The sequence below is a fragment of the Kitasatospora paranensis genome, from assembly GCF_039544005.1.
Taxonomy (GTDB): Bacteria; Actinomycetota; Actinomycetes; order Streptomycetales; family Streptomycetaceae; genus Kitasatospora; species Kitasatospora paranensis.
The window spans coordinates 733,538-956,826 of the sequence record NZ_BAABKV010000001.1 but is presented as its reverse complement, the minus strand read 5'-3'; the positions used below and the strand labels follow the sequence as shown (position 1 = coordinate 956,826).

Sequence of the window (223,289 nt, the reverse complement as noted above, 5' to 3'; positions counted from 1 at the left end):
CGGGGGACGGCCGTTCGAGGGCGGCGAGGGCGTTGCGGACGACCTCGGCGGGGCGGGCGGAGGTCACGTCGGCGTGGCCGAGCTCGAGTTCGTGCTGGAGGTTGTCGCGGCCGTGTCCCTGGACGACGTCCAGCAGCAGCAGGCGCCGCCCGATCGCCCGGGCCTCGCTGCAGGTGTCCCCGGAGCTGGTCACCACCAGGTCGGCGGCGGCCATGAGCTCGGGGATCCGGTCGGTGTGGCCGAACGGGTGGAGCCGGGGCCGGTGGCGCCCGGCCGTCCGCAGCCGGTTCTCCAGGACGGTGTTCCGGCCGGCGACGGCCAGCACGTGCGGCCCGGCTTCGGCCAGTTCGACGGCCGTCCGCGCGAGCGGGCCCAGCCCCCAGGAGCCGGACATCAGCAGCACGCACGGGGCGTCGGCGGGCACGCCGAGCGAGGCCCGGGCCGCCGCCCGGTCGGGCGGCCGGTAGAAGCCCGCCCGCAGCGGCGCCGGCACCACGGCGATCGGCGCCCGCGGCCGGTAGCGCCGCACCGCGCACGCCGCGACCTCCGAGGTGACCAGGAACAGGTCGGTGCCGTCCTGGACCCAGAGCCGGTGCGGGGTGACGTCGGTGCAGAGCACCAGGTGCCGCAGCCCCGGGTGGGCCTCGCGCAGCCGGTTCACGGCCGAGGTGGCGGTGGCGAAGACCGAGACCACCAGATCGGGGCGGTCGCGGTCGAGCAGCCGGGCCAGCTGCGGGACGAGCCGGGCCTGCGCGGCCGCGTCGGCGAGCAGGGCCAGCCGCGCCCCCGGCCGCAGCGCGGAGAAGTGGAAGGCGTCGTAGACCCCGGGCAGGTCGAGCAGCCGCCGGAAGACGGCCTCGCCGGCCGCTCCCGCGCGGTCGCCGAGCAGGGCCATCGCATCGACGGTGGTGGTCGTCCAGCCCGCCGCCCGCAGTGAGTCGGCACAGGCCAGGGCCATCACGTCATGGCCCTGGCCGAGCGAGCCGGAGACCAGCAGCGCGTGCGGCACCGGGGCGGTCAGCGGGTGCCGGCCGAGGCGCGGTACCAGTCGGCGTAGCGGGCGACACCGTCGTCGAAGCTCGTCCGCGGAGCCCAGCCGAGCAGCCGCTTCGCCTGGGCGGCGGAGATCCGGCGCCCGGCGTAGTCGGCCGTCCGGGCCGGGACGTGTTCCACGCTCAGCGGCCCGAGCAGCCGGTCCACGGTGTCGGCGATGTCGCGGACCGAGATCGCGGTGGACCCCTCCAGCGCGAAGGTCTGGTCCTGGGCGACGGGGGAGAGCGCCCGCACGTGGGCGTCGGCCAGGTCCTCGACGTAGACGAAGTTGCGGGTCTGGCGCCCGTCGCCGGCGATGGTGATCGGGCGGTCCTCCAGGGCGGCCTGCACGAAGCGGGCGATCACCAGCTCGTCGCGCATCCGCGGCCCGTACGGGATGCCGTAGCGCAGGATGGTGAAGTGCTGGCCGTAGAGCTCGCGGTAGCTGTGCACGAGCATCTCGGCGGCGAGCTTGCTGGCGACGTACAGGTGGCCGCTGTGGTCGAGTTCGATGGGGGCGCGCTCGTCGAGCTCCTGCTCCTCGCCGTCGAGGCCGGGCTCGGCGAGGGCGGCGCCGTAGACCCAGACGGTGCTGGCCAGCACGGTGCGGCTGAGGCCGCTGCGCCTGGCCGCCTCCAGGACGGTCTCGGTGCCCTGGATGTTGACCCGCACCGCCTGCACCGGGTCGGCCGCGACCTGGTCGACGTCGGCCATGGCGGCGAGGTGGAACACCACCTCGCACTCGCCGAGGGCGGCGGTCATCCCGGGCAGGTCGAGGATGTCGAGGCGGGCGTGCTCGGCGCCCGGGTTGAGGTGGCGGTCGGTGGTGTCGACGGCCAGGACCTCGTGCCCGGCGGTCAGCAGCCGGTCCACGACGTGTGAACCGATGAATCCGCAGCCCCCGGTGACGGCTACTCGCACGTTCTCGCTCCTTGGCTTCGGCGGGCCGGTTCAGCCGGCCAGGCGGCGGTGGACGGCCGACACGGCCTCGATCACCTGGTCGGTCTCGTCCTCGGTCATGTCGGAGTGCACCGGCAGGCAGATCTGGCGGGCGCAGACGTCCTCGGACACCGGCAGCCGCGCGTCCCGGTACTCGGCGAAGACCGGCTGGTGGTGCAGCGGCAGGTCGTAGACCTCGCCGGACAGGCGCACGCCGTGCCCTCGGCGACGGCGCGCTTGAACGCGGCGCGGTCGACCCCGGGCGGCAGCAGCGCGACGTACTTGTAGTAGTTGCTGCGGCAGCCGGCCGGTTCGACGGGTGTGCGCAGGCCGTCGAGCCCGGCCAGCCCGGCGTCGTAGCGCCGCGCGACCCGGCGCCGGGTCTCCAGGAACTCCTTGAGCCGGCGCAGGTGGACGGTGCCGACGGCGGCGTTCGGCTCGCTCATCCGCCAGGACGCGCCGTGCCGGATGTGGTGGTTGGCGGTGAACGCGCCCTTGCCCTGGTCGCGGTGGATCCGGGCCTCGTCGCGGATCTCCGCCGACTCGGTGAGGATCATGCCGCCCTCGCCGCTGGTGGTGACCTTGGTCGGGTAGAAGGAGAAGGCCCCGGCCAGGCCGAACGTGCCGGCCGCGCGCCCGTCGTAGCTGCTGCCGTGTGCGTGCGCCGCGTCCTCCACCAGCGGGATGCCGCGGCGGTCGCAGAGCGCGCGCAGGGCGTCGACGTGCGGGGTGATCAGTCCGCCGATGTGGACGAGGACGACCGCCGCCGTGGCCGGCGTCAGCACGGCCTCGACGGTCCCCGGGCTCAGGGCCAGGGTGTCCGGGTCGATGTCGGCCAGCACGGGCCGGCCGCCGGCGTGCACCACTGCCGCGGCGGTGGCGTAGAAGGTCACGGCGGGCACGACGACGTCCCGGCCGCGGACGTCGATCGCCCGCAGCACGATCTCCAGGGCCGCCGTGCCGCTCGCGACGGCGACGGCGTGCGTGGCGCCGTGCTCGGTCGCGAACGCCTCCTCGAAGCGTTCCGTCCACGGGCCGAGCGTCAGGGCGCCGGTGGAGAGCATCTCCGTCACGGCGTCCGCGACGGCCCTCCGGTCGCTCTCGTCGAACACGATCCGAGCCGCGGGAACCCCCACGTGGCACCTCCAGCAGCGAAATGTGCGGGATATTTCCTAGCAAATCTGACATACCGTGCAGGGCTGGCAAGTCAGACCCGCCCCGCGGCCCGCGGCCGGAGCGGGGTGACCGCCTCGCACGGGGCTCCGGAGCGGCGGCGGTCGGGCGCCGCGGGCACCACGGCGATCACCCGGGAGGCTACGCCGCCCGGGTGATCCCGGCCGTGACGACGGCCCGGGGGCCCGACACACCGCCACCGTTGGGGCCCGCCGCCGCCCCCGGCTGGTTGGCTGGTCGGCACGGTCGGCGCAGGCCGGCCGGACCGACCGACCGGAAGGCGGGCGCCCCGTGGCCTTTCTCGCCGCCGTCGCACCGACCGCCGCCGAGCGCGAGCGCCTCCTGCCCGGCGACGACCTGGTGCCGAGGCCGGATGTCGTGATGGACCGCGCCTTCGACCTTCCCGCACCGCCCGACCGGGTGTGGCCCTGGATCGTCCAGCTCGGCCGCGGCCGGGCGGGCTGGTACCTGCCGAAGGCCGCCGAGCGGTTCCTCCCACCGTCCCGGCGCGCCCTGCGGCACGTGGAACCCACGCTGCAGCACCCGGCCGTCGGCGACACCGTCCCGGACTGGGGCGGGCGCGACGCCCGGCTGACCGTCGCGCTGCTCCGGCCGCCGACCGCGCTCGTCCACACCTCGGTCCGCGGCGCCACCGGCCTCAGCTGGGCGCTCGTGCTGCGGCCCGCCACCGGCGGCACCACCCGGATGCACCTGCGGCTGCGGCTGGCACCCGTCCGCCGGCGGCGGCTGGTGCGGACGGGTGGCGGTCTGCTCGACGAACTGACCGTGGCCGCCCTCGCGGCCGGGCTGCGCGAGCGCCTGCGCGACCGTCCCGGCGGCGCCTGACCGGGCGCCCCTCAGGTCAGACCGCCGTCGTCCGTCGGCGCAGCGCCGAGCGGAGCACGAACGCGCCACCGATCTCGAACAGACCCAGCAGCAACAGCCAGAGGCCGAGCAGCCGGGCCATCGCGATGGCGGACTGGACGGGGTAGCAGAGCACCAGGATTCCGGCGACGACCCCCAGCACGCCGAGGAAGATCGCCAGCCCCCGGGCCGGCATGCCGCGTTCGCCGATCGCCACGAACAGCGTCAGCACGCCCGCCAGCAACCAGTACGCGCCGACGATCAGAGTCAGCACCCCGACGGTCTGCAACTGGTGGCGCAGGCACAGCACACCGGCCAGCACGGAGAGCAGCGACAGCAGGATGTACACGGCGCGGCTTCCCCGGCGGTCGTCCGGTCGTGGGTGAACGCCGTCACGAAGCGGACGACGCCGGCGACCAGCAGCTGCAGGCCGATGATGATCGCGACCACCCGGACGGTCTCCTCCGGCCAGCTCAGCATGACGATGCCGGCCAGCACGGTGAGGATGCCGAAGGCGAGCGGCCAGCGCCAGGACCGGCCGACGGCGGCCAGCACGTCCTCGGGCTCGGTGGACAGGGGTGACGAGGTCGGCGTGGTCATGAGGTCGCTCCCTCGGGTGACGGCGGCGGGGCCCCGGGCCCGGACCGGCTGCCTGGAGTGTCGCACCGGGGCCGGCCCCGGCGGTTCACCTGCTGCGGGTGAGCGGGTGAGCGGGTGAGGTGCCCGCGGCGGTGCTCACTCGGGCAGTTGGCGGAATTCGGTGACCCGGAGCCCCAGGGACTGGAAGCGGGCCAGCAGGCCGTAGAGGTGTGCGTCGTCCACGACATCCCCGAACAGCACCGTCTGCGAGGACACCACGAACCCCTCCAGCTCGGGGAAGCCCTCGCGTCGGGTCGCCTCCGACATCACCCCGGAGACCCGGATCTCGTATCGCATGACACGCACCTCGACGGGGACGGGGGCCTGCCTCTCACCGACGATGCTGCCCCCGGTGCCGCCGCGGGGATCACCCCGGCCAGGTGAGACCGGCCCGGCTGTCCCGGCCGCGCTCACAGCAGGTGCAGGTCCCGGGCCCGCCGCACCGCCTCGCCCCGGCGGCGCGCGCCGAGCTTGCGGTTGATGTTCTTCAGGTGCGTCTTGACGGTGTTCACCGAGAGGTGGAGATCGGCCGCCACCTCGTCCGTGGACATCAGCTGCGCCACCCGTCGCAGGACGTCCCGCTCGCGCGCGCTGAGCGCCTCCACCACCAGCGGCGGCGCGTCCGCGGCCTCCGCCGGGGGCAGCGCGCCGGGCCGGGCCGTCCGGGGTGACCCGGCGGGCGCGCCCGGACGCTCCGGCACCAGCCCGCGCAGCCGGGGCCCGCACTCGCGGAACGGCAACCGCAGCCGGTCGGGCGCCGCGACCCGCAGGGCGGCGTCGACCGCCCGCCGTGCCGCGGCCGGGTCGCCCAGGGCGGCGGCCGCCTCCGCGCGGACGAGCAGGGCCCGGACGGCGAGCGCCGCGGCCTCCGGCGCAGCGGGCGGCAGCGCGTCCAGGCGGGCGAGCGCCGACCCGGCGTCGCCGCAGGCGAGCTCGGCCCGGGCCAGGGCGACCGCGCGGAGGCGGCTGCCGCCGCCTGGCGGCAGCGCATGCAGTGCCGCCATGGCTGCCCGGGGATCGCCGGCGGCCAGGTGCGCCGCACCGCGTGCCTCGGCGATCAGCTCCTCGGCCCACGGGGAGGGCCCGGCCGTCCGCACGGCGGCCTGCGCATCGGCGAGGACCCGGACCGCCACCCCGGATCGCCGCCGCGGGCCAGCACCAGTCGGCTGCGCAGCACGCCCAGCGCGACGACCGTCAGCCGGTCGCTGCGGGCCCCGGTCGCCGCGGCGGCCCGGGCCAGGCCGTCGCGGGCGGCGGCCAGGTCGTCGCGGTCCAGCGCCGTCCCGGCCAGCACGAGCCGGCCCATCGCTGTGGCGGTGGGCGGCAGTCCGCCGTGCTCGGCGGCGGCCGCGGCCTGTCCGGCCAGCGCCTCGGCCGGTCCGGGCGCGCCGCCGACCAGGGCGATGAGCGCCAGCCGGCCCAGCGCCTCGTGCCGGACGGCCGCCAGCGCCCGGCCCTCGGCGGCCCGGACGGCCGCGGCCAGCGCGTCCTCGGCCGCCGCCGTCCGGCCCGCCCACAGCCGGGCGGAGCCCAGCGCGTTCAGCCGCAGCGCGGGCAGTTCCGGACACTGGGCGAGCCGGTCCGCGGGCAGTTCCCGCTCCAGCCCCTCGGCGGTGCGGGACGCCTCCTCGGCCATCTCCGGGAGACCTGCCGGGCCGGCCGCCAGCACGCGAAGGAACGCCGATGTCAGCCGACGTGCCCGGAGGTCGCCCCGGTCGGCCGCCGCGCCGGCGGCCGGCCGGTCGGCGCGGTCCAGGTGCCGCAGCGCCCGGACGGCGTCCCCGGCCCGGATGTGCCGCGCGGCCCGGACGAGCTCCACGGCCGGCCCCGACGCGCCGGGCGGCAGATCGGCGAGGACGGCCGCCCAGCGGTCTGCGGCCAGCCCGTGGAAGAGCTGGCCGACGGCGAGGTCGTCGACGAACCAGGACGCGGCCGGGCCCCAGTCGCCGGCCGCCGTGGCGTGCGGCAGGGCGTCCGCGACCCGCCCGTGGGCGTGCAGCCAGCGGGCGGCCCGCCGGTGCAGTTCCTCCTCGGCCCCGGGCCGCCGGGCCCGGAGGTTGACCCGGAGGATCTCCGCGAACAGCGGATGGAGGCGGTACCAGCCGTGGCCGAGCGGAGTGACGAAGGCGTTGGCCCGGTGCAGGTGCTCCAGGATCCCGGCGGCGTCCCGCCGGCCGGTGAGCGCGTCCGCCAGGCCGGGGTGGATCCGCTCCAGGATGCCGGCACTCAGCAGCAGGTCCTGGGTCTCCGCGGGCTGCGCCTCCAGCACCTCCGCCAGCAGGTAGTCGGCGATCGTGTTGTCCCCCGCCTCGAACTCCTTGAGGTAGGTGGCCGGATCGGCCGCCCGCTCGGCCGCGAGGGCGCACAGCCGCAGCCCCGCGGCCCAGCCCTCCGTCCGGTCGGTCAGCGCCCGTACCCCCTGCTCGGACACGCACAGCCCGTGCCGCCGCAGCAGGACGGCGGTCTCGTCCGGGGTGAACGCCAGCGCGGCCGCCCGGATCTCGGCGATCGCGCCGGCGGCGCGGTAGCGGTGCAGCGGGAGCAGCGGCTCGGTGCGGCTGATCAGCACCAGCCGCAGGCCGCCGGCCGCGTGCCGGAGCAGCCGGTCCAGCTCCTGCGCGACGGCGGGCGCGGTGATCCGCTCGAACTCGTCGAGCACCACGACGACCGGCGCCGTCCGGCCGCCGAGGTGTGCGGCCAGACGGGTGAGCAGCGAGTGGTCGACGGTGTCCGGGCGGACAGGGACGCCGAGGTCCTCCGGCAGCGCCGCGCCGCCCCGCCGCAGCGCCTCCAGCAGGTACGCCCAGAACACGCCCGGCGCGTTGTCCTCCTGCTCGGCCGTCAGCCAGGCCAGCGGCCCCGGCAGCCTCGCGGTGGCCGCCCAGCGCGCCACCAGCAGGGTCTTGCCCGCGCCCGCGGGCCCGTTCACCAGGACCAGCGGGTGCCGCAGGCCCTCGGACAGCCGGTCGGCCAGGCGCTGCCGGTCGACGAACGCGGCCGGGACGGCCGGCACCGCCACCCGGGCGGCGAGCAGCGGGTCGCCGCCGGGCAGCACCGGGGGCGGCGGTCCAGGGGGTGGCTGCGCAGCCGTCCCGGGGGCGGGGGAGCGGGCGGGGAGGCAGGCCGCTGGGGCCGTCCTGCTGGCATGGCGATCACCGCCGGACCTGAAAGGGCGTACGGGTGTGCGCCGTCCGTCCCCTCGATCGTCCCGACTTCCCGCGCGGGCGGCAAACGCCGCGGGCAGTGGCCGTCCCGCGGCGGTGCCGGGCGGCCCTGTCAGCCCGGCGGCGGTGGCGGCGGCGGGCCGGGCGGGTCGGAGCCCGGGGCGCTGCCGGACTGCCGGCGCATGCCCTCCTGCACGGCCCCGAGCAGGACCTTCGCGGCCACACCGATGAGCAGCAGGTCGCCGAGCATCTGCCCGGTGGTCAGCACCCGGGCCACCTCGCTGCGGGCCGTGATGTCGCCGAAGCCCACCGTGCTGAAGACGGTCACCGTGAAGTACAGCGCGTCCGTCCGGGTCATCTGCTCGCTGAAACTGCCCGACGAGGACCGCTCCAGCAGGTAGTACACCGTCGAGAACAGGAACAGGAAGAGCGGGATCGTGGTCAGCAGCGCCTCGGCGGCCCGCAGCCGGGGCCGTCTGGACCGCAGGATCTGGCGGACCTGCCAGGCCACCAGCAGCGTGATCCCGAGCAGGCCGAGCACCAGCCCGACCACGGTCTCGTCGCTGAAGGGCTGGTCCATCGGCACCAGGTAGTAGACGACACCGAGCCCGATCGCGCCGAGCAGCCCCCGTACGCTCATCAGCAGGCTCTCGCGGCGCCGGGACCGCCGGGACCTCCCGGACGGCCCGGACCGCGCGGCCGTGCTGCCCCCGGAACCCGTTCCGTCCGCCACCTGCGCCTCCGCGGCTCGACGATCCCTGACGGACGGGCCCGGTCCGACGGAGCCCCGCCCGGACCGCTTGCCCGGCAGGGGTCGGCCCTGGCCCACCCGCCGGTCCACCTTGCCCCGGCGCCCCGCACCGCGGCTCACCCCGCGCAGGTGATCCCGCCCCCGCGCGGCCCGGCCTATCGTGGCGGTGCGACCACCCCGACTCCGCGATGCGGCCACTGTCGGTCGCGCCTACGGTGGCGGTGGGACATCCCGAGCGCCGCGGCACGGCAGCGGCCGGCCGCGTCGGGACACCTCAGGACGGCAAGCGGGCCGTCGGAGGACCGACCCCGAGGAGGGGACGTGACCGACCAGAACGACGAACTCGCCGAGATGGGCCCGATCGACTACGTGATCATCGAGTTCCCCGGCAATGGCATGACGGGCGAGGGGCTTCCCCTGCTCGTCGACCTCGTGGACCGCGGCATCGTCCGGATCCTCGACCTGACCTTCGTCCGCAAGGACCTCGACGGGACGGTCACCGCGATGGAGATCGCCGACATGGACGGCGACGGCAAGCTCGACCTCGCGGTCTTCGAGGGCGTCGCCTCCGGCATGCTCGACGAGGGCGACCTCGCCGAGGCCGCCGCCGTCCTCGAACCCGGCAACTCCGCCGGTGTCATCGTCTACGAGAACCTCTGGGCCGCGCCGTTCGCCACCGCGCTGCGCCGCGGCGGCGCCCGGATGGTGGCCAGTGGCCGGATTCCGATGGATGCCGTCCTGGAGGCCCTGGAAGCCACCGAAACCGACGCCGTCTGACCGGCAGGTCCGGGACGGCCGACCAATGCAGGGAGCTGACCATGCCAGGTCTTCTTCGAGGGGTAGCACGCACCGCCGTGATCGCCGGGACGGCGACGTCGGTGTCCAACCGCGTCTCCCGACGCCAGGCCGGACGCTGGGCGGAGCAGGACGCCGCGCAGCAGGCCCAGGTCCAGGCCCAGGCCCCGCCGCCCCCGCCGCCGGCCCCGGCGGGCAGCAGCATGGACGACAAGCTCGCCCAGCTGAAGGACCTCGGTGCGCTCAAGGAGCAGGGGTGCTCACCGACGCCGAGTTCGAGGCCCAGAAGGCGCGCATCCTCGCCGGGTAGCACCCGACACCCGAACGCCCCGCCGCCTCCGGGTGGCGGGGCGTTCGGCCGTCCGGGGCACGCCGGCCGCCCATGAGAGGCCGGGCGCGGCATCCGGGTGGCGGCCGCGAACGGCTCCGCCCGGCGCCCGGTGATCGCGCGTAGCGTGGCGGCAGTGCGACGGAAATCCCTTCCGTCCCCACCGTTCGTGAGGTTGGGCGCATGAGCCTGAGCATTCGCAACCAGATTCCCGGCACCGTCACCTCGGTCACCAGCGGCGAGGCGATGGCGACCGTCCGGACCCGGCTGGCCGGCGGGCAGGAGATCACCTCGGCCATCACCGTCGACGCGGTGAAGGAACTCGGACTCGTCGAGGGCAGCGCCGTCCGCGTGATGGTGAAGTCCACCGAGGTGGCGCTCGCCACCGGCCCGGTGTCGGGTCTGAGCATCCGCAACCAGATCCTGGGCACGGTGACCGAGGTCGCCTCCGGCGCGGCGATGGCCGCCGTCAAGGTGTCCGTCGAGGGCGGTGAACTGACGGCGGCCATCACCCAGGACGCCGTGGCGGAGCTCGGCCTCGCGGCCGGCTCCACGGTGGTGGCGCTGATCAAGTCCACCGAGGTCTCGCTCGCCACGGCCTGACCCCTGGTCAGCATCCGGCCCGGCGCCCGCCCGTCAGGCCCGGGCGCCCCGCCGCCCACCGGCACGGCGCCGCCGGGCTCGAAGGCGCTGAGCGTCGGGTCGTGCTCCATGGCGCTGATGTCGTACATGGGTGCCATCCAGTGGAGGAAGTTGTCGCCGCGCCGGCGGAGCAGGTCGTAGAGCCGGCGGGTGAGGCGCCGCCGGTCATCGGTGCTGCCGGCGGCCGGGTACAGGTTCTGCGGCAGGTCCGGCCGTTCGCCGCGGGCGAGGGGCAGCAGGCTGCGGCTGGTCTCCTCCGGCAGGATGTCGAAGGTCCAGCGGTCGCAGTAGTTGTGTCGGACGGGCGGCTTGCCCTCGAAGGTCGCGGCGCTCGGCGACCCCAGACCGGTCCGCCCGGCGCCGAAGGTCTTCACCTGGCGGCGGGCGACGGCGCTCCGCTCCGCCATGGGGTGGCCGGCCGGGTGCGACTCGCTCGCGGAACCGATCACCTCGTGCCCCGCGTTGGCCGCGGCAACGTGCACGGCGCGCCGGGCGAAGTCGATGCCGAGCGCTCGCCCGGCGGCCGAGCTGAGGCTCAAACGCCGTCGACGATGCGGACGTCGCACTCGGCGCCGTCGGACAGGGCGAGCAGCCGTCCGCCTCCAGCCTCGACGGCAGGACCGGCCGGCTTGTCGTAGGTGGCCGGATTCTCCGGGTCGGAAACGGTGCGGCAGGCGCCGACCCAGTAGCCCTTGGCAGCCACGAGAACCTCAAGTGTTCGGAACGTGCGCCTCCGAGAACGCACGTCGAGAAGTGCCTGTCTGACGCCGGATTCACTGCTGCGAGCGAGCGTACCCCTGCGGCAACAGCGGCTCGATCCGTTCCCACAGGCCGTCTTCGACCTCCCAGGGCCGACGTGTGCTCTTTTCCGTCTCGGCTGTCCCGCACCTCCGGCAACCTCGACGATGTCTGGCACACACCCCATTCCCGCAGGTCGGACAGCCCACGTCCGATCCGGGCCCGTGGCGTCTCGACCGGCCGGCCGCACTGCCGGCCCCCGGCGCCGGTGCGGCGGCAACCACCGAGCCGTCAGCAGCCGGGCCGCCGACGAGGTCGTACAGCGCCGTGCACGGGAGTCGATGTTCACGGTGTCGCACCAGTACGCAATGGTCCGGCGGCGCACGATTGCTGATTGATCGTCATACTGCCCTGCCGGGGCCGTCGTCGGCCTCCGAGAGCGTTCTCCCGACGTTGGCCGTTCGTTCACGCTCCTCCTCCATCGCCGGTGCCCGGGTCGCCCGCACATTGCTGAAGGGTCCACGACAGGAACCACGGCACGGCTTCGCATCGACAGTTCTCGAGAAGGGGCATCCATGGCCGAGTTGACGCGACGACGGCTCCTCGGAGCGGCGGCGGGAGTGTTCGCCGGCGCCGCCGCGCTCTCGCTGCTGCCACCCAGCCTGCAGAAGGCCGTCGCGGCGGGCGCGCCCGCCGGCGGCTCGATGGACGACATCGAGCACGTCGTCCTGCTCATGCAGGAGAACCGGTCCTTCGACCACTACTTCGGCACGCTCTCCGGTGTCCGCGGCTTCAGCGACCCCAAGGCGCTGAAGCTCAGCACCGGTCGCTCGGTCTTCTACCAGCCCGACAAGCCGAACCCCAAGGGCTACCTGCTCCCGTTCCACCTCGACACCCACCGCTCCAGCGCCCAGGCCATTCCGTCCACCAGCCACGCCTGGTCCGTCCAGCACTCCGCCTGGAACAACGGGAAGATGGACAACTGGCTGCCGGCCCACCGCTCGGCCGACGGCGCCAACGGCCCCTACGTCATGGGCTACTACACGCGCGACGACATCCCGTTCCAGTTCGCGCTCGCGGAAACCTTCACCGTCTGCGACAACTACTTCTGCTCCGTCCTCGGCCCGACCTGGCCCAACCGGCTCTACTGGATGACCGGGACGATCGACCCGGGCGGCACCCAGGGCGGCCCGGTGATCAGCAACTCCGTGCCCCAGCCGTACCGGTGGAAGACCTACGCGGAGCGGCTGGAGGCCGCGGGCATCAGCTGGAAGGTCTACCAGCAGGACGACGACTACGGCTGCAACCTGCTGGAGCAGTTCCAGGCCTTCCACGATGCGCAGCCCGGCAGCCCGCTCTACGAGCGCGGCGTCCGGCCCCAGGCGGCCGGCACCTTCGAGGACGACGCCCGCAACGACCGGCTGCCCGCCGTCTCCTGGATCATCCCGACCAGCACCCAGTCCGAGCACCCGAAGTACCTGCCCGCCGCGGGAGCGGACTTCGTCGCGCAGAAGCTGGAGGCCATCGCGTCCAATCCCGCGGTCTGGGCGAAGACCGCGTTCATCCTCAACTACGACGAGAACGACGGCCTGTTCGACCACGTGCCGCCGCCGACCCCGCCGGCCGGCACCGCGGGCGAGTTCGTCCAGGGCCTGCCGATCGGCGGCGGCTTCCGCGTCCCCGCCATCGTCATCTCGCCCTGGACGGTGGGCGGCTGGGTGGCCAGTGAGGCGTTCGACCACACCTCCGTGCTGCAGTTCCTGGAGCGCTTCACCGGTGTGGTCGAACCCAACATCACCGCATGGCGGCGCAGCACCTTCGGCGACCTCACCTCGGCGTTCCGCTTCACCGACCAGGCCGGCTACCCGTCCGGCGTGCCGACCGACACCGCCGCCCAACTCGCCCGGGCCCAGCAGGAGGTGGCCGCCCTGCCCAAGCCCACGCTGCCCGGCGCCACCCAGAGCGTCCCGGCGCAGGAGCCCGGCACCCGGCCGCACACCTGAGCCGCGGGGCCCGGACGACGGGGCCGGCACCACCGCTCGTGACGTCGCGCAACAGCACCGTGAATTCCCCATGGTGAAGGGCCGGCCGGTCCTGTGGCCGGTCCTTCGGTGAACCTGCCTTCGCTGTCGCACATGACCCGGCCCGAGCCCGATTCCCGGCCCGAGCCCGGGGGCCGCTCACGCCCGGGGACGCGGCGACGCCGCCGGCCCGCGCCCCGTGGTGGGGGTGCGGGCCGGCGGCGTGACACCTGCCGTGGGCCGGGTGGGCCGGGCCGGTGGTGCTGTGGTGTTGTGGGGTGGTGCGGGTCAGCGGGTGAGGCCGGCCTTGACGGAGCAGACGGGCCAGGCGCCGGGGCCCTGGGCGGCGAGGACCTTCTCGGCGACGGCGATCTGCTGGGCCTTGGTGGCCTGGTGGGCGTTGGCGGCGTAGGCGTGGCCGCCGAAGGCGCCCCAGGTCTTGGCGGTGAACTGCAGGCCGCCGTAGAAGCCGTTGCCGGAGTTGACGGCCCAGTTGCCGGTGGACTCGCACTGGGCGACCTTGTCCCAGGTGGAGACGGGGGCGGCGGAGGCCGTGGTGGCCGTGACGAGGCCGGCCACCGGGAGGACGGCCAGCGCGCCGCCCATCAGTGCCATCCGGACGCGCTTGCTGCGCTTGGTCGCGGTGGCGGTGGTGGCAGCGGTGGTCTCGTGACGGAAGGTCATGCGGTTCCTCTCGGCTGGTCCCGGGGGTCCCGGGCAGGCGGGCGCCGTTCGGCGGTGCCTTGCGTTCGTGGGGTGCGGGGGCGCTTCACGGCCCGGGCGTTCGGGCCGGTGGCCTCGCCGCACTGCTTTCGAAGGTAGGCAACCCGGGGGGCGGTGACAAGGAATCGGGTGTAGGCGCAGGTCAGCCGGACGTTACCGGGAGTACTGCGGACATTTCGGGCTTGCGGTTGAGCGGGCGACCACGGCCGGCGGGGGCCCGCTGTGGCGGCCGTCACCCGCCGCGGGCCGTGACGCCGGGCACATGGTCGACGCCCGGTGAACCCCCACGCACACCGAGCGAGCGCAACCACCCCCACCCGGCGCCCCCGAATGGCACGCGTCACACACCCCGGCCCCACCACCCCGGGACCACCCCGCGGAGCCCCGGATCAGGGCTCCGCCAGGAAGCGGGCGAGCAGCAGCCCCACCGGCGGCACCGCGCACAGCGCCACCAGCACTCCCTGCGGTCCGTACCCGTTCGCCACCAGCCCGAGCGCCGGCGCCGCGAGGCCACCGATGCTGACCGCCAGGCCCAGGGTGACCCCGGCGGCGGTGCCGGGCCGGGTGGGCAGGTAGTCCTGCCCGAGCTTGACCAGCACGGCGAACGGCAGGTTCAGCACCACTCCGGTGGCCGCCGCGAACAGCAGGGGGAGGTACGGGCCCGGGGCCAGGCAGAGCCCCGTCAGCGCCGGCAGGCCCAATGCCGTCCCCAGCCGCACGGTGTGCACCGCGCCGATCCGGTCCGCGAGCCGCCCGCCGCCGAGCGTCCCCGCCACCCCGCCGCCGAGGAAGCAGGCCAGCGCCGTGCCGGCGAGGCCGCGGGAGGCGCCCAGGTCGCGCAGCCAGTACAGCTCGACGAAGGTGCTGACCCCGAAGAACACCACCGAACGGGCCACCTCCACGGCGGTGAGCACCAGGAACGGCGCCCAGCGGTCGGCACCCGACGGGACGGCCGCCGCCCGGGCGGCGGCCAGGGCCCGCTGGTGGTGCCGGTTGCGGACGAGTGCCCAGGACGCCAGCAGCGCGGGCGGCACGAACAGCACCGTTGCCCGCACGCCCCACGCCGCCAACGCAGGTGTCGCCAGGACGGGCGCCAGGAAGAACCCGACGCTGCCGCCGGCCGCGAACACGCTCATCGCCGTCGTACTGTCCCCGGCCGCCTCGCGCGCGGCCTTGCCCGCCGCCGGATGGAACATCGCCACCCCCAGCCCCGACAGCAGCACCAGCAGCCACACCAGTCCGTACGGTCCTGCCAGGCCGGACAGGCCGAGCCCGGCGCCTGCCAGGGCCAGCCCGGCCGCCGCGAGCCAGCCGAGCCGCAGCCGGTCCACGGCCAGGCCGATGAACGGCTGCGGGACGGCGCTGCCCAGCGTGGCTGCCAGGGTGAGCCCGCCCGCGGCCACGTAGCCGTACCCGCGCTCCAGGACGAAGAACGGCACCACGGCCGGGACGAGGCCCTGGTAGAGGTCATCGACGGCGTGGGCGAGGCCCCACAGCCGCATCCGGCGCCACACCCCCGGCTCCTCGCGGCGCTCCCCGCGCCCCAGCCGTGCTTCTTCCTGCTGACGCCGGCGCTGTCGTGTGTCGGCCATGCCCCGCCCTCCCGGTCCGGTCTTCACTGCCGCCGACCAGCCTGGCGGCGACCGGGGACGAGGGCTTCCGATATTCTGACAAGTTGTGTCGACAACCCGCCAACACCTCACCGGCCCCACCCGCGTGCCGCTGGCCGACCGGGAGCGGATCGACTGGCACCACCACGACGCCAACCAGCTGGTCTGTCCCGGCAGCGGCGTCCTGGAGGTCTCCACCGACCGCGGCTCGTGGGTCGTGCCGCCGCACCGTGCGGTCTGGATCCCGGCGGGCGTGCCGCACGCCCACCGCGCCCACGGGCCGAGCGAGCTGCGCTGCCTGGTCTACCCGGCCGCGGTGAACCCGCTGGCCCTGGACCGGCCCACCGTCCTCGCCGCCACCGCGCTGCTGCACCAGGTGGTGGACGTGCTGAGCGGGCCGCACCCGCCGGACGGCGAGCGGCGCCGGCGCCTGGAGGAGGTCGCCCTCGACGAACTCACGACGACCCCGGCACTCGACCGCTGGCTGCCCGCGCCGCAGGACCCGCGGCTGTGCGACGTGGCGGCGCTGCTCGCGGCGGATCCGGCCGATCCGCGCACCCTGGCGCAGCTCGGCGCCGCCGTCGGGGCGTCCGAGCGGACCCTCAGCCGGCTGTTCCGACGGGAGACGGCGATGAGCTTCCCGCAGTGGCGGGCCCAGCTGCGGCTGCAGCGCGCGCTGACCCTGCTCGCGGGTGGCGACTCGGTGACGGCGGTCGCCGCCGCCTGCGGCTACGCCACCCCGAGCAGCTTCATCGAGGCGTTCCGCGGGGCGTTCGGCACCTCACCGGGCCGCTACCGCCGGGCCGAGGCCCCGCCGGCCTGAGGCCGGCCGGCGGGTGCGACGGCGGCGCCGGCACCGGGCCTGCCGCCGCGGTCGCACCCGTCGCACCCGTCGGCCCACCGGTCAGGGGCGGCCCTTGGGCGCCATCTCGGCGGTCAGGGCCGGGTCGGTGAGGGCGACCGGGGCGAGGATCTCGTCCATCGCCTTCAGCAGCCCGGCGTCCAGGCGCACCCCGGCGGCCTTGACGTTCTCCGCCACCTGCTCGGGCCGCGAGGCGCCGATGATCGCGGCGGAGACGTTGCGGTTCTGCAGCACCCACGCCACCGCCAGCTGGGCCAGGGACAGCCCGGCCTCGTCCGCCAGCGGCCGGAGCAGCTGCACCCGCTCCAGCACGTCCGGCCGCAGCCAGCGGGCGACGAAGTTCGCCCCGCCCTTGGAATCGGTGGCCCGTGAGCCGGCCGGCGGCTCCGCACCCGGCAGGTACTTGCCCGTGAGCACGCCCTGCGCGATCGGCGACCAGACGATCTGCCCGATGCCCAGCTCCTCGCAGGTCGGCACCACCTCGCCCTCGATGACCCGCCACAGCGCGCTGTACTGCGGCTGGCTGGAGACGAACGGAAGGCGCAGCTCACGCGCCAGGTCGTAGCCGGCCCTGATCTGCTCCGCCGTCCACTCGGACACCCCGATGTACAGCGCCTTGCCCGAGCGCACCACGTCGGCGAACGCCTCCATGGTCTCCTCCAGTGGGGTGCTGGGGTCGAACCGGTGCGCCTGGTAGACGTCCACGTAGTCGGTCTGCAGCCGGCGCAGCGAGCCGTCGATGGACTCCAGCACGTGCTTGCGACCGAGGCCGCGGTCGTTGCGGCCGGGACCGGTCGGCCAGAACACCTTGGTGAGGATCTCCAGGCCCTCCCGGCGCTCGCCCTTCAGCGCCCGGCCGAGCACGGACTCGGCCCTGGTCTCCGCGTACACGTCGGCGGTGTCGAAGGTGGTGATCCCCGCGTCGAGGGCGGCCCGGATGCAGGCCGCCGCCGCGTCCTCCTCGACCTGCGAGCCGTGGGTGAGCCAGTTGCCGTACGCGATCTCGCTGATGACCAGGCCGCTGCGGCCCAGGTGGCGGAACTCCATGGCGGATCCTCTCTCTGTCGGTGTCGGTCCGATCATGCCTGCCCGGCCGGCGCCCCGTGGGCGGAAATCGCCGTGCGGCCGCCCGGCTCGGGCGCCTAGAGTCGGCCGGATGAGTACCCGCGACTTCCGGATCACCGTCCGCGGCGTCTTCGACGCCCTCACCGAGGCGCAGCGCGCCGAACTGCTCTCCCGTGCCGCTGACCACGACGTGCTGCACGCCGCCTTCACCCCCGAGGGGCACCTCAGCTACGACCTGGCGGCCCGGGCCGCCTTCACCTTCCGCTTCGCCGACACCGGTGAGGCCGAGGAGGACATCGTCGCCGCCGCGACGCGGGCGGAGGCCGCTGCCGAGGCCTGGCTGGGCGAGCGCGGGTACGGCTTCAAGAAGCTGCGCTCCCAGGCCGAGGACCTGTCCCAGGCCGCTCTCGGCAAGCGGCAGCGGCGCGAGGCCGCCCGGTCGCTCTGAGCGTTCCGCGGCACCGCCGCCGCCCCCCGTGGCGACGGACGGATCCGCGATCCGGGAGGTTTGGCCGCCGGGGGAGGGGTCAGACGGACGGCAGGCAGGGACGCGGCCCCGGAGGCAACCCCCTCCCGCCGTCCGCGGCCTCCCCTGCCGGGCCAGGCCCCGGCCGCCGTGACACCCCCTCCGGCGACCGGGGCCGCCCTCACCCCGGGCGTCCGGACGAAGGCTCAGGCGGGCGAGGTCGCGAACAGTTCCAAGTGCCCGCACCGCGAACAGCGGTAGGCGTCGATCTGCCAGCGGGGCTTGCCCATTCGGCGCGCCCCGCCGAAGATCCCGCGCTCGATCGGGCCGGGTATCCAGCGGGCGTACCCGCGGGAGCCCTCGCCCGAGTCCTCGACGAAACCGGTCTCCAGGCCGATCAGACCGCACTGACTGCACTTCAGGTTCTCCACGCGGCGAGTCTAGAGCGACCGCCCCGGGCCGCCTCTCCTGCTGCGGTCCCGACTGCTTCCCTCCTCCCCCCGCGGGTTGCCATCGACTGCTCCCCAGCCTGGACCGACCTCGCCGCCGCGACCGGCCGCTACCGGTCACGCCCCCGCCACGCCACCGCCATGCCCGATCTCACCGCTTGAGAACGCATTCGACCTGCCGTCCGGAAATCGTGAGGTACCTCAGGGCACCTCACCTCAGCAGAGCGGCCGGCGCCGCCCGTACCGCCCGCCCGTCCGCCACCCGGCGCGGGAGCGGCAGTTCGATCACGCGGCAGCCCAGCGCGGCGAGTTGAGTGACGACACGGTGGGCCTCGACGTCGGAGAGGGAGAAGACGAACGGGCCCGGTACCAGCACCGCCCGCACGGCCTGTGAGGCGGCCAGGTCGATGAGCTGCTCCAGCGCGGGCAGCGGACCCCCTGAGGGGCAACCGTTGTCCAGGTAGACCGTCGGAACCGGAAGCCCCAACTGGTCCGCGAAGCGGCTCACCGCGTACCGATGAACCGGCATGGCCGATTCATCGAAGGGATAGCAGCGCAGATAGATCGCCGCCCCGGATCGGCACCCGTCGGCTTGCAGGTTCATGGGTCCCTCCCGGCGAATTCACGACACGGAGTCGCGACGGTTGCGTCGGATCAGCGGCCCTCTGAGGAAACCTTCCGCACCGGTCCCGGAGCAAGCCGGAATTCCCGGCACTTCTATGACGGATCGGACTCGGTGTCCGGCGAGCGATGGGTAGTGGAACACCACCCATCGCTCGCCGACCCGGGTAGCGGAACGGCGGCTGCGCGCCGGGCGCCCGCGGTCCGCACTCAGCCATTGGTTCAAGAATTGTAGAGAAAACTCGCCCATTACCAACAAATTGTGTCGGCGACATTGACGGCCCATGACCGGCCGACAAAGATGGCGTCCGCTTCGAAGTCGCTTTTATTGCAGGTCACCGCCGCACTGCTCGCACCGGTTCGGGCCAGCGGTCGAGATGGCCGCACGTTCAACCTCTGAAGTCAGAAGGTCGTCGGTCGACCTTCCGGACCAGCCATCAGGGTGCCGGCCTGTGCCCTCGCGCCGGTCGTCACGTTCCCACTAGAGCAGGGGAGTGGACCCATGCCACATCCATCAGTCCCGGGGCGCAGACGTGCCCTGGCCGTCGCAACCGCCCTCGCCGCGCTGCTGTGCGCGGTGCCGATGTGGGCCGCCGTTCCGGCCCTGGGCGCGGAGGCGCCGCTGCCCGCCGTCGCGGAGCCCGACGCGGGCCCCGCCAACCCGTGGGTCCTCACGAACACCGCCTTCGACCCGGCCGACTACCTCAAGCAGCCGTTCGTGGGCAACGGCTACCTCTCGCAGCGCCTGCCCGCCGTCGGCCAGGGCTTCCAGCAGTCCACCGACACGTCCGGGTGGCCGCTCGGGAACAACCGGTACACCTCGGCGCTGGTCGCCGGCGTCTACGACAGCGAGACCGGAACGCACAACTCCGCCGGGTCGAGCGACTTCATCGCCGCGCTGCCGACCTGGTCCACGATGAACCTCGGGGTGGGCGGCAGCACCCTCGACGCGAACGTGCCGTCAGGTCAGATCACCGGATACCAGCAGACACTCGACCAGCGGAACGCCACGGTCAGCACCTCGATGACCTGGACGCCCGCGGCCGGGAAGGCCACGGCGGTGAAGTTCGACGTCCTCGCCAACCGAGACGTGATGAACCTCGGCCAGGTCCAGGTAACCGTCACCCCAGCCTGGAGCGGAAGCCTGTCCCTGACCGGCCTGCTCGACGGCCTGGGCGCCAATCGCATCACCGCCGACCCCGCCTCCGCCCGGACGGTGGACACCACCGCCCACACCTCGACGGTCCGGCTCATCACCCCGGGGCGCAACACCAAGGTCACCGAGACGCAGCGCCTCGTCGCGGGCCCCGGAGCCACCATCACCGCCGCCACCGCGCAGACGCCCAGTGGCAACCTCGCCACCGTAGGGGAGCAGTGGACGGTCCCGGTGACGGCAGGACAGACGTACACGTTCACCAAGTACGTCGGCATCTCCACCTCCAACGAAACCGCGACCCCCGACACGGTCTCCGCCACCACCGTGACCGATGCTGCGAACAGCGGGTGGCCGGCTCTCCTGACACGTCACCAGAACGCCTGGGCGAAGCTGTGGGCGCCGAACGTCACCGCGGCCGGCCGCAACGACGTGCAGGCCGCCGTCTACAGCTCGTTCTACCTGCTCTACTCCAGCCTGCGTGAGGGCGTCAGCTGGAGCATCCCGCCGGCGGGGCTCTCCAGTGACAACTACGCCGGTGTGATCTTCTGGGACGCCGACACCTGGATGTACCCGACCCTGCTGGCCTTCCACCCCGAACTCGCCAGGTCCGTGGTGATGTTCCGCTTCAACACGCTGGCGGCGGCCAAGGCCAACGCAGCGGGGGTGACGAGCCGGGCCCTCAAGGGCGGATCCTGGGCCTGGGACAACGGCCCCAGCGGCACCTGCGGCGGGCTGAACGGCTGCCCCTCCACCCAGGACCACCTGCAGAACGACATCTCTCTCGCCCAGTGGCAGTACTACCAGGCCACCGGTGACCTGGCTTGGCTCAAGTCCTACGGCTACCCCGTGCTGAAGGCCCTCGCCGACTTCTGGGCGAGCCGCGTCGACCGGAACGCCGACGGCACCTACCACGTCAACGGCGTGCAGTCCGCCGACGAGTACGCCTGGAACGTGAACGACGAGTCGTCCACGAACGCCGGCGCCGTCGTCGCGCTGCGCAACGCGGTCCTGGCCGCGCAGGCCGCCGGGCAGAGCGCCGACCCGGTATGGACGACGATCGCCGATCACCTGGTCGTCCCGGTGGACCCGGACGGTACGCACCCCGAGTACGCCGGCTTCACGAACCGGAACGTCAAGCAGGCCGCCACGGTCATGATGACCTACCCCACCGGGTACGTCACCGACCCCGCGGTCGCTGCCGCCGACCTGACCCGTTACCTCCCGCTGATGGACGCCGGCGGCCCGGCAATGACCGCGTCGGTCGAGGCCGTCATCGCCGCCTACGCCCAGACCCCGGGCTGCCTGACCGACACCCTCCTGCGGAACTCCTACGCCCCCTTCCTCCGCGGCCCCTTCCAGCAGTTCCTGGAGACCAAGTTCACGGGGGCCTCCGCGGGCCAGGGCAACCCGGCCTTCAACTTCGCGACCGGCGCCGGCGGCTTCCTCCAGACCTTCCCCTACGGCCTCGCCGGCCTGCGCTGGCAGCAGGACGCCCTGGTGCTCAACCCGATGCTGACCCCGCAGCTCGGCGGCGGCGTCACGCTCACCGGCCTGCAGTACCAGGGCCGATCCGTCAACGTGGAGATCGGAGCGCAGAACACCAAGGTCTCCCTCGTCTCCGGCAACCCGATCACCGTGAAGTTCCCCACCGGACCGCAGACCCTCGCACAGGGCTCTCCGCTCACCGTCCCCACCGCCCGGCCGGACCTCGTCCCGACGTCCAACCAGGCACGGTGCCAGACCGCCAAGGCATCCTCCGCCCTGTCCGACAACCCGCCCGCCGCCGCCGTCGACGGCAGCACCGCCACCGTCTGGACCGCCGCCTCGACCGCGCCGTCCTCGCTCGCCGTCACCCTGGCACCCGGCAAGCAGACCAGCAGGGCCGACATCCAGTGGGGGCCGACCAGGCCCGCGAACTACGAAGCCTGGGTCCAGTCCACCGCGGGGTGGACCAAGGAGGCGACCGGCGCCGTCCCGGCCAGCGGCGACCTGCACGTGTCGTGGCCGGCGACCGCCACGCAGGCCGTCACGTTCACCTTCAGCGGCGGCGGCGCGGCCAGCATCGCCGAACTCGCCCTGCCCGACCCCGCATCCTCCTGCGCCGTCACCGCCGTGTGCGAGGCGGAGACGGGCACTCTCTCCGGCGGCGCCAGCATCCAGGCGAACCACGCGGGCTCCACCGGCAGCGGCTTCGTGGCCGGCCTCTACCCGGGCGCGACCGACACCCTCACGGTGAACGTCCCCACCGCGGGCACCTACAGCGCCGTCATCCGCTACGCGAACTCCACGGGCGGCAAGGATCCCGGACCGTACCTGAACGTCACCCGCACCGTCTCCCTGACCGCCGGCGGAACCACCGTGCAGGTCCAACTGCCGACCACCGCCAACTGGGACACCTGGGGCACCGTCAACGTCCCCGTCACCCTGACGAGCGGCGACAACACCATCCAACTGGCCGTCGGACCGAACGACTCCGGCAGCATCAACCTCGACAGCATCACCGTCACCGCACCGGCCTGCGCCGTCACCGCCGTGTGCGAGGCGGAGAAGGGCATCCTCGCCGGCGGCGCCACCACCGAGGCGAACCACGCGGGCTACACCGGCAGCGGTTTCGTGGCCGGCCTCTACCCGGGCGCGACCGACACCCTGCGGGTGACGACCTCGGCCGCGGGCACCCACCACGTCTCGATCCGCTACGCGAACTCCACGGGCGGCAGGAATCCCGGACCGTACCTGAACGTCACCCGCACCGTCTCCCTGACCGCCGGCGGAACCACCGTGCAGGTCCAACTGCCGACCACCGCCAACTGGGACACCTGGGGCACCGTCAACGTCCCCGTCACCCTGACGAGCGGCGACAACACCATCCAACTGGCCGTCGGACCGAACGACTCCGGCAGCATCAACCTCGACAGCATCACCGTCACCGCCGGCTGAACCCCGGCATCCACCCCACAGGCGTTCCGGCCCGGTCCCCGGGCCGGAACGCCTCGTGCTGCGCGGGACGGCCACCCCGCCCTCGCCCGGCCGGATTTCACCCGCGGGTGACCCGTCGCATGCCCCTGCCGGACATCGGCCCGTGCCCGACGCACGACGCCTCCCCGGGCTCAGGGCTCGGTGTCGAGGGCCTCACGGACCCGGGCTCGGGTGACGCCCAGCTTCCTGAGGACACTGGCGACATGGTGCTCGACGGTGCGCGGTGAGAGGGCGAGGGAGTGCGCGATCTCCTGGTTGGTGACACCGGCGGAGAGCAGTTCGGCCACCTGGCGTTCGCGCGGGGAGAGGTCGGCGCCGTAGCTGCGGCGGCGGGGTGTGCGGCGCAGCAGGCCGTTGTCGCGCAGGACTCGTTGGCAGCGAGCGGCGTCGGCGGTGGCGCCGAGCCGGGCGAAGGTGTCCAGGGCGCCCTGGAGTTCGCGGCCGGCCGAACCGGAGGCGTGCGAGAGTTCGAGGAGGCCGGTCTGTTCGGCGACCCGGGCCGCGGTGTGGACACGGCCGATGGCCTCGTACCGGACCCGAGCGCGGACCAGGTGGGTGAGGGCGGCCTCGGGGTCGGTGCCGGCGGCGAGCAGGCCGCGGCACCAGGAGACTCCCGCGGCGACGCCCGGCGCGTTGAGGCCTTCGATTCCGCGTTCGGCGTCGTCGGTGAGGCGGCGGGCCTCGTCATGGACGCCGCAGGCGAGTGCGGCCTGGACGGCGGTCGGCACCAGGTCGACGGTCTGCGCCCGCAGGTGCTTGCGGCGTCTGGCCGCCACCGCCGGCTCGATCCGCTGCCACGCACTCGGCGCGTCGCCCTCCAGCAGGTCGAGCCGGGCGAGCAGGCTGATCGCCAGCGGCCCGATGTCCGCGTTGGCCGCGCCGGTGAGTGGTGCGAGGCGCTCACGGGCCTGCCCCCATCGCCCCCGTGCGGTGTCCAGGATCGCGCCGGCCGCCGTCAGGGCGAGTCGGATCGTGCTGTTCTCCGGGGACTCCTGCAGCGTCGCTTCGACTCTGTCGTCCAGACCGGCCCAGCGGCCGCTCACGACGTCGAGACCCAGCCGGATGGCCAGGCAGCCGAGTTCCAGGATCTGCGAACCGGTACGACGGCCCAGTTCCTCGGCCTCGCCGAGGATCTCGCCGGCCTCCCGGTCGCAGCCCCGGGACATCTCGTAGTAGGCCGCGTTGTGGAGGGCCCGCGCGCTGTGACGGAGGACGGCGCGGTCGGTGGTCCGCAGAGGCAGTTCCTTGAGGAGCTCCCGGCCGCGCGGGTCGCCGATGATCTCCAGCAGCCCGATTCTGGTGGCGAGGACGTCGGCCCGGGTGAGGGGGTCGCCGGTGCGGGCGGCCAGGTGATCCGCGCGGTCCATCAGCGCCAGGTCCTCCGCGACGGTCTGGCCCCGCTCGCTCATGGCGGAGCAGAAGCTGAGGCTCGCCATGGCGGCCGCGGCGGTGGCCGGCCTGCTCTCCAGTTCGGCGATCGCCTGTCGCAGTTCCGCCAGATCCTCCCAGTAGGCGTCGGTGTTCGTCAGGACGCGGATGAGGTGGAAGCGCATCTCGCCGCGGATCCCGATGGGCAGGGCGGGGTCGGCGATGATCCGGCGCAGCGTCGCGGTGCTGGCCGCCGGGTCGGTCCGGAAGGCGGCGATGGCGCCGAGGGCCAGGGCGGCGCGCGTGCGATCGTCGGGTGCGAGGGCGGGCTCGGCGAGGAGTTGCTGGAGGAGGTCGGCGGCGACGCCGTCGTCGCCGAGCGCGATGGCGTGCTCGGTGGCGGCGAGGGCGGTCGGCAGCCAGGCGGCGGTGCCGAGCCGACGGGTGTGGTGGGCGATCTGGACCAGGGCGGGCGGGTCCTGGCGGGCCAACGCCTCGGCGGCGCGGGCGTGCAGGCGGCGGCGGCGCGGGCCCGGGATCTTGTCGTAGACGGCCCGGCGGGCGAGCGCGTGGTGGAAGCCGTACCGGCCGGAATCCTTCTCGACCAGGACACCGGCTTCGAGTGCGGCGGTGACGGCGTCCTCGGCCTGATCATCGGTCAGAGCGGCGACCGCCGCGAGGAGTTCCTCGCTCGCGGTGACCGCCAGGACGGCCGCGGCCTGCACCGCGGCGGTGGCACCGGTGCCGAGCGGTTCGATCCGGCTGTTCACCGCTTCCTGCAGGGCGCGCGGCACCCGGGCGTTCTCTAGCGCCGCCGACGCACCACCGGCCCGGGTGAGGTGGTCGGCCAGGACGATGAGGTCCTCCTCGGCGGCGAGCGGGATGCCGCCGCTGCGTTCGAACAGCTCCCGGCAGAGCGAGGCGTTGGCCGCCGGGCCGATCACCGACACCGCCAGTTCGCGGACCTGCGCCTGCGAGAGCGGCCGCAGCGCTATGTCGGCGCCGCCGACGCCGACCGGGCGGCGGTAGGGCGATCCCAGTACGTTGCCGTCGCCGGGCAGGTCGCCGGGCCGGTAGGTGAGGACCAGTCGCAGCCGGCCCGGCGGGTTGCGGGCCAGCAGGAGCAGCAGGTCCTGGGTGGCGTCGTCCGCCCAGTGCACGTCCTCCATCATCAGCACGGCCGGGCCCAGGGCCCCCAGGACCTGGTGCACCGCGCGCATCAGCAGCTGGCCGCGGCTGCCGTCCCCGGGGTCCGGGGCTGTGGTGGGGAGCCGGTCGGCGAGTTCCGGCAGGTAGGCCGCCAGGACGGCCGTGGCCGGGCCGAACCGGGCCTCGGGCCCGAAGTACGACCAGCCGTCGCGCAGCGCGTCGACCGCCGGACCGAGGGGCAGCGGCTCGCGCAGCGGGTGGCACACGCCCCGCAGCACCGGCGTACCGTCCGCCCGGATACGGTCCTCGGCCTCCCGCAGCAGCCGGGACTTCCCGATTCCCGCCTCGCCCTCGACGAAGGCCACGGCGGGCCCGTCCCGGAGAGCCGTCAGGAGGGAACGGAGCTCCGTTCCACGGCCCACGAGCGCGAAGCCCGTACGGCGGTCGGAACCGGGCCGGGCGGCCCGCGCACCTGGCATGGAGCCTCCGAACGGACGGATCGCGCAGCAACGGAGGTGATTATTCCACTTCACCCCCCACCCGACCAGTACAGCGGACCCGGCGGACGACGTCCGCCTCGCCACCGAAGTGAGCGCACCCAGGTGCCTGGTGGTGCTCGCGCCGGCGGTGCGTACGGAGGCGGGCGACACGAGGGGGCCTGTGCGGCGCGGCGCTCGCGTTGCTAGGCTCGCGGCGAGCCGTGACTGGCGCGCAGGGATGGACTCGACCATCGGGGAGCGGCTCCGTGTCTCACGCTGTCGCCGTGCGCCTGGGCCTTCGAATCGTCATGAGGAGACCGCCTTGGCCACGCCCGGCATCCCTTCCGCCGTTCCGTCCTCCCCGCACACCGCCGTCGTACCGGCGGCCGCCACCGCATTCCGCAGCGCCATCGACGTCGTGCGCGACGTCGAACCGCGCGTCGCCGACGCCATCGGCGCCGAGGTCGAGGACCAGCGGGCCTCGCTCAAGCTGATCGCCAGCGAGAACTACGCCTCTCCCGCCGTGCTGCTGACCATGGGCAACTGGTTCAGCGACAAGTACGCGGAGGGCACCGTCGGCCGCCGCTTCTACGCCGGCTGCCGCAACGTGGACACCGTCGAGGCGCTCGCCGCCGAGCACGCCCGCGAGCTCTTCGGCGCCGAACACGCCTATGTCCAGCCGCACTCCGGGATCGACGCCAACCTCGTCGCCTACTGGGCGATCCTCTCGCAGCGGGTGGAGGGCCCGGCGCTGCGCCGGGCCGGCGTCCGGAACGTCAACGACCTCACCGACGGCGACTGGGCCGAACTGCGCAGGGAGCTGGGCGACCAGCGGCTGCTGGGGATGTCCCTGGACGCGGGCGGCCACCTCACGCACGGCTTCCGCCCCAACCTCTCCGGCAAGATGTTCGACCAGCGCAGCTACGGCACCGACCCGGGGACGGGCCTGCTCGACTACGACGCCCTGCGGGCCACCGCACGGGAGTTCCGCCCGCTCGTCCTGGTCGCCGGCTACTCCGCCTACCCGCGCCTGGTCAACTTCCGCCTGATGCGCGAAATCGCCGACGAGGTCGGGGCGACGCTCATGGTCGACATGGCGCACTTCGCGGGCCTGGTCGCCGGCAAGGTCCTCACCGGCGACTTCGACCCCGTTCCGCACGCGCAGATCGTCACCAGCACCACCCACAAGTCGCTGCGCGGACCGCGCGGCGGCCTCGTGCTGTGCGACGCCGAGCTGGCCGAACACGTCGACCGGGGCTGCCCGATGGTGCTCGGCGGCCCGCTGCCGCACGTCATGGCGGCCAAGGCGGTGGCCCTCGCGGAGGCCCGCCGCCCCGAGTTCCGGGACTACGCGCAGCGCGTCGTCGACAACGCCCGGGCGCTCGCCGAGGGCCTGCTGCGGCGCGGGGTGCGCCTGGTCACCGGCGGCACCGACAACCACCTCGTGCTGCTCGACGTCTCCGGCTCCGGGCTGACCGGCCGTCAGGCCGAGGCCGCGCTGCTGGACTCCGGCGTGGTGACCAACCGCAACGCCGTCCCGCAGGACCCGAATGGCGCCTGGTACACCTCCGGCGTGCGGATCGGCACCCCGGCGCTCACCACCCGCGGCCTCGGCCCGGCCGAGATGGACGAGATCGCCGACCTGATCACCACCGTCCTCGCCGCCACCGCACCCACCGACCCCGGCACCGGCCGGGAGTCCAGGGCCCGGTACGTGCTCGACCCCCAGGCCCGCGACGCGGTCGCGAAGCGGGCCGCCGACCTGCTCACGGACTTCCCGCTCTACCCGGGTCTCGACCTGGTCTGACGGCGGCCGGTCCGGTCCGTCGGCGGTCCGCTCCGCCGCCGGACCGGTCCGTCAGCCGTCGGCGCCCGGCCACGGGCCGGGCGCCGCGACGACCGGCTGCTCGGCCGACTCCGTCCTGGCCTCCCGGAACCCGCGCGCCCGGTAGGTGCGCAGCGCCGCCGGGCCGTCCAGTGAACAGGTGTGGACGGTGACCCTGGCGGTCCGCGGCAGTGCCGGATGCCGGTCGGCGAGGTCCCAGGCGCGGGCGATCCCGTCGGCGAGCAGGCGGCTGCCCAGACCCTGGCCGATGAAGTCCGGCAGCAGACCGAAGTACACGATCTCCACCTCGCCGCCCGGACGGGGCTCCAGCTGGACGTACCCGGCCGGAGTGCCGGCCACCCACGCCACCCAGGTCTCGACGCCCTCCCCGGCGAGCCACTCCTGCCACTGCCGGTATGTCCACGGCAGCCGGTCCGTCCACGACCAGGGCCCGCCCACCGCGGTGTAGAGGAACCGGGCGAACTCCGGGCCGGTCCGTTCGGCCAGCACCACCGGCAGATCGGCCTCCCCGGCGCGCGGGGCCGGCCGCACCAGGTCATCCGGGGAGGTCTGCTCCAGGTGCCAGGTGGTGACCGTGATCGTCTCGCTCATGCCGCCACGCTCTCATGCCACCCCGGGCGGGCCCCGCGGGAGGCCGGCCGGCCCGACCGCCGTTGCCCGTCCGGGCGCGTCCCGCCGCCGTACCGTGGAGGTGCGGGTGCGAACGCCGTACCGCGCCGCGGGAACGGAAGGAGCCGTCTGCCATGGCGGACCGGTCGGGCTCCGGCCCGGGCACCGATGCCTCCGGCACCGGCCCACCGCGATGGGAACGCGGCCTGCTGCACGCCCTGTTCACGCAGGCGGCGTTCGGCGTGGCCGCCCTGGACACCGACCTCACCGTCGTCCGGAGCAACCTCCCGCACTGGCTGGCCGCGCACGCCCCGGCGGCGACGGCCCTTCCCGACCGGCCACGGCGGCTGGCCGACGTCCTCGCCGCCCACGACGCCGACACCGTCACCGGCCGGATCCGCCACGTCATCGACAGCGGTGAACCCCTGACCGGCTGGGTGCTGACCCTGCGACCGGCCGCCTGCGACCGGGAACTCGTCCTCTCGCTCTCCGCCGTCCGCACCGAGGACGACGACGGCAGGGCCTCCGGCGCCCTGCTCACCCTCGCCGACCTCACCGGGCAGTACGCCGCGCAGCGGCGCATCGAACTCGTCGACCAGGCCGCCCGGGGCATCGGCCAGTCGCTCGACGTCACCCGCTGCGCCGAGGAACTCGCCCGCGCCTTCGTCCCCGCCGTGGCCGACCTCGCGGCCGTCGACCTGACCGAGGCCGTCGTCCGCGGCGAGGAACCGGACGCCTTCCTCGCCGGCGGACCGCTGCGCCGCGCCGCCGTCGCCCCGGCCGACGCGCCGTGGCCGTCCGAGGTGTACCCCGTGGACGCGGAGATCCGCCTCCGGACGGAGGAGAGCGCCTTCCTGCGCAACGGGGAGGCCCGCTTCCTGAACGACCTCGAAGGGCTGCGCGGGCTCGTGGCCGGCCAGCCCGACCGGGAACGGCTGCTGCTGCCCGCCCGGGCCACCAGCTTCCTGCTGCTGCCGCTGCTGGCCCGCGGCCTGGTGCTCGGCTGCGTGGGCCTGTGGCGGACGGGGGAGCGGCCCGGCTTCGTCCAGGAGGACGCCGCGGCCGCCGAGGAGGTCGCCACGAGCGCCGCACTCGGCATCGACAACGCCCGCCGCTACACCCGCGAACTGCACATCGTGCAGAACCTCCAGCAGAGCCTGCTGCCCCGCCCCGAACTGCACCTCGGCGCCGCCCTGACGGTCGGCAGCTACGTCCCGGCCGCGTCCGCCGAGCGGATCAGCGGCGTCTGGTACGACGCCATCCCGCTCTCCTCGGCCCGGCTCGCCCTGGTAATCGGCGACGCCCGCGGCCACGGGCCCGAGGCCACCGCCACCATGGCCCGGCTGCGCACCGCCGTCCGCACCCTCGCCGACCTGGACCTGCCGCCCGAGGACCTGCTCACCCACCTCGACGACCTGGTCACCCACCTGGCCGCGACCGACCGCCCGGGCCGGCGCCCCGGCGTGGCCGCGACCGACGGGCCCACCTGCCTCTATGCCGTCTACGACCCGGTGGACGGGAGCTGCGAACTCGCGGGCGCGGGCCACCGCCTGCCGCTGATCGTGGATCCGGAGACCGGCCCGCTGCCGCCGCCGGCGGCAGAGCCGGGGCCGCCCCTGGGCGTCGGGTCCGCCCCGTTCGGGTCGATCCGGGTGGACGTGCGCCCCGGCAGCGTCCTGGCGCTCTGCACCGAGGGCCTCGTGCGGCGGGCGGGCGGCTCCGAGGAGGCCGCGGTCGCCCGCATCGCGGAGCAGGTGCACCGCGCCGCGGCGGACGCCGGGCCGATCGGCGGCCTGGGCCACCGGGTGCTGGCCGGTGTCCTGACCGAGCCGCCCGGCAGCGACCTGGCCCTGCTGCTCGCCCGGGTACGGACCCTGCCCGCGGGGGCGGTGGCGCGCTGGGAGTTCCCGGCCGACCCGGCTGCCGTCGGCGCGGCCCGCGCGGCCGCCGTCGACCGGCTGGCCGCCTGGGGCCTGGCGGAGCTGGCCCTCACCACCGAACTGATCGTCAGCGAACTGGTCACCAATGCGGTGCGGTACGCCGGCGGGCCGGTCGTCCTCCGCCTGATCAGGGACGAGCGGCTGACCTGCGAGGTCGCCGATCCCGGCCCGGACCGGCCCCGCCTGCGCCGCGCCCGGCCGACCGACGAGGGCGGCCGCGGTCTCTTCCTGGTCGCCCGGCTCAGCGACCGCTGGGGCAGCCGCCGCACCCCGACCGGGAAGGTCGTCTGGACGGAGCAGCTCCTGCCGTCCGGCCCTGCGGGTGGGCCCGGTGCGCCGGACCGCGCGGGATGAGCGCGGCCGGCCCGTTCAGCCCAGCGAGCCGCGGGCGATCCGGTACAGCACGTTGCGGCGCAGCGGGCCCTCAGGGGCATCCGGGTCGTCGAAGTCGTCGGCCGGGTCCCGGGTCATGCCGAGCCGCTGCATCACGGCCTGCGAGCGGAGGTTGCCCGCGGTCGTCACGGCCAGGATCTCGGACCGGCCGAGGGTCTCGAAGCCGAAGGCCAGGGCGGCGCGGCCGGCCTCGGTGGCGTAGCCGTGGCCCCAGGCCGGGCGGACGAGCCGCCAGCCGACCTCCACCCCGGAGAAGGGCAGCCCGTCGTCCACCCGGTCGAGGCCCGCGAAGCCCACGAACTCCCCGTCGGCGAGGACCTCGACGGCCCACCAGCCGTAGCCCCGCGCCTCGAAGTCGGCCCGGAAGGCCGCCACCGAGGCGTCGGCCTGCTCCCGGGTGAGCACCGGGCCCAGGTGCTCGCGGACCAGGGGTCGGCGTTCATCGCCGCCCACGGGGCGAGGTCGGATTCCCGCCAGGGCGCAGCAGCAGGCGGTCGGTACGGATGTCGGTCATGCCGCTCAGCCAACCCGGCCGGCCCCTGCCGGTCCAGTCGATTTCCGGCGGCCTGCCGGGTGGACGGGCCGCCACCGGAGCGCCCGCCCGGCAGGCCGCGCGGAGTCCCCCGGTCGGGGTGTCCGGCAGGGCGGGGCGGTGCGGGTGCGGTGGATACTGGGGAAACGCCCGCTCTCCGGATGGGAATCGTGGTTGGCCGTGGCATCGATGTCCGGGCAGTGGCCCCGCTACGTGCGGCTGGTGCCGTGGGTGCTGATCGTCGCCGGGCTGGTCTGGAACTCCCTGGAGCCCGCCGACTACTGGGGCGATCCGATGCTGGCCGCCGCCTCGGTGCTGGCCGGTGCGCTGCTGTCGCTGCGCGACACCGTCGCGGTCGGCGCGGCCGTCGTGCTGGGCGTGGTGGTGCTGACGATCCGGGACGGCTCGATCGGCACCAGGTCCGGCTACCTGGAGCTCGCGAACACGGTGTTCGCCGCCCTGATCGGCCTCTGGCTGAACCGGCTGATCGCCCGCCACGGGCGCCGGCTGGAGGCCGTCCGCTCGGTCGCGGAGGCCGCGCAGCAGGCCGTACTGCCGATGCCGCCCGCCCGGGTGGGGCCGCTGGCCGTCGCCGCGTGCTACCGCGCGGCCGAGACCGACGCGCTGATCGGCGGCGACGCGTACGCGCTGCAGGAGACGCCGTTCGGGGTGCGGGTGCTGATCGCGGACGTCCGGGGCAAGGGCTTGAAGGCGGTGGCGGCGGTGTCCGTCCTGCTCGGGGCGTTCCGGGAGACGGCGGACCGTGCGCCGGACCTGGTGGCGCTCGCCGACGGTCTGGAGCACGCCCTGGCCCGGGAGAGCGCGCACGCCGAGGAGGAGCTGCGGATGGAGGGGTTCATCACCGCGCTGCTCGGCGAGGTGCCGCGCGGCGGGGCCGGGCTGCGGGTGCTGAACTGCGGCCACCCCGGGCCCTACCTGCTGGACGGCCGGGAGCGGGCGGTGAGTCTGCTGGACGCCCGGGAGCCCGGCCTGCCGCTGGGAATGGGCGGGCTCGGGCTGTCGCGCCCCGCGCCCGAGGAGTGGCCCTTCGAGCCCGGGGACACGCTGCTGCTGATCACCGACGGTGTGACGGAGGCCCGGGACGGTGCGGGGGAGTTCTACGACCCCGCCGTACGGCTCGCGCCGCTGGGCCCGTTCGACGGCCCCGGGGAGCTGGTCGACGCCCTGGTGCGGGACGTGGCACGGTGGACGGGCGGCCCGCGCGACGACGACATGGCGGTGCTCGCGGTGACCCGCCGCCGCTGACCCCGGCGCCGGGTCGGGGCCGGGTCGGGGCCGTCCGAGCTGTGCGGGATCCCAGCGGTGCAGAAACGGTGCAGCGATCGTCCGCCGCCCGGCCTCGGAAGAATCGGCTGCGGGTCCGGTACCGAGCCGGCACCCGTGCGCTCCGCCCCCCGAGCGCTCGTCCCGCCTCTCCGCGGAGGGACCGGCACCATGCGAACCACCTCCGAAGCCTCTCCGTCAGGGCGCCGACCCTCCTCGGGCCCCGCCCCCTCGCGGCCGCGTGCCGCCCGTGCGGATCGGTCGGCCCGCCCACCCGGGAGGGCATACCGGCGCGTCGCCGCGCGCCGTCCGGGGACGGGCGGGGACCTGACCGGGCGGATCTGCCGGGCCGTACGGGCCGGTGACGCCGTCCGCGTCGAGCGCCTCCTCGACCGCCTGGAGCAGATCGCCGACGACGCCCTGCTGGACCGTGTCGCCCGGGCCGTCCGCGCGCTCGCCCTCCCACCGTCGTCGTAGCAGCGCCCGGCCGGGGCTCCCGTGCGGATCGGGCGGGCCGGTCGCGGGGGTCGGGCGGCGACTCGTCGCGGGGGGTGGTGTCCGCGAGGGGCGATCACGAGATATCTTGATGTCGAGACGTTTGCAGACGTGAAGCGGAGCACCGGTGACTGACTCGACCATCATCTACACCCACACTGACGAGGCGCCCGCCCTGGCGACCTACTCGTTCCTGCCCGTGGTCCAGGCGTACGCCGCCACCGCGGGTGTCAGCGTGGAGACGCGCGACATCTCCCTGGCCGGCCGCATCATCGCCAGCTTCCCGGAGCGTCTCGAGGAGGGCCAGCGCATCGCCGACGCCCTCGCGGAGCTCGGTGAGCTCGCCAAGACGCCCGGCGCCAACATCATCAAGCTGCCGAACATCTCGGCCTCGATCCCGCAGCTGAAGGCGGCGATCACCGAGCTCCAGCAGCAGGGCTACGCGCTGCCGGACTACCCGGACGACCCGAAGACCGACGAGGAGCGCGACACCCGCGCCCGCTACGACAAGGTCAAGGGCAGCGCCGTCAACCCGGTCCTGCGCGAGGGCAACTCCGACCGCCGCGCCCCGCTCTCGGTGAAGAACTACGCCAAGGCGCACCCGCACCGCATGGGCGCCTGGACCTCCGAGTCCAAGACCAACGTCGCCACCATGGGCGTCGACGACTTCCGCTCCACCGAGAAGTCCGCGGTCGTCGCCGAGGCGGGCAAGCTCCGCATCGAGCTGCACGGCGACGACGGCTCCACCACGGTGCTGCGCGAGTCCGTCCCGGTGCTGGCCGGCGAGGTCGTCGACGCCTCGGTGATGCACGTCGCCGCGCTGCGGGAGTTCCTCACCGCGCAGATCGCCCGCGCCAAGGCCGAGGACGTGCTGTTCTCCGTCCACCTCAAGGCCACCATGATGAAGGTCTCCGACCCGATCATCTTCGGCCACGTCGTCCGCGCGTTCTTCCCGAACACCTTCGCGCAGTACGGCGCCGACCTCGCCGCGGCCGGCCTCACCCCGAACGACGGCCTCGGCGGCATCTTCAAGGGCCTGGAGTCGCTGCCGAACGGCGCCGCGATCAAGGCGTCCTTCGACGCCGAGCTCGCCGAGGGCCCGGCCCTCGCGATGGTCGACTCCGACCGCGGCATCACCAACCTGCACGTGCCGTCCGACGTCATCGTCGACGCCTCGATGCCGGCCATGATCCGCACCTCCGGTCACATGTGGGGCCCGGACGGCCAGGAGGCCGACACCCTCGCCGTGCTGCCGGACAGCAGCTACGCGGGCGTCTACCAGGTCGTCATCGACGACTGCCGCGCCCACGGCGCCTACGACCCGTCGACCATGGGCTCGGTGCCCAACGTCGGCCTCATGGCGCAGAAGGCCGAGGAGTACGGCAGCCACGACAAGACCTTCGAGATCCCGGTCACCGGCACCGTCCGCGTGGTCGACGCCGCGGGCACCGCGGTCCTGGAGCAGGCGGTCGGCGCCGGCGACATCTTCCGCATGTGCCAGACCAAGGACCTGCCGATCCGCGACTGGGTCAAGCTGGCCGTCACCCGCGCCCGCGCCACCGGCGTCCCGGCCGTGTTCTGGCTGGACGAGAACCGCGCGCACGACGCCCGGCTGATCGAGAAGGTCAAGGCGTACCTGCCCGAGCACGACACCGAGGGCCTGCAGATCGAGATCCTCTCGCCGGTCGAGGCCACCGCGTTCTCGCTGGAGCGCATCCGCCGCGGCGAGGACACCATCTCGGTGACCGGCAACGTGCTGCGCGACTACCTCACCGACCTGTTCCCGATCCTGGAGCTCGGCACCAGCGCCAAGATGCTCTCGGTCGTCCCGCTGATGAACGGCGGCGGCCTGTTCGAGACCGGCGCCGGCGGCTCCGCCCCGAAGCACGTCCAGCAGCTGGTCAAGGAGAACTACCTGCGCTGGGACAGCCTCGGCGAGTTCCTCGCCCTGGCGGTCAGCTTCGAGCACCTCGCCACCACCACGGGCAACGCGCGCGCCCAGGTGCTCGCCGACACCCTGGACCGCGCCACCGGCACCTTCCTCAACGAGGACAAGTCGCCGAGCCGCAAGCTGGGCGGCATCGACAACCGCGGCAGCCACTTCTACCTGGCCCTGTACTGGGCCCAGGAGCTGGCCAAGCAGACCGCCGACGCGCAGCTCGCCGCGGCCTTCGCCGGCCTCGCGAAGACCCTGGCCGAGCAGGAGCAGACGATCGTCGACGAGCTGATCGCCGTCCAGGGCTCGCCGGCCGACATCGGCGGCTACTACCAGCCCGACGCCGCCAAGGCGGCCGCCGTGATGCGCCCGTCGAAGGCCCTCAACGAGGCTCTCGCGACCCTCGGCTGACGCCACCCGCTCCCCGTGCCGCGGCCCCGCGGTACGGGGAGCACCCACAGGCCCCGTGCCCGGCCGCCGCACCCCGGCGGCCCGGCGCGGGGCCTGCGCGCGTCCTGCCCGGCCTGGTCGATCCTCCAGCCCCGGCCCCGACCGGCCGTGTTCCGCACCACTCGTCCCGACCGCCCCGCGTTGGCTTCAATCGCCGTAGCGAACAGCGGAGGACGGTGGATCGACGTGGATCTGAACACGGTGACGGAGGTGCGCGACGCCCGGCGGCGCGCCACCTGGCAGCCGGGCGACGCCTGGCTCGGCGGGGGCACCTACCTGTTCTCCGAGCCGCAGCCGCACATCCGGCGGCTGGTCGACCTCGGCCGGATGGGCTGGCAGCCGCTGCGGACGACCGCCGACGGCGGGCTGGAGATCGCCGCGACCTGCACCGTCGCCGAGCTCTCCGGCCACGGGCGGCAGGCGGCCTGGCGGGCCGCCCCGCTGGTCGAGCAGTGCTGCCGGGCCTTCCTGGCGTCCTGGAAGATCTGGAACATGGCCACCGTCGGCGGCAACCTCTGCAACGGCCTGCCGGCCGGGCCGATGATCTCGCTCACCGCGGCCCTCGACGGCGTCTGCCTGCTCCTCGCGCAGAGCGGCGCCGTCCGCGAGGTGCCGGTCGCCGACTTCGTCATCGGCGCCGGCGTGAAGGTGCTGGAGCCGGGCGAACTGCTCCGCTCGATCACCCTGCCCGCCCGGGCGCTCGCCGCCCGCACGGCGTTCCGCCAGGCCTCGCTGTACGGGCTCGGCCGCTCCGGTGCCCTGGTGATCGGCACCCTCGACCCGGTCGACGGCTCGCTGACGATCACCGTCACCGCCTCCACCGTCCGGCCGATCCGCTTCTGGTTCCCGCCCGAGCCCACCGCCGAGGCCGTCCGCGACGCACTCGAAGACGGCATCCGGGCCGACGAGTACTACGACGACATCCACGGACTGCCCGCCTGGCGACGGCACATGACGTTCCGCTACGCCGAGGAGATCCGCCGCGAACTGAACCGGGAGGCCACCCGATGAGCTGGACGATCCGCGTCAACGACCAGGACGTCGACGCCGAGCCGCGGCCCGGCCAGTGCCTGCGCACCTACCTGCGCGAGCGCGGCTGGTTCGGGGTGAAAAAGGGCTGCGACGCGGGGGACTGCGGCGCCTGCACCGTCCAGGTCGACGGACGGCCCGTGCACAGCTGCCTGTACCCGGCCGTCCGGGCCGAGGGCCGCTCGGTGACCACCGTCGAGGGCCTCGCCAAGGACGGCGAGCTCCACCCGATGCAGCAGCGCTTCCTGGACGCGCAGGGCTTCCAGTGCGGCTTCTGCACCGCCGGATTCCTGATGACCACCTCCGCGCTGGACGAGGAGCAGCTCACCGACCTGCCGCGGTCGCTCAAGGGCAACCTGTGCCGCTGCACCGGCTACCGGGCGATCGAGGACGCCGTCCGCGGGGTCCGACACACCGAGTGCCCGGCCGCCGGGCAGGCCGTCGGCCGCAGCCTCGGCGCGCCCGCCGGGCCGCTGGTCGTCACCGGGACGGCCCGCTACACCTTCGACATCGAGGTCGAGGGTCTGCTCCACATGAAGCTGCTGCGCTCGCCGCACCCGCACGCCCGGATCCGCGCCATCGACACCTCCGCCGCCCTCCGGGTGCCCGGCGTGCACCTCGTGCTGACCCACCACGACGCCCCCGAGCGGCTCTACTCCTCGGCCCGCCACGAGCACCCCACCGAGGACCCGGACGACACCCGCGTCCTCGACGACGTCGTCCGCTTCGTCGGCCAGCGGGTCGCGGCGGTCGTCGCGGACAGCGAGGGCGCCGCCGAGGAGGGCTGCCGCCGGATCGTCGTCGACTACGAGGAGCTCCCGTACGTCATCGACCCGGAGCAGGCCATGGCGCCCGGTGCCCCGGTCATCCACCCCAAGGGCCCGGAGTCGCGGATCGCCAGGGCGGAGAACAACGTGGTCGGCGAGGTGCACGGCGAGATCGGCAGCGTCGAGCAGGGCTTCGCCGAGGCCGACCTGGTGTACGAGGAGACCTTCCGGACGCAGCGGGTCCAGCACGCCAGCCTGGAGACGCACGGCTGCGTCGCGTACTTCGAGGAGAACGAGGAGAGCGGCGGCGAGCGGATCGTCGTCCGCTCCAGCACCCAGGTGCCGTTCCTGACCCGGCGCGCGCTGTGCGCGCTCTACGACCTGCCGCCCGAGCGGGTCCGGGTCGTCGCGGGCCGGGTCGGCGGCGGTTTCGGCGGCAAGCAGGAGATGCTGGTCGAGGACATCGTGGTGCTGGCGGCGCTGCGCCTCAATCGCCCGGTCAAGCTGGAGTTCACCCGGCCCGAGCAGTTCTACGGCGCCACCACCCGCCATCCGTTCACGGTCACCGTGAAGGCCGGCGCGCGGGCGGACGGCACGCTGACCGCGCTGCAGTTCCGGGTGGTCTCCAACACCGGGGCGTACGGCAATCACGGGCCGGCGGTGATGTTCCACAGCGTCGGCGAGTCGATGGGCGTCTACCGGGTGCCGCACAAGAAGGTCGACGCGTACTCGGTGTACACAAACTGCGTGCCCGCCGGTGCCTTCCGCGGCTACGGCCTGGGCCAGGTCACCTTCGCCGTGGAGTCGGCCTTGGACGAGCTGGCCCGGCGGCTGGGCGTCGACCCGCTGGTCCTCCGGGAGAAGAACATCATCGGCCCCGGCGAGCACATGCTGAGCCCCGGCGGCGAGGAGGAGGACCTGCACATCGCCAGCTACGGCCTCGACCAGTGCCTGCAGGTCGTCCGGGACGCCCTCGCGGAGGACCGCAGCGCCGAGGACGCGCCGGAGGGCTGGCTGGTCGGCCAGGGCTTCGCCATGTCGATGATCGCCACCGGCCCGCCGGGCGGCCACTTCGCCGACGCCACGGTCAGGCTGCTGGAGGACGGCACCTACGACATCGCGGTCGGCACCGCGGAGTTCGGCAACGGCACCACCACCGTGCACCAGCAGATCACCGCCGGTGCGCTGGGCACCACCGCGGACCGGATCACCGTCCGGCAGTCGGACACCGACGTCGTACGGCACGACACCGGGGCCTTCGGGTCGGCCGGCACGGTGGTGGCGGGCAAGGCCGTGATGAAGGCCGCCAACGCGCTGGCCGAGCAGATCGTCTCCTTCGCCGCCGAGTACGCCCGGGCGCCGCGCAGCGGGCTGAGGCTGACCGCCGACGCGGTGGAGTGCGAGGGCAGGACGTTCACGCTCAAGGAGGTGTTCGAGGCGGCGCGGGAGCGCGGTGTGGAGCTCGCCGGGGTCGGCCACTGGGGCGGCTCACCGAGGTCGGTGGCCTTCAACTCGCAGTGGTTCCGGCTGGCGGTCGACCCCGGCACCGGCGAGATCAGGATCCTGCGCAGCGTGCACGGCGCCGACGCCGGCAAGGTGGTCAATCCGATGCAGTGCCGCGGACAGGTCGAGGGCGGGGTGGCCCAGGCGCTCGGCGCGACCCTGTTCGAACAGGTGCTCGTCGACGGCCGGGGGAGGTCACCACCGCCGCCTTCCGCCGCTACCGGCTGCCCGCCTACGCGGACGTGCCGCGCACCGAGGTCCACTTCACCGAGACCTCGGACGCCATCGGGCCACTGGGTGCGAAGTCGATGAGCGAGAGCCCGTTCAACCCGGTCGCACCGGCCTTCGCCAACGCGCTGCGGGACGCCACCGGCGTCCGGTTCACCGAGGTGCCGCTCCTGCGGGACAGGGTCTGGGCCGTGCTGAACGAGCGCGGCATCGGCACCGACACCGTCGCCCGCGGTGCGGGGCCGGGCCCGGAGGCCTGACCCCGGGGGCGCGGGTGGTCAGACGGGGCGGACGGGGACGGGCCGGGCGGGGGCGCCGGGAGCCACGGTGCCCGACGCGGGCGGGCGGCGGCGGTCCCGCGGGAGCTCCACCACCTGCGTGCCCATCTCGTGCAGGAAGCCGATCACCGCCGCCGCGGTGCCGTCGTCCAGCGAGAACGTCCAGCGGCCGGGGATCAGCACGGTATCGAAGCGGCCCATGGCCGCCTGGGAGAGCAGGACCTTCAGCTGGGGCCGGACGGCGCGCGACGACACACCGTTGTCCACGAAGAACTGCGGGTTGTGCAGGCCGAGCCGGTCGGCGTGGTCCTCCAGCGCCCGGAGGTGGAAATCGGCCTGCCAGCGGTCGTACGGGAAGCAGCGCAGGTAGGCCGCGGTGGTGCCGGAGATGTGCAGGGCCTGCTGGGATGTCATCGGTCGCTCCTCACTGAGCGGGTCGTGCCACGCCCTTCCCGAGGGGCGGCGCGCGCGGTCTGCGCGCCGGAGCGAGGGCGTCCCGGGACGGGTCGCCTCGCGGAAGGGCTCCACGAACGCGTCCCGGCTGCGCGCGGAGGCGAGCACCGCGTTCTGCGGCACCCGGCCCGCGCCCCCGGCGGCAAGCGCCGGTCGGGCCGCGTCCGAGGACACGGGGGTCGGCGGGGTGGGCCGGGGGTCCCGAGGTCCTCTGCGCGCTGCCCGGGACGGCACCGGAGTCCGGTGGTCCGCCGGTGCCTGTGCACCGACCGCCCTGCGCAACGCGGTGCCGGCCCGTTCCGGGTGGGGTGGCGGGGTGGTCGGAACCATCCCGGCCGGAACACGGTCGGCACATATGCGTCCCATAGTGCACCGAACGGGGCGGAACGGGCACCTGTCCGGTTCGCCCCTTACAGGTCTCCTTACGGTCCCCTGACAGGCCCGCGCGGCGGTCGACCGGCGCCCGACGGGCCCGACGGGCCCGGAGGCCCCGCCCGAGGCGCCGCGGCGGCCCACGGGGCCCACCCGCCGACGGTCTGACACCCCGTCGGGCGCGGTCCGGAAATAGGTGGCGCCACGGAGGGGTTGGGGTCCGGTGCGGCACACCGGCCGCACAGCACTGGAGGACGGTCCATGAAGATCGGCATCATCGGCGCGGGCAACATCGGCGGCAACCTCACCCGGCGGCTCACCGCCCTGGGGCACGAGGTGGCGGTGGCCAACTCGCGCGGCCCGCAGACGCTGGCCGGCCTCGCGCAGGAGACCGGTGCCACGCCCGTCGAGGTGGCCGAGGCGGCCCGCGGGGCGGAGATCGTGGTGGTGACGATCCCGCTGAAGGCCGTGCCGGATCTGCCGTCCGGCCTGTTCGACGAGGCGGCCGAGGGCTTCGCGCTGATCGACACCGGCAACTACTACCCCCGCCAGCGCGACGGCCTGATCGCCGAGATCGAGGCGGGCCTGACCGAGAGCCGCTGGACGGAGCGGCACCTCGGCCACCCCGTGGTCAAGGCGTTCAACGGCACCTACGCCCAGGACCTCCTGGACCGGCCGCTGCCGGCCGGCCACCCCGACCGGGTCGCGCTGCCGGTGGCGGGCGACGACGAGGCGGCCAAGCGCAAGGTGCGCGCACTGATCGACGAGCTGGGCTTCGACACCGTGGACGCGGGCGGCATCGACGACTCCTGGCGCCAGCAGCCGGAGTCCCCCGTCTACGGGCTGCGGGGCGGCGTCGAGGAGGTCGCCGAGGCCCTGGCGAAGGCCACCCCGGAGCGCCCGGAGGGCTTCCGGGCGTAACCCGCGGCCCCGCCCCCGCCAGCAGCGGACGCCTCCCGGCACCCCCGCCCGCGGGGGTGTCAGGAGGTGACGCTCGCCGGCAGCACCTCGGAGACCTGGGCCGCCGCACCGCACGGCTGGAAGGCGAAGGCCACCGTCTTGTCGCCGTCCGCCAGCGGGTCGAGCGGCGCCCGGAAGGCGAAGCCGGCCGCGCTCGGGCACGGGTTGTCGTTCACCGGCACGTCGCTCCACTTCAGGAAGAACGCCGCCGTGCCGCCCGGGGCCAGCACCACCGTGCCGCCGCTCCCGCCCAGGTCGCCGAAGCCGGCGGGGATGGCGCCCACCGCCACGACCGGCAGCCCGGACCCGTACGGGACGACGGTCGGCCGACCGTGCATCGAGCAGGTGACCGATCCGGTGTTCTTCAGCACGAAGCGCTGCACCATCGTGCCGGCGGCGCCGTCCGACGTCGATCTGGTGACGCTCAGCATCGGGTTGACACAGTTGGTCACCTCGCCGCCGCCACCGCTCCCGGTGGTCGGCGTCGCGGTGGCGCTTCGGGTTGCGCCGGTGCGGGTGGCGCTCGCCCGCACGGGGCTCGCGGACGCGGTGGCGCCACCGGCGGTCGTCCCGGCCGCGGCGGACGCGGGGGCGGAGACCGCGGTGGTCACGGTGGCGTCGCTCGACCCGCCGGACGGGTCGCACGCGGCCAGCGCCCAGGGGGCAGTGAGAGCCAGCGCGGCAGCAAGGGTACGGCGGGTGCTCATAGGGTCAGCCCTTCGGGTCGTCCGGTCGGCGCGGGTCTGCGGAACCGCTGGACTCCCAGACGCACGGGCGCCGTCCCCCGGTTCTCGACCGGGGTGACCGTGCGCGCACGCAGGGACATCGACCGGGCAGAAGCCGCTCCGGACCGGAGCGGCCCCGCATGCTAGCAACCGGACGGCACCCCCGGACCACCCGTGTCCGCTCTCCGCCGCGCCGCTGCGCAGGCGTCAGGACCCTCCGGGTACAACCGGTTCAGCCCGCCAGGGTGATCCGGATGCCCACCGTCCCGTGCGCACCGCGCCGGACCCGGCTGCCGAGCAGCGTCACCACACCGAGCAGCCCGTACTTCTGCCGCAGCAGCGTCCGGTAGGCGGCGGTGCGTTCGGGGGCGCAGATCTCCGCCACGGCCGGGACCTGATCACCGGTCGGGTTGCCGCGCACGTCGCACGGGCCGACCAGGACGTCGCCGCGGTTGCGGATGCGCTTGACCTTCCACGAGTCGGCGACCGTCCAGATCCCGAGCGCATCGCCGTCGCGCACCACCCAGACGGGGGTGGGCACACCCGTGCCGTCCTTCTTGAACGTGGTGACCAGGAGGTAGCTCCCGGCGGCGAGCCTGACGAGGAGTTCGCGCTGCTCCGGCGGCATGTCGGTCATGGCGGGCAGTCTAAGCCCTTCGGCTGCCCGTCAGATCCGGCGGATGGTCTTGATGTCCATCATGGTGGCCGGCGAGATCTTCACCACGTCGCCGGTCTGCGGAGCGTGCACGACCATCCCGTTGCCGATGTACATGCCCACGTGGTGCGCGTCCGAGTGGTAGATCACCAGGTCGCCGGGCTGGGCGTTGGCCGGGTCGGTGCCCACGTTGGTGCCGACGGTGGCCTGCTCCTGCGACGTGCGCGGCAGCGACACCCCGGCCTTCGCGTACGCCCACTGCATCAGGCCCGAGCAGTCGAAGCCGGCGGTCGTGGTGCCGCCCCACTTGTAGGGCACACCGCGCTCGTCCAGTGCCGCCTGGACGGCGATGGCCGCGGCCCCCGAGGCCGGCGGGAGGCTGCTGAGGTCGACCCGGTCGGCGCCGCGGGAGGCCGCACCGCCGCCCAGCAGTGAGGCGCGGTCGGCCGCGGTCAGCGAGTTGAGGAGCTGCCGGGCGTCGCTGAGGCGCTTCTGCACGTCCGCCTTGGCGGCGTTCAGCTCCTGGTCGGTCTGGGCCAGGTCGGCGAGGACGGCGGTCGCCTCCTGCTTCTGCTGGTCGAGCCGGCGCTGCTGGTCCTCCAGGGACTTGAGCGTCGAGGCCTGGGTCTCGCTGGCCTGCTCGTTGCCGGAGGCCTTGCTGAGGTAGCTGTCCGGGTCCGAGGAGAGCATCAGGGCGACGGTCGGGTCCACGTTGCCGCTGCGGTACTCGTCGGCGGCCACCGCGGCCAGCCGGGTGGCGACCTCGGTGAGCTTCGCCTGTCCGCGGGCGATCTCGTCCTGGAGCTGCGCCGACTGCTTGCGCAGCTGCTCACCGCGCTCGACGGCCCCGTTGTACCGCTCGGAGGCCTGCTCCTGCTCCTGCATCAGCTGGTCGACCTGGACCTTGACCTCGTCCTTGGAGGGCTTGGCCGGTGCGGCGTGGGCGCTCGCCTGGGCGGAGAGGGCGACCGCGGTCGCCGCTGCTGCGGTCAGCACGGTCACCCGTGCCCTGCCGGACTGTTTCGGACGGCGGTGGGAGGCCACGAGTCGAACTCCTCTTCCTGGTGGCCCCGCCCGTTCGAGTGAGCGTCCGGGGTTGCCGGTTTCGGAACCCGACCCTAGACGACGCTCCTTCCCCCGCGCCACTCTTCCGCCTCATCGGCTCCGGCGCGTCCTGGCGGCAACGCCGTTGCGGGGAAGCCATCGGCGGGTGCCGCAGGTGCGCCGAGCGGTGGCCGCAGGCCCGCTGAAAAGTCCTCAGCGCGCCGGGGCCCCACTGCTCCGCCGCAGCTCGGGGCCGTTCCCCGCCGCCGGTCGCCACACGTCCGGGGACCGGCCCGCCGTCCGGGCTGACGACCGGTCAGTACGGCGGGCGGGCCCCGGGGAGTGCGGCCCGTCCGACCGCGCTCCCCGGCCCTCGGCGGCGCGCCGCGAGCCTCCGCCGCCGTCCGGGCCGCAGGGGGTCAGCGGGCGAGGCGGCCGAGCAGGGCGGAGGCGGCGGCGATGCCGAGCGCCGCGGCGACGAGCAGGACGCCGAAGTCCGCGCCGAGTCGGGCGGGGGTGCCCAGCAGGAGCCCGCGCAGGGCGTCGACCTCGTAGCTGAGCGGGTTGACCCGGCTGACGGCCTGGAGCCAGCCGGGCATCACCGCGACCGGGTACAGGGCGTTGGAGGCGAAGAACAGCGGCATGGTGATGGCCTGGCCGATGCCCATCAGACGGTCCCTGGTCAGCACGATGCCGGCGATCGACATCGACAGGCAGGAGAAGAAGGCCGATCCGAGCACCACCGCGGCCGCCACGCCCGCGAGCCGCAGCGGGTTCCAGGTCATGGAGACGCCGAGGAGGGCGGCGATCACCACCACCACCGCGGCCTGCACGAGGGCCTTCACCCCGGCGGCGAAGGCCTTGCCGGTGACGAGGGCGGCGCGCGGTGTCGGGGTGACCAGGAGTTTGGTGAGGACCCCGGAGTCCCGCTCCCAGATGATCATGATGCCGTAGAAGATCGCGATGAACATGGCCGACTGCGCGATGATCCCGGGGGCGAGGTAGTCCAGGTACGGGATCCCGCCGGTGGGCACGGCGTGGATCCGGGTGAAGGTCTCGCCGAAGATCAGCAGCCAGAGCGCGGGTTGGACGGCGCGGGTGTAGAGCTCGGTCCGGTCGTGGCGGAGCTTCTGCAGCTCGACCGCGCACATCGCCAGCATCCGCGCGGGCACCACCCGCCAGGCCGGACGGGCCGGGGAGGGGTGAGCAGCAGGGACAGCTCCGGGCCCGGTCCGCCGGCGCCGGCCTCAGCCGACCCGGGACGCCGTACGACGGGTGCTTCTGACATCGCGGAAGTCGCCTCCTTCCTCGGTCCCGCCCCCGCCGGCCAGGGCGCTGCCGGCGTAGTGGCGGAAGACGTCCTCCAGGGTGGGCGCACGCTCGGCGCCCTCGCGCGCGAGGCCCGCGCGCAGTTCGTCGGGTGTCCCGACGGCGCGGACGCGGCCGTGGTGCATCAGCCCGATGCGCGCGCAGTGCTCGTCCGCCTCCTCCATGTAGTGCGTGGTGACCAGGACGGTCATCCCGGTCGCCGCCCGGACCTGGTGGATCCGCTCCCAGACGCCGTCCCGGGCGATCGGGTCCAGCCCGATCGTGGGCTCGTCCAGGATGAGCAGGCGCGGGGCGCTGACCAGGGCCTGGGCCAGTTCGAGGCGGCGGACCATGCCGCCCGAGTAGGTACCGGCGAGCCGGTCGGCGGCGTCGCCGAGGTCGACGGCGCCCAGCGCCTCGGCGACCCGGGCGGCGCGTTCGCGGCGCGGCACGTCGAAGACCCGGGCGAACAGCGCGACGTTCTCCCGGCCGGTGAGGTTGGCGTCGGCGGACAGCTGCTGCGGCACATAGCCGAGCAGCCGGCGGACGGCCATCTGTTCGCGGGCGCAGTCGTGTCCGAACACCCGGACCATGTCCGGACGGACGGGCAGCAGGGTGGTGATGGCCCGGATCGCGGTGGTCTTGCCCGCGCCGTTCGGCCCGAGCAGGCCGAACACCTCGCCGGTGCGCACCTCCAGGTCGAGCCCGTCCACCGCCTTGGCGTCGCCGAACGCGTACTCCAGTCCGGTGCACCGGACGGCGGGAGCGCCGGTCACCGCGGCCGACGCGGGAGCGCCGGTCATCGCGGCCGACGCGGGAGCGCCGGTCATCGCGGCCGACGCGGGAGCGCCGGTGGCCGCGGGCGACGGCCCGGGCGGTGGTGCGGACGGTGGCGTGGCCGGTACGGCGTGCTCCGGCTTCATGGCGTGTCCCCTTCCTCGCGCAGGCCCTCCGCCAGGCGGCGCAGGGCGGGCAGGGCCGCCGCGAGGGCCTCGCGGTCGGCCGCGGACAGGTGGGCGAACTGCTCGCCGACCAGGGCGCGGCGGCGGGCGTCCCAGGCGCCGAGCCGGGCGACCGCGTCGTCGGTGGTGTGCAGCAGGGCGGCCCGGCGGTCCTCGGGGTCGGTCTCGCGGCGCAGCAGTCCGGCCGCCACCAGCTGGTTGACCAGGGTGGAGACCGAGTTGCCGGCGAGGTACAGCTCCTTGGCGGCGGCCGACACCCGGATGCCGGGGGAGGCCGCGACCAGGCGCAGCAGTTCGACCTGGGCGCCGCGCAGCCTCGGCACGGTCAGCCCGCGCCGGAGCCGTCTGCGCAGCAGCCGCTGGATGCCGACCAGTAGTTCGGCCAGATCGGCCGAGGGATCCTGAGTGGCCATGCCCCGATTTTAGCTCTCAGTGAGAGGCATTGTCACGGGGTCCGTCCCGGCGGTACTGCCGTGGGCGGCTGCCGGGTTCCGCCACCCAGGGGCCTTGATGCCGGATCACAGCTGCACTGAGTGCCGTCCCGGTCGGGACAGTGCTAAGTTCACGCCATGACCGACGCGAAGAACGCCGGCGCGGAGACCGCGGCCGCCCCTGCGAAGCCCGCCATGCGGGACTCCCTGATCGCGGCGGCCTTCCGGCTGTTCCTGGAACGCGGCTACGAGCAGACGACCATCGACGACATCGTCGCGCTCGCGGGCGTCGGCCGCCGCTCGTTCTTCCGCTACTTCCCGTCCAAGGAGGACGTGGTCTTCCCCGACCACGAGAAGTGCCTGGCCGACATGACCGCCTTCCTGGAGGCGAGCGAGGACGCCGACGACCCCGTCGTCCGGGTCTGCGACGCGGCCCGCCTGGTCCTGCGGATGTACGCCGAGAACCCCACCTTCTCCGTGCAGCGCTACCGCCTCACCAAGCAGGTCCCCGGCCTGCGCACGTACGAGCTCTCCGTCGTCTGGCGGTACGAGCGGACGCTCGCCGCCTACCTGCGCGGCCGGTTCGCGGCCCGCCGGGACGGCACCCTGCGCGCCGACGTCATCGCCTCGGCCGTGGTCGCCGCGCACAACCACGCCCTGCGGGCCTGGCTGCGCGCCGACGGCGTGGGCGACGCCTCGGCGGAGATGGACCACGCCCTCGACTACGTCTCGCGCGCCTGGACCTCGAACGCGCCGGCCGGTGACGCGCCGGCCGAGGAGGAGGACGACGTGGTCGTGGTCATCACCCGGCGGCGCACCCCGATGTGGCGGGTGGTCAGGGACGTGGAGGCCGGCCTCGGCCGCGAGTGAGACGGACCCGGGCCCCGCGGCGGCGGCCCGGGAAGGCGGAAACGGCGGAGCCGGCCGGCAGGTGCAGTACCTGCCGGCCGGCTCCGCCGTTTCACCCCGGTGTCGGGGTCAGCGTCCCGCCTCGGCGGTGAGCTGGGGGAGGACGGTGAAGAGGTCGCCGACCACGCCGTAGTCGACGAGTTCGAAGATCGGGGCCTCGGGGTCCTTGTTGACCGCGACGATGGTCTTGGAGGTCTGCATGCCGGCGCGGTGCTGGATGGCGCCGGAGATGCCCGCGGCGACGTACAGCTGCGGGGAGACCTGCTTGCCGGTCTGGCCGACCTGGTTGGTGTGCGGGTACCAGCCGGCGTCGACCGCGGCCCGGGAGGCGCCGACGGCCGCGCCGAGCGCGTCCGCGAGGTCCTCGACCACGCCGAAGCCCTCGGCCGCGCCGACACCGCGCCCGCCCGAGACCACGATCGCGGCCTCGGTCAGCTCCGGGCGGCCGGAGGAGACGCGCGCGGTGCGGGAGACGACCGTGGCGGCGTTCCCGGTGAACTCCACCGTCACCGTCTGCACGGTGCCGGCGGCCGGGGCCGCCTCCGGGGCGGTGGAGTTCGGCTTGACGGTGATGACCGGGGCGCCGGTGGTGACGGTCGACTTCACCTGGAAGGAGGCGGCGAACACCGACTGGGTGGCGACCGGGCCGGCGGCGCCCTGCTCCAGGTCGACGGCGTCGGTGATGATGCCCGAGCCCAGGCGCAGCGCGACGCGGGCGGCGATCTCCTTGCCCTCGCCGGAGGAGGTGACCAGGACGGCGGCGGCGTCGTTCGCCCGGGCGATCTGGGTGAGCGCGTCGACCTTGGGGACGACGAGGTGCCCGGTGAACTCGGGGCCGTCGGCGACGTACACGGTGGCGGCACCGTACTCGGCGGCCTTGGCGGCGATCGCCGCGGCGGCGTCGCCGGCGCCCAGGACGACCGCGGCGGGCTCGCCGATCCGGCGCGCCAGGGTCAGCAGTTCGAGGGCCGGCTTGCGGACCACACCGTCGGCGTGGTCCACGAGAACCAGGATCTCAGCCATGGTTTGTTGCTCCTGATCGATCGTGGGATGCGCGGTGGGCGGGTCAGATGAACTTCTGCGCGGCGAGGTAGGCGGCCAGCTGCTTGCCGCCCTCGCCCTCGTCCTTGACGACGGTGCCCGCGGTGCGGGCCGGGCGGGCGGTGACGTCCTCGACCTTCGTCCAGGAACCCCCAGGCCGACCTCGTCCGCGTCGATGCCCAGGTCGTCCAGGTCCCAGGCCTGCACCGGCTTCTTCTTCGCGGCCATGATGCCCTTGAAGGAGGGGTAGCGGGCCTCGCCCGACTGGTCGGTCACCGACACCACCGCCGGCAGCCCGGCCTCGACCAGCTCGGTCGCCGCGTCGCCGTCACGACGGCCCCGGACCACACCGCCCTCCACCGACACCTCGGACAGCAGGGTCGCCTGCGGCACACCCAGCCGCTCCGCCAGCAGCGCCGGCAGCACACCCATCGTGCCGTCCGTCGACGCCATCCCGCACACCACCAGGTCGAACCCGGTCTTCTCCAGCGCCTTCGCCACCACCGCCGACGTGCCGATCACGTCCGAGCCGTGGATGTCGTCGTCGTTCACGTGCACGGCCTTGTCGGCACCCATCGACAACGCCTTGCGCAGCGCGTCCTTCGCATCGTCGGGACCCACCGTCAGCACGGTCACCTCGGCATCCCCGGACGCCTCCGCGATCCGCAACGCCTGCTCCACGCCGTACTCGTCCAGCTCCGACAGAAGGCCGTCCACACCCTCCCGATCGGTGGTGGTGTCATCCGCGAAGCGACGGTCACCGGTCGCATCGGGCACGTACTTCACACAGACAACGATCCTCAAGGTCATCGTGCCTGCTCCTTTCTGAGGTGGTGGAGGGGGTGGTTACGGGAGGTTGCGGGCCATGACGATGCGCTGGACCTGGTTGGTGCCCTCGTAGATCTGGGTGATCTTGGCGTCGCGCATCATCCGCTCGACGGGGTAGTCGCGGGTGTAGCCGTAGCCGCCGAGGAGCTGGACGGCGTCGGTGGTGATCTCCATCGCGGCGTCGGAGGCGTAGCACTTGGCGGCGGCGCCGAAGAAGGTGAGGTCGCTGTCGGTGCGCTGGGAGCGGGCGGCGGCGGCGTAGGTGAGCTGGCGGGCGGCCTCCAGCTTCATGGCCATGTCGGCGAGCATGAACTGGACGCCCTGGAACTCGGCGATGGCCTTGCCGAACTGCTTGCGTTCCTGGACGTAGCCCTTGGCGTAGTCGAGGGCGCCCTGGGCGATGCCGACGGCCTGGGCGGCGATGGTGACGCGGGTGTGGTCGAGGGTCTTCATGGCGGTGGCGAAGCCGGTGCCCTCGGCGCCGATCATGCGGTCGGCGGGGATGCGGACGTTGTCGAAGTAGACCTCGCGGGTCGGGGAGCCCTTGATGCCGAGCTTCTTCTCCGGGGCGCCGAAGGAGACGCCCTCGTCGTCCTTCTCGACCACGAACGCGGAGATGCCGCGGGAGCGCAGGGCGGGGTCGGTGACGGCCATGACGGTGTAGAACTCGGAGACGCCGGCGTTGGTGATCCACCGCTTGACGCCGTTGAGGACCCAGGAGTCGCCGTCGCGCACGGCGCGGGTCCTCATCCCGGCCGCGTCGGAGCCGGCCTCGGGCTCGGACAGGCAGTAGGAGAACATGCCCTCGCCGCGGGCGAGCGCGCCCAGGTACTTGGCCTTGAGCTCCTCGGAGCCGGAGAGCTGGACGGGCAGCGAGCCGAGCTTGTTGACCGCGGGGATCAGCGAGGACGAGGCGCAGACCCGGGCGACCTCCTCGATGACGAGCACGGTGGCCAGCGCGTCCGCGCCCGCGCCGCCGTACTCCTCGGGCACGTGCACCGCGTGCAGGTCGTTGGCCTGCAGCGCGTCCAGCGCCTCCTGCGGGAACCGGCCCTGCTCGTCGACGTCCGCCGCGAACGGGGCGATCTTCGCCTCGGCGAGCGCGCGCACCGACTCACGGAGCATGTCGTGCTCCTCGCTGAGCCGGAAGAGGTCGAAGTCCTTGCTCATGGTCTGGCGCTCCAGTCCGCCCCGCGCCGGTGGGCTGCGAAGCATGATCCAGGCTTGTAGGGAACTCAGTTCCCCTAATAGAACACACTCTGTGCCACGTGCGCCAGTCCCGACGCCCGTGACGTGGGAGTGTCGGTCGTGTCGCGGCCACCGGTGGCACGTGGAGCCACTCCTCGCCCGGCCATGGCACCGAGTGCCTTTACAGAGGGCACTCAGTGCCATAGCCTGAATCGGCGCCGCCGGGCGCCTCGGACTCCGCCCTCGCACAGGGAGATGAACCGTGCTCCAGCTGATTTCCGACCGTACGTCGGCCTCCGTCGCGGAGCGCGACGACACCACCCCGCAGCTGTACTTCCAGCGCTGCCGCTGGTGCGGCACCGCGATGTACCAGCGCCTGCTCTGCACCGGCTGCGGCTCCACCGATCTGGAGGCCGAGCGCAGCGCGGGCGAGGGTGTGCTCTGCGTCCATCGCAACGTCACCGCCGGGGCGGACCGCTGGCCCGTGCGGATGGCCGAGGGTTTCGTCGTGCGCTGCCGCGTGCTCGGCACCCGTGACGCCGTCCGGCCCGGTGTCCGCGTCCGGCTGGCGGGGGAGGCGGAGGCCGGGGCGGAGCCGGTGGTCGAACCGTGCGACATTCCCGAGCCGCCGCCGTGGAGCTACTGACGCGGCACGTCGGCGCGGCCCTCCGGGGAGTCGTGCCGCGGCGGGCGCTCAGGCCCGGGTGGCCGGGATGTCGCCGAATTCGCGCACGGCGTCCGCCACGATCGCGTTCAGCCGGCCGTGGTGGGCGCCCCGCCAGTAGACCTGCCCGCAGTCCTCGCAACGGGCGAAGACGTCGAACGACCGCTCGGTGCCGGCCGCCAGCTCGTCGTGCACCGACTCCTTGGTCGCCTCGCGCAGCGAGCCGTTGCACGCGGTGCAGCGCGTCCACGGCGCCAGCGGCGGTGCGAAGCGGGAGAGTACGTCCCGGAGCTGCTCCTCGGGGCGGTGGCTGTAGACGTACCCGCCCGCCCACAGCTCCCGGCGGCGCAGCAGCCCGCGGTCGCGGGACAGCATGACGCGCTGCTCGGCGGCCGAGCGGGCGGCCAGCGCGGGATCGCCGATGTCGATGCTCTCGTAGGCGGTGTCCACGCCGAGCAGCCTCAACTGCCGTGCGAGCTTGCCCAGGTGGACGTCGAGCAGGAACCTCGCGGGCCCGGGGAGCGGCTGCGGCCGGGAGACCGCCAGGACGGTGACGGCCTCGCCGCCGCGCGGGATGTGCGAGGTGGGCACCGGGGAGCCGTCCAGGAGCAGCGCTCCGACCTCCGTCAGCGGGACGCCCAGCGACTCGACGAGGTGGCCGAGCGTGGCTGCGCCGTCGATGCGGACGGCCGGCCGTTCGGCGCGCTCCGCGCCGCCGACGAACACGTGCAGGTCCGGGGCGAAGGCGACGGCGATCTCGGGTTTCTCCACAGGGTCAGCATGCCAGCGGCCCACCCGGCGCCGCCATCACCTTCCGCGGGCGCGGCCGGGCGGCCGCCCGCGCGGGCACCGAGTGCCCCCGCGGGCGGCCGCAGCGGCCCGGCCCGGTCGCCGTGGTGCCGCCGGTCAGCCGGTGGCGCCGACGTACAGGGCGATGGCGTCGCCCGCGCCGACGGTGGCGGTGAAGGTGCCGCCGGAGCCGATCGTGTAGGTGGTGCCGCTGCAGCCCCCGCCGCTGGTCGGATCGGCGTGCTGGACGTCGCAGTAGGTGCCGGCGGGCAGCGAGGTCTGGAAGGTCTGGGTGATCGAGCCGCTCTCGTGGTTGATCGCGACGTAGCCCTTGCTGCCGCGGCCGAAGGCGATGGCGTTGTTGCCGTTGGACCACCAGTTGGTCACCGCCGTCCCGGTGACCGCGTTGCGGAAGCCCACCATGTTGGCGATCTGCCGCCACTTGTGCTGGCACTTCCAGCCGTCGGCGTAGCAGGCGTTGACGGTGCCGCCGTTCGGCGGTCCGGCGTCGATGTCGGAGAACTCGTAGCCGGAGTAGACGTTGGGCGAGCCGTAGGGCCAGGCCAGCAGGTACACGTTGGCCAGCGTGTAGGTGTTGCCGTACTTGTAGTTGAGGGTGGAGCCGTTCCGCTCGGTGTCCCAGTTGTCGGTGAATGTCCGTGCGTTGGCGCTCGGCAGGTAGCCCGCGCCCCAGGACTCGCCCCAGTTGCTCAGGTAGGCGAGCTTCTCGGCGGTGAAGATCCGCTTGAGGTCGTAGGCGCCCATGAACTCGTCGACGTCGCCGGTGCCGGTGTACTCGCCCGGCTGGACGGCCTCGCCGGCGCCGTAGATGACCTCCTGGGCCCAGTAGATGCCCGGGTTGCTCAGCTTGCCCTTGATCGCGGCCAGGTCGGTGGCGGCGATGTGCTTGGCCGCGTCGACCCGGAAGCCGTCGACCCCCATCGATATCAGGCTGTTGAGGTAGCCGGCGATCGTGGAGCGGACGTAGTCGCTGCCGGTGTCCAGGTCCGCGAGCCCGGACAGCTCGCAGTTCTGCACGTTGGAACGGTCGGCGTAGTTGCTGATCGGCTGCCGGCAGGAGTGGAAGTCCTGTGTCTGGTAGTAGCCGGGGTAGTTGTACTTGGTGTAGACGGTGCCCCCGGTACCGGTGCCCGAGCCGGCCGACATGTGGTTGATCACCGCGTCCGTGATCACCTTGACGCCCGCCGAGTGGCAGGTCGTGACCATGGCCTTGAACGCGGTCGCGTCGCCGAGGCGGCCGGCGATCCGGTAGCTGACGGGCTGGTAGGACGTCCACCACTGCGAGCCCTGGATCTGCTCCTGCGGCGGTGACACCTCGACGTAGCCGTACCCCTTGGGGCCGAGGGTCGCGGTGCACTCCTTGGCGACGGACGCGTACGTCCACTCGAAGAGGGTGGCGGTGACCGTCCGGCTGCCGGGGGTCGTGGCCTCGGCGGCGGGGCCGAGGACGAGCCCGGCGCCGAGGGGGACACCGAGGACGGCGGCGGCGGTCAGGGCTGCGGCGGTGCGCGGCCGCCGGCGTCTGTGCCGCGGCGTGGGGGTGGGTTCGGCCACGATGTCTCCTCGGGGTGGGGGCAGCCGGAGGCTGGGCGGAGATACGTGACTGCGCAAGGCCATTCACGGTCTTGCCGCAATCATGGTGAAACTTGCTGGAAACTTTCTGTTCGCCGAAGGTAGGCCCTTGTCCAGGCGCCGTCAATACTCTGCGGTCACCCGACGGGCCGACAGGAGTCCCGGGACGCACGGCCGCTAGCCCCGGCGGTGCCGGTGCCGGTACGTCAGACGCCGCCGACCCGGTCGCGGGGCCGTGTCGTACGGTTGCCCTGCGCGGACGCCGTCCGCGCCGACGAACAGCACCGTCCCGCCAGGAGGCGCCCGCGTGGACCGGCCCACCGACCCGCAGGCACACCCGCGGCGCGACGCCCCGGCCCCACGGACGCCGGCTGCCCTCGTCGCCGGCGTGGACGTCGGCGGGACGGGCGTCCGCGTCGCGCTGGCCCGCCCGGACGGCACCGGCGGCCTGACGCCGGCCGCACGGACGGAGATCACGGCCCCGACCCGGACGGGCGCCCGGGGCATCGACGCCGGCGCGCTGCTGGCCGTCCTGCTCCCGGCCCTGGAGGGCCTGCTGGCCGAGACCGGCGCCGGCACGGTGGACACCCTGGCCGTCGGCGCCACCGGCATGGCCACCCTCGGCGCCGACCTCGCGGCCCGCCTGCCCGAACCGCTCGCCCGGCGCTCCGGCGCCCACCGGCTGGTGCTCGCCGCCGATGCCGTCGCCGCCTATGCGGGTGCGCTCGGGGAGCGGGCCGGCGTGGTGGTCGCGGCGGGCACCGGCATGATCGCCCTCGGCACCGACCTCGCCACCGGCTGGCACCGCTCCGACGGATGGGGGCACCTGCTCGGCGACTGCGGCGGCGGAGCCTGGCTGGGCCGGGCCGCCCTCGACGCGGCCCTGCGCGCCCACGACGGCCGCCCCGGCGGGTCCACGGCGCTGCTCGCCCGGGCGGTCGAGCGGTTCGGCCCGCCGGAGGGGTTCCCGGCCGCCGTCCAGCTGCGGCCCGATCGGGCGGCGCTGCTGGCCTCCCTGGCGCCGGCGGTCGCCGACTGCGCCGTGGCGGGCGACCCGGTGGCCGTCGGCATCCTGGACCGCGCCGCCGAGGAGATCGCCGGCACGGCCGTGGCGGCTGCCGCAGGCCTCGACGCGCCGTCGATCGCCCTGACCGGCCGACTGTTCGAGCTGCCGGGCCTGCGGGCCGCGGTCGCCGGCCGCCTGGCGGCCCTGCTGCCCGAGGGCCGCCTCCATCCGTCGGAGGGCGATCCGCTGATGGGCGCGCTGCGGCTCGCCGCGGCCGTCGACCGCGGCGCCTCACCTTGGCCGGAGGTGCCGCCGCTGCTGCGGCTGATCAGCTGCGGGTAGCGGGTGGCCGGTAGCGGGTGCCCGGTCGGCGGCCGGGCGTGGGACGTCCGTGGATTCGCCGTCGTGCGGCCAGGCGGGTCCGACACGGCGGCGGCGGGGCCCACCTGTAGGCTGCGGTCGGTTTCTACAGGTATGTCGTAGTTCAGTGAGATCCGCGGACCGGCTCCGATCCCGGGCCGCACGGGCCGCCGGACGGCACGGCCGGGGGCCACGGGCCGGGCGGGACCGGCCGCGGGCGGCTCCCGCGGACATCGGCGCAGGGGAGTGGGGACGTACATGGCGGACACCGGATCCGGCCGCCCGGCACCGACCGGCGGCACCGTCCGACGTCGTCGCCGGGCGCTGGTGGTCTGGTCGGTCGTCGGCACGGTGGTCGTCGCCGCCCTGGCCGGCGGCCTGCTGTACGAGCGGCTGAACGGCAGCATCCACACCTTCTCCGGCGACGGTGTCAGCCGGGACCGCCCGGTCGCGGCCGGGCCGGACGCCGACGGCCGCACGCCCGTCAACGTCCTGCTCATCGGCTCCGACTCGCGCGACGGCGCCAACCGGGACCTGGGCGGCGGTGAGGTCGGCGGTGCCCGCTCCGACACCACGATCCTGCTGCACGTCTACGCCGACCACCGGCACGCCGTCGGGGTCTCGATCCCCCGTGACGCCCTGGTCGACATCCCGTCCTGCCGCCTGCCCGACGGCGGGTGGACGGCGCCCCGCACCGGGGAGATGTTCAACAGCGCCTTCTCCCTCGGCGACAGCGGCCGGGGCAACCCGGCGTGCACCCAGAACACCGTGGAGCAGCTGACCGGGCTGCGGATCGACCACACCGCGGTGGTCGACTTCCGGGGGTTCGCCGCCATGGCCGATGCGGTCGGCGGCGTCGAGGTCTGCCTGCCGCACGCCGTCACCGAACGTGACCTGGACCCGGGCCTGCCCTACCAGGGCCGGGAGATCTTCGCCGCCGGCCGGCAGCGGGTCGCGGGGCAGTCCGCCGTGGACTACGTCCGGCTGCGGCACGGCCTCGGGGACGGCTCCGACATCGGCCGGACGAAGCGGCAGCAGGCCTTCCTCTCGTCCCTGCTGCGCCAGGTCAAGGGGGCGGGGATGGATCCGGCGACCCTGCTGCCGCTCGCCGAGGCGGCCTCCCGGGCGCTCACCGTCGACCCCGGCCTCGGTTCAGTGCAGAAGCTGGTGTCGTTCGCCGCCTCGCTGCGCAACCTCCCGCTGCACGACGTGGCCTTCGTCACCGCGCCCTGGCGCTACCAGGGCGCTCGGGTCGCCCTGCTCCAGCCGGACGCCGACCGGCTCTGGCGGGCCCTCAGGGCCGACCGCGCCCTCGACGCGCCGGAGGCCCCGGGGCCGCCGCGCAAACGGCCGCCCCCACCGCCGGGGCCGTCCCGCCGACCGCCGCCGCCCCCGCCGACACCGTCCCGGCGGACCCGGCGGACCCGGCGGACCCGGCAGTCACGGCGGCCGGCGGTATGTCCACCCCGGCCCCCGCGGCCCCGAGCGGGCCCGGCCGCGCCCCTCGTACCGCCGACACCGACCTCTGCGCCGACGTCAGCTACGGCTGACCGGCCTCCGTATCGACCTCGCCCCGGACGGGGGAGTTCCAGGCCGCCCGGGGGCAGGTGCAGGAAGAGGCGATCCTCCGCATCCCGACCCACCGTGCCGGAGAGCGCCGGTGTGTCCGGGGTGACCCCCCCGGACAGGGCGGGTTCCGCCACCGGTCCGGCACACTGGAAGCAGGGCGGCGGGGCCGGGAGACCGGCACGCGCCCGGGCGGGCCGCCGGCGAGCGGCGCGGGGAGCCGCAGGAACGCGGGGGAGCACCGGGGGCGGGGGGACCGAGCCGACATCCGGGAGACACCGCACATGAGCAGCAAGCCCACCGACCGCCGCAGCCGGATAGCCGCCGAGCAGGCCGCCGAGGCCCGGCGCGAGCGCCGCAACCGGCTGCTGGTGCGCGGCGGCATCGCCGCCGCCGCGCTGGCGCTGGTGGGCGGGATCACCGCTCTCGTCGTGACGACCAACGACCACGGTTCGGGAGGCGGCGCCGCGGCCACCGCGACCGCCACCGCCACCGCCATCCCGTCCCAGCCGCGGACGACCGCCGAGGGCCGCACCACACCTCCGCCGTGGCCGGCGCCGGAGGGTTCCGGCGCCGCGACGGCTGTGGCGGCGGCCGGGCTGCCCATGCTGAGCGCGGAGGGAACGGCCCTCCACATCCACGCCCACCTCGACGTCTTCGCCGACGGCAAGGCCGTGACCGTCCCGGCGCTGGTCGGCATCGACGAGCAGAGCCAGCAGATCAGCCCGCTGCACACCCACGACACCACCGGCGTGATCCACATCGAGTCCCCCGTCCAGGCGGACTTCACGCTCGGGCAGTTCATGACCGAGTGGCAGGTGTCGATGTCCGCGGACCACCTCGGCGGTCTGAAGACGGACGCGGACCACACCCTGACCGCCTACGTGAACGGCAAGGCCGTGACCGGGGACCCGGCCGCGATCAAGCTGGGCGCGCACGACGAGATCGCGCTGGTCTACGGCACCGCGGCCGAGAACGCCAAGGTCGCCGTGCCGGGCTCGTTCGCCTTCCCGTCGGGGCTGTGACCCTGCCGTCCCGGCGGCCCGGATCCCCCTGATGCCTCGGCCGGGCGGTGGCCCGGATCCGGTGCCGCGCTACCCGTGGCAGCCCGGGCCGGCTGCGGGCGCACCGGCGGCCGCGACGAGCCCTGCGGCGAGGACGAGAATGCCGACGGCCGTCACCGCGTACGCCGCGACCTGCGGATCCCGGAAGCGGGTGAGCAGGCCCGACCGCGAGGCCAGGTAGGCGCAGAGGGCGCCGGTGCCGAGCTGCAGCAGGAAGCAGGCGGGCAGGATCAGCACCAGGGCCGTCCGCGGCCCGGCCTCGACGCGGTCGAGGCAGCCCGTCCAGCGGTGGGCGATCGCCGAGATCGTCCACACCGAGGCGACGGCCGCCACCACGGCGCCCACCAGGCCCGTTCTGACGCGGCTCATCCGCCCCCTGTTGCTCACGGCTCCGCCGTCCCGGGCCGGTCGGCCCGACGGCGGAGCGATTCTAGGGCCTGCCGGAGGGGGTCGTGCGCCCAGGCCCGAGGCCCGCCGCGCCGGGAGCGCAACGGGCCTCGGGCCCGAACAGTGCGTGCGGTTCCTCCCCGCAGGGCCCGGGACGGGCCGGTGGGTCGGGTCTGCCGGGGGTCAGGTCTTCCGGCGGGACCAGACGGGCGCGACGACCGCGACCAGCAGGACGGCGAAGCCGACCTGCAGCAGATGGCGGATCCAGTCGATGCCCGAGGTGTGGCGCACCCCGATCCAGCCGGACACCGCGTTGCCGAGCAGGGCGCCGGCGGCGCCGAGCAGCATGGTGAGCCACCAGGGGATGGACTGGGGGCCGCGCAGGATGAGCTTGGCCAGCACGCCGAGGATGAACCCGATCAGCAGAATCCAGAGCAGTTGGAACACGATGACCTCCGGTCCGTCGCCGGCGCCGCCGAGACCTCGCCGGTCGGCTGCGTGATCACCAGCATCACCCGGCGCGTCGCATTCGGCACGCCGGGGCCGGTGGGGGCGCGACCTGCCGGGACGCGTCCTGCGGCCCCGGCGCGCGCCGGGTCGGCCGGTGTCCGCGCCGTGCGGTGGGGCCCGTGTGGCGGGGTGCCGCGCGGGGGAGGCTTCCGGAGGGGCGTACCGCCTCGGCGCAGCGGGCCGAGGGAAGGGAGTCCGGCCATGGAGTGCTACGACTGCTCGACCGCAGGGCGCACCCGGACGGCCGTCGCCGTCTGTCACCACTGCGGTGCGGGCCTCTGCGGGGACCACGTGCGGGTGGTGGCCGACGCCGTCCACCACCTGAGCGGCACGGGAGCCTCGACCGCGCCGCAGCCCGCCCGCCGGATGGCCTGCCGGACCTGCGCCCCGGCCGAGGCCCTGGGCTGACGCCCGGCACCCCCTCCAGCTACCCCCTCCCGGGCATCGTGTCCCCGGCTGCGCCCGACGGGAGTGGCGTTACAGTCGCCCTGACAGATCGACACCAGGAGGGTCCGTGCCGTACGTCGTCGACTTCGTGAACGTGTCCACCGTCGGCCTGGAGTCGTCTCCGGTCGCGGAGTCCCTCGCCGGCCTGCGCGCCAACGAGGCGCGCTACTTCAAGAACAAGTACGACCACGTCTTCACGGTCGATCCCGCCGACGAGGCGTCCGGGACGCTCGACTGGGTGCACCGCATTCTCGCCGAGGAGCGCGAGATCGTCATCGCGGCCCGCCCGCTGGAGGTCACTGCCTTCGAGGTGGAGGGCATCCGGATGGCCTACGTGTTCTACGAGTCCGGCCTGTCGGTCAACGTGATGTACAGCATCGAGGAGGGGGCGAAGCGCGCGGTCGGGTTCAAGCTCTCGGAGGGCATGGAAGTCCCCGAGGAGTTGGCCTCGCGCTTCAAGTTCGCGCGTCAGAAGTCGAAGCTGGCCGGCGAGATCCGCGGCTCCTACTTCGTGATCAAGGGCGAGTACTGAGCGGGCGACCACCGGCGGCCCGCACCACTCGCACCGCCCGGTCCGATCCCTTCGGGGACCGGACCGGTGCCGGTGCGTCCGGGCTCAGTCGAACAGGTCGGGGTCGGAGGCGGTGATCTGGTCCCACAGCGGGCGGGCCTGGAACCAGCCGGCCAGGTGGCTGCCGATCTGCCCGCGGGTGAGCAGCGCGGTCTCCCGGTCGATCAGCTTCGGTGTCCCGGCGGCCATCGCCAACAGCTGTGCCTGGCACGACCGTTCCATGGTGACGAACCACCAGACCGCCTCGGCCACCGACTCGCCGACCGTGAGCAGGCCGTGGTTCTGCAGGATGGCCGCCTTGCCGCTGCCGAGGGCGGCGGCGATCCGCTTGCCCTCCTCCAGTTCGTTGGCGACTCCGCGGTAGTCGCTGTAGACGGCGTGGTCCTCGAAGAACGCGCAGGCGTCCTGGGTGATCGGGGCGAGCGGGATGCCGAGGCTGGAGAAGGCCTTGCCGTGGAGCGAGTGGGAGTGCGCGGCGGCGACCGCGTCCGGGCGGGCCGCGTGCACCTGGGAGTGGATCACGAAGGCGGCCTTGTTGACCGGCCGGCGCCCGTGCAGCAGGTTGCCCTCGTGGTCGACGAGGATCAGGTCGGAGGCCTTGATCTGGCCGAAGGCCATCCCGAAGGGGTTGACCCAGAACCACTGCGGGTTCTCCGGGTCGCGCACGGTGATGTGGCCGGCGACGCCCTCGGAGAAGCCGAACCGGCCGAACAGCCGGAAGCCCGCCGCGAGTTGCTCCTTACGGTACTGCCGTTCGGCCTCCACCGAGTCGAAGGTCGGGGGAGTGGCAGCAGCACACCCTCCGGGACGGGGCCGACGGCGGCGGCCAGCGAGGACGGCAGCGGGGAGGTCATGGCGGGGCTCCAGAGGTCGGCGGCGGTGCGGACGCCCAAAAGATACATCCGTGTATCCGATGTGCCAATGCATCGGATGCATTCCTGTATGCGAGGGGACTCGGTATCGTGGCCGGTGATCACCCGCACCGAGACCGGGCCGCGTCCCGCCCCCGGCGGCCACCGTCCCGAATCCCGGCCGCCGCCCCGGCCGCCGCCCCGGCCGCCGCCCCGTCCCCGTCCCGAATCCGGAGAGCCGATGCCCAAGGGCACCACCAGCCGCCGTCCGCGCACCCGGGCAGCGCTGCTCCGGGCCGCGCTGGCGACCTTCGCCGAGCACGGCTTCGGTGCCGCCACCATCGAGCAGGTCTGTGCCCGCGCCGGCTACACCCGCGGCGCGTTCTACTCCAACTTCAGCAGCAAGGAAGAGCTGTTCCTCGCGCTCTTCGACGAGCACAGCGAACGGACCGTCCGCCGGATCGGCGAACGCATCGCCGCCGTCGCCGCCGAGGCCGACCTCACCGTCGATGCCCTGGTCGACGCCCTGGTCGAGATCGACCCCGCCGAGCGCGACTGGTACCTGGTCACCACCGAGTTCACCCTGCACGCCATCCGCGACCCGCAGGCCGCCTGGGTCCTCGCCCGGCACGACGCCCGGCTGCGCACCGAACTCGCCCGCGGACTCACCGCCCACCTCGCCCGCGCCGGCCGTACCCTGACGGCGGACCCGGACGAGGTCGCCCGCCTCCTGGTCGCCATCCGCGAGGGCGGCCTGGCCCAGAGCTACGTCGAACCCGATCTCCTGCCGCCCGGCCACCTCGAACGCCGCTTCCTCGCCCCCTGCTCACCGCCCTCACCGCACCCGCGGCACCGACGGCCGCGCCGGGGACGCCGGTGCCGTCCCCCGTGACCCGGAAGTGACCGACCAGTAGGGTGGGGCGGCGCGCTCGGGCGCGGACGCGGTGCAGCGGATGCGGTGAAGGGGAGTACGCGGGATGAGCAGCAGCGACGACGACCGGCAGGCAGCCGGGACGGGCTTCTTCAGCTCCGTGGACGACGTCTCCGCCAGGCTCGCCGCGGTCGGCTACCTCGCCTCCACGGCCGTCGCCACCACCGTCTTCCTCGCCGACCGGCTCGGCAAGCCGCTGCTCGTCGAGGGCCCCGCCGGGGTCGGCAAGACCGAACTCGCCAAGGCCGTCGCCCGGGTCGGCGCCGCCCGCCTCGTCCGCCTGCAGTGCTACGAGGGCATCGACGAGTCCCGCGCCCTGTACGAGTGGAACCACGCCAAGCAGCTGCTGCGGATCACCGCCGGCCGCGAGGAGAGCTGGGACGAGGCCAGGACGGACATCTTCGGCGAGGAGTTCCTGCTCACCCGGCCGCTGCTCACCGCGATCCGCGGCGACGAGCCGACCGTGCTGCTGATCGACGAGACGGACAAGGCGGACCTCGAGGTCGAAGGCCTCCTCCTGGAGGTCCTCGGCGACTTCCAGGTCACCGTTCCCGAGCTCGGCACGATCACCGCGACCCGCCGACCGTTCGTCCTGCTCACCTCCAACGCCAGCCGCGAGCTCTCCGAGGCCCTGCGCCGCCGCTGTCTGTTCCTGCACCTCGACTACCCCGAGCCGGAGCTCGAACGGCGCATCGTCGCGCTGAAGGTCCCCGGCCTCGACGAGGTCCTCGCCGCCTCGCTCGTCCAGGTCGTGGGCGCGCTGCGCGCGATGGACCTGCGCAAGGCGCCGTCCGTCGCGGAGACCGTCGACTGGGCCCGGACCCTGCTCGCGCTCGGCGCCGGCACCCTCGACGACGCCGTCGTCCGGGCCAGCCTCGGCGTCGTCCTCAAGCACCAGGACGACATCGTGGCGGCCACCCGGAAGCTGACCCTGGCGTGAGCGGGCCGGCCGACGTGCTCGCCGAGCGGCTGACCCGCTTCGTCCGTGCCCTGCGCGGCCACGGCCTGCGGATCGGGCCGGCCGAGACCGTCGACGCCGCCGCCGTCCTCGACGTCCTCGGCCTCGCGCACCGTGAGCACGTCCGCGAGGGCCTGGCCGCCGCCCTGCTGCGCACCAACGGCCAACGCGCCGTCTTCGACGCCACGTTCGACCTCTACTTCCCGCTCGGGGTGGGCACGCCCGAAGCCGCCCGCGGAGCCGCCGACCGCACCGTCGACGAGCTCCGGGACCGCCTCGCCGACGCGCTGGCCGCCGACGACCGGGGAGCTGACCCGGATCGCGGGCGAGGCCGTGGACGCGCTCGGCCGCTACGGCTCGACGCCCGCCTCGGACGGCTGGTCCGCCCACCAGACGCTCGGCCGGCTCCAGCCCGAGACCCTGCTCGCCCGGGTCCTCGCCGCGCTGCGGGCCGGCCCGCGACCCGACGGCGCCGACCTCGCGGCCGATCTCGCGGACCGCCTGGCCGAGGACGAGATCCGCCGCCGCATCCGGGCGTTCCGCGCCCAGGTCGGCACCGAGGCGCGCCGTCGCGTCGCCGAACTGCGCGGCACCGACCGGATCGCCGAACGGGCCGTCGCCCCCAGCGCCGATACCGTCGACTTCCTCGTCGCCGGCCGCGACCAGCTCGCCGAACTGCGCCGCACCGTCCACCCGTTGGCCCGCAAGCTCGCCACCCGGCTGGCCGCCCGCCGCCGCCGGGCCGCCCGCGGCCGGATCGACCTGCGCCGCACCCTGCGCCGTTCGCTCTCCACCGGCGGTGTCCCGCTGCGCCCCGCGTACCGCCGGCACCGGCCGGGCCGGCCCGAGATCGTCCTGCTCTGCGACGTGTCCGGCTCGGTCGCCGGATTCGCGAACTTCACCATGCTGCTCGTCCAGGCCATGCACGACCAGTTCAGCAAGGTGCGGGTGTTCGCTTTCGTGAACCGGACCGCTGAGGTCACCCGGCTGGTCACCGCAGGCTCCGCGGATCCGGCCGACCTCGGCCGGCGCATCCTCACCGAGGCCGGGGTCGCCGGCTGGCACGGCAGCAGCGACTACGGGGCCGCGCTCGGCGAGTTCGCCGACCACCACCTCGACGCGGTCGGGCCGCGCACCTCCGTCCTCATCCTCGGTGACGCCCGCACCAACGGCTGGGACCCGAACCTGCCCGCCCTCAAGCGGATCGCCGACCGCGCCCGCCGCGTCCACTGGCTCAACCCCGAGCCGGCCGGCCAGTGGGGCACCGGTGACTCCGCGGCCGACGCCTACGCGGCCCTGGTCGACATGCACGCCTGCCGCAACAGCCGCCGCCTCGGCGAACTCGTCGGCCGCCTCCTGCCGGTGTAGGCCAGGCCTGCTCGGCTCACGGACAGGGCAGGCCCGCTCAGCTCAGGAACCCGACGTGCACGTGGTCGTGGTGGGTGGCGTCCGAGAAGAACTGGCCCGCCGCGCCTCCCGCCAACTGCCGCGGCCCACCGACGTTGTACGAACCGGCCGCCGCGGCGGCCCGCATGAAGCCGTCCACCAGGTCGTGCGGCGTCGCGGGATCGACCACCGCCCGGCCGTCGATCTGCCACACGTCGAACGCCCGCCCCTGCGGATGATCGCTCGGCCGGTTCGTGCCGAACACGTCCAGCGGATGCCCCGACCGGACGACACTCACCGCGAACGGCGTCCGGGCCGCCAGCGTCAGCATCGCCGTCAGCACCGAGTCGTGGACGGCGCCGCTCCGTACGTCGGCGAGTCCGGCCGGCGGCAGCTGGATCCGCGGCTCGGCGAGCACCCGTTCCGCCGCCGCCGACAGCCGCGCCGCCGCCGGGCCCGGCTGCGCGGGATGCAGGGCCGTCACCGTCCATCGCGGCTGCGCACGGCTCAGCCGGACGTCCACCGTCGTGCCGCCCGCCGTCACCGCGGGGTCGGGCGCCGTCGCCGTCCACTGCCGGCACACCACCAGCACGCTCGCGGTGTCGGTGAGGATGCCGCCGTACTGGGCGTCGATCACCTGGAGCGCCGCCCGCCCGGCGTCCCCGGTCAGCCCGCCCGCCTCGGCGGCCAGCCCGGGGTCGAGCCCCAGCGCCGCGACCTTCACCCGGGCCGCCGCGGCACCGCCGCCGCCCTCCGGCCAGGCCCCGAGGGCCTCCACCAGCTCGACGGCCCGCAGCTTCACCTCCGGCTGCACCTCACCCGGCCCCGGCCGCCACGGGGTCGTCGCCGGCAGCGCCGCCGCGGTCGACGAGGGCGGTGCGGAGGAGGCGGGGGCCGAGGACGGCGCCGCGGACGTACCGGGGGAGGCCGTTCCGGGGCTCGCCGTCCCGCGGCCGCTCTTCCCGCTGCACGCAGCCAGCAGCGCGGCGGCGGCCCCGACCAGCACCGCACGCCGCGACATCGCACCGGACCGCCCGGCCCACGCCGGTCCGGCCGGGGACTGCTCGGCCACGCCCCCAGTCTGCGCCCGGCCCGACGGGAAGCCGCGCCGACTCGCCCCGTTCCCCGTTCCCCGTTCGCGGCCGGTCGGCTGCGGGCCGAACCCGTAGGGTCGGTGCCCATGGAACTTCGGCGCCGTCGGACGTCCCGCGTCCTGCTGGTGGTCGGTCACCGAGTTGGCCGACACGGCCGACGATCCGTCCCCGGCGGATGGCGCTGCTCCTGTCCCGTGCCCTCCGGGCCGACCCGCACCGGCCGCCGACCTTTCCGGGGCACTTCAACGAGGACACCGACCCGGAGTAGCGGCCTGCGCGTCCGATCGTCCTTGCCGTCCCACCCGTCGCCGCGCCCGGTGTCACACCGTGACGGCGGCCGACGGTGGGCTCTCGCGGCCGGCCCGGTCGAGGGCGGTCACGGTGTACCCGCCCGCGGTGGCGGGGCGGTGGCGGGGCGCCGCCGCGGGCAGGACGGCGAGGAGGGTGCCCGGCGTGCCGGGGCCGGAGTGGTGGCGCAGGGCGAACACGAAGGCGTGATCGGTGGGTTCGGCGTGCAGCAGGCCGGTGGAGTCGAGCCGCAGGGCGGGGCGCCGGGGCGGCGTTCCGCCGGCGAGGCGGGGGAGCAGCGGTACCAGTGCGGGCCGGTGCCAGTGGTCGGCGGCGAGCCGGGTGATCGCGCCGAGGCGGTCGGCGACGACGTCCTTGGCGCTGAAGAGGAGGTCGCCGCCGATTGCGGGCAGGCCCGCGGCGAGGTCGAGATGGCGGGAGAGTTCGGCCGGGTCGCTCCAGGCCCGGTCCTGGCCCGCCGCGCCCGCGCGGTACGCGGCCTGGCCGATCCACAGCTGGGTGTCCGTGCCGGAGGTCCGGGCGGCCCACCAGCGGGCCAGCACGCGGTAGTCGGCCGACGGGTGCCCCAGGTGCCAGTACAACTGCGGTGCGACGTAGTCGAGCAGGCCTGCGCGCACCCAGCCCAGACTGTCGGCGTGGATGCCGTCGTAGGACTGGAAGGACGCCGTGGCGGACCCCTCCGGATCGGTGGCCGCGTTGCGCCAGACGCCGAACGGGCTGACCCCGAAGGCGGCGTCCGGCCGCGCCGCGCGGACGAGGTCGCGGGTCTCCCGGATCAGCAGGTCGACGTTGTGGCGCCGCCACGCCGCCCGGTCGGTGAAGCCGGCGCCGTGGGCGGCGAACGCCTCGTCGTCGGGAAGTCGCGGCCGCCGGCCGGGTACGGGTAGAAGTAGTCGTCGAAGTGGACGCCGTCGATCTCGTAGCGCGTCACCGCGTCGAGCACGGTCCGCTCGACGAACGCGCGGACGGCCGGCACACCGGGGTTGTAGTACAGGGCGTCGCCGTAGCCGACCGTCCACTCGGGGTGCCGGCGGGCCGGATGGCCGGCGGCGAGCGTGGACGCGTCACCGGCGACGGTGACCCGGTAGGGGTTGAACCAGGCGTGCAGGGCGAGGCCGCGGCGGTGCGCCGCGGCGACCATGAACGCCAGCGGATCCCAGCCGGGATCGCGTCCCTGAACCCCCGTCAGCCACTGCGACCAGGGCTCCAGGCGGGACGGCCAGAAGGCGTCGGCGGTGGGCCGCACCTGCACGAGGACCGCGTTGACACCGAGGGCGGCCAGGCGGTCGAGCAGCACGGTGAACTCGCGCTGCGCCTCCTCGGCGGGCAGGCCGGGCGCGGACGGCCAGTCGATGTTCCCGACCGTCGCGATCCAGACGCCGCGCATCTGCCGCTCGCCCGGCGAGCCGGGCCCGGTCGACCCGGTCGACCCGGTCGGCCCGGCGGCGAAGGCAGCAGGCGACGCCGCCGACAGTGCCGACAGGGCCGAAGCGGCCACGGTCAGGGCGCCCAAGCCGCCCAGGACGACGCGGCGGCCGGGCCGGTGGGCGACCATGCTGGCGGCTCCCGTGGTGCTCGGGGCTGACGGTGTGTCACCAGCTACCCGCACGGCCGCGCCGCCCACCGGCCGACACGCCGCAGGGTGGTCCGTGCGGAGGAATTTCGGCCGCCGCGTGCCGCCACCGGCCGGGCGGCGGGCCGCGACCCGCCATGGTGGTGGACGTCCGGCCCGTCGCGGGCCCGTCCCCGTGGAGGAACAGTGCGTACGACGCCGTTCGCCGCCGTCCTCGTCGGCGCGCTGCTGCTGACGTCCGCGGCCGCCCGGACGGAGGCGGCGACCCCGCCCCGGGCGGCGCGCACCCTCGGCACGGACCCACGGTCGCTCGGCCCGGACCTGGACCGGCTGCTCGCCGACGGCCGGCTGACCGGCGCCCAGGCCTCGGCCCTGGTGACCGACGCCGCCACCGGCGAGGTGCTGTACGAGCACGCGCCGGGTGCGCTGCTGCTGCCCGCGTCCACCCTGAAGACGGTCACCGCGGCCGCCGCCCTCGACCTGCTCGGCCAGGACCACCGCTTCACCACCGAGGTGCTGGCGGCCGGCCGGCGCAGCGGCCCGGTGCTGGACGGCGACCTGGTGCTGCGCGGCGGCGGCGACCCCACCCTGCTCCCCGCGGACCTCGACGCGCTGGCCGGTGCGGTGGCCGCCGCCGGGGTCACCGAGGTCACCGGTGCACTGCGCGCGGACGCCTCCCGGTACGACGGCGTGCCGCTCGGCGCGGACTGGGCCTGGGACGACCAGGCCGCCTACTACAGCCCGCAGATCTCGGGCCTCACCCTCACCACCGACACCGACTACGACCCCGGGACGGTCCGCCTCACCATCACGCCGGACACGACTCCCGGACGGCCCGCGACGGTGCGGGTCACGCCCGCCGAGGCGCCGGTGCACCTGACCGGCGGCATCGCCACCGGCCCGGCCGGCGGCGCGTACTCCGTCCAGGTCGACCGGCGGCCGGGCGGCAACGACCTGCTGCTCGGCGGCGCCGTGCCCGCGGGCGGCGGCACCGGGCAGGAGTGGATCGCCGTCGACGACCCCGCGGCGCTGGCCGCCGCCGTGTTCGCGGCCGCGCTGGCCCGGCACGGGGTCACCGTCCGGGGCGGCGTCGCCGCCGGCAGCACCCCGGACGGCGCCGCGGTGCTCGCCCGGCACGACTCCGCGCCGCTGTCGGCGCTGATGGTGCCGTTCCTCAAACTCAGCAACAACGGCATCGCCGAACACCTGGTGAAGGAGATCGGCCGGGTCGCCGCAGGCAGCGGCAGCTGGCCGGCCGGCCTCGACAGGATCCGGGACTTCCTGCACCGCAGCGGCCTGGAGCCGACCGCGGCCCGGCAGACGGACGGCTCGGGGCTGTCCCGGCAGAACCTGCTGACCGCCCGCCGGCTGACCGCCCTGTTCGCGTTCGCCCGCACCCGGCCCTGGTTCCACGCCTGGTACGACGCGCTGCCGGTGGCGGGAGACGCCCGCCGGATGGTCGGCGGCACCCTCACCAACCGGATGCGGGGCACCGCCGCCGCGGGCCGGGTGCACGCCAAGACCGGTTCGATGACCGGTGTCGACGCGCTGGCGGGCTACGTCGAGCGGTCCGACGGCCGGACCCTCGCGTTCGCCGTCCTGCTGAACAACTTCGCCGGTGACAGCCCCCGCCCCGTCCTCGACGCGTTCGCCGTCCGGCTGGCGGGCGACGGCGCCGCCACCCCGACCCCCGTGCCCACCGCCCCGGCTTCGGCCGCCACCGGCCCGGGGAGCCGCCGCTCCGCCCCGCACGACTGGGAGACCGCCTGCCTGACGGACGCCCGCTGCTGAGCACACCCGCCGCCGGGCCCGGTACACCGGCCCGCGGCATCAGGCCGGCGGACACCCCGCCCGCCGGCCCCGCAGACGCCGACGGAGAGGAACAGCAGTGCCGATGAAGCCGGCCCGGAGCCGGGTCGCCCTCGCGGCCCTCGCACTCCTCACCGCCGCCGTCCTGCCCGGCTGCGCCGGTGGCACTGCCGCCGACCCCGGCGACTTCCCGGCCGTGCCCGGCGGCAGCTACTCCGTCGCGCTCACCGAACCCGACCACCTCACTCCCGGCCGGACGACCAGCAGTTACGCGATCCAGGTCATCCAGGGCCTGTTCGACACCCCGGTCACGCTCGATCCGCACGACGGCCACCCGCTGCCGCTGGCCGCCGAGTCGTTCACCTCCGACGACCAGCGGGTCTGGACGCTGCGGCTGCGCCCGGGAGCCCGCTTCCACAACGGGGAGCCCGTCACCGCGGGCAGCTTCGCCGCGGCCTGGGACGCCGCCGCGTACGGGCCCAACGGCTGGGAGGCGAACGCCTACTTCGCCCAGATCGACGGCTACCCGGCGCTCAACCCCACCGACGGGCGGACGCCCGCGACCCGCCATCTGTCCGGCCTCGAGGTGCTCGACGACACCACCCTGCAGGTCACCCTGGCCGCGCCGTTCAGCCAGTTCCCGATGCTGCTGGCATTCCCGGCGTTCGCCCCGCTGCCCGCCGCCGCGTTCACCGACCCGGAGGATTCGACCGCCACCCGGTCGGCAACGGGCCGTTCGCGATGGACGGCGACTGGCAGCACAACCAGCGGATCGACCTCAGACGCGCCGACGGCTACACCGGCCCGCGCCCGCCGATGGCCGACGCCGTGCACTTCCGCATCTTCACCAGCAAGGACACCGCATTCACCGAACTCCGCGCCGGGCACATCGACTTCGTCACCAACGTGCCGGCCGCCCGGGCCTACGAGGCGAAGCGCACCTTCGGGCGCCGCTACTCGGTGCGGCCGAGCGGCACCATGGACTACCTCGGCCTGCCGCTGTGGGACGCGCGCTACCGCAACCCCGACGTCCGCCGGGCGCTGTCCATGGCGATCGACCGCGCCGGCATCACCCGGGCCATCTACAACGAGGTGTTCACCCCGGCGGACTCGCTGGTCGCCGCGATGATCCCCGGGCACCGGGCCGGCGCCTGCGGCGAGACCTGCACCTACCAGCCGGCCAAGGCCCGCGAACTCCTCGACCGGGCAGGCGGGTTCGCCGGATCCGTCGAGCTCTACTTCGCCAACTCGGACCCCACGTACGAGCAGTGGATGACGGCGGTGGCCAACGAGCTGCGCCAGAACCTCGGCATCCACGACGTCGTGTTCCGCAAGATGTCCGGTGCCGACCTCGGCCCGATCCTCAACGGCCACAAGGCGAGCGGCCCGTACCGGCAGAACTGGGTGATCGACTACCCGAGCGTGCAGAACTACCTGGCCGGCCTGTTCGGGCCCGGCAACCGGATGGGGTGGAGCAATCCGGCCTTCGACGACCTGCTGGCCCGGGGCAACGCCGCCGCCACCGAGCAGGAGAGCATCACCCTCTACCACCGGGCCGAGGACATCGCCCTCGCCGACCTGCCGCTCATCCCGCTCTGGAACTGGCAGGACCAGACGGCCTGGAGCACCCGGGTCGGCAGCGTGCTGCTCGACCCGTACGTCGGGGGCTGCACCTGGACAAGGTGTCCGTCCGGCACTGACCCCGACCACCGAACCGACCTCCAGGGGGCACCACCACCGATGGGCCGATACATCGCCCGCCGCCTGCTGTACGCCGTCCCGGTACTGCTGGCGACCACCTTCCTGATCCACACCCTGGTGTTCGTGCTGCCCGGCGACCCCATCCAGGGCCTGGCCGGCGACCGGCCCGTCCCGCCCGCCGTCCTGGCCGAACTGCGCAGCCGCTACCACCTCGACGAGCCGCTGTTCAGCCAGTACCTCGACTACCTGCGGGGCCTGTTCTCCGGCGACCTCGGCCGCACCTTCACCGGGCAGCCGGTCGCCGACGTGATCGCCGGACGCTGGCAGGTCACCCTCCGGCTCGGCCTGACCGCGTGGTTCTTCGAGGCCGTGCTCGGCATCGCGTTCGGGGTCTGGGCCGCGCTGCGCAAGGGCCGCTGGGTGGACAGCGCCGTGCTGGCCGGCACCACCCTGGTCATCGCGGTGCCGGTCTACGTGGTCGGCTACCTCGCCCAGCTCTTCCTCGGTGTCCGGCTCGGCTGGTTCCCGGTGTCCGGCGACGACGGCGGCTGGCCGAGCGCCTACCTGCTGCCCGGACTCGTCCTCGCCTCCTTCGGGGTCGCGTACGTCGCCCGGCTCACCCGCTCGTCGCTGCTGGAGAACCTGCGGGCCGACTACGTCCGCACCGCCGGCGCCAAGGGTCTCAGCCGGCGCCGCATCATCGTGCTGCACACCCTGCGCAACTCGCTGATCCCCGTCGCGACGTTCCTCGGCATCGAACTCGGCTCGCTCATGGCGGGCGCCGTCGTCACCGAGTACATCTTCAACCTCCCCGGCATCGGCCAGCAGGTCTTCCAGGCCATCCAGCTGCACGAAGGACCCACCGTGGTCGGCATCACCACCGTGCTGGTGCTGGTCTTCTGCCTCGCCAACCTGCTCGTCGACGTCCTGTACGGCCTGCTCGACCCGAGGATCCGCCATGACTAGCCCGCCGACCAGCCCGCCCGCCGACCTCGTCCTGCCGCCCGCCGACCCGCCGAAGCCCGGGTCCGGCCCGCCGGCGACACCCTCGGCGGCGGCCTGGCGCGACCTGCGGGCCCGCCCGCTGGTGCTGTGCAGCGCCGGCACCCTCCTGCTGATCAGCCTGATGGCGGCCTTCCCCGAGCCGTTCGTCGCGCTGCTCACCCACGACACCGGCCGCTGCGAACTCTCCGACTCCCGGGTCGGCCCCAGCCTCGCGCACCCGTTCGGCTTCGACCTCCAGGGCTGCGACTACCTCGGGCAGGTCGTCCGCGGCAGCCGCCCCTCGCTGGTCATCGGGCTCGCGGTGACGGCGGGCGCCCTGCTGCTGTCGGTGCTGCTCGGCCTGCTCGCCGGCTTCTACGGCGGCTGGGTCGACGCCACCGTCTCCCGGGTCACCGACGTGTTCTTCGGCCTGCCGTTCGTGCTCGGCGCCACCGTCGTCCTGGTGGCCTTCCCCGACCACGGCCTCGGCGCGATGACCCTCGTCCTGGTCGCCCTCGGCTGGACGACGATGACCCGGGTGATGCGCGCCCAGGTGATCGGCGCCAAGGACGCCGACTACGTGCAGGCCGCCCGCTCCACCGGCGCCGGCCCGCTGCGCCTGATGTCCCGCCACATCCTGCCGAACGCCGTGACACCCGTCGTCGTGGTCGCCATGCTGAACGTCGGGAACGTCATCTCGGGGGAGGCCACCCTGGACTTCCTCGGCGTCGGGCTGCAGTACCCGGCCCTCTCCTGGGGGTTGCAACTCAACGCCGCCCAGGCCTACTTCCTCGACTTCCCGCACCTGCTCGCGTTCCCTGCGCTGTTCCTCTGCGCGACGGTGCTGAGCTTCATCCTGCTCGGCGACGCCGTCCGCGACGCCTACGACCCCAAGCTGAGATGAGGCCCGCCATGCCCCAGGTACCGCCGCGCGTCCCGCCCCACCTGCTGCCCGGCGACCGGGTCGCGGTGGCCGCACCCGCCGGGCCGGTCGACCCCGATTTGCTCGCCCGAGGCACCGCCCTGCTCACCTCCTGGGGGCTGCAGGTCACCGTGCTGCCGCACGCCCTCGACCGGCACCTCGGGCACCTGGCCGGCCGCGACGGCGACCGCGCCGACGACCTCACCGAGGCGCTCGCGGACCCGGCCGTGAAGGCCGTGTTCTGCGCCCGCGGCGGCTACGGCACCCAGCGCACGGTCGACCTGGTCGACTGGGCGCGGCTGGCCGACGCCCCGCCCACCGTGCTGGCCGGCTCCAGCGACATCACCGCCCTGCACGAGGCCGTCGCCGTCCGGCTCGGCACCACCACCCTGCACAGCCCGATGCCGGCCACCGCCGCCCTCGCCGACCGCCCGGCCAACGCCGCGCACCTGCACGCGGTGCTGTTCCGGCCCGAGAAGGTCACCGAACTCCCCTTCACCGCGCCGCCCCTGGTGTCCGGCACCGCCGAGGGCCGGCTCGCCGGCGGCAATGCCAGCCTGCTCGCCGCCTCGGTCGGCACCCCGACCTCCCTGCCGCCGGACGGCTGCCTGCTGCTCCTGGAGGAGACCGGCGAGGAGCCGTACCGGCTGGACCGGATCCTCACCCAGCTGCTGCGCGCCGGCGTGCTCGACCGGGCGGCCGGCATCGTGCTGGGCGACTTCACCGACTGCGGCGAACCGGACGAGGTCCGCGCGCTGCTCGCCGACCGGCTCGGCGGCCTCGGCGTGCCCGTCGCGGCCGGGCTGCCCGCCGGTCACGGAGAGCTGCAGCTGACCGTCCCGCTCGGCACCAGGGCCCGGCTTGCCCCCGGCGCCCTGCACCTGCTGGAGCCGCCGCTCGCGGCCCGCCCGGTCGCCGACCGTCCGCCGGAGGCCGTGCGATGCGTGTCCTGATCTCGGCGGACATGGAGGGCGCGACGGGGGCCACCTGGCCCGGCGACGTGCTGCCCGGCACACCCGGCTGGTCGCGGATGCGCCGGATGCTGACCTCCGACGTGAACGCGTGCGTCGCCGGGCTGTGGGAGGGCGGCGCCACCGAGGTCGTGGTCAACGAGGCCCACGACACCCAGCGCAACGTCCTGATCGAGGATCTCGACCCGCGGGCCCGGCTGCTGAGCGGCCGCCACAAGCCGCTCGGCATGATGCAGGGCGTCGAGGCTGCCGACGCCGTGGTGTTCCTCGGCTACCACACCGGGGCCGGGCTGCCCGGCGTGCTCGCCCACACCTACCTGGGCGCCGGGCTCACCGGGTTCCGGATCGACGGCGAGCCCGCGGACGAGGGCCGGATGAACGCGCTGACCGCGGCCGAGCACGGCGTCCCGGTCGTGCTGGTCACCGGGGACGATCTGGTGTGCGCAGCCGCCGCGGGCTGGGCGCCGGGCGCGCGCACCGCCGCCGTGAAGGAGTGCGTCAGCCGGTACGCCGCGCTCTGCCTGCCGCCCGAGCGCAGTGCCGGGCTGATCCGCGAGGAGGCCCGGTCGGCGGCGGCCGGTGCGGTGGCCCGGGCCCGGCCCGCGCCCGTCCGCGGGCCGCACCGGTTCGAGATCGACTTCCACGCCACGCATCAGGCCGAGGCCGTGGCGGCCGTCCCCACCGTCGAACTGACCGGCCCCTGCACGGTCGCCTACACCGCGCCGACGGCCACCCGGGCCGCCCGCACCTTCAAGATCTGCACCGTCGTCGCGAACGCCGCCGCCGAGCAGGGCTACGGCTGACCCGCCGCCCGCACCGCACCGCACCGCCCCGAACGAGAGGACAGCCGATGACCGCCGCCCCGCCGCCCGCCGAACCCGCCGTCCCGGTGCCCGAGGACGGCGAGGCGGCGCGGATCTGCCGCGAGCTGCTGCGGATCGACTCCACCAACCCGGGCGACGGCGGCGGGCCCGGCGAACGGGCGGCCGCCGAGTGCGTGGCGGAGCTGCTGGCCGGCGCCGGAGCGGACCCGCTGCTGGTGGAGGCGGCGCCGCGGCGCGCCAGCGTGCTGGCCCGGATCCCCGGCACCGAACCGGCGCTCGCCCCGCTGCTCGTCCATGGCCATCTGGACACCGTGCCCTTCGAGGCCGCCGACTGGGCCCGGCACCCGCTGTCCGGGGACTTCCACGACGGCTGCCTTTGGGGCCGCGGCGCGGTCGACATGAAGGGCACGCTGGCGATGACCCTCGCGGTCGTCCGGTCCTGGGCGCGATCGGGCCGCCGACCGCGCCGGGACCTGGTGCTGGCGTTCCTCGCCGACGAGGAGTCGACCGGGGAGTACGGCGCCCGGTACGTCGCCGCCCGGCACCGCGACCGCCTCGACGGCTGCCGGGAGGCGATCGGGGAGTCCGGCGGCTACTCGGTGCCGGTGGGTGCGGACGCCCGGATCTACCCGGTGGCGGTCGGTGAGCGCTGCACCGCCTGGATGCGGCTGACCGCCACCGGACCGGCCGGGCACGGCTCCCGGGCGGCCGCCGGGAACGCCGTCGCCACCCTCGTCCACGCGCTGTCCCGGCTCGCCGCGTACAGCTGGCCGGTGCGGCTCACCCCGCCGGTGGAGGCCCTGCTCGCCGAGCTGGAGAGGGTGTTGGGCACCACGATCGACCGCGAACGGCTGGAGGCCGAGGCCGCCCGGCTCGGCCGGGCCGGGGAGCTGTTCGCCCACACCGTCCGCAACTCGGCCAATCCGACCGTCCTGGAGGCGGGGCACAAGGTCAACGTGATGCCCGGCACGGCCGGTGCGCAGGTGGACGGCCGCTACCTGCCGGGCACCCGCGAGGAGTTCCTGGAGACCGTGGAACGGCTGCTCGGGCCGGGCGTGGCCAGGGAGTTCATCAACCTGGAGGACGCTGTCGCGGGCGACCCGACCGGTCCGGCCTTCCGGGCGATGGCCGATGCCCTGCGCGCCGAGGACCCGGACGGACACCCCGTCCCGTACCTGATGTCGGGCGGGACGGACGCCAAGACGTTCAACCGGCTGGGCATCGCCTGCTACGGCTTCGCCCCGCTGCTGATGGGCCCCGAACTGCACTACCAGCGGATGTTCCACGGCGTCGACGAGCGGGTGCCCGTCGAGGGACTGGAGTTCGGCGTGCGGGTCCTGGACCGCTTCCTCGGCTCGTACTGATCCGGCCTTATCCATGACGGACCGTCAGGTGCCGGGCCGGGTCAGCAGGTGGCGCAGGCTGCGGTTGTGCTGGAGCAGCCAGGCGAGGTAGGCGGGGTTGACCCGGGCCAGCTCGATGTAGGCGGTGCGGAGGTCGGCGTGCAGGGCGTCCAGGGCGCGGGCGCTCATCGCCCGCGGCCGCCAGGCGAGCAGCAGCCGGACGGCGAACGGGTCGCCGTGCACCGGTCGCAGCACCGTGCCCGGCCCCGGCGGGGAGGTCGGCTGGCAGAGCCGTACGGCCTCGCCGGAGGCGACCAGTTCGGCGGCGGTGGCGTTGTCGCGGACCTGGACGACCCGCGGGTCGAACCCCGCACCGGCCAGCACCCGGCGCAGCGCCGCGTACTCGTGGTCGGCGGTCGGATCCACCATCCAGGCGTCCCCGGCCAGGTCGGCGAGCTGCACGACCGGCCGGGCGGCGGCCGGATGACCGGCCGCCAGTGCGACAAACTGCGGCTCGCGGGCGATCAGTTCACGGTGCTCGGCGCCGGGCGGCACCCGCAGCGGGAAGCCCTCGCTCTCGTGCACGAAGGCCACGTCGAGCTGGTCCGCGGCCACCATCCGGAGCAGGGCGATCGCCGACACGTCGATCTGGATGGTGGTCTCCGTCTCCGGCAGGCGGGAGTGCACCCGGCGCAGCCAGGTCGCGGTGGCCCGGCTGCCGACGCTGCCGATCCGCAGCCGGCGTCGCGGCCCGGCGGCGTCGTGCCGGGCCGCGGCGACCAGGGCAGCCATCTCGCCGATGATCGGCCGGGCCCGGGAGAGCACCGAGTGGCCGAGCGCGGTGGGCCGGCTGCCGGTCTGCTCGCGGGTGAACAGCGGCCCCCGACGGTGCGTTCGATCCGGTGCAGCTGGGTGGTGAGGGACGGCTGGCTCATGCCGAGCTGCCGGGCGGCCTTGCGCACGCTCCCGGTGTCGGCGATCGCGCACAGCACGCGGAGGTGCCTCACATCGAGCTCCACGACGGGAGCTTAACGAGCCGGCCAAGAGTTTGCCAAGAACATGTCAGACCATCGGCCCCCGCCGGACGGGGAAATCGCCCCGGACTATCGCCTGTTGGCATCATCCGCCGCGCCACCGGCCTGCCCCAAGCTCGGTGCACCACCCCTTCGTCCGGCGCCGCGCGGCCCCCAACCCGCCGGCGCCCGGGCCCGTGAATGGAGTCCCCCACATGCACCGCTCCGTGCTCGCGCTGTCGGCCGCCCTCGGCCTCGCCCTGGCCGGCGGCCTCGCCGCGCCCGCCTCCGCCTCCGCAGCCCCCGCCCCGGCCGCCGGATCCACCGTCACCGCGTCCGGCTACGCCGGCAGCGCCGCCGAGGAGGCCGGCAACCGCGCCTTCTACGCAGCGGTGATGAAGTCCGCGCTGGCCAAGCAGGCCGCGCAGCCCTACCTCGCCACCGTCTACGTCACCTATGACGCCGGCAACGCCCCGAGCTTCCGCAGCCAGATAGCCAGCGCCGCGCAGATCTGGAACGGCTCCGAGCGCAACGTCCAGCTGCGGGCCGGCAGCAACGCCGACTTCGCCTACTACGAGGGCAACGACTCGCGCGGCTCCTACGCGAGCACCGACGGCCACGGCAGCGGCTACATCTTCCTCGACTACGCGCAGAACCGGCAGTACAACTCCGTCCGGGTCACCGCCCACGAGACCGGCCACGTGCTCGGCCTGCCGGACCACTACTCCGGCCCGTGCAGCGAGCTGATGTCCGGCGGCGGCCCCGGCACGTCCTGCACCAACCCCTACCCGAACGCCGCCGAGAAGCGCCGGGTCGACTCGCTCTGGGCCAACGGCCTCGCGGCGCAGGGCGGGAGCGCGCCGCTCATCACCGCCCGCTGACCCGGGCCGGCCCGCCCGGACCGGCCCCGGTGGCCGCCGCCGATCAGCGGCGGCCACCGAGCGTGAAGAGCAGGATGACGAACCCGGCGAACAGATGGGTGCCCGCGACGTAGATCGAGGCGCGGATCATCATCGCCCTGCGTCGGCTCTTCTCGTCCCGGACGGCTTCGCTCACCACTGCTCCCGATGCTCTCCGGCCCGGTGCTGCGCGCCGGGCCCACGGCCGTCCATCCTGCGCGGCGGCCGGAGCCATTTCAACTTCCGGAGCCCTCCCGCCCGGCGGCCGTCAGGCCGGCGAGCCGAAGTCCTGGGTCCACCAGGGGCCGCCCGAGCCCAGGTGGACGCCCACGCCGATCTCCGTGAACCCGCAGTTCAGGATGTTCGCCCGGTGGCCGGGGCTGTTCATCCAGCTGTTCATCACCGAGGCCGGGTCCGCCTGCCCCTTCGCGATGTTCTCGCCCCAACTGCTCCAGCGGTAGCCCGCCGCGTCGATCCGCTGCTGCGGGCCCTGGCCGTCCGGGTTGGTGTGGTCGAAGAAGTTCCGTGCGGCCATGTCGTCCGAGTGCCCCTGGGCGGCGGACTGCAGCTTGCCGTTGGCCTTGAGCGGCGTGCAGCCAGCCTTGGAACGCTCGGTGTTGACCAGCGCCAGCACCTGGTCCTGGAGGCTCCGGTTGCTCGGCGGTGCGCTGCGGGGCCTGGTCGGCGCAGGCTTCGGGCTCGCGGTCGGCGTCGGCGTGGGGCTCGGCGAGGGCGACGGCGAGGCAGAGGGGGACGGGGCCGGCGTGGAGGCGATCGCCGCCTGGACCCGGACCGGCGGGGACGGCTCGACGGCAGCCGTCGGCCCCGCGGTGTCCGGCAGCCCGACGGCGATGATCGCGGCGGCGGCCGCGGTCACCGCGACGGCGCCGCCGACCCCGGCGGCCATCGGCATCCGCGGCCGGGCCGCCATGCCCCGGTGCGCGGCGGAGCGCACCCCGCGGCCCCGGCGGTGCGACCGGGGAAGGCCCCGGTGCGCGGCGGAGGACGCCCCCTGCACCGGCGCGGCGTGCCCGGCGGTGTGCGCGAAGTGGGCGGCGAGGATGCCCGCCGCGCCGGTGTGCCCGACCGGCATCGGGACCATTGCCAGGCCGGCCAGCAGACCCTCGGCCGGGAACAGCTCGCTCCAGTGCCGGGCGCAGGTGCCGCAGTCGCGGGCGTGCCGGGCGATCCGCTTGCGCCACAGTGCGCTCGGCACCCCGTCCCACGGCGCGGTCAGCTCGGCGAGGCCGGCGCAGTGACCGCCGCCGCCGAGCGCCCGGACGACCACCCGGGCCGTCTCCAGCTGGCCCTTCATCCGCTGCACCCGGACGGCCGCGTGCTGCGGGCTGAGCTCCAGCGCCGCGGCGAGCTCGGGGCGGGTCAGCTCGCCGGCGGCCTCCAGCCACCACAGGGCGAGCAGCTCGCGGTCGCCCTCGTCCAGCCACCGGGTCGCCTCGGCGACCTCGCGCCGCTGCCCGGACAGGCCGAGCCGGACGATGGTGAGGTCGACGAAGTCGGCGCCCGGGTCGGCGACGTCGTACGCGTCCTGCAGCCCGGCGCAGGCTGCGGCGTTGGCGGCCATCCGTTCGTGGTGACGGCGCCGGATCTGGTTCATGGCGATCGCCACGAGCCAGGAGCGGAACCCGGCTGGGTCGCGCAGGCCGGAGAGTCCGTCGACGGCGCGGAGCATGGTCTCCTGCACCACGTCGTCGGTGTCCGGATGTCCGCCGAGGGCGCGGCCGACGATGTTGTAGAGCAGAGGCAGGTGCCCGCTGATCAGCTCGTCCGTCGCCCGCTCGTCGCCGGCCCGGGCCTTCACGACCAGCAGCGCTGCGCGGTCACTGTCCATGGCGTGGTCCACCTTCTCGGTCGGCCGTGTCCGGCCCTGTGCTGGTGTTGCTTGTCGTGATGGGAGATCGGGCAGCGGGGACCGGATAACGGAAAATCACACCGCAATCCGTGCGGGAGGGACAGTAGTCGACCCCGGGGCAGGGCGGGCAGCCGTGCGTGGACGGACCGTGGTCGTGGCGCGGCCCGTCGTCGCCGCCCGCCCGGACCGGCGCACGGGCTGTCGCTCGGCCGAGGAAATCCCGTCTGTGCGCAACGGGCGTGCTGCGCCGGGCCTGCGCGGTGGTCGGGCCGCTGGCGCGTGAGGCCGCGGCGGGTGCCGCGGGGCTCCGCGGGGTGGTCCCGGGGTGGTGGGGCCGGGGTGTGTGACGCGTGCCATTCGGGGGCGCCGGGTGGGGGTGGTTGCGCTCGCTCGGTGTGCGTGGGGGTTCACCGGGCGTCGATCATGTGCCCGGCGTCACGGCCCGCAGCGGGTGACGGCCGCCACAGCGGGCTCCCGCCGGCCGTGGTCGCCCGCTCAACCGCAAGCCCGAAATGTCCGCAATACTCCCGGTAACGTCCGGCTGACCTGCGCCTACACCCGATTCCTTGTCACCGCCCCCCGGGTTGCCTACCTTCGAAAGCAGTGCGGCGAGGCCACCGGCCCGAACGCCCGGGCCGTGAAGCGCCCCCGCACCCCACGAACGCAAGGCACCGCCGAACGGCGCCCGCCTGCCCGGGACCCCCGGGACCAGCCGAGAGGAACCGCATGACCTTCCGTGACGAGACCACCGCTGCCACCACCGCCACCCCGACCAAGCGCAGCAAGCGCGTCCGGATGGCACTGATGGGCGGCGCGCTGGCCGTCCTCCCGGTGGCCGGCCTCGTCACGGCCACGACCGCCTCCGCCGCCCCGGTCTCCACCTGGGACAAGGTCGCCCAGTGCGAGTCCACCGGCAACTGGGCCGTCAACTCCGGCAACGGCTTCTACGGCGGCCTGCAGTTCACCGCCAAGACCTGGGGCGCCTTCGGCGGCCACGCCTACGCCGCCAACGCCCACCAGGCCACCAAGGCCCAGCAGATCGCCGTCGCCGAGAAGGTCCTCGCCGCCCAGGGCCCCGGCGCCTGGCCCGTCTGCTCCGTCAAGGCCGGCCTCACCCGCTGACCCGCACCACCCCACAACACCACAGCACCACCGGCCGGCCCGCCCCCACACCAGGGGGCGGGCCGGCCGCACACACGCCCGCTCAGTCCGCCGCGGGGCCCAGGTCGTACGCGAGGACGTAGGTGTGACCGCCCGCGTCGTCGATCCGGATGTCCAGGGATCCGGTGATCCCGGTCAGCTCCTCCGTGCCGGTGCCCGGCACCACGCGGACCACCAGCCGCTCGCCGCGGCTGCCGGGAGCGCAGTGCTGGAGGACGAACGAACCCTTGCGGCCGTCCAGCGCCCCGATGAACCGCTCGAACGCGACGTACGCCGCCGGCTGGCCGGCACCGTCCGCCGCACTGAGCATGTGCACCTCGCTGGTGCCGGCCAGCGGCCCGTCGAAGGTCTTGGTCAGCCGCACCTTGGCCAGCGCGGCCCCGGGGCGCTCGTCCAGCACCTCGGGCTCCCAGCCGTCCACCCGGAACGCGCCCCTCGCCTCGTGCCCGCTCATCGCTGCCCCTTGTCGTCGACACCACGGCGGCGCCAGCGTTGCACACCCCACCGACAGTCGGCCCGGCCCTCGATCGCCGGATCCCCCGAACGGGTCACCGCGACCGGATCGACAGCCCGGCCCGCGGAGCCCTACGCTGCCCGATCGAGGTCCGGGCGGAGAGCGGCTCAGTGCGGGGTGTGCAGTGCGGGGGTGGCGGATCATGGCAGTGGCCGGGCAGGCTGGAAGGTACCTGGCGCCGGGGAGGGCCGTGCGCGGGTGCCGGGCCGCGGCGGTGGCCGGGATCGTCCTGCCGGCCACGTTTCTCCATGTCGCCGCGGTGGCCCGGGCGGAGGCCCTGGACCCGGTGATCGATCCGGCGGATCCGTCTCCCGGTGCCGGTTCGATGGCCGGCACTCTGGTCATGATGCCCCTCGGCCTGCTGGCCGCCGTCCTCACCCTGATCCCGGTCGGCCTGTGGCTGGTCGCCGCCGTGCGCCTGCGCAGGCGGCCGACCGACAGCGCCGGGATCGCCTTCATGCTGTCCATGGTGGCCGCACTCTTCGCCTTGCCCTTCGCGGCCACCGTGCCCTTCGGGTGGCTGGACGCGCTGGGCGTGCTCGCGGCGGAGGCGGTCGGCCTGCGGGCCCTGCTGCTGACCCGGCGCGTCCGGCCCGTGCCGGTGGGCTGACCCGGTGGGCTGACCCGGGCGGACCGGGTGGACTACGGCGGCGCGGCGGGAAAATCAGTGGGCCGCCGGCTCGGGTTCCGGGATGATCGCCGGATGGGTGCACTGGATGCCGTTGCCGGCCGGGTCGCCGCCGGAGCCACGGTGTGCTTCCGGCCCACCGGGTCGTCGATGGTCCCGCTGATCCGCAGTCGGCAGCCGGTGGTCGTCGCGCCCGTCGACGCGTCGAGGCTGGAGGTCGGCGACATCGTGCTCGCCCGGGTCGCCGGGGCGGTGTACCTGCACCGGGTGTCGTCCGTCGATCATGCGCGGCGGCGCGTCCAGATCAGCAACAACCGCGGCCGGGTGAACGGCTGGACGGGCCACGACCGGGTCTTCGGGATCTGCGTCGAGGTGGACGGTGTCGCCCGGCCCGGCGCGGCGGCGAGGACCGCCACGGCGTGACGCCTCGGCCTGATGCGTCGCCGTGACGCCTCGGCGTGAGGCCTCCGTGTGGTGCCGCTCGACGGGCAGCCGCGGTCAGCCGAGCCGGACGAGGCAGAACTCGTTGCCCTCGGGGTCGGCGAGCACCCGGGCGGTGACGCCGTCCTCCGTGGTCTCCCCGGTGACCCGCGCCCCGAGACCGGACAGACGCTCCGTCACCTCGCCCAGGTCGGTCACCGTGAAGTCCACGTGCACCCGGTTCTTGCCCTGCTTCACCTCGGTGACCTGCTGGAAGGCCAGCGCAGGCCCGCCGCCGTCCGGCGCGTCCAGGATCACGTACTGCTTCCAGCGCAGGGCCACCCCGACGCCGAGCACCTCGGACCAGAAGGCGGCGAGGTGCTCGGGGTCGCGGCAGTCGACGACGATGTGGGACATCTGCAGGGCCATCCCCGCAGTGTGGCAGGCCGGGTCAGGGGTGCCCGCGGCCGGTCGTCAGCGGTGCCAGCCGCGCAGTGCGGTGGCTGTGGAGCGTACGTCCAGGGCCTCGTCGGCGATCCGGCGGGCGAGTTCGACGGCGGCCTTCGGTTCGGCGGTGACGATCTCGCCGCTGGCGGCCAGGTAGGAGGCGGCGACGACCGCGGCGAAGTGCTCGTTGCCGAAGTCCAGCGCGGGCACCCGGACGAGCTGGTGCATCAGGGCGGCCGCACGCTGGTGCGGTGCGCCGTACACGGGGACGTCCATCACCGCGTCGGCGTGCCGGGCGACGGCCGCGGCCAGCGACCCGTAGTCGGTGATGTCGGGGTCGCCGGGCAGGAACTGGTGGGCGATGTCCAGCAGCCAGGCCCGGTCGATGTGGAGGATCACGCGGCGTTGCCCCTCGGGGACGCCTCGGCCTCCCGCACGGGGTACGGGCCGAACTCCTGCTCGAACGCCGCTCCCCAGGCCTGCGAGAAGTGCGCGGCGGCGGTGAGGAAACGGTGCCGGCGCTCGTCGGCCTCCTCGGCCAGCACGGTGCGGGCGTAGTCCGGCAGGCTCATGCCGGCCGCCTCCGCGCGCTGGGCGAGCACCTGGTGGGCATCGTCGTCGAGTCGGACGTTCAGCTGCTTCATACCGGGCAGCGTAGCGACTCGTACCTCCCGCTACAACGGGGTGTCGCGGTCCGGGGCCGGATCCGGCCCCGGCGCAGGGCGGGTCCGGGAGCACTCGCCGCAATGGCTGAGCGGCCATGGGCACCGCACGGCCCCCGAGGAGGACGAGTGCGGTGCCCGTGGTTCGGTGCGGCGGTCGGCGGGTGCCCGGGCCGCTCAGCCGTTGCGGGCCGCCTCGGGGCCGGTGATCCGCCGCAGCAGGGGCAGTGTCGAGGCGATGATCCCGAGCGAGGCCACCAGCCCGAGGGCGACCAGGGCGAAGTAGACCGCGCCCGGGGAGACCAGGCTGTAGTGCATCTGCGACTTCAGGAACAGATGGGCGGCCAGGAAGCCCGTGCCGGTCGCGACGACCGCCACCGTGAGCAGCGGCAGGGCGCTCTCCAGGCCGACCACGCGGCGCAGCAGCCCGAGCGGCGCCCCGGTGAGCCGCAGCATCGCGAACGGCCGTCGGCGGTCGGACAGTCCGGCGACGACGCTCACCGCGAGGCTGCACCCGGCGATCGGCAGGGTGGTGAGCAGGACGACATCGGCCAGTTGCCGCCAGCCGGCGAGCTGTCGCTGCTGGTCGCTGCCCCAGTCGCCGACCGTCCGGGACTGGAAGTCCGGGTAGGCGGTGGTCAGCGCCGTCCTGGTCCGCTCCATGGCGGCGGTCGAGCCGTCGGTGGTGGTGAAGAGCATCTGGACGGGGAGCCGTGCGACGTCCTGCGCCGAGATCGGCGCGGACGGCCACTCCGCCGTCGACTCCGACTGCAGGTTGAGGAACTCGTACATCGGGACGGCCGCGACGCTCGCACCCGCCGCGCAGTGCCCGACCAGCGGGATCTGGGCCAGGTCGGAGCAGAGCACCAGGCCGGGGGCCCAGGGCCGCTTGTCCTGGCCGGCCCCGATCCGGGCGGGGTTGGCGTGGACCACCGCCAGGCCGCGCAGGCCGGGCACGGCGCGCAGGCCGGCCAGGACCTGGTCCGGCACGCCGGCGGTCATCGGCGGGTCGTCGAGCAGGTTGCCGTACTGCACGGCTGCCGGGTCAGCGGGTCGCCGGAGAGCGACCCGCGGTTGACGTTGATCGTGCCGATGATGCCGACAGTGGCGCTGGTGACGAACAGCGCCAGCACCAGGCCGCTGACGGACCGGAAGCCGGCCTTCGGGTCGTCCGCGAGCCGGCGGACGGCGATCAGTGCGGCCGGGCGGCTGGTGCGTCGTGCGACGGCCCGGGCGGCGACCAGCGTGATCCAGGGGCCCGCCACCACCAGGCCGGTCATGACCAGCAGGAAGCCGGTCAGGTAGGCCTCGGTCTGCCCTGTGGTGGTGTGGGGCCGCCGACCCACGAACCAGCCGAGTTCCGCCAGCCCGGCGACCAGCGGCAGCAGGCGCAGGGCCCGTGGCGGGGCGGGCGTCACCCGCCGGCTGACGCCGAGCGGCGAGACGGAGACCCGGCGCAGTGCGAGCCGGGCCGCGACGGCGGCCGCCACCGGCACCCCGAGAGCGACCGCGAGGATCTGTGCGGGCCGGAGGGTCAGGTCGCCGGTGAAGAAGCGCTCGCCGGTGAACGGGACGGTCGCCACGGCCGGCCGCAGGGCCAGGTAGAGGGCGAATCCGACGGCCGTGCCCGCGACGGCCGCCAGGGTCGACTCCACCGCGGCGATCACCGCGACCTGCCGGGGCGTCGCCCCGACCAGCCGCAGGGCCGCGAACCGCTGTTCGCGCCGGGCCGCGGAGAGCCGGGTCGCGGTGCCGATGAAGATGAGCACCGGGAAGATCAGCGCACCGGCGACGACGGACAGGATCAGGGTCATGGCGTCGTTGTGGACGCCGTCGGTCAGGCAGTCCTGGCACTGGGACACGGCGGTGCCGGCCAGGGCCGTGACCTTCCGGGCGCCCGGGGCCTGGGCGAGTTGCGCGGGGTGCGGCCGACGACGGCGACCAGCGAGTCCGGGGAGGGCAGCCCCTCGTCGCCCAGGAGGCCGGCGAGCCGGCCGGGGAAGCGGTCGCCGAGCCGGTCGGCCGGGGTGGCGCGCACCAGCCGGGCCAGCGCGGGCGAGGCGTAGTACTCGCCGGCGGCCGGCAGGGCCGACATCCCGGGCGGCACGGGCGAGGTCGGCCCGGTGGCGGCGACGTCCGCCTCCAGGATCTGCCGGCCGTCGTAGTGGTCGAGGTGTGCCCGCCACCACACCGGGTCGACGTCGGCCGCGGCGGTGTTGCTCGCCGAGCCGGAGTTGAGCCACAGCGGCCGCCGGCCGGCGGTGGTGACGGCGTTGATGCTCGCCAGCGTCGACAGCAGCAGGGCGGCGCCGATGGCCACGGCGGCCGTGATGACGACCAGCCGGGCCACCGCCTCCCGTCCGCCGCTGACGGCCAGGCGCAGTGCGAACCGGATCACGACGCGATCCGATCGCCGGTGAGCGAGGTGGCCCGGCCGTCGCGCACGACGACCTCGCGGTCGGCGTACGCGGCGACCCGGGCCTCGTGCGTGACCAGGACGACCGTGGTGCCCTGGTCGCGGGCGGATCCGACCAGCAGGTCCATCACCTGCTCGCCGGTCAGCGAGTCGAGGGCGCCCGTCGGCTCGTCCGCGAACAGCACCTGCGGGCGGGCGACCAGGCCGCGGGCGAGGGCGACGCGCTGCGCCTGACCGCCCGACAGCTCGCCGGAGCGCCGCCGCTCCATGCCGTCCAGGCCGAGCCGGGCGAACCAGGGCCGGGCCTCGGCGAGCGCGGCGGCCCGGCGGGTGCCGTTGAGCAGCAGCGGCAGGGCGACGTTCTCCTCGGCGGTCAGCTCGGGCACCAGCTGGCCGAACTGGAAGACGAAGCCGAAGCGTTCGCGGCGCAGGGCGCTGCGCTCGGGCTCGCTCAGGGTGTCGATCCGGCAGCCGTCGAAGTGGACCTCGCCCGTGTCGGGGAGAGGATGCCGGCCAGGCAGTGCAACAGGGTCGACTTGCCGGAGCCGCTGGGCCCCATGACGGCGACGATCTCGCCGGCCGCCACCGCGAGGCCGGCCCCGCGCAGGGCCGGTGTCTCGCCGAAGGCGAGGGTGACGTCGCGTGCCTCGATGAGGGCGTTCACGGGCGCACCGCCGCTGCGAGCGCGTCCAGCCGTGCCGCGGTCAGGTCGATCCATCGCAGGTCCGCCTCCAGGTGGAAGAGCCCGTGGTCGGCGAGCAGGGCGTCGACCAGCGCGCCCGTCCGCTTGAGCTCGGTGAGTTCGCGCATCCGCTGCAGGTGGGCGGCGCGCTGGGTGTCGAGGTACCGCTCGGCGTCGCGGCCGAGCATGAGGGCCAGCACCACCTTGGTGAACAGGACGGTCTGCAGGCTGGGCTCGGGGGCGATCGGCTCGGTGAGCCAGGTCTCGAACTCCGTCACCCCGGCATCGGTGATGACGTACCGCTTGCGGTCCGGGCCGTCTCCGGGCTCGGCGTCGGCGGCCACCACCTTGCCGTCCCGCGCCAGTCTGCCGAGGGTGGCGTAGACCTGCCCGTACGGCAGCGGCTTGCCGCGCCCGAACAGGGAGTCGTAGTCGCGCTTGAGGTCGTAGCCGTGGCTGGGCTCTCGCTCCAGCAGCCCGAGAAGCGTCAGAGGAACACTCATGGAACGACCGTACACCAGGGGTATACACCGAGTGTATATACCGAGAGAACATCCTCCGGGCGGCGGGTCGACGGGCGCGCCGACGCGGCGGACCCCGGTGGGGGCCGCCGCGTCGACCGGAACGGACCGGTCAGCCGGTCTTGACTGTGAAACTGACGACGGCGTTGTTGCCGCTGCCGCCGCTGCGGGTGACCTTCACGCCGGCACCGGTGCCGTTGGTGTCGTAGGAGTTGCTGCCGTAGAACGGGTCGTTCCAGTGGAACTTGACCCACGTGTAGTTGTTCGCCGGGTTCACGCACTTGTGCAGCTGGTAGGTGGCGAACCCCTCGGTGCCCGTCCCGACCCCGTTGGACTCCGACTGCCAGACGCCCCACGTGCTGTTGGTGATCACCGCCGGCGGCCAGTCGGTGCCTGTCCAGATCCCGCCGGACAGCGAGGCGGAGACGAAGTCCATCTCGCACTGCGTCCAGTTGTCGACCTGGACGAGCACACTGCGGGCGGCGGCGCCGGAGGCGGCCGCCGCGGGGCCGGCGGAGGCGGGTGCGGGTGCGGCGGAGGCCGCGGTGGTCTGGACGCCGAGTGCCAGCGCCGCGAGCACGAGCGCCGCGGCGGGCTTCCGGGTGATGGTGCGCATGGTGGTTTCTCCCCTGGTGGTTGGGATCCCTGATCGGTCTCCCTGCTGACCACCAGACAACCCCGGATCACCGAACGGCACCTGAGGAGTCACTACTCAATCACCGGTCGGGCGGCTACTCACCGGGAGCCGCGGCCGCCCAGCACAATGAGTAGCCGCTACCCGGGTGGCCGGGCCACCTCCGCGCCAGGCTGGGGACGGGCGGCCGGTGGGCCGCACACAGCAGAGGAACGGGGAACGGGAATGCGTGTGACGGGTGTGATGGGCGCCGCCGGTGCGGTGCTCTGCGTGCTGTTCGGCGCCGCGGTCGTGGTGGCCGGCGCCGGGGCGTTCCGGCTGGACACCGGCAGCGGCGTGGCCATGCTGGTCATCGGGGTGAACCTCGCGCCGTGGGCGGCGGCCGGCGGCTTCGCCCTGCTGCTCGCCGACGAGCGCCGGCACGCCGACCGGACCCGGGCGGGCCGCCTCGTCCTCGTACCCGCCCGCATCGAATCCGTCCGGGCCGTCGGGGAGGGGCCGGACATCCCGCTGCTCCTGGAGCTCACCGTTGCACCCGGCGGCAGCGCGTCCTACCGGGCCCGGGCCCGGACGGCCGTCAACCTGGTCGATGTCGGAAGCTACCGGGTGGGCACCGTGATACCGGTCGACCACGACCCCGAGCAGCCCTGGCGGGTGACGGTGTGCCGCCGGCCACCCGTCGGATGGGCGGCACGGACCTCCCTCCTGAAGATCGACGCGGCGCCTGCGGCGACGCTCCGCACCGCACCGCCCCGGCGTGGCCTGACCGGCGGCCGGATCGGCCTGCTGGCGGCGGCCGCCGGAGGCCTCAGCACCTGCCTCGGCCTGCTGTCGCTGCGCTGACCCGCGACGCAGGGGCTTCGGTGCGACGCGCGGCGGCCGGGGATGAGTAACGACTACTCAGGCCGGCTGCGCGGCGCCGGGCTACCGTCCGGGGATGGCTCCACCCCGCGCCGGTCGGTCCGTCGGCCGCGACCGCCCGCGCCCCGGCCCGCTGTGCCACACTGACCGCCGGACCGACCTCCGGTGCGCCGCGTCACGCGGCCCCGGCGTGCCGCCCGGCGGACGCCGGGGGCACCGGTGCCGGAACGCTCGGGGGCGGGCATGCTGGGTGGGACGTCGGTGCGGTGGCCGTTCATCGGACGCCGCGCCGAACTGGAACGGATCGGCGACGCCGCGGCCGACGCGCGCTGTCACGCCGTGCTGGTCTGCGGGCGCTCCGGCACCGGCAAGAGCCGGCTGGTCGAGGAGTACCTCGACCTCGCCCGCTCCCAAGGACGGCAGGCCGCCCACCTGACGGCGAGCCGGACGGCCGCCGCCGTCCCGCTCTCCGCGCTGGCGCCGCTGCTGCCCGCCCCGGCCGGGCCCGCGGCCGCCCCCAACACCCACCCGCAGGACCTGCTGGCGGCCGTCCGGGCCCGCACCGCCGACCGGGCCGGTGACGGGCGGTTCGTCCTCGGGGTCGACGACCTGCACCTGCTCGACCCGGCCTCGCTGGCCCTGCTCACGGCGCTGTGCGCCGCGCCGGAGGTCCTGCTGGTGGCGAGCGTCCGGGACCGGGAGGCCCTGCCCGACGCCCTCGCCGCCTGGTGGCGGGCCGGCCGCGCCGTACGGATCGACCTGGCGGAGCTCGAACGGCCCGCCATGGACACCCTGTTGCACCTGGCGCTGGGCGGCCCGATCGCCGCCCCCGCCGGCCAGGCCCTGTGGGCGGCCAGCCGGGGCAACCTGCTCTATCTGCGCGAACTGGTGCTGCGCGGGCTGGCGGACGGCGCCCTCGCCCGGAGCGGCGGCGTCTGGTGCCTCACCGCCCGGCTCAGCGCCGGGGACGGCGTCGCCGGTCTCGTCCGGGAGCGGCTCGACGCGCTCACCGCGGACCAGCGCGACGTCCTCGAACGCCTCGCGCTGTGCGAACCGCTGGGGGTGGACGAACTCCTCGCCGACACCACCGAACCGCTGCTGACCGCACTGGAGGAGGGCGGCCTGATCACCGTCCGGCCCGACGGACGGCGACTCGAGGTCCGGCTCTCCCATCCCGTCCACGGCGATGTCCTCAAGGACGGCATGCCGCGCCTGCGGGTCCGGTCGCTGCTGCTCGACCAGGTCGCCAGGGTCGAGGCCCGCGGCGCCCGCCGGAGCGGGGACGCGCTGCGCCTGGCCGGCTGGCGGCTCGACGCGACCGGCACCGCCGACCGGGCGCTGCTGCTGCGCGCGGCCCGGCTCGCCCACCACGCGCACGACATCGACCGGATGCACGACCTCGCCCGGGCCGCCCTGCGGCAGGGCCCGGACCCGCAGGCCGTGCTGCTGCTGGGCATCGCGCTGGGCGAGCTCGGCAGGGCCGACGAGGCGGTCGAGGTGCTGAGCGGCGCGGCGGACGACGTGGCGGGGGACGAACTGGAGGCGCTCGCCGTCACCCTGGCCCTCAACTGCTTCTACGGATCGGCGGGCCCTGCGGCGGCCCGGGCTGTGCTGGAGCGGGCCGGGGCGCGGGGCGGTGAGGACGTCCGCACGGCCCTGACGGCGTTCGAGGCCATCCTGCTCTGTCTCGCGGGCCGGCCCGCCGAAGCCGCCGAGGTGCTCGGCGCCGGCGCCGGGCAGCACCGCGACGGGGCCGGCGCCCCGGCGGAGCCCGCGGTGCCGACCCGGCGCGACGTGCTGGTGATGGCGGCGCGGTTCCGGATCCTGCTCGCCGCCGGCCGGATCGTCGCCGCGGCCGACCTCGGCCGGCTTGTCTTCGAGGTCCACCGGCAGGTGCCGGAGCGGATCGGACTGTCCCACCCGGCCGGTCGCCTCAGCGAGTTGGCCGGTGCGCTGCTGGAACTCGGCGCCTTCGACCGGGCCCGGGAGACCGCGCTGGAGGGCCAGGGCCTGGCCCTGCGGGAGGGTGTCGTCTCGCTCGCCTCCTGGTTCCCGCTGCAGCTCGGACGGATCGCGCTGGCCCAGGGCCGGCCCGGGGCGGCGGCCGTGCACTTCCGCGAGTCGCTGGCCCAGGCCCGGGCCTTCGCCGTCGCGGCCGCGCAGACCGCGGCGCTCGCCGGCCTCGTCCTCTGCGCGGCCGCCTGCGGGCAGGGCGATCCCGAGGCGGCCGCGGCCCTCCTCGCGCTGGCCGGTCCGAGCCCGGCCGGGCCGGAATCCGTGCGGGCGCTGGCCTGGGCGGACGCCGTCGCGGGCCGCCCGGAGGCGGCCCGGCGCAGGCTGCGGACGGCAGCCGTCAACGCCCGGGAGGCCGGCGACCGCACCGCCGCCCTCGGACTCTGCCACGACCTGGCCCGGCTGGGCGGCGCGGCCGACGCCGCCGCACTGCTGCCCCGGGGTGGCCCGGACGGGCCACCTGACGGCTCCCCGGTCGGCCCTCCGTCCGCCGATGGACTGCCGGACGGGCTGCTGGCGGGGCTGCCGGACGGGCCGTACGCGGCCGCGCGGATCGCGCACATCCGGGCCCTCGCCGAGGGGACGGCCGCCCGGCTGGCCGAGGCCGCCGAGGCACTGGGCGAGGTGGGCGCCGATCTCGCGGCCGCCGAGGCCTGGGTGGCCGCCGCCGAACGGCACCGCCGCGACGGCGCGCAGCGCGCCGCCGCGCACGCGCTGGCCCGGGCGGACGGCCTGCGGGCACGGTGCGAGGGTGCGGCCACCCCCGGCCTGGTGGTGGCCGCGGACACCCGTTCGCCGTTGACCGCGCGCGAGCGCGAGATCGCCTGGCTGGCCGCCCAGGGCGCCACCAGCCGAGGGATCGCCGAAGGCCTCCACCTGTCCGTGCGGACGGTCGACAACCACCTCCAGAACATCTACGGGAAGCTCGGCGTGAGCGGGCGCACCCGGCTGGCCGCCGCCCTCGGCCACCCCGACACCCAGGACGGATCAGGAGAGCGACCGTGACACCCGAGCAGATCGAACTGGTCAACGCCTCGCTGGCCCGCCTGCGGGGCCGGCTGCCGGAGGTCGCCGACGCCTTCTACCGCGGCCTGTTCACCGAACACCCGGAAGTCCGGCCGTTGTTCACCGGCGACCAGGCGCGGCTGCGGGTGAAGTTCGCCGACGAGCTGGACGCGATCGTCCAGGCCATCCCCGACTTCGAGGGCTTCCTCGGCCGCACCAGGTCGCTGGGCGCCCGGCACGCCGAGTACCGGGTCAGGGCCGAGCACTACGGCCACGTCCGTACGGCCCTGCTCGCGGCGCTGGCCGACGCGTCCGGCGCCGGGGGCTGGACGGCCGAGACCGCCGCGGCCTGGCGTCTCGCCTACGACATGACGGCCGAGGCGATGATGCTCGGAGCGGCCGGGGCTCCCGGCCGTGCCGCGGCCCCCGGCCGACCCGCCGCCGGCTGAGGCCGGGACATCCGGTCGGGACCTCCGGTCGGGACCTCCGGTTGGGACATCCGGCTGGGACGGTGCGCCGGACGGCCGACCGCGGCCCGGCTGTCGCGCCGTCCGCCGCCGCCGGGGAATCCTGGCCGTCGGGCACCGGTTGCCCGCAGCACAGCCGAGTCCGACCCGCAGAAGGAGCAGTCCGTGGCCGACCGACCCGCCGTCAGGGAACTCCGACTCGTCGTCACCGCGGCCGACTACGAGGCCGCCCTGCACTTCTACCGGGACGTCCTCGGGCTGCCCGAGCGTGCGGCCTTCTCCTCGCCGGACGGCCGGGTCACCATCCTGGAGGCCGGCCGCGCCACGCTGGAGCCGGCCGATCCGGGCCACGCCGACTTCATCGACGCGGTGGAGGTCGGCCACCGGGTGGCCGGGCCGTTCCGGGTGGCCTTCGAGGTGGACGACTCCGCGGCCGCCACGGCGCGGCTCGCCGAGGCGGGCGCCGAGGTGGTCGCGCCCCCGACCAGGACGCCGTGGAACTCGCTCAACTCCCGCCTGGAGGGCCCGGCCGGGGTGCAGCTCACACTGTTCCAGGAGCTCGGCGACGCGTGAGCGGGGTGCCGACCGCCCGCGGCCGGTGCGGGGTCACCCGGTCGGGCGGCCCGCCGTCGCGGGCGCGCGGCGCCACAGGGCGGTGCCCGCGGCGGCGACCGCGAGCAGGATCACCGCGGCCCCGTAGCCGTCGGCGGTGGTGCGCAGCCCGAGGACCGGCACCAGGGCGCCGGCGACCACGGCGGGCAGGCTGAAGGCCAGGTAGCTGACGGTGTACATGGCGGCGAACAGCTCGGCCCGCCGCTCGGCGCCGACCAGCGGGGCCAGTGACCGGAAGGCGCCTCCGAAGGTGCTGCCGAAACCGGCGCCGGCCACTGCGGTGGCCGCGAAGAACAGGCCCGGGCTGCCGGTGTTCAGGGCGACGAGGGTCAGTGCGGTGCCGGTGGCGAGGACGAGGGCGCCGACCGTCAGGACGGACCGGGCCGCCCGGCGGCTGCCCGGCAGGGAGGCCGCCGCGCCCGCGCCGGTGAGCACCGCCACGGTGAGCCCGCCGATCAGGTGGTTGCCGATGTGCAGTACGCCCGCGGCCAGCGAGCCGCCGAGCGAGAGGTACAGGCCGCCGGTGGCCCAGGTGGCGACCAGGGCCGGCACGGCGGCGCGGAACTGCGGCCGCGCCTCGGCGGGGACGGAGATCCGCGGGCGCAGCGAGGCGAGGGCGCCCGGGCGGCGCGTGACGGTCTCCGGCAGGAAGGCGAGGGCGGCGGTGAGGGCGAGGAACACCACCAGGAGCAGCGCGAAGACCAGGACGGTCGGCGAGGACGCGTACTGGGCGAGGGCGCCCGCGCCCAGGGCGCCGGCGGCGAGCCCGGCGGTGGGCGCGATGCTGTTGACGAGGGAGCCGTGCCGGGAGCCGGGCGAGGGCTGAAGGTCGACCAGGGCGGCGCTGATGGCGCCGGTCGCGGCGCCGGTGGCCAGGCCCTGGACGGTCCGCGCGGCCAGCAGCAGGCCGACGCCGTGGGCGGAGAGGAAGACGCCCATCGCCAGGACCTCGCCCACCAGGGAGGCCAGCAGCACGGGCCGCCGCCCCACGTGGCCGGAGAGTGCCCCCACGGTGAGCAGGGCCACCAGCAGGGCGAGGGCGTAGACCGCGAACACCAGGGTGAGCACGGGCGCCGAGAAGTGCCAGCGCTGCTGGTAGAGCACGTACAGCGGGGACGGCGCGCCGGCCGCGGCCATCAGCGCGAAGAGGGCCGCTGCCATGACCCAGAATCCGGCCGGGCGGGGCAGGCGCCGCACCGGGCGGCTGAGGGGCGGTGCTGGTCGGACGGCGGTGATGCCCATGGGGACCCCTACGGAGTGTTCCAGAAATATCGAACAATCCGAGCGTAGCTCCGCCCCGCCCATTGTTCAACTATTCTGGAACCATGGCGACCGCACGCGACCTCCCCCACCCCGAGCCCGAGGACCTCCGGCTCACCCAGGTGCTCTTCGCACTCAGCGACCCCGCACGCCTGTCGATCGTGCAGGGCCTGGTGCACGGCCCCCAGGAGGTGGCCGCCTGCCAGCCCGCCGGCGGCGACCTGCCGAAGTCCACGCTGTCCCATCACATCAAGACGCTGCGCGAGGCCGGCGTCATCCGCAGCACCCCGCACGGCCGCCAGCGGCTGCTGGAGCTGCGCCGCGGCGACCTGGACGCCCGGTTCCCCGGCCTGCTCACCGCCGTCCTGACCACGCCCGACGCCGCCACGCCCGACGCCGCCGCGCCCGATGCCGCCGCGCCCGGGGATGTCGCGCCCTGACGGCGGGCGCCCCGCCGCTGCTCAGGGGCGCGGGGCCTTCACGCCGTGCAGCGCCGTGTACTCGGCCGCCAGCCAGGGCGCCAGATCGTCGAGGAGCATCCCGAGCACGTCGGGGCTGCCCGACGGCCTGCGGCCGGTCGCCGCGGCGACGCGCATCTGCTCCGCGCGTTCGGGGTAGTAGCGGCCGAAGACGGCGGCCGAGGTGTCGAGGTCGCTCGTCCAGCCGCCCCAGCGCGGCATCACCAGGGTGAAGCCCGTGCGCACGAGACGCCGGCCGACCGCGCGGCCGAGCCTGCGCCGCTCGGCCTCCGCCTCGGCCTCGGCCTGGGCGGAGGCACCGGCTTCGGCGGTGGCGGCCGCGACGGCCCGGGCCCGCCAGGCCGGCAGGGCCAGGCCGAGGTCGCCGTTGGTCTCCCGGGCGACCAGGCCGGTGGGCCGGTACCGGGGGAGCCGTTCGGCGAGGTCGGCGCCGAGCAGCGGCGTGCAGAGGCAGGCGACGAAGAACCCCAGGTCATGGCGTTCGAGGTCGCTGAGCAGCGTCCGCACCGAGAACAGCAGGACACCGACCCCGTCGATCTGCGGGAAGGCCGCATCCAGCGCCGTCCCAAGGACCTGGGCGTCGGCCCGGTCGGCGGCGGTCGGCTCCTCCCGGAGCGCGAGCAGCAGGTCGAGGTCGGACACGCCGGGGACGGCCGTTCCGCGCGGGATGCTGCCGTAGAGGTAGCCGCTGTGCAGCCGCCCGCCGAACGCCGAGGCCACCCCGGCGCGGGCGGCCTCGACGACGGGGCGAACTCCGCCGGCACCCGTGCCAGCGCGCCCTCACGGGCGATCGTCCCGTCCGCTGCCAGCCCTCGTCCGTTCATGGGAACACTCTGCCCCGACCGCCGGGCGCTGCCCAGCGAATTCCCCGCTGCGGCGTGGGGTGTGCCGAGAAGAGCACCCGCCCCGGGCGGCGCTCAGCGGGGCAGCAGGGACGCCCCGCCACTGGCCGCCAGCAGCTGGATCGGCCACTCCGGATCCGTCTGGCCGATCGCCAGCGCGATCCACCGCACCGCCGTGGGCCGCCAGACCCGCATGCTGCCCGCGACGCCCGCCAGGTAGGCCAGCGGCTCCGGCGCCGAGAAGCCGGGGTCGGGGCTGTCGAGGCCGAGGAAGGGCCACAGGTCGACGGCCTCCGGCTCGCCCCAGCGGTCGGTCAGCACCGCCGAAAGGGTGTCGAGATCGGCCTCGATCTCCCGCTCCGCCGCCTCGACCACGTCCTCGCCGCGGTCCTCCCAGAAGTCCCGGCTCTCCCGCAGCAGCGCCAGGTGGTAGCCCGGGCCTCCCCAGCGGTCGCCGCCCTCGGGCCGAACCTCCTGTGCGGGAAAGGGCAGCACGCACAAGCCGTCGATGACGGCCAGCTGGTCGTCGACGGTGCGTGCGGGGTGTCCGTCGTGAGGCATGCCCGAAGCGTAGGACGCTTTCCCCGTCGATGGCCCGTCAGGGCCGTCCGCCGCGCGCGGCAGCCGGGTCGCGGTGCTGCGAACGGGCCGGCACGGGCGTCAGACGCCTCGGGCGGGCCGGATCCGCCGGCCGATGCCGCGCCAGACCGCCCGCTGGACCTTGAGGGTGACCACCCCCATCGCGACCAGCACCACGATGTTGAGGAGCAGTTGGAGCAGGGAGCCGCCGGCCTCGTGGAAGCTCGCGAACGCGCAGGAGACCCCGACGTCCGCCGCGGCCGGAATGGTGGTGACGGAGATGAACACCCCGAGCAGCGCGCTCGTCCGCGCCTCGGTCAGGGACACGATCCCGATGATGCCGGCCAGCACGGCGACGACGACCGAGAAGAAGTCGGGCGCGTCGATCAGGTCGGAGACCGGACGCAGGCCCCGTTCGAAGGCCGGTGGCTGGAGGTCGAGCGCCCGGACGAGCAGGGTGAACAGGAAGGTGGCGACGATCGCCAGGGTGAATCCGACGGCGAGGGCGACGAGACCCCGCCGGACCCGACCCCGGCTGTGCCGTTCGAGGCCCAGAGCGACACTCGTGATCGCGCCGTACTCCGGCCCGACCACCATCGCCGCCACGATCAGGATCTGCGAGTTGGTGAGGATCCCCACCGAGCCGATGAGTCCGGCGACGACCAGATAGAGGTAGAAGCTCGGCCGGTAGCTGCCCTCGGCCCGGATCCGGGCCTCGACCTCCTCCCAGACCGGGGCGTGCGCCAGCGCACCGAGGCGGTGCGACTCGGCCGCGGCCGCGGTGTCGGACAGCGCCATCTCGACGGGTTCGACGACGATCGAGCCGTGCCGCTCCACCGCCAGCGCGCGCAGCCGGCCCAGGGTGTCGTTGGCCGCCCCGGTGAGAACGTCGCAGGTGACCGCGTCGCCGTCCGGGTTGCGCGCGGCGCCCGGCAGCACCACCAGGTTGAAGACGAACCGGTCGGCCGCCAGCGCACGGACGGTCTCCTCGGCCAGCTCCGGCGGGACGACCAGCCGTACGTGGATCATCTCCATCGCGCCATCCTCCGGCCGGGCCCGCTGCCGCCGGGGGCCCGGACCGCAGGTTCCCCGGAACGGGCGATCCCCGCTGCGCCGCCCGGCGGGCAATCGGAGGAAGCCGCCGTGGCGTGCTTGACTCGCCCCCGCCGTGCGCGGAGAGTCGGAGTGCGGCGGTCGCCACGACGTGCCGCCACGACGTACCTGCGCCTGTCGGGCCCGACGTCCGCGCGTGCGGAGGTCTGCGAAGGTCTCCGGCCGGAGGGCGAGGATGGCGGACGAACACGGTGCCGGGTGGACGGTCGCGACCCGGCCCGGCCGGTCCGGGGCCGGTGGGGCAGCGCGGGCGGTGAGCGCCGATGGTCCTTGAGTTTCTCGTGATCGGCACCGCGATCTCGCTCGGGCCGCTCCACAACAGCGCCTTCATCCTGCTGCTGTCGGCGGACGGCGGCCTGCGCAAGGGGCTGGCGTTCATCCTCTCCTGGCTCGCCTGCCTCGTCCTGGTGATCACCGCGGTGCTGCTGCTGACCGGCGGCTCCCCGCCCGCCCCGCACACGGCCCCGTCCACCGCGGCCACCGCGGTGAAACTGACCCTGGGCATCGGGCTCACCGTGTACGGGGAGCGGAAGCGCCGGCTGCCGCCGCGGCCGAGGCGCCAGCCGAAGTGGATGGCGAGGCTGGACCGCGTCTCGGTGTTCACGGCGGCCGGCCTCGCCGTGCTCCTCCAGCCGTGGGCCATGGTCGGCGCAGGCGCCGCCACGGTCGTGGAGGCCGACCTGTCCGCCGGGACCACCTTCGTCGTGCTGGCCGGATACTGCCTGCTCGCGACCGCGGGGCTGATCGTGATGGAGCTGTACACCGTCTTCTCCCACCGCCGCGCAGTTGCGCCTCGGCGGCCTGCGCACCTGGATGGACGAGCACCAGGACCAGACGGTGGTCACGCTGTCGCTCTTCGTCGGCCTCTGGCTGGTCGCCAGAAGCATCTACGAGCTCACCGCCTGACCTCCCGCACCCGGATCCCGACCCGAGGTGTCCGACCGGAGCGTCTACCGGCGCAGCCCGAGGCGGCTCCACCGCACGCCGTCGCGGCCGTGCGGATCGGCGTGCTCGCTGAGGTGTTCCACCACCAGCCCGTGACCGCGGGCGAGTTGCGCCGTCTCCTCGGCCGGGACATCGAACATCCGTCGTCCCGGCGGGACGGGTCCGTGCCGCAGGGACAGCACCACCCGGCCCGCGGGGCCGAGCAGGCCGACCAGGGCAGCCATCGCGGTCGTCCGCTGCGCCCCGTCCAGATGCATCCACACCGCCGTCAGCAGGATCAGGTCGAAGGACCGGCCGCGGGCGGTCAGCACCGGCAGATCGGGCAGCGCGTCGTCGACCCACTCGATGTCCCGGTCCGCGTGGATCCGCTGCCCCAGCGAACGGAGTTCGGGTGTCGGCTCGACGGCGACCACCTGGTGCCCCTGCCCGGCGAGCGCCGCCGCGTCCCGCCCGCTGCCGGCGCCGACGTCGAGGATCACGCCGGGCCGCGACGGGAACAGATGCAGCACGTCGCGGTGCACGTCGGCGAACGACACGCTCTCGTACTGCTCGACGAGCGCGGCAGGCTTCGCCGTACCCGGCGGTGCTGGCAAGGCCCTGGGGATCGGTCATCGGGTCACCCTACGATCCTTCGGCCGTCCCCGGGGGTCAGGGCTCGACGGGTTCGCGTCGGTCGGAGGCGCTCCAGCCGTTGGCGGAGAAGGCGGGACCGCCGGCCAGGTAGGCGTCCAGGGCGAGCCGCGCGGAGGGGAACATCGGGCCCGGCAGGTCCTGGGCCGGTGCCCATCGCACGTCGATGTGCTTGCCCGGTTCGACGTTCAGGAGGGTGCCGGACCAGGCCGTGGCGGCGAACACGAACAGGACGAATCCGCCGTTGCCGTCCCACCCCTGTTCGACCTGGACGGTGTGCACCAGGCGCAGGTCCTCGGGCCGGACGAGCAGGCCCGTCTCCTCGTGCAGCTCGCGGGCCGCGGCCAGGTCGACCCGCTCGCCCGGATCGACCTTCCCGCCGGGGACGGTCCAGGCGGCCGAGGGGCTCCACGGGCGCTGTGCGTAGTGCAGGGCGAGGATCCGGTCGGCGGCCGTGTCGTGCACGATGACGGCCGCCGAGAGACGGCTCACGGCGTGCCCGTTCAGGTGTCGGTGGTCCGGTCCGGTCTCGGCCATGGCGGCTCCTCGGCGGGTGGCGTGCGGTGCGGGCAGTGGGGACGGGCGGTCGCGGTCGGGGCCCGGGTCGCCGGGGCGCCGGTCGGGGCACCGTGGATCCACGCTAGGCCGCGACCCGTCCCGGGGCGGGGGAGTCGGTCGAGGTGCCACCCGATCCGGTGAAAGCCCGAACTCCTCGGATTGGCGGTCGGGTTCCGGGACGGCGGGGCAGGGGCGCCCCCTCCCGGCGGCCGCCTCGTTGTGCCTGCGCGGTGCCGCGCGCCGTCCGGGGCCTGGCCCGGGTGCCCGCCGTCGGCCAGGATGGCCGGGTGAGGCCGGGCTGGGGCCGGACGAGGTGGCCGCCATCCGTGCCAGGGTCGGGCCGCTCATGCGCGCCTACAACTTCGCTCACGGGGACTGGTGCCACCTCGGCCTGGCCGACCTCCTCGACGCCGCCACTGCCGACTGGATCCCCGCGCACCTGCGGATCCCGCCTGCCGAGCGGGCTGCCTTCCACACCTGGGCCATGAGGATCGCGGACGGCGGCGACTCCCGCACCGGGCCGTGACGCCGGTCGCCGGGGCCGGCGGACGCGCTTGCCATCATGCGAACACCTGTTCGATACTGAGAAGGTGGAAGCCAGAGCTCCGTTTCTCCTGCCCCTCGCCCCGACCTCGCTCCGGGCGATGCCGTCCGCGCGCCCCGGGAACTGATGTCCGGGCCCGGCCGGAGCTGGGACGCCGAGCCGCGCTGGCGGTGGGTGGAGATCCGCACCGGCGGCCGCTGGCAGCCCGGGCAGGTCGAGCGCTGGCACCTCTGCCAGGGGTCGACGCGCTGGATGGCACTGATCAGCTGGGGCCGGGACACCCGCACCCGCGGCTGGTACCTCTACGACCCGGCGACCGTCCGGCCGGTCCCGAGGCAGTCGTCACCGGCCGTCGCGTCGCGGGCCCCCGCACCGTGACGAGCAGGCCGCCCGGCCGGCCGACGACCGCGTCCGCCGCGGCGCTCGCCGGGCGCCGGACATCCTGGGCGGGCTCCAACGTGTGTCCCGTCCGGTGCGGTGACCCGGGGCGGCCGGTCAGCTCCGGTTCGGGAGGCGTGGTGTGGCGCGGCCGTTGACGTTCGGATCCGCCGTCGCCGATGCCGGGGACGTCGTGCCGGTCGGGGCCGCCTGGTGCTGCAGGGACTGCAGGATGGCCAGCCCCTGGCTGACGATGCCGGCGGCGACCTGGTTCACACCGTCGGTGCCGTTCAGCACGGTCAGGTCGGCGCCTGCCAGGCCCGGGCCGCCGCGTCGGCGAGCGCGGGCAGGTTCTCCACGATGCGGTTGGCCGCGATCAGCTCCTGGTTGCCGTCCCGCAGCGACGCCGCCCGGGCGGTGTTGGCGTCCGCCTGGGCCTGGGCCAGGGCCCGTTCGGTGTAGGCACTGCCGTCGGCCTCGAACTTCACCCGGTCGCGGTCGGCCTCGGCCAGCGTGCGCTTCCGGTAGGCCTCCGCGTCGGCGGGGCGTCGCACCTCCGCCTCCAGCCGCTGCGCCGTGAGCGCCACATGGCGCTGGGCGAGCGAGGTCTGCTCCTCGATGACCTCCTGCGTGGCCCGGGCCTCGGCGAGCGGTCCGGCCTGGGCGGCGCGCGCCCTGGACTGCTCGGTCTCCGCGAGGAAGCCGGCCCGCTTGATCGCGGTGTCCCGCTCGTACTCGGCTTTGAGCGCGGCGGCCTGCTGCTCGCGCTCGGTCGCCTCCTGGTCGGCCTTGGCCTGGGCGATCCGGGCCTGGCTGGCCACCGCGGCCGCGTGCGGCGCGGCGAGGTTGTTGATGTAGCCGGTGGCGTCCTCGATCTCCTGGATCTGCAGGGCGTCCACCACGATGCCGAGCTTCTCCATCTCGCCGTGGCTGCCCGCCACGACCTCCTGGGCGACCCGGCTGCGCTCCCGGATGATCTGCTCCACCGTCAGCCCGCCGATGATGGAGCGCAGGTGGCCGGCGAAGATCCGGCCGACGAGCTCCTGCATCTGGTTCTGCACGGACAGGAAGCGCCGGGCGGCGTTGGCGATCGACACCGCGTCGTCGCCGACCTTGAAGACGCAGACGGCCCGGACGGTGAGCCGGATGCCCTGCTGGGTGACGCAGTCCTCGGCGATCTCGGCCTCCTGGAGGGCGAGGGACAGCATGCGGGCCTTCTGCTTCACCGGGAGGACGAAGCTCCCGTGGCCCGTGACGATCCGGAACTGGGTGTCCTGCGACTGCCGCTTCGAACCGGAGATGAGCATCGCCTCGTTGGGCGCGGGAACGTGCCAGAACAACATGACGGACCACCTGACCTGCAAGGGATTCACGAAGGACGCGGGACCGCCGCGTTCAGGGGGCAGTGGCTCGACGAGCACCGACCGGGCGGAGAACGTGTCGACGACGACCACCCGGGTGTTCACGGCGACCGGCCCGGCGCACCACGCCGCGAAGGCCTCCGAACCGCCCCGCAGCGCGACCAGGACCTCGCCCGGGCCGTCCGCCGGGATCGGCACCGTCACCTTCCCGACGGCCCCGAGCGGACTCTGGAGGGAGTCATCGGCCGCGTACATGGGACCTCGTGCCGTGCGGGACGACAGCGGGTCGTGCAGCCGAAGCGTGAGCGGTCACGAGGCGCCACCGCCTCCTGGAGGCGCCGGGCCTCCGGTCGAGTCCTTCACCGGGACGTCTGCGGCGACCGCGTACGGCACCACCGCCCCGACGTCTTCCACGGTACTCCGGAGGCGGCCCGGAGGAGCCCCGGGCCGGAACGGCGATCGGGACGGCGATCCGGCCCGGCACCGCGGCAGTCCCGGGCTGCCGCGGGCCCTCAGCGGGCGCCCCCGGCCACCCTTTCGGCGAGGAACGACTCCCACGTCCGGCCGCCCGTCGTCGCGGCGCCGTCCGGCGACAGGTTCTCGCCCGCCCGGTAGACGCGGCCGGCGCCGCCCGGCACCCGGACCGGCAGCATCGGCCGCCGGGTGCCGCGCACCGCGAGGTAGCCGCGCAGCAGCTCGCCCATCCCGAGGACCTGCGGGCCGGCCAGGTCCGGCACCGCGCCCGCGGGCGCGTCCAGAGTGAGGTCGACCAGCCTGGCCGCGACCTCGGACGCGTCGACCGGCTGGAGGCGCACCCCGCCGGGGACGGGTATCACCGGCATCCTGGCCATCGTCCGGGCCACGCCCAGCACCAGATCGTGGAACTGGGCGGCCCGCAGCGTCGTCCACGGCAGCCCCGACTCGGCCACCGCGCGTTCGGCGCCCAGCTTGGCGCGGAAGTACCCGAGCGGCACCCGGTCCGCCGCGATCACCGAGATGTACACCAGGTGCCGGATCCCGGCCCGGGACGCGGCCCGTACCAGGTGCCGGGTCGCCACGTCGTCGCCCTTCGGACCGCCGGCGAGGTGCAGCACGGTCTCGGCGCCCGCCAGCGCCGGTTCGATCCCCTCGTCCTTGAGCAGGTCGCCGGTGACGTACCGGACGCCGTCCGCGGACGGGCGGTCGTGCCGGCTGAGCACCCGGACCGTGCAGCCCTTCTCCTGCAGCAGCGGCACCACGTGCCGGCCCAGGGTGCCCGTGCCACCGGTGACCAGGACGGTCGTCGTCATGACTCCTCCAGAGGTTGTCCGGCCCGGGCGGACGGCGCCCGGCCCGGATCGGTAGGTTTTCGACTCCTGCCTCTCTGACACGCCGCGAACGGGGAATGTGACCGATGGACGAAAGTGCCGTGCTGACGGAGCGATTCGAGGCGGACCGCGCCCATCTGCGGGCCGTCGCCCACCGGATGCTCGGGTCGCTCGCCGAGGCCGACGACGCCCTCCAGGAGGCCTGGTTGCGGGCGGCCCGGGCCGGCACCGGCGGGGTCGACAACCTGACCGGCTGGCTGACCACCGTGGTCGCCCGGGTGTGCCTGAACATGCTGCGCTCCCGCCGGTCGCGGCCGGAGGAGCCCCTGGAGGGCCGGGCCGCCGACCCGGACCGCGGGGCGGGCGGCGACCCCGAGGAGGAGGCGCTGCACGCGGACGCGGTCGGGGTGGCCCTGCTCGTGGTGCTGGACAGGCTGACGCCCGCCGAACGGCTCGCCTTCGTCCTGCACGACATGTTCGCCGTGCCGTTCGACGAGATCGGCCCCATGATCGAGCGCTCCCCGGCCGCGGCCCGGCAACTGGCCAGCCGGGCCCGCCGCCGGGTCGGCGGCGGAACGCCGGACCCCGTCGCCGATCGCGCCCGCCACCGCCGGCTGGTGGAGGCGTTCCTCGCCGCCACGCGCGGCGGGGACTTCGACGCGCTGCTCGCCCTGCTCGACCCGGACGTCGTGCTGCACGCCGACCGGGCCGTCATCCCCTCGCCCGAGCCGATCGTGGTCCGCGGTGCCCGGACGGTCGCCGAGGGCGCCATGGCCGCCACCGGACGGGCCCGCTTCACCGGCCCGGCGCTGCTGGACGGGGCCGTCGGCCTGGTCATGGCCCCCGGCGGACGGCTGTCGCTGGTGCTCGCCTTCACGATCGCGGACAGCAGGATCACCGCCGTCGACGTGATCGCGGAACCGGAGCGCCTGGCCGGCATCGCCGTCACCGTGCTCGGCGACTGAGGCGGCACGACCTCCCGTCAGGCGGGCCGTCCCTGCCTTGGGTTCGCGCGGCGGGCGCGGGCGTCCGGCCACGCGCCCGCACCCGCCGCGCCACCGGGGAGCGGCCTGCCGGCGGCGGGCCGAGCGGCCCCGGCGGCGGCACGGGGACACGCCGGAGCGCCGGCGGAGACGGCGGATTACCGTCGGGCCGCCCGGATGACGTAGAGTGGTGATCACCGACGCGGGGTGGAGCAGCTCGGTAGCTCGCTGGGCTCATAACCCAGAGGTCGCAGGTTCAAATCCTGTCCCCGCTACGAAAGGCCGGGCCGGGCGCATCCGATGCGCCCGGCCCGGCCTCGTTCGTGCGGCGTGCTCGGCCGACCGTTGCGTGCGGATCCTTCGGGCGGCGGCCCGGGGCCTGTCGTCGGGCCGGCGCCGCGGGTCGGACGGGTCGCCGGTTCAGGCCTCGCTGTGCCGGTCACCCGGCCGCTCCTGCCGCCGCAGCGCCCGCGTCAGCAGGACGCCGCCGACGATCAGCGCCACCCCCAGCCAGGCCGGGCCCGAATCGAAGGCCAGCAGGACGATCCCGACCGGCATCAGGTATCCGGCGAGCGGGAGGAAGAGCGCGCCCACCGTCGGCACCGGGACGGGATCCCCGCCGGCCCGGGCGGCCCGGGCCCGTACGACGTCCGGGTACCAGTCGGTGAAGCGCAGCGCGAGGATGATCGCGCCGATCTGGATCACCCAGCCCGTCCAGAGCTCGTTCGGGTCGTGCAGCACCAGGTCACCGTAGAGCCCGGCCACGGCCGCCACCAGGAACGCCAGCCCCCACACGCCGGTCAGCACGTAGTTGGTCCGCACGAAGGCCGGGGAGTTCCAGTGGGCGCGCGGCACCTGCTCGCGGGCGTACTGCAGCGTGAACGGCATCCGGGCGGCCATCGAGCCGAAGGCGACGGTCACCAGCGCCAGGTTGGAGACCTCGCCCGCGTACGTCTCCAGCCACCGGAGCGTCCCCGCGGAGGCGATCAGCCCGACCACCGCGAGGACGGCGAAGAAGACCACGTCGGCCAGTTCGAGGATCTTCCACGAGCTGCCCGGCCGCCGGACCCGGCCGGCGGCGACCAGTAAGACGGTCAGCGCCAGGGCGATCGCGACGGCCGTCTCGAAGCGGCCCGGCCCGACCAGCACCGAGAACACGATCCACGGCGCCATGCCGATGATCGGGCTGTCCAGGAACCCGCCGGTGCTGCGCCGGCCGGTGGTCTGGGTGGCGGTGTCCACGGCACGGACCTCCTGCTGGGAAGGATCCCCGTGTTCCAGGATCTTCCCGGCGGGTCGGTGCCGCCACCGCGTCGCGGAGCCGCCTCGGCGGTCTACCCGGTCTGTCCGGTCGACCAGGTGAGCTCGATCTCCAGCTCGATCTCGCCGTCCCCCACCTCCACCTCGATCTCGGTGCGCAGGTCGTCGGGAACGCGCAGGCTCAGCGTGCCCGGGCCGAGCTCCAGTTCGGCGTTGCCGCCGTGCCGCAGCGCGTCCGCCAGCGCCGACAGCTGATCGGCGGCCTCCAGGCGGGAGAGTCGGCGCTTCTGCTCGAACTCGAGGTCCTTCACGGATGCCTCCGACCCGTCGGGAACAGGAGATGCGGCCGATTCTGGCCCCGCGCGCCGACGCCCGCATCCCCCCGGCGGGGTGAACCCGCCTCGGCGGCATGCCGCCCCGCAACGGACGCCGCGGCGGCGCGACTTCGGCCCCGGGGCTATCGGCGGCGGCCCTCACGGTGCTTGAATGTCCGCCACCAACTCCCCTTCCCCCTCTGCCACTTGTGGCACCAAGAGTCGAGGACTCCCTCATGACTACGCGCGTTGACCCATTACCCGGCCGGGCCGCGGCACTGCTGCGCATGGCCGCGCTGCTGGCCGTCCTGGCCGCCCTCGCCGTCTTCTTCTCCGGCGCTCAGCAGGCCCACGCCGCGCCCGCCTGCGGCGTCCTCTCCTCGGGTGCGGCCCCGCAGGCCGAATCGGCCGTGAAGGCCGCCTGCGGCCTGATCGGCACCCCGTACTCGTGGGGTGGCGGCCACGGCAGCCAGCCCGGCCCCTCGTACGGGGCCTGCGACGCGTCCAACGGCGCGCCGAACGACTGCCACGTCCGCGGGCTCGACTGCTCCGGCATGGTGCGCTACGCCTACTACCTGGCGGTCGGCTCCGACGTCATCAACGGCGTCACCACCACCCAGTGGCCCTCCTCGCGGGCCGTCGCCCGGTACTACCGGAGCGACGGGACGGCCCCGCTGCTCCCCGGTGACCTGGTCTTCTTCGGGAACACCCCGTCCACCATCCACCACGTGGCCATCTACCTGGGCCAGGGCTACATCGCCGAGGCGCCGTACTCCGGCGGCTACGTCCAGGTCGCCGCACTGTCCTCGCACGGCGACTACTACGGCGCGATCCGCCTCTACGGCCCGTCCGGCGGCTCCACCCCGCCGCCGTCCGGCGGCGGCACGTACTGGGTGGACACGTTCGCGAACGCGGCGGTGTACGGGTCGCCGACCAGCACCGTGAGTACGGGGACGCTGTACCAGGGCACCAACTACGTGTTCTGCAAGGCGTGGGGTCGTGAGATCGCGAGCGGGAGCAGTTTCAACCACTGGTGGTTGAAGACGGATCCGGATGTCGGTCCGGGCGGGCAGTGGGTGTCGGCGTTCTACCTGTCGCGCTGGGGCAACGACGTGGCCAAGGACAACAACGGCACCGTCATCCCCGACTGCTGAACCGTCGGGACGGTCCGCGGCAGGGCCGGGCCCGGCGGATGTGCCTCCGCCGGGCCCGGCCCGGCGCACCGGCCTGGCGACGTCGGTCAGTTCGCGTGTGAGCGCGCGATGCGGAAGCCCACGTCGTCGACCCGGAAGGTCGGGTGGCTGCGCCGCCGAGCGGACGCCCGGCAGCTCCAGTGCTCGTCGAACCAGCCGCCCCCGCGCAGCACCCGGTAGGTGCCGTACGTCTCGGCGTCGTAGACGTCCCAGCACCAGTCCCAGACGTTCCCGAGCATGTCGTGGAACCCCCAGGCGTTGGGCTCCTTGCCGCCCACCTCGTGGATCCGTTCCTCCGAGTTGCCGCGGTACCAGGCGATCTCGTCGAGCGGCCCGTACCGCGGGCCGTCCGTGCCGGCCCGGCAGGCGTGCTCCCACTCGGCCTCGGTCGGCAGCCGGTACCCGTCGGCCCCGGCGTCCCAGGCGACGGCCTCGCCGCCGGGGTGCGCGCGGTAGGCGGGCACCAGCCCGTCCTGTGCGGACAGCGCGTTGCAGAACCCGACCGCGTCCCACCAGGACACGCTCTCGACCGGCAGGTCGTCCCCGTCGGCCGCCGCCGGGCGGGCGCCGGTGACCCGCGCGTACAGCCCCTGGGTGACCGGAAAGGCCGCGAGGTGGTACGGCGCGAGCTCCACCGTCCATCGGCGTTCGGTCCGCCGGTCCGACAAGGTCACCCGGCCCGCCGGGACAGCGATCATGGCCTCTGCTGCGGTCTGCTCCATGGGCCCGTCATTCTAGTGCCGCGTCCGGCAAGCTTCGCCCGCCGAGCAGCGGTCCGAGGCGCCCGGCTGGGCGTGCCGGCGGAGCGTCCTCGTACCGGACGCACTTGGACGCACCGCCGGTGCGTCCGGTTGGGGGTACCTCCCGGCCGAAGGCTGGGGGCGGATGCTTCGGGCCGCGACAGGGCGAAGGTTGCCGGACGCGGCACTGGTGACCCGGGAGCGGCGACACCCGGGAAAGCGGCGGGTGGGGCACCGGTCCCGGCAATCCGCCGGGCGCCGGTCACTCCTCGTCCACGTTCCACTGCGGAGGCAGCGGCGCCTCGCAGAAGACGCAGACGAAGTCCTCCTCCCGCACGATGGCGAGCTGCCGGCAGCCCGGGCAGCGCCGGAACACCACCTCGTGGGTGAACCCGCCGGGGTGGTCGATCCCGGCGTGCTCCAGCGCCTCCGCGACGGCGGGCCACGAGCGGGTGTCCGGGCAGTAACCGGTCGACTGGTTGCTGACCCCGTCGACCGTCCACCGTCCCGACACCTGCCGCAGCGCCATCTCGCCGGCGCTCAGGACGGCCTCCCCGCCCGCGCACACCACGTGCTCGCTGCGGCGGGGTGCCAGCCGAAGGACGCCGGCGGTGTCGACGACGAAGGTGAACGGCTCGCCGCACTCCTGCGGCCCCCGCTCCGCCGCCCACCCTGCGAGGCCCGCCGGCGAGCGGATCCGCCGGCCCTCGCGCCCCGGCCCGGCCAGGGCCGCGAGCTCGGCCGGCCCCACGTAGCGGTAGGAGCGCCGCCGCGGGGTCATACCGGCCGGCCCGGACGGGCAGCGGGGTGCCGGGCCGGCCGTCGGCCAGCCCGGGCAGGAGCGACAGGGCGACGTGTTCGCGTACCGGGTCGATGTCGGTGATCACGGCCGTGACCTGCCGTCCGACGGCGACGTCGACGGCGTCGGAGGACCGGTCGACGGGGTGCCGGGAGCGCGTCGGGGGGTCGAGCGTCGCGCTGGGGCCGCCGATGTCCACCGACGCGCGGCCGGAAGCGTCGACCGAGGCCACCGTGCCGGTGACGGCCTGGCCGCGCCGCAGGGTCTTGAGCACGGCCCAGGCCCGGTCGCCGGGGTCGCCTCGGTCCGCCAGCGGGCGCGCAGCACGCCGTCGGCATCGGGCAGCACGGCCGTGCACAGCGGACGCCGTCCGTCCACGTCGAGCGGCACCACCGCGGCCGCCCGCGCCCCCGCGACCTGCGAGGCCACCGCCTCGAAGGCGGTCTCCTCGGCCACCACCGAGGTGACCCGGCCGTCCGCCCGCTCCCACACGATCTCCACCAGGCCTTCCTCGGGCAGGGCGGCCATCGCCGTCCCGACGTCGGTCAGCAGGTCCGGCCAGACCGCCAGTTGCGCCCGCGGGGTCAGCCGGGAGCGCACCGCGTCGACGGTGTCGGCGGTCAGGCGGTGCCAGCGCGATGCGTTCCCGACGTGGTTCTCCTCCAGGAACGTGGCACGGTGGCGGCCGACGACGTACCGCAGGTGCGCCCAGAACTCGTCGTCCGCCGGACGCTGCACGGCCCCCGGGTCGACGTCGACGTCGTAGGGCGAGGCGTCCAGGCGTTCGGGGAACAGGCCGAGCGAGCGGGTGCGGGCCACCGCGCCCGGGCAGGGCAGGTGGCTGCCGACGTACAGGTACTGGTCCCAGCCGACGTGGACGGCGAACGCCCCCTCCGCCTCCAGCCGGCACCAGGCACCGCTGTCGCGGAGCATCGCCCGGACGAGGGCCAGGGCGATGTCCATCGACACCTGCGCGCCGTCGTGGAACCCGGCGAGGCCCTCCGGGAACAGCCCGCTCAGGCCGTCGTCGTCCGCCGCCGGCTCGACGCCGAAGTGGACGAAGCCACCGACCTGCGGCTCGCGGACGGCCAACCGGTGGACGCCGGACTCCTCCGCGAACGCCTGGACGGCCTCCAGGTAGGCGGCCTCGACCGGGCCGTGGTCGCTGACGGCGGGCTCCGTACCGGTGTAGTGGCCGTGCCGGTCACGGTGGACGGGGTCGTACTTGGTGACCCGGTGGACGTGGGGCAGCACGTCACGCACCGGTGGCGACCGACGGCGCGCAGGCCGGGCCGGGTGCGGCGGTGGGGCGGCCCGCGGTGCGGGGACTCGCACCCCGAAGGCAGGCCGGGTGTCCGGTGCGTTCGCTCATGGCGCGAGCGTACGGGATGCCCCGATCGGCGTACGCGGGGCCGGATGCACCGGCATGAGCCGCCGTCAGGGACGGGCCGGCAAGGTCGGCGACCGGGCGACGGCCGAGCCGGGATCCTGGCCGGTCGCGGGCCCGCAGAGGGCCCGGGAGGCCGCCCGGGCACCGACCGGGCGGGGACGGCTGCGGGGTCGCCGGGCGACACGGGGGCGGAGCCCAGGTGACCGAGCACCCGGGCGAAGTGGGAGACTGGTCCCATGACGAGCAATGTCTTCTTCGACATCACCACGACCAAGAACGGTCAGACCGAGCCCCTCGGCCGGATCGTGTTCAAGCTGTACGACGACGTCGTCCCCAAGACGGCCAAGAACTTCCGCGAGCTGGCCACCGGCGAGCACGGCTTCGGCTACGAGGGTTCGTCCTTCCACCGGGTCATCCCGGCGTTCATGCTGCAGGGCGGCGACTTCACCGCCGGCAACGGCACCGGCGGCAAGAGCATCTACGGCGAGAAGTTCGCGGACGAGAACTTCCAGCTCAAGCACAGCAAGCCGGGCCTGCTCTCGATGGCCAACGCGGGTCGCAACACCAACGGCTCCCAGTTCTTCATCACCACCGTTGTCACCTCGTGGCTGGACGGCAAGCACGTCGTCTTCGGCGAGGTCGTCGAGGGCATGGACGTGGTGACGGCCATCGAGAAGCTGGGCTCCGACAGCGGCCGTACCAGCGCGGTGATCACCATCGCGAAGTCCGGCACGATCTGACGGTCCCCCGGCCGCACACCCGACGGAGCGTGTGAACCCGCCCCGCCGACCATCCTTCGTACGGCCCTGCCCCACGGGCAGGGCCGTACGGCTGTATCGGGGCCCCGTCCGTGGGTGTCGCACCGTGACGGGCGGCCGCGGCACGCATGGTTGGGTGGTCCGTTCCGGCGCGAGGCCGGCCTGAGACCGGGAGCCGGCCCATGGCGCGATCGACCGTTGAGCCCCTCAAGGGCTACTCGGATCAGCGCTGGAGGGCGCTGATCGGGATGTGCGTCGCGGCCGGCATGGTCTGGCTCTCGTTCGCCGACTTCGGAGTGGCCGTCCCGACGATCTCCAAGGAACTGTCGGTCTCGCTGACCGACCTGCAGTGGGCCAACAACGCCTTCAGCCTGTCCACCGGCGCGCTGGTGCTCGCCGCCGGCCGCCTCGGCGACGTGTTCGGGCGCAAGCGGATGCTCGAGATCGGCCTGGTGGTGATGGGCGCCGTCTCCCTGGTCGCGGCCTTCGCACCAGGTGTCACCGGCATGATCGTCGGCCGGGCGGCCATGGGTGTCGGCGCCGCGCTCATCCTGCCGGCCACCCTGGCGCTGATCCCGCCGATGTTCCCGCCGGAGGAGCAGCCGCGGGCCTTCGGCGCGTGGATGGCGGTCGCCTGGGTCGGCCAGGCGGCGGGACCGGCCGTCGGCGGCATCCTCACCGGCACGCTCGGGTGGCGTTCCACCTTCTGGATCAACGCCCCGCTGGCTCTTGCGGGCCTCTGGCTGGTGCGCCGCTCGGCCGTTGAGTCCACCGACCCGAACGCGACCCGCCACATCGACCTGCCCGGCCTGTTCACCAGCGCGCTGGCCGCGTTCTGCCTGCTCTACGGCTGCACGGCCGGGCAGGAGGAGGGCTTCGACGATCCGCTGATCATCACGCTGCTGGTCGGTTCGGTGGCGCTGGCCGGGCTCTTCGTCCTGCTCGAGAAGCACCTGTCGGATCCGCTGGTCGACCTGCGGCTCTTCTCCTCCCGCCCGTTCTGCGGTGCGCTGGTCGCCAACTCCGTGATGAACATCGTCTTCGCAGGGGTCAGCTTCCTGCTCACCCTCTACCTCCAGGAGGTCCGCGGCTACGGCCCGGTCGCCGCCGGGCTCCTGCTGCTGCCCTCCACCGCCACCATCCTGCTGCTCAACCCGTACGGCGGCCGGCTCTCCGCGCGGCGCGGCGCCCGGCTGCCGGTCGTGCTGGGTCTGCTGCTGCTCGGCGCCGGCACGCTGATCACCGCGATCATCGGCCGGCACTACGACTACGCCATCCTGGCCGGGGACTCCTCGTGCTCGGCGCGGGACTCGGCGTGATGTCCATCCCGCTCTCCGACACCGCGGTGGCCGGGCCGCCGGAGGAACTCGCGGGTACCGCCTCCGGCATGTTCAAGGTGACCAGCATGCTGGGCGGCGCCTTCGGCGTCGCCGTGACGGTGGCCGTCCAGCAGGGCGTGGAGACCAATCAGGCGGTGGACCGGGCCAAGGCAGCCGGCCTGTCCGATGCGGACGCCCAGCAGCTGGGCAACGCGGTGACCGACTCCAAGCTGGCCTCCCAGATCCTCGCCTCCGTCGACCAGGCCACCCAGGACGCCATCACCGCGGCCTTCCGCGACGTCCAGGCCGTCGGCACCGGACGCGCCATCGCGCTCTCCGGCCTGCTCGCCCTGCTCGCCGGCCTTGCCCTCCCGCTGGTCTGGCGCCTCCGGGCGCGGAACTGACCACCCGTCGACTCCCTGGACGCGAGCCGTAGGGTTGCTGTGTGACGGATGATCCGATGGTCGAGACGGTGCGGGCCGGCGGGGGCGGGACCGGCGGGGTGGGCTGCTGCCCGCGGTGCGAGGAGCCGACCGAGATCAGTGTGGTCCGCGAGCGGCACCGGCCCGTGGTCCGGGGCCGGGGTGCCGTGCGGTTCCTGGCGGCGGCGGTGCTGTTCGTACTGGCCGTCAAACCGTTGATCAGCGGGCGTGCTGTCGGCGTGGTGCTGGTCGCGCTCGGCGTGCTGTCCGCCGTGTCGTGTGCGCGGGCCGTGGCCCGGGTGCGCTCCGGTGGGCCGGTCGATGTCCTCCACTGCCATCACTGCACGGCCCGGTCCATCCGAACGTCGTGAGGGTGGCGGCGGCCGGGGTCAGTGGGTGGTCGCCGCGATCACGCTGATGAGGCCGACGAGGACGAGGACCGCCAGGGTGACCAGCAACTGGTGGGGGGCGTGCGTGAGCGGGAGGCCGAGCCGCATCCGGCGCTGGGTGCTGCGCCAGCGGTGGTAGCCCAGCAGCAAGGTCCCGACGGACAGGGCGATCAGGTAGCAGGTCAGCGTGAGCCGGAGCGTGCCCGAGGCGATCTGGCTGAGCTGGAGCACCGCCAGTGAGCCCGCCAGCAGTGCCATGGCGGTGCGGGTCCAGGCGAGGAAGGTGCGCTCGTTGGCGAGGGTGGCCCGGTAGTCCGGCTCCTCGCCGTCCTGCCACCACGGCACCCGGTCGGCGCGCGGCCCGGTCGGCTGCGAGGGCTCCTCGTTCGCCATGCGGGGCGCTCCTGTCTGCTCCGGCGGTCGGCCGGGGTGCGCAACATTCGTACCGAATGGTCGGAAAGATCCTAACCGGTCGTGACAACGGGCCGATCGTGCCGCGCCGCCCGTGCGGAGGCCCCCGCCCGCTGCCCCGGGCGACCGGGAGACCTGACGCGCAGGCGCCGGGTGCGAGGGCGCCGGGCGCGAGGGGTCGACACCCGCATCCGGCTCGGCCGGCGGGCGGCCCGCCGCGGCTGGGCCCGACCTCCTGCCGAGAGCTCAGGGGCGCTCCGCGCCGTCGTCCCGCGCCCGGACTTCCTGCAGCAGGCCCCAGGTGAAGTCGGCCGTGCAGGAGCGCGGCCGGCCCGTCCCGTCCGGGGCGGTGAAGTCGAGCTCCCACCGGGTCGGCGCACCGCCCTCGCGCGGGACGGCGGGCGGGAAGGCGGCCGCCACGTCCGACACCACGCAGCTCCACGGGACGAGGTCGCCCACCGTGCGCAGCCGCGGCACGGCTGTGCCCGGCGCCCGGACCAGCCACTCGTTCCACGGCGGAGCCGCCGGGCCGGCCGGCCCCAGCAGGATCTCGAACCGCAGCTCGGGCCAGAGCGGCAGCCGCCAGCTCTGCGACGTGCAGTCGAGGTCGCCGATCCGCCGCGGCAGCACGGCCTCCGGTGGGCCGAGCACCGCGGCGTAGCGGCGGGCGCCGTGCGGGAACCGGCTCGACCGGAGCATCGCCTGCCAGCGCTTGTTCGCCTCGCGCATCTCGGACGCTGTGCATCCCAGCCGCCGCACGGCCCGCTCGACCAACTCCGGGTGGAAGTCGGCCATCCGGCGCAGCAGCACGAGCTGGAACTCCGTGGTCGCGAAGCCGTGGATCGCCATCACGCCAGACTAGGGCTCCTCCGACGCTTCCCGCCCCGCGGACGGCGCTGGTCAGCCGGTGACGTCTTCGTCGGACCTCGCGGGTTGGGCAGGCACGGCTCCTGTGCGTCGCACCTCCGGGTCTTCCGTGGCCTGCGACTGCACCGGGTCCGCCCACCAGCCGGGCAGCCTGCCGGTCTCGGACCTGGGTTTCGCGTCTGCGCCCTCCGAGATGGCCCTCGCCGAGCAGGGCATCCAACTGCCGAGGACCTCGCGCACGCGCGAAAGGCAGCGGTTCGGGGAACCGATACTCAAGAAGGCGCGCCGGCTGATCGAATCGGTCGACGACGATGGCGGCTGCCGCGCCGGGCCCCTCCCATGCCTTGCAGTCGTTCCGGTTTCCGGGGAGGTGTCCCTACCGCCGCGACCAGGCGGGCGTGGGCGTCGATGACGACCTGGTGGTTCGTGGAGTACCGGTAGTTCTTCGACTTCTCGGCGATCGCGTGGACGCGGGTGGGCACGAGGGTTCCGTCAACAATCAGCACGGGTGCCCTCGGGGAACCGCGCCCCGGGCATGACCGCGGGCAGCGGGCCGACGCGGTCGATGATTCGGCCGGGCACCGACTTGGACACTCCGAACAGTGGAGCAATTCGCCCCAGCGTCAGGTTCGTTCGCAAGTAGGCCGCGACCAGCAGGACTCGGTCGAGGTCATCTCACCCATAACGGCCGTTCCCGGTGCGGCCGGTGGGTGAGAATCCTGCCATGACCGAAGGTGACCGCCGCGAGGCATCAACACGTACATTCCTTGCATGCGCAGCCGAAGTGGCTCGCCTGCTGGACCTCGAGGCCGCAGCCGACGTGCCCGAAGACCGGCGCGCGCGGCACCTGGCCCGAGCCGTAGCAAGGCCGCTGTTGGCACGCGCCAGCCTGCCCGAGGAGTTCTTCGATCCGCTGATGGCGGCTGCCGTCTACGACCCGGACCCAAGCTTCTGCCGCTGGTTCGTCGAGCCGGCGCTCTACGCATTCGGGCGCCGCAGGGTCCTGACAGCACTGCTCGCCTACTTCCGCACGGGCGCACCTGCGGAACGAGCAGGTGCCCGGCGCGCCGAGTACTGCGCACATCTGGAACTGCGCGCCGACCGGTCACCGGCCTACGCGCCCGACGGGAATCGCGATCCGGCCCTGGACGAAGTCGAGGACGTAATGGATCAGTGGCTGGAGGCATCCAGGGCTCAGGAGCGACGGTGAGCCAGTACGCCGATGAACCGCTCGTACGGATTCGCGCAGCTGTCCAAGAACCACGGTCATCCAGCGGCAGTCGGCCGGAATATGCGCGAACGACGCCGTCTGACCGACAGTAAGGGCTCAATCCGCCCCCGCAGGTCGTCCGACACCATCCACGGAGGACCGTTCCCTCCCCATGGCCAGTTCAACGCGTACTCGGGAAGGAGATGTGGCCTCAGCAGAGCTTCTGTTTGCTCCCCTAGTGCCCCTGGACGTGCGAGAGCCAGATCACGCCCAGGCCGAGGACGGCGACCACGGCGAAGCCGCCGCCCACGATGCGGATCGTGGTCGAGGTGGCTGTACCGGGCCCTGTCCATGAATACCGGGCGATCAGATCGAAGATCCTCTCGGCGATGCCGCGGAAGTTGACAGCGACCAGCAGACCACCGCCGATTGCCACGACGAACCACAGCACGGTCAGCACCGACCGGATCACGGACAGCTCCAATGTTGTTGAAGGCAACGGCAGACGGTAAGGACCGGGGGCCGCTGAACCACGGATCCTGCCCTGGACGATCAGCCTAGTCACGGCTCACTCCGACGTGAACAGGTTTGCGGCGCTTCGGCCGTACCGGCTCCGGCAGGACCCGCTGGGCCACCTACCGGCGCGTCCGCGCTTTGTGTTGGCTCCTCCGAGCTGCCTGGCCCCCCTTGTTGTCCTTGCTGTCCGCCTGGGTCGAAGCAACGCAACTGTCATACCGCCGACCAGTCGCCTCACGACTCAGCGGGACAGCAGGTCGAGCGACGCGGCCGACATCGACCTCCATGCGAATGGTGATAAGTCGGGTTGCTGTCGGAGGTGCTGCCCAACTGCTGTCCGATCTCGGGCTCTGGTCCGACTTCTGCGAAAGGTGACGTTGCGTCACAACATCCCGCTCTCTGGGATGGGCGGGGCGACTTGTCAGTGGTGAGTGTCATGATCGGAGACGTGGAGTGTTACACAGCCGATCAGATCCAGTTGATCACCTTCGAAGAGCACGTCCGGGCGCGTCCGGCGATGTATTTCCGGGTGGGCAAGGACAGTCCTGAGCTGCCGACGGAGGTTCTTCAGCAGGTGGTCTGGGATGCGCTGCACCACGGCGCGGGCGTGCATGGCCGGATCAGTGTGGAGATCGGATCGGACCTGAGCTTCACTGTGGAGGATGCTCGGCACCGTAGCGCTGTCGAGCAGGGCAGGCCTGTTCCCGGATTCTTCGGTTCCCTCCTCGACAAAGGGAGATGGGCGCCGGCCGCGGCCGCGGCCCTCAGCGTCCGTACGGTTGTCGAGGTCTGGCTCGACGGGCGAGGTTTCCGCCAGGAGCTGGCCGGGGCGACGCCTGTCGGGGCCTGGGAGGAATTCGGCACGTCCAGACTCTCCGGTACTCGGACCACATTCCACCTTGATCCGTCGTACTGTGGCCCCGACGAGGCCATCGCCAGGTCACTGCTCCCGGATGAGCTGCATGGTCACGAGTGTGACGCGCTCCCCTCACCCGTGACGTTCACGATTCGCGACCTGCGTGCAGAGACCAAGAACTCAGCCGGCAAGTAGGACTCGTTTCCGCAGCAGTGCGAACCCAGCTCGTCCGTACATCTGCCGCTTCAGCATCTTGATTCGGTTGACGTGGCCCTCGACGACGCCAGTGCTCCAGGGCAGTGTCAGGCCGGCGGTGACGGCGGCAAGGTCGGGTTCCAGGCCGTTGACGACAGTGTGGAGACTCGGCAGGTCGTCGGCGCGGACCGCTTCGATCCATTGCGGGAGCTGGTCGCCTTGGAGTTCGGTGATCATCTTCCCGAATGCTCGGAGGTGACCGGTGAGCGCGCCCAGTTCAGGGTGTGCGAGCACTGACTTCAGCTTGAGTCGCTCGTCGCGGCTGACTGAAGACCCAGTGCGAGCCGGCGCGTCCGGTCACCTGCCGGGTGCGACTGAGTGCTTCAGGTGCCGGTGGGCGGTTGATCTGGCCGCCCGCCGGACGAAGCCGGCCGCCCCGAAATCAGCCGGGGGCCGGGCGATTCCGTGCAAGGATGCCGGCTCAGGACAGGGGAGGCAGGGCGGTATGGGACTGGACTACAGCTACGAGATCTTTATGCCCCCTCGGAACGTCGTGAGGGCACTGACCCGGCTGGCCGAGCTCGCTCCCCAAGGCCGCGACACGCCGGCGCTTCCGGTGACCCTGCCGGGCGGAGAGCAGGTGACCGTGCAGTTCACCTCGAACTTCAGGAGCAAACCGGTCGACTGTTCAGCAGGCGGCACGCTCGAACTGGACACCTCGATCGTCATTGGCGTCGACGACGCGATGCGCGAGTTCTTCCTCCGTGATTCCAGCAGAGTGGACGAGCTTGGACGGGTACTGGTCGGCTACATCTACCTGACTGTCAGGTTCACCCCCGCGTGGCACCCGAACTTCGCGTCACTGCAGTTCACAGCCGCTACCTCGAGTATGAGCCGGATGTTTGTGCAGTCCGCGAGCGTCAGGAAGGTGTTCACCGACCTCACCGCCACCAGCGGTGGTGTGTGCTGCCTGCTGGACACCGAGACCGACGTCTTCGACATCTGCTGGCTCAACGGCGAGACGTTCAGCGGCGAGACTGTTCCTGGCGCCCGTTTCCTGCGCTACCACGATCTCGTCGCAGCCTGGCGCGAGATGAGGGAGAACGAAGACGACGCTCGCGCGGGATTCGGCACTCCCGGACCGGTGAATGGGTGCGGTCGGTCCACAGGCGGAGACGGCCACCGGTGATCACCGTCGGTTGTGTGGACGGACGAGGAGCAACCGGCGGCCATGGGAACTCCGGCGTCGTCGAAGGACACGTCAAACCGGATCAAAACGCTCATGCGCCGGATGTTCGGCCGGGCCGGCTTCGATCTCCTGCGCCAGCGCGTCCTGCTCTATTCGTGAACCCCAGGTCAGGCCGCATCATCCAGGAGACCGAAGCCTTCCGGGAACCCTTCGAGGAACTTCCGCCGCGCCGGGTCGGACTCGGCTTCGGCCATCGTCGCCAGGAGATCGACGAACTCGCTCCGCTGACCACTCGACAGCATGCCGACCAGGTGGCCGACACCCTCCAGGACCTTGACCGCGTCGTCTGGATTCATCTGCTCGTCGTCACAGCCCTCGATGAACCGCAGGACATCGATCAAACCCTCGGCCAGGGCGAAGGCCAGAGACGGGTGCACGGGCATCAGGACGGACCCCCAGTAGGTCACGGCAGCAAAGTCCGGCCATCCCACCACACACGACGGACATCACACTCGGTCAGACCTCCGCGGAAAGTGGGTCAGAACCCGACCCCGTGAACGAAGCCGGGTCCAGGTCCGTCAGGCGCCGGGACCGAGTACGACGTTCTCCGGTCGCTCCCCAGCGGTGTAACGGGCGAGCTGGGTGCGGATCAGGCGCAGGGCGCGGGGCAGGAACGCGGAGCTGTTGCCGCCCACGTGCGGGCTGATCAGGGTGTTCGGGGCGTGCCACAGCGGGTGACCGGTGGGCAGGGGCTCCGGATCGGTGACGTCCAGCGCCGCGTGCAGCCGTCCGGCCTGCAGTTCGGCGAGCAGCGCCGCGGTGTCCACGACCGGTCCGCGCGCCACGTTGACCAGCAGCGCGCCGTCCTTCAGCGCGGCCAGGAAGCGCGCGTCGACCAGCCCCCGGGTCGCGTCGGTGAGCGGCACCGTCAGCACCACCACGTCCGCCTGCCGCAGTAGCTCCGGCAGGTCGGCCAGCGCGTGCACCGGCCCCCGGGCCGCCGCACGGGCGGAACGCGCCACCCGCAGGATCCCGCACTCGAACGGGACGAGGCGCTCCTCCACGGCCGCGCCGATCGCCCCGTGCCCCACCAGGAGGACAGTGCGGTCGGCCAGCGCCGGGAAGGACCCGCCCTGCCAGCGCCCCTCGTCCTGGGCGCGGACGAAGCCGGGTACGCCCCGCAGCGCCGCGAGGACCAGGGTGACGGCGAGCTCGGCGGTGCTGGCGTCGTGCACACCCCGCGCGTTGCAGAGCGTCACCCCCGGCGGCACGAACGGCCGGAGGTCATCCACCCCCGCAGACAGGCTCTGCACCACCTGGAGCCGTGACATCCGCGGCAGCAGCGGCAGCGCGGCCGAGGCCAGCGTGTACGGGACGACGAAGAACCCGATCTCGCGGAGCACCTGTTCGGGCGGCTCCGGGCCCCTGCCGTCCCACACCGTCACGGACAGGCCCGGTGCGCCGCCCACCTGCTCCGGCGGATAGGGGAGCAGGACGGCGGCCGGCTGCCCGGCGCGAGGGCCGGTGGCGGGGCTCATGGAGTGATCACAGCAGCCATGCCGTGGCGGGGCAACCCACCGGGCCGCGGGCAACCGGGCCGGTCGGCGGCGGCCCGGGTCAGAGCCGGACGAGGACCAGGGCGGTGTCGTCGGTGGCGCCGCCGGGCGGCAGCAGGTCGAGCAGCAGGGCGTCGGCCAGCGTTTCGAGGTCTGCCTCCCGGTGCCGGACGAGGGAGGCGGCGAGGCGGCCCAGGCCGGTGTCGATGTCCTCGTGGCGCCGCTCGACCAGGCCGTCGGTGTAGAGCACCAGGGTGTCGCCCTCGCCGAAGGCGGTCGCGGCCTCCGGACGGGAGACGTGCTCGGGTCGGGCGCCGAGCGGCGGGTCGGTGGCCTGGTCCAGGAACTCCACCGTTCCGTCGGTGTGCAGCAGAGCGGGCGGGGGATGGCCGGCGCTGCTGTAGGCGATGGTGCGGGTGGCCCAGTCGACCGCGGTCTCCACGGCGGTCGCGGACTCGGCGCCGTCGACGAAGCGCGCGTACAGCCCGAGGACCTCCAGGGCCTTGGCCGGACCCTCCGCGACCCGGGAGGCGGCGCTGAGGGCGCTGCGCAGCTGGCCCATGACGCCGGCGGCCCGCAGGCCGTGGCCGACGACGTCGCCGACGGCGACCCCGATCCGGCCGCCGGGCAGGTCGACGAGGTCGTACCAGTCCCCGCAGACGTTCAGGGAACCGACGGCGGGCCGGTAGCGCACGGCGGCGTGGTGGCGCGTGGTGTCGACCGGTGCGGGCAGCATCGCCTCCTGCAGGGCCAGGGCGACCTCCCGCTCCCGGGCGTGTGCGTCCCGCAGGCGCTCGTTGACCTCCTGCAGCTCCCGGGCCCGGGTGTAGAGCTCGGCCTCCAGTACGCGGGCGCGGGTGCTGCCGGGGGTGCCGCGGGCCTTGATCAGCTCGGTGACCTCCTCCACCCGGTGCACCAGCAGGGCCACCCGGCCGTCGGGGCCCAGCACCGGGGCGTTCACGGGGCTCCAGTAGCGCTCCTCCCATTCGCCGGGCCGTTCCACCGACTCCACGTCGTAGCGCTGCAGGGCCATGGCGTCGCGCTCGCCGGTGGCGAGGACGCGCAGCAGCGAGGCCTGCAGGTTGCGCATGCCGTTCGCCGCGTCGTCGTTCGGGTTGTCGGGGAACACGTCGAACAGGTAGCGGCCGACGACCTGCCCGCGGGTCCGCCCGGACATCCGCAGGAACTCCTGGTTCGCGTCCGCGTAGACCAGGTCCGGCGTCAGCAGCGCCACCATGCCCGGCAGCGCCTGGAACACCCCCGCGTAGTCGATCTCCGCATCCGTCATGCTCGGCCCGCCTCAGCGCCTGCCACTGTGGACGATCTCCACGATAGGTGCCTGTCGCCGGGTGGCGCCGGACGAGCGCCGGACGGGCGTCGGCCAGGGGTCCGCCCGGGTGGGGGCCGATGCACCCGCGAGGGTGGTCGGCCGCTCCCGGCACGTCCCGCGCGGCGGCGTCCGGGCGGGCGTCACAGATCCGCCCGTCCGCCTGCCGGTCCACCCGCCCGCCCGCGGGACGGCGGTTCAGCGGTGGGCGTCGACCTCCGCCAGGTAGCGGGCACGGGTGGCGTCGTCCAGGAAGGCGGCCTCGAACGAGTTCCGGGCCAGTGTGCGGACCTGGTCGTCCGTCAGTCCGAGCACCGCGGCGGTGTCGGTGAGGTTCTCGTCCACGTAGCCGCCGAAGTAGGCGGGATCGTCGGAGTTCACCGTGGCGAGCAGGCCCGCGTCGAGCATCCGGCGCAGCGGGTGGTCGGCGAGGGTGTCCACGCAGCGCAGCCGCACGTTGGAGAACGGGCAGACGGTCAGCGGGATGCGCTCGGCCACCAGCCGGGCGACCAGCTCCGGGTCCTCCAGCGAGCGGATGCCGTGGTCGATGCGCTCGACGTGCAGCACGTCCAGGGCCTCGCGGACGTACTCCGGCGGGCCCTCCTCCCCGGCGTGGGCGACCAGGTGCAGGCCGAGCTCGCTGGCCCGCTCGTAGGCGCGGGCGAACTTCGACGGCGGGTTGCCGACCTCGGCCGAGTCGAGCCCGACGGCGGTGATCCGGTCGAGGTGCGGCTTGGCCTCCTCCAGGGTGGCGAGCGCCTCCTCCTCCGGACGGTCGCGCAGGAAGCAGAGGATGAGGCCGGTGGTGATGCCGTAGCGCTCCTCGCTGCTGTCGAGCGCGGCCGACAGACCGGCGAGGACGGTGTCGAACGCCACCCCGCGGGCGGTGTGCGCCTGCGGGTCGAAGAAGATCTCGGCGTGCCGGACGCCCTGTTCGCGGGCCCGGGCGAGGTAGGCGTCGGCGAGGTCGGTGAAGTCCTGCTCGGTGCGCAGCACGTCCATCAGCCGGTAGTACAGGTCGAGGAAGGACTGCAGATCGTCGAACCGGTACGCCGCGCGCAGCCCGGCCACGTCCGCGTACGGCAACGTGACACCGTTGCGTTCGGCGAGCCGCAGAGCGAGCTCCGGCTCCAGGGTGCCTTCGATGTGCAGGTGAAGCTCAGCTTTGGGTATGGGCATCAGGCGATTCTACGGAACGAAGCCATACATTCCTTCCTCCCTGCCGCTGTGCGCCGAACAGCGGTGCAATGTGTCCGCCCGGTGAACACTCGGCGCTTCGTAGCCGTACGAATGGGCAGGCCCGCCGGGCGACCATCGCACCCCCACCGGCGGCCCGTCGGAAGGAGAGTGCCTGTCATGAAGCGTCTCGCCGGAGCAGCCCTGCTGCTCCCCGCCATCGCCCTGGGAGCCGCTGCCTGCAGCAGTGGCAGCAGCGGTTCCACTGCGGCCCCGGCCGCCACCTCGGCGCCCGCCGCGTCGTCCGGCGCGCCCTCGTCCGCCCCGGCCGATCCGTCCGCCCCGGCGTCCGGCGGCGCGACCGGCGCCGTCGTGGCCGTGCACAACTCCGGCCTCGGCATGATCCTCACGGACAGCCAGGGGCGCACCCTGTACCTCTTCGAGAAGGACGCCCCCACCATGTCGAACTGCGACGGCGCCTGCGCGGTCGCGTGGCCGCCGCTGACCACCGACGGGGCGCCGCAGGCGGGCACCGGTGTGGCCGCCGCACAGCTCGGCACGCTGACCCGTGCGGACCACCGCGTCGAGGTGACCTACCACGGCCATCCGCTGTACTACTTCGCCGGCGATCACAAGGCGGGCGACACCACCGGGCAGGGCTCCAAGGCCTTCGGCGCCGGCTGGTACGTGGTCACCCCCGCCGGAAACAAGATCGACAATGACTGACCCGACGTTCGGCGACCGTCCGTCCGCCTCCCGCTCCGCGCAGTTCCGGCACCGGGCGGGACACGCGGGCGGCGACGGCGCCGGCGAGCGTGAAGAAGCCCGCCGCGGCCGGCGACCTCACGGGGCTCCGGGCCTCCCGGGGCCCGCGGGCCGCCCGGCGGGGCCCGGGAGCCACCGCTCCCGCGGTGGCGGAGAGCGCCCGGTCGGGGTTTGCTCGGTGTGTCGGGAGCCCTTCCGGTCGCAGGGAGCGTGGTCGCCACGTGAGCAGCATGGACGATGAGGCCGACCGGGCCGCACTGGACCGGGCGGTTCAGGCGGCCCTGTTCGCGCAGTCGCCGATCGGCCTGCACCTGCTCGACACCAGGCTGCGGCTCGTCCGGGTGAGCGCCGCCGCACGCCTCATCCGGGACTTCCCGCTCGGCCGGCTCGTCGGCCGCTCGCTGCCGGAGGTGCTGGAGGCCTGCAACGTCTCCGGCCCGGAGCACGTCGAGCGGACGCTGCGCGAGGTGCTGGAGACCGGCAGGCCGGTGCGGGACCTGCTCGTCCACGCGCGCAGCCGCCGCCGGGCGGCCGCGCAGGCGGTGGTCTCGGTGGCCTGCTTCCGCCTGCAGGACCCGGACGGCACGGTGCTCGGCGTGGCGGTGGCGATCAACGACATCACGGCGCGCGCGCGGGCCGAGGCAGGTCTGCGGCTGCTCAACCGCGCCGCCACCGGCGTCGGGACGACCCTGGACATCCTCCGCACCGCCCAGGAGGTCTGCGACCTCGCCGTCCCCGAACTGGCCGACACCATGGCCGTGGACGTGCTCGACTCGGTGCTGCGCGGCGAGGCCCCCGAACCCGCGGCCGTCCTGGAGAACGCCCCGCTGCGCCGCGGCGGATTCCGATCCGTCGCCGACCCCTCCCGGCAGGGCGTGCCGGCGGTCGGCGAGGTCGGCACGTACCCCTTCGGGACGCCCTACCGGCAGGCCCTCGCCGATCTCGCCCCGGTGCTGATCCGTCGCCTGGCCAAGGACGCGGACTGGCTCGACCCCGACCGCCGCCGCGACGCCAGGCTGCTCGCCGCCGGCGTGCACTCGATGATGGTGGTGCCGATGCGCGCCCGGGGCGTGGTCCTGGGGCTGGCCTGCCTGTACCGCTGGCACACCCCCACCCCGTTCGAGCGCACCGACCTGGCGCTCGCCGAACAGCTCACCTCGATGGCCGCCCTCTGCCTGGACAACGCCCGGCTCTACAGCCGCGAGCGCTCGGTGGCCCGGATCCTGCAGCGCGAGCTGCGACAGGGCAGCGGCTCCGGACACGCGGCGGTGGAGACCGCGCATGCCTATCTGCCGGCCGGCACCGGCGGCGGCTGGTTCGACGTGATCCCGCTCTCCGGCGCCCGCGTCGCCCTGACCGCGGGCGACACCACCGGCTCGCTGGTCAACGCCGCGGAGGCGATGGGCGAGCTGCGCGCCGCCCTCGCAGCCCTCTCCGACCTCGATCTGCCGCCCGACGAGATCCTCGAACGGCTCCACGACCTCGCGGGCCGGCCGCACCGGGAGGCGGAGGCCGACCGTGCCTGGCCGGCCAGCTGCCTGTACGCCGTTTACGACCCGGTCACCCGGATCTGCACCCTGTCCAGTGCCGGACACCCCCGCCCGTCCTCGTCCACCCCGACGGCGAGGTCGAGCTGCTGGAGGTGCCGCCGGGCCCACTGCTCGGGCGAGGGGCCGCCCGGTACACCGTGGTCGAGTACGCCGTGCCCGAGGGCAGCACCCTGCTGCTCTACAACGCCGCGCTCTTCGGGGCCGCGGACGGGGAACCGGCCCGCATCCCGCTGGACCGGGTCCACCGGGTCACCCGTGTCCCGCACCCCTCGCTCCAGGACACCTGCGACGCGCTCGTCGACGCCCTGGCCCCCGAACAGCCGGCCCAGGACGCGGTGCTCCTGCTCGCCCGCACCCGGGTGCTCGACGCGACGCAGACCGTCGCCTGGACGTTCCCCAACGCGCCCGAGTCCGCCGCCGCGGCCCGGAGGGCGGCCGTCGAGCAGCTCGCCCGCTGGGACCTGGACGAACTCGTCGACGCGACCGCACTGATCGTCAGCGAGCTGGTCACCAACGGCGTCCGCTACGCCGACGGCCCGGTGGAGCTGCGGCTCATCCGCGACCGCGCGCTGATCTGCGAGGTCGCCGACGACAGCAGCGCCGCCCCCGGCTGCGCCGCGCCGACGACGCCGACGAGGGTGGGCGCGGCCTGTTCATCACCGCCCATCTCACCCATCGCTGGGGGTGCGGCCGAACCGCCGCGGCAAGACCATCTGGGCCGAGCAGCGGCTGCCCCGCCGCGCCCCGGACGCCGAGCCCACCTCCCCGTCGTGACGCCCGGGGCGGGGCGGCACGGCTGACCTCCCCGGCCGCCCCGCCCCGGGCGATCGGAGGGTGACTGCATGTCACGACTGTTGTGCAGCGGCGGAGTCGGGGACCGGAGTGCGGTGCGCACCGTCCGGAAATGGGAAGGCGGCAGGTAAGGGCCGCTCTATAGGGTGCGGGTATGACTTCGAACCGTATCCGGTGGTCCCGCGCGGCCGCCGCCTCCGTCCTGCTCGCCGTGGCAGGACCGTTCGCAGCCCCGGCGGCCCACGCCGACACCCTTCCCTCCGCCGCCCCGGTGCACCTGACGCTTCCCGCCCCGGCCGGCCCGAACCAGGTCGGCACCGTCGACCTGCACCTCGTCGACCACTCCCGGCCCGACCCCTGGCAGCCGGGCCGCTCCCGCGAGTTGATGGTCACCCTCTGGTATCCGGCGCAGCCGGGCCGCGGCGGTGCCCCGGCGCCGCAACTCCCGGCCGGCACCGCGGCCGCCTTCGCTCAGTCGCTCCAGCAGCAGTTCGGGCTGCCGCTCGACACGGCCGACTGGGCGGGCACCCTGACCCACTCCCGGCCCGGCGCGCCGGCCAGGGCCGGCCACGGCGGCCTGCCGGTGGTGCTGTACTCGCCCGGCGAGGGCGGACTCCGCGGCCAGGGGACAGTGCTGGCCGAGGACTTGGCGAGCCGCGGCTACCTCGTGGTGGCGATCGACCACACCTTCGAGTCCACGGCCGTGGAGTTCCCCGGAGGCCGGGTGGAGAAGGCCGACCCGGCGGTGGCCACGGCCCTGCCGGGCCGCCTGGTCGGCATCCGGGTCGCCGACACCCGTTTCGTCCTGGACCGGCTGGCCGACCTGGACGCGGGCGGCAACCCGGACGCCGAGCACCGGCGCCTGCCGGCCGGTCTCGCCGGGCAGCTGGACCTCGCCGAGGTCGGCATGGTCGGCCACTCGCTGGGCGGCGCCACCGCTGCCCAGGTCATGCACGACGATCCCCGGGTGGACGCCGCGGTCGACCTCGACGGCGGGCTCGACTTCGGTGAGCAGGGGCCGGTGGGCAGTGTCGTGGCCGACGGCCTGGACCGGCCGTTCCTGCTGATGAACAGCGCCGGGTGGACGCACGACGACGTCTGGTGGCAGCCTTTCTGGGCGAACCTGCGCGGCCCGCACCGCAACCTCCAGTTGTCCGGCGCCGGCCATCTCTCCTTCACCGACCTGCAGGTCCAGCTCCCGCAGATCGCCGACGCCGGCCGGGTGCCCGCGGCCGCCGTCCAGGCCCAGGTCGGAACGGTCGACCCGGCCTCGTCGATCGCTGCGCAGCGCGCCTACGTCGACGCGTTCCTCGACCGCGGCGTGCGCCGCCGCGACAACCACCTGCTCGACGGACCGTCGTCCTGCTTCCCCCAGGTGACGTTCGTGCCGTGACGCCCGGCAGGTGACCTCCCGCGTGCGGTGGTCCGGCCCGATGGGGCGGGCCGCCGTGCGCACCGCCGAACGTCCCTCCCATGGCGGCGTCAGGAATGCTCGGCGGTGCCTTCCGTCCGCGCCGTGTCCGGCGCTGCTCCGACCAGGGCCTCGGCGGCGTGCGTGCGCAGGTAGAGGACGATCCGGCCGCTCCGGTGGGCGGTCGCCAGACCGGCCGCGCGCAGCACCCCGAGATGGTGCGAGACGGTGGCCGGTGCCATGTCCAGCCGGAGCGCCAGCTCGCTCGTCGAGGCGGGCGCGACGAGTTCCGTCAGCAACTGGGCCCGTGAGCGTCCCAGCGCTGCCGCCAGACCCTCGGGTGTCGGTTCCGTCCGACGCTCCCACAGGGTGGCCACACCGCGCGGGGGATAGACGAGGCCGGGCTGCCGCGGCGGATTGCTCTGCGAGAACACCCCGGGCCAGACGAAGACCGACGGGACGAGGACGAGTCCGCGTCCCGCCTCCAGCGCACGGTCCGCCTCGTAGCCGGGGTGGGCGACCCGGAGCGTGCCGCCGTCCCAGGAGACCGCGGGGTGCAGGTCCTGGAAGAGCTCGGCCGCGCCTCCGCGCGCCATCATCCGCGCCCGGTGCAGGATCTCACCGTCCATCAGGCGCCGGATGCGAGGCCAGTGCGGTTCCACGGCGACGCTCCAGTAGGCCCTGATCTCCTCCGCCAGCCGGGCCAGGCCCTCGTCCGGGGCATCGCGGAGCCGCTGCACCAGGGGCGGGAGGGGGCCGGTGATCCGGTCCAGGTCCGTGCGCAGCTCCGCGGCCGAGGTGCCCAGCAGGATGGCCAACTCGTCCTCCAACGAGGGCTCCTCGACCTCGGGAACGGGCGTCAGGAAGTCCGGCACGTACGGCGTGGGAACGGGGATCAGCTCGTACAGCAGGGCGGTGCGGATGCCGTGTACGGCCAGCGCCCGCCGGGTCTGCCGGGCCCAGCCGAGGTGCACGCCGTGCCGGCCCGGGTCCTTCAGCACCTGGACGCCGTTGACCACCTCCCAGAGCGGGGAGCAGGCGAACCGGGTCCGGGCCAGGTCCTGCGCCGAGAAACGCAGCGTCAGCACGCCCGTGGCTCCTTCCGCCGCGGCCCGTGGATTCGACCGACATCGAATCCGTTGGCAGCCGACCCTACCGCCAGCAGACTCGGAGCGGCCGTCAGGCCTCCCACCCGCCGGAACCCTTCGAGAGGGCCTCGTCGCCATGCCCGGACCATCCGCACCCGCCATCACCGAGACCGGCCGCACCCGGCGCCCGCCCGCTCTTCCGCCGCCGGCGGGGAACGGCAGGCTGCTCGGCGCCGCCGTGATCGACAGCGTGGGCAGCGGCCTCGTCGTCGCCTTCGTCCTGGTCTACTTCGCCCGCACCACCACGCTCTCGCTCGCGGCGGTGGGCGGCGCGCTCTCGCTGGCCCGGCTGCTGGCCGCGCCGACCGCCGTCTGCGTCGGCCCGCTCATCGACCGTTGGGGCGCCCGCCGGACGGCCCTCGCGGGCAACGCGGTCTCGGCGGTCGGCTATGCCGGCTTCCTGTGCGGACACGGCGTCTGGCAGATCGTCCTGGTGACCTGGCTCGCCCAGGTCGGGGCCGTCACCTACTGGACGTCGAGCAGCGGTCTGGTGGTGCTCGCCGCCGAGGCCGCCGCCCGCCCGCGCTGGTTCGCCCTGCTGCACACGCTCCGCAACTCGGGGCTCGCGGTCGGCGGCGCGCTCGGCGCGCTGCTGGTCGGCGCGGCCGGCACGGCGGGCCTGAACGCCGTCATGGTCGCGAACGCCGCGAGCTATGCCGCCGCGGCCCTGCTCCTGGCCCGGTGGCGGCCCGTCCGCGAACCCTCCGCGGGGGCCGGGGTCCGGGCCCGGGAACCGGAGCGCCGCCGGGTCGCCGCCGTGCGGCCGGACGGCGGGTACCGTGCGGTGCTCCGGGACCGCCGCTACCTCCTGCTGGTCGCCGTCAACGTGAACTTCGTCTTCACCGCGCTGGTGCTGAACCTGCTGCTCGCCGTCCACATCACGACCGGTCTGCACCGCCCCGCCTGGATCGCCGGCGTGCTACTGGTGGTGAACGGTGTGCAGGTGGCCGTCACCCAGACCGGCGTCAGCCGCCGGCTGGAGCGGTTCCGCCCGGTGCGGGTCATCGCCGCCTCGGCGCTGCTCAACGCCGTGGCCTTCGGCCTCTTCGCGGCCGTCCGCCTGACGCCGGGCTGGTGCGTCCTCGGCGGGCTCCTGCTCGGCATCGTCCTCTACACCCTCGCGGAGACCGCGGCCACACCGTTCTCCGCGGACCTCAGCGTCTCCCTGGCGCCGGAGCACCTGCGCGGCCGGTACCTGGCCGTCCACCAGCTGTCCTGGACCTTCGGCCAGACCGTGGCGCCCGGTGTCCTCACCCTGCTGCTGACCCGGGGCGCCGGCTGGCCTTGGCTGTTCCTGATCGCGCTGAGCCTGGCCGCCGTCCCGGCGCTGCTGCGGCTGGAACGCCTGATCGACGCCCCGGCGACGGCCGTGGATCCGGTGGCCGCCGATGCCCGGATCGCGCGGTGACGATCCCGGGCGGTGGACCCACGGACGGTGGACCGATCGACGGGCTCAGGAGGTGCCGGTGAAGTCGACCTCCTTCGTGCTCACCGTGCCGGCCGTCCGGCCCGGTGCCGCCTGGTAGGACCAGTACAGGTTGGTGTGCGCGACGACCTGCTCCGGCGGCGGCGCACCCCAGGCCGTCAGGTCCTCCGTGGTGTGGGCGTCACCGACCAGGACCGCGTCGTAGCCGCGGACGACTGCGCCGTGCAGCGTCGACCGGATGCAGGCGTCGGTCGGGGCACCGACGACGATCAGCCGCCCCACGCCGAGCCCTGCCAGCACCGATTCGAGCACGGTGTCCTCGAAGGAGTCGCCCCAGTTCTTGGGGACGAGCGGCTCGTCCTCGCCCGGCACCAGCTCGGGGACGATCCGCCACTCCTCGCTCTCCCTGACGAGGTGTTCGTCGGAGTGCTGGACCCAGACGACGGGCACGCCCTCCCGCCGGGCCCGCTCCACCAGGCTGCCGATGTTCGCGACCACGGCGTCGCGCTCATGGGCCCCGGCGACGACGCCGGTCTGCACGTCGACGACCACCAGGGCGGTGTTCGGCCGGTTCTCGAGTGTGGTCATGGTCTTCCCTTGCTCGCGCCGAGGTCTGAACCCGCCACGCTAGACCCACCCGCTGACAGTCCGTCGCACCCCGGCGTGGCAATCCCGGCGGGCGGCGCGCGTGGTGGCCGGGTAGCGTACGGCTCGGCCCGAGGGCGTTCCGCGCCCGGCCGCGGAAGACGGAGGCGGAGAGGGACGTGGGGGCGGCTGCTGTGGGTACGAGTGTTCAGGAGCGCTGGACGCCGTCGGGAGTGAGACTGCGGCAGGTGTCGGCGGACGAGGGGCGGTGGAACTGGCTGCTGGTGCCGGGCGGCCCGGGCCTGGGGTCGGAATCCCTGCGTGGCCTCGCCGTGGCGGCCGGTCTGCCGGGTTCGGTCTGGCTGGTCGACCTGCCGGGGGACGGTTCCAACCGCGCCGGCCCCCGGATCCCGGCCCGTCCGTACTCCCGGTGGCCGGACGTCCTGGCCGAGGCCGCCCGGGAGCTGGACGACGTGGTCATGGTCGGCCACTCCACGGGCGGGATGTTCCTGCTCTCCGTCCCCGAACTGGAGCAGGAGCTCGCGGGCATGGCGCTGGTGGGCAGCGCGCCGCACGCCGGCTGGCGCCCGCACTTCGCCCGGTGGGCCGAGACGCATCCGATCCCCGCCGTGGAGACCGCCGCCCAGGCGTACGCCGCGGGCCCGGACGACCGGACCCTGCGCGCGTTGACGCTGGCCGCCGCACCCTGGAGCTTCACCCCCGACGGGCTGGCCGAAGGCCGGGCCCTGCTGGCGGAGTTGCCGTACTGCCAGTCCGCGGTGGCCTGGGCCGACGCCCACTTCGACGAGGACTACCGGGCGGGGTGGGCGCCGCGGACACTGCCCACCCTCGTCGTCGGCGGCGCCCTGGACCGCGTGGTCGACCAGGGCGTCTGGCACGACGCCGGTGACTTCGACCGGCCGAACGTCCTCCGGCGGACGATCGAGCGCGCAGGCCACTTCCCCTGGATCGAGAACCCGGCCGCGGTCCGGGAGGCCTTCGCGGACCTGACGGCGATGCTGCACTGAGCCACGGCGGGCCGGCCGGACCCGGTGCGGCGGGCGTCCTGCCGGTGCCCTACCGTGGGCACCGCCGGTACCGGGTGGCGAGGACGGGAGTCTCAGGTGGACGTGCCGCTGATCCTGCTGAGGGACCTCGCGCGCGACCAGGTCGTCCCCTGGCTGGCCCGGGTGCGGGCCGGGCGGCGGGCCGCGCTCGTCGCGGCGGGCGGCGCCGCCCGGATGCCCTGCCGACTCGCGTCGGTGTCCCGGCTGGAGCTGTTGGACGGCGCCTCGGCCGGCCACCTCCTGGTCGAACCGGGGACACCGGCCCTGCGGTTCACCGGACGGCGGGCGGGACCCGAGATCGAGATCCCCGTGGGCGGACAGGTCGTGGTGGTCACCGGCGCCGAACCCGACCGGTTCGCGAGCCGGGTCGGCCGCACGGTGACCCGCTACGAGAGCGTCCCCGGGCGTCCGGTGTGGATCGAGACGACCGCGCACGACGCGCTCCTCGTCCGCCGGGCGCTGACCGCCGCACCACTCGCCACCCCGGCCGGGGTGGCGCGCCGACCGGTCAGGACCTGACGGCCCGCCTCACCAGGGGAGCGGCCCCTCGGCGTCGAAGTAGCCCCCGGTGGGTCCGTCCGGGCCGATCTGCGCCATCCGCACGATGATCTCGGCGCCCTGCTCGACGGTCTGGATGCCGGTGTTCCCGTTCAGGTCCGTCCTGGTGAAGCCGGGCTCCACGGCGTTGATCCGGATGGCCGGGAACGCCTTCGCGAACTGCACGGTGATCATGTTCACCGCGGCCTTCGAGGCCGGGTAGGCGACGCCCGGGTACGCGGCCGCCGGGGTGCCCGGGCGGCTGACCCGGGTCAGCGAGGCCAGGCCGCTGCTGAGGTTCACCACGACCGGAGCGGCCGAGCGCTGGAGCAGCGGGAGGAACGCGTGGGTGACCCGCACCGTGCCGAAGACGTTGGTCTCGAACGTCCGCCGCATCAGTTCGGCGGTCACCTCGGCGGCGCCGATCACCCTGTTCCCGTCGCCGCGCTCCTCGATGCCCGCGTTGTTGATCAGGACGTCGAGCCCTCCGTCGGCCTCCACCGCCTTCGCCGCGGCGTCCACGGACGCGTCGTCGGTGATGTCGAGCACGAGCAGGCGCGCGCCCAGCCGCTCGGCGGCCTGCCGCCCCCGCTCCGCGTCCCGCGCCCCGATGTAGACGGTGTGCCCCGCGGCGACGAGCCGGCGGGCGGTCTCGAAGCCGAGACCCTTGTTCGCTCCGGTGATCAGTGTGGTCGTCATGCGTCCAGACTCGCGTCCAGGGGCCGTGTCCGACCAGTGCCCCGGCCGTCCTGGGACTCCCGGTACCAGGACGGGGCGCGGCCCCCGCGCCACACTGGACACCATGGCGCATGCGGAATTCGGACCGGCAGTACGCCGATGGCGCGACCGGGTGCCGCCGGAGGCGGCCGGGCTGCCCTCCGGCGGACAGCGGCGCGCCGCCGGACTGCGCCGCGAGGAGCTCGCCCTGCTGGCCGGCATCTCCGTCGACTACGTCACCCGGCTCGAACAGGGCCGGGCCTCGCATCCCTCGGCGCAGGTCGTCGAAGCCCTCGCGCGCGCCCTGCGGCTGTCGGGTGCCGAGCGCGCCCACCTGTTCCGGCTGGCCGGGCTGGCGCCGCCGGGCCCGGAGACCGTCCCCGCGTACATCACCCCGAGCGTCCAGCGCCTGTTGGACCGGCTGGCCGGAACTCCCGTCGCGGTCTACGACGCGTCGTGGACGCTGCTCACCGCCAACGCGCCCTACGCGGCCCTGATGGGCGATCCGTCCGGCTGGCGGGGGAACGAGCGCAACGGCGTCTGGCGCAACCTGGTCGGTCCGGGCAGCCCCGTCCGGCACACGCCGCAGGAACGGCGGGCGTTCGAGGCCGGCCTGGTGGCCGACCTGCGGGCGGCCGCCGACCGGTATCCGGCCGACCCGCGACTCCGGCGGCTGGTCGCCGACCTGCGCGCCGCCGGCGGGCGGTTCGCGGAGCTGTGGGACGCCGGCGCGGTCGGCACCCACGAAGCCGCGCGCAAGACCATCGACCACCCGCACGTGGGCGCGGTGACGCTGGACTGCGACGTGCTCACGGTGGCCGGCAGCGACCTGCGGATCATGGTCTACACCGCCGAGCCCGACAGCGAGGACGCCGAACGCCTGGCCATGCTCACGGTGCTCGGCACCCAGGCCCTGACCGGCTAGTGCTCGGGTGGCGTCCGCCCGGATGCGGTCGGCGGCACAGGTCGGCTCCTGGTCAGGCAGAAGGGATGCCCGGCCGGGTCGGAGAGGACCCGCCACCTGTCGCCGCCGGGTTGGTGCTCCGGCCTGATCGCGCCCAGTTCCATCAGCAGGGCCTCGGCCTCGTCCAGGTCGTCCACCGCGAAGTCGAGGTGCATCTGCTGCGGCGCCGTCCGGTCGGGCCACCGGGGAGCCCGGTAGCCGTCGACGCGCTGGAAGCCGAGGAAGAGCCCGTCCTCGCGGGTGAGGCCGGCGAAGTCGCCGTCGGAGTCGGGGTGAGGCTCGAACCCGGTGGCCTGCCGGTAGAACGCGGCCAGCGCCTCGGGCTCGGCGCAGTCGAGTGTGATCGCGGTCAGCTTCATCTGCAGGGGCATGGCGTCACACCGTAGTGATCGGTGCTCACCCACGGCCACCTGATTGCCGAGGACCGCCCGGTACGACTCCGATGTACCGGGCAGTCCGTCCGCGGGAGGCCGCGACGTCGTACGGGAGCACCGGACCCGAGCACCGGGTCCTCGCCCCGGCGGCCGACGGCCGTTCCGGTGGGGCCGTGACGGGCCCGGCCCGGCTTCCCGCGACCGCGCTGCGCCATGTCGCCGTCCGACCGTCAGGGGCGGTCGAACAGGCCGCCATTGACAGCCGGCGGCGGGGCTCGATGTAATTCGGTACGCAGCGTTCCGGCCGTTTTCGGGCTGTTCCCGGGGAAAGCAGGACATCATGGGTACGGAATTCGAACCGGGCGGTGCCGGGCATTCCAGGATCGCCGCACTGTACGCGCGCGACGAGACGTGCCGGGCCCTGGGAATCGCCCTGGACGAAGTCTCCAGCGGGCGTGCGCTGATGCGCATGCGGGTGACAGCCGGGATGTTGAACGGCCATGGGACGGCGCACGGCGGGTACTTGTTCCTGCTGGCAGACGCGGCATTCTCGTACGCCTGCAACAGCTACGGCCCGGTCACCGTCGCGCAGGCCGCGCAGGTCACGTTCCTGGCCCCGGCGGCGGTCGACGACGACCTGGTCGCCGAGGCGGTCGAGCGGGCACGGTCGGGGCGGCACGGAATCTACGACGTGACCGTCCGGCAGGCGGCCGGGAAGGTCGTGGCGGAATTCCGCGGCCAGAGTGTGATGCTCTCCGGAAAGCCGTTCGGCGACTGAGCGGGCCGCCGCATTTCCGTCGCCCGCCGTTCATTCGGTTTCCATGCGCCGGACCGCTCCGGCCGACGGCGGGCGGCGGGCGGGCCCGAATCGCCGGCGCTTGAAAGCCGCCGGGGCGAACGACATCGGTCGCCCGCCCCGGCGGCTTTCGTGCGTCAGCGCGTCCGCCGGTCCGCCGGTTCGTGGGTCAGGCGGGCGGGCGCTCGTCGACGACCTGTCGGAGCTTGCCCGTCCGCGGGTTGGTGAGCAGTTCGGAGCGTGGCACCCACTCGATGACCAGCGGGTGGATGGTGCCGTCGGCGACCTCGTCCGGGTACTGGGGGCGGGCCGCGTAGACCGCCTCGACGAGTCGCTCGCTCAGGCCCGGGGAGGCTCCTCGGTGCATCCCAGGCGAAGGATCAGGCCGTCCCGGCCGTCCCATCGGCGTTGCACCATCTGCATGCCGGCGATGACCCGACCCGGGTCGGCGGCGAGCAGCACCGCGCGGATGTCCTCGGACGGCATCGCGGTCGACCCGACCCGGGCACCCTCCTCCGACCGGCCCAGGAGGCGGAACCTCTGGCACTCGGGGTCGACCCACTCGGCGCGGTCCCCGGCCGGGTAGCGCAGGATCGGCATCAGGGTGCGGAACAGGTTGGTGACCACGACCCGGCCCGGCACGCCGACGGCCGTGATCGGCTCACCGGTCGCTTCGTCGACGAGCTCCACCACCGTGCGGTGCGGGAAGGCCTCGTGGACGCGGACGTCCTCGCCGGGCACCGGCGCGGCGACCAGCCCGGCGTCGACCGACGCGTAGCCCACCGAGGAGACGGCGGCCTTCGGGAAGGCCCGTGACAGGATCGGCCGGAGGTCGTCGAAGAGCAGGTCGCCGCCGAAGAGCAGCAGCTCCACGGAGTCGGCGACCCGCCCGCACCGGACGAGGTGCTCGGCCACCGCGCTCAGCTTCATCGGCTCGCCCGCCAGGACCTGCACGCCGAAACCGGCGATCAGGTCGGCGATGTAGTCGTCGGGGGCGGTGCCGCCGACCGGGAGGCGGACGTTGTCCACCGGCGCGTGGTGCAGCGCTCCCTCGATGAAGAGGAACCCGCTGTAGAGCTCGCCGGCGCGGAACAGGTTGGCCACCCGGTGCCCCGCCTTGAGGCCGGCCCGGACGATGCCGGCACCGAAGGCCGTCACCGCGTCGGTGTGCTCGGTTCGCGTCCACGGGGAGAACTTCGGGGCACCGGTGGTGCCGCCGGTCTTGTAGACACCTGCGTCGTTCAGCGGACCGGTCAGCAGCCGGTTGTCCGGCCAGGTGTTCGCCGCCCAGAACGCGGCCTGGTCGAGGACGGGCAGCTGGGTCAGGTGCGAGACCGTCCGCGGCACGTCCCGGTACGTCTCCGCGTAGAACGGGGAGTTCGCCCGGGCGTGGTCGACCAGTTCCTGAAGGGGTTTCGCGGGCACTGCATCTCCTGATCTCTACGGGGATTCGGGCTGCCCGATCCAGGTGCGGGCGAGTGATTGCACGGTCGAGCCGTCCCGGTCGGCCAGCTTGTGGCCCACGTGGTCGGCGGCCCACCGGTTGGCGGGGACTCGGAAGGCGGGCCGGTCGGCGCGAAGGGTCCGCACCACGACCTCGGCGACGTCCTGCGCCACCTGTCCGGCCCCCTCCCAGCCCTGGCTGCCGATCCACGCGACGTAGTCGGCGAAGGTGGGCGCGTAGGGGCCGGAGGCGGCCTGCACCGTTGCGCGGTTGATGTCCGGGAAGATGCCGAACGAGGTGTCACGGACGAATCCCGGCACCACGATCGACACATCGACACCGTGGGCCGCGGCGACCGGCGCCAGGCTCTCCATGAATCCCTCGACGGCGAACTTCGCAGCGCAGTAGGCCTCGTTGAACGGCTGGCCGACGACGCCGTGCACGCTGCCGATGGTGACCAGCCGGCCGTGCCCGGCCCGCAGCAGCGGCATCGCGGCCCGCGTCACCGCGACGACGCCGAAGAAGTTCACCTCCAGGTTGGCCCGCAGCGCCGCCATCGTCGACATCTCCACGGTGGGGTCGAAGTTGGAGATGCCGGCGTTGTTGACCACCGCGTCCAGCCGTCCGTACGCCTGCGCGACGTCGTCGATGCAGGCCGCCACCGAGTCGGCGTCGGTCACGTCGAGCCGGCGGATGTCCACCGTGACACCGGCCCGCTCCGCCGCGTCGCGCAGCGCGCCCGCCCGGTCCGTGTCCCGCATGGTGGCCACCGCGGTGAAGCCGGCCCGGGCCGCGGCGACCGCGGTGGCCAGCCCGATGCCGGAGGACGTCCCGGTGATCAGCGCGATGCGCTGTTCCGTCGTCATGGCGTGCTGTCCGCGAGGGCGGGCTCGGTGCCGGCGGCCGGGTCGGCGCCGGACGCCTGATCGCGCTCCCGATCGGCCGCGTCGAGCAGCGGCTGGATCCGGACGGCCGGCAGGAAGGAGAACGCCGCCAGCAGCGTGCCGCCGGCCATCGTCACCCGCGCGGCGTCGAGGATCCCCATCGAGTCGGTCAGCAGGCTGACGGCCAGACCGCCGGCGAGGGCGGCCAGCGGGATCACGCCCCAGGTCACCGTCCGGTACGCCGCGTGCATCACGCCCTGGTTCCCGGCGGTCATCCGCGACTGCCGGGCGGGTGCGCTGCAGACATTGATGCACGACATGAAGAAGCCGTAGCAGCCCATCGTCACGGCGAGCACCGGACCGGACGGCAGAGCGGGCGCGGCGAGGACGCCGAGCCCGACCAGGCAGTGCAGCAGGAGGCCCCAGGCCATCGTCCGCCCGGTGCCGAACCGTTCGCTGATCTTCGGGGACACCACGGCGCCCAGCAGCGCGCCGACCGCCGCGACCGACATGGCCGCGCCGAACACCCCGACCGACACGCCGAGCCCCCGGTACGCGAGGACCGGCAGCACGGTGACGAAGACGGGGCCGCCGCAGTTGAGCGTCACCGCGGACACGACCACCCGCCGCAGCACCGGATCGGCCCAGTTCAGCCGGAAGCCCAGCGTCAGCCGCTCCCGTACGGAGCCCTGGACGACCGTCCGCTCGCCCCAGGGGTGCATCGAGCGGAAGCACACGGCCGACACCAGGTAGCTGGCGGCGTCCACGAGCAGGGCGGCCACGCCGAGCGCGCTGTAGAGGCCGGCCGCGATCGACGGTCCGGCCACCTCGGACACCGAGCGGCTGCCCTCCAGCCGCGAGTAGGCGCGGACGAGGTGGTCCTTCGACACGACGGCCGGCACGGCGATGAGGTAGCCGACGGTGAAGAAGATCGTCGCGCCGCTGATCACCGCCACGCAGCCGAACAGCAGTGGGGTGGACAGCCACCCCAGCCAGTACGCCAGCGGGATGACGGCCACCGCGGCCAGCCGGACGAGGTCGCAGACGAGCATCGTCCAGCGCTTGTTCCACTGGTCGACGAGGACGCCGGCGACCGGCCCGAGCAGCGGGATGCCCAGGTACTGGGCCATCGCCACGATGCCCACCTGCAGGGCGGACGCGTGCAGGACGAAGATCATCAGGGTCGGCACGACGAAGACGGTGACCCGGTCGCCGACCGTGCTGACCGCCTGCCCGGCCCAGAACAGGTTGAACCCGCGGCCCAGCGAGACCGGCAGTCGGGGCTTCACGACTCCTCCCGGACGACGAACGTGGCGGTCTTGCCCGTCCGGTCGTTGCTGATCAGCCCGTCGACCTGCCGGACCTGGAACGACTGCGGATCGTGCTGGAAGGCGGTGCTGAGCGTGAAGGTCGCGGAGAGCAGCTCCCGGCGCAGCCGCTCGATGTCCACGGTGGCGCCCCGGTCGGCCAGCAGCAGCACCTCCACGGTGCCGACCCGGCCGCCCTGGTGGGTGATCAGGACCTGGGCCCGGGAGACGCCCGGCTCGCGCTCCGCCCGGGCGACCACCTCGGCCACGTCCAGGCCGAGGCCGCGGACCTGCACCACGCTGTCCTGGCGGCCCAGGACCTGCATCGCCCGGCCGGGCCGGCCGCACGGACAGGCCACCAGCCGGCCGGCGTCGCCCGTCCGGTAGCGCAGCACCGGGTTCAGCATCTCCGGGTTGAGCGTGGTGAAGTCCAGCCGGTCGTCCGGTCCGACGTGCACCAGCTGTTCGGGCAGCGGATGGAAGGTGTCGTCCGGGCAGTCGGGGGTGTTGGTGCCGACGACCCAGGTCTCGGTGCTGCCGAACATCCCCCAGCGGCGCGCGTCGGGGGCCACCGCGGCCATGTCCTCCTCCAGTTGGGGCTGCCAGGCCTCGCCGAGCCAGAGCACCTTGCGCAGCGCGGGAAGCTTCAGGCCGGCGGCGCGGGCGTGCGCGAACCAGAGCCGGAGCACGCTCGGGGTGCCGCCGATCGCGGTCACCCGGCGGGCGGCGAGGAAGGCCAGCCAGCCGGGGTACTCGTCGGCGGTGACGGAGCCCACCGCGATGATCCGGCACCCGGACAGGTCCGCCAGTGCGGCGGCGAGGAAGTGCGCGCCCCACATCCGGCCGGCGCCCCACGCGTTGACGAACACGTCGTCGTGGTCCAGCGGCTGCCAGTGCGCGTGGACCCCGGCCATGTAGAAGCCGGTGGGTGCGTGGCCGACCTTGGGCGCGCCGGTGCTGCCACCGCTCTGGAAGATCCAGGTGGCCGTCTGCTCCGAGCGCGGTTCGAGGTGCGCGAGGGCGACGTTGAGGTCGTCCTTCAGCAGCGGAGGCAGCGCGGCGACCTGGTCGAGCGTCAGCGGTTCGCCGTGGTCGGCGTAGCGCGGCGCCAACCCGGGCACCGTGCGCAGCCGTTCCAGTGTCCGGCGGGCCACGTGCAGGTGCGGCTCGGCCGCCTCCGGCGGCAGTGAGAACGACGGCGTCATCGGGTCTCCTCTCCGCGCCGGACATGACCGCACCGGCCGTGGTGGTGGTGTTGGCCAGCCACTTCGCGTGGGCGTCCCGGTAGGCGGCGAACCGGGCGCGGGTGATGTCCCGCTGGATCGAGCGGTGCGGGTCGTCGAAGTCCGGGGCGATCACGCCGTCCGGCTCGAGTTCGGAGAACCAGTACCGCTCGCCGTCGAACAGGAAGTCGACGCAGAAGAAGGGGATCGGCAGCCGTTCGGCGAAGTAGGCAGTGGCCTCTGCCAGTTCGTCCGGTATCGGCGCGAACTCCATGGTGCCGCCGCGGCTGGCGTTGGCCACCGGCGAGCCGGCCTCCGGGGTCCGCTTCAACAGCCCGTACGGCTTGCCGTCGACGACGTACACCCGGTGGTCGACCGTGCCGTCGCCCAGGTAGGGCTGGACCACGAGGGTGGTGTCCCCGCCCTGCGCCAGGCTGGCCAGGCCGCGGATGTCCTCGGCGCTGCGCGCCAGGTTGATGCCGCCGCCGCCGCACCAGCCGGCGGGCTTGACGATCGCCGGGTAGGTCATGTTCGCGAGGGCCACCTCGTAGAGGTGCTTGCCGACGTCCCGCCCGGTGCCGATCCGGATCGACGGGATCGGGGGCACCGGGGAGCCGTCCAGGTGCAGCAGGGTGGCCAGCTTGTCGTTGCCGATGAGCGACACCTGCGGCGGGAACGGCAGGTAGAACCCGGCCTGTTCGAGGACGGCGTACAGCGCGTACTGGTTGAAGACGTCCATCGACTGGTAGGGCAGCGAGTAGAGCGCGGTGACGAACAGCGTGTCCTCGGGCGTGACCAGTTCGTCGTCCACGTACACCCGGGGCCTGCCGCGGACGGTGCCGTCGACCGTCACCGCGTCGGGGGAGTGCCTGGTCCAGCTCATCCCGCACTCCTTGGCGACCTCCGCGTAGAGGTCCCAGAAGTAGTGCTTCCACATCGCGCCCGTCCGGGTCGACTCCCGGTCGGGGAAGATCCAGCACATCCGGCGCAGCGGGCCGCCGGCCTCGGGGTCGTCCGGGGTGAGTACGGCGTTGGCCGTGCTGGGGGTGCCGGACGCGCTGTCCGGTCGTTCGTCCTGTGCGGAGACGGGTTTCACGGCGGGTCCTTCCGGGGGAGGTTCAGGAACACGGTGCGCCGGACTGCTCGGCCCACCATCGGCGGCCGGGCTCCGGGAGGGTGTCCACCGGGTCGTAGTAGGGGTGGCGCCGGTCGAGCAGCGCATTCGGGTCGGTGTCGTCGCCCGTGCGGACCTCGAGTCCGGTGCGGTAGTTCTTGGTCCAGTACGAGATGCCGCGTTCGCGGTCGTAGGCCACGGCCTGGTGCACCCAGCGTTTGCCGACGTGCGGCACGTCGCAGACGATGCGCGGCGTGGCGTAGCCCGGCAGGTAGCCCATGATCGCCTCCTGGAGCACCTGGGCCTCGTGCACGGAGGTCCGCCAGTGCTCGGCGCTGGGGATCATGTCGCAGAGGTAGAAGTAGTAGGGCAGGATGTTCGCCTCGTCCTGCAGGGCGAAGCAGAGGTCGAGCAGGTCCTCGGCGGTGGCGTTGACCCCGCGCATCAGTACGCCCTGGTTGCGGACGTCCCGAATGCCCGCGTCCAGCATGGCCCGGGCCGCCTCGGCGACCAGTGGCGTCACGGACTGCACGTGGTTGGCGTGCGTGTGGACGGCGAGGTTGACCGAACGCCGGGCGGCCACCGCGGCCACCCGGCCCAGCCCCTCCACCACCTTCGGCTGCAGCCAGTGCTGCGGCAGCCCGACCACGGCCTTGCTGGCGAGCCGGATGTCGCGCACCGAGCCCAGTTCCAGCAGCCGCAGCAGGAACGACTCCAGTTGCGGCCAGGGCACGTTGGCGAGGTCGCCGCCGGAGACCACCACGTCGCGCACGGTCGGGGTGCGCTTGAGGTAGTCGAGCATCTGCTCCTGCCGGTCGGCCGGCCGGAGCACCAGTCTCGCCTTGGTGACCTGCGGGGTGGAGTTGCCGACCAGGTCCATCCGGGTGCAGTGCCCGCAGTACTGCGGGCAGGTGGAGACCAACTCGGCCAGCACCTTGGTGGGGTAGCGGTGGGTCAGGCCCTCCACCATCCACATCTCGGCCTCGTGCAGCGAGTCGCGCTCGGCCTTCGGGTGACTGGGCCACCGCGGGTGGCGGTCCGCCCGCACGGGCAGCATGTAGCGGCGCACCGGGTCGGCCAGGAACGCCTCGGTGAACCCGTGCGGGTCGGTCGGCGCGTACGGCGCCATGGTGTTGAGCATCTGCGGCGGCAGCAGCATCGACATCGTCGCGAACTGCTCCTGATCGGCCGCGAGTTCCTCGTACAGCCGGTCGGTGAGCAGCCCGCCCGTGACGGCCTGCAGCTGCCGCGCGTTCTTGACGCAGTGGGCCCGCTGCCACTGGGCATCGCGCCACTGCGCCGTGGTGACATGCCGCCAGCCCGGCAGCCGCCGCCAGTCCGGCTCGGCCAGCGGGGTCCGTACGTACTGGTACGGCTGCCGGGTCGTGTGCTGGTCCATCGGGCGGCTCTACTGGCCGGAGAAGAGCGTGGCGAAGCGGGTCCGCAGCTCGCGCTTGAGCACCTTGCCGGTCGGGCCGAGCGGGAAGTCCGCTGCGGTCCGGGCGATGCTCACCGAGGCGAGTGCGGCAAGTCCGGCCTCCGTCAGCGCCTTGTTGGCGGCCTCCTGGACGTCCTCGGCCGAGCTGTGCGCGGCCTCGGCCTGCAAACGGACGACGGCGATGGGGCGTTGGCCCTCGCCGGCGGCCCCGGGCACGCCGACCACCGAGCAGTCCTGGATCAGGTCGGCGCAGTCGGCCAGCAGCACCTCCTCGATCGGCAGGCTGTAGACCGGGCCGGTCACGGTGTCGATCACGTCCACCGTGCGGTCCAGGTGGTAGAAGGAACCGTCGGCGTCACGGCGGGCCACGTCACCGGTCAGCCAGTAGCCGGCCAGCTCGAAGGTGGCGGTGAGCTTGGGGTTGTTCCAGTAGCCCGGGGTCCTGGACGGGGTGACCACACCGAGCATTCCGACCGTGCCGTCGGGGGCCTCGACGCCGTCCTCGTCCAGCACGGCCGCCTTGAGGACGACTTCGAGCGGCTTTCCGACGCAGCGGTCGTTGCGGACGCTCTCCGGCGTGGTCACCTGCCCGAACAGTGCCATCCCCATCTCGGACGAGCCCAGGCCGTCGATGAACTGCGAACCGGGCAGAGCCGGCCGCTCGGCCCGCTGCTGCGGCAGCAGCCAGGGCTCGATCAGCCCGGCCGGCCGCTCGCCGAGCTCCACCAGCCGCCTGATGTGCCCGTAGTGCGCGCTGTCGCCGGTGTTGAACCAGGAGTGCACCTTGGCCGCTCCGGCGACCGGGAGTTCACCGGTGGCCAGCTCGACGAAGGTCCGCGGGAAGGAGGCGACCATGGTGGGCCGGAAGGCCTCCATCACCGGCTCCACGACGGATCGCCGCCAGTCGGACATCACCACGGTCGGCAGGCCGAGCAGCGTCGCGGTCAGGAAGTAGCTGAGGCCGCCCGCGTGCGTGTGCGGCATCAGGGACATCAGCCGGTCGTACGGCTCGGCGGGGAAGCGCACCATGCGCGGCTGCTTGCCGTCCCAGAACTGGCGGTGCGCCAGCATGGTGGACTTCGGCGTGCCGGTGGTGCCGGAGGAGTGGATGAGCGCCACCACGTCGTCCGCGGCATGCCGGTACGGGTAGTCCTCGGGCAGCGAGGCCGACTCGGTGTCGAACGCCTGGATCTCCGCAGCCATGGCGATGAAGCGCGGCCGGCGCTGCGGGTCCTCGCGGTAGGCCGCGGCGAGCCGGGTGGGATCGTCCGCGACGACGCCGACCACGCCCACGTGGTTCAGGTAGCGGACCATGACGTCGTGCCGCATGGCGTCGTTGACCAGGGCGGGGACGGCGCCCAGTGCGGTGAGGGCGAGGAAGTGGAGCAGGGGTTCCAGACCCTCCCCGACCACCACCCCGACCGGATCGCCGGCCCGGACACCGTTCGCCCGGTACCACGTGGCGTAGCGGTCGCGCAGGGCGGCGAGGTCGAGCAGGCTGTGGCCACGCAGCACGACGGCGCCGCGGTGGTCCGTGTGGTGGCTGTAGGCGAACGGCACGGCACGGTTCGGGTTCGCCGCGATGGCATGGTCGAGGAAGTTGCCTGCACCGAGGCCGGGTTCGGTCATCAGCTGTTGCCGGACGGCGAGAGGTGCGACGGGACTCCGGTCGCTCATGGCGATCTCCTGAAGGCTGGCCCGACCCGGTTCTTGTGGAACCGGTGCCGGGCGAACGGTGTCGAGGAAGGCCGGTCCGCGGGGGACCGGTGGCGCAGGGGTGACGGCTGGGCGGTGGGTCGCTCAAGGAGATGGTCGAGCGGCCGGCGCCCGGGGCCGGTGAAGGTCGCGCGGTCGGGCTGGTGGGGCGCGGGGTGGGGCTGGTGCGGCGAGGGAGTTGGGCTGGTGGGGGCGCGGGGTTGGGAGCCCGGCTGGGCACGGGACCTGGCGGCCCCTCCGGAGTGGTGAATGCGGCGCCACTCCGGTGGTCGCCGGGTCGGGAGTCCGCTAGGGCAGGCCGAGGATCTCTGCCACCACGCGGTGGCCGGAGCGGACGGCGCCCTCCATGAGCCCGAAGTACTCGGTACTGGTCTCGGTGCCGGCCCAGTGCACCCGCCGGTGCGGCGTGGTCAGCGTCGGGCCGTGCCGGAGCCAGTCGCCCGGCCCGAGGAGTGCCGCATAACAACCTTGGCTGTACTGCTCGTTGACCCAGTCGGTGACGTGGAGGCCGATCGGGTCCGGGAGCATCGGGAACAGCCGGGAGGCCTGGTCGACCGCTGCCGCGCGCTGCTGCTCCGGGGCGAGTGCAGCGAATCGGTGCGCCTCGCTTCCGGTGACGAAGCCCGTCAGGACGCCGGGACCGCCCTCGGCGGGCGAGTCGTCCACGGTGGACAGCAGTGGGCCTTCGGCGCTGACCGACCAGCCGGAAAGCCCGTGCTCGCGCCAGACCGGCTCGGGGTAGATCAGGTTCACCTTGACCGCGCAGCCGCGGGCCGTCCGTCCGCTTGCCCGGGACACCGGCAGCTCAGGATGGTGGCCGAGGGCGGTGGCCAGCAGCGGCGGCAGAGCGATCACCGCAACGTCCGCCCGATAGGTGCCGTGCGCGGCGTGGACGGTGACCCCGTCGCTGTCCTGGTGGACCGCCCGTACGGGCTCGGACAGCCGCACCTGCGCGCCCGGCCGCTCGGCCAGGCGTTCGGCGAGCCGCTCGCAGACCCGGTGCGCCCCGCCCGCGATCCGATCCTGCTGAGCACCGCCCTCGAAGGCGTTCAGGTAGCGAATGCCGCCGCCCGAGCGCAGGTAGAAGGCCATGTGCAGGACGGAGACGTCGGCCGGATCGGCGGCCATCATCTCGCCCAGGAAGAGCGGGAAGAAGAGCTGTGCGTCCGGGTGGGTCAGGTGCTTCTCGGCCCACTCGGCCGCGGTCAGGGTGTCGAGCCGTTCGGCATCCGGCGTCAGCCAGGGCGCGTCGGGACGGACGGTGGCGGTGAGCTCGTCCAGCAGCTCGAACATGTCGCCGAGCGCCACGGCGTTGAGCGGCGGGAACCGACCGTCCCTGGTGGTGTCCCCCGTGCCGAGCGCGAAGCGGCTGGCGCCGGCCATCGTGGTCGGTGTGGTCTTGAGGTCCAAGTCCGCCAGCAGGGCGAGAAGTTCGGTGTGTCGCTCGCCGAGGTAGGCGGCGCCGGCGTCGATCCATCGGTCGGGAGCGACCTGGAGGCCGTGGGTGCGGCCGCCGACCCGATCGCGCGCCTCGAGTACGGTGACCTCGATCCCGCAGGCCGCCAGCCCGGTGGCAGCGGTGAGGCCGGCGAGCCCGGCTCCCACCACGACGGCACTGGCGACGCCTCCGCGGCCCGCGGCGACGAGTCCTGGCGTGGGCCCGAGTTCCGTCCTGGGCCTGGGCCCGGGAGAGGTGCCGAGCGAGGGACCGTGGGAAGGGTCGAGAGAGGTGCCGAGTGAGGGGCTGCGGGCAGGCTCGGGCGAGGGGCCGTGGGACGGACCGAGCGTGGCGGAGCGGTCGTTGCCGGTCACCGGGCGGCCGCGATCGCAGTGGCCAGGCCCTGCGGCGTGGGCGCGAGCAAGAAGTCCTCGAACGTCAGCTCCACGCCGTGGCTGCGGGCGATGGCGCTCAATACCCGGGTGGCGATCAGCGAGTCGCCGCCGAGCAGGAAGAAGTCGGAATCCGGCGTGATGTCGGGAGTCTCCAGTACGCGACGGAAGATCGCCACCACACCTGCCACACCAGCCACATCCGTCCCCGTGCCTGCGCCGATGCCTGCGCCGATGCCGGGTGCCGACGCGGTCTCGATGCGAGGAGCGGCCTCCGTGCCCGGCCCGGAGGGCCGGCCCCCGGGTGACGTGCCGGTGGCGTCGGCGGCCGTGGTGGTGGTGTCAACGCTCATCGAAGGTCTCCTTTGACCTGATCGGGGGTCGCGTGTCGCTGATGGGAGGCTGTTCGGTCGACCTTGCCGCTGGCGGTGAGGACCAGGCCGGGGACGACGGTGATGCGGCTCGGCACCAGATGGCCCGGCACCCGCCCGCGCAGGTACGACCGGACTTCGCTGTCCAGGGTCGAGGTCTGTGCGTGCCGTCGCGGCACCACGTAGGCGACAAGGGTGGACCGTCCGGCGACCGTGGCCCCGGCCACCGCCACCGCGCTCACCTCGGGGTGGCCGGCGATGTGAGCCTCGACCTCGGCCGGGTCCACGCGGATGCCGCGCACCTTGATCTCGTGGTCCAGCCTGCCCTCGTGGATGAGGACGCCGTCCGGCGAACTGCTCACCCGGTCGCCCGTGCGGAAGCAGCGCTCGCCGTCGAGGGTGGTGAACCTGGCCTCGGTGGCCTCCGGTAGCCCGAGGTAGCCGAGCGCCAGAGCGATGCCGCTGATCAGCAACTCGCCCTGCTCGCCGATCCGTTGAACGACGTGGGGCAGTGCCCGGCCGATCGGTGCGCGGGTGCCGATGTCCCACCGGGTGCCGGGGAGGAGGCCTGGGGCCCGCACAGGTCGACGGCGTGGGTCACCAGCGTGGTCTCGGTGCAGCCGTAGGTGTTGACCAGTCGGATCCCTGTGGTGTCCAGGCTGCTCCAGTCGGCCAGGCGGGCAGGGTTCGCCGCCTCCCCGCCGATCACCACGAGCCTGAGGCAGCTGGGCAAGGGCTGCTGGTCCTCGGTGAGGTGGAGCACGAGCTCGTGCCAGAAGGCGGTGGGGAGGTCGAGCACCGTGATCCGCTCGCGCTCGACCATCCGGAGGAACCGGTGGAAGGATCCCGAGTGGGCCTCGCTGTCGAGGACCAGGGCTGCTCCGGTGGTGAGGGCCGGCAGGATCTCCTCGAAGGAGGTGTCCCAGTTCAATGAGGCGAACTGCAGGACGCGGTCGTCGGGCGTGAGGGCGAAGAGGCCGCTCAGCGCGTGCACTGCGCTGGAGATGGCCCGGCGCGGAGTGACGACGGGTTTCGGTTGCCCGGTCGAACCCGATGTGAAGAGAATGTATGCCGGCATGTCGTGGGCGACTCTGTTCCGGGCACTGCCGGGCGCGTCTGCCGCGAGGGGACGTTCTGCGGCGGCTAAGCCGGTGGCGGCCGAATCCCGAGGGTCTGTGAACGGGGTTCGTGACGCGGCCGGGGCCGGTTCCGTGGCGGGCCCTAACTCCATTAATTCCAGGTCGAGTCGGGACGCCTGCTCGCGGTCGCTGCCGACGATTGCGCGGCATCCGGCCGCCGACACCATGGCCTGCTGACGCTGCAGCGGAAATGCCGGATCGACGGGGCAGTAGACGCCCCCTGCTGCGAGGATCCCCAGCAGTGCGACGACTGTTTCGGGAGTGCGGGTCGCCTGTACGGCAACTGCGCCCGGAATGGCTCCCAGGTCCGCCGTCAGGCGTTCGGCCAGGGTGTTCGCCAGCTCGTGGAGCCGGTGGTAACGCACGGTGTGCCCGTGGTGGAGGATCGCCGGACGCTGCGGATATCGGGTTGCAATTTCCGTGAACGCGTCAAGCAGATCAAAAGCAGCCTCGTTGATGCCGCGATTCTTTGACATGCCCGCCCCAAGTCGTGCTCGAGCGCCTGTCCGTGCTCGGCGAACCGGGACTCTACCTTCGAACATGCGCACCCACAATGGCTGTTGAGGGGATTACTTCTAGAACGCGTGCTTGAACTGTGAACGGTTCGACGATCTGGGCGGCATGTGGACCGATCAGCTTCGATCCGTGTGCAAGCCGCTACGCCGGGCCATTTTCAGTGCCGTCGTTCAGTCATGCCGACGAGGGGGACCGAACAGTCAGATCGGCCTAATTCGAGTGCGGTTGAGGGACAGCGCATGTGGACTGGGGCGACGGCCAGGGGTCTTCATAGGTTCTGAGCCCTTGCTGGGGCGTGGGTCTTGACGGCAGTGCCAAGGCCCGTAAAAGTGACTGGCGGTACGTCATATCAGTGCGGGGCGGCGGGCCCGGGGCGGGTGCTCCTGTCTCGTGGGGAAGCGTGTACCCCTTGGTCCGCCGACGACGGCGCTGCACCCGTGGGTCGGGCGAGCGCGCGAAGCCGGCGGACCGAGGTGGCTTGGCATGTGAGGCGTTGCGGCTTGGCCTACTCGGTGCGCAGCGCCGCGATGGTGCTTGTCCTGGCCGCCCAGCCTGCGGGGATCAGGGCACCGATGATGCCGATGAGCAGGCCGCCGAGCCCGAGGAGGACGAGTTCGGGAGCGGGGAGGACGTGGATGGCCGCGGACGGAAAGTCGAGACCGGCGCTGTGCCCCATGGCGGGAACGGTTGCCGCGTGCAGTGCCAGGCCGGCCGGTAGGCCGATGGCGCCGCCGGCCAGGCTGACCGTCACGACCGATGCCAGGACCATGGCGATCGTCTGGCGGGGCGTCATGCCCAACGCCTTGACGACGCCGATGTCGCGTACCCGTTCACGGGTCTGGAGGACCACGGTGCTGAGTACGCCCAGCGCCGCGACGGCGATCAGCATCAGGGTGAGGGCGGCGGTCAGCGAGTCGAGGGCGATGATCACGTCGCTGGAGCCGTTGGCCCCGGAGGCGGTGGCCGTGAGACTCAGCGGCGACAGTGCGCGGTTCAGCGCGTCGATGTAGTCGGACCGGTTCGTGCGGGGTTCGACGTGGATGGAGTATGCCGTGGGGCGCAGATCGGGGATGGCGGTGCTGAGCGTTGCCCCGTCGGTGAGGACCTCATTGGTCTGGGTGTGCGGGTCGAATACCTCGCCGACGATCCGAACCGGGACGGCTCTGCCCCGGGCGTGAAGAGTGACCGTGTCCCCGATGCGGCTGGCGGTCGCGGTCAGGAAGGTGGCGGGGACGACGGCTTCGCCGGAGCCGCGGAACCAGCGCCCGGTGACGATTGCGTAGCCAGCGCGGGAGGAATCCCCGGTGAAGGTGGTCACGGTGGTGGAGCCGGGCACGCCGGCCACGGTCACGTCGGTGTCGGCGGTGCCGTACCACCAGCCTGTCCCGGGCTGGGCGGTGACGACGGTGGTGATGGCCGACGGGCTGATGGCGGTCGGGGCCACGGTGGCCGGCCGCTGCTGAACGGGGCTCCGCTGACCCGCACCGGGTGGTGGGCCGAACGTATGGATGACCACGTCCGCGGTGTCGTGATTCTTGGCTTCCTGCACCCAGTTCAGCGATGAGGCCATGCCGACGGCGAAGGTGGTGGCGGCTGTGCCGAACACGATCGCTGCGACCATGCCGGCCGCGCGGGCGGGCCTGGCGAAGGGGAGGGCGAGACCGAGACTGACCGGCCGGGGGATCGGCAGTCGGGCTGCGAGCCGTGCGGCGCCCTGTCCGCGTCCGGTTTTCCCGGCCCGTCCGACGGCGAGTGCGTCGACAGTGCGCAGCCGTCCTGCCTGCAATGCGGCCGCCCACGCGGTGACCGTCACCAGGATCAGGGCGCCTGCCGCCACTGCGACGTCCACCCAGGGTGCTATGCCTGCCGTTGCGGTTCCGTAGACCTCAGCGGTCGTGGACAGCACAGGGACGGCGAGGGCGTTGCCTGCGATGAGGCCGCTGGCGACGCCGATCGAGGCCGGGATGAGCGCTTGGCCCATGTAGGAACGGACGACCTGGGCCGGGGTGAACCCGACGGCCTTCAGGATGCCGATGCGTCGCCTGCCCGTACCGACCGCGCCGGCCACGACGTTGCCGACGACGAGGACGGACATGAGGATGCCGAGGAGGCCGAAGGCAAGGAGGAAGGGGATGAACAACGCAGTGTTCCGGTCGGTGCCCCGCTTGGTCGTGAGCCACGACAGGGTGCCGGACACGGCTCCGCGGGGAACCGCTGCCGCGACTGCGTCCCGGTCGGTCGCGAGCTGTGCGGGGGTGCCTGCCGCAGTGAAGCGGTAGAGCATCTGGTAGCCCCCGGGTGTGCCGGGTGCCGTCAGGGCGCTGATCTCGGGCGGTGAAACCCAGGCGTCGGCCGTCCGGCTGACCGACCGTGCGAGGCCGACGACGGTCACGGTCGGGTCGCCGGGAAGGCCGGGGAATCGCAGCTTCGTGCCGATCTGCCGAATCGGGCCGTCGTAGGCGTCCGACAGCACGATCTGGCCGGGACCGGAGGCCCATGACCCCTGGAGGAGCGTCACCGTGTCGACGGCGCCGCCCGGGTCGGTGCGGCCGACCACCGTCATCGGCGGCAGGTTCACCCCGGCGGGCAGGCCGAGTTCCGAGCCGTCCTGTGGGTCGACGGTGCTGGTCGGGAACGGACCGGCGGCCGCGCTGACGCCGGGAGCGTGCGCGGAGGCCGCGACCTGAGCTGCACTCGCCCCGCCCGCGTCGAACCATGCCGTGAGATGGGCCCCGCGCTGCCGGGCGAACGCCTGGTCGAAGGGGCCGTTGGAGGCCGCCAGCAGCGAGCCACCGAGGACGGAAGCAGTCGCCGCGACCGTGGTGGCAAGCCCCAGGACGAGTGTCTGGACCCGTCGGTGGCGCACGCCGGAGCGGACGACCTTGCCGAGGCCGCTCACCGGGCGGCCGCCGTTCGGACGTCGGCCGCGATGCGACCGTCGACGATCCTGATCGTCCGCGTCGCGCAGGACTGCGCCAGGGTCAGGTCGTGTGTGACCGTGACGATCGTCTGGCCGTCGGCGTGCAGCTCCTGGAACAGGGCCTTGACGTCCTCGCCGGATGCGGTGTCCAGCGCCCCGGTCGGCTCGTCGGCCAGCAGCAACGCGGGACGGTTCATCAAGGCACGTGCCACGGCGACCCGCTGACGCTCGCCACCCGACAAGCGCCCCGGGTTGGCCCGGGCATGGCGTGCGACACCGAGGGCATCGAGCAGCTCGGCCGCCCGGCGGCGTGCGTCGCCGCGCGCCATCCCGGCGACCTCGGCCGGCAGCAGCACGTTGTCGATCACCGTCAGGTCGTCCAGCAGGTTGAAGAACTGGAAGACCATGCCGACCGTGGCCCGCCGGTAGCGTGCCGAGCCGGCCTCGCCCAACCGGTCGACGCGCACCCCGCCCACCGTGACCGCCCCCGACGTCGGTCGGTCCAGGCCGGCGATCACGTTGAGCATCGTCGACTTGCCGCTGCCCGACGGCCCGAGGACCGCCACCGATTCTCCGGCGTGCACAGTCAGCGACACGTCGTCCAGGGCCGGCGGCCCTTCGTCGTATCGGCGGCTGACGCCGCTCAGCTCGATCACCGGCTCGGTCATCATCGTCTCCCTCGTTTGTCCGTCTGACGGAGACGACGCTAGGGAAGCGGGCCGCACCTGCACGTCGCCCGCAGGAGTCATGTCGGGTACCGCGAGGGGATGAGGTCCCCCGATGTCATCCTTGCGATGTAGGCGAGCGATGTACCTGATCCGACCGCCAAGGAGGATGTGCCGGCGATCGACCGTCGGTCACAATCGTTCCGTGATGAAGGTACCGACCGCAGAACGACTGCGAGACCTGGCCGCCGGGGTGGCACACCGAGCGGGGCGCCCGGCGCGACCCGCCCGCGGCAGCCGCGTGTTCGACGCGGTGCTGGCGCTGTTCCTGACGCTCGTCAGCCTCCGCTACGCCGCGACCGCCGGGGCTCCCCTCCCCGTCGACTGGGCCGGCCCGGCACTGCTGTTGCCGTTCTGCTCGGTGCCGCTGGCATTCCGTCGGCGGTGGCCGCTTGCGGTCCTGTGGGTGGTGCTCGCCGCCACCCCGTTCACCAGACACGTCTCGGTCGACGTCGCCTTCTGGGCCGGCGTCGTCTGCATCGTCGCCACCTACAGCGCGGCCGCCTACGGTCCGCACCGTGTGCCGACCCTGGCGAGCATGCCGGTGGCGGCTGCCGTACTGGTGGTGCTGTTCACGGACGCGAAACTGCCCCATTTCCCGAACGGCATCGTCGCGCTGCTGGCCCTGGTCCCCGTGCTCGCCGCGGCGTGGGAGATCAGGATGTGGGGGCGCCGGGTCGAGGAGGGACGCGCCAGGATGTCCGCCCTCGAACGCGAGCAGGTCGAGGCACTGGACCGTGCCGTCGAACACGAACGTGCCCGCATCGCGCGGGAGTTGCACGACATCGTGACCCACAGTGTCAGTGTGATGGTCATCCAGGCGGGCGCCGCCCGCAAGATCATGAACGCCGACCCCGAACGGGCCCGCGAGGCGCTGCTCGCGGTCGAGGCCGGCGGCCGCGCCGCGATGACCGAGCTGCGCCAGGTCATGGGTCTGCTCACGATCGATGCGGACGATCTCGAATCGGCGGCCATGGCGGAGCTCGCCCCCCAACCGGGCCTCGGCCGATTGGAGGCCCTGCTCGGAGGGGTGCGGCAGTCCGGGATGCCGGTCGAACTGACGGTCTCCGGGGAGGCCCGGCCGGTGCCGCCGGGTGTCGAACTCGCCGCCTACCGGGTGGTGCAGGAGGCACTGACGAACACCGTCAAGCACGCGAGCGGGGCACGAGCGGACGTCATCCTCGCGTACGCCGCCGACCACGTATGCGTGGAGGTGACCGATAGCGGCGGCCGTCCGAGCGACTCTGCTTCCACCGGCGGTGGCCACGGACTGATCGGTCTGCGCGAGCGCCTCGCCGTCCACGGTGGGACGCTCGAGTCGGGCCCGCGCCTGCGCGGCGGATACCGCGTCAAGGCGTTGATCCCCCTGGACGCGTCATGACCGGGGCGCTGCGGGTCGTGGTCGCCGACGATCAGGCGCTGGTACGCGCCGGCTTCCGGATGATCCTGGAGTCCGAGGACATCGAGGTGGTGGCCGAGGCGGAGGACGGCGCCGCGGCCGTTCACGCCGTCCGCCGCACCCGACCGGACGTGGTCCTGATGGATGTCCGGATGCCGGAGATGGACGGCCTTGAGGCCACCAGACGCATCATCACCGGCGAGGCGGACTGTCCCCGCGTGATCATCCTGACCACCTTCGACCTCGATCGTTACGTCTACGCGGCGCTGGCCGCCGGAGCGAGCGGCTTCCTGCTCAAGGACGTCAGCCCCGAGCACCTCACCGCCGCCGTCCGGATGGTCCGGGCCGGTGACGCCCTTCTGGCCCCGGCCATCACCCGCCGCTTGGTCGAGCGGTTCGCCCGACCCGATGCCGGCGCATCGACGGCACACCGCGATCTTGCAGCGCTGACTCCGCGTGAGCTCGAGGTCATGAGCCTGCTCGCCCGCGGGCTGAGCAACGCCGAGCTTGCCGGGCGCCTCCACCTGTCCGAGGCGACCGTCAAGACCCACGTCGCCCGCATCCTCGCGAAGCTCGGTCTCCGCGACCGTGCCCAGGCGGTGATTGCGGCCTACGAGACCGGACTTGTCAGCGTCGGAGGGCGCGATGTGCCGTCGTAGTCCGCGGACGGCCGCGCAAAGGTCGGACCTATCGCGCACCAGTCCGCGGTCCGGGCGGAGGGGCCAACTGGTCAGTGCAGCCGCAGGGGCGTTGCCGGGTGTGTCCCGACGACCGGGCCTGCGCGGTGGCCGCTGCCCGAGGCCGGTCCGAACCTTTGCAGAAGGCGGTCCTCAGGGCGCTTGCATCGCACCGGTCCCGGCGGTGGACGCGGCCCTCGATGTGGTGTTCCACGAGGATTCGGACATCGCAGCCTTGCAACCGCTCCTGAGCTGGACGACGACGGGGCGGGCAGAAGCCGCCGTCCGCCGCGGACGCGGTCCAGCCTCCTCGCTCGGCGAACTCAACCGAGTAGGCAGGGCGTCCTTCAGCAGGGCTCGAACCATCCTTGGGCAGGACCCGAACAGGTCTGAGCGGCCCTGAAGACGGGGCAGCGACGCCTGACGGCGCCGTGGACCCGCGTTGCATAGAGTTGCCGCCGGACGACGACCACCCCGACCCGCCCGGAGGAACCGATGAGCTCCCGCCCCGTGCCGACCGACGGCCCGGGCCCGGCGCAGCAGCCCCGCACCGCGCAGCAGCCCCAGAAAGCCCAGCAGGCCCAGACGGCTCAGCCGTGGAGCAGGCAGCGCCTGCGCAGCAACAACGAATGGCTGCTCCTGGAACTGCTGCGGACCGGCGGCCCCTCCTCCCGGGCCCAGCTCGCCCGCGACACCGGCCTCTCCAAGCCGACCGTCTCGTCCGCCCTCGCCAATCTGGAACAGGCCGGCCTGGCGCGGGAGGCCGGTCTGCTGGCGCCCGAGCGCGGCCGAGTGGCAGTGCTGTACGAACCGGACCCGGCAGCTGGATACGTTCTCGGCATAGACGTCGGCCGGGCCCGGCTCCGGGTCGCGCTCACCGATCTGGCCGGACGGATCGTCGGCCGGCAAGACGTTCCGAACCGAGGCCGTACCGCCAACGCCGTCGCCGACGCCGTGGTCGAGGCCGCCCGCGCGGCCACCGCCGAGGCCGGTCTGCTTCCCGCCGATGTGGTGCACGCCGCGATCGGCAGCCCGGGCGTCTGGGACGAGCGCGAGCAGCGCGTCCAGTTGGCCCCCAACCTGCCGGGCTGGGGACGCCGCGGTCTGTTCGAGCGGATCGAGGCCGGGCTGGAGACGCGGATCAGCGTGCACAACGACGCCAACCTCGCCGCGTTGGGCGAGTACGCCCGCGGTGCGGGGGCGGGAAGCCGGCTCTTCGTCTATCTGCTGGTCGGTACCGGCCTGGGGATGGGGGTGGTGGCCGACGGAGAGCTCCAGCGCGGCGCGCACGGAGCGGCCGGCGAGATCGGTCTCCTGCCGCATCCAGGTCGAGGCACTCTGGAGGAGTCGGCGGCTGCCGAGTCCGTGGTCCGGACCGCCCGGGAGCTCGGGATGCCCGGCCCGCTGACGGCCAAGGAAGTTTTCGCCGCGGCCCGGACGGGCGATGCCCGGGCTGGCGAAGCCGTCCGTCGCGAGGCCGAGCAGCTCGCCTATGCCCTCGCGGTCGTGTCCGCCGTCCTCGACCCGGACTTGGTGGTGCTCGGCGGCGGCCTGGGTCACGGTGCCGACCTGCTGCTCGAACCGGTGGAGAAGGCCTTGCACCGGCTCACCCCGTTGAGGCCCCGGCTGGCCGCAAGCCTGCTCGGCGACGAGGCCGTGCTGCAGGGCGCCCTGGCCACCGCCGTGGGCATCGCCCGCGCCGAGGTCTTCGAACGGCGCACGGCGGCTCTGGACTGACAGGCAGCCAAGCAGCCCGGGCCGGCCGGGCAGCCGGGTCGGCCGGGCAGCCGGGCCGGCCACAGGCTCGCAGCCCCGCGGCCGGCCCCGTGACCGGCCCTCGGCCTGCCGAACCGTGCCTGGCAGGCCTTGATCGATCGACCGACGAGACCAAGGCCCGACGGCGCCGGGCCGGACCGAGCCGGACCAGACCCCAGCCGGTCAGACCTTGGCCGGAAGGTACTCCTCCTGGATCTCGGTGGGGGCGAACGGCCAGACCTTCTCGATCCTGGACCAGAGGAGGAAGGCGAGACCACCGACCGCCACCCAGGCCAGTGACCATTCGATCGGGTGCAGGCCGGGGGCGTTGCGGTCGGCGTATCCGTAGATCACCAGCCAGCCGATCGCGGCCACCACGCTCGGCGCGGGGTACAGCCACATCCGGTACGGGCGCGGGAGGCCGGGCTGGCGGCGGCGCAGCACCGTGACGGCCAGGATCTGGGCGAACGCCTGGACGATCACCATGACCGTGGTGAGCAGCCCGATCAGGGTGGCGAGGTTGGTGTGCCGGCCGATCAGGAAGCCGGCCGCGGTCATCACTCCCATCGCGACCAGGCCGAGCACCGGGAAGCCGTGCCGCGGGTGCAGTCGGCCGAAGGAGCGGAAGAAGACCCGGTCGCGGGCCGCGTCGAAGGGGACCCGGGAGCCGCCGAGCAGGCCGGTCAGGACGGAGGCGAAGGCGGTGACCAGGATCAGCACGGTCACCACGTCGGCTGCCGTGGTGCCCCAGACGCGTTCGAGGACGGCCGAGGCGACCGAGCCGGCGGCGACCGAGTTCGGGTCCAGCATCTCGTGCCAGTCGATCACGCCGAGCACGCCGACCTGGAGCAGCAGGTAGATGCCCATGATGCCGGTGATGGAGTAGATGATCGCGCGGGGCAGCACCCGGCCGGGGTCGCGGACCTCGGCGCCGAGGTAGGCGGCGGTGTTGTAGCCGAGGTAGTCGTAGATCCCGATGGTGAGGCCGGCCGCGAAGCCGAGCCAGAACCGGCCGTGGGTCACGTCGACGGCGTGGGCGGGCCAGGTGAAGGCCCGGGCGGGGAGAAGTCGCTGAACGCGGCGGTGATCACCGCGCCGACCGCGAGCACCATCACGCCCCACATCAGGATGGTGAGCCGGGCGATGTTCTCGACCTTGCGCCAGAGCAGCACCACCGCTGCGGCCACCACAACCAGGCCCACCAGATCACCCTCCCCCTGCCCATGGACGGCCAGAGGTAGCCGAGGTACTGGACGAAGCCGACCACACCCGTGGACATGATCAGGGGGATGAAGAGCATGGCCGTCCAGACGAAGAGGAACGGCATCAGCCGTCCGGTCCGGTACTGGAAGGCCTCGCGGAGGTACACATAGGAGCCGCCGGAGCCGGGGAGGGAGGCGCCGAGTTCGGCCCAGACCAGGCCGTCGACGAGGGCGAGGACGGCGCCGGCGATCCAGCCGATGACGGCCTGCGGGCCGCCGAAGGCGGCGACCATCAGGGGGATGGTGACGAACGGTCCGATGCCGCACATCTGGCTCATGTTGATGGCGGTGGCCTGGAAGAGGCCGATTCGCCTGCTGAGCGTCCCGGACATGGGAACTCCGTGGGGGTGAGGGGTTGCGGAGGAAGGGAGGGTCCATAAGTTAAGTTTCCTTACTTGATGCGTCAAGGCCTGACGCGGCCCCTTGACCGGCGGGATGGGCCGCACTACCTTCACGAGTATTAGGAAACATTCCTAACAGTGTGGCCTCAGTGTGCGACCTCGCCTCCCTTCCCCGGCCTTCCCGCCCTTCCCGCCCTTCCCGGCCTTCCCGACTTCCCGACTTCCCCTTCCCGCTTCCCTTCCCCACAGGAGACGGCAGCATGACGATCCCTCAGACCCGAAGCCTCCGAGGGGTCAGGGCAGCCCTGGCGGCCTCCCTCGTCCTCGGCGCCGTCCTCGCACAGGCCTCCTGGGCCGGTTCGGCGCAGGCTGCGACCACCGGACTGGTCCGGGTGAACCAGGTGGGCTATGCCGACAGCGGCGCGAAGGAGGCCTTCCTGCTCGCCAAGTCCGCGGTGACCGGCGCCGGTTGGAAACTGGTCGACGGTACCGGGGCGACCGTCGCCTCCGGTACGACCGGCGCCAGCCTCGGCAGCTGGAACACCGCCTATCCGGCGGTCTACCTGATCGACTTCACCGGGGTGAAGGCCGCCGGGACCTACCGGATCGAGGTCGGCGGTGCCGCCGCCGGAACCTCGCCGACCTTCACCATCGGCGCGTCCTCCACCGTCTTCGGCGGCCTGACCGCCGACGCCACCACGTTCTTCCAGTCCCAGCGCGACGGGCGCGGCACCGTGCCCGGCCTGCTGAACCGCAAGCCGGCCCACCTCGACGATGCCTCCGCCACGGTCTACAACTGGCCCACCTTCACCTCCTCGGACGGGGATACGATCAAGGCCGCTCCGACCAGGATCGGCGGCACGGTGGACGTCGAAGGCGGCTGGTTCGACGCCGGCGACTACCTGAAGTTCACCGAGACCGCCTCCTATGCCGACGCCGCTCTCCAGCTCGCCGCCCGGGAGAGCGGTGCCGCGCCGACCTCGGCCCTGCGTGCGGAGGCCCAGTACGGCCTCGACTGGCTCGACAAGATGTGGGACGAGAACACCAGGACCCTCTACATCCAGGTCGGCCTCGGATCGGGTACCTCCAACGGAAGCGTGGTGGGCGACCACGACGTCTGGCGGCTGCCCGAGGCGGACGACGGCGACAGCGCCCACCCCTTCCTGAAGAACCGCCCGGTGTTCCGGCTGCGCCCGGCGCGAAGATCAGCCCCAACCAGGCCGGCCGGATCGCGGCCGACTTCGCCCTCGGCGCGCAACTGTCCGCCGCCACCGACGCGGTCAAGGCCAAGCGGTACCTGGACACCGCCGCGCAGATCTACGCCCTCGCGGACACCAGTCCCGGCACCCTGGTCACCACCGTCCCCCACGCCTACTACCCCGAGGACAGCTGGCAGGACGACCTGGCCTTCGGCGGCGCCGAACTCGCCCTTGCGGGGCAGGCGCTGGCCGATTCCCGGACCTCCGGCTGGCTCGGCCAGGCGGCGTCCTGGGCCAAGGCGTACGACGCCACCGGGACCACCGACACCCTCAACATGTACAACACCAGCGCACTGGCCCAGGCCGAACTGGCCCGGGCGATCAAGGCCGCCGGTAGCCCTGCCGGGCTGGCCATCGGCTACGACGCCCTGGTGGCCGACCTCAAGGCCCAGGTCACCGGCGCCAAGACCCGCGCCGACAAGGATCCGTTCCACATGGGCGCGGTCTACAACGACTTCGACGCCGACTCGCACGCGCTCGGCCTGGCCGCCACCACCCGGCTCTACCGCAACCTCACCGGCGACACGTCGCTCAACCGCTTCGGCGTCCAGCAGTCCGACTGGATCCTGGGCGCCAACGCCTGGGGTACCTCGATGATGGTCGGCGAGGGCACCACCTTCCCGCATTGCACCGCCGGTCAACTGCCCAACCTGGCAGGCAGTCTGGACGGCAGGGGTCCCATCCAGCTCGGTGCGATCGTCAACGGGCCCAACGGGTCCGGCCAGTTCACCGGCGGACTGGGCGACTACCTGGACGGGATGAGGGCCTGCCCGCCCGGTGGGACGGACGCCTTCTCGGCCTTCACCGGACACGGAAGCACGTACGTGGACGACGTCCGCTCATGGCAGAGCAGCGAGCCCGCCCTCGACATGACGGCCTCCGCCCTGCTGGCCTTCGCTCTGTCCAGCTGACGCCACCGCTCCACCGACGGGCCGCCCTTCACAGGGTGGCCCGTCGTGCTGTCCAGAGGGTCTCCGAACACCTTGCGGAGAGTCCTCGGCCGCCTGTCCTGGCAGGTGCCGAAATCCGCAGGTGGGGAGCGGAGTTGGCGCGAGGTCACCGAAGGGGGCGTCCGGGCCGGCTCGGCGCATCCTCTTGACAGGCTCACAGCCGACTGCCACGGTGTGCTCGAAACTGCTCGATAGTGCATGTATTCGAGCTCTAACGCTCACGATGGCATTCCCTCCACGGCATGGGAGCACCCTCATGAAATGGCATCAGCGCCTGCTCGGCGCCGGCAGCGCGGCACTGCTGACGGCGGCGGGCCTCGCCACGTTCGTCCCCGCCACCGCCTCCGCCGACGAGGTGGCGGCGAACACCAGTACCCCGATCGGCACCCGGCCGATGATGGGCTTCAACGACTGGGCGCGCTTCACCTGCGCCGCGCAGGCCCGCCTGGACGGCACCCGCACCGGATACTCCTTCCAGCAGTTCATGCTCGACCAGGCCCAGGCGATGAAGGACACCGGACTGGTCGCGGCCGGCTACACTAACCTGACCGTGGACGACTGTTGGATGCAGCGCGGGGCCGACGGCCACCTGCACGGTGCGAGCACCTGGAACTCGGGCTCCACCCAGCCAGGCTTCGACGCGGACCTCACCGCGTACGCCAACCAGGTCCACTCCCTCGGCATGCAGGTCGGCCTCTACAGCACCTCTGGCGTCAACACCTGCCAGGGCGTACCGGGCGGCGTCATGGGCCACGAACAGGACGACGCGAACACGCTGGCGGCCTGGACGGTGGACTCCCTCAAGCTGGACAACTGCGGCACCACCGGCGCCGACCGGCAGCAGGAGTTCACCACCACGGCGAACGCGCTGAAGACCGCCACCGCCGGCACCTCCCGCAAGATCCTGTTCAACGAGTCCGCCCCGGCCGGGGCCGGCCCGGCGTCCGCCGCCAAGTACCAGACCATGGACTGGGTCCGCGGGCTGGGCCAGATGTGGAGGGTCAGCCCCGACATCGCGGTCTGGCACAACACCACCCCGATGGCCTCGGCCTGGGACTGGCCGCACGGCGGCGACTACTACGAGGGCGGCGTACTCCAGAACTACGTCGACACCGTCGCCCTCGCCCGCTACAACGGCGCCGGCAACCACAACGACGCCGACATGCTGCTCATCGGCGACAACAACCAGCTCACCCAGGCCGAACAGCGCAGCCAGTTCGCGCTCTGGTCCGCAATGGGCTCCCCGCTGATGATCAGCACCGACGTCCGGAAGATGGCCGCCGATCCGGTCGCCTACGCGCCCCAGCTGAACATCCTGAAGAACACCGACATCATCGCCGTCGACCAGGACACCACCGCCGGCGGGTACCTCGCCTCCCGTCAGAGCGCCACCGAGACCTCCGGCGTCGACGTCGTGGTCAAGCCGCTGGCCGGCGGCGCACGCGCCGTCGTCATCCTCAACCGCAACGCCACGGCCACCGCTTACACCCTGGACCTCGGGCGGATCGGATTCCCGAACACCGGCTGCGCCCGCACCGCCAAGGACCTCTGGAACCACACCACCAGCTCCGTCCAGGGCTCCATCACCGTCACGGTCGGCAGCCACGACAACGCGATGTACACCATCGACCCCGGCACCTGCGGCGCGGCTGCTCCGACCGGCCAGATCCAGGCGGCGCAGAGCGCCTTCCAGACCGCCGCGTTCTGCCTCGACGCGAAGGGCGGCGGCGTCGCGGGAGCGGCCGTCGGGCTCTACGCGTGCAACGGCCTGACCTACCAGCAGTGGGCGCGTCAGGCCAACGGGCTGATCGTCTCGCAGCGGGACACCTCCCTCTGCGTGGTCGGCTCCACCAGTGGGCTCAAGCTCGCCGGTTGCACCACCACCGACCCCAACCAGCTCTGGACGTACAACCGTTCCGGACAGCTGAAGGCGAACGGCCGCTGCATGGACATCTTCGGCGGCAGTCTCACCGATGCCTCCGCCACCGTCGGCACGTACGCCTGCGGGGACCACCAGCCGAACCAGACCTGGAGCGCCCCCTTCGACGCCCCTCCCGCCCCCTGACAACCGCGTCGACCCCCACGGCCGAAGGTGGGCCGTGGGGTCGACGCGGCTTCCGGGCGGGCCGCCCGTCCGACGCAGGGACCGAACCCGACTGATATTCGACGAACGTGATCTCAAGGCAGAGGACGATCGATGGCTGAGCTGAGTCGTAGGAAGTTCATGGCGCTGTCGGCGAGTGCCGCGGCGGGGGCCGCGGTGGCGGGTGCCGCGGTCGGTGGCGGTGACGCGCAGGCGGCGGTGGCGGCGAACCTGAGCACCACGGGCACGCTGGCCGATGCCCGGCACGTCGTGATCCTGATGCAGGAGAACCGCAGCTTCGACCACTACTTCGGGATGCTGAAGGGCGTGCGCGGCTTCGCGGACCGCAGTGCGATCCAGGTCGCCGGCGGTTACAGCGTGTTCAACCAGCCGAACGGGCTGGGCCGGCAGTACCCGTGGCAGTTCTCCGCGACGAAGCCGGCCGGCGGCGCGGACGCCGAGCGCCTGGCGCAGTGCAACGGCGACCTGTCGCACGCCTGGTCGGACCAGCACAAGGCGTGGAACGGCGGCAAGCTCGACTCCTGGGTCGCCGCCAAGGGCAACGTCCGCACGCTGGGCTACCTGACCCGCGCGGACATCCCGTTCCACTACGCGCTGGCCGACAACTGGACGGTCAACGACGCCTACTTCTGCTCGGTGCTGTCCGCGACCGGCCCCAACCGCACCTACCACTGGTCCGGCATGATCGACCCGGCCGGCACCGCGGGCGGCCCCGCCTACGACGGCGGCGACGAGTCCGGCCTGCGCTGGCAGACCTACGCCGAAGCCCTCGAGAACGCCGGGGTCAGCTGGAAGGTGTACCAGAACGCCGCCGACAACTACGGCGACAACGCGCTCGCCTACTTCACCCAGTTCGCCTCGGCCCCGGCCGGCAGCGCCCTCGCCGTCAAGGGCATGGGCTCGGTGCCGAAGGCCACCGGCCGCACCCCGGACGACATCGCCGCCGCGATCCGCGCCGACGTCCTCGCCGGCACCCTGCCCCAGGTCTCCTGGATCGTCGCCGACCAGGCCTCCTCCGAACACCCCTACGCCACCCCGGCCGACGGCGCGCACTTCGTCCACATGGTGATGGACGCCCTCAACGCGGACACGGACGTCTTCAACTCCACCGTGCTGTTCCTCAACTACGACGAGAACGACGGCTTCTTCGACCACGTCCCGCCGCCCGCCGCCCCGGCCGGCACCGCGGGCGAGTTCTACAACGGCACCAACATCGGCCTCGGCTTCCGCGTCCCGCTGATCGCCGTCTCCCCCTGGACCCGCGGCGGCTGGGTCAGCTCCGAGGTCTGTGACCACACCTCCGTCCTGCGCTTCCTGGAGCGCTGGACGGCCGCCCTGGGCAAGCCCGCCAACTGCGTCAACATCTCCGCCTGGCGCCGCAAGGTCTGCGGCGACCTCACCGGCATGTTCGACTTCGCCAACCCGGTCTACGGACTGCCCGCGCTGCCCGACACCTCCGCCACCATCGGCCTGTCCGCCTGCGGCCCGCTGCCCAACCCCGCACCCGTCGACAACAAACTGCCCCAGCAGGAGGCCGGCACCCGCCCGGCCCGCGCCCTGCCCTACCAGCCCAACGCCAACCTCGACCACCTGGAATTCGCCACCGGCGGCGTGATGAAGGTCTGGCTCACCATGGCCAACCAGGGCACCGCCGGCACACACTTCGCCGCCTACGCCAACGCCTACCGCACCGGCGGCCCCTGGCAGTACACCCTCGACCCCGGCGCGAACACCAGCGACTTCTTCAACTGCGGCACCAACTACGGCAACGGCCCCTACGACCTCAGCGTCATCGGCCCCAACCGCTTCCTGCGCCGCTTCAAGGGCGACGCCACCAAGCCCGGCAAGTCGGCCGCGGCCACCGTCTCCTACGCCGCGGCGCCGGACACCGGCAAGCAGGCCGTCTGGTTCAAGCTCGCCAACACCGGCACCACCGCGGTCACCTTCACCATCACCTCCACCAACTACCGCTCCGACGGGCCCTGGACATACACCGTGCCGGCCGGCGGCAGCACCAGCGACTACTTCAACGCGGTGGCGTACACCAACGGCTGGTACGACTTCACGGTCACCGTCGACTCCGACACCACCTGGTCCCAGCGCTTCACCGGCCACCTGGAGACCGGCACCCCCAGCATCTCCGGCTGACCCGACCGGGAAGCTCAGGGATCCGCGCGCCGGACGGCCATCATCGCGACGTCGTCGCCCAGCCGCGCTCCGACATGGTGCCGGAGGTCGGTGTGGACGGCGTCGAGGAGTCGGGCGGGCGGCAGCTCGGTCCACTGGCGGAGCCGTTCGGCCAGCGGGTAGAACTCACCGTTCCGGTTGCGGGCCTCGACGACGCCGTCGGTGTAGAGCAGCAGGGTGCTCCCGGCCGGGAAGTCGAAGGTGTCCGCCGGCGGCCGGGCCCCGGCGAGGTCGCCGAGGCCCAGCGGAGCCGTCGGGGTCGCCGGTTCCAGGGCGGCGACCGCACCGGTGCGGAGCAGCAGGGGCGGTGGATGGCCGAGGTTGGCCACCCGGATCCCGCTGCCCGCGCCGGTCGGCAGGTCGAGGAAGACGGCGGTCACGAAGTCGCCGCTGTCGATGTCGGGGCCGCCCGCGGCGGCGGCCTCGGCCATGTCCTGCCGCAGGTTCTCCTCCACTTCGGCGACCAGGTCCTCCATCCGGGGATGGTTCCGGGCGGCCCGGCGGAAGGCGCTCAGCACCCGTCCGGCCGTCTCCAGTGCGTTCAGCCCCTTGCCCTGGGCGTCCCCCAGCAGGAGGCGCACGGTGCCGCCCGCGATGGTGGCCGCGTAGAGGTCGCCGCCGACGGAGGACTCCTCGTCGGCGGTCAGGTAGAGGCAGGCCAGGGAGAGCGGGCCGATCCGCTCCGGCGGGGGTGCAGCAGGACGCCCTGGAGGAGCTCGACGGTCGAGCGGGACTGGGCCAGTTGGCGTTCCCGCCGCCGCCGTACCGCACTCGCCGCGAGCGCGGCGACGCTGATGAGCAGGATGGTGGCGAGCTGGACGGGGAAGTTCGACGAGTCCAGTTGGCCGTTGGCACGGCCGGAGAGGATGACGCTTGGCAGCATCACCAGGATCACCACGAGCACACCGCCCGGACCGCAGAAGGCGGCGGACAACGGCGGGGCCGCCACCATGAGCGGACCGAAGCGGATGGAGGGCGGGGTCAGCTCGTCCGCGACCAGGAGCAGGACCGGCAGCGACGCCATGGCCACCACCGGGGTCCACGGGTGGCGCAGCAGGCGGGCCCGCCGGACCGGCCCGCCGACACTGTCGGACACCTGTGCCACCTCCGCGGGCCGCCGCCCCTCTGCCCACTGCGTTCCGTCCACCGGGCCGGTCCGGGGCCTGTCCGGTGGTGCACCCGGTCGCCGGCCGTCGGGCCTCCGTCGGGCGTACCTCGCCATTATGGGCGGTGCGGACCCCTGCGGACGGGAGCGCTGCGACGTCCGGCGCGCCCGCGCGGTGCCGGTGCGCGTCGCCGGGCTCCCCCCGTCACGGATCCGGACGGGCGGCCGCGGACGGACGGCGGCTGCTGGCTACACTCGCCGCCGTGACGGAGTTCATCCCCCTGTCGGACGGCGACGTGCACTGGGCCTTCCCGGAGCCGGGCGATCCCGGTGCGGTGCGGCAGCACCTCCTGACCGCCGACGCACACCTGGGCCGGGCGGCGACCCACCTCGGGCTGACCGGTCGGGGCAGGCTGGGCTTCCACCGGATCGAGGGCATCACCCTGGCCGGGGTGTTCGCCGCCCTCACCCTTCCCGGCGTGTTGTTCCTCGCCTCCGCGCACTTTCCGCGGCGCTGTCCTTGGGATCTGAGGTGGGGCCCGCCGTGGCTGGTCGGTGCCGACATCGAGCTCCTGGGCGCGGGGCGGGTAGAGGGGAGTGGCGGCCACCCGATCCTGGCGATCGAGGAGGTGGTCACGGCGCCCGTCGAGGCCGCTCAGGCTCTCTCGGCTGCCACGGCGCAGCTGCTCGGCCGGGTACTCGCCTCGCCGCCCGACTTCTGGTGGGCGCTGCCCGCTCCGGACATCCTGGACACCTCGGACGGTCCGGACGCACCGACCGGCGGCTGCTGACCGGCGGGCGGGCCCGATCCGGAGCTCGCGTCGTCGCGCCGCGGCAGGTGCTGCGGATCGCTGTACCCGTCGGTCTTCGCGCCCGGTTGGCGGACGCCTCTGCAGGTCAGGCACCGTCCCGGGCTCCGGGGGGCAGGGGGCGCCCATTAGGGTGCCGGGAATGGACCAGCTCACCGTCACCACCCTTGCCGACCGTCCCCACCTGCACGATGTCCTCTGGCAGATGCCGGACACCTGGCCCGTCTTCATGCACCAGGACCCGATCGGCAATGCCTACGTGGGGCTGATCGCCGAGGTGTTCCCCGAGTACGTGGTGGTGGCGACGGACGCGGACGGGGCACTGGTCGGGCGTGGCCTGAGCGTGCCGTTCAGGTTGGCCGGCGGCAAGCGGCAGGGCCGCCTGCCGGAGCGGGGCTGGGACGAGATCCTGCTGTGGGCGTTCGCCGATCGCCGGCGCTCGGACGAGCCGGACACGGTCAGTGCGATCGAGATCGCGGTCCGGCCGGACCTCCAGGGCCGCGGCCTCTCCGGCCTGATACTCCGTGCCATGCGGGACAACGCCCGCGGGCGCGGGTTCGCCGAGGTGGTGGCGCCGGTGCGGCCGAGCGGCAAGCACCATGAGCCGCACACGCCGATGGGCGAGTACGCGTTCCGGTGCCGCGCGGAGGACGAGCTGCCGCACGACCACTGGCTGCGCGTCCACGTCCGGGCCGGTGCGCGGGTCGAGAAGGTCGCTCCCGCGTCGATGACGATCTCCGGATCGCTCGCCGAGTGGCGGGCCTGGACGGGTCTCCCCTTCGACGTCACGGGCGATGTCCTCGTGCCGGGCGCGCTCGCTCCGGTGCGCTGCGAGGTGGAGCGCGACAGCGCGGTCTACGTGGAGCCGAACGTCTGGGTCCGGCACGTGCTCTGACGGATCGTCTCCGCGCGCCACCGTGCGCGATCCGCGTTCCGGCACAGTCCCGCCGCCAAGGACCGGCGGGATTGCGCCATATCGTGCGTGCGCGGAACTTCCGGCTCTCCGGTCGGCGTCCTGCCCGGTGCTGTGACAGGAGAGACAGGAGACCTATCGTGACCATCCGAGAGACCCGTCCGTCCCGCCGCGCGGTCCTGGCGCTCGGCACCGGCGCGGCGCTCGCGACCGGACTCGCCCTGGGTGACCGGGCCTACGCGTCGGCGTCCGCCGACGAGTCGACGTACGCAGGGCTGGAGCAGCTGGAACGGGAGCACGCCGCCCGCCTCGGCGTCTTCGCCCTGAACCCGGCCACCGGCCGGACCGTGCTGTACCGCGCGGACGAGTCGTTCCCGCTCTGTTCGGTGTTCAAGGGTGTGGCCGCCGCAGCGGTCCTCCGGGACCTCGACCGGGACGGCGAGGCGCTGGCCCGGCGGATCCACTACACCCAGGCGGACATCGACGCCGCGCAGTACACCCCCGACACCGGCAGGCCCGAGAACCTGGCCCAGGGCATGACCGTCGAGCAGCTGTGCGCCTCCGCGGTCGGCCACAGCGACAACCTGGCGGGGAACCTCCTGCTCAGGGAGCTGGGCGGCCCGACGGCGATCACCCGGTTCTGCCGCTCCATCGGGGACGGCCGGACCAGGCTGGACCGCTGGGAGCCCGACCTGAACTCTGCGGAGCCGTGGCGGACGACCGACACCACCAGCCCGCGCGCCATCGGGACGACCTACGCACGCCTCCTCCTCGGCGACGTGCTGCCGCCCAGGGACAGGCGGCGGCTGACCGGCTGGCTGATCGCCAACACCACCAACACCGCGCGCTTCCGTGCCGGGCTCCCCGCGGACTGGATCCTGGCGGACAAGACCGGCGGCGGCAACCAGTACGGCGTGGCGAACGACGTGGGCGTCGTCCGGCCGCCCGACGGGCCACCGCTCGTGATGGCCGTCCTGACGACGACCCTCGCCGCGGCCGGTCCGAGTGACAACATGCTCGTCCAGCGGACGGCGGAGCTGCTCGCGGACGCCCTCACCTGACCTGCCGCCGCGCCCACCGGACGCTCCCGACGCCTCCCGCCGCGGCGGAGCTACGGGCCGACGGTCGCGAGGACGGCGTCGGCGACCGCGGTCCGCGCGTACAGCACCGAGCGGCCGGCCCGGTGGGCGCTGACCATCCCGGCGGCCCGCAGAGCGGTCAGGCACTGGGACACTGCGGCGGGGGAGAGTCCGGTGCGGCGGGAGAGCTCGGTGGTCGAGGCCGGCGCCCCCAGCTCGGCCAGCAGCCGCGTGCGGGAACGGCCGAGGACGGCGGCCAGCGCATCGGTGCTCCCGGCGGGCGGGGAGTCCCACAGCGCGCCGGTGCCACGTGCCGGGTACGCGAGTTGCGGCGGCTCGGGGGGACGCACCCGGGTGAGCGGCTCGGGCCCGGTGAAGGCGGAGGGGATCAGGAGCAGCCCCGCCCCCGCCGTGGGCCGGGAGAGCATCCGCCGCCGGCGGGCCAGGCGGAGTGCACGGTCGTCCCAACTCACCTCAGGGTGCAGGTCGTTGAGGAGGTATCCGGTGCCGTGCTCGGCGGCCAGCCGGGCCCGGTGGAAGACGTCGGCGTCGAGCACGGCCCTGATCCGGGCCCAGAAGGGGGCCACGGCCAGTTCCCAGTAGGTCTCGATCTCCTCCGCCAGCCGGGCCAGACCGGCCTCGGGGGCCGCGTACAGTGCCCGCAACCGTGGTCCGCGGAGCCCCTGTTCCTGCTGGAGACGGTCGAGGTCCCGGCGTACCCGGGCACCGGAGGTGGCCAGGATCCCGGCCAGCTCCTCGGCCAGCGCAGGGGCGGGCCCGTCGGGCGCCGGATTGAGGAAGTCCGGGACGTACCCCGACGGCGGGATCAGCTCGGCGAGCCAGCCCCTGTCCAGCCCGGCGGCAACCACCCGCGGTCGGACCTGCTCCACCCACGGCCGGTGCACGGCGTGCGTGGAGCCGGAGTTCACCAGCTTGAAGCCAGTCCCGATCTCCCACATCGGCGACACGGCGAACCGTACCTGCGCCACATCGCCTGCGGAGAAGGACAGTTCTGCCGGCACGCGACCTCCCGACGATTCACCCATGTCCGAATCACTGGCCGTCAGCCTACGCGGCGGCCGATCATCCGGACATGACCTCGAAGACGATCACGGCGTCCACCGCAGCCACCGCGTCCACCGCAGCCACCACGGCCGCGGCCGGCAGTTGGGCGTTCGACACCCTGCGGCTCACCCGGATCGGCTACGGCGCGATGCAGCTGGCGGGCCCGCACGTCTGGGGCCCGCCCCACGACCGGGCCGGAGCCCTCGCCGTGCTGACCTCCGCCGTGGCCGCGGGCATCACCCACCTCGACACCAGCGACTACTACGGCCCGCACGTGGTCAACGACCTCATCCGCGAGGCCCTGCATCCCTACCCCGACGACCTGCGGATCGCCACCAAGGTCGGCGCCCGCCGCACCCCGGACGGAGCCTGGCCCGCCGCGCTCTCCCGCGACGAGCTCGTCCGGGCCGTCCACGACAACCTCCGCCGCCTCGACGTGCCGGCCCTGGACCTGGTCAACCTGCGGATGACCGCGACCCGTTCGGCCGCCGACATCGCCGCGCCCTTCACCGTGCTCGCCGGGCTGCGCGACGAGGGTCTGATCCGGCACCTGGGGGTCAGCAACGTCAGCGCCGAACAGGTCGCGGCCGCCCAGGGGATCGCCCCGGTGGCGGCCGTGCAGAACCGCTACAACATCGCCCACCGCCAGGACGACCCCCTGGTCGACCGGTGCGCCGAACAGGGCATCGCCTACGTGCCGTTCCACCCGCTGGGAGGCCTGCGCCCGCTGCAGGCCGAGGCATTGGACGGCGTCGCCCGCGACCTCGGCATCACCCCCGCCAGACCGCGCTGGCGTGGCTGCTGCACCGGTCCCCGACCGTCCTGCTCATCCCCGGCACCTCCTCGGTCGCCCACCTGCACGAGAACATCGCCGCGGGCGCCGTCGACCTGCCCGAGCGGGCGCTGCGCACCCTCGCCGCGATCGGCGCCCACTGACTGTCGGTCGGGGCGGCCGACCGGGCCGATGCCCGCACCCGTACCCGCACCCCGCACGGGAGACGGGGCAGCGCCCGGTGCCGTCGCGTGCGGACGGCCGCGGCCCCGGTCGCCGAGCGACGGGGCCGCGGCTCTCGCGCCTGCCGGGTCAGCAGGTGATGCTGCCCTTGCGCAGTGCGTGGCTGCTGTCGTTGTCGTCGTCGGCCCAGTAGACCGGCTTGGAGCCGCCGACGCACTCGCCGGCGCCGGCCACCGAGAAGCCCTCGTTGTTGAGGTCGGCCATGCCGGTCGGACGGTTGTAGACCGCGGTGACGGTGAGGGCGCCCGAGGTGCCGATCTGCATCGTCCGGTGCTGGCCACTGCAGGTGTTGTCGCAGACCACCCAGAGGCGGGACGCCTGCGGCTCCCACTGGAGTTCCATGACGGCGGCCATGCCGCTGCTCACGGAGGCGATCCGGGTGAACGCGCCGCTGTCCTGGAGCACGTAGCCGTAGATCATGCCGGTGCCCTCGACGCCGACGAAGAACACGCCGCCGGTGTGGGCGCCGTACCCGTTCGGGTCGTAGGCCGCTCCGGTCGTCGCGTCCTTGAAGCCGGCGCCGGTCAGGGCGGCGTCGGGGATCCAGGTGATGCCTTCGAGACCGAGGTTGGAGCCGACGGCCGGCAGGTCGGCGGTCAGGTTCCACTCCTTGGCGGCGGTCAGCGTCGTGCCCGTGCCGCTGACGTCGTAGCGGAGCACCGACAGGCGGCTGGTGCCGGAGGAGTCGCCGTTGCGCTCGCTGGAGACGTACACGCCGCCCGCGGAGCCGGCGCCGGTGAGGGTGACGCCCTCGTCGTCGGGGGTGCCGGAGCCGTTGGTGAAGCGGAGGGTCTTGCCGGAGCTCCAGCCGTTGGCGGTGTCGGGCTGCCAGCCGCCGGAGCCGTTCGGGACGAGGCGCCAGAGCTTCCCGCTGTTCTGGGCGCCCCACATCACCCCGCCCTCCTGGTACAGGCCGCTGAGGTCGGTGCCGAAGACGTTCGCGGCGTCCGCGGTGGCGACGGAGCTGCTGCCCGGCCACGCCACCGGGGTGGTGTTCCCGCCGCTGCCGCCGCCGCAGGCGTTGGCCGCACCGAGGGTCAGCGACGCGGCCTGGGCGAACGCGCCGGTGCCGTCGGGGCAGCGGGACCAGGACGGGGCGGAGTGGCTGCTCCAGCTGAAGCTGTCGACCAGGGTGGTGCCGTCCGCGAGGTAGAGGCGCGCCTTGTCGCTGGAGCCGAGGCCGAACGAGGAGTGGACGTCGAAGGCGCGGAACGTCCCGGCGGCGAGTGTGGTCCCGGTGGCGATCTTGTACTTCGAGCTGTCGTTGTCGTCCTTGAGGATCCAGCCCGAGACGTCGACGGCCGCGGTGCCCTTGTTGTAGAGCTCGATCGAGTCGTTGACCGATCCGGTGGTCACCACCTCGTTGATCCGGATGTCGTCGGCCGGCGCCGCGGAGGCCGGGGTGGCGGCCAGCATGGAGACCGCCAGCGTCGGGGCGGCGACGGTGGCGAGGATGAGGGCGAGGCCGCGGCGCCATCGGGGTGCGCGTGCTTCAGTCACGATGTCCGTCCTGGTGATTGTCCTGACCGGGCTGCACGAGGCTCCCGGCCCGGGCCCAACGGGCGTCGCCCGTCGGGGGTGGGTCGCGTGAACGGTGCCCGAAGAATGCGCTCTCAGCGCCGCCGCGCCTGGCCGGTGGCGTCCGAGCGTCCCGAGGCGGCGTCCCGGCGGAGGTGTCACGCCGGAAGTGGCACACCCGAAGCGTCACGCCCGAAGTGTCCCGCCCGAAGTGTCGCGTCGGCCCGGCTGTCGGTCCGGGTGTCTACGATGCGTAGGTGGCCGGCGTGCCCGCCCGGTCCGTCCGCTGCGAAGGGCGGGCCCGTCCCGCGCACCCCTTCCGCACATCCGTTCTGCGCAGGGCCGCAGGGAAGGAGTCCGTGCCGTGTGCGGCCGCTACGTCTCGACGACAGGTCCGCAGGACCTGGTCAACCTGTTCGGTGTGACCCGGTGGGATCCGGAGGAGACGCTGGCACCGGACTACAACGTCGCCCCCACCGCCGACGTGTGGGCCGTGCTGGACCGGCTGGACAAGGACACGGACATCGTCCAGCGCCGCCTGAGAGCGCTCCGCTGGGGGCTGGTGCCGTCCTGGGCGAAGGACCCGTCGGTCGGTTCGCGGATGATCAACGCACGGGTGGAGACCGTCCACGAGAAGCCCGCGTACCGCAAGGCGTTCGCCACGCGGCGCTGTCTGCTGCCGGCGGACGGCTTCTACGAATGGACGGCCCTGCCGGCTGTGGCGGGAGGCAAGCCCCGCAAGCAGCCGTACTTCATCGCCCCCGCGGACGGCAGCCTGATGGCGATGGCCGGCCTGTACGAGTTCTGGCGCGACAGGGCCCGCCCGGAGGACGACGCCGGGGCCTGGCTCACCACGGTCACCATCATCACCACCGAGGCGCGGGATGCCGCGGGCCGCATCCACGACCGGATGCCGCTGGCCATCGACCCGGCCGACGTGGACGCCTGGCTCGACCCCTCCCGCACCGACCCCGACGAACTCCGCGCGCTGCTCCACACGCCGGCCGGCGGCGAACTCTCCGCCACCCCCGTCTCCACCGCCGTGAACAGCGTCCGCAACAACGGCCCCCACCTGCTGGATCCCGTCCCGGATCCGGCCTGACCACCGGCGGCCCGCCGGATCGCCGAAGGACCGTCAGTGTCCGCCCCCGGCGGACGACTTGGCCGGGCGCCGCGCACCCTTGTCGCGCGAATCATCGATTCGTTGGGTTATCTGAGCCTTAAATGCGCCTTAGGCCCTGAGCGGCCATGACATCACCGCAGGTCAGAGGGTTGCCCCCGATTCGCTCGTCATTGCCGGAGCCGCGGAGGTTTCCGTAGGATCGCGACCTCGCTGGATGTGAGAGCGCTCTCGGCGCGCTGCCTCTCCTCGCGTCCCGCGCATCGTTCCCCACTGACAAGGTGCGAATCCATGGCTGCTCATCGTGCTCGCCGATGGTCCCTCGGTGGACTTGTCCTGCTCGTATCAACCGCGTTGGTCGCGGCGATCCTCGTGTCGGTGAGCAGCACCGGCGCCTCCCGGGCCAGTGCCGCGGTCGGGGCCCAGACCTGGTCGGACGAGTTCGACGGCGCGTCCGGCACAGGCCCGGACCGCGCGAAGTGGACCCTGGAGACCGGCGGTTCCGGCAACGGCAACCACGAGCTGCAGTACTACACCAACAGCACCGCGAACGCCGCGCTGGACGGCCAGGGCCACCTGGTGCTCACCGCGCGCAAGAACACCGACCCGGGCCTGAGCTGCTGGTACGGCCAGTGTCAGTACACCTCGGCCCGGCTGAACACCGCGCAGTCCTTCACCCAGTCCCACGGCCACTTCGAGGCCCGGATCAAGATCCCGCGCGGTCAGGGCGTGTGGCCCGCGTTCTGGATGCTCGGCTCGGACATCGGCACCGTCGGCTGGCCGAACAGCGGTGAGATCGACGTGATGGAGAACATCGGCAAGGAGCCGGGCACCGTCCACGGCACGATCCACGGCCCCGGGTACTCCGGCGCGGGCGGCCTGGGCGCCGGCTACACCCTCCCCGGTGGTGCGGCCTTCGCGGACGCCTTCCACGTCTTCGCCGTCGACTGGAGCCCGACCGGCATCACCTGGTCGGTCGACGGACACGCCTACGAGACCCGCACCCCCGCCGACGCGGGCGGCAACAAGTGGGTCTTCGACCACCCCTTCTTCGTCATCCTGAACCTGGCGATCGGCGGCGACTGGCCGGGCAGCCCGGACGGCGCCACCGCGTTCCCGCAGACCATGACGGTCGACTACGTCCGCGCCTCGGCCTGGAACGACGGCGGCGGCACGGGCACCGGCACCACCGGCGCGATCAAGGGCATCGGCGGGATGTGCGCGGACGTCGCGGGCGGCTCCAGCGCCGACGGGACCCCGATCCAGCTGCACAACTGCACCGGAAGCCCGGCCCAGCAGTGGACGGTCGGCACCGACGGCACGGTACGGGCCCTGGGCAAGTGCCTGGATGTGTCGGGCGGTTCCACCGCCGACGGCGCCGTCGTGCAGCTGTACACCTGCAACGGCACCAACGCCCAGAAGTGGACGTACACCGCGGCCCACGACCTGACCAACACCGGCGCGAACAAGTGCCTCGACGCCAAGGGCAATTCGTCCGCGGACGGCACCCGGCTGCAGACCTGGACCTGCACGGGCGGCGCCAACCAGAAGTGGACCCTGGGCTGACCCGTCCGGGGGACCACCCACCCCCTGCCCGCGGTCACGGCCAGGCCCGCCCCCACACCTGACCGCCCCCCGTGACCGCAGCCCCCACCCGACAGAAGGAGCCAACCCCTCATGACGGCACGTCACCAACGCCCCATCAGCCGCCGCAAGCTGCTCACCGCCTCTGCCGGAATGGCCCTGGCCGTCCCCGCGGCAGCCTGGTGGCTGCAGACCAGCGCCGACGCCTCGACCGCCACGACCCTCCCGCTGGACCTCGTCAACACCACCGGCAACAACACCGTCTACGCCTACGTGCTGGGCCGCGACCCGGCGGCCGGCGGCAACTGGGCCTTCATCCAGGCCGACGGCTCCAGCCTCTACCACCCGCCGTCCCCGGCGAACGACCAGACCCCGCTGGGTGTCGACTGTGCCATCGCCCTCAACGCCTCCGGCGCGGGAGCCCGTTCGGTCACCCTCCCTCACCTGGACAGCGGCCGCATCTACTTCTCCGTCGGCGCCAAGCTCACCTTCCTGCTGAACCGCGGCGGCGGCCTCGCGCTGCCGTCGGTGAGCAACCCTTCCGACCCCAACACCGCCGTGCGGCACGACTTCTGCGAGTTCACCTACAACACCGACCAGCTGTACGCGAACATCACCTTCGTCGACATGGTCTGCCTGCCGATCTCCTTCCAACTGCAGACCGGGCAGGGCACCCAGACCGTCCGCGGCCTGCCCGCCGACGGCCTGGCCAAGGTCGCCGCCGGGCTGCGCGCCCAGTCGGCCGCCGACGGCAGCGACTGGAGCCGGCTGATCGTCAGCAGCGGCGGCTCCGACCTGCGGGTCCTCAGCCCCAACCTCGCCATCCGCGGCAACAGTGCGCTCTTCGCGGGCTACTTCGACGACTACGTGAACAAGGTCTGGGACAAGTACCGCGGCACCGACCTGCGGATCGACACCCAGTTCACCTGGGGCACCGCCGTCGGCCGGGTCTCCGGGGACCAGCTGAACTTCCCCGGCGTGGGCAGCTTCGGCAAGCCGTCCACCCTCTCGATCTTCTCCTGCAGCGACGCGCCCTTCACCACCGGCAACGACGAGATGGGCAACCTCAGCGCCCGGCTGGCCGCCGCTCTCAACCGCACCACGCTGCTGGACAACCCGAACCAGCCGACCGGTGAGAACCCCGCCGCCTTCTACACCGCCGCCCGGACGAACCACTACGCCCGGATCCTGCACACCACCACCCCCGACGGCCTCGGCTACGCCTTCCCCTACGACGACGTCCACCCGGCCGGGGTGGACTTCGAGGGCAAGGTGCAGTCCGGCACCCCGAGCCGGTTCACCATCACCGTCGGCGGCACGGCGGGCGGGGGAGGCAACCCCACGCCGACCCCGACACCCACCCCCACGGCCACCTCGCCGGGCGGTGTGAGCGCCTTCGGCACCATCCAGGCCGAGTCGTTCAGCGCCCAGTCCGGTACGGCCGTGGAGGCCTGCTCCGACACCGGCGGCGGCCAGGACGTGGGCTGGCTGGCCAATGGCGACTGGCTGAAGTACTCCGCCGTCAACTTCGGGAGCGCCGGGGCCACCCGCTTCAGCGCGCGCGTCGCCTCCGGTGCCGCCGCGGGCGTGAGCGGTCTCGTGGAGGTCCGCATCGGGAGCCCCACGGCGACCCCGCTCGGCAGCTTCGCCCTCGCCTCCACGGGCGGCTGGCAGACCTGGAGCACCGTGCCCGCATCCCTGACCAAGGTCACCGGGACGCAGGACGTCTACCTGACCTTCACCAGCGGACAGCCGGCCGACTTCGTCAACCTCAACTGGTTCACCTTCGGGTAGGTCCGGTCCGGCAGAAGGCCGCCCCGGACCGGGCAGGGGAGGGGTGGGGTGCGGAGGGGGCCGACGGGACCGTCGGCCCCCTCCGGCCCTCCCGGCCGCGAAGCCGGCCGCGCCGCCGTGCGCCCGTATCATCGTGCTGCGGGCGGGAAGGCGAGGCAGGCAGGCCGCACCGGCCCCTACCGGTGACGACCCGCCGCCGACGTCTGTCCGTCCGCCGACCGCCTGCCCGGTCCGCCGACGCGACGGGCAGCACCACCGGGCGAGGGCCGGTCCCCGCGGGCTCCTCGCCCCGACCCGAGGAGAGCCCGATGACCGACACCGCCGCAGGGCCGCTGCGCCTCGACGCGATCGCGCCCGAGGGCGTGGGGCGGATCGTCGCGGCCGCGCGGGAGGCGGAGAACCGCGGACTGGACCGCTTCACCATGTCCGAGACCGCGCACAACCCCTTCCTCCAACTCGCCCGCGCCGCCGACCGCACTGCGTCGATCGAGCTCGCCACCGGCGTTGCCATCGCGTTCGCCCGCACGCCGATGGCCCTGGCCTACGAGGCCTGGGGCCTGCACGAGGCCTCCGGCGGACGGGCCGTCATCGGCCTCGGCTCCCAGGTGAAGCCGCACATCCTGCGCCGCTACGGCATGCCCTGGGACCGCCCGGTCGCCCGGATGAAGGAGTACGTGGGCGCCGTCCGGGCGATCTGGAACAGCTGGCAGACCGGCGAACGGCTGGCCTTCCGCGGCGAGTTCTACACCCACACGCTGATGACCCCGGTCTTCGACCCGGGCCCGGTCGCGCAGGGCACCCCGCCGATCCTGCTGGCCGGCGTCGGACCACTGATGACCGCTGCCGCCGGTGCCGTCGCGGACGGTCTGGTCTGCCACCCCTTCTCCTCCCTGCCCTACCTGACCGGCACCGTCCTGCCGGGCGTGCTGGCGGCCCGGGCGAAGGCCGAGGCCGAGGGCGCGGCCTGGACCTCCCGCCCGTTCGAGGTGGTGGGCAGTGTGCTGACCGCGACCGGCCGCACCGAGGAGGAGCTCGCCGCCAACCGCGTCCTGATCCGGGAGCGGATCGCCTTCTACGCCTCCACACCCGCCTACCGGGGCGTCCTCGACACCCACGGCTGGGGCGGGCTGCACGAGGAGCTGCACCGGCTGTCCGTCCGGGGCCGCTGGCAGGAGATGGGCGAGCTGATCGACGACGAGGTGTTCGACGCCTTCGCCGTCGCGGGTGAACCGGCGGAGGCCGCCCGGGAGATCCACCGCCGCTACGCCGGACGCGTCACACGGCTGTCCGTCAGCGGCCCGTCGGAGGCCGACCCCGACCTGATGCTCGACGTCCTCGCCGCCGTCCGCGCCCTGGGCTGACCGGCCGGGCCCCGGCGGTCGGCGCAGCCGTTCCCGGTGGGGTGCCACCGGCCCCGGCTCCGGCCGCCGCGCCGGCGGATCCCGGCTAGGGTTGGGGCTGTCCACACCGACTCCGGGGCCGCTCCGGCGGGCCCCGGGCACGGACGGGAGGACGGCGTGTCCGCTGATCCGACGACCCCGATCACCCCGGACAACGGGGGAGGGCCCGCAGCCGACGGCGGCTACGGGGAGTCCCTGTTCGAGCCGTGGCGACCCGGTGAGGGCGAGCGCATCGACCTGGGTTCGCTCGCCTACGACCACATCACCCGGGCCCGGCTGCGCGCCCTGGGTGTCGGTCCCGGCACCCGGTGCCTCGACGTCGGCGCCGGCACCGGCACCGTGGCGCGCTGGCTGGCCGGTGAGGGCGGCGCGGCCGAGGTGCTCGCCGTCGACCGCGACGTCCGCTTCCTCCGGCCGTACGCCGGCGGCGCCCTGCGGACCCTGGCCGCCGACATCACCGACCCCGGCTTCGACCCCGGCCGGTTCGACCTCGTGCACGCCCGGTTCGTCCTGATGCACCTCCCCGAACGCCGCCGGATCATCGCCCGCCTGCGCGACCTCCTGGTGCCCGGCGGACATCTCCTCCTGGGCGACGCCGTCGACCTCACCACCGCCGGGCCCCGGACACCCCGTACCGGCTCGCGATGCGGGCGATGTGGCAGGCACTGGGGACCTCGCTCGGCACCGACGTCTCCTGGACACCCGGCTATCCCCGCCTGCTGTCCGAGCTGGGCCTGTCCGAGGTCGGCGCCGAGGTGTACGTGCCGCCGCTGACCGCCGGCAGCCCGATCGCCGCGTTCTGGTCGGACACCTGGGCCCGGTCCCGCGAGGCGATGCTCGCCACCGGCCTGATCGACGCCGGGCAGTTCGCCGAGGCCCGGCAGGCCCTCGCCACCGGCACTGCCACCGACCTCTCCCCGGGCCTGGTCACCGCCTGGGGCCGCCGCCCCTGACGCAGGCCGCCCGGCCCCGCCGGGCCTGAGCGGGACGGCCCGGGTCAGGTGATCAGGCGCTGCTCCTTGGCCGCCGCGACGGCGCCGGTGCGGGTGTCGACGCCGAGCTTGGCGTAGATCCGGCCCAGGTGCGTCTTGACGGTGGCCTCGCTCACGAACAGGGCGCGGGCGATCTCGCGGTTGCCCAGGCCCTGGGCCAGGTGGGTCAGGATGTCCTGCTCGCGAGGGGTCAGCCGCGGCCCGGGGTCCGCATCCGGGCCATCACCCGGGAGGCGACCGGCGGCGACAGGACGGTGCGGCCCTCGGCCGCGGCACGCACGGCGGTGAACAGTTCCTCGGGACGCTCGGCCTTGAGCAGGTAGCCGGTGGCGCCGGCGTCGATGGCGCGGGTGATGTCGGCGTCGGTGTCGTACGTGGTCAGGACCAGGACGTGCGGTGCGTCCGGACCGGCGGTGATCCGCCGGGTGGCCTCGATCCCGTCGATGCCCGCGCCCAGTTGGAGGTCCATCAGGACGACCTGGGGTGCCAGCCGCGCGGCGAGTACGACCGCCTCCTCGCCCGTGCCGGCCTCACCGACCACGGTGATGTCGCCCGCTCCGGCCAGCAGGGCCAGCAGCCCCGCGCGGACCACGGCGTGGTCGTCGCAGACCAGCAGCCGGATCGGGGCCGTCATGCCGTCCGCCGCTGCGCAGCGTGGCGTGCCGCGGGCCCGGCCCCGGCGGAGACCGGCGCCGGCGCGGGCGCGGAGTCCGGACGAGGAGCGGGGGCTGCGGAGGGGGCGGTGTGCAGCGGGATCGCCGCGGACAGGACCGTTCCCTCACCGGGAGCGGTCTCCACGGTGAGTGTGCCGCCGAGCTGGCGCAGCCGGGCGCGCATCGCGGGCAGGCCGTGTCCGCGGCCGGTACGGGCGTCGCCGCTCCCGGTGAAGCCGCGGCCGTCGTCGGCGACGTCGAGCACGGCCTGGTCGCCGAGGTAGGAGAGGGTCAGCACGGCCGTGGACGCCGCGGCGTGCTCGCGCACGTTGGCGAGCGCGCCCTGCGCGATGCGCAGCAGCGCGGCCTGCGCGCCGTCCGGCAGCGGCACCGGCGTGCCTTCGAGGTGGAAGCGGACCGGCAGGCCGCTCTCGGCGCCCTGGCGGCCGGCGAGGGAGCGCAGCGCCTGGTCGAGGCCATGGTCGGTCAGTTCGGCGGGCGCGAGGTCGTGGACGAAGCCGCGGGCCTCGGCGAGGTTGCGCGCGGCGACGGACGCGGCGGTGTGCACGTGCCGGCGGGCGGTGACCGGGTCGCCGTCCCAGACCAGGTCGGCGGCCTGGAGGAGCATCTGCTGACTGGACAGGCCCTGGGCGAGGGTGTCGTGGATCTCGCGGGCCAGCCGCTCGCGCTCGGCGAGGGTGCCCTCGCGGCGCTCGGTGGCCGCGAGGTCGCGGCGAGTGCGGACGAGGTCGTCGACCAGGGCACGCTGCCGGTCGTTCTGCCGCTGCATGGACAGGAACACGGCGGTGGCGAGCACGGCCACGGCCGGCGGCAGGACGAGCAGGGTCGGGTCCGCATCCGGCAGCCGGGCCTGTCCGACCGTGACCAGGGCGGTGAGGGTTGCCACGAGCGGGATCGCCGCCCGGGCGGGCAGGGTGCGCAACGCGGTGTAGAGGATCGGGACGGCGCACCAGGCGAAGCTCGGCGCCGCCACCACCAGGGTCGCCCAGAGCGCCGTCACCGCGCCCAGCACGGCGACCGCGGCCGTGCGGCCGCCGCGTGCCTCGCCGCCGGCGGACTTCGGCGGGACGCGGGACGACAGCCGGGAGCCGACAGGCTGGAGCACGGCGAGGGCTGCGGACAGCCCGACGACCCACGGCGCCGCGGCGGTGCGGCCGTGGTGACCGAGGTAGCGGACGAGCGAGGCGCCGAGCAGCAGCAGGAACACCCCGTCGAACACCAGCGCCAGCCGTCGCGCGTCGCGGCCCGCACCGTCCTTCGGGGTCGGCTGCACCGCGCCCTCCTCGTCCCGCTTCGTTCCCGTCACCGCTTGGTTCCCGTCACCGCATCATGTCCGCTCCGGGCGGCGTGCCCGTCACCGCGTCGACCTGCACCGACACCGGAATCCTCACCCGGACGCCCGCCGGACGCATCATCCGATCGGCTGACACGCCCGTCCTCCATGATGCCCGCGGAGACGGGCCACCGGGCCGACCGCCGACGGCCCGCACCGCCCGGAGGATCGAGGCATGGCCGGGCCACCAGGGCACCGGCCGGTGATCCGGGAGGAAGCGGACATGAGGAAGACGACAGTGCGGACCCGTGTGCTGGCCGGTGCGGTGGCGGTGGCGGCGCTGGGCACGGTGGCCGTCGGTGCGGTCTCCGCAGGCGCCGGCACCGGGTCGGGCGCGGCGACCGCCGTCCCGGTGGCCGCGGCGACGGCCGGGACCGCCGACCTGACCACCTCCGCGCACCTGTCGGTGGACGCCGCCACCCGCGCAGCCCGGGCAGCCCTGGAGGCGGCGCAGAAGAACGGGCAACGGGTGTCGGTCGCGGTGGTCGACCGCGACGGGAACACCGTCGTCGCGCTGTGGGGCGACGGAGCGGGCCCGCAGTCGCCCGAGTCCGCCCGGCGGAAGGCGTTCACCGCGGTGTCCTGGAACGCCCCCACCTCCGACCTCGCCAAGCGGCTGACCCAGTCGCCCGGCCTCAAGGACATCCCCGGCACGCTCTTCCTGGCCGGCGCAGTGCCGGTCACCGCGAAGGGGGCGCCGGTCGCCGCCGTCGGCGTGGCCGGCGCCCCCAGCGGTGACCTGGACGAGCAGTTCGCCCGCGCCGGGGCACAGGCCCTGTCCCGCTGACCCGGCGCGCGCACGCCGAAGCGCCGCCGCCCGGGCCGCCCCGATCCTGCCGGGGCGGCCCGGGCGACGTACCGGGTGGGCCCGGTCGCGGACCTGCGGCCGCTACAGCTGCCCGACGTGGCCCGGCCGGGCCTGGGCGGGCAGCTTGCCCGCCCTCGACCACGCCCACTGGAGCAGGACGACCGCCAGCATCAGGCCCACCACCGCGGCCTGGCCGAAGGAGACGAGCGACCCGCTGCGCAGCGCCCCCGAGAACGGCACCGCCAGCACGGGCACCGCCACGGCCGGACCCGCCGCGTACCAAGCGGCGAACACCGCGAGGCCGCTGCCGCCGCCCGCCACCTGCGACGAGCGGTACATCAGGTCGCGCCGGGCCGCCCCGCGGCAGGCGTTCACCAGCCCGGCCGCGACGAGCGCGGGAACGGCGACCGGCGCGAGCCAGGCCTCCGCTCCGCCACCGGCCGACATCACGACGGCGGAGCCGGCCGCCGCGAGCACCACGCCGAGCACGACGGGCACCACCGCGTGGCGCAGCATGAGCCCGGCGAACGGGAACGGGGACCACGAGGCCCGGCGCACGTCGTCCGTCTCGATCCGGGCCGGTTCGAGCAGCTGGGCGACGGCGAGGTAGCCGAAGATCAGAGCGACGGCCGTGACGGCCCAGGACAGCCCGCCCCGCGTCCCGTGCGCCAGCACCGCGCAGAGCTGCGCCGGTACGGTCAGCAGCACCGCGCGGCCGAGCCGCGCGGGCGCACGGAGCAGCGAGAGGGCGTCCCGCCAGAACACGATCAGCCAGGCCTGCCGGGGACGGGCAGCCGGACCCGGAACTGCCGACCGCTTCCGGACGCGCTGCTCACGGCCAGCCGCGCGGCCCGAAGTTCGACCGTCCGCAGGGCGGCGAGCACTCCGGCCGCCGTCCGGGCCCGCTCGCGCAGCAGGGCAGCGACACCGTGGACGCGGCCCGGTCGGCGAGCACCAGGCAGACCACGGTGGGCACGACCAGCAGGGCGGCGGCGACCCAGCCGCCCGGGACGGCGGCGGGCGTCGGCGCCAGCGCGGCGATCCCCGCCCAGCCCCACGGGCCGGACCACAGCTCCACCCGCTCCAGCCAGTGGACGGGGTGCCCCGCGACGGCGAGGGCGCTCTGCGCCGCCAGTGCCAGGATCAGCACGGTGACGTACGGGGTGAGCCTGCGCACCCAGGTGGCGGCCCGCGGGCTGCGCTGCACCAGCAGTCCGGCGCAGACGCCCAGCAGCGGCAGGCAGGCCGCACCGACCAGGCACCAGCCGAGGGCGGCCGGGAGGCCGACGCGGACGGTCAGTCCGAGGGTGACCATGCCGCCCACGGCGAAGACGAGCCCCGGGAAGAGGGCCAGCCCGCAGGAGAGCCAGAACCACGGCCGCAGGACCGGTCGGGGACGGACGGGGTGGGCGAGCAGCCAGTCGGTGGTGGCCCGTGGCGGTACGACCGGCCCGCGCCACAGTCCGTCGCGGACGGCGAGCAGGACGGTGGCGAGCCCGACCGCGGCGATGCCGCTGGGCATGGCGGCCAGCAGGTCGGGGCCGTGACCGGTGTAGTCGGCGCCCATCGACGCCTGGAGGAAGAGGCCGAGGCTGGGGATCCCGCCCCAGATGACCAGGATGAGCAGGGTGCAGTAGACCGCGAAGCCGACCTGCTTGGCGCGGTTGCGGCGGTGCGGTGCGCGCAGGGCGCGCAGCAGCGCCAGGGCCTCGGTGGTCCAGTCGTCGTCGTCCGTCCAGTCGGCGGCCCTCTCCTCGCCCTCGAAGTCCGCTTCGAAGTCCGCTTCGGCGTCGGTGGCGGCCGTGTCGGGAGCCTCGTCCGCTCGTGCGGCCGCGTTCGTCCCCGTGTCCTCGCCCTTGGCGGGGGCCGGCAGGCCGGCCACGACCTCGGGGCGGCTCACCGGGCGCCGGCCGGTGCGGCGCTGCCGCGGTTCGCGGCCTCGGCCGCCAGGACCTTGGCGGGGGCACCCTGCCGGACGATCCGGCCCTCCTCCAGCACCACCACCCGGTCGGCGATCTCCAGCGCGAGATCCGTGTGGTGCGTCACCAGAAGGACGGCCACGCCGTCGGCGAGCTCCGCGGTCAGCAGTTCGGCGAGCCGGCGGCGTGCCTCCGGGTCCAGGCGCTGCTCGGGCTCGTCGAGCAGCAGCAGGTCGCGGGGCCGGACAAGGGCGCAGGCCAGCAGCAGGGCCTGCATCTGGCCGGAGGAGAGGGCCGAGGGCAGCGCGTCGGCGCGCTCGGTGAGCATCCGGTTCTCCAGCACCTGCGCGACCCAGTCGGCGGCGTCGGCGACACCGTGCGCGACGGCGACCAGCAGGAGGTGCTCGCGCACCGTGAGGTCGGGATAGCAGGCGACCGTGTCGCCGACGACCGCGACCCTGGCCCGGATCCGCGGGTCGTTCTCGTTCATCGGCAGTCCGTCGAACCGCACCGTGCCCTTGGTCGGCAGGTCGCGGCCGGCCGCGACCCGCAGCAGGGTCGACTTGCCGGACCCGTTGTGACCGAGCAGGGCCACGCACTCCCCGGCGGCCAGGTTCAGGTCGACGGGGTGGAGCACCTCCCGGTCGCCGTACGAGCGGCTCACCCCGGTCAGCTGCAGCAGCGCCTTGCGCGCGGTGGCGCGCGGTCCGGCGGAGTTCTTGGCCATGTGGACGATGCCTCTCGACGAGCGGTTCGACCAAGTATGGACCTGTCGCACCCACGCACCGGCGCGGTGGTGGGACGCACTCCCGGAATAGCCTGTCCGGCGGGTACGACGGAGCGCTAAGGTCTGCCCGTTCGACCGATATTCGATCAAGGAGTGAAGTGAACGTCCGTCTGGCAGTGCACCTGCTCGTGTCGCTCGTGCTGGCCCTGGTGCTGGTCCTCACCGGACTGGCGCTCGGGGGTCCCCTCCTGGCGTTCCTCGGCTTCGTGCTGTGGTTCCTGCTGGAGGCGCTGATCAAGGCGCTGCTGCCGCCGTCCTTCCACCCCGGGATCGAGGGTGCGCAGACCACCTCGGCCGTCTACCGCGGCTGGGCGGCCCGGCTCGTGGCCGGCACCGCCCTGGGGAAGGGGCGGACCGTGGCGGGGGACGCCGCGCGGCTCGCGGCCGGTGTCCGGCTGTGCCTGCTGTCGTTCGGCGTGCGCGACGGCAGCCAGACCCTGGGATACCTGTTGCTGCAGCGGACGCCGGACGGTGCCACCGCCGTCGCCTGGCGAGGCCGCGGCAAGGGCCAGGTGATCCGGCCGATCGTCCCGGCGACGGCGACGTTCCTCCCGGGACGGGAGCAGCAGAACGCGTCCCAGGCCCGGCTGGGCTACCGGACGCCGGTGCAGTTCGGCGAGGACACGTACTGGCTGCGCGACCACGACGCCGAGCTCGCGCAGCTCGTCCTCGCCACGGAGAGCGCGACGGGGCCCGCCACGCCGCTCAACACCTGAGCCCGGCCGCCCGGCCCCGGCGCTCGGGGCCGGGGCCGCACGGCGGGACGATCGCCTGGGGCAGGGTCAGGTCCACTGCTCGGCAAGGGACTTCCCCGGCAGGGGCTTGCCGACCAGGGCCAGTGCGATGAAGAAGTTGACCTGGCCGATCGCGATCGTGAGGGTGGCCAGCGCCGTCGGGTCGTAGTGCCGGGCCGCCTCCGCGTACAGCTCGTCGGGAACGCGCTCGCCGTCCGCGGCCGGCAGCAGGACGGCCTCGACGAGCGCGAGCGCGACCCGCTCCGCCTCCGTGAAGTACGGGGCGTCCCGCCAGGACGCGACCGCGGCGATCCGCTCCTCGCTCTCGCCGGCCTTCCGCAGGTTGGCCGAGTGCATCACCGTCAGGTAGGTGTTGCCGACGATCTGGCCGGCCCGCAGGTGCACCAGGCCGATGGTGGCACGCGGCACGGACCGGTTGCCGGTGGCGCGGAAGAGCCACCCGCTCAGCTCCTTCAACTCCGGTACGAGTGCCGCCGGGTCGGACATCCGCGAGGTGCCCTGCTGCGCCGTGTCCGCGGTGCTGGTGCTCGTCCTGCTGTTCATGGCCGTGATCCCCTGCCGTTCGTCGATGCTGTCACTGCTCTGACGGACGGCGGCGGCCGGATGTGACGGGGCCGGACGACTGCTCCTGTCGGCCGCTCGCCCGGCGGGTCAGATGACGGCGAGCCGGCCCACCAGCAGCTCCACCCGCTGCTCGGCGTCCTCCCGCGGCAGCCGTCCGGCCCGGGTCAGGGTGGCCAGTCCGTGCAGGGCCGCCCAGACCACCTCGGTGAACAGCGCCGGGTGGACGCCGTCCCCGGCGACCTCGCCGAGGCTTTCCAGCAGGGCGGCGAAGGCGTCCTTCAACGGCTCCGGGGTGTCCTCGGCCGCGAAGGCCAGGCCGCCGTCGAGCTGGAACATGGCGTCGTAGACGGCCGGGTTGCGCTCGGCGAAGTCGAGGTAGGCGCGGGCGAGGGCGGTGACCCGGGCCCGGGGGCCGTCCGCGGCCGAGGTCGCGGCCCGCAGCGCCGCGGCCATCTCGGCAGCACCTTCGAGGGCGACGGCGCCGATGATCTCGCGCTTGCCGCGGAAATGGCTGTAGAGGACGGGCTGGCTGTACTCGATGCTCTCGGCGAGCCGACGGGTGGTGACCGCGTCCCAGCCATGCTCTTCGGCGAGTTCGCGGGCCGTCGCCACGATGAGGCGTTCGCGGCTCGCCCGCTCGCGCTGCTTGCGTTCCTGTACCGACATGACTCGATTCTAGCATCGCTAGACAAGTGAGCGACGGCAGCGCTAGCGTTACCTCATCATCTAGCAGTGCTAGATCCCAGGAGGGGTCATCATGCTCAACGCACTCGAGATCGTCACCACCGTGATAGTCGGCCTGATGGTCGGGGTGGAGTTCTCCGTCGCCTTCGTCATGAACCCGATCTTCAACGGACTCCCCGAGGACAGTGCCCAACTCGGCCGCGCCCACGGGGCCGGATGCTCGGCGCCGTGATGCCGGTCTGGTACATCGGCTCGCTCGTCCTGAGCGCGGTCTGGGCCGTCGCCGGACGGCATCACCACGGCGCCGGCCTCGTCGTCATCGCCGCCGCGCTGCTGATCCTCAGCGTGATCATGTCGATCCTGCTGCTCGTCCCGATCAACAACCGCAGCAAGACGTGGACGCCCGAGAACCGACCCGAGGACTGGAAGGAGCAGATGAACCGCTGGGACCGCTTCCACTACCTCCGCGTCGCCGTCATCATCGCCGCCTTCGCCCTGCTGGCCACCGCCCTCGCCTGAGCCCGTGGGCGCGCGAGGGGCCCGCCGCCGTCGGTGCGGCCGGCCCTCGCGGGCTGCCGGGACGGAGCCGGAGTCGGCGCTCCCCGTCGGCCGCCCTCCATGGTCAGCCGCCGCGGACGGCCGCCAGCACCTGAGGCCAGGCCGCCGCGCCGAGCGCCGCGTCGGCCTCGGGGGTGCCACCGTGGTCGAAGAGGGCGGACGGGGGCGGTGCCACCTCGCCGGGGAAGACGGTTCGATGGCCCGCGTCCGCCCGGGTGATCACGGTCGTCGTGCGGCCGGCCGCCGCGCGCCGCTCCGCGAGTTCGTGGGTGAAGCGCAGGGACGGCCACATCCGGTCCCCGCCGCCCGCGACCAGGACCAGCTCGGCCTCCGTCTTCTCCGCCGGGATGGCCGCGGCCGGGAGCCGGTCCGCGAACGCCGCGAGGCTGCGCTCGTACGAGCCGAGCACGGAGACCGGAGCGCCCGCAGGCTCCGCCGGCGCCCAGGATTCGTCGTAAGGGACGAAGGGCAGCGGCTGCCCCTGCCAGGTCCAGCTGGAACGGTACGGATGCTGCCGGCCGTCGTGGCCGGGACCGACGTTCGCCCAGACGACCGAGGTCGGGGCGAGCGCGATCACGGCATCGGCGCAGCCGGAGAGGAGGACACCAGGAGCGCGGCTTCGGCGCTCTTGGAGATGCCGAGAATGCTGAGGCGCTCGGCGCCGCGTTCGCGCAGCAGCCCGGTCGCGGCGACCAGGGTCTCCAGCGGGACTTCGCAGATGCCCGGCGGCTGCCCGGGGCCGCCGAACCACCGGACGGACACCGCGGTCACCCCGGCGCGGGCGAAGAGTCGGCACCGCTCACGCTCGATCCGGCCGCTCGACCCGGACAGCACCAGCACGCCTGCGCCGGCACGGCCTGCGGCCGGTTCGGCGACGAAGCCCTCCCAGGGGTCGGTGAGCCCGTACTCGACGATCTCGCCTGACACGACGTCAAACCCCCTGCGTGGAGCGCCCGAACTCGACAGTGGGAACCTACTGACCATCAGCCGACGACGGCAAGGGCCGCACTTCGACGCCCGGACTCACCGGTTCGCCGGGCCGGCCGAAGGCGGGTCGCGTCGCCGGCCGGCGCGGGCACACCGTGGCAGGGGCGGGGGAGGCAGTCAAGGCGTACCGGCGCGTACGTTTGTCACGATTCGGACCGCTACGGTCGGCAGGTATCGGGTCGCCCGTCGGCGGCAACGATTCGGTAACCGCGCTGGAGATGCCGGCCCCGCTGGTCAAGACTCTCGCCCATTCCCTCATTCGCCGATCACTCGCGCCAGGAATGCGCGTGATCGGTCGTCATCCGGCACCCGGCACGGTCCACGCGGAGGTTTGCGGAATCCCGCATTTCGCTTCCTCGTGGCCGTGCCGTGCGCTGCCCCCCATCGAAGGCGATCTCGACGTGGAACGACATCTGCTGCGCGTGTTACCTGCGACGCTGGCCTGCGCCATGGCGCTCACCGCCTGCTCGGCGGGCGGTTTCGGATCCGCGGGGTCCGTCACCATCAGGCTGGTCGCCGCGGACTACGGCGACAAGGAGTCGAACAGTTCCAAGCACTACTGGGACGACGTCACCTCCGCGTTCACCGCCGCCAATCCGGGAATCACGGTCGACGTCCAGGTCGTGAACTGGAACGACATCGACAGCCAGGTCAAGGAGATGATCCGGAGCGGCAACTCTCCGGACGTCCTGGAGACCGGCGGATATGCCGACAAGGTCGCAGGAGATCTGCTGTACAAGGCATCCGACGTGCTCTCGATCGGCACCCAGGCCAATCTCCTGGACAGCTTCTCCCGGGCCGGTCAGGTCGAGGGGATCCAGTACGGCATACCCTTCGTCTCCTCCGCCCGTGCCTTCTTCTACAACAAGGCGATCTTCGAGCGGGCCGGCATCGCGAAACCGCCCACCACCTGGGACGAGTTGAGACAGGACGCGGTGCTCATCAAGGCCAAGGTGCCGGGGAGCATTCCCTACGCGCTGCCGCTCGGCCCCGAGGAGAGCCAGGCCGAGACCATGATCTGGGAGCTCGGGAACGGCGGCGGATTCACCGACGAATCCGGACGCTACGCGCTGAACAGCCCGCAGGACATCGACACCTTCAGCTGGCTCAAGGCCAGACTCGTCGATCCCGGGCTCACGTACGCCGACCCGGCCCGGACCGACCGCAAGACCGCCTTCGCGGACTTCGCGGCGGGAAAGGCGGCCATGCTCGACGGCCACCCGTCGCTCGTCCAGATGTCGAAGGACGCCGGGATCGACTACGGCGTCACCCCCATCCCCGGGCGCGCCGGTCCGCTCAAGTCGACGCTCGGCGTGGCCGACTGGATGATGGCGTTCAAGGAGCGGGGCCACCGGAAGGAAATCAAGAAGTTCCTCGACTTCGTGTACTCCGAGGAGAACACCCTGAAATTCGACGAGACGTACAACCTGATGCCGGTCACCCATGACGCGTTGCTGGAGATGACCACCAACGGCAAGCACGAGGACCTCGCACCCTTCCTCGCCCTGCTCCCGCAGGCCACCTTCTACCCGCTGGGCGACACCAGTTGGGACGCGGTCTCGGCCGAGATCAAGAAGAGCGGCGGCGGTGCGATCAAGAACCCGGCCGGCGTGCTGGGGGATCTGCAGAAACGGGCGGACACCCTCCGCGCCCACTGACGGCGCATGGGCCGCGCCGCGGCGAGGTCCGATCGGGCCGGGCCTCGCCGCGCTCCACTGCCCTCGGGGTGTGCGGACGTCAGGGCCGGTCGGTGGGACGGCGGGCCGTCCACGTCCAGCGGGTGGAACGCACCGTGAGGTCGTCACGGTGGCGCACATCGAGCGCGCCGCCGTTCAGGACGGCGTCGAGCGCGCTCCTGTCCGCGGGGTCGAGGCGCCCGTCGAGGGCGTCCCGGACCCGGCCGAGCACCAGGTGGGCGTACTCTCCGGCGGCGGGCGGCAGTGGGGCGCGCAGCTCCAGGTCCTCGGTGTGCTCCGCCTCGACGGTCAGGCCCGCCGCGGTCAGCAGCGCCCCCCAGTCGGCACCGAGGTGCGGCACCTGGTCGGCGTGGAGCGCGGACAGTGCGTGACGGCAGCGTTCCTCCAGGCCGGGGCGGTCCGGCACCACGGCGTCGGGCAGGAAGCGCGGCATCCCGTCCATCTCGGCGACGGCCAGCAGCCCGCCCGGCCGCAGCGCCGCGCGGATCCCGTCGAGGGCCGCGGCCGGGTCGTCCAGGTGGTGGAGGGAGGCCGACGCCCACACGAGGTCCGCGCCGGTGATGCCGGGCAGGCCGCTTCCGGCATCCGCCTCCAGGGTGCTGACCCGGCTGCCCAGCCCCTTGGCCTGCGCCGTGCGCTCCAGCCCGGCCAACATGGCGGGCGAGCTGTCGACGGCAGTCACCCGGGCGCCGGGGAAGCGCTCCAGCAGGGCGAACGTCCCGGTCCCCGTCCCGGCCCCCAGGTCGACGATGTGCGTGACACCCCCGCCGGCCAGCCCGGCGAGCCGGCCGGTCACGGCAGTGAGGTACCCGCCGAACAACTCGGCGTCGAGGTCGAGAACCCGAGCCATGGCGCCCTCCGCCACGCCGTCCGAACCGTGCCGGTGGCCGTGCGAGTGGTCCTGCTCATGGTCGTGCCGGTGGCTGTGGGGCTCGGCGTGGGTCGGGGCGTCGGTGTGGGCGTGCGATGCGGGGTGTGCCATGAGCCCGATCGTACGGACCGATGCGTTGTGCGCACATCTTCTTGCGTAATGCGCAAGAAGATGGGGATTCGACAGCCGCGTGCGCAAGGCCGGCTCGGCGTAGGCGTTGCTGGCCTTCCCCCGGCGCGGGGCGAGCTCCCGCTCGACTGTCGGTGACGGCGGGCACGATCTCTTCATGGGAAGCATCTACGACTACTACGCGGCCGCCGACGACGTCCGGGCCCTGGCCGCCTTCCAGGACGGCCGTATCGACGACCTGTTCGGGACGGTGGGGATCAAGGGCACCGACCCGTACACGCTCCTCGGTACGGTCCAGGCCTTCCTGATGGGCGCGTCGGACGAGGAGATCAAGGCCGACCCGCGCTTCTGCACCCTGCTGAGTGATCCTCAGGACGACGGCCGCTGGCTGGTGTCGCTCCCGGACGCCCTGCGCGACGCACTCGCGTCGGCCACGAGCAGTCGCCTGGGCGAGGCCGCGACCGCCTGCACCCTCACCGAGGACGGCGCATGGCATGACGCGGAGCTGATCGCCGACTTCCTGGTGCGGCTCGCCGACCTGGCCCGCGATGCCGGGCAGCGGGCCCTGTACTGCGGCATGTCCCTGTAGGCAGGTGCAGAGCGCCGGCAGGGGATTCCCCGCACACGCCAGGCTGCAGGTGCCGGTCCGCAATGGCGTGGACAGGTTGAACGGGTGTCGGCGACACTTCGCCGCATGGCTTCTCTCGCGCGGCACCTGACCTTCGACTGTTCGGATGCCTACCGTCTTGCAGAGTTCTGGGCGGCCGTCCTCGACGGCTCCCTCGGCGACGACGACTTCCCGGGTGATCCCGAGGCGCTGGTCACGGCGCCCGGGTCGGCCCTGCTCTTCGTGACGGTACCGGACGCGAAAGCCGTGAAGAACCGGCTGCACCTGGACCTGCAGCCCCAGGACCGCTCGCGGGACGACGAGGTGCAGCGCATCCTCGTCCTGGGGGCCACGCTCGTGGGTGATCACCGCAAGCCGGACGGGACCGGCTGGGTGACGCTGGCCGACCCCGAGGGCAACGAGTTCTGCGTCGAACGCAGCGCTGCCGAGCGCGCACTGACCACCTGACAGGCTGCGGGCTCCGTGGCGATGTGCCGCGGGGCGTGGCCCCGGGCGACGCTGCTCTCGTGTGTGGCCGAGGCATTGTTCGCCCTGCTCCCCGAACTCGACCGGCGCCACCCGCGCTGCTGCCCTGAACTTCCTGGCCCGCCAGGCGTGGCGGGCCCGCGACAGCGACGACCGGTTCGGCGCGGCCCGCGTCTGGTGGCGGATCACCGGTGACGCGGACACCGCCGTGGACGTGCTGGTGCCGGAACTCGCGCCGCTCCGGGCCGGGGTGGCGGATCCGTTGGTGTTGCCGGTGGTTCGTCTGCTCGGCGCGATCGGCGGGCCTGCGGCCGCCGCCGTCCCGGTGCTCACCGCGGCCCGCGCCGCCGGGCGCCGTTACGGCGGCGACATCGTGCGCGACGAGGAGTTCTGCCTTGCGGTCGACACGGCCGTCGGGTCCATCGTCGGCGACACAGTGGCAGGCACGTCGTAGTCGCGCTCGCCCCACTGGCCCCGGCCGGGTCATGGCGGCCCGCGTCGGTGCCGATCGGGCGTGCCGTCGCCGGATCTCAGGGGCGGCCGACCCGGGAGAGGCAGAGGGTGTACGCCGTCGGGCCGCGGCGCAGGGCGACGGAGACCTCCGAACCGGGGTAGGTGTCGCAGACGTCGGGGTCGGAGGAGTCGAACCGGGCGACCACCCGGTAGTCGGCATCGGGGTCCGAGCAGGGCACGACCGTGATGTCGGGCAGGGCGGAGTCCTCGCCCCGGTGGAGGCAGTCGCCGACGGCGGCGTAGTCGGTGCTGGTCGTCGCGTCCCGCACGACGGTGCCGACGATCAGGACGGGCAGCAGGAGTCCGAGGAGCTCCACCCGCAGGAGCAGCGGACGGCCCGGCCGGAGGGGACACCCGGGCCGCCGGCCGGCGGGGCGAGTCGGCGCATCCTCGCCAGATTCACCAGATTGGCGACGATGACGACCGGGTTGACGACCAGGGAGACGATGCCCGTCCAGCCCTGCCACAACGTTCTGGCCGTCATGCTTCGGTGGAGCGCGACACCGCAGCTCCGGCAGAACGGTCCGTCGGCCCTGGGGAACCGCATCAGGACGAGGAATCCCTGATGGCCGCGGAAGGTCGCGTCCGCAGCCGGCGCCGACCCGCAGATGTCGCAGACCGGGCCGGGGCGCGGGGAGGTTCCGGGAAGTGTCGAACTCCCGGCGGACTTCGACGGCGTGGGCACGGACACGGGGGGATCTCCAGACGAACGGACAGCGGATGGATGGTACCGATCGGCGCCGACGGACCGCCAGGAGCGACCGAGGGACGGGCGATGGGGAGGTCGGGCGGTCCTCCTGTTCCGGGGCCGCGGACCGCAGACCCGGGGGCTCGTGGCAGCATGATCGGCTGCACCACCATCCCTCAGGAAGGCGCCGACGATGACCGCACCGACCGACTCCGTCGATCACGAACTGGTCCAGGCTGCGGCGCACGTCGCGGCCACTCGCTGCCGGGGCGACAACCACACCATGGCGGCCGCGGCCCGCAACCGGGACGGACGGATCGTCACTGCGGTGAACGCCCACCACTTCACCGGCGGACCGTGCGCGGAGCTGGTCCTCATCGGCACGGCCGCCGCCCAGGGCGCCTACGACCTGGACACCATCGTTGCCGTGGGTGACCGCGACCGAGGTGTGGTGCCCCCGTGCGGACGCTGCCGACAGGCCCTCCTTGACTACTTCCCGACCCTGAAGGTCATCGTCGGTGCACGTGACCGCCTCCGGACGGTCGCCATCGGCGACCTGCTGCCCGAGAGCTATGTCTGGGCGGATCACCAGCTCGATGCGGCGGAGACTGCACCGACCAGCCAGGGCTGACCCACCCCGTGCTCGTGGCGCGGCGGTCAGGGGCCGCCGCGCCACCGGTGCACTGATGTGGGGGCGGTGGGTCAGGTGGTGGTGCAGGTGACGGTGGGCCAGGTCCAGGTGCCGTTGGTTTGGATGGTGAGGCCCCAGTTGTTGCCGTTGCCGTTGGGTTTGGCGGTGAGGACCTGGGCGCTGGGGTAGGTGGCGGCGGTGTTCCAGGTGGAGAGGATCTTCTCGGGGGTGGGGAGGTTCATGGTGACGGTCCAGTTGCTGGAGCCGGTGACGGCGACGTTGAGGTTGTAGCGGTCGCTCCACTGCTGGCCGGCGGAGAGCGTGGCGGTGCAGCCGCTGCCGCCACCCGTTCCGCCGCCGGTGCCGCCGCCGTCGGGGGCGACGGCGCGGCCGGTCTGCGGGGAGATCATGCCGGCGCACAGACCGCGGGCGGCCAGGCCCTGCGCGATGCGGGGGATCGCGGCGAGCGTGTTGGCCGGCCATTCGTGCATGAGGATGATCTGCCCGTTGGTGAGTCGGGCGTTGGCCTGCACGATGGCATCCGTGGTGGCGCCGTTCCAGTCCTGCGAGTCGACGTCCCAGATGATCTGCGTGAGGCCGTACTTCGCCTCCACCGCCTGCAGGGTCGCGTTGGTCTCACCGTAGGGCGGGCGGAACAACTTCGGGGTGCCGCCGCCGGCACCGGCGATCGCCTGCTGCGTCCGGGAGACCTCGGAGTCGATCTGCGCCTGGGTCTCCTGGATCAGGTGCGGGTGGGTGTAACTGTGGTTGCCGACCCACATACCGGCGTTGATCTCGGCCTGGACCTGGGCCGGGTAGGCGGCCGCGTACTGGCCCTCGTTGAACATCGTGGCGCGCAGCCCGTTCTGCTTGAGCGCGTTGAGCAGGCCGGGCGTGTGGTCGTTGGACGGTCCGTCATCGAAGGTGAGGCCGACGTAGCCGCTGCAGGTCGCGGCATGCGACGGGGTGGCCTCGACGGTCGAGGTGACGGCGCCGGCCAGGGCGAGTGCGGCGACGGTCAGTCCCGTGACCAGGGAGCGCAGCGAGAGCGGGGTGGGGTTCGCATGCGGGGTGGGTTCTCCTCCTGCCGGGTGCCACCCGACCGTGGTCGGGTGGCACCCGGCGGCCGTGGCCCGGGTATCCCGGGGCTCTGACGTTGGGGGGCGATGGTGCGGAGGTGGGTGCCTGGGTGCAGAAGGCCGTGGGTGTGGGGGCGGTGGGTCAGGTGGTGGTGCAGGTGACGGTGGGCCAGGTCCAGGTGCCGTTGGTCTGGATGGTGAGGCCCCAGTTGTTGCCGTTGCCGTTGGGTTTGGCGGTGAGGACCTGGGCGCTGGGGTAGGTGGCGGCGGTGTTCCAGGTGGAGAGGATCTTCTCGGGGGTGGGGAGGTTCATGGTGACGGTCCAGTTGGTGGAGCCGGTGACGGCGACGTTGAGGTTGTAGCGGTCGCTCCACTGCTGGCCGGCGGAGAGCGTGGCGGTGCAGCCGCCGCTGCCGCTGCCGCCACCCGTTCCGCCGCCGGTGCTGCCCCCGCCGGACGAAGTGCCCAGCGTGATGTTGGAGTTGCCGCTGCTCTGGTAGCCCTCGGTCGCGAGGATCATGTAGTTGAAGGTGCCCAGGTTCATGCCGTGGCTTGCCCACGCGTCGAAGTGGTTGCCGGTGGTGATGGTGCCGCCGGTGCGCTTGGACTGCCGGACGCTCCAGTACTGGTTGAACGTCGCGGTGCCCTGGATGGAGGGGGCGTTGGTGCGGGTCGTCTCGTAGATGTCGTAGGTGCCGCCGTCACTGGTGACGGTGCCCTTGTACGTCCCGGTGGGCTTGTAGGTGCCGTAGTTGTCGACGATGTAGTACTCGACCAGCGGGTTGGTCGTCCATCCGTAGAGCGACAGGTACGCGTTGCCGGACGGGTTGAACGTGCCGGAGTAGTTCACGGCCTGGCGGCCGCCGGTGGCCCAGCCCTTCCCGGCGACGAAGTTGCCGCTGTTGCTCCAGGACGTGCTGTAGTTCCCGCCGGCTCCCAGGTTCATCGAGACGGACCCGCCGCCGTCGGTCCAGTACGAGTAGTAGTAGCCGTTGTTGGTGCCGGTCTGGTTCGAGGAGACGACGGTGTCGGCGTTGGCCGTACCGGGCGTGATCATCGCGACCACGGCCACCAGCGCCAGGACGCAGGCGCTGCTGACGATCGAGCGGAGGCGGCCGAGCGGGCCGGATCGGGCGGGCCCACGGCGCCTGGGCCGGTTGGGGGTTCGGTTCATGAGGGTGCTTCCTCCTGGTGAGGTGGGTGGGGGACCGGGTGGGGCGGCGCCACCCGGGCGGGGCTGTCGGAGCCCGGGGATGACAGCGATCGCACGTCGGCGTGGGGCAACGCGGCAGGGGTCGGCCGGTGGTCGTGCCGTCGCCGAACGGACGGCCGGGTCGTGGTGGTGACCCGGACCGGCCCTGGCTGAGGACTGTCAACGGCGAACAGTGTTGATCCGGCCTGTCGGGGTGTCAATACTTTCGGCAGGAGCAGCGAAAGTATCGGCCCGCCCAAGTGCCTTGTCGGGCAAAATAGTTGCAGCTCAATGACGCGGCAGGTCGTGGAGGTCTGAAATCGCCCGATGAAATCGAGAGGAGGGGATCAAGGGCTCGATCGATGCAAGCGAAATGTTTCGAGGCCCGGTGTTCCGAAGTCGGGCCGGAACGCGAACGAGGGGGCGAGGGACCGATGGTCCCTCGCCCCTCGCGGGTGCAGGTGTTGCGCGCGACCGCCCTGCCGGGCGGACTCAGCTCAGCGTGAACTTCTGCGCCGTGCTGCCGTTGCAGTCCCAGATCTGGAGGCGGGTGCCGTTGGCGGTGGCGCCGCTGGGCGAGTCGAGGCAGCGCCCCGACTGCGGGTTGACCAGCGAGCCGTCGGCCTGCTGGTTCCAGACCTGGCCGCCCGCGCCGTTGCAGTCCCACAGTTCGACCTGGGTGCCGTTGGCCGTGCCGTTGCCGTTGATGTCGAGGCAGCGGCCGAGCGTCCTGAGCGAGCCGTTGGCGTTGTGATACCAGTGCTGGTCGACCGCGTAGGACTGGCAGTCCCACAGCTGAACGGCCGTGCCGTTGACGCCCGAGTCGTCCGCCGCGACGTCGACGCACTTGCCGCCCGGGGCGGCGATCGGGGAGCCGCCGTTGACGGCGAACTTCTGCGCCGCGCTGCCGTTGCAGTCCCAGATCTGGAGGCGGGTGCCGTTGGCGGTCGCGCCGCTGGGCGAGTCGAGGCAGCGCCCCGACTGCGGGTTCAGCAGCGAGCCGTCGGCCTGCTGGATCCACTTCTGGCCGCCGACGCCGTTGCAGTCCCACAGCTCGACCTGGGTGCCGTTGGCCGTGCCGTTGCCGTTGATGTCGAGGCACCGCCCGATGGTGGCGAGTGAGCCGTTGGCGTTGTGCGTCCAGTGCTGGTCCTCGGCGTAGGACTGGCAGTTCCACAGCTGGACGCCGGTGCCGTTGACGCCGGTGTCGTCGGCGCCGACGTCGACGCACTGGCCGCCCGGGCCGGTGATCGTCCCCTGCGGGCCGTTGGGGACGTTCGTCTGGCCGGAGTACCCGACCGAGACGATGTTCGCCTGGACGGCGTTCTCCGCGGCGTCGGTCGGGTAGCCGGAGACCATCACGCCCTCGAAGAACGTGCCCATGTTCCAGTTGCTGTTATCGCCGCCGGTGCCCAGGATGATGCCGCCCTCCTGGTGCATCGGCAGATAGCCGCCGCGGGTCGGCAGCGAGCCGTTCCACCAGGTGCTCAGCGCGCCGGACTGCGAGTTGCCGCCCTTGAGCGCATAGGTGGTCTGGCCGTTGTTCTTCAGGACGGCGGTCACGAACGGGCTGTTGTTGCCGGTGTTCGCGGTGTTGGAACCGTTGTTGCCCTGGAACATGCCGTTCTCGAGGTCGGCCTCGATCCACGGGCCCGATCCGGTGCAGGGCGCGAAGTAGCAGGTGGTCGCGATGCTCACCGCGTCCATGTGGCCGTTGCCGGTGTCGGCGGCGGTGCTCTCCGCGTTGCCGTAGTCGAAGCAGCAGGCGGATCCGACGTGGGTGCCGCTGGCCACCATGTAGGCGCCCTCGGCCTGGCCGTTGACGGCGACGCCGGCCGCCGCACCGTGCGACCGGTAGCCGACGCCGGGGAGATCCAGATGCCGTACGCCTTGTGGCCGCCGGCCGTCACGGCGATCTCGCTCGCGTCCGCTCCGCGGTCGGCGCCCATGCCGGCCGTGCCCGCGGGGCCGGGGTAGAGGTCGTTGTGCCGGGCGGTCTGGTCGTAGACCTTGCCGATCCGACAGGTGGTGTTGGCGCAGAACGCGTCCTGCTGGGCGGCGTTGACGTAGCCGCCCTGGGCCAGCAGGCCGATGTCCGCGGTGGCGCCGTCCGAGGCGCGGGTGACCTGGTAGAGCGGGCCGCTGTACGAGGAGAGGACGGCACGCACGGTGCTGTGCGCGGCAACGCAGGGTGTCCCGGCGTTGCCGTAGATGTCGCACGGCAGTGAGCCGGCGGCCTGCGACACGCCGGGTATGGCGATCAGGGCCCCGAGCAGGAGCCCGAGGGTCGCCACGGCCGACAGCAGGGACCGCCGGAGTCGACGGGCCGGGCCGATCACGCTGAACCGTAAGGCTGTTGACGCACCGTCAAGTGTCCTTCTGCGCATGCTGTGCTCCTGGTGGGTGGGGGTGGGAGCTCGAACTCGTCTGCGCAGCGGCTTAGTTCACGCTGTGCGACGCTTGCCCGAAGGTACGCCGCATGGTCGATCAGGTCAATATTTGTTGCTTTTATTTTCCTCGGCCCGTGAGGATATGTCCGAACCTGTTTCCTTTCCGGGGTCCTCGGGGCGTCGGCAGCGGGCTCAGCCGGCGTTCCCGATCCGCAGGACCTCGGCGGAGGCAGGGCCCGCGGCGTCGGCGCCGAACCCGCCGCCCTCCACCTCGGTCGCCACCGCGAGATCGCCGCGGTAGCAGGCGAACCAGCTGTTGGTGGGGGCGTTCGGTGCGCCGACCTCGGCGGTGCCGGTCTTGGCGCCGATGTCGCCGTCGAGCCCCGCCATCGCCTGGGCGGCGGTGCCGTTCCCGCGGGTGGCGGCGTTCATCAGTGCCTTGAGTGCCGCGTCGGTGCCCGCCGCCAACTGCCGCTTGGCCGCCGGCTGGGGAGGTCGGCGACGAGGATCGGCTGCCGGAAGGTGCCGCTCTGGACGGTGGCCGCCACGGAGGCCATGGCGAGGGTGTTCATGGTGACGGTGCCCTGGCCGATGTACTGCGCGGCCGTGGCGTTGGTGCCGTCGGCCGGAGGCGGGATCCGGCCGTCGGTGTTGGTCAGGCCGGTCTTCCAGCCGGGGCTGCCGCTGATGCCGAAGACGTCGGCGGCCTCGGCCTCGAGCGCGCCCGGCTTCAGGGTGGCCATCGCCTGCCCGATGAACGCCGTGTTGCACGAGATCGCGAAGTCCTGGGCCAGCGTGTAGTCCTCGTGGGGCTCCGGGAAGTCGTTCTTGTAGGTCTGTCCGTTGACCACCTTCGTCGCCGGGCAGGGCACGGGCGAGTCGGGGGTCAGTCCCGCCTCCAGGAGGGCGGCCGACACGATGATCTTCAGGGTGGAGCCGGGGGCGGTGGCCCCCTGGAAGGCCCGGTTGAAGCCGCCCGCAGGCGCGTTGGCGACCGCCAGCACATGGCCGGTGCTGGGTTCGATCGCGACCATGGAGGCGTTGTGCGTCCCGCCGCCGGCCTGGGCGGCGACCGCTTGCTCCGCGGCACGCTGCAGGTCGGCGTCGAGAGTGAGCCGCAGCGGCGGGCCGGCCTTCGGCGCGGCGATGGTGAAGAGGCTCTCCGGCCTGCCCTGACCGGAGTCCTTGGTGATCACCACGCTGCTGCCGGCGGAGCCGTCGTCCGGCGCGCCGGCGGGCAGTGGCCGCGAGGCGCTGAACTGTCCGAGCAGCGGGGCGAGCGAGGGGAGACCGGTCAGCGGCTTGCCGTGGCGGTCCGTCACCGAGGTCGGGACCGCCGAGTTCCGCTGCACGGTGATGCTCTCACCGGCCGTCAGCCGCGGGTGGATCACGCCGGGATCCCAGTGGACTGCGGCCTTGCCGTCGCTCATCCGCACCATGCCGATCCGGCCGTCGTAGGACCACGCGGTCGGGGCCGCGGCGAAGCGGACCTGCGCGGTGAAGCCCTCCACGACCTGGTGCACGGTGGTGTTCGGGCCGGGCGAGGACGGTGCGGCAGGCGGTGCGGCAGGCGGTGCGGCGGGCGGTGCGGAGACCTGCCCCGCGGCGGCCAGGGAGAGGCCGGACGGCCTGAGCCCGTCGCGGAAGGCCGTCAGTGCCGCGGCCGCAGCGTCGGGGGAGTCGGTCAGGGCGGCGGCCGCCCGGAGGTCACCCGAGGCCCAGGCGGCCAGGAAGGCCTTCGCCCCGGCGGCGGCGGACTCCGGGGACGGCGGCTCGGCCACGACCGTCCGGCCCTTCGAGCCGCTGCCCGAAGGGCCGGACAGCAGGGCGTATGCCCCGTAGCCGGCCGCTGCCAGTGCGACGGCCCCCAGTGCGCCGAGGATCCGGTGCGTTCCGTTCCGCTCGCTGCTGTACATGGCGCCGATCCTCAGGTCCAGATCCCGTCGCCCGCCGGGCGGCCCGCTTGACCTGCCGATCGTAGACGGCGCCGGGCGGCGGACCGGTGAAGCGCGGCAGGCCGCGGCGGTTCCCGTGCAGAAGTCCTCCGCGCCGGCCCCGGGCACGTCGTCGGTCCCGGAGCGTCGGCGACCCCGGTGCGGGCTGCCGTCCGGTCAGTCCGGCACCTCGGCCAGGTCGCGGAACTCCCTTGCGTGCGCGGCGAGCTGGTCCTGATCGACCGTGATGTCCGTCCGCGCCTCGAAGTAGGCGACCGACATGCTGCCGTCGACCCAGGCGCACGCGCCCGACTCGCCGAAGGTCGGCAGGCGTACCGTCCCGCAGGACATCCGGCCGCCGCGGGGACCGGGATCCACCGGGTGCGCGTCCACCAGCGGTGTCCCGTTCTCCGTCAGCGCGCGGAGGTCGGCCGCGAGGCTTCCCGCCGGGTCGAAGAAGTGCTCGTGGTGTCCCAGGGCTGCGATCATCGAGGTCTTCCCGTCCCCGTAGAAGGCGACGATCGGCCCGTTGCTGCGCTCCGCACCCGTCCCCAGGCTCGCCACGGCAGCGTGCTCGAAAGGGGTGGCGGGCAGCGAACGGAAGCTCTGCGGCGCCTGGAAGCGGTAGGCGCCCAGGGCCGCGAAGTTGTCCCGGTACGCCCAGCCGAAACCACCCGCCGTCACCAGGACGGCGACCAGGACACCGTAACCACCCGGGCACCGCCGCCCGGCTGGCCGCGCTGCGGGAGGTCGCCGGGGAGACCGGGGCGAGCGTCAACCAGGTCGTGCTGGCGTGGCAACTGCTCGGGCCGCTGCCGGTCGTGCCGTTGGTCGGAGCGTCCTCGGTGGCGCAGCTCGACGAGAGCCTGGCCGCGGTCGACCTGGAACTCTCGGACGACCAGCTGGCCAGGCTCGACGGCGCGCACTGAGGGGTACCCGGAGCCGTTGTCCTGAGGCGGTGTCGCGCGGGCCCGCCCGGTTCGGCGGGCCGTCAGGTCCGGGGCCGGCCCGGGGCCGTGGCCGTGGACGCCGCGGGCCGTCCGACGGCGACGGCCGGCGTCGGGGGCGCGGGCGGCCTGCTGCGGCCGGGCAGGGCGAGTGCGCCGACGGCGCCGAGCAGGCAGACGCCGGCCGCGACGACACAGGCGACGTGGAAGCCGTGCAGGAAGGAGTCCTGGACGGCGCCGAGCAGCTCCTGACCGGCCCGGCCGGGTGTGCCGCCGGCGGCGCCGAGCGCGGCGGCGACCGAGTTCCGGGCCGCGTCACCGACGTGCGCGGGGAGGGCGGCGAAGGACGTCCCGGCCAGGTGGGCGGCGTAGAGGGAGGTGAAGATGCTGCCGAGGACGGCGACGCCCAAGGTGCCGCCGGCCTCGCGGGTGGCGTCGTTGACCGCCGAGCCGACGCCCGCCTTGGCCGGGGAAGCACGCTGAGGATGGATTCGGTGGCGGGCGCCGTGGTCAGTCCGAGGCCCAGCCCGAGCAGCACCATCTGCCCGACGATGCGGTCGTAGGACATGAACGCCGGCGAGACGGCGATCCAGGCGAACGACGTGCCGAGCAGGAGCAGCCCGGTGGTGACCACCGCGCGGGTGCCGATCCGGGCGACCAGGGCGACGCCGCCGAGCGAGCCGAGCGCGATGGTCAGGGCGACCGGCAGGATCCGCACGCCGGTGGAGAGCGTGCCGTAGCCGCGGATGAACTGGAAGTACTGGGTCACCAGGAAGATGAACCCGAAGAGCGCGAAGAACGCCACCGTGACCGACCCGCTCGCCGCCGAGAACGCGGGTGTGCGGAACAGGGTGAGGTCGATCATCGGGTGGCTGCGCCGCCGTTCGACGAGGACGAAGACGACGGTGAGCACGGCGGCGAGGGCGAAGCCGGTGACCGTGGCGGGGGCGCTCCAGCCGCGTGTCGGGGCCTCGATGATCGTGTAGACCAGGACACCGATGGCGGCGGAGGACGCGAGCAGTCCGGGGAGGTCGAGGCGGGCCTCGGCCGGGTCACTGGACTCGGGTACCCAGGCCCAGGTGGCCGCCAGTGCGACGAGGGCGACGGGGACGAGCGCGACGAAGACGGACGGCCAGCCGAAGCGGGTCAGCAGCAGGCCGCCGATCACCGGTCCGACGGCGACGCCGAGTCCGGTGACGGCGCCCCACAGGCCGACCGCCTTCGCCCGCTCCCGCCGGTCGGGGAAGGCGTTGGTGATGATCGACAGGGTGGTCGGGAAGATGGTGGCCGCGCAGGCCCCCATGGCGAACCGGATGACGATCAGCGCCTCCGGTGATCCGGCGACGCCGCCGAGCGCGCTGGTGGCGGCGAATCCCGCCAGGCCGAACAGCAGGGCGGGGCGGCGCCCGAAGCGGTCGCCGAGCGAGCCGGCGGTGAGCACCAGTGCGGCGAAGGCGAGGTTGTAGCCGTCGACGATCCACTGCAGGTCGCGGGTGGTGGCGTTCAGCTGGCGGCTCAGATCGGGCAGGGCGACGTTGACGATCGTCGTGTCGAGGTTGATCGCGAAGGCGGCCAGGCAGACGGCCGCGAGGACGAGGTACCGCCGGTGTGCGGAGAGGTGGGGCATGAGGGCCTCCGGCCGGCTCTTGATGGTGGCTGCGGTGCGGACGGTGGTGGTGGTGCTGGTGGTGGTGGTCGAGGTGCATGTTGACGGTGACAACATGGCGTTGTTGACATCCTCGTCCTCGAAGTGGACACTGTCAACATTTCGGGCACAAGGGGATGATCCCGGTGAATCGGACCTATCACCACGGCAACCTCCGTGAGGCCCTGGTGGACGCGGGTGTGGCCCTGGCGCGGGGCGGCGGTCCGCAGGCCGTCGTGCTGCGGGCCGTCAGTCGCGAGGCGGGCGTCTCTCACAACGCCGCCTACCGCCACTTCACCGGCCACGAGGATCTGCTGGCCGCCGTCGCGGCCCGTTGCACCGAGCAGCTCGGGCAGCTGATGATCAGCCGTACCGCCGCCGTCGGCCCGGACGACCCCGTTCCGCGGGCCTGGGCCAGGCTGGAGGCGATCGGCCGCGCCTACCTCGACTTCGCCCGCACCGAACACGGCTGGTTCCGCACCGCCTTCTCCGGTGCCGGCGGACACGGCGGGGTCAAGCAGGCCGGCCCGCACCCCACCGACCCCGGCGCGGACCCCTACCTCCTGCTGGCCGCCCGGCTCGACGAACTCGTCGAGGTCGGCGCGCTCCCTGCGGACCGGCGCCCCGGTGCGGAGTACGCGGCCTGGTCCGCGGTGCACGGACTGTCGAGCCTGCTCGTGGACGGGCCGCTGCGCGACCTCCCCGAGGACGAAGTCCGGCTCGCCGCGCAGTCCGTCCTCGCGGTGGTGAGTCGCGGCCTGTAGCGGTCACCGCTGTCCGCGTGGAGCCCGCCCCGCCGCCGGGCCAGGTGCGATGCCGCTGGGTTAGCTGTGCCGGTCGGTGGCCCGCAGGGCGTGCAGGGCCCGGTCGAGCCGGGCCTGCCGGGTCTCCGGGGTGCGGGCCCGGAGCAGCGGCAGGATCAGCTGGTAGCGCGCCGTCCGGTCGAGCGCCTCGAAGGACGCCGCGGCTTCCGGGTCCGCCGCCAGGGTCGCGGCGAGGTCGGGCGGCACCGTCGCCGTCCGCTGCGACGCGTAGGCCGCGGCCCACCGTCCGTCCTGCTGTGCCGTGCGCACCTCGGCCAGGCCGGGCTCGCGCATCCGGCCGTCGGCGGTCAGTGCCGCGACCCGGTCCACGTTCACCTGCGACCACAGGCTGCCCGGCCGACGCGGCACGTACTTCTGGAGGTAGTGCCGGTCGTCGAGGAGCGCCGTTGGCCGGAGATCCACCCGTAGCAGAGCCCGATGTCGACCAGCTCGTCGGCGGTGACCGTCGGCAGGCCGGACTTCCGCTTCGCCATCCTGACCCACACGCCTTCGCGGCGCGTGTGGTGCCCGGCCAGCCAGTGCTCGAACGCCTCGGCGTCCCGGAAGGCGATGATCTCCACCCCGTCGATCTCCTCCACGCGGCCGAGGCTACCGCCCGGCCCGCAGGCGGGTCGGCCGCCGCTGCCCGTCGGCCGGTCAGACCGCCGTGCCGGACTCCCGGACGAGGCTGTCGGGTTCGACCGGCCGGGTGCAGCTCTCGCAGGTGACCCGGGGGTGAGGGTGTGCCCGCAGGTGTGGGTCCAGACCGTGGGAGGCGGCTGCCCGCCCGCCAGGTGCCGGTCGCCCCAGTGCATCAGGGTGAGCAGGACGGGCTGCAGGTCACGGCCGGCCTGGGTGAGGTGGTACTCGAACCGCGGCGGGCGCTCGGAGTACTGGACCCGGTCGAGGACTCCGGCGTCGGTGAGCTTGCGCAGCCGCGCCGTCAGGATGTCCCGCGGTGCGCCGGTGTTGGCGACGATCTGCTCGAAGCGCCGTTCGCCGAAGAAGACCTCGCGCAGGGCGAGCAGCGACCACTTCTCCCCGACGACGTCCAGCGTGCGCGCGATGGAGCACTCCCGTGGGGCGGGGCGCCGGCGGGGTTCGTGCGTTCCAGCCGCGGCCGGGTCGGCGGGACGGCCGGCGAGGTCCTCGTTCGTGGACATGGGGCAAGGCTACCGCGGTCCGTTGTGATTTCCTACGCACCGGTCTAGAGTGAGTTGGAAATCCAAACTCACCAACGTTCCGCACGGGACGGACAGGATCCCCATGACCATGAACCCGACCCGGACGGCCGACGCCCCGGCCATGGGGAGAGCCCGCCCGCCGAGCCCGCCGAGCCCGCCGAGCCCGCCGAGCCCGCCGAGCCCGCCGAGCCCGCCGGGCCCGTCGCCCGCCGGCGGCGCGGCCGTCCGGAGCACGGCTCGCGGACGAGGTGAACCGCTGACCCTGGCGGCGATGTGCCTCGGCGCGATGATGACCTTCGTCCTGATCACCGGTGCGGCCGCGGCCCTGTCCGAGATCCAGGCCGATCTCCGCGTCGCCCCCGGCGTTCTCGTCTGGATCCCGAGCGCGTACACGCTGGCCGTCGCGAGCCTCGTGCTGACCGCCGGCACCCTGGGCAACCGGTTCGGGCGCAAGAGGGTGTTCTGCGCCGGCGTCGTCGTCATGATCGTCGGCGGGCTGCTCGCCGCGTCGGCCGGCAGCACCGGAGCGGTGATCGCCGGCCAGCTCGTCTCCGGCGTGGGCGGCGCCCTGATCCTGCCCAACAGCCTGGCCGTCCTCGGCGCGACCTTCTCGGACCCCCACCGCCGGACGGAGGTCGTCACTGCCTGGGCGGCCGCGTCCGGCATCGGCCTGGCCGTCGGACCGCTGATCGCCGGCGTCCTGCTCGCCCACGCCGGCTGGCACGCCGTCTTCCTCACCGACGTCGTCCTCGGCGTCCTCACCCTGCTGGTCACCATCCCCTTTGTGGCCGAATCCCGGGCCCCCGGCGGCCGGATCGACGCCATCGGAGCACTGCTGGGCACCGTGACCATCGCCGGCCTGGTCTACGCACTCATCCAGGGGGACACGAGGGGTACGGCAGCACGCATGTCGTCATCGCCTGGGCCGTGGCGGCCGTCGGCGCCGTGGCCTTCGTGGCCGCCGAACTGCGCGTTCCCGCACCGACGCTCGACCTCCGGCTGTTCGCCTCACGGTCCTTCAGCGCAGTGATGGTGGTGGCCGCGGTCTCGCTGTTCGGCTTCACGGGCGTGGCGATCCTGCTCGTCCTCTTCTACGAGCAGGTCCAGCACCTGAGCGCCCTCGCGATGGCCTGGCGCGTCCTGGTGCTGTTCGGTGTCTACGTCGTCGTCGCCTTCGGCGCCGGCCGGGTGATCCGCCGCACCGGCTTCAAGGCCCCACTGGCGCTCGGGCTGCTCCTCGGCGGGCTGGCCAGCCTCGGCCTGCTCACCGTCGACCCCGGCACCTCCTACGCGCGGGTGTGGCCGCTGCTCGCCCTCTTCGGCGCCGCCTGCGGCCTGGTGGCCGCACCCAGCACGGCCGCAGCCCTGGTCAGCGTCGCGCCCGAGCGGGCCGGCATGGCGTCCGGGGCGGTCAACACGGCCCGGCAGGTCGGCTCCGTCATGGGTGCGGCCCTCCTCGGCTCGCTGCTCACCAGCCGCCTCACCGCGGAGCTGCCGCACCAGCTCGCGGCACACGGCGTCCCGAGTGCCGCCCGCGGACCGGTCGCCGCTGGTGTCGCCGCCGGGCACGCGGCCGCGGCACCGCTGCCGCACGGTGCACGCGCCGCGATCGCGGACGCCTTCACCGCCGGGATGCACGCCGGCCTGGTCGTCAACGCCGTCGTGTTCCTCGGTGCGGCCGTCCTGGCACTGACGGCCGTCCGCAACAGGCCGCACCAGTCGGACCGCCCCTCGCCCGCGCCGTCCGCGCAGTCGCCCGGCTGAGCGCGTCCCGACCTCCGTACTCACCGACCCCCGTACCCACCGACACCCCCGGAGCCAGTCATGGACCTCTCCACCAGCACCGTCCTCGTCACCGGAGCCAACCGCGGCCTCGGCCGCGAGCTGAGTCGCGAGCTGCTCGCGCGCGGCGCCACCGTCTACGCCGGTGCGCGCAACCCCGACCTGGTCGACCTGCCCGGCGCCAAGCCGATCGCCCTCGACATCACCGATCCTCTCGGTGGCCGCGGCCGCCGCGGCCACCGGCGATGTCACCGTCCTCGTCAACAACGCGGGCACATCCACCGGCAGCGACCTGCTGACGGGTGATCCCGAGAGCATCCGGCTGGAGATGGAGACCCACTACTTCGGCACCCTGTCGGTCGTCCGGGCCTTCGCTCCGCAGATCGCGGCGAACGGCGGCGGCGCCGTCCTCAACATCCTCTCGGTGCTGTCCTGGGTGAGCTTCCCCGGGCCGGCGCCTACTCCGCGGCCAAGTCGGCCGAGTGGTCGCTCACCAACGCCCTGCGCGTGCAGCTCGCGGACCGGGGCATCCGGGTGGCCGGCCTGCACGTCGGCTACATGGACACCGACATGACCCGGGGGATCACCGCCCCCAAGACGGACCCGGTGGAGGTCGCCCGGCTCGCCGTGGACGGCATCGCGGCCGGCGCCCACGAGATCGTCGCCGACGACACCAGCCGCCGGGTACTGGCCGGCTTGTCCTCCGGCGTCGCGGGGCTGTACCCGCAGGTGTCCTGAGCGGCTGCCCCGTGCGTCGCGGGATCCGGTCGATCCCGCGGCCCGGGGTCCCGCCGGGCGCGCCGAGCGGATTCCGCCGGGCGCGCTGAACGGATGTCGGGCGACTAGGGTGAGCAGCACGACGTGCCCTTCCGTCGGCCGCGTGGCGGTGACCCGGATTCCTGCAGCGCGGCCACTGCGCTGTCCACGTGCGTCCTCGGACGACTCCTCGGCGGCGCGGCCCGGGCACGGGAACCTCGGGGACAATCCGGATCCACCTGGACCACTTCGAAGGGGAATGCCATGCCCTTTGTCAGCGCCGCGGACGGCACCCAGATCTTCTACAAGGACTGGGGCTCGGGCCAGCCGGTCGTCTTCTCCCACGGCTGGCCGCTCACCGCCGACGCCTGGGACCCTCAGCTGAAGCTGATGGCGGACAACGGGTTCCGTGCCATCGCCCACGACCGGCGCGGCGGCGGACGCTCCGGTCAGCCCTGGGACGGGAACAACCTCGACACCTACGCGGACGACCTGGCCGCGGTCATCGAGGCGCTGGACCTCCGCGACGCCATCCTGGTCGGCCACTCGACCGGCGGCGGTGAGGTCACGCGCTACCTCGGCCGGCACGGATCCGGCCGGGTGGCCAAGGCCGTCCTGGTCGGCGCCATCCCCCGTTGATGCTCAGGACGGACGCCAATCCGGAAGGTCTGCCGATCGATGTCTTCGACGGCATCCGCGACGGTGTGGCGAGCGACCGGTCCCAGTTCTTCAGGGAGCTGAGCGGCCCCTTCTACGGAGCCAACCGCGACGGATCGACCGTCACCCAGGGCACCCGCGACGAGTTCTGGCTCTGGGGCATGTCGGTGGGCATCAAGGGGGCCTACGACTGCGTCAAGGCGTTCTCGGAGACCGACCTGACCGAGGACCTCAAGAAGATCGACGTGCCGACGCTCATCGTGCACGGCGACGACGACCAGATCGTCCCCATCGTGGCCTCCGGTGACAAGTCGTCGAAGCTGGTCAAGGGCGCTGTCTACAAGATCTACCGGGTGCGCCCCACGGCCTCGCCATGGTGCCGAAGTTCGCCGAGACGTTCAACGCCGACCTGCTCGCCTTTGCCCGCAGCTGAGCCACCGCTCCGACCGGGCGCCCGGCCGCGCGCAGCGGGCGGGCGCCCATCGGTTGTACGCGGGTTGTATACAACTTCTCGATGCTACCCGTCCTGTCCGGCGTCCGGATCCGGTCGGCGACGCCGGTATGCCGACTGGGCGAGCACGATGTGACGGGCCACCAGGTCGCGGGCCCGCTCCTGGTCGCCCTCCTCGATCGCCGCCACGATCTCCACGTGCTCCCGCCAGGAGTCCGTGGCCCGGCGGGGCAGTTCGGCCGCGTACACCCAGGCGATCTTGTTGCTGAGCTGGGTGACCAGCTGACTGAGCGTGCGGCTCCCGGAGGCGGTGGCGATCACCTCGTGCAGCCGGCTGTTCAGCCGCGCGAGCTCCTCCAGCCGTCCGTCCTCCGCGGCCTCCGTGCCCAGCGAGACGAGTTCCTTCATCCGTCCGACCTGCTCGGCCGTGCGCCGCAGGGCGGCGCGCCCCGCGCCCAGCGGCTCCAGCAGGGCCCGGATCTCCAGCAGGTCCTCGGCCTCGTCGTCGCTCAACTCCACCACGGCGATGCCCGCGTACGGGCGGCTCACCAGGAAGCCCTCGGCCTCCAGTGAGCGCAGCGCCTCGCGGACCGGCACCCGGGACACCCCGTAGCGGGCCGCCATGGCCTCCTCGGTCAGCCGCCGGCCGGGCGGGTGGACGCCCCGGATCAGGTCCTCGCGGATTGCCCGGACGACCGCCTGCGGCGAGACCCGTCCGCGACCCGTCGCCGACCGCCCGGCCTCGTCATCCATGATCAACCTCGATTGGATACAATCGCTGCTCCTTCGGCGAAAGAGCTGGCGTGGCGAACGTACTACAACCCGGTCCCGGCCCGATCAACGGCGACGTGCCCCCTTCCCGCCCCCCGATACCCTCTCCCGGAGCCTGCCGCCGGCCGCAGGGGCCGCCACCGCCCGAATGCCGGGCGCGGCGGGCCCGCACCGTCCGGGGGCCACCGGTGAAGCACGTCACCCCGCACCTCGAACGCCTCGGGATCGATCCCTACCTGCTGGCCATCCTGGCCACCGTCGCCCTCGCCGTCGTGCTCCCCGCCGACGGGTCCGCGGCCCGCGGGCTCTCGGCGGCCACGACCGTCCTGATCGGCCTGTTGTTCTTCCTCTACGGTGCCCGGCTGTCGCCGCGGGCCGCGCTGGCCGGCGCGACCCACTGGCGGCTGCACCTCACCATCCTCACCGCCACGTTCGCGCTCTTCCCGCTGCTCGGGCTGGCCGCCCGGGCGCTGACGGCCCCCGTGCTCGGTCCGGACCTCGCCCGCGGTGTGCTCTTCCTGTGTCTGCTGCCGTCCACCTTGCAGTCCTCGATCGCCTTCACGACGATCGCCGGTGGCAACACCGCCGGGGCGGTCTGCGCGGCGTCGTTCTCCAGCCTGGTCGGGATCGTGGTCACGCCGCTGCTGGCCTCCCTGCTCCTGGGCGGTGCGGGCGCGGTGCGGCTCGACGGGGAGCGGTGCTGACCCTCGTCCTGCAACTGCTGCTGCCGTTCCTGCTCGGCCAGCTCTCGCGCCGCTGGACAGCCGGGTGGATCGCCGCGCACAAGCCGCTGGTGACGGCGGTGGACCGCGGATCGATCCTCGTCGTCATCTACGGCGCCTTCAGCGAAGGCATGGTGGCCGGGGTCTGGCACACCGTGTCGCCCGGCAGGCTGCTCCTGCTGCTGGTGGTCTGCCTGGTGCTCCTGGCATCCGCACTCACCCTGACCGACCAGGGCGCGCGGCGGCTGGGGTTCTCCCGCGAGGACCGCGTCACGGTGGTCTTCTGCGGCTCGAAGAAGAGCCTGGCGAGCGGGCTGCCGATGGCTGCGGTGCTGTTCGCCTCCTCGGGCCTCGGCCTCGTCGTGCTGCCGCTGATGCTCTTCCACCAGGTGCAGCTGATGGCCTGCACGGTGCTGGCCCGCCGGTGGGGCGCGGCGACGGCCGCCGATCGCAGGCCGGCGGAGGCGGCGGCCGTCCCGGTCGGCTGATGCCTCCGGCCGGCGAAGAGATCCCCGATGCACCCGCGTGACGCGCGGGGTACGGCCCGGCCGGTCCGGCCCGCGCGCGGTCGCCCCGGGATGTCGTAGACAGAAGTGCGCACCCGGGCCGGTCAGGGCCGACAAGAGCGGGGACGGTCCTCGCCGCCGGGCAGTCGACCGCAAGGGCCTGCCGAGGCCCTTGGACTTCGCGGGCAGCCCGCAGGTTTGGTCGGGGCGTGACGGGACAGACGGCCTGTCGGCGGGGTCATCGGAGGTCCCGACGTGCTGTCCCCCGGCCGTCGGCGCCTCCGCCGCAGAAGGGTCCGGCCGCTTCCACCCCCGGGGCGGTCGGACCCGCGCCCCGCTGCGGCGCGATGGTCGGGCCCGGCGGTGCAACCTACGGAGTCCGTCGGAGCGGCGCCGTTCGGCAGGAGGGGTGAACCGTGTCGAGGGGCCGCCCCGAGCGGCGTACCCGCCCGCGCCGAGGCCCGGCGGCTTGGCCCAACCTGGAACCACGCGGCCCCGCTTGCGGACCCCCGAGCGCGGCGGGGCCCCGACCACCCTCCGGATCCGCCGGCGCACGACAGCGTCCTGCCCGGGCGGGGGCCGTCCCGGCCTGCACGGTGGACGGGCGCTCGACACGCTGCTGTCGGTCTGTCAGATCCACGTGCGACGGTGATCGCATGTCCGACACCACTGCCCACGAGCCGTCCCGGCTCTCCGATCCCCTCGACCCCTTCGTGCAGGCCCTCGCCGACCTCTGGGCCTTCCTGCCCGTCCCGCCCGCCGTCCCGGTCACCGGACCCGGCATCGTGACCGCCCTGCGCGGCGCCGAGGCCGCCGCCCGCGGCGAGCGGCGCGAACTGTGGGGCTTTGCCGCCATGAACGCCCAGGCCGCCCTCAACGCGGGCCCCGGTGCCCGGCCGTCCGCCGGCGAGCTGTGGGCCGCGGCCCTGGAGTACGCCCGGATCGCCGCAGCCTCGTAACCCCGCGCACCCGGCCGACCCGCGCACCCGGCCGACCCGCGCACCCGGCCGACCCGCGCACCCGGCCGACCTCGGCCGCCCGGCCGGCGCCCGCCCGCGAGGCGGCCGGATACCCTCGTCGGCACCAGCACCACCGGCGGAGGAGAGCGGACACATGGCGGCGCGGGTCACAGCGGTCAGCAGCAACGCGACGTACTCCTTCAGCAAGCCGAACCGCGCGAGCATCACCCTGCTCACCGGCCTCGGCGTGGCGGGGACGTGCACGCCGGGGAGACCATCAAGCACCGGTTCCGCATGCAGTACGAGCCGGACCTGCCCAACCTGCGCCAGGTCCACCTCATCCACGAGGAGCTCTTCGACGAGCTCGCCGTGAAGGGCTTCGCGGTGGCGGCCGGTGAGCTCGGCGAGAACATCTCGACCCGCGGGATCGACCTGCTCGGCCTCCCGACCGGGGCCCTGCTGCACCTCGGCGCCGGGGCGATCATCGAGGTCACCGGTCTGCGCAACCCGTGCGCGCAGATCGACTCCTTCTGCAAGGGCCTGCTGAAGGAGGTCTTCGCGATCGACGCGGAGACCGGCGAGTTCACGTTCAAGTCCGGGATCATGGGGGTGATCCGGCAGGGCGGCGAGGTTCGCCCCGGCGACGTGATCGAGGTCGAGGCGCCCGCCGGCCCGCACCGCCCGCTCGAACGCGTCTGACCCGGGCCTGGGCCTCCGTCTGACGGCGGAGGCTGCCGACCCCCCGTCAGCGGGCCTTCTCCACGGTGCCGGACCCCGTGGCTCCGGGGCCCGGTGGCCCGGTGGCCGCCGGGACTTCCGGTGGCCGCCGGGCCGCTACTGTTCGGGTGAGGCCAGACATCAGATCCGAGGGAGACCCATGGCAGAGCGCCCGGCCCGCAGGCCCCGCACGCCGCACACCGCCCGTGTCGTCCGTACCGAGCGGCTCACCCCGCACATGCAGCGCGTCGTCCTCGGCGGCGAGGGGCTCGCGGAGTTCACGGCCGGCACGGCGACCGACCACTACGTGAAGCTGCTGTTCCCGGCCGAGGGCGTGACCTATCCGGAGCCGTTCGACCTGGAACGGATCCGCGAGGAGTTCCCGCGGGAGCAGTGGCCGGTCACCCGCACCTACACCGTTCGTGCCTGGAACCCCGAACTGCGTGAAATCCAGCTGGACTTCGTCGTCCACGGGGACGAGGGCCTGGCCGGTCCGTGGGCAGCGCGCGCCAAGCCCGGCGACATCGTGCGCTTCATGGGCCCCGGCGGCGGCTACACCCCCGACACCACCGCCGACTGGCACCTGCTGGCCGGCGACGAGAGCGCCCTGCCCGCCATCGCGGCCGCGCTGGAGGCCCTGCCCGAACACACCGAGGTCCGTGCCTTCGTGGAGGTCGCGGGGCCCGAGGACGAGCAGAAGATCGCCTCCCCGGCGGAGGTCGTCTGGCTGCACCGCGGGGAGCGGCCGGTCGGTGCGGCGTTGGTCGAAGCCGTGCGCGCGCTGGAGTTCCCCGCGGGCCGGGTGCACGCCTTCGTGCACGGCGAGGCCGGGTTCGTGAAGGAGCTGCGCCGGCTGCTGCGGATCGAACGGCAGATCCCGCTCTCCGACCTCTCGATCTCCGGCTACTGGCGGCTCGGCCACAACGAGGACGGCTGGCAGGCCTCGAAGCGCGAGTGGAATGCCCAGGTCGAGGCCGAGCAGGACAGCGCCGCGTCCTGACGCGGGCCCCTGACGCCGCGTCCGCCCGCGGTCTCCGGGCGGACGCGGCGGGACGGGTGTCCGCGGGGGCCGGCCGGCCGTCGGGCCGGTGATCACCGTGTCGGAGGGCTCCGCTAGGTTGTGGTCCCGCCGTCCCCCCCGGGGGCGGCGTCGCCTTCACCATGCCCCGTCAGCACCTCCGGAGAGCCCCGCCCATGGACAGCACGCCGACCACCGGGCCGGCCGCGGCACCGCCGACCGCCGTCTGCTTCCGCCACCCCGGCCGGGAGTCGTACATCCGGTGCACCCGGTGCGACCGGTACGCCTGCCCGGACTGTCGGCGCGACGCGGCCGTCGGCTACCAGTGCGTGGAATGCGTGAAGGGCGCGGCCCGGAGCGCCCGACCGACGGTCACCCGCTTCGGCGGGCGCGCCGCGGCCCTCCCCGTCCTGACCTGGACGCTGATCGTGCTCAACGTCCTGGCCTACCTGGCGGAGCTCGCCGGCCCCGGGATCGTCGACCGGTTCTCCGCGCTGGGGCAGTCCGTCGTCGGGCCGGACGGCGGCTACTACACGGTCGACGCGCCGTACCTCCCGGCGGGCTATCACGCGGTCGGCATCGCGCACGGCGAGTGGTACCGGCTGATCACCTCGGCGTTCCTCCATCTCCCCCGACCCAGGGCCTCTTCGGGATCGCCCACATCGCGGTCAACATGTACTGGGTGTGGCTGCTCGGCCGTGTCCTGGAGGGATGGCTCGGCCGGGTCCGCTTCCTCGGCCTGTACCTGGTGTCCGCGCTCGGCGGCGCGGTGATGGAGTACGTGCTGGCACCCGACCAGCCCGCGATCGGCGCGTCCGGGGCCGTCTTCGGACTGACCGGCGCCTACGTCGTGATGGCGCGGCGGATCCGCCACGACCCGCTCGACAGCGGCCGGCTCCTCGGCGGCTCGCTGGTCTGGCTGGTCGTCTCGGCGGGCTTCACCTCCTGGCAGGGCCATCTCGGCGGCCTGCTGGCGGGTGCCGCGGTCGGTGCCGTCCTCGCCCTCGCCCCGAACCGCTCACCGCGCGGCCGCAGTGCGGTCCAGGCCGCCGGCACGGTGGGTGTGGCGCTGGTACTGGTGGCCGCGGTCGCCCTGAAGACCTCGGACCTCCTGATGAACACGCCCTGGAGCTGAGGCGGCCGCCGGGGCGGACGGCTCCGCCGGATCCTCCTATCCCGCCCGGCGCGCCCGTGCGCGGCCGGCCACGGTGAGGGCGAGCGCGCCCAGGATCAGCAGCGCCGCCACCGCGAAGGTGATCCGCATTCCGGCGGCAACGGCCGCGGGGTGCGCCGTCGTCACGTCCGTCGCCATGTTCCGTGTCCCGTCCGCGGTGGCCGCGGCGAGGCTGAACACGGCGCCCATCACCGTGGCGCCGGTGATCAGGCCGAGGTTGCGCGACAGGTTGAGCATGCCCGAGACGACGCCCCGTCGATCGGGGTGGACGTCCGCCATGACGGTGGTGTTGTTCGCGGTCTGGAAGACGGCGTAGCCGGCGGTGACGACCACGAGGGGGCGAGGTAGCCGAGGAGGCCGAGCGCCGTCGGCGTCAGGGCCAGGACGACGGAGCCGGCGGCGATGCCTGCGAGCCCGAGGACGGTCATCCTCGGGGCGCCGAAGCGATCCGCGAGGCGACCGGCCGGCACACCGGCCAGGGCGGTGGCCAACGGACCGGCGGACAGGGCGAGTCCGACGGCGGCGTTGCCGAGCCCGAGGCCGCGGGCGAGGTAGAACGGCCCGACCACCAGCGTCCCCATCATCACCGTCGAGACGAGGGCGCTCGTGCCGAGGCCCGCCCGCAGCAGCGGATCACGCAGCACCGCCGGGCGGATCAGGGGCGAAGCGGCCCTCGACTCGGCCCGGACGAACAGGCCGGCCCCGCCGGCGGCCGCCACCAGCAACGTCAGGTTGAGCGACCCGAAGCTGCCGTGCCCGAGCGTCATCGCGAGGGCGTACGCGGCCAGGGTCAGGGCGAGCAGCAGCGTGCCGACCCCATCGAAGCCGGTCCGGTCGAGGCCGGTCCGCTCGGCGGCGGCCCGGTGACGGTCGGGCGGCAGGTGGCGGTGGGCCAGGACGAGGGCCAGCAGGCCCAGCGGGGCGTTCAGGAGGAAGATCACCCGCCAGCCGGGGCCGGAGATCAGCGCGCCGCCCAGGGACGGACCGAGGGCGGTGCCGATCGCGGACATCGTGCCGAGCAGGCCCATGGCGCTGCCCGTCCGGGCGGTCGGGACGGTCTCGCCCACGAACGCCATGGTGAGGGCCATCATGACGGCCGCGCCGGTGCCCTGCAGGGCCCGGGCGGCGATCAGGATCCCGAGCGCGGGAGCGGCCCCGCACAGCACCGAGCCCGCCGTGAACAGCGAGATCCCGGCCAGCAGTAGCCGCCGGCGGCCGGTGAGGTCACCGAGCCGTCCGACGCTGACGACCAGGCTGGTGACGGCCAGCAGGTAGGCGAGGACGATCCACTGCACCTCCTGGAACGAGGCACCGAAGGCGCGCGCCAGCGTCGGCAGTGCGACGTTGGCACTGCTGGTGCCGAGCGAGGACAGCACCATGGAGAGCGACAGCCCGGCGAGGACCCACCGGACGGACGACGCCCGTGGCATGCCGTCGGGCGTGATCGCCCCGTTCCGTTGCCTGCTGAGGAGCGTCACCGTGCCCTCCGCTCTTCCGCGAGGACCGCGACGGCCGCGAGGGCCGCGGCGATCCGGCAGCCGGTGGGGTGGAGTCCGGTGCCGGACTCGTGGTGTGGGTTCATGCCCGGGAGCGTGCCTCCGGCGGACGCACCGCGGCAATGTTTGTTGCCGATTCCGGGACGGCGCGGTGGAATGCCCCCATGGAATCACCACCGACGTACCAGGCGGTCCTCGACGAGGTCGGTCCCCGGCTCCGGCGGTTGCGCGAGCGGCGCGGCCTCACCCTGGCCGCGGTGTCCGAGGCGACCGGCATCTCCAAGAGCACGCTGTCCCGGCTGGAGTCGGGGCAGCGGCGCCCGAGCCTGGAGCTGCTGCTGCCCCTGGCGGGCGCCTACAACGTGCCGCTGGACGACCTGGTCGGTGCGCCCGAAGTGGGGGACCCCCGGGTGCGGCTGACGCCCCGGGCACTGCCGAGCGGCGGGGTCTTCGTCCCGCTGAGCCGGAGCCCGGGCCCGCTCCAGGCGTACAAGATGGTCATCGCGAGTCGGGGCGCCGAGCCGGAGCTCCGGACGCACGAGGGCTACGAGTGGCTCTACGTGCTGGACGGGCGACTGCGGCTCGTCCTGGCCGAGCACGACATCGTCCTCGGCCCCGGCGAGGTGGCCGAGTTCGACACCCGGGTACCGCACTGGTTCAGCAGCGCGGACGGGCGGCCCGTCGAGGTGCTCAGCCTCTTCGGGCGGCAGGGGGAGCGGATGCACGTCCGGGCGAAGCCCCGGGGGTGACGGTCGGGGCCCCGGTTTGGCCGGGGGCTGCACCGCCGGCCGAGCGGACGGTCCGTCAGATGCCGTGCTCGCGCAGGCCGACGCAGTCGAAGTCCCAGAAGACGTCCGAATAGACGAACGTGCCCGTCATCCAGGGCTCGTGGGCCGACAGCCGGGCGACCTGGAAGGCGGGTCCGGGGATGCGCAGCGACGGGGAACGGAACCCCAGCGGGCCGGCGGCCTCGAAGCCGCGGCTGCCGTAGTAGCGCGGGGAGCCCTCCAGGAACACCAGCGGCACGCCCCGGCCCTCCGCCGCCGCGAGGGCGTGGGCGACCAGCCGGGAGCCGATGCCCCGGCGCTGGTGGGCGGGGAGGACGCCCAGCGGCGACAGGGACAGCACGTCGACGATCCGGCGCGGTGCGTCGAGCCGGGTGGCACTCAACAGCACGTGCCCGACCACCCGGTCGTCGACGGTGGCGACGAAGGACAGCGGCGCCGTCGCGGCCCGCGCAACGCGCAGCGCCGCCACCAGCCCGGGGACCCGTTCACCGTCGCCGAACGCCTCGGCGTGCACCGTCCGCACGGCGTCGTGGTCGTCAAGGGTCTCCGGCCTGATCACCACGCGGGTGCCGTCGGGCGCGGTGGGGGAGCCGTCTGCCGCCTCGTGAGCTGTCATGGCCGCGAGGGTAGAGCCCGGGTGGCTTCCGCGCGAGCGGATATTGCGCACTCTGCGGGTCCGCCGCCGGCCCGCCCCACCGGACCCTCCTCGACGGGCGGACGGTGCCGGACGCGGTACTGGGCTGCGCGGCTCGCCTGCCGGGGCGGCTGCGACCCGGGTGGGCGCCCGCTTACCGGAGGCCCGTCGTCAGGTACGCCTCCAGGTGGTCGGCCAGTTCCACCGGGTGTCCCAGCATGGGGCAGTGGTCGCCGGGCATCTCGTCGGGGGTGATGCCGAGCCGATCCCGGACGATCCGGCGCAGGTAGGCGGCGGGCAGGAAGCGGTCGTCCCGGGCCAGCAGGAACCGGGTGGGGACGTCCGGCCATGCCGACAGCGGCCAGGGCGCCAGGAACGGCGTGGCCGACTGCGCACGGGTGTGCGTCCCGGCCTCGGCGGCCAGGGCGGGCGGGGTGTCCTGGAAGAAGAGGGCAATCTCGTCGTCCGGATCCCTGCCGTCGCGGGCGTCCTGGGCCTGCCGGGCCTGCGGGTAGCCCGTGTTTCCCCACCACTCGCCCGGGGTCTCGCCCGGTGCCGGGACCTGCGCCTGAAGCATCACCAGCAGGGCCACCGGCATGCGGTCGCACACCAGCGGCGCGGTGAACCCGCCGAAGGAGTGCGCCACCAGGACCGGGTCGGCCCGGTCGCCGACGGCCTCGACGACGGTGTCGGCGTACTCCGCGAGTCCGGCCGTGTCGTCGTCGCACGGCAGGTCGACCGCCACCACGTCATGGCCCCGCTCGTGCAGCTCGGCCGAGAGGAGGTGCCAGTACCACGGGCCTGCGGCGGCCCCGGGAATCAGGACGAACAGGGCCATCGGCGGTGTGCTCCCTCGTCGGTCGGCAGGCCGCGCGCGAGGTCGCGGCCCCGTGCTGGTGACGCGGCGGACGGATGCCCCGGCGGCGGGCCGGGGCGGGCGGGTGTCGGGTGCCGGGTCATGCCCGGGACGGTGCCGAGGTGCCGGGGGCGGCCGCCGGTCGGCCCGCCGTGCGCCGGGCGTGCAGGCCCACGGCCCAGCCGCCCAGGGCGAGCGCGGTCGCCGTCCAGCCTGCCGCTCGCGGTGCGGTGTCGTGACACCCGACCGCGACCGCGACACCGACGGCGAGCAGCACGGCCGGGAGCAGACGGCGCCACCGGGCCAGGTGGTCCATCCGGTGCACCGAACGGGCCGTCCAGGCGAGGACGGCGAGCACGACGAAGGCGAACACGGTCATGGCGGCACCGTATCGAGATCGCCGTCCGTCCGGAACCCGCTGTTCGACGGGTGCCGGCCGGCCGGAGGCTCCGGCGGATCGGTCAGCCCCCGGACGGCCCGGGCGGGCGGGCGTCGGCGCCACCGCGATCGGCTGGGCAGGCGGGATCGGCGCCGCGGCCCGGATGCGCGGCCGGCCGCTGTTCGGCGCCGGGCGGCCCGTGGCCGCAGGCCCGGTGCAGCTCCGCCCAGCCGCCCAGCTTCACGCGGGCGCCGCGGCCGAGTTCGGCCGCCAGCTCCCGTTCGCGCGCGTCGATGCCGAGCCAGTCGGCGTAGCTGACCGGCCGCACGCCGCGCGCCGCCAGCAGCGCGGTCAACTCCGGCGCGGGCGGACCGTCGTGGGACGGTGCGGCCGCGGCCGGGAGGAGATCCGCCAGCAGGAGCGGACGGTCTGGGCCGCGTCCGACTTGTTGGTGCCGATGACGCCGGTCGGCCCCCGTTTCAGCCAGCCCGCGACGTACTCGCCGGGGCGCGGAGTGCCGTCCGCCCCCGGACGCGTCCCTCGACGTTGGGCACCACCGCCCGCATTTCGTCGAACGGCACCCCGGGCAGCGGCACGCTCCGGTAGCCGACGGACCGCAGCACCAGCTGGACCGGGAGTGTGCTGCGCTCGCCGGTGCCGACCAGTCGGCCCGACTCCTCCAGCCTGGTGCGTTCGACGACCAGGCCGCGGACCCGGTCCCGGCCGGTGATCTCCACCGGCCGCGTCCAGAACCTGAACGTGACCCGCCGGGGCCGACCGCGCGGCGGCCGGGCGGCCCAGTCCGCGAGGACGGCCAGGTTCTCCCGGACCCGCCGGTCGGGCCGCACCGGGCCGCCGTTGCCGCCGGCCGGGTCGAGAGCGCCCGGATCCTGCCCGGCCCGGTCCACCAGGACGTCGGTGGCCGGCAGCTCCCCGACGGCGCGCAGCTCCCGGGTGGTGAACCTGGCCAGTGCCGGCCCGCGCCGGCCGAGGACGTGGATCTCCCTGACCCGGCTGGCCGCCAGCACCGCGAGGACCCGTTCCGGGACGTCCGTCGTCCGGAGTGCGGAGGCCGGTTCGGCCAGGACCCGGGCCACGTCGAGCGCCACGTTGCCGCTGCCGACCACCGCGACCGATTCGGCGTCCAGCGTGAAGCCCTCGGGGGCCGCATCCGGGTGCCCGCAGTACCAGCGGACGAACTCGGCCGCGGCGGCGCTGCCCGGCAGGTCCTCCCCGGGGACGTCGAGCCGTCTGTCCCGGGCGGCGCCGGTGGCGTAGACGACCGCGTCGTAGCAGCGCAGCAGCAGTTCGCGGTCCAGGTCCCGACCGAAGGCGAGGCCGCCCAGGAACCGCACCCGGGGATCCTCGAGGACCTGCCGGAGGTGATCGGCGATCGACCTGATCGAGGGATGGTCGGGCGCCACCCCGTAGCGCACCAGGCCGTACGGTGTCGGCAGCCGCTCGATGACGTCGACCGCGACCCCGTGGACCGGGCAGTCGGCCGCTGCGACCTGCTTGAGCAGCGCCTCCGCGGTGTAGAGCCCGGCCGGCCCGGACCCGACCACGGCCACCCGCAGCCCTGCCGCCGGTGCCGGCTCCCGTACGCCTGTGGCACCCATGCCATCCATGGTGCCACGCGCCGCCGGGGCGGCCCGGGGCCGCCGGGAGCCGCGCCACCGTCGGCCGTCGGTGCCGCTGCGCAGCAGGCGCCGCGGCGGTGCGGTGTGCCGGATGCGATGGATCGAATCTGTCGTCAACTCGCCCTGTGCGCAGGCCTCCACGCGCTCGGCGGGGATTATTGTGAACGCTAACATTTTACCTGCCGGATACCTTGACGGCTCCGGGTGCCTGACCCATAGTGATGCGCACCGCGCCACCGTGCTCCTCGCCGTGCGCACCACGCCCTTGACGTCGCCTCCGGGCGGCGTCGTTTGCGACGGATTGTTAGCGCTAACACTTCTCGGTCGTCGCTGCCGGACGGCCGGTCGGTGCGGATCCCCCACCCGGCCCACCCAGAACGGGACGTGATTCACCTTGATCGTTCGGATCCGACTTCGAAACCTGCGAAGGGCCCTGCTGTCCGCGGGCACCACCGCGGCGGTGGTGCTCGGCATGCTGGTCGGCACCGTCGGTGCGGCGGGCACCGCGCAGGCCGCGGCCTCCCTGCCGTGCGACATCTACGCGTCCGCCGGTGCCCCCTGTATCGCCGCGCACAGCACCACCCGTGCTCTCTACGGGAGTTACAGCGGTGCGCTGTACCAGGTCAGGCGTGCCTCGGACGGTGCGACCACCAACATCGGCACGCTCACGGCCGGCGGCTACGCCAACGCCGCGGCGCAGGACTCGTTCTGCACCGGCACGGTCTGCACCATCACCGAGATCTACGACCAGAGCGCCAGGCACAACCACCTCACCATCGAGGGCCCCGGCGGCAACGGCGGGCAGGACGTCGGCGCGATCGCGAACGCGCTCCCCGTGACGGTCGGTGGCCATGCCGCCTACGGCGTCTGGGTGTCGGCCGGCGTCGGCTACCGCAACAACAGCACGTCGGGCGTCCCCACCGGCAGCGCACCGCAGGGCGCCTACATGGTGACCAGCGGCACGCACGTCAACGACCGCTGCTGCTTCGACTACGGCAACGCCGAGACCTCCGGCAACGACACCGGCAACGGCCACATGGACGCCATCAACTTCGGTACGGAGTGCTGGTTCTCCCCGTGCTCCGGATCAGGCCCCTGGGTCCAGGCCGACCTCGAGAACGGCCTCTTCGCCGGTGGGAACGGCTCCTGGACGGGCAACAAGGGGAACGCCTCCCCGTTCGTCACGGCGCTGCTCAAGAACAACGGCACCACCACCTACGCCATCAAGGACGGCAACGCGCAGTCCGGCAGTCTCACCACCGAGTACAACGGCGCGCTGCCCAACCTCGGGGGCTACACCCCGATGCAGAAGGAGGGCGCCATCGTCCTCGGCACCGGCGGCGACGACAGCAACGGCTCCGACGGCTCGTTCTTCGAGGGCGTCATGACCGCCGGCTACCCGACGGACGCGGCCGACAACGCCGTCCAGGCGAACATCGTCTCGGTCGGCTACGCCGCCCCGAGCCGGAGCTTCCCGGTCGCCGGCACCGCCTACCGGCTGACCAACGTCAACAGCGGCACGGTCGTCGACGCGGTCAACTGCGGTACCGCGAACGGCACGGCGATCGACCTGTGGTCCTCGCTCGGCAACACCTGCCAGCAGTGGAAGTTCAGCAGCGCGGGCGGCGGCCACTACACCATCACCAACGTCAACAGCGGGACGGTCCTCGACTCCAAGAATTGCGGCAGCTCGAACGGGACGATCGTCCAGCTGTGGGCGTCCCTGAACAACCGCTGCCAGGCCTGGGACGTCACCCCGGCCGGCAGCCACTGGACGATCAGCAACGTCGGCAACGGCATGGCCCTCGACGCGACCAACTGCGGGACGGCCAACGGCACGGTCGTCCGGCAGTGGGCCCAGCTCGACAACACCTGCCAGCAGTGGAACATCGCCCCCTGACCGCACGGGCACAGGCCCGCGGCCCACGGCCGTGAAGGAGAGCAGCGCCGTCCGCACCGAATCCGCGGACGGCGCCGCCCCGTGCTGCGGCGGCGCGCACGGCCCCGCCGCGGCGGGGCCGTGTCGGCGGTGCGCTGTAGCGTGCGGCCATGGGCATCTACCTCGTGAGTGTCGGCGCGGAGGAGTGGTTCGGTGCGGACGAGGACGGGATGGGCGACACGGCCGCGGCACTGAACGCGGAGCTGGTCCGGCGGGGTCTGCCCGCCTACGAATCCGTGCCGCAGGAAGCGGAGTTCCGCCGTGGATCCGGGCAGTCCTTCGAGGAGAAGCTCATCCCCCCGATGGACGGGTTCGTCGCCCTGTGCCGGGCGCAGCTCACCCCCGAGGAGACCGACACCGTCTGCGGCTGGACGGTCATGGTGCCGCTCTCGCTGGACGAGGAGATCCTGCTGCCCATCGAGACGGGCTACTCGGACTCGACCACGGTCGCGGGGGCGCCCCAGGTCCTCGCCGTCGCGGAGCGGCTGGCAGCGGCCGTGGGCCTGCCCGCCGAGGTCCCGGCCATGTGCGACAACCTCGACCTGACGATGTGGTTCCTCGACGGCGCCGCGAAGGAGCTGGCCGCCGTACGACCGGGCCCCTGGGGCGAGGATCTGGACACCGCCTTCTACGTCGCGATGTACCTGCGCGCGGCCCAGCACGTCCTGCGGCGCGGCTGCCCCGTGGTCTACTCCTGACGGCCGACCGCGTCCCCCGGCCCCGGGCGGTCGGCTTCTCCGGAAGGGCGGGGTGACGGAGAATCGGCCGGTGACCTCATCGGCTCGTGTTGGGGAACGCCGTGGCTGACGGATGGCAGTGGGACAGGACCCTCTTCGAGGGGAGCGCAGCCCACTACGAGCGCGGCCGCCTGCCGTACGCTCCGGGCTTCGCCGAAGCGCTGGCGGCGGCGCTGCGCCTGGACGGCCGCGGCCGGCTCCTCGACGTGGGCTGCGGGCCCGGCACCGTGGTGCTCGCCCTGGCACGGTACTTCACCGCCTCGGTCGGCCTCGACCCGGACGAGGGCATGCTGGCCGAGGCCGAGCGGCAGGCCGGTCGCCGTGGCGTGACCACCGTGCGCTGGGTCGCCGGCCGGGCCGAGGACCTGCCGGCCGGGCTGGGCGAGTTCCGGGCCGTGGTGTTCGCCCAGTCCTTCCACTGGACGGATCGCGACGCGGTTGCCGCCACCGTGCGGACGATGCTGGAGCCGGGCGGGGCGTTCGTCCACGTGAGCGACCTCAAGCACCCGCCCGCCGAGCCGGCGCCGCCGCCCCTGGTCGCGCCCCCGTACGGGCAGATCGGCGCGCTGGTGCGCCGCCACCTGGGGCCGGTGCGGCGCGCGGGGCAGGGCGTGCTGGTCGACGGGACGCCGGGCGGGGAGGAACTCGTCCTGGCACGGGCCGGGTTCGCGGATGTCGAACGGCTGGTCGTGTCGGCCGGGGAGGTCGTCCGCCGCACCGCCGACGACCTCGTCGCCTGGGTGTTCTCCCGGTCCGACTCGGCGCCGCACCTGTTCGGCGACCGGCAGGCGGACTTCGAACGGGAGCTGCGCGGAGTGCTGCGGCAGGCGGCACCCGGGGGCTTCTTCGCGGAACGCCTGCCGGCCACCGAGATCAAGATCTGGCGCAGGCCGCACGACACCCGGTGACCGGGCGCGGCGGTGGGGGTGGGGTGTGGTCGGTGGTGGGTCAGAGGTGTTGGGCGAGGCGGTGGTAGGCCTGGTTCCAGCGGAGTTCGCGGGTGAAGCGGCGCATCGTGGTGTCGTTGTCGATGGTGAGGAGTTCGACGGCGAGCATGTCGGCGAGGTCGTCGAGGTGGTCGGTGGTGAGGGCGGTGGTGAGGACGGTGTGGTGGGGGCCGCCGGCGGTGAGCCAGGCCTCGGTGGAGGTCCGGAAGTCGGGGCGGGGCTTCCAGACGGCGCGGGCCACCGGCAGCTGCGGGAGCGGTTCGACGGGTGCGACGACGTCGATCTCGTTGGCGACGAGGCGGAAGCGGTCGCCCATGTCGGCGAGTCCGACGACCAGGGCGGGGCCGGGGGCGGCGTCGAAGACGAGGCGGACGGGGTCCTCGCGGCCGCCGATGCCGAGCGGGTGGACCTCGCAGCTGGGGGTGGTGGCGGCGATGCTCGGGCAGACCTCCAGCATGTGGGCGCCGAGGATCAGCTCCTGGCCCGGCTCCAGGTGGTAGGTGTAGTCCTCCATGAAGGAGGTGCCGCCGGGCAGACCCTCGGCGGCGGCCTTGAGGGTGCGCAGGAGGGTGGCGGTCTTCCAGTCGCCCTCGCCGCCGAAGCCGTAGCCGTCGGCCATCAGGCGCTGCACGGCGAGGCCGGGGAGTTGGCGCAGGCCGCCGAGGTCCTCGAAGTTGGTGGTGAAGGCGCGGAACTCGCCGTCGGTGAGGAAGGTGCGCAGGCCGAGTTCGATGCGGGCCGCGTAGCGCAGGGCGTGGTGGCGGTCGCCGGTGGGGCGCAGTTCGGGGGCGAGGCGGTACAGGTCGTCGTAGTCCTTGACGAGTTCGGTGACGTCGGCGTCGGTGACCGCGTCGACGACGGCGACGAGGTCGTTGACGCCGTAGGTGTTGACGGAGACGCCGAGGCGGAGTTGGGCCTCGATCTTGTCGCCCTCGGTGACGGCGACGTCGCGCATGTTGTCGCCGAAGCGGGCGAGTTTCAGGCTCGCGAGCTCGGCGCGGCCGGCCGCGGCCCGGGCCCAGTCACCGACACGCCCGACAACCCGGGGATCGGTGGCGTGGCCGGCGACGGTCTTGCGGGAGACGCCGAGGCGGGACTGGATGTAGCCGAACTCGCGGTCGCCGTGCGCGGCCTGGTTCAGGTTCATGAAGTCCATGTCGATGGTGGACCAGGGCAGATGCGTGTTGGCCTGCGTGTGCAGATGGAGCAGCGGCTTGCGCAGCGCATCCAGGCCGGCGATCCACATCTTGGCCGGCGAGAACGTGTGCATCCACACGATCAGCCCGATGCAGGCATCGTCCGCGTTCGCCTCCAGACAGATCCGCCGGATCGCCGCGGCATCCGTCAGCACCGGCTGCCACACCACCGGCACCGGGACATCCCCGGACGCCTCCAACTGCGCCGCGACACCGCGGGACTGCTCGGCGACCTGCTCCAGCGTCTCCGGACCGTAGAGGCCCTGACTGCCGGTCAGGAACCAGATCGCGTGCACGGGACGGTTCAGGGGCATGGCGGATCTCCTCGCGGTGCGGACGGGACGGGGAGCGGCGCGGCTGCGCGTGGGCAGCCCTGCGCCGCGGGCGGTGGTGGCGACGAGGCCGGTGGTGACGGGGCCGGTTGTGTGGCAGCCGGTGGTGACGGGGCCGGTGCCGGCCGCCGGCGTGCTCCGCATCGTTGCGGGCCGGCGGCCGGCCGGTGTTCCGCGGCCTCACCCTCAGGAGGAGCGGAACGGGTGCCGCCGCGACCGGACGGACCGAAGCGGGGGGCCGTCCGGCGGGCGGAGTGCGGGCTGTCGGGAGGGCATGGGTGGAGAGGCGGCGAGCAACTGATTGCTGCCGCAGGCGTGGCGCGCACCGGGAGGGTGGCCCGGTGCGGGCCGGTGTCGGAAAGGCCCTACGCGCGCCGGCTCCGGGTGATCAGCCGCTGCAGGACGATGAACACGAAGAGCAGGCCACCGATCACGATGCGGGTCCACCAGGAGCTCAGGGTGCCCTGGAAGCTGATGACGGTCTGGATGAGTCCCAGCACCAGGACGCCGAGCACCGTGCCGAGCAGGTAGCCCGACCCGCCGGTGAGCAGGGTGCCGCCGATCACGACGGCGGCGATCGCGTCGAGCTCCAGGCCCACCGCGTGCAGGCCGTAGCCGGACAGCATGTAGAAGGTGAGCAGGACGCCGCCGAGGGCCGAGCAGAAGCCGCTGACCGCGTAGACGGTGACCTTCGTCCGGGTCACCGGCAGGCCCATCAGCAGGGCGGACTGCTCGCTGCCACCGAGTGCGTACACGTTGCGGCCCAGCCGGGTGTGGTGCAGGACCACGAAGGCCGCGACCACCACGACGACCGCGATCACCGCGCTGGGGGAGAGGAACATGCCGCCGGGCAGCGGGATGCGGGTCTGCGCCATGGCGGTGTACGAGGAGTCGGTGATCGAGATGGACTCGACGCTGATGGTGTAGCAGAGGCCGCGGGCCAGGAACATGCCGGCCAGGGTCACGATGAACGGCTGGATCTCGAAGGTGTGGATGATCCAGCCCATCAGGGCTCCGCCCGCGGTGCCGATCGCCAGCACGAGCGGGATCACCAGCAGCGCCGGCCAGTGGTGCTTCTCGACCAGCCAGGCGGAGATCATCGTGGCGAGTGCGACGACCGCGCCGACCGACAGGTCGATGCCGCCGGTGAGGACGACGAACGTCATGCCGACGGCGACGACCAGCAGGAAGGCGTTGTCGATCAGCAGGTTGAGCAGCACCTGGCCGGAGAAGAAGCCGTCGTACTGGACGGATCCGGCGCCGAACATGGTGACCAGCAGGACGGCGGTCACCACGAGCGGGACGTGGGCGCGGAGTTTGGCGGCGACGGTGGCGTTCATGCGCCGACCTCCAGGTTTGCGGGTGCGGCTGCGGTCCCGGCCGCGGTGCGGTGGTGTGCC

202 protein-coding genes, 1 tRNA gene, 32 pseudogenes and 1 riboswitch (2 of these 236 running past the window's edge) are annotated in these 223,289 nt (G+C 73.7%); of the genes and pseudogenes, 107 read left to right on the top strand and 128 right to left on the bottom strand.

What is annotated here, in order from left to right; all coding sequences use genetic code 11:
* From ABEB13_RS04940 to ABEB13_RS04930, 4 genes and pseudogenes are all read right to left on the bottom strand, one after another.
* Positions 1–1,009, bottom strand: partial view of an MGDG synthase family glycosyltransferase gene (locus ABEB13_RS04940; RefSeq protein ID WP_345704454.1) — the 5' portion only. Its footprint begins 95 nt before the window's first position; 1,009 of the gene's 1,104 nt are visible here — the first part of the coding sequence; the start codon lies at positions 1,007–1,009; its stop codon lies beyond the left edge, outside the window.
* 8 nt (positions 1,010–1,017) lie between these two features.
* The gene (locus ABEB13_RS04935) at positions 1,018–1,953 is read right to left on the bottom strand and encodes an NAD-dependent epimerase/dehydratase family protein (protein WP_345704453.1); all 936 of its coding nucleotides are present in this window, start codon (positions 1,951–1,953) and stop codon (positions 1,018–1,020) included.
* A 30-nt stretch (positions 1,954–1,983) separates the two neighbouring features.
* The gene (locus tag ABEB13_RS40280) at positions 1,984–2,184 is read right to left on the bottom strand and encodes a DegT/DnrJ/EryC1/StrS family aminotransferase (protein ID WP_425559862.1); all 201 of its coding nucleotides are present in this window, start codon (positions 2,182–2,184) and stop codon (positions 1,984–1,986) included.
* Positions 2,185–2,213: 29 nt separating this feature from the next.
* Positions 2,214–3,083: pseudogene (locus ABEB13_RS04930) on the bottom strand (DegT/DnrJ/EryC1/StrS family aminotransferase); the annotation flags it as partial.
* A gap of 352 nt (positions 3,084–3,435) precedes the next feature.
* Here ABEB13_RS04930 and ABEB13_RS04925 point away from each other — a divergent pair.
* Positions 3,436–3,990, top strand: a complete 555-nt coding sequence (locus ABEB13_RS04925; protein WP_345704451.1) for a hypothetical protein — start codon at positions 3,436–3,438, stop codon at positions 3,988–3,990.
* A gap of 16 nt (positions 3,991–4,006) precedes the next feature.
* On the opposite strand, the gene ABEB13_RS04920 is transcribed toward ABEB13_RS04925, so the two are convergent.
* The 6 genes from ABEB13_RS04920 to ABEB13_RS04895 form a co-directional block, all read right to left on the bottom strand.
* Positions 4,007–4,357, bottom strand: coding sequence for a DUF308 domain-containing protein (locus ABEB13_RS04920; RefSeq protein WP_345704450.1), 351 nt, complete (start codon positions 4,355–4,357; stop codon positions 4,007–4,009).
* The gene (locus ABEB13_RS04915; RefSeq protein ID WP_345704449.1) at positions 4,276–4,608 is read right to left on the bottom strand and encodes an HdeD family acid-resistance protein; all 333 of its coding nucleotides are present in this window, start codon (positions 4,606–4,608) and stop codon (positions 4,276–4,278) included. Before ABEB13_RS04915 ends, ABEB13_RS04920 begins: the two co-directional genes overlap by 82 nt.
* A 135-nt stretch (positions 4,609–4,743) precedes the next feature.
* A complete protein-coding gene (locus ABEB13_RS04910) occupies positions 4,744–4,944 on the bottom strand; it encodes a hypothetical protein (protein ID WP_100893118.1) in 201 nt (66 codons plus the stop codon).
* Positions 4,945–5,057: 113 nt separating this feature from the next.
* Positions 5,058–5,780: a helix-turn-helix transcriptional regulator gene (locus ABEB13_RS04905; protein ID WP_345704448.1), complete on the bottom strand. Its 723-nt coding sequence runs from the start codon at positions 5,778–5,780 to the stop codon at positions 5,058–5,060.
* The gene (locus ABEB13_RS04900; protein ID WP_345704447.1) at positions 5,705–7,702 is read right to left on the bottom strand and encodes a winged helix-turn-helix domain-containing protein; all 1,998 of its coding nucleotides are present in this window, start codon (positions 7,700–7,702) and stop codon (positions 5,705–5,707) included. Before ABEB13_RS04900 ends, ABEB13_RS04905 begins: the two co-directional genes overlap by 76 nt.
* A 221-nt stretch (positions 7,703–7,923) precedes the next feature.
* Positions 7,924–8,451: a potassium channel family protein gene (locus tag ABEB13_RS04895; protein ID WP_345704446.1), complete on the bottom strand. Its 528-nt coding sequence runs from the start codon at positions 8,449–8,451 to the stop codon at positions 7,924–7,926.
* A 462-nt stretch (positions 8,452–8,913) separates the two neighbouring features.
* Here ABEB13_RS04895 and ABEB13_RS04890 point away from each other — a divergent pair, with 462 nt between their 5' ends.
* From ABEB13_RS04890 to ABEB13_RS04880, 3 genes and pseudogenes are all read left to right on the top strand, one after another.
* Positions 8,914–9,339, top strand: coding sequence for a DUF6325 family protein (locus ABEB13_RS04890; RefSeq protein ID WP_345709538.1), 426 nt, complete (start codon positions 8,914–8,916; stop codon positions 9,337–9,339).
* A gap of 41 nt (positions 9,340–9,380) precedes the next feature.
* A pseudogene (locus ABEB13_RS04885) lies at positions 9,381–9,667 on the top strand (SHOCT domain-containing protein).
* Positions 9,668–9,868: 201 nt separating this feature from the next.
* Positions 9,869–10,288, top strand: coding sequence for a TOBE domain-containing protein (locus tag ABEB13_RS04880; protein WP_345704445.1), 420 nt, complete (start codon positions 9,869–9,871; stop codon positions 10,286–10,288).
* A 574-nt stretch (positions 10,289–10,862) separates the two neighbouring features.
* Here the strand turns inward: ABEB13_RS04880 and ABEB13_RS04875 are convergent.
* Entirely contained in the window at positions 10,863–11,030 is a 168-nt protein-coding gene (locus ABEB13_RS04875; protein ID WP_345704444.1) for a DUF1330 domain-containing protein, read from the bottom strand.
* Between the two features lie 610 nt (positions 11,031–11,640).
* On the opposite strand from ABEB13_RS04875, the gene ABEB13_RS04870 reads away from it, so the two are divergent.
* The gene (locus ABEB13_RS04870) at positions 11,641–13,068 is read left to right on the top strand and encodes an alkaline phosphatase family protein (RefSeq protein WP_345704443.1); all 1,428 of its coding nucleotides are present in this window, start codon (positions 11,641–11,643) and stop codon (positions 13,066–13,068) included.
* Between the two features lie 306 nt (positions 13,069–13,374).
* On the opposite strand, the gene ABEB13_RS04865 is transcribed toward ABEB13_RS04870, so the two are convergent.
* Both ABEB13_RS04865 and ABEB13_RS04860 read right to left on the bottom strand, forming a co-directional pair.
* On the bottom strand, positions 13,375–13,770 hold the full coding sequence (locus tag ABEB13_RS04865; RefSeq protein WP_380233449.1) for a transglycosylase family protein: 396 nt from the start codon (positions 13,768–13,770) through the stop codon (positions 13,375–13,377).
* Between the two features lie 428 nt (positions 13,771–14,198).
* On the bottom strand, positions 14,199–15,401 hold the full coding sequence (locus tag ABEB13_RS04860; RefSeq protein WP_345704442.1) for an MFS transporter: 1,203 nt from the start codon (positions 15,399–15,401) through the stop codon (positions 14,199–14,201).
* Positions 15,402–15,486: 85 nt separating this feature from the next.
* Between ABEB13_RS04860 and ABEB13_RS04855 the strand changes: the two genes are divergently transcribed.
* Complete coding sequence (locus ABEB13_RS04855) at positions 15,487–16,242, top strand: helix-turn-helix domain-containing protein (protein ID WP_345704441.1); 756 nt, start codon at positions 15,487–15,489, stop codon at positions 16,240–16,242.
* 81 nt (positions 16,243–16,323) lie between these two features.
* On the opposite strand, the gene ABEB13_RS04850 is transcribed toward ABEB13_RS04855, so the two are convergent.
* The gene (locus ABEB13_RS04850) at positions 16,324–17,328 is read right to left on the bottom strand and encodes an aldo/keto reductase family protein (RefSeq protein ID WP_345704440.1); all 1,005 of its coding nucleotides are present in this window, start codon (positions 17,326–17,328) and stop codon (positions 16,324–16,326) included.
* A 109-nt stretch (positions 17,329–17,437) separates the two neighbouring features.
* On the opposite strand from ABEB13_RS04850, the gene ABEB13_RS04845 reads away from it, so the two are divergent.
* On the top strand, positions 17,438–17,794 hold the full coding sequence (locus tag ABEB13_RS04845) for a DUF6204 family protein (protein WP_345704439.1): 357 nt from the start codon (positions 17,438–17,440) through the stop codon (positions 17,792–17,794).
* 224 nt (positions 17,795–18,018) lie between these two features.
* Here the strand turns inward: ABEB13_RS04845 and ABEB13_RS04840 are convergent, their stop codons facing one another.
* Positions 18,019–18,243 (bottom strand): hypothetical protein, encoded by a 225-nt coding sequence (locus ABEB13_RS04840; RefSeq protein WP_345704438.1) that lies wholly within the window; start codon positions 18,241–18,243, stop codon positions 18,019–18,021.
* A gap of 229 nt (positions 18,244–18,472) precedes the next feature.
* The gene (locus tag ABEB13_RS04835) at positions 18,473–18,865 is read right to left on the bottom strand and encodes a recombinase family protein (RefSeq protein ID WP_345704437.1); all 393 of its coding nucleotides are present in this window, start codon (positions 18,863–18,865) and stop codon (positions 18,473–18,475) included.
* A gap of 519 nt (positions 18,866–19,384) precedes the next feature.
* Here ABEB13_RS04835 and ABEB13_RS04830 point away from each other — a divergent pair.
* Positions 19,385–22,975, top strand: coding sequence for a carbohydrate-binding protein (locus tag ABEB13_RS04830; protein WP_345704436.1), 3,591 nt, complete (start codon positions 19,385–19,387; stop codon positions 22,973–22,975).
* 170 nt (positions 22,976–23,145) lie between these two features.
* Here ABEB13_RS04830 and ABEB13_RS04825 read toward each other — a convergent pair whose 3' ends face one another.
* Positions 23,146–26,010, bottom strand: coding sequence for an ATP-binding protein (locus ABEB13_RS04825; protein WP_345704435.1), 2,865 nt, complete (start codon positions 26,008–26,010; stop codon positions 23,146–23,148).
* Positions 26,011–26,221: 211 nt separating this feature from the next.
* Positions 26,222–26,313, top strand: a riboswitch (ZMP/ZTP riboswitch).
* A 34-nt stretch (positions 26,314–26,347) separates the two neighbouring features.
* Between ABEB13_RS04825 and ABEB13_RS04820 the strand changes: the two genes are divergently transcribed.
* Entirely contained in the window at positions 26,348–27,817 is a 1,470-nt protein-coding gene (locus tag ABEB13_RS04820; RefSeq protein WP_345709537.1) for a glycine hydroxymethyltransferase, read from the top strand.
* Positions 27,818–27,868: 51 nt separating this feature from the next.
* Here ABEB13_RS04820 and ABEB13_RS04815 read toward each other — a convergent pair whose 3' ends face one another.
* The gene (locus tag ABEB13_RS04815; protein ID WP_345704434.1) at positions 27,869–28,447 is read right to left on the bottom strand and encodes a GNAT family N-acetyltransferase; all 579 of its coding nucleotides are present in this window, start codon (positions 28,445–28,447) and stop codon (positions 27,869–27,871) included.
* A 152-nt stretch (positions 28,448–28,599) separates the two neighbouring features.
* Here ABEB13_RS04815 and ABEB13_RS04810 point away from each other — a divergent pair, with 152 nt between their 5' ends.
* On the top strand, positions 28,600–30,759 hold the full coding sequence (locus ABEB13_RS04810; protein WP_345704433.1) for a SpoIIE family protein phosphatase: 2,160 nt from the start codon (positions 28,600–28,602) through the stop codon (positions 30,757–30,759).
* A 15-nt stretch (positions 30,760–30,774) separates the two neighbouring features.
* Here ABEB13_RS04810 and ABEB13_RS04805 read toward each other — a convergent pair.
* Positions 30,775–31,312: pseudogene (locus ABEB13_RS04805) on the bottom strand (GNAT family N-acetyltransferase).
* Between the two features lie 207 nt (positions 31,313–31,519).
* Between ABEB13_RS04805 and ABEB13_RS04800 the strand changes: the two are divergent.
* From ABEB13_RS04800 to ABEB13_RS04780, 5 genes and pseudogenes are all read left to right on the top strand, one after another.
* Entirely contained in the window at positions 31,520–32,596 is a 1,077-nt protein-coding gene (locus ABEB13_RS04800) for a PP2C family protein-serine/threonine phosphatase (protein WP_345704432.1), read from the top strand.
* A gap of 189 nt (positions 32,597–32,785) precedes the next feature.
* Entirely contained in the window at positions 32,786–33,091 is a 306-nt protein-coding gene (locus ABEB13_RS04795) for a hypothetical protein (protein ID WP_345704431.1), read from the top strand.
* Positions 33,092–33,236: 145 nt separating this feature from the next.
* Positions 33,237–35,456, top strand: coding sequence for an NADP-dependent isocitrate dehydrogenase (locus ABEB13_RS04790; protein WP_345704430.1), 2,220 nt, complete (start codon positions 33,237–33,239; stop codon positions 35,454–35,456).
* 225 nt (positions 35,457–35,681) lie between these two features.
* Positions 35,682–36,506: an FAD binding domain-containing protein gene (locus ABEB13_RS04785; RefSeq protein WP_345704429.1), complete on the top strand. Its 825-nt coding sequence runs from the start codon at positions 35,682–35,684 to the stop codon at positions 36,504–36,506.
* Positions 36,503–39,282, top strand: a pseudogene (locus ABEB13_RS04780) (molybdopterin-dependent oxidoreductase). Before ABEB13_RS04785 ends, ABEB13_RS04780 begins: the two are co-directional and overlap by 4 nt.
* 18 nt (positions 39,283–39,300) lie before the next feature.
* Here the strand turns inward: ABEB13_RS04780 and ABEB13_RS04775 are convergent.
* Positions 39,301–39,714, bottom strand: a complete 414-nt coding sequence (locus ABEB13_RS04775; protein ID WP_345704428.1) for a recombinase family protein — start codon at positions 39,712–39,714, stop codon at positions 39,301–39,303.
* 672 nt (positions 39,715–40,386) lie between these two features.
* Here ABEB13_RS04775 and ABEB13_RS04770 point away from each other — a divergent pair.
* Complete coding sequence (locus tag ABEB13_RS04770; RefSeq protein WP_345704427.1) at positions 40,387–41,046, top strand: NADPH-dependent F420 reductase; 660 nt, start codon at positions 40,387–40,389, stop codon at positions 41,044–41,046.
* 59 nt (positions 41,047–41,105) lie between these two features.
* Here the strand turns inward: ABEB13_RS04770 and ABEB13_RS04765 are convergent, their stop codons facing one another.
* The 6 genes and pseudogenes from ABEB13_RS04765 to ABEB13_RS04740 all read right to left on the bottom strand — a co-directional run bounded on the left by ABEB13_RS04765 (position 41,106) and on the right by ABEB13_RS04740 (position 46,192).
* Positions 41,106–41,792 (bottom strand): DUF4232 domain-containing protein, encoded by a 687-nt coding sequence (locus ABEB13_RS04765; RefSeq protein WP_345704426.1) that lies wholly within the window; start codon positions 41,790–41,792, stop codon positions 41,106–41,108.
* Positions 41,793–42,042: 250 nt separating this feature from the next.
* Entirely contained in the window at positions 42,043–42,438 is a 396-nt protein-coding gene (locus tag ABEB13_RS04760; protein WP_100893122.1) for a PPOX class F420-dependent oxidoreductase, read from the bottom strand.
* Positions 42,439–42,477: 39 nt separating this feature from the next.
* Entirely contained in the window at positions 42,478–43,509 is a 1,032-nt protein-coding gene (locus ABEB13_RS04755; protein ID WP_345704425.1) for a C40 family peptidase, read from the bottom strand.
* Positions 43,510–43,928: 419 nt separating this feature from the next.
* Positions 43,929–44,797, bottom strand: a pseudogene (locus tag ABEB13_RS04750) (ABC transporter permease).
* Positions 44,757–45,620 carry an ABC transporter ATP-binding protein gene (locus ABEB13_RS04745; RefSeq protein WP_345709536.1) on the bottom strand — a complete coding sequence of 288 codons (864 nt, stop codon included), beginning with the start codon at positions 45,618–45,620 and terminating at the stop codon, positions 44,757–44,759. The pseudogene ABEB13_RS04750 and the gene ABEB13_RS04745 overlap by 41 nt, the downstream one beginning before the upstream one ends.
* Positions 45,621–45,736: 116 nt before the next feature.
* Positions 45,737–46,192, bottom strand: a complete 456-nt coding sequence (locus ABEB13_RS04740) for a MarR family winged helix-turn-helix transcriptional regulator (protein ID WP_345704424.1) — start codon at positions 46,190–46,192, stop codon at positions 45,737–45,739.
* A 213-nt stretch (positions 46,193–46,405) separates the two neighbouring features.
* Here ABEB13_RS04740 and ABEB13_RS04735 point away from each other — a divergent pair, with 213 nt between their 5' ends.
* On the top strand, positions 46,406–47,080 hold the full coding sequence (locus ABEB13_RS04735; RefSeq protein WP_100893123.1) for a TetR family transcriptional regulator: 675 nt from the start codon (positions 46,406–46,408) through the stop codon (positions 47,078–47,080).
* 108 nt (positions 47,081–47,188) lie between these two features.
* On the opposite strand, the gene ABEB13_RS04730 is transcribed toward ABEB13_RS04735, so the two are convergent.
* From ABEB13_RS04730 to ABEB13_RS04720, 3 genes and pseudogenes are all read right to left on the bottom strand, one after another.
* The gene (locus ABEB13_RS04730) at positions 47,189–48,142 is read right to left on the bottom strand and encodes an electron transfer flavoprotein subunit alpha/FixB family protein (protein ID WP_345704423.1); all 954 of its coding nucleotides are present in this window, start codon (positions 48,140–48,142) and stop codon (positions 47,189–47,191) included.
* Positions 48,143–48,185: 43 nt separating this feature from the next.
* A pseudogene (locus tag ABEB13_RS04725) lies at positions 48,186–48,970 on the bottom strand (electron transfer flavoprotein subunit beta/FixA family protein).
* Positions 48,971–49,006: 36 nt separating this feature from the next.
* Positions 49,007–50,158 (bottom strand): acyl-CoA dehydrogenase family protein, encoded by a 1,152-nt coding sequence (locus tag ABEB13_RS04720; protein WP_345704422.1) that lies wholly within the window; start codon positions 50,156–50,158, stop codon positions 49,007–49,009.
* A gap of 280 nt (positions 50,159–50,438) precedes the next feature.
* Between ABEB13_RS04720 and ABEB13_RS04715 the strand changes: the two genes are divergently transcribed.
* Positions 50,439–50,822 carry a Zn-ribbon domain-containing OB-fold protein gene (locus ABEB13_RS04715; RefSeq protein ID WP_345704421.1) on the top strand — a complete coding sequence of 128 codons (384 nt, stop codon included), beginning with the start codon at positions 50,439–50,441 and terminating at the stop codon, positions 50,820–50,822.
* Positions 50,823–50,870: 48 nt separating this feature from the next.
* Here the strand turns inward: ABEB13_RS04715 and ABEB13_RS04710 are convergent, their stop codons facing one another.
* Together ABEB13_RS04710 and ABEB13_RS04705 are read right to left on the bottom strand one after the other, a co-directional pair.
* Positions 50,871–51,611: a Mut7-C RNAse domain-containing protein gene (locus ABEB13_RS04710; RefSeq protein WP_345704420.1), complete on the bottom strand. Its 741-nt coding sequence runs from the start codon at positions 51,609–51,611 to the stop codon at positions 50,871–50,873.
* A 135-nt stretch (positions 51,612–51,746) separates the two neighbouring features.
* A complete protein-coding gene (locus ABEB13_RS04705; protein WP_380232683.1) occupies positions 51,747–53,204 on the bottom strand; it encodes an alpha-amylase in 1,458 nt (485 codons plus the stop codon).
* A gap of 325 nt (positions 53,205–53,529) precedes the next feature.
* Between ABEB13_RS04705 and ABEB13_RS04700 the strand changes: the two genes are divergently transcribed.
* From ABEB13_RS04700 to ABEB13_RS04690, 3 genes are all read left to right on the top strand, one after another.
* Positions 53,530–54,570 carry a BadF/BadG/BcrA/BcrD ATPase family protein gene (locus ABEB13_RS04700; protein ID WP_345704419.1) on the top strand — a complete coding sequence of 347 codons (1,041 nt, stop codon included), beginning with the start codon at positions 53,530–53,532 and terminating at the stop codon, positions 54,568–54,570.
* A 276-nt stretch (positions 54,571–54,846) separates the two neighbouring features.
* Positions 54,847–56,442 (top strand): LCP family protein, encoded by a 1,596-nt coding sequence (locus tag ABEB13_RS04695; RefSeq protein ID WP_345704418.1) that lies wholly within the window; start codon positions 54,847–54,849, stop codon positions 56,440–56,442.
* The gene (locus ABEB13_RS04690; protein WP_345704417.1) at positions 56,439–57,179 is read left to right on the top strand and encodes a hypothetical protein; all 741 of its coding nucleotides are present in this window, start codon (positions 56,439–56,441) and stop codon (positions 57,177–57,179) included. Before ABEB13_RS04695 ends, ABEB13_RS04690 begins: the two co-directional genes overlap by 4 nt.
* A 69-nt stretch (positions 57,180–57,248) precedes the next feature.
* Here ABEB13_RS04690 and ABEB13_RS04685 read toward each other — a convergent pair whose 3' ends face one another.
* Both ABEB13_RS04685 and ABEB13_RS04680 read right to left on the bottom strand, forming a co-directional pair.
* Positions 57,249–57,587, bottom strand: a complete 339-nt coding sequence (locus ABEB13_RS04685; protein WP_345704416.1) for a hypothetical protein — start codon at positions 57,585–57,587, stop codon at positions 57,249–57,251.
* Between the two features lie 201 nt (positions 57,588–57,788).
* Positions 57,789–58,052 (bottom strand): GlsB/YeaQ/YmgE family stress response membrane protein, encoded by a 264-nt coding sequence (locus ABEB13_RS04680; RefSeq protein ID WP_345704415.1) that lies wholly within the window; start codon positions 58,050–58,052, stop codon positions 57,789–57,791.
* A gap of 264 nt (positions 58,053–58,316) precedes the next feature.
* Here ABEB13_RS04680 and ABEB13_RS04675 point away from each other — a divergent pair, with 264 nt between their 5' ends.
* Both ABEB13_RS04675 and ABEB13_RS04670 read left to right on the top strand, forming a co-directional pair.
* Entirely contained in the window at positions 58,317–58,523 is a 207-nt protein-coding gene (locus ABEB13_RS04675; RefSeq protein WP_100892017.1) for a DUF2180 family protein, read from the top strand.
* A gap of 106 nt (positions 58,524–58,629) precedes the next feature.
* On the top strand, positions 58,630–59,094 hold the full coding sequence (locus ABEB13_RS04670) for a phage tail protein (protein ID WP_345704414.1): 465 nt from the start codon (positions 58,630–58,632) through the stop codon (positions 59,092–59,094).
* Positions 59,095–59,178: 84 nt separating this feature from the next.
* Here ABEB13_RS04670 and ABEB13_RS04665 read toward each other — a convergent pair whose 3' ends face one another.
* Positions 59,179–59,898: a class II aldolase/adducin family protein gene (locus tag ABEB13_RS04665; protein ID WP_345704413.1), complete on the bottom strand. Its 720-nt coding sequence runs from the start codon at positions 59,896–59,898 to the stop codon at positions 59,179–59,181.
* Between the two features lie 327 nt (positions 59,899–60,225).
* Between ABEB13_RS04665 and ABEB13_RS04660 the strand changes: the two genes are divergently transcribed.
* The 3 genes and pseudogenes from ABEB13_RS04660 to ABEB13_RS04650 all read left to right on the top strand — a co-directional run bounded on the left by ABEB13_RS04660 (position 60,226) and on the right by ABEB13_RS04650 (position 63,241).
* Positions 60,226–60,876, top strand: a complete 651-nt coding sequence (locus tag ABEB13_RS04660; protein ID WP_345704412.1) for a TetR/AcrR family transcriptional regulator — start codon at positions 60,226–60,228, stop codon at positions 60,874–60,876.
* A gap of 85 nt (positions 60,877–60,961) precedes the next feature.
* Positions 60,962–61,855 carry an AAA family ATPase gene (locus tag ABEB13_RS04655; RefSeq protein ID WP_345704411.1) on the top strand — a complete coding sequence of 298 codons (894 nt, stop codon included), beginning with the start codon at positions 60,962–60,964 and terminating at the stop codon, positions 61,853–61,855.
* Positions 61,852–63,241, top strand: a pseudogene (locus ABEB13_RS04650) (vWA domain-containing protein). Before ABEB13_RS04655 ends, ABEB13_RS04650 begins: the two are co-directional and overlap by 4 nt.
* A 37-nt stretch (positions 63,242–63,278) precedes the next feature.
* Here the strand turns inward: ABEB13_RS04650 and ABEB13_RS04645 are convergent.
* Positions 63,279–64,331, bottom strand: a complete 1,053-nt coding sequence (locus ABEB13_RS04645) for a hypothetical protein (protein ID WP_345704410.1) — start codon at positions 64,329–64,331, stop codon at positions 63,279–63,281.
* A gap of 630 nt (positions 64,332–64,961) precedes the next feature.
* Positions 64,962–66,217, bottom strand: a pseudogene (locus ABEB13_RS40275) (glycoside hydrolase family 10-like protein); the annotation flags it as partial.
* 204 nt (positions 66,218–66,421) lie between these two features.
* On the opposite strand from ABEB13_RS40275, the gene dacB reads away from it, so the two are divergent.
* The 7 genes and pseudogenes from dacB (at position 66,422) to ABEB13_RS04600 (ending at position 74,810) form a co-directional block, all read left to right on the top strand.
* Complete coding sequence (gene dacB, locus ABEB13_RS04630; RefSeq protein ID WP_345704408.1) at positions 66,422–68,026, top strand: D-alanyl-D-alanine carboxypeptidase/D-alanyl-D-alanine endopeptidase; 1,605 nt, start codon at positions 66,422–66,424, stop codon at positions 68,024–68,026.
* Between the two features lie 103 nt (positions 68,027–68,129).
* Positions 68,130–68,726 (top strand): annotated as a pseudogene (locus ABEB13_RS04625) (ABC transporter substrate-binding protein); the annotation flags it as partial.
* Positions 68,727–68,785: 59 nt separating this feature from the next.
* A complete protein-coding gene (locus tag ABEB13_RS04620) occupies positions 68,786–70,711 on the top strand; it encodes an ABC transporter permease subunit (protein ID WP_345704407.1) in 1,926 nt (641 codons plus the stop codon).
* The gene (locus ABEB13_RS04615) at positions 70,704–71,633 is read left to right on the top strand and encodes an ABC transporter permease (RefSeq protein WP_345704406.1); all 930 of its coding nucleotides are present in this window, start codon (positions 70,704–70,706) and stop codon (positions 71,631–71,633) included. The genes ABEB13_RS04620 and ABEB13_RS04615 overlap by 8 nt, the downstream gene beginning before the upstream one ends.
* Before the next feature lie 8 nt (positions 71,634–71,641).
* On the top strand, positions 71,642–72,604 hold the full coding sequence (locus ABEB13_RS04610; RefSeq protein WP_345704405.1) for a S66 peptidase family protein: 963 nt from the start codon (positions 71,642–71,644) through the stop codon (positions 72,602–72,604).
* Entirely contained in the window at positions 72,592–73,425 is an 834-nt protein-coding gene (locus ABEB13_RS04605) for a M55 family metallopeptidase (RefSeq protein ID WP_345704404.1), read from the top strand. Before ABEB13_RS04610 ends, ABEB13_RS04605 begins: the two co-directional genes overlap by 13 nt.
* A 47-nt stretch (positions 73,426–73,472) precedes the next feature.
* Positions 73,473–74,810 (top strand): M20/M25/M40 family metallo-hydrolase, encoded by a 1,338-nt coding sequence (locus ABEB13_RS04600; RefSeq protein ID WP_345704403.1) that lies wholly within the window; start codon positions 73,473–73,475, stop codon positions 74,808–74,810.
* A gap of 24 nt (positions 74,811–74,834) precedes the next feature.
* Here ABEB13_RS04600 and ABEB13_RS04595 read toward each other — a convergent pair.
* A pseudogene (locus ABEB13_RS04595) lies at positions 74,835–75,808 on the bottom strand (LysR family transcriptional regulator).
* Between the two features lie 209 nt (positions 75,809–76,017).
* Here ABEB13_RS04595 and snpA point away from each other — a divergent pair.
* On the top strand, positions 76,018–76,683 hold the full coding sequence (snpA, locus tag ABEB13_RS04590) for a snapalysin (RefSeq protein ID WP_345704402.1): 666 nt from the start codon (positions 76,018–76,020) through the stop codon (positions 76,681–76,683).
* A 43-nt stretch (positions 76,684–76,726) separates the two neighbouring features.
* Here the strand turns inward: snpA and ABEB13_RS04585 are convergent, their stop codons facing one another.
* Both ABEB13_RS04585 and ABEB13_RS04580 read right to left on the bottom strand, forming a co-directional pair.
* Positions 76,727–76,858 (bottom strand): DUF6126 family protein, encoded by a 132-nt coding sequence (locus ABEB13_RS04585; protein WP_345704401.1) that lies wholly within the window; start codon positions 76,856–76,858, stop codon positions 76,727–76,729.
* A gap of 111 nt (positions 76,859–76,969) precedes the next feature.
* Complete coding sequence (locus ABEB13_RS04580) at positions 76,970–78,550, bottom strand: sigma-70 family RNA polymerase sigma factor (protein ID WP_345704400.1); 1,581 nt, start codon at positions 78,548–78,550, stop codon at positions 76,970–76,972.
* A gap of 747 nt (positions 78,551–79,297) precedes the next feature.
* Between ABEB13_RS04580 and ABEB13_RS04575 the strand changes: the two genes are divergently transcribed.
* Positions 79,298–79,693 (top strand): transglycosylase family protein, encoded by a 396-nt coding sequence (locus ABEB13_RS04575; RefSeq protein ID WP_345704399.1) that lies wholly within the window; start codon positions 79,298–79,300, stop codon positions 79,691–79,693.
* Positions 79,694–79,775: 82 nt separating this feature from the next.
* On the opposite strand, the gene ABEB13_RS04570 is transcribed toward ABEB13_RS04575, so the two are convergent.
* The gene (locus ABEB13_RS04570) at positions 79,776–80,186 is read right to left on the bottom strand and encodes a DUF3224 domain-containing protein (RefSeq protein WP_345704398.1); all 411 of its coding nucleotides are present in this window, start codon (positions 80,184–80,186) and stop codon (positions 79,776–79,778) included.
* A gap of 250 nt (positions 80,187–80,436) precedes the next feature.
* On the opposite strand from ABEB13_RS04570, the gene ABEB13_RS04565 reads away from it, so the two are divergent.
* Positions 80,437–80,856, top strand: a complete 420-nt coding sequence (locus ABEB13_RS04565) for a hypothetical protein (protein WP_345704397.1) — start codon at positions 80,437–80,439, stop codon at positions 80,854–80,856.
* Positions 80,857–80,949: 93 nt separating this feature from the next.
* The gene (locus ABEB13_RS04560; RefSeq protein ID WP_345704396.1) at positions 80,950–81,297 is read left to right on the top strand and encodes a S24 family peptidase; all 348 of its coding nucleotides are present in this window, start codon (positions 80,950–80,952) and stop codon (positions 81,295–81,297) included.
* A gap of 75 nt (positions 81,298–81,372) precedes the next feature.
* Here ABEB13_RS04560 and ABEB13_RS04555 read toward each other — a convergent pair whose 3' ends face one another.
* The 9 genes and pseudogenes from ABEB13_RS04555 to ABEB13_RS04515 all read right to left on the bottom strand — a co-directional run bounded on the left by ABEB13_RS04555 (position 81,373) and on the right by ABEB13_RS04515 (position 86,638).
* Positions 81,373–81,723 carry a VOC family protein gene (locus tag ABEB13_RS04555; protein WP_345704395.1) on the bottom strand — a complete coding sequence of 117 codons (351 nt, stop codon included), beginning with the start codon at positions 81,721–81,723 and terminating at the stop codon, positions 81,373–81,375.
* 45 nt (positions 81,724–81,768) lie between these two features.
* The gene (locus tag ABEB13_RS04550; protein WP_345704394.1) at positions 81,769–82,140 is read right to left on the bottom strand and encodes a fic family toxin-antitoxin system, toxin component; all 372 of its coding nucleotides are present in this window, start codon (positions 82,138–82,140) and stop codon (positions 81,769–81,771) included.
* Positions 82,137–82,385, bottom strand: a complete 249-nt coding sequence (locus tag ABEB13_RS04545; RefSeq protein ID WP_345704393.1) for a hypothetical protein — start codon at positions 82,383–82,385, stop codon at positions 82,137–82,139. The genes ABEB13_RS04550 and ABEB13_RS04545 overlap by 4 nt, the downstream gene beginning before the upstream one ends.
* Positions 82,386–82,580: 195 nt before the next feature.
* Positions 82,581–83,438 carry an ABC transporter permease gene (locus ABEB13_RS04540; protein WP_345704392.1) on the bottom strand — a complete coding sequence of 286 codons (858 nt, stop codon included), beginning with the start codon at positions 83,436–83,438 and terminating at the stop codon, positions 82,581–82,583.
* Positions 83,402–84,265: an FtsX-like permease family protein gene (locus ABEB13_RS04535; RefSeq protein ID WP_345704391.1), complete on the bottom strand. Its 864-nt coding sequence runs from the start codon at positions 84,263–84,265 to the stop codon at positions 83,402–83,404. The genes ABEB13_RS04540 and ABEB13_RS04535 overlap by 37 nt, the downstream gene beginning before the upstream one ends.
* Positions 84,241–84,801, bottom strand: coding sequence for a hypothetical protein (locus tag ABEB13_RS04530; protein ID WP_345704390.1), 561 nt, complete (start codon positions 84,799–84,801; stop codon positions 84,241–84,243). The genes ABEB13_RS04535 and ABEB13_RS04530 overlap by 25 nt, the downstream gene beginning before the upstream one ends.
* Positions 84,798–85,537: pseudogene (locus ABEB13_RS04525) on the bottom strand (ABC transporter ATP-binding protein). Before ABEB13_RS04525 ends, ABEB13_RS04530 begins: the two are co-directional and overlap by 4 nt.
* Positions 85,480–86,004, bottom strand: coding sequence for a PadR family transcriptional regulator (locus ABEB13_RS04520; RefSeq protein ID WP_345704389.1), 525 nt, complete (start codon positions 86,002–86,004; stop codon positions 85,480–85,482). The pseudogene ABEB13_RS04525 and the gene ABEB13_RS04520 overlap by 58 nt, the downstream one beginning before the upstream one ends.
* A 130-nt stretch (positions 86,005–86,134) precedes the next feature.
* Positions 86,135–86,638, bottom strand: coding sequence for a hypothetical protein (locus ABEB13_RS04515; protein ID WP_345704388.1), 504 nt, complete (start codon positions 86,636–86,638; stop codon positions 86,135–86,137).
* 243 nt (positions 86,639–86,881) lie between these two features.
* Between ABEB13_RS04515 and ABEB13_RS04510 the strand changes: the two genes are divergently transcribed.
* The 4 genes from ABEB13_RS04510 to ABEB13_RS04495 all read left to right on the top strand — a co-directional run bounded on the left by ABEB13_RS04510 (position 86,882) and on the right by ABEB13_RS04495 (position 91,575).
* Complete coding sequence (locus ABEB13_RS04510) at positions 86,882–87,499, top strand: hypothetical protein (RefSeq protein WP_345704387.1); 618 nt, start codon at positions 86,882–86,884, stop codon at positions 87,497–87,499.
* Positions 87,500–87,778: 279 nt separating this feature from the next.
* Positions 87,779–90,535, top strand: coding sequence for an AAA family ATPase (locus ABEB13_RS04505; protein ID WP_345704386.1), 2,757 nt, complete (start codon positions 87,779–87,781; stop codon positions 90,533–90,535).
* On the top strand, positions 90,532–90,984 hold the full coding sequence (locus ABEB13_RS04500; protein WP_345704385.1) for a globin domain-containing protein: 453 nt from the start codon (positions 90,532–90,534) through the stop codon (positions 90,982–90,984). Before ABEB13_RS04505 ends, ABEB13_RS04500 begins: the two co-directional genes overlap by 4 nt.
* A 183-nt stretch (positions 90,985–91,167) precedes the next feature.
* Entirely contained in the window at positions 91,168–91,575 is a 408-nt protein-coding gene (locus tag ABEB13_RS04495) for a VOC family protein (protein ID WP_345704384.1), read from the top strand.
* 33 nt (positions 91,576–91,608) lie between these two features.
* Here the strand turns inward: ABEB13_RS04495 and ABEB13_RS04490 are convergent, their stop codons facing one another.
* Positions 91,609–92,775 carry an MFS transporter gene (locus tag ABEB13_RS04490; protein WP_345704383.1) on the bottom strand — a complete coding sequence of 389 codons (1,167 nt, stop codon included), beginning with the start codon at positions 92,773–92,775 and terminating at the stop codon, positions 91,609–91,611.
* Between the two features lie 164 nt (positions 92,776–92,939).
* On the opposite strand from ABEB13_RS04490, the gene ABEB13_RS04485 reads away from it, so the two are divergent.
* Positions 92,940–93,314: an ArsR/SmtB family transcription factor gene (locus tag ABEB13_RS04485; protein WP_345704382.1), complete on the top strand. Its 375-nt coding sequence runs from the start codon at positions 92,940–92,942 to the stop codon at positions 93,312–93,314.
* A 21-nt stretch (positions 93,315–93,335) separates the two neighbouring features.
* Here the strand turns inward: ABEB13_RS04485 and ABEB13_RS04480 are convergent.
* From ABEB13_RS04480 to ABEB13_RS04470, 3 genes and pseudogenes are all read right to left on the bottom strand, one after another.
* Positions 93,336–94,177, bottom strand: a pseudogene (locus ABEB13_RS04480) (nucleotidyltransferase).
* 93 nt (positions 94,178–94,270) lie between these two features.
* A complete protein-coding gene (locus ABEB13_RS04475; protein ID WP_345704381.1) occupies positions 94,271–94,756 on the bottom strand; it encodes a hypothetical protein in 486 nt (161 codons plus the stop codon).
* Between the two features lie 99 nt (positions 94,757–94,855).
* Positions 94,856–95,809, bottom strand: a complete 954-nt coding sequence (locus ABEB13_RS04470) for a DUF389 domain-containing protein (protein WP_345704380.1) — start codon at positions 95,807–95,809, stop codon at positions 94,856–94,858.
* 341 nt (positions 95,810–96,150) lie between these two features.
* Here ABEB13_RS04470 and ABEB13_RS04465 point away from each other — a divergent pair.
* A pseudogene (locus ABEB13_RS04465) lies at positions 96,151–96,615 on the top strand (GAP family protein); the annotation flags it as partial.
* A gap of 222 nt (positions 96,616–96,837) precedes the next feature.
* On the opposite strand, the gene ABEB13_RS04460 reads toward ABEB13_RS04465, so the two are convergent.
* A complete protein-coding gene (locus ABEB13_RS04460; RefSeq protein ID WP_345704379.1) occupies positions 96,838–97,425 on the bottom strand; it encodes a class I SAM-dependent methyltransferase in 588 nt (195 codons plus the stop codon).
* A 55-nt stretch (positions 97,426–97,480) separates the two neighbouring features.
* Complete coding sequence (locus ABEB13_RS04455; protein WP_345704378.1) at positions 97,481–97,999, bottom strand: NUDIX domain-containing protein; 519 nt, start codon at positions 97,997–97,999, stop codon at positions 97,481–97,483.
* 334 nt (positions 98,000–98,333) lie between these two features.
* On the opposite strand from ABEB13_RS04455, the gene ABEB13_RS04450 reads away from it, so the two are divergent.
* On the top strand, positions 98,334–98,546 hold the full coding sequence (locus tag ABEB13_RS04450; protein WP_345704377.1) for a hypothetical protein: 213 nt from the start codon (positions 98,334–98,336) through the stop codon (positions 98,544–98,546).
* 144 nt (positions 98,547–98,690) lie between these two features.
* Positions 98,691–98,942, top strand: a complete 252-nt coding sequence (locus tag ABEB13_RS04445) for a hypothetical protein (RefSeq protein WP_345704376.1) — start codon at positions 98,691–98,693, stop codon at positions 98,940–98,942.
* Between the two features lie 117 nt (positions 98,943–99,059).
* Here ABEB13_RS04445 and ABEB13_RS04440 read toward each other — a convergent pair whose 3' ends face one another.
* The 3 genes from ABEB13_RS04440 to ABEB13_RS04430 form a co-directional block, all read right to left on the bottom strand.
* Positions 99,060–99,239 (bottom strand): hypothetical protein, encoded by a 180-nt coding sequence (locus ABEB13_RS04440; RefSeq protein WP_345704375.1) that lies wholly within the window; start codon positions 99,237–99,239, stop codon positions 99,060–99,062.
* Between the two features lie 2 nt (positions 99,240–99,241).
* On the bottom strand, positions 99,242–100,558 hold the full coding sequence (locus ABEB13_RS04435; RefSeq protein ID WP_345704374.1) for an SPFH domain-containing protein: 1,317 nt from the start codon (positions 100,556–100,558) through the stop codon (positions 99,242–99,244).
* A gap of 257 nt (positions 100,559–100,815) precedes the next feature.
* Positions 100,816–101,592, bottom strand: a complete 777-nt coding sequence (locus ABEB13_RS04430; RefSeq protein ID WP_345704373.1) for an SDR family oxidoreductase — start codon at positions 101,590–101,592, stop codon at positions 100,816–100,818.
* Between the two features lie 104 nt (positions 101,593–101,696).
* Here ABEB13_RS04430 and ABEB13_RS04425 point away from each other — a divergent pair, with 104 nt between their 5' ends.
* Positions 101,697–102,575, top strand: a complete 879-nt coding sequence (locus ABEB13_RS04425; RefSeq protein WP_345704372.1) for a sigma-70 family RNA polymerase sigma factor — start codon at positions 101,697–101,699, stop codon at positions 102,573–102,575.
* A gap of 219 nt (positions 102,576–102,794) precedes the next feature.
* Positions 102,795–102,868 (top strand) — tRNA-Met (locus ABEB13_RS04420).
* Positions 102,869–103,013: 145 nt separating this feature from the next.
* Here ABEB13_RS04420 and ABEB13_RS04415 read toward each other — a convergent pair.
* Together ABEB13_RS04415 and ABEB13_RS04410 are read right to left on the bottom strand one after the other, a co-directional pair.
* Complete coding sequence (locus ABEB13_RS04415) at positions 103,014–103,835, bottom strand: hypothetical protein (RefSeq protein ID WP_345704371.1); 822 nt, start codon at positions 103,833–103,835, stop codon at positions 103,014–103,016.
* Positions 103,836–103,927: 92 nt separating this feature from the next.
* Positions 103,928–104,164, bottom strand: coding sequence for an amphi-Trp domain-containing protein (locus ABEB13_RS04410; protein WP_345704370.1), 237 nt, complete (start codon positions 104,162–104,164; stop codon positions 103,928–103,930).
* A 290-nt stretch (positions 104,165–104,454) separates the two neighbouring features.
* Here ABEB13_RS04410 and ABEB13_RS04405 point away from each other — a divergent pair, with 290 nt between their 5' ends.
* The gene (locus ABEB13_RS04405; protein WP_345704369.1) at positions 104,455–105,321 is read left to right on the top strand and encodes a C40 family peptidase; all 867 of its coding nucleotides are present in this window, start codon (positions 104,455–104,457) and stop codon (positions 105,319–105,321) included.
* A gap of 86 nt (positions 105,322–105,407) precedes the next feature.
* Here ABEB13_RS04405 and ABEB13_RS04400 read toward each other — a convergent pair whose 3' ends face one another.
* From ABEB13_RS04400 to ABEB13_RS04390, 3 genes are all read right to left on the bottom strand, one after another.
* Positions 105,408–106,082, bottom strand: a complete 675-nt coding sequence (locus tag ABEB13_RS04400) for a formylglycine-generating enzyme family protein (protein ID WP_345704368.1) — start codon at positions 106,080–106,082, stop codon at positions 105,408–105,410.
* Between the two features lie 280 nt (positions 106,083–106,362).
* A complete protein-coding gene (locus ABEB13_RS04395) occupies positions 106,363–106,881 on the bottom strand; it encodes a hypothetical protein (protein ID WP_345704367.1) in 519 nt (172 codons plus the stop codon).
* A gap of 102 nt (positions 106,882–106,983) precedes the next feature.
* Positions 106,984–108,153 (bottom strand): RNA-binding protein, encoded by a 1,170-nt coding sequence (locus ABEB13_RS04390; protein WP_345704366.1) that lies wholly within the window; start codon positions 108,151–108,153, stop codon positions 106,984–106,986.
* Positions 108,154–108,525: 372 nt separating this feature from the next.
* Between ABEB13_RS04390 and ABEB13_RS04385 the strand changes: the two genes are divergently transcribed.
* From ABEB13_RS04385 to ABEB13_RS04370, 4 genes are all read left to right on the top strand, one after another.
* Positions 108,526–109,029, top strand: a complete 504-nt coding sequence (locus ABEB13_RS04385) for a peptidylprolyl isomerase (protein WP_100892060.1) — start codon at positions 108,526–108,528, stop codon at positions 109,027–109,029.
* Positions 109,030–109,229: 200 nt separating this feature from the next.
* Positions 109,230–110,366, top strand: coding sequence for an MFS transporter (locus tag ABEB13_RS04380; protein ID WP_345704365.1), 1,137 nt, complete (start codon positions 109,230–109,232; stop codon positions 110,364–110,366).
* The gene (locus ABEB13_RS04375) at positions 110,342–110,770 is read left to right on the top strand and encodes an MFS transporter (RefSeq protein ID WP_345704364.1); all 429 of its coding nucleotides are present in this window, start codon (positions 110,342–110,344) and stop codon (positions 110,768–110,770) included. The genes ABEB13_RS04380 and ABEB13_RS04375 overlap by 25 nt, the downstream gene beginning before the upstream one ends.
* Positions 110,771–110,811: 41 nt before the next feature.
* Complete coding sequence (locus ABEB13_RS04370) at positions 110,812–111,159, top strand: hypothetical protein (RefSeq protein WP_345704363.1); 348 nt, start codon at positions 110,812–110,814, stop codon at positions 111,157–111,159.
* A gap of 18 nt (positions 111,160–111,177) precedes the next feature.
* Here ABEB13_RS04370 and ABEB13_RS04365 read toward each other — a convergent pair whose 3' ends face one another.
* The 3 genes and pseudogenes from ABEB13_RS04365 to ABEB13_RS04355 form a co-directional block, all read right to left on the bottom strand.
* Positions 111,178–111,570 (bottom strand): YidH family protein, encoded by a 393-nt coding sequence (locus ABEB13_RS04365; protein ID WP_345704362.1) that lies wholly within the window; start codon positions 111,568–111,570, stop codon positions 111,178–111,180.
* A gap of 264 nt (positions 111,571–111,834) precedes the next feature.
* Positions 111,835–112,437, bottom strand: a complete 603-nt coding sequence (locus ABEB13_RS04360) for a hypothetical protein (RefSeq protein WP_345709533.1) — start codon at positions 112,435–112,437, stop codon at positions 111,835–111,837.
* Positions 112,438–112,765: 328 nt separating this feature from the next.
* A pseudogene (locus tag ABEB13_RS04355) lies at positions 112,766–113,121 on the bottom strand (helix-turn-helix domain-containing protein); the annotation flags it as partial.
* Between the two features lie 58 nt (positions 113,122–113,179).
* On the opposite strand from ABEB13_RS04355, the gene ABEB13_RS04350 reads away from it, so the two are divergent.
* Positions 113,180–113,665 (top strand): hypothetical protein, encoded by a 486-nt coding sequence (locus ABEB13_RS04350; RefSeq protein WP_345704361.1) that lies wholly within the window; start codon positions 113,180–113,182, stop codon positions 113,663–113,665.
* A 235-nt stretch (positions 113,666–113,900) separates the two neighbouring features.
* Here the strand turns inward: ABEB13_RS04350 and ABEB13_RS04345 are convergent, their stop codons facing one another.
* Positions 113,901–114,137 (bottom strand): hypothetical protein, encoded by a 237-nt coding sequence (locus ABEB13_RS04345; protein WP_345704360.1) that lies wholly within the window; start codon positions 114,135–114,137, stop codon positions 113,901–113,903.
* A gap of 480 nt (positions 114,138–114,617) precedes the next feature.
* Here ABEB13_RS04345 and ABEB13_RS04340 point away from each other — a divergent pair, with 480 nt between their 5' ends.
* Positions 114,618–115,232, top strand: a complete 615-nt coding sequence (locus tag ABEB13_RS04340) for a DNA topoisomerase subunit B (protein WP_345704359.1) — start codon at positions 114,618–114,620, stop codon at positions 115,230–115,232.
* Here ABEB13_RS04340 and ABEB13_RS04335 read toward each other — a convergent pair.
* Positions 115,218–115,550 (bottom strand): annotated as a pseudogene (locus ABEB13_RS04335) (transposase); the annotation flags it as partial. The gene ABEB13_RS04340 and the pseudogene ABEB13_RS04335 overlap by 15 nt on opposite strands.
* Before the next feature lie 187 nt (positions 115,551–115,737).
* Between ABEB13_RS04335 and ABEB13_RS04330 the strand changes: the two are divergent.
* Positions 115,738–116,421, top strand: coding sequence for a hypothetical protein (locus ABEB13_RS04330; protein WP_345704358.1), 684 nt, complete (start codon positions 115,738–115,740; stop codon positions 116,419–116,421).
* A 167-nt stretch (positions 116,422–116,588) separates the two neighbouring features.
* Here the strand turns inward: ABEB13_RS04330 and ABEB13_RS04325 are convergent, their stop codons facing one another.
* The 4 genes from ABEB13_RS04325 to ABEB13_RS04310 all read right to left on the bottom strand — a co-directional run bounded on the left by ABEB13_RS04325 (position 116,589) and on the right by ABEB13_RS04310 (position 120,483).
* Positions 116,589–116,888: a hypothetical protein gene (locus ABEB13_RS04325; protein WP_345704357.1), complete on the bottom strand. Its 300-nt coding sequence runs from the start codon at positions 116,886–116,888 to the stop codon at positions 116,589–116,591.
* Between the two features lie 111 nt (positions 116,889–116,999).
* The gene (locus ABEB13_RS04320) at positions 117,000–117,959 is read right to left on the bottom strand and encodes a 2-hydroxyacid dehydrogenase (RefSeq protein WP_345704356.1); all 960 of its coding nucleotides are present in this window, start codon (positions 117,957–117,959) and stop codon (positions 117,000–117,002) included.
* A gap of 79 nt (positions 117,960–118,038) precedes the next feature.
* Positions 118,039–119,265 carry a PP2C family protein-serine/threonine phosphatase gene (locus ABEB13_RS04315; protein ID WP_345704355.1) on the bottom strand — a complete coding sequence of 409 codons (1,227 nt, stop codon included), beginning with the start codon at positions 119,263–119,265 and terminating at the stop codon, positions 118,039–118,041.
* 237 nt (positions 119,266–119,502) lie between these two features.
* A complete protein-coding gene (locus ABEB13_RS04310; RefSeq protein ID WP_345704354.1) occupies positions 119,503–120,483 on the bottom strand; it encodes an adenosine deaminase in 981 nt (326 codons plus the stop codon).
* A gap of 177 nt (positions 120,484–120,660) precedes the next feature.
* Here ABEB13_RS04310 and ABEB13_RS04305 point away from each other — a divergent pair, with 177 nt between their 5' ends.
* The 4 genes and pseudogenes from ABEB13_RS04305 (at position 120,661) to ABEB13_RS04295 (ending at position 124,980) form a co-directional block, all read left to right on the top strand.
* Positions 120,661–121,206, top strand: coding sequence for a COG4315 family predicted lipoprotein (locus ABEB13_RS04305; RefSeq protein ID WP_345704353.1), 546 nt, complete (start codon positions 120,661–120,663; stop codon positions 121,204–121,206).
* A 269-nt stretch (positions 121,207–121,475) separates the two neighbouring features.
* A pseudogene (locus ABEB13_RS04300) lies at positions 121,476–123,091 on the top strand (SpoIIE family protein phosphatase); the annotation flags it as partial.
* Between the two features lie 63 nt (positions 123,092–123,154).
* On the top strand, positions 123,155–123,595 hold the full coding sequence (locus ABEB13_RS40270) for an ATP-binding protein (RefSeq protein WP_425559951.1): 441 nt from the start codon (positions 123,155–123,157) through the stop codon (positions 123,593–123,595).
* Between the two features lie 146 nt (positions 123,596–123,741).
* Positions 123,742–124,980, top strand: coding sequence for an alpha/beta hydrolase family protein (locus ABEB13_RS04295; protein ID WP_345704352.1), 1,239 nt, complete (start codon positions 123,742–123,744; stop codon positions 124,978–124,980).
* An 89-nt stretch (positions 124,981–125,069) separates the two neighbouring features.
* Here ABEB13_RS04295 and ABEB13_RS04290 read toward each other — a convergent pair whose 3' ends face one another.
* Complete coding sequence (locus tag ABEB13_RS04290) at positions 125,070–126,086, bottom strand: ArsR/SmtB family transcription factor (protein ID WP_345704351.1); 1,017 nt, start codon at positions 126,084–126,086, stop codon at positions 125,070–125,072.
* A 136-nt stretch (positions 126,087–126,222) separates the two neighbouring features.
* Between ABEB13_RS04290 and ABEB13_RS04285 the strand changes: the two genes are divergently transcribed.
* Complete coding sequence (locus tag ABEB13_RS04285) at positions 126,223–127,554, top strand: MFS transporter (RefSeq protein WP_345704350.1); 1,332 nt, start codon at positions 126,223–126,225, stop codon at positions 127,552–127,554.
* Positions 127,555–127,599: 45 nt separating this feature from the next.
* On the opposite strand, the gene ABEB13_RS04280 is transcribed toward ABEB13_RS04285, so the two are convergent.
* Positions 127,600–128,160 carry an isochorismatase family protein gene (locus ABEB13_RS04280; protein ID WP_345704349.1) on the bottom strand — a complete coding sequence of 187 codons (561 nt, stop codon included), beginning with the start codon at positions 128,158–128,160 and terminating at the stop codon, positions 127,600–127,602.
* Positions 128,161–128,405: 245 nt separating this feature from the next.
* Between ABEB13_RS04280 and ABEB13_RS04275 the strand changes: the two genes are divergently transcribed.
* Together ABEB13_RS04275 and ABEB13_RS04270 are read left to right on the top strand one after the other, a co-directional pair.
* Entirely contained in the window at positions 128,406–129,185 is a 780-nt protein-coding gene (locus ABEB13_RS04275; RefSeq protein ID WP_345704348.1) for an alpha/beta fold hydrolase, read from the top strand.
* A gap of 96 nt (positions 129,186–129,281) precedes the next feature.
* Positions 129,282–129,743: a hypothetical protein gene (locus ABEB13_RS04270; RefSeq protein WP_345704347.1), complete on the top strand. Its 462-nt coding sequence runs from the start codon at positions 129,282–129,284 to the stop codon at positions 129,741–129,743.
* A gap of 9 nt (positions 129,744–129,752) precedes the next feature.
* Here the strand turns inward: ABEB13_RS04270 and ABEB13_RS04265 are convergent, their stop codons facing one another.
* Positions 129,753–130,460: an SDR family oxidoreductase gene (locus tag ABEB13_RS04265; RefSeq protein WP_345704346.1), complete on the bottom strand. Its 708-nt coding sequence runs from the start codon at positions 130,458–130,460 to the stop codon at positions 129,753–129,755.
* A gap of 103 nt (positions 130,461–130,563) precedes the next feature.
* On the opposite strand from ABEB13_RS04265, the gene ABEB13_RS04260 reads away from it, so the two are divergent.
* Complete coding sequence (locus ABEB13_RS04260; protein WP_345704345.1) at positions 130,564–131,403, top strand: helix-turn-helix transcriptional regulator; 840 nt, start codon at positions 130,564–130,566, stop codon at positions 131,401–131,403.
* Here the strand turns inward: ABEB13_RS04260 and ABEB13_RS04255 are convergent.
* Positions 131,400–131,813, bottom strand: coding sequence for a VOC family protein (locus tag ABEB13_RS04255; RefSeq protein WP_345704344.1), 414 nt, complete (start codon positions 131,811–131,813; stop codon positions 131,400–131,402). The genes ABEB13_RS04260 and ABEB13_RS04255 overlap by 4 nt on opposite strands.
* Positions 131,814–132,156: 343 nt before the next feature.
* Between ABEB13_RS04255 and paaI the strand changes: the two genes are divergently transcribed.
* The gene (paaI, locus tag ABEB13_RS04250; RefSeq protein WP_345704343.1) at positions 132,157–132,594 is read left to right on the top strand and encodes a hydroxyphenylacetyl-CoA thioesterase PaaI; all 438 of its coding nucleotides are present in this window, start codon (positions 132,157–132,159) and stop codon (positions 132,592–132,594) included.
* A 187-nt stretch (positions 132,595–132,781) separates the two neighbouring features.
* Here paaI and ABEB13_RS04245 read toward each other — a convergent pair whose 3' ends face one another.
* The 6 genes and pseudogenes from ABEB13_RS04245 to ABEB13_RS40265 form a co-directional block, all read right to left on the bottom strand.
* The gene (locus ABEB13_RS04245) at positions 132,782–132,979 is read right to left on the bottom strand and encodes a hypothetical protein (RefSeq protein WP_345704342.1); all 198 of its coding nucleotides are present in this window, start codon (positions 132,977–132,979) and stop codon (positions 132,782–132,784) included.
* Positions 132,952–134,037 (bottom strand): phenylacetate--CoA ligase family protein, encoded by a 1,086-nt coding sequence (locus ABEB13_RS04240; RefSeq protein WP_345704341.1) that lies wholly within the window; start codon positions 134,035–134,037, stop codon positions 132,952–132,954. The genes ABEB13_RS04245 and ABEB13_RS04240 overlap by 28 nt, the downstream gene beginning before the upstream one ends.
* Positions 134,038–134,052: 15 nt before the next feature.
* Positions 134,053–134,922, bottom strand: a complete 870-nt coding sequence (locus tag ABEB13_RS04235) for an SDR family NAD(P)-dependent oxidoreductase (RefSeq protein WP_345704340.1) — start codon at positions 134,920–134,922, stop codon at positions 134,053–134,055.
* Complete coding sequence (locus ABEB13_RS04230) at positions 134,919–136,229, bottom strand: MFS transporter (protein WP_345704339.1); 1,311 nt, start codon at positions 136,227–136,229, stop codon at positions 134,919–134,921. Before ABEB13_RS04230 ends, ABEB13_RS04235 begins: the two co-directional genes overlap by 4 nt.
* The gene (locus tag ABEB13_RS04225) at positions 136,226–137,452 is read right to left on the bottom strand and encodes a phenylacetate--CoA ligase family protein (RefSeq protein WP_345704338.1); all 1,227 of its coding nucleotides are present in this window, start codon (positions 137,450–137,452) and stop codon (positions 136,226–136,228) included. The genes ABEB13_RS04230 and ABEB13_RS04225 overlap by 4 nt, the downstream gene beginning before the upstream one ends.
* A gap of 181 nt (positions 137,453–137,633) precedes the next feature.
* Positions 137,634–137,999, bottom strand: a pseudogene (locus ABEB13_RS40265) (ATP-grasp domain-containing protein); the annotation flags it as partial.
* A gap of 238 nt (positions 138,000–138,237) precedes the next feature.
* Between ABEB13_RS40265 and ABEB13_RS04220 the strand changes: the two are divergent.
* The gene (locus ABEB13_RS04220; RefSeq protein ID WP_345704337.1) at positions 138,238–138,381 is read left to right on the top strand and encodes a hypothetical protein; all 144 of its coding nucleotides are present in this window, start codon (positions 138,238–138,240) and stop codon (positions 138,379–138,381) included.
* A gap of 207 nt (positions 138,382–138,588) precedes the next feature.
* On the opposite strand, the gene ABEB13_RS04215 is transcribed toward ABEB13_RS04220, so the two are convergent.
* From ABEB13_RS04215 to ABEB13_RS04180, 8 genes are all read right to left on the bottom strand, one after another.
* On the bottom strand, positions 138,589–139,983 hold the full coding sequence (locus ABEB13_RS04215; RefSeq protein WP_345704336.1) for a KamA family radical SAM protein: 1,395 nt from the start codon (positions 139,981–139,983) through the stop codon (positions 138,589–138,591).
* A gap of 9 nt (positions 139,984–139,992) precedes the next feature.
* The gene (locus tag ABEB13_RS04210) at positions 139,993–141,699 is read right to left on the bottom strand and encodes a class I adenylate-forming enzyme family protein (protein ID WP_345704335.1); all 1,707 of its coding nucleotides are present in this window, start codon (positions 141,697–141,699) and stop codon (positions 139,993–139,995) included.
* A 327-nt stretch (positions 141,700–142,026) separates the two neighbouring features.
* Positions 142,027–143,346, bottom strand: coding sequence for a flavin monoamine oxidase family protein (locus tag ABEB13_RS04205; RefSeq protein ID WP_345704334.1), 1,320 nt, complete (start codon positions 143,344–143,346; stop codon positions 142,027–142,029).
* A 200-nt stretch (positions 143,347–143,546) separates the two neighbouring features.
* On the bottom strand, positions 143,547–143,921 hold the full coding sequence (locus tag ABEB13_RS04200) for an acyl carrier protein (RefSeq protein ID WP_345704333.1): 375 nt from the start codon (positions 143,919–143,921) through the stop codon (positions 143,547–143,549).
* Complete coding sequence (locus ABEB13_RS04195; protein ID WP_345704332.1) at positions 143,918–144,412, bottom strand: AMP-binding enzyme; 495 nt, start codon at positions 144,410–144,412, stop codon at positions 143,918–143,920. Before ABEB13_RS04195 ends, ABEB13_RS04200 begins: the two co-directional genes overlap by 4 nt.
* Positions 144,406–145,554, bottom strand: a complete 1,149-nt coding sequence (locus ABEB13_RS04190; RefSeq protein WP_345704331.1) for an AMP-binding protein — start codon at positions 145,552–145,554, stop codon at positions 144,406–144,408. The genes ABEB13_RS04195 and ABEB13_RS04190 overlap by 7 nt, the downstream gene beginning before the upstream one ends.
* Before the next feature lie 545 nt (positions 145,555–146,099).
* Positions 146,100–148,493, bottom strand: a complete 2,394-nt coding sequence (locus tag ABEB13_RS04185; protein WP_345704330.1) for an ABC transporter permease — start codon at positions 148,491–148,493, stop codon at positions 146,100–146,102.
* On the bottom strand, positions 148,490–149,182 hold the full coding sequence (locus ABEB13_RS04180; RefSeq protein ID WP_345709531.1) for an ABC transporter ATP-binding protein: 693 nt from the start codon (positions 149,180–149,182) through the stop codon (positions 148,490–148,492). The genes ABEB13_RS04185 and ABEB13_RS04180 overlap by 4 nt, the downstream gene beginning before the upstream one ends.
* 205 nt (positions 149,183–149,387) lie before the next feature.
* Here ABEB13_RS04180 and ABEB13_RS04175 point away from each other — a divergent pair, with 205 nt between their 5' ends.
* From ABEB13_RS04175 to ABEB13_RS04165, 3 genes are all read left to right on the top strand, one after another.
* Complete coding sequence (locus tag ABEB13_RS04175; RefSeq protein WP_345709530.1) at positions 149,388–150,620, top strand: sensor histidine kinase; 1,233 nt, start codon at positions 149,388–149,390, stop codon at positions 150,618–150,620.
* Positions 150,617–151,297: a response regulator gene (locus tag ABEB13_RS04170; RefSeq protein WP_345704329.1), complete on the top strand. Its 681-nt coding sequence runs from the start codon at positions 150,617–150,619 to the stop codon at positions 151,295–151,297. The genes ABEB13_RS04175 and ABEB13_RS04170 overlap by 4 nt, the downstream gene beginning before the upstream one ends.
* 513 nt (positions 151,298–151,810) lie before the next feature.
* Complete coding sequence (locus ABEB13_RS04165) at positions 151,811–153,052, top strand: ROK family transcriptional regulator (RefSeq protein WP_345704328.1); 1,242 nt, start codon at positions 151,811–151,813, stop codon at positions 153,050–153,052.
* 201 nt (positions 153,053–153,253) lie between these two features.
* Here the strand turns inward: ABEB13_RS04165 and ABEB13_RS04160 are convergent.
* Positions 153,254–154,664, bottom strand: a pseudogene (locus ABEB13_RS04160) (APC family permease).
* Positions 154,665–154,933: 269 nt separating this feature from the next.
* On the opposite strand from ABEB13_RS04160, the pseudogene ABEB13_RS40260 reads away from it, so the two are divergent.
* Positions 154,934–155,236: pseudogene (locus tag ABEB13_RS40260) on the top strand (cellulase N-terminal Ig-like domain-containing protein); the annotation flags it as partial.
* A 35-nt stretch (positions 155,237–155,271) separates the two neighbouring features.
* Here the strand turns inward: ABEB13_RS40260 and ABEB13_RS04155 are convergent.
* Positions 155,272–155,430, bottom strand: coding sequence for a hypothetical protein (locus tag ABEB13_RS04155; RefSeq protein WP_345704327.1), 159 nt, complete (start codon positions 155,428–155,430; stop codon positions 155,272–155,274).
* Between ABEB13_RS04155 and ABEB13_RS40255 the strand changes: the two are divergent.
* The 4 genes and pseudogenes from ABEB13_RS40255 to ABEB13_RS04140 form a co-directional block, all read left to right on the top strand.
* Positions 155,408–155,809 (top strand): annotated as a pseudogene (locus tag ABEB13_RS40255) (glycoside hydrolase family 9 protein); the annotation flags it as partial. The gene ABEB13_RS04155 and the pseudogene ABEB13_RS40255 overlap by 23 nt on opposite strands.
* A complete protein-coding gene (locus ABEB13_RS04150; protein ID WP_345704326.1) occupies positions 155,704–156,843 on the top strand; it encodes a glycoside hydrolase family 9 protein in 1,140 nt (379 codons plus the stop codon). The pseudogene ABEB13_RS40255 and the gene ABEB13_RS04150, both read left to right, overlap by 106 nt.
* A 295-nt stretch (positions 156,844–157,138) precedes the next feature.
* Positions 157,139–158,947 carry a ricin-type beta-trefoil lectin domain protein gene (locus ABEB13_RS04145; RefSeq protein ID WP_345704325.1) on the top strand — a complete coding sequence of 603 codons (1,809 nt, stop codon included), beginning with the start codon at positions 157,139–157,141 and terminating at the stop codon, positions 158,945–158,947.
* Positions 158,948–159,079: 132 nt separating this feature from the next.
* Positions 159,080–161,134 carry a phosphocholine-specific phospholipase C gene (locus tag ABEB13_RS04140; protein ID WP_345704324.1) on the top strand — a complete coding sequence of 685 codons (2,055 nt, stop codon included), beginning with the start codon at positions 159,080–159,082 and terminating at the stop codon, positions 161,132–161,134.
* A 14-nt stretch (positions 161,135–161,148) separates the two neighbouring features.
* On the opposite strand, the gene ABEB13_RS04135 is transcribed toward ABEB13_RS04140, so the two are convergent.
* Both ABEB13_RS04135 and ABEB13_RS04130 read right to left on the bottom strand, forming a co-directional pair.
* A complete protein-coding gene (locus ABEB13_RS04135; RefSeq protein WP_345704323.1) occupies positions 161,149–161,754 on the bottom strand; it encodes a PP2C family protein-serine/threonine phosphatase in 606 nt (201 codons plus the stop codon).
* Between the two features lie 62 nt (positions 161,755–161,816).
* Positions 161,817–162,269, bottom strand: a complete 453-nt coding sequence (locus tag ABEB13_RS04130) for a hypothetical protein (RefSeq protein ID WP_345704322.1) — start codon at positions 162,267–162,269, stop codon at positions 161,817–161,819.
* A gap of 272 nt (positions 162,270–162,541) precedes the next feature.
* Between ABEB13_RS04130 and ABEB13_RS04125 the strand changes: the two genes are divergently transcribed.
* The 3 genes from ABEB13_RS04125 (at position 162,542) to bla (ending at position 165,061) form a co-directional block, all read left to right on the top strand.
* Positions 162,542–163,069 carry a hypothetical protein gene (locus ABEB13_RS04125; protein ID WP_345704321.1) on the top strand — a complete coding sequence of 176 codons (528 nt, stop codon included), beginning with the start codon at positions 162,542–162,544 and terminating at the stop codon, positions 163,067–163,069.
* 160 nt (positions 163,070–163,229) lie between these two features.
* Entirely contained in the window at positions 163,230–163,982 is a 753-nt protein-coding gene (locus tag ABEB13_RS04120) for a GNAT family protein (RefSeq protein ID WP_345704320.1), read from the top strand.
* Between the two features lie 158 nt (positions 163,983–164,140).
* Positions 164,141–165,061 carry a class A beta-lactamase gene (gene bla / locus ABEB13_RS04115; RefSeq protein WP_345704319.1) on the top strand — a complete coding sequence of 307 codons (921 nt, stop codon included), beginning with the start codon at positions 164,141–164,143 and terminating at the stop codon, positions 165,059–165,061.
* A 50-nt stretch (positions 165,062–165,111) separates the two neighbouring features.
* On the opposite strand, the gene ABEB13_RS04110 is transcribed toward bla, so the two are convergent.
* Positions 165,112–166,101, bottom strand: coding sequence for an ArsR/SmtB family transcription factor (locus ABEB13_RS04110; RefSeq protein WP_345704318.1), 990 nt, complete (start codon positions 166,099–166,101; stop codon positions 165,112–165,114).
* A gap of 161 nt (positions 166,102–166,262) precedes the next feature.
* Between ABEB13_RS04110 and ABEB13_RS04105 the strand changes: the two are divergent.
* A pseudogene (locus ABEB13_RS04105) lies at positions 166,263–166,865 on the top strand (oxidoreductase); the annotation flags it as partial.
* Entirely contained in the window at positions 166,814–167,080 is a 267-nt protein-coding gene (locus ABEB13_RS40250) for an aldo/keto reductase (protein WP_425559859.1), read from the top strand. The pseudogene ABEB13_RS04105 and the gene ABEB13_RS40250, both read left to right, overlap by 52 nt.
* Before the next feature lie 148 nt (positions 167,081–167,228).
* Here ABEB13_RS40250 and ABEB13_RS04100 read toward each other — a convergent pair whose 3' ends face one another.
* The gene (locus ABEB13_RS04100; protein WP_380231995.1) at positions 167,229–168,575 is read right to left on the bottom strand and encodes a lamin tail domain-containing protein; all 1,347 of its coding nucleotides are present in this window, start codon (positions 168,573–168,575) and stop codon (positions 167,229–167,231) included.
* Between the two features lie 466 nt (positions 168,576–169,041).
* Here ABEB13_RS04100 and ABEB13_RS04095 point away from each other — a divergent pair, with 466 nt between their 5' ends.
* From ABEB13_RS04095 to ABEB13_RS04075, 5 genes and pseudogenes are all read left to right on the top strand, one after another.
* The gene (locus ABEB13_RS04095) at positions 169,042–169,779 is read left to right on the top strand and encodes an SOS response-associated peptidase (RefSeq protein ID WP_345704316.1); all 738 of its coding nucleotides are present in this window, start codon (positions 169,042–169,044) and stop codon (positions 169,777–169,779) included.
* Positions 169,780–170,088: 309 nt separating this feature from the next.
* Positions 170,089–171,363 (top strand): ricin-type beta-trefoil lectin domain protein, encoded by a 1,275-nt coding sequence (locus ABEB13_RS04090; protein ID WP_345704315.1) that lies wholly within the window; start codon positions 170,089–170,091, stop codon positions 171,361–171,363.
* 111 nt (positions 171,364–171,474) lie between these two features.
* Positions 171,475–173,175, top strand: a complete 1,701-nt coding sequence (locus ABEB13_RS04085) for a glycoside hydrolase family 64 protein (RefSeq protein WP_345704314.1) — start codon at positions 171,475–171,477, stop codon at positions 173,173–173,175.
* 308 nt (positions 173,176–173,483) lie between these two features.
* The gene (locus tag ABEB13_RS04080) at positions 173,484–174,536 is read left to right on the top strand and encodes a TIGR03617 family F420-dependent LLM class oxidoreductase (protein WP_345704313.1); all 1,053 of its coding nucleotides are present in this window, start codon (positions 173,484–173,486) and stop codon (positions 174,534–174,536) included.
* A gap of 180 nt (positions 174,537–174,716) precedes the next feature.
* Positions 174,717–175,528, top strand: a pseudogene (locus tag ABEB13_RS04075) (class I SAM-dependent methyltransferase).
* A 44-nt stretch (positions 175,529–175,572) separates the two neighbouring features.
* Here ABEB13_RS04075 and ABEB13_RS04070 read toward each other — a convergent pair.
* Positions 175,573–176,201 (bottom strand): annotated as a pseudogene (locus ABEB13_RS04070) (response regulator).
* Entirely contained in the window at positions 176,198–177,547 is a 1,350-nt protein-coding gene (locus tag ABEB13_RS04065) for a sensor histidine kinase (RefSeq protein WP_380231985.1), read from the bottom strand. Before ABEB13_RS04065 ends, ABEB13_RS04070 begins: the two are co-directional and overlap by 4 nt.
* A gap of 250 nt (positions 177,548–177,797) precedes the next feature.
* Between ABEB13_RS04065 and ABEB13_RS04060 the strand changes: the two genes are divergently transcribed.
* The gene (locus tag ABEB13_RS04060; RefSeq protein ID WP_345704312.1) at positions 177,798–178,361 is read left to right on the top strand and encodes a GlcG/HbpS family heme-binding protein; all 564 of its coding nucleotides are present in this window, start codon (positions 177,798–177,800) and stop codon (positions 178,359–178,361) included.
* Between the two features lie 102 nt (positions 178,362–178,463).
* On the opposite strand, the gene ABEB13_RS04055 is transcribed toward ABEB13_RS04060, so the two are convergent.
* The 3 genes from ABEB13_RS04055 to ABEB13_RS04045 form a co-directional block, all read right to left on the bottom strand.
* On the bottom strand, positions 178,464–179,147 hold the full coding sequence (locus ABEB13_RS04055) for a hypothetical protein (protein WP_345704311.1): 684 nt from the start codon (positions 179,145–179,147) through the stop codon (positions 178,464–178,466).
* A gap of 67 nt (positions 179,148–179,214) precedes the next feature.
* The gene (locus tag ABEB13_RS04050) at positions 179,215–180,282 is read right to left on the bottom strand and encodes a hypothetical protein (RefSeq protein ID WP_345704310.1); all 1,068 of its coding nucleotides are present in this window, start codon (positions 180,280–180,282) and stop codon (positions 179,215–179,217) included.
* Positions 180,279–181,028: an ABC transporter ATP-binding protein gene (locus ABEB13_RS04045; protein WP_100892110.1), complete on the bottom strand. Its 750-nt coding sequence runs from the start codon at positions 181,026–181,028 to the stop codon at positions 180,279–180,281. Before ABEB13_RS04045 ends, ABEB13_RS04050 begins: the two co-directional genes overlap by 4 nt.
* 158 nt (positions 181,029–181,186) lie before the next feature.
* Between ABEB13_RS04045 and ABEB13_RS04040 the strand changes: the two genes are divergently transcribed.
* Positions 181,187–181,804 carry a hypothetical protein gene (locus tag ABEB13_RS04040; RefSeq protein ID WP_345704309.1) on the top strand — a complete coding sequence of 206 codons (618 nt, stop codon included), beginning with the start codon at positions 181,187–181,189 and terminating at the stop codon, positions 181,802–181,804.
* 66 nt (positions 181,805–181,870) lie between these two features.
* On the opposite strand, the gene ABEB13_RS04035 is transcribed toward ABEB13_RS04040, so the two are convergent.
* Together ABEB13_RS04035 and ABEB13_RS04030 are read right to left on the bottom strand one after the other, a co-directional pair.
* Positions 181,871–182,386, bottom strand: coding sequence for a carboxymuconolactone decarboxylase family protein (locus ABEB13_RS04035; RefSeq protein WP_345704308.1), 516 nt, complete (start codon positions 182,384–182,386; stop codon positions 181,871–181,873).
* 108 nt (positions 182,387–182,494) lie between these two features.
* The gene (locus ABEB13_RS04030) at positions 182,495–183,073 is read right to left on the bottom strand and encodes a TetR/AcrR family transcriptional regulator (RefSeq protein WP_345704307.1); all 579 of its coding nucleotides are present in this window, start codon (positions 183,071–183,073) and stop codon (positions 182,495–182,497) included.
* 91 nt (positions 183,074–183,164) lie between these two features.
* Here ABEB13_RS04030 and ABEB13_RS04025 point away from each other — a divergent pair.
* Positions 183,165–183,610 (top strand): annotated as a pseudogene (locus tag ABEB13_RS04025) (anthrone oxygenase family protein).
* Positions 183,611–183,713: 103 nt separating this feature from the next.
* Here ABEB13_RS04025 and ABEB13_RS04020 read toward each other — a convergent pair.
* Positions 183,714–184,226: an acyl-CoA thioester hydrolase/BAAT C-terminal domain-containing protein gene (locus ABEB13_RS04020; protein ID WP_345704306.1), complete on the bottom strand. Its 513-nt coding sequence runs from the start codon at positions 184,224–184,226 to the stop codon at positions 183,714–183,716.
* Positions 184,223–184,576 (bottom strand): hypothetical protein, encoded by a 354-nt coding sequence (locus tag ABEB13_RS04015; RefSeq protein WP_345704305.1) that lies wholly within the window; start codon positions 184,574–184,576, stop codon positions 184,223–184,225. The genes ABEB13_RS04020 and ABEB13_RS04015 overlap by 4 nt, the downstream gene beginning before the upstream one ends.
* 461 nt (positions 184,577–185,037) lie before the next feature.
* Between ABEB13_RS04015 and ABEB13_RS04010 the strand changes: the two genes are divergently transcribed.
* Positions 185,038–186,294 carry an extracellular solute-binding protein gene (locus ABEB13_RS04010; RefSeq protein WP_465262247.1) on the top strand — a complete coding sequence of 419 codons (1,257 nt, stop codon included), beginning with the start codon at positions 185,038–185,040 and terminating at the stop codon, positions 186,292–186,294.
* Positions 186,295–186,373: 79 nt separating this feature from the next.
* Here ABEB13_RS04010 and ABEB13_RS04005 read toward each other — a convergent pair whose 3' ends face one another.
* On the bottom strand, positions 186,374–187,315 hold the full coding sequence (locus ABEB13_RS04005) for a methyltransferase (RefSeq protein WP_345704304.1): 942 nt from the start codon (positions 187,313–187,315) through the stop codon (positions 186,374–186,376).
* Between the two features lie 175 nt (positions 187,316–187,490).
* Here ABEB13_RS04005 and ABEB13_RS04000 point away from each other — a divergent pair, with 175 nt between their 5' ends.
* The 3 genes from ABEB13_RS04000 to ABEB13_RS03990 all read left to right on the top strand — a co-directional run bounded on the left by ABEB13_RS04000 (position 187,491) and on the right by ABEB13_RS03990 (position 188,880).
* Entirely contained in the window at positions 187,491–187,922 is a 432-nt protein-coding gene (locus ABEB13_RS04000; RefSeq protein WP_345704303.1) for a hypothetical protein, read from the top strand.
* Between the two features lie 105 nt (positions 187,923–188,027).
* Positions 188,028–188,408, top strand: coding sequence for a VOC family protein (locus ABEB13_RS03995; protein WP_345704302.1), 381 nt, complete (start codon positions 188,028–188,030; stop codon positions 188,406–188,408).
* 61 nt (positions 188,409–188,469) lie between these two features.
* Positions 188,470–188,880 carry a hypothetical protein gene (locus ABEB13_RS03990; RefSeq protein ID WP_345704301.1) on the top strand — a complete coding sequence of 137 codons (411 nt, stop codon included), beginning with the start codon at positions 188,470–188,472 and terminating at the stop codon, positions 188,878–188,880.
* 76 nt (positions 188,881–188,956) lie between these two features.
* Here the strand turns inward: ABEB13_RS03990 and ABEB13_RS03985 are convergent, their stop codons facing one another.
* Positions 188,957–189,256 (bottom strand): LppU/SCO3897 family protein, encoded by a 300-nt coding sequence (locus ABEB13_RS03985; RefSeq protein ID WP_345704300.1) that lies wholly within the window; start codon positions 189,254–189,256, stop codon positions 188,957–188,959.
* Positions 189,223–189,423, bottom strand: a complete 201-nt coding sequence (locus ABEB13_RS03980; protein ID WP_345704299.1) for a hypothetical protein — start codon at positions 189,421–189,423, stop codon at positions 189,223–189,225. Before ABEB13_RS03980 ends, ABEB13_RS03985 begins: the two co-directional genes overlap by 34 nt.
* A 397-nt stretch (positions 189,424–189,820) precedes the next feature.
* Here ABEB13_RS03980 and ABEB13_RS03975 point away from each other — a divergent pair, with 397 nt between their 5' ends.
* On the top strand, positions 189,821–190,258 hold the full coding sequence (locus ABEB13_RS03975) for a cytidine/deoxycytidylate deaminase family protein (RefSeq protein WP_345704298.1): 438 nt from the start codon (positions 189,821–189,823) through the stop codon (positions 190,256–190,258).
* A 71-nt stretch (positions 190,259–190,329) separates the two neighbouring features.
* Here the strand turns inward: ABEB13_RS03975 and ABEB13_RS03970 are convergent, their stop codons facing one another.
* The 6 genes and pseudogenes from ABEB13_RS03970 to ABEB13_RS03945 all read right to left on the bottom strand — a co-directional run bounded on the left by ABEB13_RS03970 (position 190,330) and on the right by ABEB13_RS03945 (position 197,537).
* Positions 190,330–191,301, bottom strand: coding sequence for a polysaccharide deacetylase family protein (locus tag ABEB13_RS03970; RefSeq protein ID WP_425559950.1), 972 nt, complete (start codon positions 191,299–191,301; stop codon positions 190,330–190,332).
* A gap of 178 nt (positions 191,302–191,479) precedes the next feature.
* Positions 191,480–192,511 (bottom strand): glycoside hydrolase family 11 protein, encoded by a 1,032-nt coding sequence (locus ABEB13_RS03965; RefSeq protein WP_345704297.1) that lies wholly within the window; start codon positions 192,509–192,511, stop codon positions 191,480–191,482.
* 510 nt (positions 192,512–193,021) lie between these two features.
* A complete protein-coding gene (locus ABEB13_RS03960) occupies positions 193,022–193,888 on the bottom strand; it encodes a ricin-type beta-trefoil lectin domain protein (RefSeq protein WP_345709526.1) in 867 nt (288 codons plus the stop codon).
* A pseudogene (locus ABEB13_RS03955) lies at positions 193,877–194,916 on the bottom strand (arabinofuranosidase catalytic domain-containing protein); the annotation flags it as partial. The gene ABEB13_RS03960 and the pseudogene ABEB13_RS03955, both read right to left, overlap by 12 nt.
* A gap of 195 nt (positions 194,917–195,111) precedes the next feature.
* Positions 195,112–195,953: pseudogene (locus ABEB13_RS03950) on the bottom strand (penicillin-binding transpeptidase domain-containing protein).
* Positions 195,954–197,030: 1,077 nt separating this feature from the next.
* The gene (locus tag ABEB13_RS03945; RefSeq protein ID WP_345704296.1) at positions 197,031–197,537 is read right to left on the bottom strand and encodes a hypothetical protein; all 507 of its coding nucleotides are present in this window, start codon (positions 197,535–197,537) and stop codon (positions 197,031–197,033) included.
* Between the two features lie 11 nt (positions 197,538–197,548).
* On the opposite strand from ABEB13_RS03945, the pseudogene ABEB13_RS03940 reads away from it, so the two are divergent.
* Positions 197,549–197,782, top strand: a pseudogene (locus ABEB13_RS03940) (aldo/keto reductase); the annotation flags it as partial.
* Positions 197,783–198,308: 526 nt separating this feature from the next.
* Here the strand turns inward: ABEB13_RS03940 and ABEB13_RS03935 are convergent.
* A pseudogene (locus tag ABEB13_RS03935) lies at positions 198,309–199,427 on the bottom strand (MFS transporter); the annotation flags it as partial.
* Between the two features lie 164 nt (positions 199,428–199,591).
* On the opposite strand from ABEB13_RS03935, the gene ABEB13_RS03930 reads away from it, so the two are divergent.
* Positions 199,592–200,209: a TetR/AcrR family transcriptional regulator gene (locus ABEB13_RS03930; RefSeq protein WP_345704295.1), complete on the top strand. Its 618-nt coding sequence runs from the start codon at positions 199,592–199,594 to the stop codon at positions 200,207–200,209.
* Positions 200,210–200,269: 60 nt separating this feature from the next.
* Here the strand turns inward: ABEB13_RS03930 and ABEB13_RS03925 are convergent, their stop codons facing one another.
* Both ABEB13_RS03925 and ABEB13_RS40245 read right to left on the bottom strand, forming a co-directional pair.
* Positions 200,270–200,584, bottom strand: a complete 315-nt coding sequence (locus ABEB13_RS03925; RefSeq protein ID WP_345704294.1) for a YdeI/OmpD-associated family protein — start codon at positions 200,582–200,584, stop codon at positions 200,270–200,272.
* Entirely contained in the window at positions 200,581–201,411 is an 831-nt protein-coding gene (locus ABEB13_RS40245; protein ID WP_425559858.1) for a winged helix-turn-helix transcriptional regulator, read from the bottom strand. Before ABEB13_RS40245 ends, ABEB13_RS03925 begins: the two co-directional genes overlap by 4 nt.
* 292 nt (positions 201,412–201,703) lie before the next feature.
* On the opposite strand from ABEB13_RS40245, the gene ABEB13_RS03910 reads away from it, so the two are divergent.
* The 4 genes and pseudogenes from ABEB13_RS03910 (at position 201,704) to ABEB13_RS03895 (ending at position 205,060) form a co-directional block, all read left to right on the top strand.
* Positions 201,704–202,462, top strand: a complete 759-nt coding sequence (locus ABEB13_RS03910) for an MFS transporter (RefSeq protein ID WP_345704292.1) — start codon at positions 201,704–201,706, stop codon at positions 202,460–202,462.
* Positions 202,378–203,196: an MFS transporter gene (locus tag ABEB13_RS03905; protein ID WP_345704291.1), complete on the top strand. Its 819-nt coding sequence runs from the start codon at positions 202,378–202,380 to the stop codon at positions 203,194–203,196. Before ABEB13_RS03910 ends, ABEB13_RS03905 begins: the two co-directional genes overlap by 85 nt.
* Before the next feature lie 60 nt (positions 203,197–203,256).
* A pseudogene (locus ABEB13_RS03900) lies at positions 203,257–203,952 on the top strand (SDR family oxidoreductase).
* A 282-nt stretch (positions 203,953–204,234) separates the two neighbouring features.
* A pseudogene (locus ABEB13_RS03895) lies at positions 204,235–205,060 on the top strand (alpha/beta fold hydrolase).
* A gap of 84 nt (positions 205,061–205,144) precedes the next feature.
* Here the strand turns inward: ABEB13_RS03895 and ABEB13_RS03890 are convergent.
* Positions 205,145–205,831, bottom strand: coding sequence for a GntR family transcriptional regulator (locus tag ABEB13_RS03890; protein ID WP_345704290.1), 687 nt, complete (start codon positions 205,829–205,831; stop codon positions 205,145–205,147).
* A gap of 206 nt (positions 205,832–206,037) precedes the next feature.
* On the opposite strand from ABEB13_RS03890, the pseudogene ABEB13_RS03885 reads away from it, so the two are divergent.
* The 6 genes and pseudogenes from ABEB13_RS03885 (at position 206,038) to ABEB13_RS03860 (ending at position 210,906) form a co-directional block, all read left to right on the top strand.
* A pseudogene (locus ABEB13_RS03885) lies at positions 206,038–207,059 on the top strand (bile acid:sodium symporter family protein).
* A gap of 674 nt (positions 207,060–207,733) precedes the next feature.
* A complete protein-coding gene (locus ABEB13_RS03880; RefSeq protein WP_345704289.1) occupies positions 207,734–208,036 on the top strand; it encodes a hypothetical protein in 303 nt (100 codons plus the stop codon).
* 154 nt (positions 208,037–208,190) lie between these two features.
* Positions 208,191–208,735: pseudogene (locus ABEB13_RS03875) on the top strand (MOSC domain-containing protein).
* Positions 208,736–208,913: 178 nt separating this feature from the next.
* Positions 208,914–209,753: a siderophore-interacting protein gene (locus ABEB13_RS03870; RefSeq protein WP_345704288.1), complete on the top strand. Its 840-nt coding sequence runs from the start codon at positions 208,914–208,916 to the stop codon at positions 209,751–209,753.
* 194 nt (positions 209,754–209,947) lie between these two features.
* On the top strand, positions 209,948–210,544 hold the full coding sequence (locus ABEB13_RS03865) for a rhomboid family intramembrane serine protease (protein WP_345704287.1): 597 nt from the start codon (positions 209,948–209,950) through the stop codon (positions 210,542–210,544).
* Positions 210,445–210,906, top strand: a complete 462-nt coding sequence (locus tag ABEB13_RS03860; protein WP_345704286.1) for a rhomboid family intramembrane serine protease — start codon at positions 210,445–210,447, stop codon at positions 210,904–210,906. The genes ABEB13_RS03865 and ABEB13_RS03860 overlap by 100 nt, the downstream gene beginning before the upstream one ends.
* A 36-nt stretch (positions 210,907–210,942) precedes the next feature.
* On the opposite strand, the gene ABEB13_RS03855 is transcribed toward ABEB13_RS03860, so the two are convergent.
* Both ABEB13_RS03855 and ABEB13_RS03850 read right to left on the bottom strand, forming a co-directional pair.
* On the bottom strand, positions 210,943–211,182 hold the full coding sequence (locus tag ABEB13_RS03855; RefSeq protein WP_345704285.1) for a hypothetical protein: 240 nt from the start codon (positions 211,180–211,182) through the stop codon (positions 210,943–210,945).
* Positions 211,152–212,375, bottom strand: coding sequence for an MFS transporter (locus ABEB13_RS03850; RefSeq protein ID WP_345704284.1), 1,224 nt, complete (start codon positions 212,373–212,375; stop codon positions 211,152–211,154). The genes ABEB13_RS03855 and ABEB13_RS03850 overlap by 31 nt, the downstream gene beginning before the upstream one ends.
* A gap of 230 nt (positions 212,376–212,605) precedes the next feature.
* Between ABEB13_RS03850 and ABEB13_RS03845 the strand changes: the two genes are divergently transcribed.
* Complete coding sequence (locus tag ABEB13_RS03845) at positions 212,606–213,190, top strand: XRE family transcriptional regulator (RefSeq protein ID WP_345704283.1); 585 nt, start codon at positions 212,606–212,608, stop codon at positions 213,188–213,190.
* 55 nt (positions 213,191–213,245) lie between these two features.
* On the opposite strand, the gene ABEB13_RS03840 is transcribed toward ABEB13_RS03845, so the two are convergent.
* The 5 genes from ABEB13_RS03840 to ABEB13_RS03820 form a co-directional block, all read right to left on the bottom strand.
* Positions 213,246–213,788, bottom strand: coding sequence for a GNAT family N-acetyltransferase (locus ABEB13_RS03840; protein ID WP_380231994.1), 543 nt, complete (start codon positions 213,786–213,788; stop codon positions 213,246–213,248).
* Between the two features lie 229 nt (positions 213,789–214,017).
* A complete protein-coding gene (locus tag ABEB13_RS03835) occupies positions 214,018–214,701 on the bottom strand; it encodes an alpha/beta hydrolase (protein WP_345704281.1) in 684 nt (227 codons plus the stop codon).
* A 118-nt stretch (positions 214,702–214,819) separates the two neighbouring features.
* Entirely contained in the window at positions 214,820–215,098 is a 279-nt protein-coding gene (locus ABEB13_RS03830) for a hypothetical protein (RefSeq protein ID WP_345704280.1), read from the bottom strand.
* 82 nt (positions 215,099–215,180) lie between these two features.
* Positions 215,181–215,453, bottom strand: a complete 273-nt coding sequence (locus ABEB13_RS03825) for a hypothetical protein (RefSeq protein ID WP_345704279.1) — start codon at positions 215,451–215,453, stop codon at positions 215,181–215,183.
* 124 nt (positions 215,454–215,577) lie between these two features.
* The gene (locus ABEB13_RS03820) at positions 215,578–216,717 is read right to left on the bottom strand and encodes an FAD-dependent oxidoreductase (protein ID WP_345704278.1); all 1,140 of its coding nucleotides are present in this window, start codon (positions 216,715–216,717) and stop codon (positions 215,578–215,580) included.
* Between the two features lie 415 nt (positions 216,718–217,132).
* On the opposite strand from ABEB13_RS03820, the gene ABEB13_RS03815 reads away from it, so the two are divergent.
* From ABEB13_RS03815 to ABEB13_RS03805, 3 genes are all read left to right on the top strand, one after another.
* The gene (locus ABEB13_RS03815) at positions 217,133–218,638 is read left to right on the top strand and encodes an arabinofuranosidase catalytic domain-containing protein (protein ID WP_345704277.1); all 1,506 of its coding nucleotides are present in this window, start codon (positions 217,133–217,135) and stop codon (positions 218,636–218,638) included.
* Between the two features lie 149 nt (positions 218,639–218,787).
* Positions 218,788–219,375 (top strand): hypothetical protein, encoded by a 588-nt coding sequence (locus tag ABEB13_RS03810; RefSeq protein ID WP_345704276.1) that lies wholly within the window; start codon positions 218,788–218,790, stop codon positions 219,373–219,375.
* A gap of 101 nt (positions 219,376–219,476) precedes the next feature.
* Entirely contained in the window at positions 219,477–220,322 is an 846-nt protein-coding gene (locus tag ABEB13_RS03805; RefSeq protein ID WP_345704275.1) for a class I SAM-dependent methyltransferase, read from the top strand.
* A 40-nt stretch (positions 220,323–220,362) separates the two neighbouring features.
* On the opposite strand, the gene araA is transcribed toward ABEB13_RS03805, so the two are convergent.
* The 3 genes from araA to ABEB13_RS03790 form a co-directional block, all read right to left on the bottom strand.
* Positions 220,363–221,871: an L-arabinose isomerase gene (gene araA, locus ABEB13_RS03800; RefSeq protein WP_345704274.1), complete on the bottom strand. Its 1,509-nt coding sequence runs from the start codon at positions 221,869–221,871 to the stop codon at positions 220,363–220,365.
* A 383-nt stretch (positions 221,872–222,254) separates the two neighbouring features.
* A complete protein-coding gene (gene yjfF / locus ABEB13_RS03795; protein ID WP_345704273.1) occupies positions 222,255–223,229 on the bottom strand; it encodes a galactofuranose ABC transporter, permease protein YjfF in 975 nt (324 codons plus the stop codon).
* A protein-coding gene (locus tag ABEB13_RS03790) for an ABC transporter permease (protein ID WP_345704272.1) crosses the window boundary here: on the bottom strand, positions 223,226–223,289 show its end. It continues 983 nt past the right edge of the window; only the last 64 of its 1,047 coding nucleotides appear in the window; the start codon falls outside the window, past its right edge; the stop codon is at positions 223,226–223,228. Before ABEB13_RS03790 ends, yjfF begins: the two co-directional genes overlap by 4 nt.

What these genes read in the sequence shown, in the direction of transcription:
- ABEB13_RS04400 (WP_345704368.1), bottom strand. Translation starts at nt 106,082, where the DNA reads ATGGAGCAGACCGCAGCAGAGGCCATGATCGCTGTCCCGGCGGGCCGG.
- ABEB13_RS04580 (WP_345704400.1), bottom strand. Translation starts at nt 78,550, where the DNA reads ATGGACAGTGACCGCGCAGCGCTGCTGGTCGTGAAGGCCCGGGCCGGC.
- ABEB13_RS04615 (WP_345704406.1), top strand. Translation starts at nt 70,704, where the DNA reads ATGACTAGCCCGCCGACCAGCCCGCCCGCCGACCTCGTCCTGCCGCCC.
- ABEB13_RS04260 (WP_345704345.1), top strand. Translation starts at nt 130,564, where the DNA reads ATGGCGCATGCGGAATTCGGACCGGCAGTACGCCGATGGCGCGACCGG.
- araA (WP_345704274.1), bottom strand. Translation starts at nt 221,871, where the DNA reads ATGCCCCTGAACCGTCCCGTGCACGCGATCTGGTTCCTGACCGGCAGT.
- ABEB13_RS04060 (WP_345704312.1), top strand. Translation starts at nt 177,798, where the DNA reads ATGAGGAAGACGACAGTGCGGACCCGTGTGCTGGCCGGTGCGGTGGCG.
- ABEB13_RS04380 (WP_345704365.1), top strand. Translation starts at nt 109,230, where the DNA reads ATGGCGCGATCGACCGTTGAGCCCCTCAAGGGCTACTCGGATCAGCGC.
- ABEB13_RS04045 (WP_100892110.1), bottom strand. Translation starts at nt 181,028, where the DNA reads ATGGCCAAGAACTCCGCCGGACCGCGCGCCACCGCGCGCAAGGCGCTG.
- ABEB13_RS03870 (WP_345704288.1), top strand. Translation starts at nt 208,914, where the DNA reads ATGGCAGAGCGCCCGGCCCGCAGGCCCCGCACGCCGCACACCGCCCGT.
- ABEB13_RS04510 (WP_345704387.1), top strand. Translation starts at nt 86,882, where the DNA reads ATGCGTGTGACGGGTGTGATGGGCGCCGCCGGTGCGGTGCTCTGCGTG.
- ABEB13_RS04215 (WP_345704336.1), bottom strand. Translation starts at nt 139,983, where the DNA reads ATGGACCAGCACACGACCCGGCAGCCGTACCAGTACGTACGGACCCCG.
- ABEB13_RS03845 (WP_345704283.1), top strand. Translation starts at nt 212,606, where the DNA reads ATGGAATCACCACCGACGTACCAGGCGGTCCTCGACGAGGTCGGTCCC.
- ABEB13_RS04865 (WP_380233449.1), bottom strand. Translation starts at nt 13,770, where the DNA reads ATGACCTTCCGTCACGAGACCACCGCTGCCACCACCGCCACCGCGACC.
- ABEB13_RS03975 (WP_345704298.1), top strand. Translation starts at nt 189,821, where the DNA reads ATGACCGCACCGACCGACTCCGTCGATCACGAACTGGTCCAGGCTGCG.
- ABEB13_RS03995 (WP_345704302.1), top strand. Translation starts at nt 188,028, where the DNA reads ATGGCTTCTCTCGCGCGGCACCTGACCTTCGACTGTTCGGATGCCTAC.
- ABEB13_RS04850 (WP_345704440.1), bottom strand. Translation starts at nt 17,328, where the DNA reads ATGGAGTTCCGCCACCTGGGCCGCAGCGGCCTGGTCATCAGCGAGATC.
- ABEB13_RS04005 (WP_345704304.1), bottom strand. Translation starts at nt 187,315, where the DNA reads ATGGCACACCCCGCATCGCACGCCCACACCGACGCCCCGACCCACGCC.
- ABEB13_RS04830 (WP_345704436.1), top strand. Translation starts at nt 19,385, where the DNA reads ATGCCACATCCATCAGTCCCGGGGCGCAGACGTGCCCTGGCCGTCGCA.
- ABEB13_RS04395 (WP_345704367.1), bottom strand. Translation starts at nt 106,881, where the DNA reads ATGACCCCGCGGCGGCGCTCCTACCGCTACGTGGGGCCGGCCGAGCTC.
- ABEB13_RS04340 (WP_345704359.1), top strand. Translation starts at nt 114,618, where the DNA reads ATGATCGGAGACGTGGAGTGTTACACAGCCGATCAGATCCAGTTGATC.
- ABEB13_RS04145 (WP_345704325.1), top strand. Translation starts at nt 157,139, where the DNA reads ATGAAATGGCATCAGCGCCTGCTCGGCGCCGGCAGCGCGGCACTGCTG.
- ABEB13_RS04430 (WP_345704373.1), bottom strand. Translation starts at nt 101,592, where the DNA reads ATGACGACGACCGTCCTGGTCACCGGTGGCACGGGCACCCTGGGCCGG.
- ABEB13_RS04520 (WP_345704389.1), bottom strand. Translation starts at nt 86,004, where the DNA reads ATGAGTGTTCCTCTGACGCTTCTCGGGCTGCTGGAGCGAGAGCCCAGC.
- ABEB13_RS40245 (WP_425559858.1), bottom strand. Translation starts at nt 201,411, where the DNA reads ATGTCCACGAACGAGGACCTCGCCGGCCGTCCCGCCGACCCGGCCGCG.
- ABEB13_RS03820 (WP_345704278.1), bottom strand. Translation starts at nt 216,717, where the DNA reads ATGGGTGCCACAGGCGTACGGGAGCCGGCACCGGCGGCAGGGCTGCGG.
- ABEB13_RS04610 (WP_345704405.1), top strand. Translation starts at nt 71,642, where the DNA reads ATGCCCCAGGTACCGCCGCGCGTCCCGCCCCACCTGCTGCCCGGCGAC.
- ABEB13_RS04405 (WP_345704369.1), top strand. Translation starts at nt 104,455, where the DNA reads ATGGCCGCGCTGCTGGCCGTCCTGGCCGCCCTCGCCGTCTTCTTCTCC.
- ABEB13_RS04560 (WP_345704396.1), top strand. Translation starts at nt 80,950, where the DNA reads ATGGGTGCACTGGATGCCGTTGCCGGCCGGGTCGCCGCCGGAGCCACG.
- ABEB13_RS04360 (WP_345709533.1), bottom strand. Translation starts at nt 112,437, where the DNA reads ATGGCGATCCACGGCTTCGCGACCACGGAGTTCCAGCTCGTGCTGCTG.
- ABEB13_RS04035 (WP_345704308.1), bottom strand. Translation starts at nt 182,386, where the DNA reads ATGAACAGCAGGACGAGCACCAGCACCGCGGACACGGCGCAGCAGGGC.
- ABEB13_RS04235 (WP_345704340.1), bottom strand. Translation starts at nt 134,922, where the DNA reads ATGACGACGGAACAGCGCATCGCGCTGATCACCGGGACGTCCTCCGGC.
- ABEB13_RS04720 (WP_345704422.1), bottom strand. Translation starts at nt 50,158, where the DNA reads ATGAGCAAGGACTTCGACCTCTTCCGGCTCAGCGAGGAGCACGACATG.
- ABEB13_RS04835 (WP_345704437.1), bottom strand. Translation starts at nt 18,865, where the DNA reads ATGAACCTGCAAGCCGACGGGTGCCGATCCGGGGCGGCGATCTATCTG.
- ABEB13_RS04685 (WP_345704416.1), bottom strand. Translation starts at nt 57,587, where the DNA reads ATGAGCCGCGTCAGAACGGGCCTGGTGGGCGCCGTGGTGGCGGCCGTC.
- ABEB13_RS03865 (WP_345704287.1), top strand. Translation starts at nt 209,948, where the DNA reads ATGGACAGCACGCCGACCACCGGGCCGGCCGCGGCACCGCCGACCGCC.
- ABEB13_RS04620 (WP_345704407.1), top strand. Translation starts at nt 68,786, where the DNA reads ATGGACGGCGACTGGCAGCACAACCAGCGGATCGACCTCAGACGCGCC.
- ABEB13_RS04280 (WP_345704349.1), bottom strand. Translation starts at nt 128,160, where the DNA reads ATGACCACACTCGAGAACCGGCCGAACACCGCCCTGGTGGTCGTCGAC.
- ABEB13_RS04870 (WP_345704443.1), top strand. Translation starts at nt 11,641, where the DNA reads ATGGCCGAGTTGACGCGACGACGGCTCCTCGGAGCGGCGGCGGGAGTG.
- paaI (WP_345704343.1), top strand. Translation starts at nt 132,157, where the DNA reads ATGGGTACGGAATTCGAACCGGGCGGTGCCGGGCATTCCAGGATCGCC.
- ABEB13_RS04120 (WP_345704320.1), top strand. Translation starts at nt 163,230, where the DNA reads ATGGACCAGCTCACCGTCACCACCCTTGCCGACCGTCCCCACCTGCAC.
- ABEB13_RS04285 (WP_345704350.1), top strand. Translation starts at nt 126,223, where the DNA reads ATGCCCGGACCATCCGCACCCGCCATCACCGAGACCGGCCGCACCCGG.
- ABEB13_RS04245 (WP_345704342.1), bottom strand. Translation starts at nt 132,979, where the DNA reads ATGCACCGAGGAGCCTCCCCGGGCCTGAGCGAGCGACTCGTCGAGGCG.
- ABEB13_RS04555 (WP_345704395.1), bottom strand. Translation starts at nt 81,723, where the DNA reads ATGGCCCTGCAGATGTCCCACATCGTCGTCGACTGCCGCGACCCCGAG.
- ABEB13_RS04080 (WP_345704313.1), top strand. Translation starts at nt 173,484, where the DNA reads ATGACCGACACCGCCGCAGGGCCGCTGCGCCTCGACGCGATCGCGCCC.
- ABEB13_RS04845 (WP_345704439.1), top strand. Translation starts at nt 17,438, where the DNA reads ATGAGTACCCGCGACTTCCGGATCACCGTCCGCGGCGTCTTCGACGCC.
- ABEB13_RS04895 (WP_345704446.1), bottom strand. Translation starts at nt 8,451, where the DNA reads ATGAGCGTACGGGGGCTGCTCGGCGCGATCGGGCTCGGTGTCGTCTAC.
- ABEB13_RS04445 (WP_345704376.1), top strand. Translation starts at nt 98,691, where the DNA reads ATGTCCGGGCCCGGCCGGAGCTGGGACGCCGAGCCGCGCTGGCGGTGG.
- ABEB13_RS04825 (WP_345704435.1), bottom strand. Translation starts at nt 26,010, where the DNA reads ATGCCAGGTGCGCGGGCCGCCCGGCCCGGTTCCGACCGCCGTACGGGC.
- ABEB13_RS04770 (WP_345704427.1), top strand. Translation starts at nt 40,387, where the DNA reads ATGAAGATCGGCATCATCGGCGCGGGCAACATCGGCGGCAACCTCACC.
- ABEB13_RS04735 (WP_100893123.1), top strand. Translation starts at nt 46,406, where the DNA reads ATGCGGGACTCCCTGATCGCGGCGGCCTTCCGGCTGTTCCTGGAACGC.
- ABEB13_RS04090 (WP_345704315.1), top strand. Translation starts at nt 170,089, where the DNA reads ATGGCTGCTCATCGTGCTCGCCGATGGTCCCTCGGTGGACTTGTCCTG.
- ABEB13_RS04225 (WP_345704338.1), bottom strand. Translation starts at nt 137,452, where the DNA reads ATGACGCCGTCGTTCTCACTGCCGCCGGAGGCGGCCGAGCCGCACCTG.
- ABEB13_RS03835 (WP_345704281.1), bottom strand. Translation starts at nt 214,701, where the DNA reads ATGGCCCTGTTCGTCCTGATTCCCGGGGCCGCCGCAGGCCCGTGGTAC.
- ABEB13_RS04310 (WP_345704354.1), bottom strand. Translation starts at nt 120,483, where the DNA reads ATGCCCATACCCAAAGCTGAGCTTCACCTGCACATCGAAGGCACCCTG.
- ABEB13_RS04295 (WP_345704352.1), top strand. Translation starts at nt 123,742, where the DNA reads ATGACTTCGAACCGTATCCGGTGGTCCCGCGCGGCCGCCGCCTCCGTC.
- ABEB13_RS04140 (WP_345704324.1), top strand. Translation starts at nt 159,080, where the DNA reads ATGGCTGAGCTGAGTCGTAGGAAGTTCATGGCGCTGTCGGCGAGTGCC.
- ABEB13_RS04175 (WP_345709530.1), top strand. Translation starts at nt 149,388, where the DNA reads ATGAAGGTACCGACCGCAGAACGACTGCGAGACCTGGCCGCCGGGGTG.
- ABEB13_RS04690 (WP_345704417.1), top strand. Translation starts at nt 56,439, where the DNA reads ATGAGCAGCAAGCCCACCGACCGCCGCAGCCGGATAGCCGCCGAGCAG.
- ABEB13_RS04655 (WP_345704411.1), top strand. Translation starts at nt 60,962, where the DNA reads ATGAGCAGCAGCGACGACGACCGGCAGGCAGCCGGGACGGGCTTCTTC.
- ABEB13_RS04265 (WP_345704346.1), bottom strand. Translation starts at nt 130,460, where the DNA reads ATGACGACCACACTGATCACCGGAGCGAACAAGGGTCTCGGCTTCGAG.
- ABEB13_RS04320 (WP_345704356.1), bottom strand. Translation starts at nt 117,959, where the DNA reads ATGAGCCCCGCCACCGGCCCTCGCGCCGGGCAGCCGGCCGCCGTCCTG.
- ABEB13_RS04385 (WP_100892060.1), top strand. Translation starts at nt 108,526, where the DNA reads ATGACGAGCAATGTCTTCTTCGACATCACCACGACCAAGAACGGTCAG.
- ABEB13_RS04515 (WP_345704388.1), bottom strand. Translation starts at nt 86,638, where the DNA reads ATGCGCACCATCACCCGGAAGCCCGCCGCGGCGCTCGTGCTCGCGGCG.
- ABEB13_RS04890 (WP_345709538.1), top strand. Translation starts at nt 8,914, where the DNA reads ATGGGCCCGATCGACTACGTGATCATCGAGTTCCCCGGCAATGGCATG.
- ABEB13_RS04765 (WP_345704426.1), bottom strand. Translation starts at nt 41,792, where the DNA reads ATGAGCACCCGCCGTACCCTTGCTGCCGCGCTGGCTCTCACTGCCCCC.
- ABEB13_RS04795 (WP_345704431.1), top strand. Translation starts at nt 32,786, where the DNA reads ATGCGAACCACCTCCGAAGCCTCTCCGTCAGGGCGCCGACCCTCCTCG.
- ABEB13_RS04330 (WP_345704358.1), top strand. Translation starts at nt 115,738, where the DNA reads ATGGGACTGGACTACAGCTACGAGATCTTTATGCCCCCTCGGAACGTC.
- ABEB13_RS04350 (WP_345704361.1), top strand. Translation starts at nt 113,180, where the DNA reads ATGACCGAAGGTGACCGCCGCGAGGCATCAACACGTACATTCCTTGCA.
- ABEB13_RS04435 (WP_345704374.1), bottom strand. Translation starts at nt 100,558, where the DNA reads ATGTACGCGGCCGATGACTCCCTCCAGAGTCCGCTCGGGGCCGTCGGG.
- ABEB13_RS04545 (WP_345704393.1), bottom strand. Translation starts at nt 82,385, where the DNA reads ATGAAGCAGCTGAACGTCCGACTCGACGACGATGCCCACCAGGTGCTC.
- ABEB13_RS04475 (WP_345704381.1), bottom strand. Translation starts at nt 94,756, where the DNA reads ATGCCTCACGACGGACACCCCGCACGCACCGTCGACGACCAGCTGGCC.
- ABEB13_RS03980 (WP_345704299.1), bottom strand. Translation starts at nt 189,423, where the DNA reads ATGACGGCCAGAACGTTGTGGCAGGGCTGGACGGGCATCGTCTCCCTG.
- ABEB13_RS04880 (WP_345704445.1), top strand. Translation starts at nt 9,869, where the DNA reads ATGAGCCTGAGCATTCGCAACCAGATTCCCGGCACCGTCACCTCGGTC.
- ABEB13_RS04910 (WP_100893118.1), bottom strand. Translation starts at nt 4,944, where the DNA reads ATGCGATACGAGATCCGGGTCTCCGGGGTGATGTCGGAGGCGACCCGA.
- ABEB13_RS03830 (WP_345704280.1), bottom strand. Translation starts at nt 215,098, where the DNA reads ATGACCGTGTTCGCCTTCGTCGTGCTCGCCGTCCTCGCCTGGACGGCC.
- ABEB13_RS04030 (WP_345704307.1), bottom strand. Translation starts at nt 183,073, where the DNA reads ATGTCGGTACAGGAACGCAAGCAGCGCGAGCGGGCGAGCCGCGAACGC.
- ABEB13_RS03850 (WP_345704284.1), bottom strand. Translation starts at nt 212,375, where the DNA reads ATGCCACGGGCGTCGTCCGTCCGGTGGGTCCTCGCCGGGCTGTCGCTC.
- ABEB13_RS04210 (WP_345704335.1), bottom strand. Translation starts at nt 141,699, where the DNA reads ATGAGCGACCGGAGTCCCGTCGCACCTCTCGCCGTCCGGCAACAGCTG.
- ABEB13_RS04190 (WP_345704331.1), bottom strand. Translation starts at nt 145,554, where the DNA reads ATGTCAAAGAATCGCGGCATCAACGAGGCTGCTTTTGATCTGCTTGAC.
- ABEB13_RS04200 (WP_345704333.1), bottom strand. Translation starts at nt 143,921, where the DNA reads ATGAGCGTTGACACCACCACCACGGCCGCCGACGCCACCGGCACGTCA.
- ABEB13_RS03965 (WP_345704297.1), bottom strand. Translation starts at nt 192,511, where the DNA reads ATGAACCGAACCCCCAACCGGCCCAGGCGCCGTGGGCCCGCCCGATCC.
- ABEB13_RS04425 (WP_345704372.1), top strand. Translation starts at nt 101,697, where the DNA reads ATGGACGAAAGTGCCGTGCTGACGGAGCGATTCGAGGCGGACCGCGCC.
- ABEB13_RS04570 (WP_345704398.1), bottom strand. Translation starts at nt 80,186, where the DNA reads ATGAGCGGGCACGAGGCGAGGGGCGCGTTCCGGGTGGACGGCTGGGAG.
- ABEB13_RS04255 (WP_345704344.1), bottom strand. Translation starts at nt 131,813, where the DNA reads ATGCCCCTGCAGATGAAGCTGACCGCGATCACACTCGACTGCGCCGAG.
- ABEB13_RS03810 (WP_345704276.1), top strand. Translation starts at nt 218,788, where the DNA reads ATGGGCATCTACCTCGTGAGTGTCGGCGCGGAGGAGTGGTTCGGTGCG.
- ABEB13_RS04605 (WP_345704404.1), top strand. Translation starts at nt 72,592, where the DNA reads ATGCGTGTCCTGATCTCGGCGGACATGGAGGGCGCGACGGGGGCCACC.
- ABEB13_RS04775 (WP_345704428.1), bottom strand. Translation starts at nt 39,714, where the DNA reads ATGACATCCCAGCAGGCCCTGCACATCTCCGGCACCACCGCGGCCTAC.
- ABEB13_RS04810 (WP_345704433.1), top strand. Translation starts at nt 28,600, where the DNA reads ATGGCGGACCGGTCGGGCTCCGGCCCGGGCACCGATGCCTCCGGCACC.
- ABEB13_RS03860 (WP_345704286.1), top strand. Translation starts at nt 210,445, where the DNA reads ATGTACTGGGTGTGGCTGCTCGGCCGTGTCCTGGAGGGATGGCTCGGC.
- ABEB13_RS04660 (WP_345704412.1), top strand. Translation starts at nt 60,226, where the DNA reads ATGCCCAAGGGCACCACCAGCCGCCGTCCGCGCACCCGGGCAGCGCTG.
- ABEB13_RS04180 (WP_345709531.1), bottom strand. Translation starts at nt 149,182, where the DNA reads ATGACCGAGCCGGTGATCGAGCTGAGCGGCGTCAGCCGCCGATACGAC.
- ABEB13_RS04485 (WP_345704382.1), top strand. Translation starts at nt 92,940, where the DNA reads ATGGCGACCGCACGCGACCTCCCCCACCCCGAGCCCGAGGACCTCCGG.
- ABEB13_RS03890 (WP_345704290.1), bottom strand. Translation starts at nt 205,831, where the DNA reads ATGGATGACGAGGCCGGGCGGTCGGCGACGGGTCGCGGACGGGTCTCG.
- ABEB13_RS04470 (WP_345704380.1), bottom strand. Translation starts at nt 95,809, where the DNA reads ATGGAGATGATCCACGTACGGCTGGTCGTCCCGCCGGAGCTGGCCGAG.
- ABEB13_RS03855 (WP_345704285.1), bottom strand. Translation starts at nt 211,182, where the DNA reads ATGCTCAACCTGTCGCGCAACCTCGGCCTGATCACCGGCGCCACGGTG.
- ABEB13_RS04760 (WP_100893122.1), bottom strand. Translation starts at nt 42,438, where the DNA reads ATGCCGCCGGAGCAGCGCGAACTCCTCGTCAGGCTCGCCGCCGGGAGC.
- ABEB13_RS04575 (WP_345704399.1), top strand. Translation starts at nt 79,298, where the DNA reads ATGACCTTCCGTGACGAGACCACCGCTGCCACCACCGCCACCCCGACC.
- ABEB13_RS03910 (WP_345704292.1), top strand. Translation starts at nt 201,704, where the DNA reads ATGTGCCTCGGCGCGATGATGACCTTCGTCCTGATCACCGGTGCGGCC.
- ABEB13_RS04170 (WP_345704329.1), top strand. Translation starts at nt 150,617, where the DNA reads ATGACCGGGGCGCTGCGGGTCGTGGTCGCCGACGATCAGGCGCTGGTA.
- ABEB13_RS04165 (WP_345704328.1), top strand. Translation starts at nt 151,811, where the DNA reads ATGAGCTCCCGCCCCGTGCCGACCGACGGCCCGGGCCCGGCGCAGCAG.
- ABEB13_RS04800 (WP_345704432.1), top strand. Translation starts at nt 31,520, where the DNA reads ATGTCCGGGCAGTGGCCCCGCTACGTGCGGCTGGTGCCGTGGGTGCTG.
- ABEB13_RS04815 (WP_345704434.1), bottom strand. Translation starts at nt 28,447, where the DNA reads ATGAGCGAGACGATCACGGTCACCACCTGGCACCTGGAGCAGACCTCC.
- ABEB13_RS04675 (WP_100892017.1), top strand. Translation starts at nt 58,317, where the DNA reads ATGGAGTGCTACGACTGCTCGACCGCAGGGCGCACCCGGACGGCCGTC.
- snpA (WP_345704402.1), top strand. Translation starts at nt 76,018, where the DNA reads ATGCACCGCTCCGTGCTCGCGCTGTCGGCCGCCCTCGGCCTCGCCCTG.
- ABEB13_RS03960 (WP_345709526.1), bottom strand. Translation starts at nt 193,888, where the DNA reads ATGGTCTCCGGCTACCCGACCGACGCCGCGGAGAACGCCGTCCAGGCG.
- ABEB13_RS03880 (WP_345704289.1), top strand. Translation starts at nt 207,734, where the DNA reads ATGTCCGACACCACTGCCCACGAGCCGTCCCGGCTCTCCGATCCCCTC.
- ABEB13_RS04740 (WP_345704424.1), bottom strand. Translation starts at nt 46,192, where the DNA reads ATGGCCACTCAGGATCCCTCGGCCGATCTGGCCGAACTACTGGTCGGC.
- ABEB13_RS04315 (WP_345704355.1), bottom strand. Translation starts at nt 119,265, where the DNA reads ATGACGGATGCGGAGATCGACTACGCGGGGGTGTTCCAGGCGCTGCCG.
- ABEB13_RS04730 (WP_345704423.1), bottom strand. Translation starts at nt 48,142, where the DNA reads ATGGCTGAGATCCTGGTTCTCGTGGACCACGCCGACGGTGTGGTCCGC.
- ABEB13_RS04100 (WP_380231995.1), bottom strand. Translation starts at nt 168,575, where the DNA reads ATGCTGGCCGCCACCCCGGCCTCCGCGGCGCCGGCCGACGACATCCGG.
- ABEB13_RS04695 (WP_345704418.1), top strand. Translation starts at nt 54,847, where the DNA reads ATGGCGGACACCGGATCCGGCCGCCCGGCACCGACCGGCGGCACCGTC.
- ABEB13_RS04915 (WP_345704449.1), bottom strand. Translation starts at nt 4,608, where the DNA reads ATGACCACGCCGACCTCGTCACCCCTGTCCACCGAGCCCGAGGACGTG.
- ABEB13_RS04860 (WP_345704442.1), bottom strand. Translation starts at nt 15,401, where the DNA reads ATGGCCGACACACGACAGCGCCGGCGTCAGCAGGAAGAAGCACGGCTG.
- ABEB13_RS04365 (WP_345704362.1), bottom strand. Translation starts at nt 111,570, where the DNA reads ATGGCGAACGAGGAGCCCTCGCAGCCGACCGGGCCGCGCGCCGACCGG.
- ABEB13_RS04085 (WP_345704314.1), top strand. Translation starts at nt 171,475, where the DNA reads ATGACGGCACGTCACCAACGCCCCATCAGCCGCCGCAAGCTGCTCACC.
- ABEB13_RS04745 (WP_345709536.1), bottom strand. Translation starts at nt 45,620, where the DNA reads ATGACCGGCGCTCCCGCGTCGGCCGCGGTGACCGGCGCTCCCGCCGTC.
- ABEB13_RS04000 (WP_345704303.1), top strand. Translation starts at nt 187,491, where the DNA reads ATGGGAAGCATCTACGACTACTACGCGGCCGCCGACGACGTCCGGGCC.
- ABEB13_RS04490 (WP_345704383.1), bottom strand. Translation starts at nt 92,775, where the DNA reads ATGGCAGCGGCCCTCTTCGCGCTGATGGCCGCGGCCGGCGCGCCGTCC.
- yjfF (WP_345704273.1), bottom strand. Translation starts at nt 223,229, where the DNA reads ATGAACGCCACCGTCGCCGCCAAACTCCGCGCCCACGTCCCGCTCGTG.
- ABEB13_RS04305 (WP_345704353.1), top strand. Translation starts at nt 120,661, where the DNA reads ATGAAGCGTCTCGCCGGAGCAGCCCTGCTGCTCCCCGCCATCGCCCTG.
- ABEB13_RS04455 (WP_345704378.1), bottom strand. Translation starts at nt 97,999, where the DNA reads ATGGCCGAGACCGGACCGGACCACCGACACCTGAACGGGCACGCCGTG.
- ABEB13_RS04600 (WP_345704403.1), top strand. Translation starts at nt 73,473, where the DNA reads ATGACCGCCGCCCCGCCGCCCGCCGAACCCGCCGTCCCGGTGCCCGAG.